This window comes from Psychrobacter sp. NPDC078409, assembly GCF_050268505.1.
Lineage (GTDB): Bacteria > Pseudomonadota > Gammaproteobacteria > Pseudomonadales > Moraxellaceae > Psychrobacter.
Genome location: NZ_JBNNGW010000003.1, coordinates 57,672 through 288,357, shown reverse-complemented (window position 1 = coordinate 288,357; position 230,686 = coordinate 57,672). Strand labels below are relative to the sequence as shown.

At 43.0% G+C, this 230,686-nt stretch carries 186 protein-coding genes, 4 tRNA genes and 1 other RNA gene (2 of these 191 only partly in view); 118 read left to right on the top strand and 73 right to left on the bottom strand.

Going from position 1 to position 230,686, the window contains the following annotated elements:
- The 11 genes from tdh to ACQKC9_RS07165 form a co-directional block, all read right to left on the bottom strand.
- A protein-coding gene (gene tdh, locus ACQKC9_RS07215) for an L-threonine 3-dehydrogenase (protein WP_191114598.1) crosses the window boundary here: on the bottom strand, window positions 1-145 show its 5' end (the start). It extends 881 nt beyond the left edge of the window; the window shows 145 of its 1,026 coding nt (coding positions 1-145); it begins with the start codon at window positions 143-145; the stop codon falls past the left edge of the window.
- Window positions 146-208: 63 nt separating this feature from the next.
- Window positions 209-1,399, bottom strand: a complete 1,191-nt coding sequence (gene kbl, locus ACQKC9_RS07210) for a glycine C-acetyltransferase (protein ID WP_427621160.1) — start codon at window positions 1,397-1,399, stop codon at window positions 209-211.
- 107 nt (window positions 1,400-1,506) lie between these two features.
- Complete coding sequence (locus ACQKC9_RS07205) at window positions 1,507-1,917, bottom strand: hypothetical protein (RefSeq protein ID WP_427621159.1); 411 nt, start codon at window positions 1,915-1,917, stop codon at window positions 1,507-1,509.
- Between the two features lie 6 nt (window positions 1,918-1,923).
- A complete protein-coding gene (locus ACQKC9_RS07200) occupies window positions 1,924-2,652 on the bottom strand; it encodes a pyridoxine 5'-phosphate synthase (protein WP_427621157.1) in 729 nt (242 codons plus the stop codon).
- 50 nt (window positions 2,653-2,702) lie between these two features.
- On the bottom strand, window positions 2,703-3,599 hold the full coding sequence (locus tag ACQKC9_RS07195; protein ID WP_427621156.1) for an N-acetylmuramoyl-L-alanine amidase: 897 nt from the start codon (window positions 3,597-3,599) through the stop codon (window positions 2,703-2,705).
- A 44-nt stretch (window positions 3,600-3,643) separates the two neighbouring features.
- Window positions 3,644-4,999 (bottom strand): APC family permease, encoded by a 1,356-nt coding sequence (locus ACQKC9_RS07190; RefSeq protein ID WP_427621155.1) that lies wholly within the window; start codon window positions 4,997-4,999, stop codon window positions 3,644-3,646.
- A 163-nt stretch (window positions 5,000-5,162) separates the two neighbouring features.
- Window positions 5,163-5,834 carry an MOSC domain-containing protein gene (locus ACQKC9_RS07185; RefSeq protein WP_427621420.1) on the bottom strand — a complete coding sequence of 224 codons (672 nt, stop codon included), beginning with the start codon at window positions 5,832-5,834 and terminating at the stop codon, window positions 5,163-5,165.
- A gap of 361 nt (window positions 5,835-6,195) precedes the next feature.
- Window positions 6,196-6,609, bottom strand: coding sequence for a ribosome silencing factor (rsfS, locus tag ACQKC9_RS07180; protein ID WP_057758112.1), 414 nt, complete (start codon window positions 6,607-6,609; stop codon window positions 6,196-6,198).
- A gap of 131 nt (window positions 6,610-6,740) precedes the next feature.
- Window positions 6,741-7,703, bottom strand: a complete 963-nt coding sequence (locus tag ACQKC9_RS07175; protein ID WP_427621153.1) for a nicotinate-nicotinamide nucleotide adenylyltransferase — start codon at window positions 7,701-7,703, stop codon at window positions 6,741-6,743.
- A gap of 219 nt (window positions 7,704-7,922) precedes the next feature.
- Entirely contained in the window at window positions 7,923-10,070 is a 2,148-nt protein-coding gene (pta, locus tag ACQKC9_RS07170; protein WP_101205111.1) for a phosphate acetyltransferase, read from the bottom strand.
- Between the two features lie 153 nt (window positions 10,071-10,223).
- A complete protein-coding gene (locus tag ACQKC9_RS07165) occupies window positions 10,224-11,456 on the bottom strand; it encodes an acetate/propionate family kinase (protein WP_427621152.1) in 1,233 nt (410 codons plus the stop codon).
- Window positions 11,457-12,261: 805 nt separating this feature from the next.
- Here ACQKC9_RS07165 and lptM point away from each other — a divergent pair.
- From lptM to ACQKC9_RS07145, 4 genes are all read left to right on the top strand, one after another.
- Complete coding sequence (gene lptM / locus ACQKC9_RS07160; protein ID WP_427621151.1) at window positions 12,262-12,576, top strand: LPS translocon maturation chaperone LptM; 315 nt, start codon at window positions 12,262-12,264, stop codon at window positions 12,574-12,576.
- Window positions 12,577-12,905: 329 nt separating this feature from the next.
- Window positions 12,906-14,135, top strand: coding sequence for a diaminopimelate decarboxylase (gene lysA, locus ACQKC9_RS07155; protein WP_427621419.1), 1,230 nt, complete (start codon window positions 12,906-12,908; stop codon window positions 14,133-14,135).
- A 329-nt stretch (window positions 14,136-14,464) separates the two neighbouring features.
- Window positions 14,465-15,352 (top strand): diaminopimelate epimerase, encoded by an 888-nt coding sequence (gene dapF / locus ACQKC9_RS07150; RefSeq protein ID WP_102094666.1) that lies wholly within the window; start codon window positions 14,465-14,467, stop codon window positions 15,350-15,352.
- A 46-nt stretch (window positions 15,353-15,398) separates the two neighbouring features.
- Window positions 15,399-16,421 (top strand): tyrosine recombinase XerC, encoded by a 1,023-nt coding sequence (locus ACQKC9_RS07145; protein ID WP_427621150.1) that lies wholly within the window; start codon window positions 15,399-15,401, stop codon window positions 16,419-16,421.
- A 33-nt stretch (window positions 16,422-16,454) separates the two neighbouring features.
- Here ACQKC9_RS07145 and ACQKC9_RS07140 read toward each other — a convergent pair whose 3' ends face one another.
- On the bottom strand, window positions 16,455-17,324 hold the full coding sequence (locus ACQKC9_RS07140) for a nitrilase-related carbon-nitrogen hydrolase (protein ID WP_427621149.1): 870 nt from the start codon (window positions 17,322-17,324) through the stop codon (window positions 16,455-16,457).
- Window positions 17,325-17,611: 287 nt separating this feature from the next.
- Here ACQKC9_RS07140 and rpoN point away from each other — a divergent pair, with 287 nt between their 5' ends.
- Window positions 17,612-19,270: an RNA polymerase factor sigma-54 gene (gene rpoN, locus ACQKC9_RS07135; RefSeq protein WP_427621148.1), complete on the top strand. Its 1,659-nt coding sequence runs from the start codon at window positions 17,612-17,614 to the stop codon at window positions 19,268-19,270.
- Between the two features lie 359 nt (window positions 19,271-19,629).
- A complete protein-coding gene (gene hpf / locus ACQKC9_RS07130) occupies window positions 19,630-20,010 on the top strand; it encodes a ribosome hibernation-promoting factor, HPF/YfiA family (protein WP_057758130.1) in 381 nt (126 codons plus the stop codon).
- Between the two features lie 208 nt (window positions 20,011-20,218).
- On the opposite strand, the gene thiS is transcribed toward hpf, so the two are convergent.
- The 4 genes from thiS to ACQKC9_RS07110 form a co-directional block, all read right to left on the bottom strand.
- The gene (gene thiS, locus ACQKC9_RS07125) at window positions 20,219-20,419 is read right to left on the bottom strand and encodes a sulfur carrier protein ThiS (RefSeq protein ID WP_057758131.1); all 201 of its coding nucleotides are present in this window, start codon (window positions 20,417-20,419) and stop codon (window positions 20,219-20,221) included.
- Between the two features lie 127 nt (window positions 20,420-20,546).
- Complete coding sequence (locus tag ACQKC9_RS07120) at window positions 20,547-20,921, bottom strand: DUF423 domain-containing protein (protein ID WP_427621147.1); 375 nt, start codon at window positions 20,919-20,921, stop codon at window positions 20,547-20,549.
- A gap of 24 nt (window positions 20,922-20,945) precedes the next feature.
- Window positions 20,946-21,809, bottom strand: a complete 864-nt coding sequence (rpoH, locus tag ACQKC9_RS07115; RefSeq protein ID WP_290165150.1) for an RNA polymerase sigma factor RpoH — start codon at window positions 21,807-21,809, stop codon at window positions 20,946-20,948.
- A gap of 240 nt (window positions 21,810-22,049) precedes the next feature.
- The gene (locus tag ACQKC9_RS07110; protein WP_427621146.1) at window positions 22,050-22,505 is read right to left on the bottom strand and encodes a sulfurtransferase TusA family protein; all 456 of its coding nucleotides are present in this window, start codon (window positions 22,503-22,505) and stop codon (window positions 22,050-22,052) included.
- 538 nt (window positions 22,506-23,043) lie between these two features.
- Between ACQKC9_RS07110 and ACQKC9_RS07105 the strand changes: the two genes are divergently transcribed.
- Window positions 23,044-24,615 (top strand): M48 family metalloprotease, encoded by a 1,572-nt coding sequence (locus ACQKC9_RS07105; protein ID WP_427621144.1) that lies wholly within the window; start codon window positions 23,044-23,046, stop codon window positions 24,613-24,615.
- Between the two features lie 42 nt (window positions 24,616-24,657).
- Here the strand turns inward: ACQKC9_RS07105 and ACQKC9_RS07100 are convergent, their stop codons facing one another.
- Entirely contained in the window at window positions 24,658-25,107 is a 450-nt protein-coding gene (locus ACQKC9_RS07100; RefSeq protein ID WP_057758141.1) for a GatB/YqeY domain-containing protein, read from the bottom strand.
- Between the two features lie 203 nt (window positions 25,108-25,310).
- On the bottom strand, window positions 25,311-25,526 hold the full coding sequence (rpsU, locus tag ACQKC9_RS07095) for a 30S ribosomal protein S21 (protein ID WP_010195908.1): 216 nt from the start codon (window positions 25,524-25,526) through the stop codon (window positions 25,311-25,313).
- Between the two features lie 371 nt (window positions 25,527-25,897).
- Between rpsU and ACQKC9_RS07090 the strand changes: the two genes are divergently transcribed.
- The 4 genes from ACQKC9_RS07090 (at window position 25,898) to crcB (ending at window position 28,652) form a co-directional block, all read left to right on the top strand.
- Window positions 25,898-26,269 (top strand): hypothetical protein, encoded by a 372-nt coding sequence (locus ACQKC9_RS07090; protein WP_427621143.1) that lies wholly within the window; start codon window positions 25,898-25,900, stop codon window positions 26,267-26,269.
- Between the two features lie 125 nt (window positions 26,270-26,394).
- Window positions 26,395-26,931 carry a c-type cytochrome gene (locus ACQKC9_RS07085; RefSeq protein ID WP_427621141.1) on the top strand — a complete coding sequence of 179 codons (537 nt, stop codon included), beginning with the start codon at window positions 26,395-26,397 and terminating at the stop codon, window positions 26,929-26,931.
- Window positions 26,932-27,177: 246 nt separating this feature from the next.
- Window positions 27,178-28,236 carry a tRNA (adenosine(37)-N6)-threonylcarbamoyltransferase complex transferase subunit TsaD gene (tsaD, locus tag ACQKC9_RS07080; protein WP_427621139.1) on the top strand — a complete coding sequence of 353 codons (1,059 nt, stop codon included), beginning with the start codon at window positions 27,178-27,180 and terminating at the stop codon, window positions 28,234-28,236.
- A gap of 44 nt (window positions 28,237-28,280) precedes the next feature.
- On the top strand, window positions 28,281-28,652 hold the full coding sequence (gene crcB, locus ACQKC9_RS07075) for a fluoride efflux transporter CrcB (protein ID WP_427621138.1): 372 nt from the start codon (window positions 28,281-28,283) through the stop codon (window positions 28,650-28,652).
- Between the two features lie 172 nt (window positions 28,653-28,824).
- Here the strand turns inward: crcB and ACQKC9_RS07070 are convergent, their stop codons facing one another.
- The gene (locus ACQKC9_RS07070; protein WP_427621136.1) at window positions 28,825-29,460 is read right to left on the bottom strand and encodes a hypothetical protein; all 636 of its coding nucleotides are present in this window, start codon (window positions 29,458-29,460) and stop codon (window positions 28,825-28,827) included.
- A gap of 92 nt (window positions 29,461-29,552) precedes the next feature.
- Window positions 29,553-29,975: a hypothetical protein gene (locus ACQKC9_RS07065; protein ID WP_427621135.1), complete on the bottom strand. Its 423-nt coding sequence runs from the start codon at window positions 29,973-29,975 to the stop codon at window positions 29,553-29,555.
- A 292-nt stretch (window positions 29,976-30,267) separates the two neighbouring features.
- On the opposite strand from ACQKC9_RS07065, the gene ACQKC9_RS07060 reads away from it, so the two are divergent.
- Both ACQKC9_RS07060 and ACQKC9_RS07055 read left to right on the top strand, forming a co-directional pair.
- Entirely contained in the window at window positions 30,268-31,185 is a 918-nt protein-coding gene (locus ACQKC9_RS07060; protein ID WP_424510114.1) for a hypothetical protein, read from the top strand.
- Window positions 31,186-31,235: 50 nt separating this feature from the next.
- Window positions 31,236-31,757, top strand: coding sequence for an endonuclease V (locus ACQKC9_RS07055; protein ID WP_238052965.1), 522 nt, complete (start codon window positions 31,236-31,238; stop codon window positions 31,755-31,757).
- Between the two features lie 95 nt (window positions 31,758-31,852).
- On the opposite strand, the gene ACQKC9_RS07050 is transcribed toward ACQKC9_RS07055, so the two are convergent.
- The 4 genes from ACQKC9_RS07050 to potA all read right to left on the bottom strand — a co-directional run bounded on the left by ACQKC9_RS07050 (window position 31,853) and on the right by potA (window position 35,784).
- Window positions 31,853-32,743, bottom strand: coding sequence for a LysR family transcriptional regulator (locus ACQKC9_RS07050; RefSeq protein ID WP_427621134.1), 891 nt, complete (start codon window positions 32,741-32,743; stop codon window positions 31,853-31,855).
- Window positions 32,744-32,858: 115 nt separating this feature from the next.
- Window positions 32,859-33,665 carry a spermidine/putrescine ABC transporter permease PotC gene (gene potC, locus ACQKC9_RS07045; RefSeq protein ID WP_414559519.1) on the bottom strand — a complete coding sequence of 269 codons (807 nt, stop codon included), beginning with the start codon at window positions 33,663-33,665 and terminating at the stop codon, window positions 32,859-32,861.
- Entirely contained in the window at window positions 33,665-34,543 is an 879-nt protein-coding gene (gene potB, locus ACQKC9_RS07040; RefSeq protein WP_427621133.1) for a spermidine/putrescine ABC transporter permease PotB, read from the bottom strand. The genes potC and potB overlap by 1 nt, the downstream gene beginning before the upstream one ends.
- On the bottom strand, window positions 34,543-35,784 hold the full coding sequence (gene potA / locus ACQKC9_RS07035; protein ID WP_427621132.1) for a spermidine/putrescine ABC transporter ATP-binding protein PotA: 1,242 nt from the start codon (window positions 35,782-35,784) through the stop codon (window positions 34,543-34,545). Before potA ends, potB begins: the two co-directional genes overlap by 1 nt.
- A 401-nt stretch (window positions 35,785-36,185) precedes the next feature.
- Between potA and ACQKC9_RS07030 the strand changes: the two genes are divergently transcribed.
- The 3 genes from ACQKC9_RS07030 to ACQKC9_RS07020 all read left to right on the top strand — a co-directional run bounded on the left by ACQKC9_RS07030 (window position 36,186) and on the right by ACQKC9_RS07020 (window position 38,611).
- A complete protein-coding gene (locus ACQKC9_RS07030; RefSeq protein WP_057758161.1) occupies window positions 36,186-36,824 on the top strand; it encodes a carbonic anhydrase in 639 nt (212 codons plus the stop codon).
- A 186-nt stretch (window positions 36,825-37,010) separates the two neighbouring features.
- Complete coding sequence (gene gloA, locus ACQKC9_RS07025; protein WP_427621131.1) at window positions 37,011-37,574, top strand: lactoylglutathione lyase; 564 nt, start codon at window positions 37,011-37,013, stop codon at window positions 37,572-37,574.
- Between the two features lie 77 nt (window positions 37,575-37,651).
- Window positions 37,652-38,611, top strand: coding sequence for a mechanosensitive ion channel family protein (locus ACQKC9_RS07020; RefSeq protein WP_427621130.1), 960 nt, complete (start codon window positions 37,652-37,654; stop codon window positions 38,609-38,611).
- A 130-nt stretch (window positions 38,612-38,741) separates the two neighbouring features.
- Here ACQKC9_RS07020 and ACQKC9_RS07015 read toward each other — a convergent pair whose 3' ends face one another.
- From ACQKC9_RS07015 to ribA, 3 genes are all read right to left on the bottom strand, one after another.
- Window positions 38,742-39,218: a c-type cytochrome gene (locus tag ACQKC9_RS07015; RefSeq protein ID WP_427621129.1), complete on the bottom strand. Its 477-nt coding sequence runs from the start codon at window positions 39,216-39,218 to the stop codon at window positions 38,742-38,744.
- 387 nt (window positions 39,219-39,605) lie between these two features.
- Window positions 39,606-40,616, bottom strand: a complete 1,011-nt coding sequence (hemF, locus tag ACQKC9_RS07010; protein WP_427621128.1) for an oxygen-dependent coproporphyrinogen oxidase — start codon at window positions 40,614-40,616, stop codon at window positions 39,606-39,608.
- A 7-nt stretch (window positions 40,617-40,623) separates the two neighbouring features.
- The gene (gene ribA, locus ACQKC9_RS07005) at window positions 40,624-41,352 is read right to left on the bottom strand and encodes a GTP cyclohydrolase II (RefSeq protein WP_427621127.1); all 729 of its coding nucleotides are present in this window, start codon (window positions 41,350-41,352) and stop codon (window positions 40,624-40,626) included.
- Window positions 41,353-42,003: 651 nt separating this feature from the next.
- Between ribA and dxs the strand changes: the two genes are divergently transcribed.
- On the top strand, window positions 42,004-44,076 hold the full coding sequence (gene dxs / locus ACQKC9_RS07000; RefSeq protein ID WP_427621125.1) for a 1-deoxy-D-xylulose-5-phosphate synthase: 2,073 nt from the start codon (window positions 42,004-42,006) through the stop codon (window positions 44,074-44,076).
- 343 nt (window positions 44,077-44,419) lie between these two features.
- Window positions 44,420-45,247, top strand: a complete 828-nt coding sequence (locus ACQKC9_RS06995) for an inositol monophosphatase family protein (RefSeq protein ID WP_057758174.1) — start codon at window positions 44,420-44,422, stop codon at window positions 45,245-45,247.
- Between the two features lie 92 nt (window positions 45,248-45,339).
- Here ACQKC9_RS06995 and ACQKC9_RS06990 read toward each other — a convergent pair whose 3' ends face one another.
- Window positions 45,340-46,779: a WS/DGAT/MGAT family O-acyltransferase gene (locus ACQKC9_RS06990; RefSeq protein WP_427621123.1), complete on the bottom strand. Its 1,440-nt coding sequence runs from the start codon at window positions 46,777-46,779 to the stop codon at window positions 45,340-45,342.
- Window positions 46,780-46,953: 174 nt separating this feature from the next.
- Window positions 46,954-47,775 (bottom strand): thiazole synthase, encoded by an 822-nt coding sequence (locus ACQKC9_RS06985; RefSeq protein WP_427621121.1) that lies wholly within the window; start codon window positions 47,773-47,775, stop codon window positions 46,954-46,956.
- A gap of 318 nt (window positions 47,776-48,093) precedes the next feature.
- Between ACQKC9_RS06985 and gspE the strand changes: the two genes are divergently transcribed.
- Window positions 48,094-49,647: a type II secretion system ATPase GspE gene (gspE, locus tag ACQKC9_RS06980; RefSeq protein WP_427621119.1), complete on the top strand. Its 1,554-nt coding sequence runs from the start codon at window positions 48,094-48,096 to the stop codon at window positions 49,645-49,647.
- Between the two features lie 119 nt (window positions 49,648-49,766).
- On the opposite strand, the gene ACQKC9_RS06975 is transcribed toward gspE, so the two are convergent.
- Together ACQKC9_RS06975 and ACQKC9_RS06970 are read right to left on the bottom strand one after the other, a co-directional pair.
- Window positions 49,767-50,240 carry a RidA family protein gene (locus tag ACQKC9_RS06975; RefSeq protein WP_427621118.1) on the bottom strand — a complete coding sequence of 158 codons (474 nt, stop codon included), beginning with the start codon at window positions 50,238-50,240 and terminating at the stop codon, window positions 49,767-49,769.
- A gap of 38 nt (window positions 50,241-50,278) precedes the next feature.
- Complete coding sequence (locus ACQKC9_RS06970) at window positions 50,279-51,004, bottom strand: DUF4442 domain-containing protein (RefSeq protein ID WP_427621117.1); 726 nt, start codon at window positions 51,002-51,004, stop codon at window positions 50,279-50,281.
- 377 nt (window positions 51,005-51,381) lie between these two features.
- Between ACQKC9_RS06970 and ACQKC9_RS06965 the strand changes: the two genes are divergently transcribed.
- The 23 genes from ACQKC9_RS06965 to ACQKC9_RS06855 all read left to right on the top strand — a co-directional run bounded on the left by ACQKC9_RS06965 (window position 51,382) and on the right by ACQKC9_RS06855 (window position 77,055).
- Window positions 51,382-52,899, top strand: coding sequence for an McrB family protein (locus tag ACQKC9_RS06965; protein WP_427621115.1), 1,518 nt, complete (start codon window positions 51,382-51,384; stop codon window positions 52,897-52,899).
- Between the two features lie 15 nt (window positions 52,900-52,914).
- Window positions 52,915-54,444, top strand: coding sequence for an McrC family protein (locus ACQKC9_RS06960; RefSeq protein ID WP_427621113.1), 1,530 nt, complete (start codon window positions 52,915-52,917; stop codon window positions 54,442-54,444).
- Window positions 54,445-54,682: 238 nt separating this feature from the next.
- A tRNA-Pro gene (locus tag ACQKC9_RS06955) sits at window positions 54,683-54,759 on the top strand.
- A gap of 105 nt (window positions 54,760-54,864) precedes the next feature.
- Window positions 54,865-54,941 (top strand) — tRNA-Arg (locus ACQKC9_RS06950).
- Between the two features lie 41 nt (window positions 54,942-54,982).
- A tRNA-His gene (locus tag ACQKC9_RS06945) sits at window positions 54,983-55,058 on the top strand.
- A gap of 436 nt (window positions 55,059-55,494) precedes the next feature.
- Window positions 55,495-56,430: an AraC family transcriptional regulator gene (locus ACQKC9_RS06940; protein WP_427621112.1), complete on the top strand. Its 936-nt coding sequence runs from the start codon at window positions 55,495-55,497 to the stop codon at window positions 56,428-56,430.
- A gap of 320 nt (window positions 56,431-56,750) precedes the next feature.
- Window positions 56,751-57,812, top strand: a complete 1,062-nt coding sequence (locus ACQKC9_RS06935) for a hypothetical protein (protein WP_427621111.1) — start codon at window positions 56,751-56,753, stop codon at window positions 57,810-57,812.
- 83 nt (window positions 57,813-57,895) lie between these two features.
- Entirely contained in the window at window positions 57,896-59,098 is a 1,203-nt protein-coding gene (gene gspF / locus ACQKC9_RS06930; RefSeq protein WP_057758190.1) for a type II secretion system inner membrane protein GspF, read from the top strand.
- 521 nt (window positions 59,099-59,619) lie between these two features.
- Window positions 59,620-60,057 (top strand): type II secretion system major pseudopilin GspG, encoded by a 438-nt coding sequence (gene gspG / locus ACQKC9_RS06925; RefSeq protein ID WP_427621417.1) that lies wholly within the window; start codon window positions 59,620-59,622, stop codon window positions 60,055-60,057.
- Window positions 60,058-60,302: 245 nt separating this feature from the next.
- A complete protein-coding gene (locus ACQKC9_RS06920; protein ID WP_427621110.1) occupies window positions 60,303-60,851 on the top strand; it encodes a protein-disulfide reductase DsbD domain-containing protein in 549 nt (182 codons plus the stop codon).
- Between the two features lie 47 nt (window positions 60,852-60,898).
- The gene (dsbD, locus tag ACQKC9_RS06915) at window positions 60,899-63,028 is read left to right on the top strand and encodes a protein-disulfide reductase DsbD (protein ID WP_427621109.1); all 2,130 of its coding nucleotides are present in this window, start codon (window positions 60,899-60,901) and stop codon (window positions 63,026-63,028) included.
- A gap of 385 nt (window positions 63,029-63,413) precedes the next feature.
- Window positions 63,414-64,862, top strand: coding sequence for a phospholipase A (locus ACQKC9_RS06910; protein ID WP_427621108.1), 1,449 nt, complete (start codon window positions 63,414-63,416; stop codon window positions 64,860-64,862).
- Between the two features lie 75 nt (window positions 64,863-64,937).
- Window positions 64,938-65,774: a ComF family protein gene (locus tag ACQKC9_RS06905; RefSeq protein WP_427621107.1), complete on the top strand. Its 837-nt coding sequence runs from the start codon at window positions 64,938-64,940 to the stop codon at window positions 65,772-65,774.
- Window positions 65,775-66,170: 396 nt separating this feature from the next.
- Complete coding sequence (locus ACQKC9_RS06900) at window positions 66,171-66,605, top strand: pilus assembly FimT family protein (RefSeq protein WP_427621416.1); 435 nt, start codon at window positions 66,171-66,173, stop codon at window positions 66,603-66,605.
- On the top strand, window positions 66,605-67,171 hold the full coding sequence (gene pilV, locus ACQKC9_RS06895) for a type IV pilus modification protein PilV (RefSeq protein ID WP_427621106.1): 567 nt from the start codon (window positions 66,605-66,607) through the stop codon (window positions 67,169-67,171). Before ACQKC9_RS06900 ends, pilV begins: the two co-directional genes overlap by 1 nt.
- Entirely contained in the window at window positions 67,171-68,151 is a 981-nt protein-coding gene (locus tag ACQKC9_RS06890) for a PilW family protein (RefSeq protein ID WP_427621105.1), read from the top strand. The genes pilV and ACQKC9_RS06890 overlap by 1 nt, the downstream gene beginning before the upstream one ends.
- 21 nt (window positions 68,152-68,172) lie before the next feature.
- On the top strand, window positions 68,173-69,033 hold the full coding sequence (locus ACQKC9_RS06885; protein WP_427621104.1) for a pilus assembly protein PilX: 861 nt from the start codon (window positions 68,173-68,175) through the stop codon (window positions 69,031-69,033).
- A 50-nt stretch (window positions 69,034-69,083) separates the two neighbouring features.
- Window positions 69,084-73,193, top strand: coding sequence for a pilus assembly protein PilY (locus ACQKC9_RS06880; protein WP_427621102.1), 4,110 nt, complete (start codon window positions 69,084-69,086; stop codon window positions 73,191-73,193).
- 12 nt (window positions 73,194-73,205) lie between these two features.
- A complete protein-coding gene (locus ACQKC9_RS06875; RefSeq protein ID WP_427621101.1) occupies window positions 73,206-73,754 on the top strand; it encodes a type IV pilin protein in 549 nt (182 codons plus the stop codon).
- 68 nt (window positions 73,755-73,822) lie between these two features.
- Window positions 73,823-74,272, top strand: coding sequence for a type IV pilin protein (locus ACQKC9_RS06870; protein ID WP_427621099.1), 450 nt, complete (start codon window positions 73,823-73,825; stop codon window positions 74,270-74,272).
- A 367-nt stretch (window positions 74,273-74,639) separates the two neighbouring features.
- Entirely contained in the window at window positions 74,640-75,182 is a 543-nt protein-coding gene (locus ACQKC9_RS06865) for a pilin (protein WP_427621097.1), read from the top strand.
- A gap of 176 nt (window positions 75,183-75,358) precedes the next feature.
- Window positions 75,359-76,099, top strand: coding sequence for a TfpX/TfpZ family type IV pilin accessory protein (gene tfpZ, locus ACQKC9_RS06860; protein WP_427621096.1), 741 nt, complete (start codon window positions 75,359-75,361; stop codon window positions 76,097-76,099).
- Between the two features lie 449 nt (window positions 76,100-76,548).
- Window positions 76,549-77,055 carry a pilin gene (locus ACQKC9_RS06855; protein WP_427621094.1) on the top strand — a complete coding sequence of 169 codons (507 nt, stop codon included), beginning with the start codon at window positions 76,549-76,551 and terminating at the stop codon, window positions 77,053-77,055.
- A 139-nt stretch (window positions 77,056-77,194) separates the two neighbouring features.
- Here the strand turns inward: ACQKC9_RS06855 and fdxA are convergent, their stop codons facing one another.
- Both fdxA and mutS read right to left on the bottom strand, forming a co-directional pair.
- The gene (fdxA, locus tag ACQKC9_RS06850) at window positions 77,195-77,518 is read right to left on the bottom strand and encodes a ferredoxin FdxA (RefSeq protein WP_057758216.1); all 324 of its coding nucleotides are present in this window, start codon (window positions 77,516-77,518) and stop codon (window positions 77,195-77,197) included.
- 206 nt (window positions 77,519-77,724) lie between these two features.
- Window positions 77,725-80,826 (bottom strand): DNA mismatch repair protein MutS, encoded by a 3,102-nt coding sequence (mutS, locus tag ACQKC9_RS06845; RefSeq protein ID WP_427621093.1) that lies wholly within the window; start codon window positions 80,824-80,826, stop codon window positions 77,725-77,727.
- Window positions 80,827-81,281: 455 nt separating this feature from the next.
- Here mutS and secA point away from each other — a divergent pair, with 455 nt between their 5' ends.
- Both secA and ACQKC9_RS06835 read left to right on the top strand, forming a co-directional pair.
- The gene (secA, locus tag ACQKC9_RS06840; RefSeq protein WP_427621091.1) at window positions 81,282-84,083 is read left to right on the top strand and encodes a preprotein translocase subunit SecA; all 2,802 of its coding nucleotides are present in this window, start codon (window positions 81,282-81,284) and stop codon (window positions 84,081-84,083) included.
- Between the two features lie 241 nt (window positions 84,084-84,324).
- Complete coding sequence (locus ACQKC9_RS06835) at window positions 84,325-84,858, top strand: hypothetical protein (RefSeq protein WP_165598351.1); 534 nt, start codon at window positions 84,325-84,327, stop codon at window positions 84,856-84,858.
- A 124-nt stretch (window positions 84,859-84,982) separates the two neighbouring features.
- Here ACQKC9_RS06835 and ACQKC9_RS06830 read toward each other — a convergent pair whose 3' ends face one another.
- From ACQKC9_RS06830 to ACQKC9_RS06810, 5 genes are all read right to left on the bottom strand, one after another.
- The gene (locus ACQKC9_RS06830; RefSeq protein WP_427621088.1) at window positions 84,983-85,549 is read right to left on the bottom strand and encodes a YsnF/AvaK domain-containing protein; all 567 of its coding nucleotides are present in this window, start codon (window positions 85,547-85,549) and stop codon (window positions 84,983-84,985) included.
- 247 nt (window positions 85,550-85,796) lie between these two features.
- Window positions 85,797-86,645 carry a DUF2382 domain-containing protein gene (locus ACQKC9_RS06825; protein ID WP_427621086.1) on the bottom strand — a complete coding sequence of 283 codons (849 nt, stop codon included), beginning with the start codon at window positions 86,643-86,645 and terminating at the stop codon, window positions 85,797-85,799.
- A 398-nt stretch (window positions 86,646-87,043) separates the two neighbouring features.
- The gene (locus ACQKC9_RS06820) at window positions 87,044-88,225 is read right to left on the bottom strand and encodes a thiolase family protein (protein ID WP_427621084.1); all 1,182 of its coding nucleotides are present in this window, start codon (window positions 88,223-88,225) and stop codon (window positions 87,044-87,046) included.
- 109 nt (window positions 88,226-88,334) lie between these two features.
- Window positions 88,335-89,675: a homoserine dehydrogenase gene (locus ACQKC9_RS06815; RefSeq protein WP_101205523.1), complete on the bottom strand. Its 1,341-nt coding sequence runs from the start codon at window positions 89,673-89,675 to the stop codon at window positions 88,335-88,337.
- Window positions 89,676-90,075: 400 nt separating this feature from the next.
- Window positions 90,076-90,930: a DsbC family protein gene (locus ACQKC9_RS06810; RefSeq protein ID WP_427621082.1), complete on the bottom strand. Its 855-nt coding sequence runs from the start codon at window positions 90,928-90,930 to the stop codon at window positions 90,076-90,078.
- A 405-nt stretch (window positions 90,931-91,335) separates the two neighbouring features.
- Here ACQKC9_RS06810 and ACQKC9_RS06805 point away from each other — a divergent pair, with 405 nt between their 5' ends.
- The gene (locus ACQKC9_RS06805; RefSeq protein ID WP_238051101.1) at window positions 91,336-92,268 is read left to right on the top strand and encodes a DUF808 domain-containing protein; all 933 of its coding nucleotides are present in this window, start codon (window positions 91,336-91,338) and stop codon (window positions 92,266-92,268) included.
- Between the two features lie 155 nt (window positions 92,269-92,423).
- Here the strand turns inward: ACQKC9_RS06805 and ACQKC9_RS06800 are convergent, their stop codons facing one another.
- Window positions 92,424-96,590 carry an Rne/Rng family ribonuclease gene (locus tag ACQKC9_RS06800; protein WP_427621080.1) on the bottom strand — a complete coding sequence of 1,389 codons (4,167 nt, stop codon included), beginning with the start codon at window positions 96,588-96,590 and terminating at the stop codon, window positions 92,424-92,426.
- Between the two features lie 1,190 nt (window positions 96,591-97,780).
- Here ACQKC9_RS06800 and ACQKC9_RS06795 point away from each other — a divergent pair.
- Window positions 97,781-98,791, top strand: coding sequence for an RluA family pseudouridine synthase (locus tag ACQKC9_RS06795; RefSeq protein ID WP_191114660.1), 1,011 nt, complete (start codon window positions 97,781-97,783; stop codon window positions 98,789-98,791).
- Between the two features lie 133 nt (window positions 98,792-98,924).
- Window positions 98,925-99,632: an HAD family hydrolase gene (locus tag ACQKC9_RS06790; protein WP_427621078.1), complete on the top strand. Its 708-nt coding sequence runs from the start codon at window positions 98,925-98,927 to the stop codon at window positions 99,630-99,632.
- Between the two features lie 124 nt (window positions 99,633-99,756).
- On the opposite strand, the gene yihA is transcribed toward ACQKC9_RS06790, so the two are convergent.
- The gene (gene yihA / locus ACQKC9_RS06785) at window positions 99,757-100,527 is read right to left on the bottom strand and encodes a ribosome biogenesis GTP-binding protein YihA/YsxC (protein WP_427621077.1); all 771 of its coding nucleotides are present in this window, start codon (window positions 100,525-100,527) and stop codon (window positions 99,757-99,759) included.
- A gap of 404 nt (window positions 100,528-100,931) precedes the next feature.
- Here yihA and ACQKC9_RS06780 point away from each other — a divergent pair, with 404 nt between their 5' ends.
- The 4 genes from ACQKC9_RS06780 (at window position 100,932) to ACQKC9_RS06765 (ending at window position 104,101) form a co-directional block, all read left to right on the top strand.
- Window positions 100,932-101,267 (top strand): c-type cytochrome, encoded by a 336-nt coding sequence (locus ACQKC9_RS06780; protein WP_160021099.1) that lies wholly within the window; start codon window positions 100,932-100,934, stop codon window positions 101,265-101,267.
- A 318-nt stretch (window positions 101,268-101,585) separates the two neighbouring features.
- Window positions 101,586-102,254, top strand: coding sequence for a c-type cytochrome (locus tag ACQKC9_RS06775; protein WP_101205531.1), 669 nt, complete (start codon window positions 101,586-101,588; stop codon window positions 102,252-102,254).
- Between the two features lie 354 nt (window positions 102,255-102,608).
- Window positions 102,609-103,742 carry a hypothetical protein gene (locus ACQKC9_RS06770; protein WP_427621076.1) on the top strand — a complete coding sequence of 378 codons (1,134 nt, stop codon included), beginning with the start codon at window positions 102,609-102,611 and terminating at the stop codon, window positions 103,740-103,742.
- Window positions 103,730-104,101, top strand: a complete 372-nt coding sequence (locus tag ACQKC9_RS06765; RefSeq protein WP_427621075.1) for an RnfH family protein — start codon at window positions 103,730-103,732, stop codon at window positions 104,099-104,101. Before ACQKC9_RS06770 ends, ACQKC9_RS06765 begins: the two co-directional genes overlap by 13 nt.
- A 33-nt stretch (window positions 104,102-104,134) precedes the next feature.
- On the opposite strand, the gene ACQKC9_RS06760 is transcribed toward ACQKC9_RS06765, so the two are convergent.
- The gene (locus ACQKC9_RS06760; RefSeq protein WP_057758247.1) at window positions 104,135-104,554 is read right to left on the bottom strand and encodes an outer membrane protein assembly factor BamE; all 420 of its coding nucleotides are present in this window, start codon (window positions 104,552-104,554) and stop codon (window positions 104,135-104,137) included.
- 317 nt (window positions 104,555-104,871) lie between these two features.
- On the opposite strand from ACQKC9_RS06760, the gene fur reads away from it, so the two are divergent.
- Complete coding sequence (gene fur, locus ACQKC9_RS06755; protein ID WP_057758249.1) at window positions 104,872-105,306, top strand: ferric iron uptake transcriptional regulator; 435 nt, start codon at window positions 104,872-104,874, stop codon at window positions 105,304-105,306.
- 127 nt (window positions 105,307-105,433) lie between these two features.
- Here fur and ACQKC9_RS06750 read toward each other — a convergent pair whose 3' ends face one another.
- Entirely contained in the window at window positions 105,434-106,555 is a 1,122-nt protein-coding gene (locus ACQKC9_RS06750) for a PilT/PilU family type 4a pilus ATPase (RefSeq protein WP_101205533.1), read from the bottom strand.
- A gap of 132 nt (window positions 106,556-106,687) precedes the next feature.
- Window positions 106,688-107,743: a type IV pilus twitching motility protein PilT gene (locus ACQKC9_RS06745; protein WP_057758253.1), complete on the bottom strand. Its 1,056-nt coding sequence runs from the start codon at window positions 107,741-107,743 to the stop codon at window positions 106,688-106,690.
- 364 nt (window positions 107,744-108,107) lie between these two features.
- Here ACQKC9_RS06745 and ACQKC9_RS06740 point away from each other — a divergent pair, with 364 nt between their 5' ends.
- Window positions 108,108-108,815: a YggS family pyridoxal phosphate-dependent enzyme gene (locus tag ACQKC9_RS06740; RefSeq protein WP_427621415.1), complete on the top strand. Its 708-nt coding sequence runs from the start codon at window positions 108,108-108,110 to the stop codon at window positions 108,813-108,815.
- Window positions 108,816-108,861: 46 nt separating this feature from the next.
- Here ACQKC9_RS06740 and ACQKC9_RS06735 read toward each other — a convergent pair whose 3' ends face one another.
- Entirely contained in the window at window positions 108,862-110,136 is a 1,275-nt protein-coding gene (locus ACQKC9_RS06735; protein ID WP_057758257.1) for a hemolysin family protein, read from the bottom strand.
- A gap of 214 nt (window positions 110,137-110,350) precedes the next feature.
- Window positions 110,351-112,042 carry an NAD+ synthase gene (locus ACQKC9_RS06730; protein WP_201548552.1) on the bottom strand — a complete coding sequence of 564 codons (1,692 nt, stop codon included), beginning with the start codon at window positions 112,040-112,042 and terminating at the stop codon, window positions 110,351-110,353.
- Between the two features lie 875 nt (window positions 112,043-112,917).
- Here ACQKC9_RS06730 and ACQKC9_RS06725 point away from each other — a divergent pair.
- The 3 genes from ACQKC9_RS06725 (at window position 112,918) to epmA (ending at window position 116,514) form a co-directional block, all read left to right on the top strand.
- Window positions 112,918-114,045 carry an AI-2E family transporter gene (locus ACQKC9_RS06725; RefSeq protein WP_057758261.1) on the top strand — a complete coding sequence of 376 codons (1,128 nt, stop codon included), beginning with the start codon at window positions 112,918-112,920 and terminating at the stop codon, window positions 114,043-114,045.
- Window positions 114,046-114,325: 280 nt separating this feature from the next.
- Window positions 114,326-115,435 (top strand): 4-phosphoerythronate dehydrogenase, encoded by a 1,110-nt coding sequence (locus tag ACQKC9_RS06720; protein WP_427621414.1) that lies wholly within the window; start codon window positions 114,326-114,328, stop codon window positions 115,433-115,435.
- A gap of 50 nt (window positions 115,436-115,485) precedes the next feature.
- Window positions 115,486-116,514, top strand: coding sequence for an EF-P lysine aminoacylase EpmA (gene epmA / locus ACQKC9_RS06715; protein WP_427621073.1), 1,029 nt, complete (start codon window positions 115,486-115,488; stop codon window positions 116,512-116,514).
- A 157-nt stretch (window positions 116,515-116,671) separates the two neighbouring features.
- Here the strand turns inward: epmA and ACQKC9_RS06710 are convergent, their stop codons facing one another.
- The 6 genes from ACQKC9_RS06710 to ACQKC9_RS06685 all read right to left on the bottom strand — a co-directional run bounded on the left by ACQKC9_RS06710 (window position 116,672) and on the right by ACQKC9_RS06685 (window position 121,887).
- Window positions 116,672-117,313: an NAD(P)H-binding protein gene (locus ACQKC9_RS06710; protein WP_427621072.1), complete on the bottom strand. Its 642-nt coding sequence runs from the start codon at window positions 117,311-117,313 to the stop codon at window positions 116,672-116,674.
- 235 nt (window positions 117,314-117,548) lie between these two features.
- Complete coding sequence (locus tag ACQKC9_RS06705) at window positions 117,549-117,998, bottom strand: YaiI/YqxD family protein (protein ID WP_102093310.1); 450 nt, start codon at window positions 117,996-117,998, stop codon at window positions 117,549-117,551.
- The gene (locus tag ACQKC9_RS06700; protein ID WP_427621071.1) at window positions 117,998-119,362 is read right to left on the bottom strand and encodes a 5-(carboxyamino)imidazole ribonucleotide synthase; all 1,365 of its coding nucleotides are present in this window, start codon (window positions 119,360-119,362) and stop codon (window positions 117,998-118,000) included. Before ACQKC9_RS06700 ends, ACQKC9_RS06705 begins: the two co-directional genes overlap by 1 nt.
- Before the next feature lie 197 nt (window positions 119,363-119,559).
- Entirely contained in the window at window positions 119,560-120,111 is a 552-nt protein-coding gene (gene purE / locus ACQKC9_RS06695; RefSeq protein ID WP_082624535.1) for a 5-(carboxyamino)imidazole ribonucleotide mutase, read from the bottom strand.
- A 107-nt stretch (window positions 120,112-120,218) separates the two neighbouring features.
- Window positions 120,219-121,175, bottom strand: a complete 957-nt coding sequence (locus tag ACQKC9_RS06690; protein ID WP_427621070.1) for a metallophosphoesterase — start codon at window positions 121,173-121,175, stop codon at window positions 120,219-120,221.
- A gap of 103 nt (window positions 121,176-121,278) precedes the next feature.
- A complete protein-coding gene (locus ACQKC9_RS06685) occupies window positions 121,279-121,887 on the bottom strand; it encodes a rhomboid family intramembrane serine protease (protein ID WP_165598370.1) in 609 nt (202 codons plus the stop codon).
- 413 nt (window positions 121,888-122,300) lie between these two features.
- Between ACQKC9_RS06685 and ACQKC9_RS06680 the strand changes: the two genes are divergently transcribed.
- On the top strand, window positions 122,301-123,947 hold the full coding sequence (locus ACQKC9_RS06680) for a hypothetical protein (RefSeq protein ID WP_427621069.1): 1,647 nt from the start codon (window positions 122,301-122,303) through the stop codon (window positions 123,945-123,947).
- 301 nt (window positions 123,948-124,248) lie between these two features.
- Window positions 124,249-125,847, top strand: coding sequence for an OmpA family protein (locus ACQKC9_RS06675; RefSeq protein ID WP_427621068.1), 1,599 nt, complete (start codon window positions 124,249-124,251; stop codon window positions 125,845-125,847).
- 112 nt (window positions 125,848-125,959) lie between these two features.
- Here ACQKC9_RS06675 and nagZ read toward each other — a convergent pair whose 3' ends face one another.
- A complete protein-coding gene (gene nagZ / locus ACQKC9_RS06670; RefSeq protein ID WP_427621067.1) occupies window positions 125,960-127,036 on the bottom strand; it encodes a beta-N-acetylhexosaminidase in 1,077 nt (358 codons plus the stop codon).
- A 430-nt stretch (window positions 127,037-127,466) separates the two neighbouring features.
- On the opposite strand from nagZ, the gene ACQKC9_RS06665 reads away from it, so the two are divergent.
- Complete coding sequence (locus tag ACQKC9_RS06665) at window positions 127,467-129,677, top strand: carboxy terminal-processing peptidase (RefSeq protein ID WP_427621066.1); 2,211 nt, start codon at window positions 127,467-127,469, stop codon at window positions 129,675-129,677.
- 543 nt (window positions 129,678-130,220) lie between these two features.
- On the opposite strand, the gene ACQKC9_RS06660 is transcribed toward ACQKC9_RS06665, so the two are convergent.
- Window positions 130,221-130,706 (bottom strand): FKBP-type peptidyl-prolyl cis-trans isomerase, encoded by a 486-nt coding sequence (locus ACQKC9_RS06660; RefSeq protein WP_057758283.1) that lies wholly within the window; start codon window positions 130,704-130,706, stop codon window positions 130,221-130,223.
- A 324-nt stretch (window positions 130,707-131,030) separates the two neighbouring features.
- On the opposite strand from ACQKC9_RS06660, the gene ACQKC9_RS06655 reads away from it, so the two are divergent.
- Entirely contained in the window at window positions 131,031-133,055 is a 2,025-nt protein-coding gene (locus ACQKC9_RS06655; protein ID WP_427621064.1) for a M61 family metallopeptidase, read from the top strand.
- Window positions 133,056-133,204: 149 nt separating this feature from the next.
- Here the strand turns inward: ACQKC9_RS06655 and copM are convergent, their stop codons facing one another.
- Window positions 133,205-134,059 carry a CopM family metallochaperone gene (copM, locus tag ACQKC9_RS06650; RefSeq protein ID WP_427621062.1) on the bottom strand — a complete coding sequence of 285 codons (855 nt, stop codon included), beginning with the start codon at window positions 134,057-134,059 and terminating at the stop codon, window positions 133,205-133,207.
- A 214-nt stretch (window positions 134,060-134,273) separates the two neighbouring features.
- Complete coding sequence (locus tag ACQKC9_RS06645; RefSeq protein ID WP_427621061.1) at window positions 134,274-134,888, bottom strand: pseudouridine synthase; 615 nt, start codon at window positions 134,886-134,888, stop codon at window positions 134,274-134,276.
- 438 nt (window positions 134,889-135,326) lie between these two features.
- Here ACQKC9_RS06645 and icd point away from each other — a divergent pair, with 438 nt between their 5' ends.
- The gene (icd, locus tag ACQKC9_RS06640) at window positions 135,327-136,586 is read left to right on the top strand and encodes an NADP-dependent isocitrate dehydrogenase (protein ID WP_179798194.1); all 1,260 of its coding nucleotides are present in this window, start codon (window positions 135,327-135,329) and stop codon (window positions 136,584-136,586) included.
- Window positions 136,587-136,821: 235 nt separating this feature from the next.
- Here the strand turns inward: icd and ACQKC9_RS06635 are convergent, their stop codons facing one another.
- Complete coding sequence (locus ACQKC9_RS06635; RefSeq protein WP_427621060.1) at window positions 136,822-139,041, bottom strand: NADP-dependent isocitrate dehydrogenase; 2,220 nt, start codon at window positions 139,039-139,041, stop codon at window positions 136,822-136,824.
- A 607-nt stretch (window positions 139,042-139,648) separates the two neighbouring features.
- On the opposite strand from ACQKC9_RS06635, the gene ACQKC9_RS06630 reads away from it, so the two are divergent.
- From ACQKC9_RS06630 to ACQKC9_RS06615, 4 genes are all read left to right on the top strand, one after another.
- Window positions 139,649-141,031 (top strand): GNAT family N-acetyltransferase, encoded by a 1,383-nt coding sequence (locus ACQKC9_RS06630; protein ID WP_427621059.1) that lies wholly within the window; start codon window positions 139,649-139,651, stop codon window positions 141,029-141,031.
- A gap of 99 nt (window positions 141,032-141,130) precedes the next feature.
- A complete protein-coding gene (locus ACQKC9_RS06625; protein ID WP_427621058.1) occupies window positions 141,131-141,631 on the top strand; it encodes a chorismate--pyruvate lyase family protein in 501 nt (166 codons plus the stop codon).
- 551 nt (window positions 141,632-142,182) lie between these two features.
- Window positions 142,183-143,439, top strand: coding sequence for a serine hydroxymethyltransferase (gene glyA / locus ACQKC9_RS06620; RefSeq protein WP_379543712.1), 1,257 nt, complete (start codon window positions 142,183-142,185; stop codon window positions 143,437-143,439).
- Window positions 143,440-143,848: 409 nt separating this feature from the next.
- Window positions 143,849-145,384 (top strand): alanine/glycine:cation symporter family protein, encoded by a 1,536-nt coding sequence (locus ACQKC9_RS06615; protein ID WP_427621057.1) that lies wholly within the window; start codon window positions 143,849-143,851, stop codon window positions 145,382-145,384.
- Between the two features lie 128 nt (window positions 145,385-145,512).
- Here the strand turns inward: ACQKC9_RS06615 and gltS are convergent, their stop codons facing one another.
- From gltS to ACQKC9_RS06595, 4 genes are all read right to left on the bottom strand, one after another.
- Window positions 145,513-146,787 carry a sodium/glutamate symporter gene (gltS, locus tag ACQKC9_RS06610; protein WP_427621056.1) on the bottom strand — a complete coding sequence of 425 codons (1,275 nt, stop codon included), beginning with the start codon at window positions 146,785-146,787 and terminating at the stop codon, window positions 145,513-145,515.
- A 138-nt stretch (window positions 146,788-146,925) separates the two neighbouring features.
- Window positions 146,926-147,375 carry a barstar family protein gene (locus tag ACQKC9_RS06605; RefSeq protein ID WP_427621055.1) on the bottom strand — a complete coding sequence of 150 codons (450 nt, stop codon included), beginning with the start codon at window positions 147,373-147,375 and terminating at the stop codon, window positions 146,926-146,928.
- A gap of 1 nt (window position 147,376) precedes the next feature.
- On the bottom strand, window positions 147,377-148,129 hold the full coding sequence (locus ACQKC9_RS06600; protein WP_427621054.1) for a ribonuclease domain-containing protein: 753 nt from the start codon (window positions 148,127-148,129) through the stop codon (window positions 147,377-147,379).
- 121 nt (window positions 148,130-148,250) lie between these two features.
- On the bottom strand, window positions 148,251-149,552 hold the full coding sequence (locus ACQKC9_RS06595) for a glutamate-5-semialdehyde dehydrogenase (protein ID WP_427621053.1): 1,302 nt from the start codon (window positions 149,550-149,552) through the stop codon (window positions 148,251-148,253).
- A gap of 431 nt (window positions 149,553-149,983) precedes the next feature.
- On the opposite strand from ACQKC9_RS06595, the gene ACQKC9_RS06590 reads away from it, so the two are divergent.
- The 10 genes from ACQKC9_RS06590 (at window position 149,984) to ACQKC9_RS06545 (ending at window position 161,798) form a co-directional block, all read left to right on the top strand.
- Window positions 149,984-150,289, top strand: a complete 306-nt coding sequence (locus ACQKC9_RS06590; protein WP_179799076.1) for a hypothetical protein — start codon at window positions 149,984-149,986, stop codon at window positions 150,287-150,289.
- A gap of 348 nt (window positions 150,290-150,637) precedes the next feature.
- On the top strand, window positions 150,638-151,435 hold the full coding sequence (locus ACQKC9_RS06585) for an ABC transporter ATP-binding protein (protein WP_057758311.1): 798 nt from the start codon (window positions 150,638-150,640) through the stop codon (window positions 151,433-151,435).
- Between the two features lie 337 nt (window positions 151,436-151,772).
- Window positions 151,773-152,573: a transporter substrate-binding domain-containing protein gene (locus tag ACQKC9_RS06580; protein ID WP_185156656.1), complete on the top strand. Its 801-nt coding sequence runs from the start codon at window positions 151,773-151,775 to the stop codon at window positions 152,571-152,573.
- Between the two features lie 152 nt (window positions 152,574-152,725).
- Window positions 152,726-153,622: a transporter substrate-binding domain-containing protein gene (locus ACQKC9_RS06575; RefSeq protein WP_427621052.1), complete on the top strand. Its 897-nt coding sequence runs from the start codon at window positions 152,726-152,728 to the stop codon at window positions 153,620-153,622.
- Between the two features lie 72 nt (window positions 153,623-153,694).
- The gene (locus tag ACQKC9_RS06570) at window positions 153,695-154,648 is read left to right on the top strand and encodes an ABC transporter substrate-binding protein (RefSeq protein ID WP_427621050.1); all 954 of its coding nucleotides are present in this window, start codon (window positions 153,695-153,697) and stop codon (window positions 154,646-154,648) included.
- 608 nt (window positions 154,649-155,256) lie between these two features.
- Entirely contained in the window at window positions 155,257-155,991 is a 735-nt protein-coding gene (locus ACQKC9_RS06565) for an ABC transporter permease (RefSeq protein ID WP_057758316.1), read from the top strand.
- A gap of 12 nt (window positions 155,992-156,003) precedes the next feature.
- Window positions 156,004-156,729 (top strand): ABC transporter permease, encoded by a 726-nt coding sequence (locus ACQKC9_RS06560; RefSeq protein ID WP_101205569.1) that lies wholly within the window; start codon window positions 156,004-156,006, stop codon window positions 156,727-156,729.
- Window positions 156,730-156,924: 195 nt separating this feature from the next.
- A complete protein-coding gene (locus ACQKC9_RS06555; protein ID WP_427621413.1) occupies window positions 156,925-157,554 on the top strand; it encodes a fumarylacetoacetate hydrolase family protein in 630 nt (209 codons plus the stop codon).
- 297 nt (window positions 157,555-157,851) lie between these two features.
- The gene (locus ACQKC9_RS06550) at window positions 157,852-160,068 is read left to right on the top strand and encodes a PhoX family protein (protein WP_427621049.1); all 2,217 of its coding nucleotides are present in this window, start codon (window positions 157,852-157,854) and stop codon (window positions 160,066-160,068) included.
- 236 nt (window positions 160,069-160,304) lie between these two features.
- Window positions 160,305-161,798 carry an alpha/beta fold hydrolase gene (locus tag ACQKC9_RS06545; RefSeq protein ID WP_427621047.1) on the top strand — a complete coding sequence of 498 codons (1,494 nt, stop codon included), beginning with the start codon at window positions 160,305-160,307 and terminating at the stop codon, window positions 161,796-161,798.
- A gap of 86 nt (window positions 161,799-161,884) precedes the next feature.
- On the opposite strand, the gene ACQKC9_RS06540 is transcribed toward ACQKC9_RS06545, so the two are convergent.
- Window positions 161,885-162,865 carry an Hsp33 family molecular chaperone HslO gene (locus tag ACQKC9_RS06540; protein WP_427621046.1) on the bottom strand — a complete coding sequence of 327 codons (981 nt, stop codon included), beginning with the start codon at window positions 162,863-162,865 and terminating at the stop codon, window positions 161,885-161,887.
- A 376-nt stretch (window positions 162,866-163,241) separates the two neighbouring features.
- On the opposite strand from ACQKC9_RS06540, the gene ACQKC9_RS06535 reads away from it, so the two are divergent.
- The 12 genes from ACQKC9_RS06535 to ACQKC9_RS06480 all read left to right on the top strand — a co-directional run bounded on the left by ACQKC9_RS06535 (window position 163,242) and on the right by ACQKC9_RS06480 (window position 178,453).
- On the top strand, window positions 163,242-164,216 hold the full coding sequence (locus ACQKC9_RS06535) for a glutamate/aspartate ABC transporter substrate-binding protein (protein ID WP_193834219.1): 975 nt from the start codon (window positions 163,242-163,244) through the stop codon (window positions 164,214-164,216).
- A 97-nt stretch (window positions 164,217-164,313) separates the two neighbouring features.
- Complete coding sequence (locus ACQKC9_RS06530; protein WP_191114693.1) at window positions 164,314-165,060, top strand: amino acid ABC transporter permease; 747 nt, start codon at window positions 164,314-164,316, stop codon at window positions 165,058-165,060.
- A complete protein-coding gene (locus ACQKC9_RS06525) occupies window positions 165,057-165,725 on the top strand; it encodes an ABC transporter permease subunit (RefSeq protein ID WP_101205580.1) in 669 nt (222 codons plus the stop codon). The genes ACQKC9_RS06530 and ACQKC9_RS06525 overlap by 4 nt, the downstream gene beginning before the upstream one ends.
- A 190-nt stretch (window positions 165,726-165,915) precedes the next feature.
- Window positions 165,916-166,647, top strand: coding sequence for an amino acid ABC transporter ATP-binding protein (locus ACQKC9_RS06520; protein WP_427621412.1), 732 nt, complete (start codon window positions 165,916-165,918; stop codon window positions 166,645-166,647).
- A 403-nt stretch (window positions 166,648-167,050) separates the two neighbouring features.
- A complete protein-coding gene (locus ACQKC9_RS06515; protein WP_427621045.1) occupies window positions 167,051-167,659 on the top strand; it encodes a DJ-1/PfpI family protein in 609 nt (202 codons plus the stop codon).
- A 99-nt stretch (window positions 167,660-167,758) separates the two neighbouring features.
- Window positions 167,759-169,015, top strand: a complete 1,257-nt coding sequence (locus ACQKC9_RS06510; protein ID WP_427621044.1) for an FAD-dependent oxidoreductase — start codon at window positions 167,759-167,761, stop codon at window positions 169,013-169,015.
- Between the two features lie 370 nt (window positions 169,016-169,385).
- Window positions 169,386-171,161 carry an AMP-binding protein gene (locus ACQKC9_RS06505; RefSeq protein WP_427621043.1) on the top strand — a complete coding sequence of 592 codons (1,776 nt, stop codon included), beginning with the start codon at window positions 169,386-169,388 and terminating at the stop codon, window positions 171,159-171,161.
- A gap of 240 nt (window positions 171,162-171,401) precedes the next feature.
- Entirely contained in the window at window positions 171,402-173,012 is a 1,611-nt protein-coding gene (locus ACQKC9_RS06500) for a carboxyl transferase domain-containing protein (RefSeq protein WP_057758338.1), read from the top strand.
- Window positions 173,013-173,102: 90 nt separating this feature from the next.
- On the top strand, window positions 173,103-173,909 hold the full coding sequence (locus ACQKC9_RS06495) for an enoyl-CoA hydratase/isomerase family protein (protein ID WP_427621041.1): 807 nt from the start codon (window positions 173,103-173,105) through the stop codon (window positions 173,907-173,909).
- Between the two features lie 77 nt (window positions 173,910-173,986).
- Window positions 173,987-176,086: an acetyl/propionyl/methylcrotonyl-CoA carboxylase subunit alpha gene (locus ACQKC9_RS06490; RefSeq protein ID WP_427621040.1), complete on the top strand. Its 2,100-nt coding sequence runs from the start codon at window positions 173,987-173,989 to the stop codon at window positions 176,084-176,086.
- Window positions 176,087-176,144: 58 nt separating this feature from the next.
- Window positions 176,145-177,065, top strand: coding sequence for a hydroxymethylglutaryl-CoA lyase (locus tag ACQKC9_RS06485; RefSeq protein WP_427621038.1), 921 nt, complete (start codon window positions 176,145-176,147; stop codon window positions 177,063-177,065).
- 200 nt (window positions 177,066-177,265) lie between these two features.
- Window positions 177,266-178,453: an isovaleryl-CoA dehydrogenase gene (locus tag ACQKC9_RS06480; RefSeq protein ID WP_427621037.1), complete on the top strand. Its 1,188-nt coding sequence runs from the start codon at window positions 177,266-177,268 to the stop codon at window positions 178,451-178,453.
- Window positions 178,454-178,588: 135 nt separating this feature from the next.
- On the opposite strand, the gene ACQKC9_RS06475 is transcribed toward ACQKC9_RS06480, so the two are convergent.
- Window positions 178,589-179,317: a pantothenate kinase gene (locus tag ACQKC9_RS06475; RefSeq protein ID WP_101205592.1), complete on the bottom strand. Its 729-nt coding sequence runs from the start codon at window positions 179,315-179,317 to the stop codon at window positions 178,589-178,591.
- Window positions 179,318-179,376: 59 nt separating this feature from the next.
- The gene (locus ACQKC9_RS06470; RefSeq protein WP_427621036.1) at window positions 179,377-180,366 is read right to left on the bottom strand and encodes a biotin--[acetyl-CoA-carboxylase] ligase; all 990 of its coding nucleotides are present in this window, start codon (window positions 180,364-180,366) and stop codon (window positions 179,377-179,379) included.
- A 175-nt stretch (window positions 180,367-180,541) separates the two neighbouring features.
- On the opposite strand from ACQKC9_RS06470, the gene ACQKC9_RS06465 reads away from it, so the two are divergent.
- The 6 genes from ACQKC9_RS06465 to ACQKC9_RS06440 all read left to right on the top strand — a co-directional run bounded on the left by ACQKC9_RS06465 (window position 180,542) and on the right by ACQKC9_RS06440 (window position 191,039).
- Window positions 180,542-181,345 carry a sulfite exporter TauE/SafE family protein gene (locus ACQKC9_RS06465; protein ID WP_427621411.1) on the top strand — a complete coding sequence of 268 codons (804 nt, stop codon included), beginning with the start codon at window positions 180,542-180,544 and terminating at the stop codon, window positions 181,343-181,345.
- A 51-nt stretch (window positions 181,346-181,396) separates the two neighbouring features.
- Entirely contained in the window at window positions 181,397-182,338 is a 942-nt protein-coding gene (locus ACQKC9_RS06460; protein WP_427621035.1) for a hypothetical protein, read from the top strand.
- A gap of 66 nt (window positions 182,339-182,404) precedes the next feature.
- Window positions 182,405-186,352 carry an AAA family ATPase gene (locus tag ACQKC9_RS06455; protein ID WP_427621034.1) on the top strand — a complete coding sequence of 1,316 codons (3,948 nt, stop codon included), beginning with the start codon at window positions 182,405-182,407 and terminating at the stop codon, window positions 186,350-186,352.
- 215 nt (window positions 186,353-186,567) lie between these two features.
- Complete coding sequence (locus tag ACQKC9_RS06450) at window positions 186,568-187,584, top strand: cell division protein ZipA C-terminal FtsZ-binding domain-containing protein (protein WP_191114706.1); 1,017 nt, start codon at window positions 186,568-186,570, stop codon at window positions 187,582-187,584.
- Between the two features lie 238 nt (window positions 187,585-187,822).
- Window positions 187,823-189,943 carry an NAD-dependent DNA ligase LigA gene (gene ligA / locus ACQKC9_RS06445; RefSeq protein WP_427621033.1) on the top strand — a complete coding sequence of 707 codons (2,121 nt, stop codon included), beginning with the start codon at window positions 187,823-187,825 and terminating at the stop codon, window positions 189,941-189,943.
- A 322-nt stretch (window positions 189,944-190,265) separates the two neighbouring features.
- Window positions 190,266-191,039 carry a hypothetical protein gene (locus tag ACQKC9_RS06440; protein ID WP_427621031.1) on the top strand — a complete coding sequence of 258 codons (774 nt, stop codon included), beginning with the start codon at window positions 190,266-190,268 and terminating at the stop codon, window positions 191,037-191,039.
- Window positions 191,040-191,114: 75 nt separating this feature from the next.
- On the opposite strand, the gene ACQKC9_RS06435 is transcribed toward ACQKC9_RS06440, so the two are convergent.
- The 3 genes from ACQKC9_RS06435 to ACQKC9_RS06425 form a co-directional block, all read right to left on the bottom strand.
- Window positions 191,115-191,678 (bottom strand): hypothetical protein, encoded by a 564-nt coding sequence (locus ACQKC9_RS06435; protein WP_427621030.1) that lies wholly within the window; start codon window positions 191,676-191,678, stop codon window positions 191,115-191,117.
- A gap of 436 nt (window positions 191,679-192,114) precedes the next feature.
- Complete coding sequence (locus ACQKC9_RS06430) at window positions 192,115-192,525, bottom strand: hypothetical protein (protein WP_427621028.1); 411 nt, start codon at window positions 192,523-192,525, stop codon at window positions 192,115-192,117.
- Window positions 192,526-192,838: 313 nt separating this feature from the next.
- Entirely contained in the window at window positions 192,839-195,283 is a 2,445-nt protein-coding gene (locus tag ACQKC9_RS06425; RefSeq protein WP_427621027.1) for a YgiQ family radical SAM protein, read from the bottom strand.
- A 615-nt stretch (window positions 195,284-195,898) separates the two neighbouring features.
- Here ACQKC9_RS06425 and ACQKC9_RS06420 point away from each other — a divergent pair.
- Both ACQKC9_RS06420 and ACQKC9_RS06415 read left to right on the top strand, forming a co-directional pair.
- Complete coding sequence (locus ACQKC9_RS06420) at window positions 195,899-197,182, top strand: ammonium transporter (protein WP_427612028.1); 1,284 nt, start codon at window positions 195,899-195,901, stop codon at window positions 197,180-197,182.
- 10 nt (window positions 197,183-197,192) lie between these two features.
- Window positions 197,193-197,834 carry a hypothetical protein gene (locus ACQKC9_RS06415; RefSeq protein WP_427621025.1) on the top strand — a complete coding sequence of 214 codons (642 nt, stop codon included), beginning with the start codon at window positions 197,193-197,195 and terminating at the stop codon, window positions 197,832-197,834.
- Window positions 197,835-197,988: 154 nt separating this feature from the next.
- Here the strand turns inward: ACQKC9_RS06415 and ACQKC9_RS06410 are convergent, their stop codons facing one another.
- Together ACQKC9_RS06410 and ACQKC9_RS06405 are read right to left on the bottom strand one after the other, a co-directional pair.
- On the bottom strand, window positions 197,989-198,747 hold the full coding sequence (locus tag ACQKC9_RS06410; RefSeq protein ID WP_427621023.1) for a hypothetical protein: 759 nt from the start codon (window positions 198,745-198,747) through the stop codon (window positions 197,989-197,991).
- A 164-nt stretch (window positions 198,748-198,911) separates the two neighbouring features.
- Window positions 198,912-199,379, bottom strand: coding sequence for an Lrp/AsnC family transcriptional regulator (locus tag ACQKC9_RS06405; RefSeq protein WP_101204277.1), 468 nt, complete (start codon window positions 199,377-199,379; stop codon window positions 198,912-198,914).
- Window positions 199,380-199,621: 242 nt separating this feature from the next.
- Between ACQKC9_RS06405 and rarD the strand changes: the two genes are divergently transcribed.
- The gene (gene rarD / locus ACQKC9_RS06400) at window positions 199,622-200,644 is read left to right on the top strand and encodes an EamA family transporter RarD (RefSeq protein WP_427621021.1); all 1,023 of its coding nucleotides are present in this window, start codon (window positions 199,622-199,624) and stop codon (window positions 200,642-200,644) included.
- 151 nt (window positions 200,645-200,795) lie between these two features.
- Here rarD and smpB read toward each other — a convergent pair whose 3' ends face one another.
- Window positions 200,796-201,272, bottom strand: a complete 477-nt coding sequence (smpB, locus tag ACQKC9_RS06395; protein WP_057758370.1) for an SsrA-binding protein SmpB — start codon at window positions 201,270-201,272, stop codon at window positions 200,796-200,798.
- A gap of 251 nt (window positions 201,273-201,523) precedes the next feature.
- Here smpB and coaD point away from each other — a divergent pair, with 251 nt between their 5' ends.
- The 19 genes from coaD to ACQKC9_RS06300 all read left to right on the top strand — a co-directional run bounded on the left by coaD (window position 201,524) and on the right by ACQKC9_RS06300 (window position 221,326).
- On the top strand, window positions 201,524-202,042 hold the full coding sequence (gene coaD, locus ACQKC9_RS06390) for a pantetheine-phosphate adenylyltransferase (protein WP_102078894.1): 519 nt from the start codon (window positions 201,524-201,526) through the stop codon (window positions 202,040-202,042).
- Between the two features lie 95 nt (window positions 202,043-202,137).
- Window positions 202,138-202,386, top strand: coding sequence for a YfhL family 4Fe-4S dicluster ferredoxin (locus ACQKC9_RS06385; protein ID WP_021814308.1), 249 nt, complete (start codon window positions 202,138-202,140; stop codon window positions 202,384-202,386).
- A 55-nt stretch (window positions 202,387-202,441) separates the two neighbouring features.
- Complete coding sequence (gene bioA, locus ACQKC9_RS06380) at window positions 202,442-203,767, top strand: adenosylmethionine--8-amino-7-oxononanoate transaminase (RefSeq protein ID WP_427621020.1); 1,326 nt, start codon at window positions 202,442-202,444, stop codon at window positions 203,765-203,767.
- Complete coding sequence (bioD, locus tag ACQKC9_RS06375; protein WP_427621018.1) at window positions 203,764-204,480, top strand: dethiobiotin synthase; 717 nt, start codon at window positions 203,764-203,766, stop codon at window positions 204,478-204,480. The genes bioA and bioD overlap by 4 nt, the downstream gene beginning before the upstream one ends.
- A 74-nt stretch (window positions 204,481-204,554) precedes the next feature.
- Window positions 204,555-204,945: RNase P RNA component class A (gene rnpB, locus ACQKC9_RS06370), an RNA gene on the top strand.
- Between the two features lie 121 nt (window positions 204,946-205,066).
- Window positions 205,067-205,143 (top strand) — tRNA-Met (locus ACQKC9_RS06365).
- Between the two features lie 226 nt (window positions 205,144-205,369).
- Window positions 205,370-206,182 (top strand): ABC transporter permease, encoded by an 813-nt coding sequence (locus ACQKC9_RS06360; protein ID WP_057758376.1) that lies wholly within the window; start codon window positions 205,370-205,372, stop codon window positions 206,180-206,182.
- Window positions 206,183-206,196: 14 nt separating this feature from the next.
- Entirely contained in the window at window positions 206,197-206,868 is a 672-nt protein-coding gene (locus ACQKC9_RS06355; protein ID WP_134292612.1) for an ABC transporter ATP-binding protein, read from the top strand.
- Entirely contained in the window at window positions 206,837-207,952 is a 1,116-nt protein-coding gene (locus ACQKC9_RS06350) for a capsule biosynthesis protein (protein WP_134292613.1), read from the top strand. The genes ACQKC9_RS06355 and ACQKC9_RS06350 overlap by 32 nt, the downstream gene beginning before the upstream one ends.
- Window positions 207,953-208,007: 55 nt before the next feature.
- Window positions 208,008-209,780 carry a polysaccharide biosynthesis/export family protein gene (locus ACQKC9_RS06345; protein WP_427621016.1) on the top strand — a complete coding sequence of 591 codons (1,773 nt, stop codon included), beginning with the start codon at window positions 208,008-208,010 and terminating at the stop codon, window positions 209,778-209,780.
- Between the two features lie 114 nt (window positions 209,781-209,894).
- Window positions 209,895-212,339, top strand: coding sequence for a capsular polysaccharide biosynthesis protein (locus ACQKC9_RS06340; RefSeq protein WP_427621014.1), 2,445 nt, complete (start codon window positions 209,895-209,897; stop codon window positions 212,337-212,339).
- Window positions 212,340-212,484: 145 nt separating this feature from the next.
- Window positions 212,485-213,726, top strand: a complete 1,242-nt coding sequence (locus ACQKC9_RS06335) for a capsule biosynthesis protein (RefSeq protein WP_427621012.1) — start codon at window positions 212,485-212,487, stop codon at window positions 213,724-213,726.
- A gap of 363 nt (window positions 213,727-214,089) precedes the next feature.
- On the top strand, window positions 214,090-215,889 hold the full coding sequence (lepA, locus tag ACQKC9_RS06330; protein WP_101204270.1) for a translation elongation factor 4: 1,800 nt from the start codon (window positions 214,090-214,092) through the stop codon (window positions 215,887-215,889).
- A 102-nt stretch (window positions 215,890-215,991) separates the two neighbouring features.
- Window positions 215,992-216,894: a signal peptidase I gene (gene lepB, locus ACQKC9_RS06325; protein WP_427621010.1), complete on the top strand. Its 903-nt coding sequence runs from the start codon at window positions 215,992-215,994 to the stop codon at window positions 216,892-216,894.
- Window positions 216,895-217,025: 131 nt separating this feature from the next.
- The gene (locus ACQKC9_RS06320) at window positions 217,026-217,418 is read left to right on the top strand and encodes a DUF4845 domain-containing protein (protein ID WP_238069189.1); all 393 of its coding nucleotides are present in this window, start codon (window positions 217,026-217,028) and stop codon (window positions 217,416-217,418) included.
- Window positions 217,419-217,520: 102 nt separating this feature from the next.
- Window positions 217,521-218,318, top strand: a complete 798-nt coding sequence (gene rnc / locus ACQKC9_RS06315; protein ID WP_057758394.1) for a ribonuclease III — start codon at window positions 217,521-217,523, stop codon at window positions 218,316-218,318.
- Between the two features lie 346 nt (window positions 218,319-218,664).
- Window positions 218,665-219,630 (top strand): GTPase Era, encoded by a 966-nt coding sequence (era, locus tag ACQKC9_RS06310; protein WP_057762330.1) that lies wholly within the window; start codon window positions 218,665-218,667, stop codon window positions 219,628-219,630.
- A 63-nt stretch (window positions 219,631-219,693) separates the two neighbouring features.
- Entirely contained in the window at window positions 219,694-220,485 is a 792-nt protein-coding gene (gene recO, locus ACQKC9_RS06305; RefSeq protein ID WP_427621009.1) for a DNA repair protein RecO, read from the top strand.
- 67 nt (window positions 220,486-220,552) lie between these two features.
- The gene (locus tag ACQKC9_RS06300) at window positions 220,553-221,326 is read left to right on the top strand and encodes a pyridoxine 5'-phosphate synthase (protein WP_427621008.1); all 774 of its coding nucleotides are present in this window, start codon (window positions 220,553-220,555) and stop codon (window positions 221,324-221,326) included.
- A 20-nt stretch (window positions 221,327-221,346) separates the two neighbouring features.
- Here ACQKC9_RS06300 and ACQKC9_RS06295 read toward each other — a convergent pair whose 3' ends face one another.
- Window positions 221,347-222,075 (bottom strand): pilus assembly FimT family protein, encoded by a 729-nt coding sequence (locus tag ACQKC9_RS06295; RefSeq protein ID WP_427621006.1) that lies wholly within the window; start codon window positions 222,073-222,075, stop codon window positions 221,347-221,349.
- A 584-nt stretch (window positions 222,076-222,659) separates the two neighbouring features.
- Between ACQKC9_RS06295 and ACQKC9_RS06290 the strand changes: the two genes are divergently transcribed.
- The 3 genes from ACQKC9_RS06290 (at window position 222,660) to mscL (ending at window position 226,891) form a co-directional block, all read left to right on the top strand.
- On the top strand, window positions 222,660-223,955 hold the full coding sequence (locus tag ACQKC9_RS06290) for an OmpA family protein (protein WP_296209691.1): 1,296 nt from the start codon (window positions 222,660-222,662) through the stop codon (window positions 223,953-223,955).
- Between the two features lie 349 nt (window positions 223,956-224,304).
- Window positions 224,305-226,155 (top strand): translational GTPase TypA, encoded by a 1,851-nt coding sequence (gene typA, locus ACQKC9_RS06285; RefSeq protein WP_057758402.1) that lies wholly within the window; start codon window positions 224,305-224,307, stop codon window positions 226,153-226,155.
- 280 nt (window positions 226,156-226,435) lie between these two features.
- Entirely contained in the window at window positions 226,436-226,891 is a 456-nt protein-coding gene (mscL, locus tag ACQKC9_RS06280) for a large conductance mechanosensitive channel protein MscL (protein ID WP_427621005.1), read from the top strand.
- Between the two features lie 111 nt (window positions 226,892-227,002).
- Here the strand turns inward: mscL and ACQKC9_RS06275 are convergent, their stop codons facing one another.
- The 3 genes from ACQKC9_RS06275 to ACQKC9_RS06265 all read right to left on the bottom strand — a co-directional run.
- The gene (locus tag ACQKC9_RS06275) at window positions 227,003-227,443 is read right to left on the bottom strand and encodes a hypothetical protein (protein WP_427621003.1); all 441 of its coding nucleotides are present in this window, start codon (window positions 227,441-227,443) and stop codon (window positions 227,003-227,005) included.
- 290 nt (window positions 227,444-227,733) lie between these two features.
- Window positions 227,734-228,675 carry a bifunctional DNA-formamidopyrimidine glycosylase/DNA-(apurinic or apyrimidinic site) lyase gene (gene mutM, locus ACQKC9_RS06270; RefSeq protein WP_427621002.1) on the bottom strand — a complete coding sequence of 314 codons (942 nt, stop codon included), beginning with the start codon at window positions 228,673-228,675 and terminating at the stop codon, window positions 227,734-227,736.
- A gap of 55 nt (window positions 228,676-228,730) precedes the next feature.
- A protein-coding gene (locus ACQKC9_RS06265) for a RelA/SpoT family protein (RefSeq protein WP_427621000.1) crosses the window boundary here: on the bottom strand, window positions 228,731-230,686 show its 3' portion. It continues 582 nt past the right edge of the window; 1,956 of the gene's 2,538 nt are visible here — the last part of the coding sequence; its start codon lies off the right edge, out of view; the stop codon is at window positions 228,731-228,733.

Below are 230,686 nucleotides of genomic sequence, written 5' to 3'. Positions count from 1 at the left end.
CATCCCACTTATAAATGTGCAAATCTGTGCCACAGATGGCGGTTTTTTTAATTTTAATTTTAACGTCATTGATGCCGACCGTTGGTTCTGGCATGTCTTGCATCCAGATGCCTTTTTCGGCATGGGCTTTAACCAGTGCTTTCATACTTTTCTCTTATTTAGCTGTGTTGTACTTGATTATTGAATTTAGATAAGTTCTGAATGACGCTTAATCAATCACCTTCATTTGCTTGGCGACTTTGATAAAGGCGGCGATACACTGGTCGAGCTGCTCACGAGTATGAGCGGCAGAGAGCTGCACACGAATGCGAGCCTCATTCTTGGGTACGACAGGGTAGAAGAAGCCAATCACATAAATGCCTTCTTCAAGCAGTGCGTCTGCCATCTGTTGCGAGACATTGGCGTCATAGAGCATCACTGCACAGATTGCCGATTCGGTAGGCTTGATATCGAAGCCCGCGTCTTGCATTTGCTTCACAAAATAGGCGGTATTTTCATGCAATTGGTCTTGTAGGGTATTGTCTTGCGATAGCATTTCAAACGCTTTTACCCCAGCGGCAGCCACCATAGGAGGAATAGAATTTGAAAATAGATACGGGCGTGAGCGTTGACGCAGCATCTCAATCATTTCTTTTTTGCCCGTGGTAAAGCCGCCAATAGCACCGCCAAACGCCTTGCCTAAAGTACCAGTAATCAGCTCAATATCGCCACGTAGATCAAACAATTCAGTCACGCCGCCACCAGTGCGACCGACCACGCCTGCTGAATGTGACTCGTCAATCATGACCATAGCATCATATTTTTGTGCCAACGCATAGATCTCATCCATTGGCGCCACATTACCATCCATTGAAAACACACCATCGGTGACAATCAAACGAAAACGCTGTGCTTGCGCCGCTTGCAATTGCGTCTCTAAATCTTGCATATCCGCATTGGCGTAGCGATAACGCGCGGCTTTACACAGGCGTACACCATCGATGATCGAGGCATGATTTAACGAATCAGAAATAATGGCATCTTCGCTAGACAGCAGTGGCTCAAAGGCACCACCATTGGCATCAAAACAGGCCGCATAAAGAATGGTATCTTCGGTATTAAAAAACTTAGAGATCGCTGCTTCTAATTGCTTATGCAAATCTTGCGTACCACAAATAAAACGCACCGATGACATGCCATAACCTGAGTTTTCGATGGCTTGGATCGCCGCCTTTTTAATCTCAGGATGATCAGACAGTCCAAGATAATTATTGGCACAGAAGTTAAGCATCTCACGACCATCGGCAATTTTGATGAGCGCATCTTGCGGAGAGGTGATAACGCGCTCGTTTTTATACAGCCCTGCCTCGCGTATATCGCTGATTTCTTGTTGTAGGTGTTTTTTAAAGGCTTGATACATAAATATTCCTTTTTACTATTATTGGATTTTGTTTGATAACTTGATTATATATCTCATTGGGTCTCGTTCCTTGACACTAACCTATAGTTATTTTTCAATTTATATTTTTAATGAAACCAGTCACCGTTCCATAGCCTATCTACATCTTTGTTGCTTACTTTACGCACCATGTTAGATATTGCTCCATAAGCTTGTCCATGATCTAGTTTTGTGAGAAAGACATTTACTTTAGATTCATCAGCATGAAGAATTATATCTAAGTAATGTCGTTGTTCATCCTTGTCCAATACAGTTTCTTTAAGTTGAAAAGGTTGATGAAGTGCAGCCTTGAGTAGTACCGCACGATATTTATCACTTTCAATCACTTCAAAGTCTTGAGCATTTATATCTATAAGCACGCTATATTCTGCAAATCCACTTTCAACAGAAAGATCTAAAATATAAACTCCATTTTCTATTTTAGCTAGCATACGAAGATCATAAAAAATTATCTTCCTGTCCATATCAATTTCTTCCAAAGCTTTTTAACCACAAATCTCTAAATACTGACGCACGACATTATCCATGCCTTGCTCCAACGATTCAATCGTAAATGCATGACCAATCGACACTTCAGCGATATCACTAAGCGCGAGCAAATCAGCCAAATTATCCAAATTCAAATCATGACCCGCATTGACTCGGATACCATTTTGATTGGCTAGGGTGATGCAGTCGCTAAAGCGTTGCTTGACCTCATCGAACTGGTTGACTTTATAAGCGCGCGCCCATTCTTCGGTATACATCTCGATCGTCTGTACCTCACTCTCGATGACCGCTTTGATTTGTTCGATATCAGGGTCGATAAATACCGCACAGCGCGTACCGAACGCTTGCAGCTCTTTGCTTAACGTTGATAAAAAATCATGATGTGTGATGATGTCAAAGCCATGATCCGAGGTCAGCTGATCGTCACTGTCTGGCACGAGCGTACATTGATGCGGTTTTACTTCACGGATAATCTTTAAGAACTGCTCATTTGGATTGCCTTCGATATTGAACTCAATCTCTGGGTAGTCCTTTAAGAATGCACTGATATCATAGACATCTTGGTATCTGATATGACGCTCATCGGGTCTCGGGTGTACGGTAAAGCCTTTGACTCCTAGGTCAATCAGCTTCTTCACAAAGGTCAACAGGTTAGGGTAGTCAGTACCGCGAGAGTTACGGATTAAAGCCAATTTATTCAAATTTACGCTAAACAATGTGCTCATAGTACTTCCTTTCTCATTGTTGTTATGGATAGATTTTTGGTTATTAATGGCTAATAAAAATCGTTGGTATCAGCATACTTCTTATTCAATGCCTTTAAAATAGCATAAGTCTCTAAATCTATTTCGCCCGTTGGATTGAGGGGTCGAAAGTGCAGCTGAAACGCATAGACGACATCGCGACTGGCTTTGTCCCATTCATCGCTATTATTGATCTGATAGCCATAATCACGAAACTGCTGCTTCAGCTCAGGTATCGTGGCCGCTGCAAATGCGTCTGTATCCATAAAAGTAACCTTATCAGCATCATCATACCAAGCGCCGATGCCATATTGCTGATACAGCTGTTGCCAAGGGAACTTGGCACCGGGGTCTATTTTGCGCGAGGGTGCCATATCAGAATGACCAATGATATTCTTTGGTGAGATGCCATATCTCGCCGTGATATCTTGCACCAGCTCTGCGACCTTTTTAATCTGTAACTCATTAAAAGCGACATAATGGTCATAAGGATGATACGCCAGCTTGCCGTCTTTTAGGGCATTTTGATACTCAGGCGCAATCCCTGCATTGACGATTTCTATGCCGATAGAAGTATCGTTCAAAATGGTTCTACCTGCAAAACCGCCATCACCCGCATGCCAAGCTCGTTCATTTTCTGGTACTAAATTATAAATTTTATCATCGTTATTATCTAACACTAGATAGTGTGCGCTGACCTTGCCTGTGGTTAGTGTGTTGATAGATCGGTCATTGTCTGAAACCGTATAGTGCAGCACAATGGTTTTGATACGCTCGCTTTTGCCAGTGGCTTGATAGGCTTTACTATCCACGATGTAGCTCTTGGTGGTCGCGACTGGAGAGGTCGTAGTCACACAGCCAATTAGGGACAGTGTTAAGCACGATGTTAATACTGACGCCAATGCTAAAGAGGTAATACTTTTTGCCATAAATTGCTCTATATAGCTGGGAAGTTATGCGCTGATATTATGCGCTACGGTGCTACTTTTTGCACAGGCATTATTTTTCGATACCCTATCATGCCCAAGACGATAAAGAATCCTAGCAAGACATAAGCATTGAACGACAACGCCGCTGGCGAAAATGGTAGCAGCAATAGCGATATAAAGACCACACTGATTAATACAGAGAGATAATTTAGCAGACCTGCCTGTTTCTTTTTCCGCTCATTGATGAGGTCAGCGGTCGTGACATAAGCGAAGCCAACGGTGATGCCTAAGGACGCCATTGTCACGATATCGAGTAGATAGTTTCTACCCAGCCAAGGAGAGAGTAGGCACACCAAGCATATCAATATAACGGTTTTTTGCTTACTGAATTGGTTGTGTTTATCCGTAAATACGCTAGGCAATAATGACGTGTCGCCCATAGATTCTAAGAGCTTAACCGATGACAATATAAAGCCGTTGATACCGCTCATTATCGAGCCAATCATAGCGATCGACAGTAGCCAAATGCCAATGCTACCAATCCGATTGTCTATGCCTTCACCTGTTGCCCAGTGGCTGTCTTTGATCGCTTGATAGTCAAAGCTCATGTTTAGCGCGGTAAAGTAGTTGATTAAAAAGTAAAACAACACACCGGCGATGAGTGAAATTAGGATAATACTTTTGGTCTTGGTTTTTGAATCACTAATCGCTTTTGAAATCTGCGGTGTGGTCTCAAAACCGACGTACGCCCACGGCATAACGGCCAAGATAGGTAACCATGCCAGACTAGTGATAGAGCCGCTAGACATATCAGTTGGCAAAAATGCTTGGCTCGTTGGTGTCATCCAAAGCGAAGCAAAAAACAGCGCGGTGACTGATAGAATCATAAAGAGGGCGATATAGAGTTGGATTTTTGCGCCGACTCGTACGCCTTTTAGATTGATATAACTGAACAGAATAATAGCCGCGCTGCATAGGAAAACTTCACTGGCGTAGACTTCCCAACCAGCAATTGTATACAGATAACCTAATTGTAAGCCGCTAGGTAACAGATAGCGCAGTAGCAAAGCGACGGCTGATATATTGAGCGCGATAATAGAAATATAGCCTATCGTGACGCCCCAACCATAAATATAGGCATGCTTGCGATTGATGTATTTTTCAATCCAATAGATACCGCCTGACTCGTTCTCTGGCGTTTGAGTCAGCAAATTAATATAGGCACGCGCAACCATATAGATGGCTAAAGTACCGATAATAATAGCAACAGAAGAGCCTAATAGCTGTGACTGCGGTAAAAATAAATCGCCTGGCATGACATATGCACCCCAGCCGATAATCGCACCGACGCTAATCGCTATCGCTTGTAGGTAGCTGATACTTTCTGTCTTTTCACTCATGGAGTGCTCCTTCACGATCAAAGATGGAGAAAGAGAAGGAGAGGGTGTTTATTATGGAGCTGACATAGAACATGAAAAACCTTGTGACGCCATTACGCAGGGTACTGGCTATCTTTTATAAATAGAAAAGTCATATTAAAGGTTTTTGTTGAGTGTTACCTTTTCAATCCTGTTGGATTTTTTTAGCCAGAACCTTTTTCCAACTGTCCTCTAAACAATCAATCGCGAGCCACGGTTCAATCACATTGGCATCAAACTTTTCTTTTGAGTTTGCCAGTTGCCATAGCGTCTCTAATGTCGCAAACGGATAAGGGCGCTCAACCAAATACACGAGTAAATCAGCGTCTATAACGCCATCGCGTACAACTTGGAAATACCAACCAGAGATACCTTGCTTGCTGACCCATGCTGCGATATTTGGTACCTTGGTAAATTGGCCAATTTGGTCATTGATTTTGTAGCAAGGACGGCGTGGTTGGACGATACGTAGCTGAACGCTAGCACCATCATTACTAGTATCTTGACCGTTTTCAAAATGCCCACCGTATTGAAAAATATCACCAATGCAAACCGTAGATTCGGTCATTTCAGGCAAACCATCGACAGCTTCAGTCGTAAGGTTTTCTCCTAGCGTACCGACACGCACTTTCAGACCAAACTCGCCATTGATTTTTTCATACGTTGCAGGCGCTAGCTGATGCACGGCTTTTAATGGGCCACCATGATGTTTGCGATCGGCTTGCTCATCAGTGGCGAGGCCCATGAAGTTGACGGCGACAGGAGATTTGATAGGTGCTTTATCAATGGCGCTCATTTCTTCACGGGCGAATGGCATAGACTTACCAGCGCGAACACAAGTGAGGGTAGCGATATGTAGGGGCAAGTCTTGGTTAAAGTCTGTTAGGGTTTGCTCAGGCGATTTTGTTAAGGCTTGCTCAGGTGATGACGTGTTCGATTCTGCGCTCATAAGGTTTCCTAATAGGTAGAATGAATAGGCTAAGGAGGCTTAATTTTGGCGGTTTAACTTTAGTGGCTAATAAATACTAAATACGAAATGAGCTTATCTGTACTCAATGATGTATCTGATTATACTGGTTCATCACCATAAAACTTACATAAAAAAAGACCAGAATAAATATTCTGGTCTTTTTGGTAGAGCGTTTCTTAATTTTGAACGAATATCATCACTGATAAGCTTATTTGTTTTTGTTACGACGACCTGCAGTTTTCTTTTCGCGCGGCGTAGCAACTAGCTCAGCCAATTGCTCAGGTGATGACCATAGGCCTTCTAGGTCATAAAACTCACGTGCTTGCGGCGTCATCATGTGGACGACAACTGCGCCCAAATCAATCAACGTCCAGTCAGAGTCGATGCCGCCTTCACGGCCAAGTGGCATAAAACCAGCTTGCTTAGCTTCAGCGCCGACGCTATCAGCCATCGCACGTACATGACGCTTTGAGGTACCATCAGCGATGATGATGCGCTCTGTTACGTCAGTCAACTCTTCTACATTCATTACAGTGATGTTCTTTGCTTTCATATCATCTAGAGCGCTTTGTACTAGGGTCAAGCATTCTGTTAGGCGTTCTGCAGTCATGGTGTTGGTCATAAATTTTAATCTCTTGAATCGTAAATATGTAAAATAAAGGGGTAAAACGTCAATTTGTCTTATCCGACTGATCATATGTTGTCAGTCACGCATAGAGACAGGATAGGCAAAATGACATAGATAAGGCGATTTTAACGGAATTGAGCAGCAGAATATAGCTGATGGGCGATAATATATTGATAAACAGCAGGATTTAGCCATTTAGCTAATGGATTAGATTCAGTATTGCTAATGATATCATTTATTGATGCTATAGATGCGATTTGCCGTTGAGCGACTGGTATTTTATTTGTTTGATCATCCAATTTCTGTAGTTGTTCACGTATTTGCGTACTCGATACAGCAGTAATAGGTCGCGAATCTATATAAATGCGTCCTTGATTGGCGTTTTTCAAGTCAGGGCTTTTCAAGTCAGTGCTAGTCGGATCAGTGCTGTTTGAGTTTAAGCGATCTGTTGAGTACTGAGTAGGTGGAACTAATAGCTCGATAGGTGAATCTGTTATATGAGGCTGCAACGACAACGGCAATTGCGATTGTAAAGTAGCAATATCTTGGGTAGTCGCTGTATTATTTTCAGAAGATATAATACTGTCAGAAAATTTTTCGCTAATACCATCACTCACATCGGTACTGCTCTGACGATTAAACACCCATAGATTGACATGGTCAGTGAGACGTAAGCCATCTTTCCATTTATCTAAACTATGGGCGCTGTCCATACCCATAATAAATATCAAACTGTCATCAGGATATTGCTGTCTTAATGTGTGTATGCTGTCGATCGTATAGACAGGCGGCGCTTGCCATAGCTCCAGCTCATTGATCTGTATCGGTGTATTCTCTGTCGCTAGTTTTAGCATGTTTAAGCGATGGCTAGGGTCTGTACTTTGCGTCTTAAATGGCGAGCGTGCATTGGGTAATAAGGACACATGCAGTGTGCGCTGTAGCCGCGTTGCGATTGGTAGTAGGTGCTGATAGACAGACATTGCTACTTCTAAATGACCATTATGTACTGGATCGAACGAGCCGCCAAGATAGGCACGAATGGCAGGTGCAGGTGTTTTTTCTTGAGGGCTGTTGCTCGTATTTGGCATAAATAAATGTATAAGAGTAGATAGGGCGCACGTGGTCGTTGATTCACCTTACTCTTTCACTGGCTGACCTTTTTAGGGTAAATGACTTGATGATAGCGCTATTGTAGAGGGCAGACGAGCATCTGTCACCACTGTCTGTCACAGAGCACCAATAAAAAACCGACCATCATAATGATAGTCGGCGTTATATAGGAATTTAACGGGTAAGTCTTACAGCGATTAAATCAAATCGCTATACGCTTGGATAGCGGTTAACGCGATGGTATAGACGATATCGTCGACCAAGGCACCACGTGATAAATCATTCACGGGTTTATTCAAGCCCTGTAGCATAGGGCCGACACTGACGACGTTGGCACTACGCTGTACTGCTTTATATGTGGTGTTACCAGTGTTGAGGTCAGGGAAGATAAAGACGTTGGCTTGTCCAGCAACAGGTGAGTCAGGCGCTTTTTGCTTACCGACGCTCATGACCGATGCCGCATCATACTGTAGCGGGCCGTCGACTTTGAGGTCTGGTGCGCGCTCGCGAACGATTTGTGTGGCACGGGCGACTTTTTCGACATCCGCGCCTGCGCCTGATGAGCCAGTAGAGTAGCTGATCATCGCAACTTTTGGATCGATACCAAAGGCAGCAGCAGACTGTGCTGATTGAATGGCAATCTCTGCCAGCTCTTCAGCGTTAGGATCTGGGTTGATCGCACAGTCACCATAGACGACCACTTGCTCAGGCAACAGCATAAAGAACACTGATGACACGAGTGAGTATTGCGGTGCGGTCTTAATCAACTGGAATGCCGGACGTACTGTGTTGGCAGTGGTATGAATCGCACCTGAGACCAGACCATCGACTTCATCTAGTTGGAGCATGATAGTACCTAGATAGACCGTGTCTTTTAGATATTCAGCAGCAACTTCTGCAGTGGTTTTACCTTTACGGCGCTCTACGACAGCGGCGATATATTTGCTCATATCGAGGTTGTCAGGATCGATGATTTCTAACCCTTCAGGCAGCGTCAAATCACGGTTTTTAGCCACTTGCTCAACGTCACTACGCTTAGCAAGTAACACGCAGTTGGCGATACCACGACTTTGACAGATACAGGCTGCTTCGACCGTACGTGGTTCCGCGCCTTCTGGCAGCACAATACGTTTTTTGGCGTGTTGTGATTTTTTGACCAATTGATGGCGAAACGCTGATGGTGACAGACGGGGTTCATGATTGCGGCTGAAGTATTCTTTAATCCAGCTCAGATCCAAATGCGCCGCCACATAACGAGCGACTTCATCAGCACGTTCTGTATCATCACTTGGAATCTCAGAACTCATATGCATCAAGCTCTGTACTGTCTCGTAGCTGTCGCTTTCAACACTCATGACTGGTATGCCAGTTTTGAGGGCTGATTGCCAAAGCTCAGCAACTGTATCGCTTGGGGTGATACCACCTGTCAATACTAGACCAGCCAATGGAATTCCATTGATACAGGCCAACCCAGCAGCCAATAGCAAGTCATCACGGTCGCCAGGCACGACCATTAACGTACCACGTTTAAAGACTTCATTGACGCGTGCCACTGAGCGAGCGGTTAGGCTGATACGATTGATACGACGTGTCTTTGCTTCACCAACATTTAACCAAGTCGCATCAAGCTCCGTTGCGATATCCCACGTGCGGGGCACAGACAACGAGTCACTAAAAGGTACCACTCCGATAAGGCGGAACACTTCGGTATTGAACGAAGGCGATAGACGCTGAACCTCTTGTAGGAAGTTTGGATCTAAGCTGACAACGGCCTCACCCGGCGCGACAGGTTGATTGTCAAAGGTGTTCGGCACGTCTTGTACCCGCATCAATATCACACCCAATGTACGTGAATCGATGACACCGCCAAACTCACGGGCATGGACATCCAGTTTATCCGCTAAATAAGCAGGCTTACTGATGTCAGCGGTACTGACAAATATAATCTTGGCATCGAGCGCGTGGGCAAGTGCACGGTTGATTTGTGAAGCATAAGAGGTCTCAGTGGTTGGCACCAGACCTTCACAGATAATCACGTCATGACCATCATCGATCGTATGAAAATTGGCAATCACTTCTTCCATCAAGTCATCAAGATTGTCATCGCCTAGCATACGTTCAACGTGTTGACGGCTGATAGAGTCAGGCGGATTTAGGCCAAATGCGTGCATGGTCAATGCGCTTGAGCTGTCTAAGCTGTGCTGTTTGTCTAGCGTATCATCTTGCAAAAACGGCTTCATAAAGCCCGCTTTGATACCGTTATAATCAAAGGCACGGATTAGCCCTAGCGCGGCTGATGTTACACCGATACCGCGACTAATGGGAACAAGTAAAATGGTTTGCATAATGTGTCCTACAATTTATTTTATTTTAGACGTCGAGTCATTTTGAGCAGCATAAGAGATGCAGTATAAAAACACCAAGCGCTTTATCTTATTCGTTCTCGGCTTTTTATAAGCGTCTAGAACGATAAGCGCTAGGCATTATAATCAATCGTCTTATACTAAGTTCAATGCTTGACGAGTCTCTTGAGCGATGCGGTATTCTTCATCTGTAGGAATAACCCACAGCTCGACACTGCTACCTTCTGCTTGGAAGCTGCCTTCTTGGCCACCGTACAATCCAGCGTTCTTTTCAGCATCCATTTTGATACCGAAATGACGCATGACGGCTAAAATACTTGCGCGCGTGGTGACAGAGTTTTCGCCGATACCACCAGTGAATACAATACCGGTAAATTCAGGCAGTGCACAGCTTAAGCTGGCGAGGTATTTACCAGCGCGGTAGCAAAACATCTCGATGGCGAGCTGCGCATCTTTATGGCCTTCGCTCGCGGCTTGCTCAATAGTACGCAAATCATTCGATAGACCAGAAATACCAAGCAGACCGCTTTCACTATTTAGCATCTTATCCGTTTCTTCTAGACTAATACCGAGCTGACGTTTCAGATGCATATGTAAGCTTGGGTCGACATCGCCGCTACGTGTGCCCATCATCAGTCCCTCAAGCGGGGTCAAACCCATGCTGGTATCGAGACTTTTGCCATCATATACGGCAGTTGCTGAGCAACCATTGCCTAGATGTGCGGTTATCCAGCCATGAGGACCTTTTGCTTCAGTGATTTGGCTAGCACGTTCTGAGACGTATGCATGAGATGTACCATGGAAGCCATAACGACGGATTTTATGCTCTTCGTATAGATATTTTGGCAACGCATAGCGAAAGGCGACGGGTGGCATGGTTTGGTGAAAGGCGGTATCAAATACCACAACTTGTGGAATGTCAGGATAAATAGCTTGAACCGCTTCAATACCCAAAGCATTTGCAGGGTTATGTAGTGGAGCCAATATCTTTAGACGTTTCACTTCCTCTAACGCATGCTGATCAACGCGAACGGCTTGAGAGTATTCACGGCCGCCATGTACCACGCGGTGCCCGACTGCGATGAAATGATATTGCTCTAGTAGCTCTAGGATTTTTTGTAAGGCGAGTTTGTGACTACCACCAGGAATAGAGATCTCTAACTTATCGCCATTTAGCGTGGTGTGTTTGATACGGGCTGTATCGAGACCTAAGTTTTCGGCAAGACCGGTGATACGAGTAGAGTTGTCATCGCTGATCAACGCGTATTTGATAGAAGACGAACCGCAGTTGAGGACTAAAGTGGGGCTAGTTAGGGTTGATGATTCACTGTTCTTATCATCAAAAGTGGTGCTTAGGTTGGCGCTCATACTCTATCCTTAGATTGGTTTTTATAAAGGGCAAATCAATTATATCGTTCGTTCGATACAAAAAAGACGTCTATTGCCACGTCCTGTTTTATTATCATCAAATGCTACATCGCTAATATCTCAAGTGCTGTAGTAAAGGTCACTGAGACATGATGTCATCATTATATGGAATTGATGAAGTTGATAACCGTCAAGTAAATAAAAATCAGCCATATCTATGCTGATCATATCAAGCAAGCATATTGGCGATTTTATTTATACTTGGGCTACTATTTCTGACAGTGCTATGCATCCATGCTTATGAGGTAATGCGTCTGCATCTCAGGCTAGCATCCTATTGCCACCGCAAACTGGGAATATAATGTAACACATTTTTGTTTCTACACCACGACAGGGGCAAGGTTTAAAATGTGCGATTAATAAATGGCTAAATACAGAATAAATCAATTATATTCAGTGAGTTATAGAACTATAAATGGATAACTTGTATGGACGGTAGGGCAGTGCTATTGCTCATAAAATTGTAAGAAATATTGTCGAGATACCCATATGTCATACATTCATATTTAAGCTCGCAGACGATATTACTATAAAAATTCGACTAATGTTCTAGAAAATATCCAACATCACGCAAATTTATTCACCAATCATATTCAGTATCCGTACAGCTTTATGTAATAATGCTATGATGAAAATGGTCATAACGACAGTGCTTTAACTGCTAGTTTGACTGTCCATTTATTTTTTATTTATCACGATTTACTATCGCCATTATGCCGTCGTAAGCTCACAGGTTATCTATTATATGTCTACTATACACAGCCCCTCAGCAGCCAAGCATGCTAGCTCGTTCGCTCGTACCAGTCGTCAGGCTGTTGCCACTTTATTTATTGGCAGTGTGGTTATGCTAGGATTGTCAGGCTGCGGACAAAAAGGCGATCTATATTTGGCAGACTCTAGTAGTCAAACGATAGAGGGCAGTGCGTCTGTACTGGATAGTACTAGCCATCCACAAGATGCAGCCTTTGCGGGTATCGACGATGATAACTATCAAAGAAACCGCTACCTAGAAGAGCAAATGGTGCTACCTGAGCCTAGTACTGACCCCAACGACTATTAATTGCTAAGCTATTAATCACTAGGCTAATAGTTGTTAAGCTGAGCCAATGGATAGCGGTTAGGTGCTTTTTAATTAACAGTTTAACTAACTGTCGATTTTCTTGCTACTGGATTGGCTACATAGCTTTGCTACCTAAATTTAATTTTCACCCTTGATAATCTGATTATATTAGAGATGTTTATATGAGTCATTCTGAACTACCTGCTGACTTAACCGATTCTACTACTGGCGAATCCGTTACTATCCAAACTGAGCAAGGGCTATATGTTGACCCGAAAGCGTTGAGTGCTCACTTGCCAGCGCTAAGTTATCGCGGCGATGCACTGTATATGGAGCAGGTCAGTATCGATGAGTTGGCAAAACAATATGGCACCCCTTGCTACGTGTATTCAAAGCAAGCAATATTGGACGTTTATCAAGCTTATACTGATAGCTTCGCCAGTCTGAATCATCAAGTATGCTATGCCGTAAAAGCAAACTCTAACCTTGCCGTGCTTGGTGTCTTGGCACAGGCAGGCGCTGGGTTTGATATTGTCTCTCGCGGTGAGTTGATGCGTGTGTTAGCGGCAGGTGGCGCAGCATCACGTGTCGTATTCTCAGGTGTGGGCAAAACGTACAGTGATATCGAATATGCGCTGACTCAAGGTATCGGCTGTTTTAACGTTGAATCTATCAGCGAGCTGACTTTAATCAATGATGTGGCAAAGTCACTTGATAAGCCTGCGCCAATCTCGTTGCGCGTCAACCCTAACGTCGATGCCAAAACCCATCCATATATCTCAACAGGTCTCAAAGACAACAAGTTCGGTATCACTCACGAAGACGCATTAGCGGTCTATCAGCAAGCGGCCGATTTATCACATATCGACATCGTTGGTATTGACTGTCATATTGGCTCGCAATTGACTGAAGTAGAGCCGTTTGTTGCAGCATTAGATAAAGTTATTGAGCTGATACATAGCCTGCGTGACGCAGGTATTGCGTTACAGCATATCGATTTGGGCGGCGGTTTGGGTGTGCGCTATATTGATGAGACGCCTGTATCTATCGATGAGTTTGCTCAAGCCTTATTGCCAAAACTTAGCGGGCTTGGTTTGACTGTGTTCTTTGAGCCAGGTCGAAGTATCGTTGCTAATGCTGGCGTGCTATTGACTCAAGTTGACGTACTCAAGCCGACTGAGCACAAGAACTTTGCCATCGTCGATGCGGCTATGAATGACTTGATTCGCCCTGCGTTATATCAAGCTGAAATGGCTGTTATTCCAAGCACATTACCTAGCGACGGTATCAGTACGGATGGTACGCAGCCGTGGGATATCGTTGGCGCAATTTGTGAGACGGGTGATTTCTTGGCAAAAGACCGCCTACTATCATTGGCTACAGGCGATGTACTTACCATTACAGGTGCAGGTGCTTACGGCTTTACCATGAGCAGTAACTATAACTCACGCCCGCGTGCTAGCGAAGTGATGGTGGCAGGTGAGCATCATCAGCTTATTCGCAAGCGCGAAACGATTGAAGCATTATATGCAGATGAAACATTGTGGCAGGCGCAGTAAGGCGATTAAAGACGAGCCAAAACTATCGCCGTATTTGATGGTTGAAGAGAACCCATTGTGATAATGACAATGGGTTTTTTTATGACTGGATTTTGAGGAAAGCGTTTTTTAATTAAAGCTGATTCTTAATTGAAGGCATGCCTTTAGTTGAAGGCAACATCATTCACAAAAATTAGAGTAGCAAGGAAAACGAGTGCAAGTACTACTCACTGTAGACTAAACAAGTTTGACACCGCTAATCGTATTTTTTGGGATTGGTATTATTATGATTGTATCTGACAGCGTGCTAAGATAAGCCATACATAAAAATAGGATAGGACATCAAAGATATGCTAATAGAGTTTACTAAAATGCATGGGTTGGGTAATGATTTCATGGTCATTGATTTAGTGACCCAGCGCTTAGATTTGACCAAGGATTTGGTGCAGTTATTGGGCGATCGCCATCTAGGTATTGGTTTTGATCAGCTGCTCGTAGTCGAGCCACCCATGCGCCCTGACGTCGATTTCAGTTATCGTATCTTTAATACTGATGGCACCGAAGTCGAACAGTGCGGCAATGGCGCGCGTTGTTTCGCGCGTTTTGTGCAAGCACGTAAACTGTCATTTAAGCAGCGTCTACGCGTTGAGACGGCGAGTGGCATTATTTCCCTGACTACTGATCGTTACGGTTGGGTAGATGTTGATATGGGCAAGCCTAAATTTGAGCCAGATGAGATTCCATTTAGCCCAAGAGCGACGACCAAAATTCAAAACACCTATCATCTTGATGTAAATGGTACGCCGGTACAGCTGTACGTTGCCAATATGGGTAACCCGCACGCTGTGATAAAAGTCGATGACGTACTTGATGCTGAGGTTGAGACTTTAGGCAAAGCAATTGAGTCGCATCCTGCCTTCCCAGAGCGCGTCAATGTGGGCTTTATGCAAGTGATGAATCAGCGCCATATTCGTCTACGTGTGTACGAGCGCGGAGTGGGTGAGACGCAAGCTTGTGGTACAGGCGCGTGTGCAGCAGTAGCCGTTGGTATACGTGAGGGTTGGCTCGATGAGGGTGAGGAAGTTCGCGCACAGCTATATGGTGGCAGCATGATTATCAAGTGGCAGCCAGGTTATTCAGTTACGATGACGGGTCCGACCGCTTTCGTCTATGAAGGCGTATTTAGTCCAGATGGCCTGATGGCACAAGCGGGTCTTAAACCCAATGCTGAAGGCTGATAACTGTTGTTAGGCCAATCGTATAAATACCAAGGATGGTTCTAATATGGTTATGTCTACCAATAAAGACACTCAGGCGGCTAGCTTAGCACCTTGGCTATCTACTGAACTTGCTGCCAGTATAGAGTCAGACGCTGCATTACGAGAGCTACTCGCACCTGTGCATCGTTGGCTCAATACGTTGTCTGTGCGCAACCATTCGCCGCATACTCTGACCGCTTATTTTGCTGGTTTGAATCAACTGGCGTTATTTTTACGTGGTAAGCGTCTAACGTGGACACGCTGTGATAAACGGCAACTGGCCCAGCATATTAGTCAACGTCTCGATGAAGATAAGTTGGCACTTGCCAGTATCCAGCAAGAGCTGTCTGCGATTCGGCATTTCTATGGCTGGATGATTGAAGAAGAGCTAGCACGTATCAACCCAACCACTGGCTATCAGCTGAAGCGTAGTCCTAGACCGCTGCCTTCTATCGCTGATGTCGATTTACTAACTCAGCTACTCGATCAAGAGATGCCTGATACGCCAGAGCAAGCGCGCTTATGGTTACGTGACAAGGCCATGTTTGAACTGCTCTATAGTAGTGGCTTGCGTGTTGGCGAATTGGTTGCACTCGATATGACAGATGTAGACCTGTCTGAGTTACGGGTACGAGTCACGGGTAAGGGTAATAAAACACGCCTAGTGCCATTAGGGATAAAGGCTGCAGAAGCGATTAGTCGTTACCTGCCGCATCGTAACCTATGGGTAGAGCAGATGGATAACGCACTATTCATCAGTGAAAAGCTCGGCACCAGATTATCAACACGGGCAGTGCAACAGCGCTTAAAAGTTGCTGCTACTCGCGCGGGTATTGCCCAAAACATGTATCCACATCTACTGCGTCATTGTTTTGCATCACATATGCTGTCAGGCAGTGGTGACTTGCGCGCCGTACAAGAGATGCTCGGGCATAGTGATATTAGCACCACGCAAATTTATACTCACGTTGATTTTGCAAAATTAACGCAAGTTTATGACCGCGCCCATCCACGAGCAACTCATGCTCAAAATGAAGACTCGCCCTAGCAATTAAGCACGAAATCCACTGAATTTCACAATTTACGCCAAACGATGGCAGTCAAAAATAGGCAGTTTTTGGCGGCCTTGCTCTTGCGCTTGTTTATCTAATGACGCCATGACGATGGCATATTGTTTATCCAACTCGCTATCGTCATAGCTTGCGATAACACTACTATCAAACGCTGTAATGGCTGTATGTCCCCATGTCTGACGGGTACTACCATCTTTATAAAGATGATCACCACCTTGTGCTGCGCCAATGACCATACATTGACTATCTAGAGCACGAGCACGTAACAACAACGACCAGTGCGATTGTCCAGTCAAGTAAGTAAAGGCAGAAGGTGCACTCAATAGTTCAGCACCTGTTTGTCGCAGACGCTGAGCCAATGCTGGGAAGCGCAAATCAAAACATACCATCATACCGAGTTGATAGACTGTATTGCCTACTGCTAGTGGCGCAATTACGGTCTGCGTACCCGGCTCAAAGGTCGCCGCTTCGTTATAGCTGCCATGCTTATCGGCCACAGTTGCGGTAAACAGATGAATCTTGTCGTAGCGTGCGACGCGGGTGCCATCTGGTGCAAACAGTTGGCTCACTTGGCGCAATCTACCATCAGGAACGACAGTACCATCAGGGCGATAATGGCAGGGTAAAGAGCCTGCTAGTACATGGATACCAGCGGTGCGGGCGTAATCTGCTATCGTCGCTGATAAGTCATCAAAACGCTCAGCAGTAGCAGGTTGCTGTCCCATACTACAGCAGTTCTCAGGCAATACAACGAGCTCAGCACCTTGAGCTTGTGCGTCTGTGATAGCGGCTTTGATATCTGCTAGATTATCCTCAACATTCTGCTGACTGTTCATTTGAATAGCAGCGACGTTAAGTTGATGGTTACTTGAATTCATGACAATATTCCTATTGGGTGTGAGCTGTATTGGTCATTTGCCGCAATTTATTTATTATAATATTCTCGCGGTAATGAGCAGACTACTCGTATTTATGGATTGCTCATCCTTGCCGAGACGATAGTCTACTATCGATAGCAAACCAAACGTATCCGGACAAAACATAAATTATCATAGCAAAATTGTGGCAAAAAATGCTATCGTCATGTCCTGATAAGATTTATGTCGTTACCTTTACTGACAGAACAAACACAATATCACTAAGATCGGAGTGCAATAAGCCGCCCATGAGTATGTCGTTCGGATTGGCGACCACGCTGAGCAACTCACAAAAGCTAACCCCGCAAATGCAGCAAGCCATAAAATTGCTGCAGCTCTCTAGTCTTGAGCTCGCACAAGAGGTTCAGGCAAAACTAGATAGTAATCCATTACTTGAACGTATCGAAAACGATGACGAATACGACAGTGGTGACGATGAAATAGAGGAGTGGAGCGAGCCGTTGACGCTTGATAGCTGGAATCAAAGTAGCAGTGACTCATTCGACTCAGTACCTACTAGCGGTACAGAGTACAGTGGCGATAGTAGTGATAGCTTCAGTGATAGTTTGGATAAGCTTCAACAGCCTAATATCGATGATAGTGCAATAGATGTGGATAGCTATAGCAGTTCTGATGCCGATAGCTTTGATATAGGTAGCTTTGACACGGGTAACTATACTTCTACCGCAACAGGCTCTGGCAATAGTAGGGGTGATGAAGATTTCGATAGTTATCAAGGCGGTACATCGTCTACCATTCAAGATCATGTGCGCTGGCAGCTGAACTTTAAGCGTCTATCAGAGGCTGATACGCTGATTGCAGAGTATTTAATAGACTCCATGGATGACATGGGCTTTATTCGAATTGATGTAGATGAGCTACTGCAGAGCTTTGATACGATGGCAAGTTTCTATCAATGGGATGAGCGCGTTGAGAAAGAAGAAGTCTTGACGGTATTACGTATTATCCAGTCCTGTGATCCCATTGGCGTAGGGGCGCGTCATTTAAGCGAGTGCTTATCGATTCAGCTATCAAAACTAGATGCCCACACCGAATATCTACAAGAAGCCCAAGCGTTGCTATCAGCGAGCGAGCATTTAGTCAGTAATAACATTAAAGCACTGACTGAACGCACAGGGCTTGCACCAGAATATATTACACCCGCGCTTACGCTACTACGTACCTTAAACGCTTCGCCAGGGCTGCTGTTTCAGTCTAGCCAGCCTGACTATGCCCAGCCGCCTGAGAGCTACGATATTCCAGATGTGTTGGTCACACCTGTTAGGAATAATAAGACGACAGGTAATTCTGAAGTAGAAGAGGATGGCTGGTATGTGCGTCTCAATCCAGATACCTTACCAAAACTACGCGTAAACCAAGAATATGCCAACTTAGTCAAGCGTGGCGATGATAGTCCTGACAATCAATATCTGCGCGAAAATCTTACCGATGCTCGACTGTTTATTCGTAGTATTGAAGAGCGTAATCAAAATCTACTAAAAGTAGCGACCAGCATTGTACGCTATCAACAAGAGTTCCTGCAGCATGGTGCAACCGCCATGCAACCTTTAATATTAAAGGCAATTGCTGAAGAAGTTGACTTGCATGAGTCTACAGTCTCACGCCTTACCACCAGTAAAACCATCTTGACGCCGCAAGGGTTGTTTTCTTTGAAACACTTCTTCTCATCTCACGTGAGTAGCGCTGATGGAGATATCTCATCGACCGCTATCAGTGCCATGATTAAAAAGCTCATCGCTGACGAAAATCCCAAAAAACCATTATCAGACAGTCGTATCAAAGATGAGCTGTTAGCAGATGGTATCGATATAGCCAGAAGAACCGTCGCCAAATATCGTGAAGCAATGAATATTGGCTCGTCTACTCAGCGCAAACAGAAATACTAATTATCTAAGCTTATCTTTATATAAGGTTAATGGCTACCTGTCTGTACAGTATAAACCAGATATAAAAAATAAAATTTTTTGATTATATAGAAACCAAATAGAAATAATAGGTATTGTTACACTTAATTACAATTTAACGGCTTGCTACTGAGCGATTTTCATGACAAATTAGAGTCATACCAACAACGAAAACCAAGTGCCGATTTATAGTATTTATTTACAACTAATAAAGGAGACGATAAAAGGATACGTCGACACATTACTAGAGGCTTTGGTGTAGTTAGTGGTAAGGCAGGATGATAAGAGCAAGAATGCTACCTCATCTGTTGATTGTAAGTTACAAATAAAAGGACAACAATATGAATGTTTCTATCAGTGGTCATCATATCAGCGTTACAGAAGCTATGGACACAGCAGTACGCGAGAAGCTTGAAAAAGTAGAGCGTCACTTCGATCAGATACAAAGTATTCAAGTGATTTTATCGTTAGACAATAGCGGTGCTAGCGACGGCGGTAAAAAGAGCCATAAAGCTGAAGCAATTATGCGTGTCTCGGGTCAAGAAATGTTTGTCCAAGCGTATGAAGATGATATGTATAAAGCCATTAACGAGATGGCAGACAAGCTAGATAGACAAGTACGTAAGTACAAAACCCGTCAAGAGCGCAAGAAGACTCAGGGTGCAGGACGCGATAGTCGCTATCAGGATCTAACTCCTGCAGAAGCAGTACCAGCAGCATAGTTCGAGTTTAAAAATTTGAACACTATCGTTACAAGCTAGTGAAAGCAGACTAAGAGAATAAAAAATTTATAAGTAGCTGCTGCATTATTTTGTAATTGACATAAAAAAAGACCTCTAACGTGTAATACGTTGAGGTCTTTTTTAGCATTAGTAAACTTAGAACGAAAATGAACTAGCTGTCAGCTCAAGCTTATCTGTCTAAACATTATTAACCACCACCGACGGCTTGTACTACTTCGATATTCATACCTTCTACGATACGTAGTTGAGCAAGCTCGCTTTTTGGCATCAGCTCGCCGTCTACTTCTACAGCGTAACGACCCTGACTAAGACCAAGCTCATTGATAACCAGTTGTACAGTCTGATGAGTGGTTTGCAAACTTTTACCATTGACACTAATGGTGCTCATATTAAATACTCCCTAATGTTTTAAAATTCCTGTTTATCAACTATTCGCTACGTATCTTTTGTTTTATTACTGATAGTTTGTCGCAGCTGATGCAAAGAGCTAAAAATTACAATAATTATTACACAGTTCAGCTAACTGAGTCCTTCAATCGAAAGGCGGAAACGGCAAGCCATAGCCAACCTGCAATCATAAGAACGCCGCCAATAGGCGTAATCGCACCGAACCAGCGCGGTGCACCAAGCGTCATAGCATACAAACTACCAGCAAAAATGATAATGCCAATTTGTAGTAACCAAGCGGTTGTCTGAGTAATATATTTCAAACGAATCAGTAAGCCAACAAGCAATAATCCTAGCGCATGTACGAACAAATACAGCGTTGCCGTATGCCACCATTCAAGTTGTTGGATGCTGACGCGGCCTTCTAAACCATGAGCCCCAAACGCGCCCAGAGCAACAGCAATAGCCATATTAACTGCGGCAATACCGATCCAATTTAACATTGAACAACTCGTATCATCTTAAGGCTACTGAATATCATCTGGCAAAATCACACTATCAATGGTCATCGCATCACGGATTTTGTCCATGGCATTCTTTTCAATCTGACGGACTCGTTCGGCTGAGATAGAGTAAACCGCAGCTAACTCATGCAAAGTAGATTTTTGCTCAGACAACCAACGCTGCTCAACAATATCACGTGAACGATCATCTAAAGTACCCATAGCAGCGATAAGTGCTGATGAGTTATTTTCTTCCCAATCTGCTTCCTCTAACTGCTCAGCTGGATCAATACCATCTTCCAAAAATAGCTGAGGGGCGTAGCGACCATCATCATCGTCGCTTGACTGCGCTTCAAACGAAGCGTCATAAGAGGTTAGACGTGACTCCATCTCTAACACTTGCTTGCGCGTAACATTTAAGTCATTAGCGATAGCGTCCGCTTCTTCTAGTGTCAGCTGATTATTGGTCTTCTTAAGGCTACGCAAGTTAAAGAACAGTTTACGATGAGCCTTGGTGGTCGCAACCTTGACGATACGCCAGTTGCGAATCACGAACTCATGAATTTCAGCTTTGATCCAATGTACGGCAAACGATACCAAACGTACGCCTTTATTCGGGTCAAAACGTTTAACTGCTTTCATTAATCCTAAGTTACCTTCTTGGATTAAATCCGCTTGTGGCAATCCATAGCCCGAGTAACTACGTGCGATATGAATCACAAAACGTAGATGCGACATCACTAGTAGTCGAGCGGCTTCGACATCACCTTCATCATAATAGCGATGCGCCAGCTCTTGCTCTTGTATCGGCGTTAAGATTGGGATTTGATGGACAGTATTGATATACGCACCCAAGTTGACCCCTGGCGCTGACAGGTGAGTTGGCATAGCTGGTACTAAGTCACGCGTACTGGTATTGCCTAATGTACTCGCGTCATAAGGTGGTCGCTGAGCAGCGGCTTTTAATGCAGCATCGCGTGCATCGTTTTTTATAGGAGCTGAGCCATCTTTTTTATTTGTATTTACAGCATCAGTAGAAGTATTAGCCATATTCTTGACCTTGGTTAAATAGTTAAGCAAATAGTCAGATAAAAATCTTTATGATTTAATTGTAAAGGATAGCAGCGCTTAGTTGCTATCAGTTTTGGTAATGATGAAGTGATATATTGTAGCGAAACGCTGTGATGATGTGCCATCAACTGACGAGTGGTCAGTAACTTCATTGACCACTAGCTTTAAATAATCTGCCGACTGTGATTGCTGACTTTGTCTACAAAACGCTGTGATATCAGCTTGTGAGTTAGGGTCGGTTGCAACCACATATAACGAATCACCAACTGTTACGTCACGTAATGCGACCTTAGTTTTTAACAATGGCATCGGGCATGCAAGACCGCGTCCATCAACAAAACCTTTTATATCTAGTTCAGATTGCGCTATAGCTACATTATCTGAGCTATGACTTTCAATCGGTAGCAGCTCTAGCAAACTCGCAATGTCGTTCTGCTGTGCATCAGTCAAATTCGCTGATAACTGTATAGAATGCGACACACGTTTGATGACTAATTCACTAGCAGCGGGCATAAATTAAACCTTGTAGATATCTATATTTTAATTTGTTTTATTAATAATAGGCTTTGATATTGAGTACGAACATAGTCCATCAATTATAAATTATGAGGTCGTCATCACAGTCATCTAAACCTACTATCATTGTTGCTTATTATACCAAATAGACAATGTATAGTTGCAGTTGAATATAATCAACGCTGTATTCGGTTCACTAGAATCATATAACCAAGAGTTGCACGATTAGCAGTTGCTCGATTAATAGTTATACGATTGAGACTTACTGCATAAATAATATCCCAATGAATAATTACACAGCCATGTTGCGCAATCGTGACGGGTGGCTAAGTTATTGGTAGTTAAGTTCATTGTAGAATTGACCTTGGATAAACAAGCTCGTATAGTCGAAAAGACGTCGTTGATTATCTTATAGGATATGCACTTGTACCAGGCTAATAGAACGAAGCGACCTGACAGCAACAGCTCTTTAGTAGCCAAAAGCTCCGTAGGTTTGCCACTTATGTTATCTAGGCGAAAAGGTAAAGGTCATTTTATGAGTTTAACTTTGCTAAATAACGTCAAGGTAGGGCTGTCAATGATGCTACTAGCCATGGCTAGCGGTGCATATAGTCAAGAGAGTCAAACGCTGCCATTGGCTGATAGCTCGTGGCAAGTCACAGATCCGCAAACGCTAGAGCTACCAAATTTGCGCGGACAAGGCTTGAGCTTTGCTGAGCAATATCAGAATAAAATGCTTGGCGAGTGGTCATTACAGAATATCAATGGCCGTGTCAGAATGGAACATGATCCTTGGGTACAAGAAACGATAAAAGACATGACATGGCGTCTCAATGCCCAAGCTCGGCAGCAAGCACCACTTGGCGTTGTTATCATTGATAACCCTAGTATCAATGCTTTTGCAGCGCCTGGTGGTGTAATCGGTATCAATACTGGGACGATACTGTCAGCTAGTAGCATGGATGAGCTGGCGAGCGTCGTCGCGCATGAAGTCGCACATATCAGTCAACGACACTACGAAAGCGGCGCTGACGAACGTAAAAAAGCCTTGCTGATGCAGCTAGGCGGTATGCTAGCTGCGATTGCTGCCTCAGCTGTCGATGGTGATGCCGCTGCAGCTGTGATGATGGGCAGTCAGACAGCCTCTATGAATAGCAGCATGGCCTTTAGCCGCAGTAATGAACGTGAGGCTGACCGAGTAGGGATGCAGATTATGACCCAAGCGGGTTATGATCCTCGGGCGATGCCACGGTTCTTTGCCACGATGAATCAACAGAGTCAGTTGAACCAAGTTGAGAATCAATTCTTACCGAGCTTTGTACGCTCACATCCTCTGAGTAACGAGCGGTTGAGCGAGTCACAAAGTCGCGCTCAGCAATATCCAGCGCTCTCATTGAGCCAACAGCAGCGCCATCAAGCATTGTTTGATTTGTTGTATTGGCGCGTGCAAGTGACTGGTAAACATGCATCCGAAGTCACACTGACAACGGCCGCTAAAAACAGTCTCGGGGCCAAACTTGCGCTAATGCATTGGTATGGAGAGCAGCAGCGCTTTACAGATGCTAATAAAGTGTTGGCTGAGATAAATGCGTTATCAAATACGCAGCGTCAGAATTTAGAGCCTCTATTGTCGATTACCCACAGTCAGTTATTGAGTGAACAAGGTAAGTGGCAACAAACCGTAGATGTCTTAGAGAGCCAGCAGCGTCTATATCCTGAGCGCCGTGACTTACGTCTTTATCTGGCCGAAGCGCTGACTAATAGTAATCAACCTATAAAAGCCCAAGCGCTGTTGAAGCCACTAACAGAACAGCAGCCAAGCGATCGTTATGCATGGCAAAGCTTGCAACTCGCCAATGAAAAACTTGCTAAGACCACCACCTCACCACAACTAGCCAATATCGCAACAATTAATGCATTGCGCTATCGCAGTTATGATCAGCTATGGAATGGGCGTTATGAGAGTGCGCTGACCTCTTTGACACAGGCCAAACAGTTGACGGAAAATCTACAAACCACAGATCAGGCCAATAGTGCGCGTCCGTTATTGGCCAATATTAATGCAGAACTCAAAGCAATAAAAACCGCCAAAGACTTTAAGCCCTAGGCGGTTATTTATAAAGATTAGCCTGCCAATCAATAGCAAGTGCTAGCCTTGTAGCGCGTCTTTAACCATTTTAGAAATCAAAGCAGGATCAGCACGGCCAGCTGTTTTATTCTTCAAAACACCCATGACGCTGCCCATATCACGCATAGACGTAGCACCTTGCTCAGCGATTTCAGCATTTACCAATGCCATAATCTCGTCTTGATTCATTTGCTGCGGCATAAACTCGTTGATGATATCAATCTCAAACTGCTCTTTGGTAGCCAAATCATCACGGCCATTTTCTGTAAAGATAGTTAGTGATTCTTGACGCTGCTTTAGCTGCTTTTGCAAAACTTCTAATACTTGCGCATCATCAAGCTCTGTCTGACGGTCAATCTCGATTTGTTTCACTACTGACTGTACATTGCGCAGTACTTTAACGCGCTCAAGCTCACGAGCTTTCATTGAAACTTTGATATTGTCTGATAACGTCTGTTTAAGTTGGCTCACTGCTATTATCCTTATCGATCTGTTAAATGCTATTCGTTAGAGGTTGTTTGTTAAATTTTTAGAACGAAACCTGCTGATAGTGGTTTTAATAAAAAATTATGTCAGCAGTAATAACAAAAATTGTAGCATAAAAAACGCCACTGATATCGATTGATAACAGTGGCGTTAGTGTAGCGCTTGTACTTAGCTAATCAGATTACTGATTAGTACATACGAGTGGTACGAATAGTTTCGCGTTGTAACTTCTTCTTATAACGCTTTACGGCAGCAGCTTTTTTACGCTTACGTACTTGCGTTGGTTTTTCATAAAACTCACGCTTACGTACGTCTGATAATACACCAGCTTTTTCACAAGCACGTTTGAAACGACGGATAGCGATATCAACTGGTTCGTTTTCTTTAACCTTAACTGCAGGCATGAAGACTCCTCGATTAGGATGAGATATAAGGGCATTAGTTTGGCTGTGTATTAGTATTTAGCCGTAATATCTCAAGATTACAGGCATCAGCTCAAACTAGGACAATTCTCACGCATTAGCGTAAGGGCAGGTATTTTAATAAAAAATACCAACAAAGTCAATGATTTTAAGCATTTATTGCCGATAAGGTATTCAATTAAATAGCTATTTGAATTTGGCTCTCAAACTATGAATTCGACATATATACAACGCTTTATCAATAAAAAATCCCTACCGTCTATAACGGTTTGATTGGAGTTTATGCTATGATAATTCCCATATTATAGTAAGCCTATGAACCGTTTTGTGTGTATTTTATTGAGGATGTTGGAATGAAAAAAACAGTATTTAACACGGCATTAAGCACCGCACTTATCGTAGCTTTAGGTGTGAGCGTGAGCGCTTGTAGTGGCGGCGAAGAGCATGAAGAAGTAATGGCAATCGATCGCGTTGACGAAGCTGCTGAGCTTGCCATCAAAAATGCGCCACCAGCTGAAGAAATGGAATTCCCAGAGACAGCACCGATGCCAGCGACCGATGCAGCTGGTACAGAAGCTGACGGTACAGCTACTGCTGAAGCAGAAACGGCTGACGCTGATACTGCAGAAGCAGCAGCTACCGATAGTACGGATACAGCCGCTGCTCCTACTGACAGCGCTGATATGGCGGCTACTGACGATACAGCTGCAGCCACTGCTGAGTAATGTAGTGGTCCATTGATCATTAGCTCAATGGACTATTAAACAGTCGTTGGTCGTATATGTAAGTAATTTAAGCTTATATAGCGCGTCACTAATTGATTGCAGACTGATTAAGTAAGGGTAAAACCATGATTGATATACAACCGTATATGAACAAGCTGAAATTGTCTGTAATCAGCATGAGTGTGGTATTTGCAGTGAGTGCTTGTAGCGGTGATAATACAGCTAAGGAAGAGTCCGCAGCAGCCAATGAACCAGCTACCGCTGTAGAAGAAACAGCTGTAGCAGAAACCGAAGGCACGACGCCTGAGTCTATGGTTGATCTAGAAACAGATACCCAACCAAAAGCAGCAACAGAATCTGCCGACATAGTAGATGAAGCAGCGGCAACACCTGAAACTGATTCTGTTCCTGAAGTGTTGGCCGCAGATGCAGGTGCCAAGCTATATGAATCAAACTGTCAGGTCTGTCATGCTGCAGGTTTGCTCGATGCGCCAAAGTATGGTGATACAGCGGCTTGGACAGCTCGTTTGACCAAAGACAAAGAGACGCTATATATGCACTCGGCTAAAGGCTTTAATAAAATGCCAGCACAAGCGGTAAATGGTGTGACCGAAGCACAAGTTAAAGCGGCTGTTGATTATATGCTAGCGTCGGTAAGCTAGTACGGTATATATAGAGTATGTCAGCTATTGAAATTTGCTAAACTGGCCGTCATTGTGACTGACAATGACGGTTTTTTTATGCACATTTTTTGTCATACCAATCTTAAAATATGACAGCTGTACCAAGCGAATTCGTGTTACTAGAGATAATTTGTGGTTTGTTATATTCGTTATCCAATTTCTCAAAATGATGTAAGATAAACGTGCGATAAAAATAGCACGAAAACGAAGTATAAAGGCAAAAGTATGAAGGTATTGGGTTTAGAGACCTCTTGTGATGAAACAGGGCTAGCGATTTTTGATAGTGAGCAAATAAATAGCGACAACCAAGGTTTGGTCGGGCAAGTACTGTACTCTCAGATTGAGCTGCACGCACTTTATGGCGGCGTTGTGCCTGAGCTTGCCAGTCGCGATCATATTCGTAAGCTAGTGCCGTTACTCAACGAGCTGCTAGAACAATGCAATATGAAAAAAAGTGAGATCGATGCAATTGCTTATACTAAAGGGCCTGGACTTATTGGTGCATTGATGACGGGCGCACTGTTTGGTCGTAGCTTGGCATATGGTTTGGATATTCCAGCGATTGGTATTCATCATATGGAAGGGCATCTTTTGGCACCGCTTATGGGTGCAAACCCTCCGGCGTTTCCTTTTGTCTCGCTACTAGTATCTGGTGGGCACACGTTACTCATTGCTGCTCACGGTGTTGGACAATATGAGATATTGGGTGAGTCGATAGATGACGCGGCGGGTGAGTGCTTTGATAAAGCGGCTAAGATGTTAGGTTTACCTTATCCTGGCGGCCCTAATATTGCCAAACTGGCAGAAACTGGTAATCCTGACACTTACACACTCCCAAGACCAATGCTACATCGGGGTCTAGACTTTTCGTTTAGTGGTATGAAAACAGCCGTGCATAATCTTATTAAAGATACGCCACATTCAGGAGGGTCGGGTAATGGCGCTGATAGCGATCCACAGATTCGTGCTGATATTGCCGCTAGCTTTCAGCATGCAGTGGTCGACACGCTAGTGAAGAAGTGCGTCAAAGCACTCAAGCAAGCACATATGAGCCGCTTAGTGATTGCGGGCGGGGTCAGTGCCAATACTCATTTGCGCGAGACGTTAGAAGCGGAACTGGCTAAGATCAATGCAACGGTTCATTATGCACCGCCTGCGCTATGTACGGACAATGGCGCGATGATTGCTTATGCAGGTTTTGAGCGCTTGCAAGCAGGACAGTCTGATGATTTGGCCGTTAGCTGTATTCCGCGTTGGCCGATGACAGAATTACCAGCCGTATAAATGAGCATTTGGTCCAACACGTTTATATGAATTAAGGATAGTCTATGCAGTGGCTTGCGATTGGTTTAGGAGCAGCATTTGGTGCTTGCCTGCGAGCTTGGCTATCGCGTTTTAATGTCTTGCACGGTTGGGTGCCACTCGGTACCCTGAGCGCCAATATCTTAGGAGGACTGCTGATAGGGCTGGCGCTAGTGTGGTTTGAGCGTATGGGTAGCAACTTATCTGATCATGTGCGCGTGTTCGTGATTACAGGATTTTTGGGCGGATTGACTACATTTAGCACGTTTAGTGCAGAGGTATTTGGCTTTATCCATGACGGGCGGCTGCTAGCAGGTTTAGCGCTCATCGGCTTACACGTTGGGCTGACTTTACTGGCAACCGCGCTTGGCTTTTATTTCTTTAAGTGCGTACTTTGAGCTTGTATCGATATCACCTGCTTAATGAGTGGTCTGATTTAAGTGGTTACCGAAATACAGTCTGTTTTAAATGGTCTGTTAATGAGTCTAGAGGGCATAATGACTGGTTCCGCTGGGGTATAGCCAAAAAGACACATCGTGTTCATTGATTATTAAAGAGCTAAATCAATATTCACAGGTTTTCATTTAACCCAAAATCAGCCAATGTTTTTGAATTATTGTTAAGAACAACTTTTACAAATTCAGGATCAATCTTTAAAAACAAATCAAGAGCATCTTTTATTTTCCAATAATTATCTTCAGGTTTCTTAATAATAATTTCCAGATGCTCCTTCAATAGAGGTATATATTCATAAAATCCTTCACGAAGGATTAGATAAAATACTCTACTAATCTCAAATGATTGTAAGTTAGAATCTTTAATAATCTTGGATATGGGTTCGAATATCTCTTGTCTTGCTTTAGCCCCTTGTCCTAAGTCTGATAAGCTAGCCCAGTAACTGATAATGCTATCCAGTACATGTTTATATGTATCATCATAACCGTGCAAGCGATGTTGGATCATTCCTTGTAAACGATTATTCATTAAAAGACTTCTAAGAGTATTGAATCCTTCTCTAACACCCCAAGATGTTAATAATCTGGAGACATCAAATAAAAGAGATTCATCATCGACCTTTAGTAGTGCTATCAATTTCTTAAGACGCTCTATGGGTACATCTTCTAAATCTATTTCGTCTGGTATTTCAGTATAATCCACGTTGTCTGGAATACTGTACAGTAGAGTATCTATCTCGCTTTTATTCATTTTATGACCTTGCAATTAGCTTGTGTATTTTGATGATTTTTTACCATAACGTCCTTTTTTAGAGTATGTTCGACTCCTGTATAGCGCACCAATCACGAATTGATAATAGCCAAAGCTTTTTCACTTTCAGGCTCTAATGCTAGCAGCTTAGCAGCATAATACTTCTTTTGATCTTCAGTCAGCACAATTTCAGGTGGTTCACCAAAATCTAAAATAGAATTTAATATGGAAGTATCGTTCGAATCTAGCTCATGAGCTTTGATAAAATAAAATAAAGCAGATAGTTGAGCACCGTGTATAAAAAATAAATGAGATGAACATAGTACTCCCAAGTGTTTATACCAAAGAGGAGTGTTTTTTCCCCTTGCAACTTCAGCTAAAAGAGTTACCAAATAAACCCCATAATCATCAGCATTGTGTATCACGAAGGTCGTTAAATCATCTTCATCTAACGCCGAAATATAATCTAGTATTTTGTTTCGTGGCAGAAAACGTGATAATTGATAGTTTTCCATTTTAATTTCCAGTAATTCCATTACAAGTAATATCGCTTATACTGAATAAAAATAATACTCTAAAATGATCTAAAAGCTCACTACATGTACATCATGAAGTACACTGTGACTATTTCAATCAGTTAAAACGTTGATCCCACTAGCTCACAGCCTTATGTTCAAGTCCTCACTAGGGGACCGAACCAGTGAAGGAACCTGATTGGTTCGGTGTAGGTATATTTTAAAATGAATCCTTCTAGCATTACCGTTTCTACTAGCACGATTAATGACTCCTCTTTCAGAGAAGATTAACATGAGTAATATGCAACGATTGAAATCAGCACTGTTAAATAAAAGTAACGGTAAATGGTATCAGCGCGATAAGCTATACACAGGCATTATCTTCTTTGATAAACCTGACCATCAACTTGAAGCTTATGAGGTCAAAAATGGAGAGATTATCAGGCCTTATGTATCACCCTGTCAGAGAGGACTATCTTCGCCTATCCAAATAGATTCTACAGAGTTCTGTAATGAGATTGATGATATATATGGTTCTCGTGGAATACCACAACTCTATAAGAATAAGCTGTATCAAGGTATGTCTTATACCTTTGTAGAAGGTAGGTGCAACCTAGAGTTATATACTCACGAAGACGGCATATCCGAAAATCGAATTGACTGGAATACTCTTTCGTATGAACCAAAAGAATTTTTATTAAATTATTGCGATAATGGAGTGATGCACTCTTACGATGTACATTCAACTGAAATAAATTTCAATTATTATAGTTCTGTTTGCGGAGAAAACAATGATGAAAAGGTTGGCATAAGATACACTGAACCGTTGAACAGAATTAGCTATTTTGAAGTCGCAGGCAATACCTTAATCACAAAATCTTATATGGAAAGTCCTATATCTGTGCCTGACGTGTATAGAATATTGAGTAATTATAAGAGATTTATATTTGGCAAGTCTATACGATTAGATATAGATAAAAGCTTCATACAAGACTTATTCAATATATGGGTCAAAAATAACAGCTTTGAACATATTGAAAGCATGTCTCTTAATGGACTAGATGGCTTAGAGGATTTCGATTACTTTTTTAATAAACAAGTATTTGGAAAATTAAAAGAGGTTCGTTTAGATAAGATAACTTCAGCGAAGCAAATAAATCGACTCAAATACCACATGCCCGATACCAATATCGTAATACTGAATTATTAATTGTTTGAAGCACTAAAATTAAGTCATCTGTATTTTAAGGTAGTAATAAATTGATTTACCTAATTCTAGACGTACATTATAAAGAAGGCCAAGAAACCGACGCTGTTACAGCAACTGTTGCAGGTATCCGCTTCGAAGGCATTAAGCAATCACGTATTCTAAATGAATATACTGTAGAAGTTAATGACGTTGCGCCTTATGAGTCAGGTCAGTTCTATAAACGAGAAATGCCTTGCTTACTGGCTTTGATTAACCAGATTGACGAACCTTTTGATGTAATTATCATAGACGGCTATGTATTTCTGGATAGTGTTGGCAAAGCAGGATTAGGCAAATATCTGTATGATCACCTAGCTAATACAAAGCCCATCATCGGTATCGCTAAAAATCATTTTTATGACATTACAGAAGACTATGCCGTTTGGCGAGGGATAAGTAAGCGCCCTCTATATGTCACCAGTATTGGTATAAATATTACAACGGCGAAAAAGATGGTCAGTGAAATGGAAGGTGAACATCGAATACCTAAAATGGTCGCTGATGTAGATAAACTAGGCCGTGTCATAAATTAGAACAGCTATACCTATTGAAAGAATTTGGACTACAGCCAAACATTAACTAGGGAACCGCCCTTCTTCCCATAACGAGTGTTATGACAAATAAAGCTCTAAACCGGCTTCACTATCCCTTCCAATAAACTGGCAAACCCTTGCATATAAGCAATATCTTGACTAGAAGTACGTGTCGCTGCGTATAGCTGACAATGCACACCCTCTCCTAGTGGTCGTGATACGACCCAGCCTTTTTTCTCGTACTCAGCAACCACCCAATCAGGCAATGCTGCTACGCCGCGTTCACTAGCAACCAACTGAATTAGCATCGCGGTCAGCTCTGTCGTACGAACACTCTCAAAGCTTACTTGTGCTGGCGTCATAAAATTAGCAATGATGTCGAGACGCTTGGCCTCTACTGGATAGGCAATTAATGTCTCATTAATCAAATCATCAGGGTCAATAAATTTTTGAGCAGCTAAATCATGCGTTGGTGAAAGCACCAAACGACTCTCGTACTCAAACAATGGCTGATAGCTGATACCGTCGAGCGGTAAATCACTGGTAGTGATAAGCAGATCAATATCACCTTCCATGAGTAGATGATGCGGCTCAGGCTCAAACCCTGTGGCAAAGTCTAGCTCAACATCTGACCACTCACGGCGATAGTGGTTCAGTATTGGCATGAGCCAATCAAAGCAGCTATGGCACTCTGATGCTAGGCGTAATCTACCTGCTTGACCATGTGCTAAGCGTTTAAGGTTAGATTTGGTACGAGTTACTTGCGGTAGGATATTGTCTGCCAATGCCAATACTGCTTTACCTGCTGGCGTAAAACTAAGTGGGCGCGTCCGACGATTGACCAAACTGATGTCGTAATAGTTCTCAAGCTCTTTTAATTGATGCGAAACGGCCGAGGCAGTAACGTGCAGCTCATCCGCCGCTGCTGCAAGTGAACCATGCGCTCGTAGCGCGGTTAATGTATTAAGATGACGTAGCTCAAGCATAATATAACCTAACCGCTAAGGTGAGAAAAATTCATTATAGTCAATATAGCGCTGACTTTCACTCATAGTCCATTATTAATAAGCAGTTAATAAGCAATTAGTCAGCAATTAACATCTAGCGCTTGCGTAACAACAACTGTGAGATAACGACCAATACTAGTGAAGCAACCAACAATAACGTACCAATTGCGTTGACTTCGGGCTTGAGTCCTACGCGAACCATAGAATAAATGCGCAGCGGTAAAATCTCATAGCTAGGCCCTGTAACAAAGGTCGATACCACTACATCATCTAGCGATAAAGTGAAAGCTAGCAACCAACCTGCCATGACGGCTGGTAAAATAACTGGAATCAATACGGTGCGCACCATAGTTGATTCGTTAGCCCCCAAGTCGCGTGCCGCTTCCATTAAGCGCTCATCCAAGCTACTCAATCGTGCAAAGACGGTAATCACAACAAACGGCAGGCAAAAAGTAATGTGCGCCAATAGCAGTGAGACAAAGCCCAATTGCAAACCAATCAGTAAGAACAATGCTAATAACGAGATAGCTAATACAATCTCAGGCGACATCATAAGTACAAACAGTAGCCCATTTAGTAAGCCTTTACCACGAAAATTATAACGGTGTAACGCCAGCGCTGTAAGCGTGCCTATCAAAGTTGAGACGGTGGCTGCCACCAACCCTAAGACAATCGAGTGCCAAAATGCATCGAGCATCGCTTGGTTGTTAAATAGCGATTCGTACCACTTTAAGCTAAAGCCGCCCCAGTTATAACCGATTTTTGACTTATTAAAGGACATTACCACTAAGACAATGATGGGCAGGTACAACAAGGCATAAATCAGTCCGAGATAGCCTTTAGCAGCGATACTACCAATCTTGAGCAGACGAGTTTTGTTGTTCGGTGAGCTATAAGACATTAGGCCACCTCGTTAAAGTCAGTCTTGCCAATGCGGCGGCTACTGGCACGGTAAGCAAGTAATAATACTGCCATCGCTAGTGTCAATAAAACGCTAGCTGCCGCGCCAAAGGGCCAGTCACGCGCATCCAGAAATTGGTTTTTAATAATATTACCGACCAATAAGTTACGAGAACCACCCAAGATATCTGCCACATAAAACATGCCCATTGCAGGCAATAGCACGAGTAGCACACCAGAAATAATACCAGGTGTCGTTAATGGCAATACCACATGCCAAAAGGTCTGTGTTTTAGTTGCACCCAAATCCTGAGAAGCCAGTAGCATGTCATTACGCAAGTCGGTAAATACTGCATATAGTGGCAGTACCATAAAAGGGAACAGCAAGTAGGTTAGTCCTGCGATCACTGCGCCTTGGGTATATAAAATATCGATAGGCGTATCAATCACACCGATGGCTAATAGCGATTTGTTAATCAAACCATTGTTAGCAAAGAGCAGCTTTAATGCATACGTTCGTACCAAAGAATTGGTCCAAAATGGCAGTATCAGTAGTAGCATCAGTAATGGCTGCCAACGTACTTTTGCTTTGGATATTAGCCATGCAAAAGGGTAGCCCAGCAGCAAGCAGATAACCGTTGTGATACCTGCCATCCATAATGAGTGGACAAATACCTCAAAATACAACGGATCAATCATCCGCACATAGCTGTCGATGCTAACAGGCAAACTAATAAAGGCGCTGCTATCACGGGTCAAAAAACTGACAGCGATGACTAGGATATTTGGTAATAGTGCAAATATCAGTAGCCAACCCCAGATTAGCCAAAGTGTGGTGGTACGAAATGGACTTTTACTGCCTAAGTGGTTGCGAGCCATCAGCTACCATCCTTTTGTGCAGTTATGTCGGGCACAGCTTCAGAGTCTTCTGGCAACACCCATTCCCAGCCATCCACCCATGAGACTTTGACGCCCTCGTTTAGTTTGTAATCAAAGCTCGGGTCGTCCTCATCAAAAAACTCAGAGGCCTTAATGATATGACCATTTGCCAGTTCGATAATCGAGTCTAAGGTGCTGCCTTTATAGTTACTCTCGATGACACGGCCCAACAGTCCGCTATGCTCGTTATCCTTTGGATCATATATTCGTAAGTCTTCCGGGCGTAGTAGTAAATTGACGATATCGCCCACTTGTACATCATTGGCAAAATTGGGACGACGTAAGTTGCGTAAGGTGGTCGGCCCTGCTTGCGCCTGTGCTTCACAGACTTCGACCTCGATACGTCCGTTGGTCACTTTACCATCGCGATCTGGCTGGTCTGGATGAACACCTTTGACCTCAGCTCTGAACAAATTGGTCTCGCCGATGAATTTTGCAGTAAACAAATTGGCAGGGGTTTCATAGATCTCGATAGGCGTACCGATTTGCTGGAACGTGCCGTCTTTCATCACGGCAATACGGTCTGACATCGAGAGCGCTTCTTCTTGGTCATGAGTCACGAAGACAAAGGTGATGCCTAGCTCACGCTGCAGACGCTTAAGCTCGGACTGCATTTGCAGGCGCAGTTTGTGATCGAGTGCGGATAATGGTTCATCAAGCAATAGCAGTTTAGGACGATTAATCACTGCACGTGCAATCGCAACTCGTTGCTGCTGACCTCCAGACAAATCTTGCGGCTTACGGTTGGCTAAATGTTCTAGCTGTACCATCGCTAGCATCTCGCTAACACGTCTTTGGATTTCATCTTTTGGGACTTTCTTTAGCTTTAGACCATAAGCCACGTTTTGGGCGACGCTCATGTGAGGGAACAGCGCATACTGCTGAAATACGGTATTGACCGGACGTTTATCAGCGGACAATCCCGCCATCTGTACGCCATCCAAATATATCGCCCCAGCATTAGGCTGTTCAAAGCCTGCAATCAAGCGTAGTAATGTCGTCTTACCACAGCCTGATGGGCCAAGTAACGTCAGAAACTCACCATGCTTGATATCAAGGTTAATGTCTTTTAGGACTTCGGTTTGATCATAAGTCTTCTTCAGACCAGTCAGTTGCAGCAGCACCTGATCATCATGAGGTGACGCAGAGGTGTTATGCGTATTTTGAGATAAATCGGTCATAATATCTGTTCCTAAGCGTCTAACATCTATATGCAGCTGGCTGTCATTATAGGGATTGGCATGAGCGTAAGCACGATTTGATTACGGTCTAAATGCTGCCTGAGTGCTGCGTATTATAACAAACCCTTGATATAAGTCAGTGCAAGTTCGTTATAAGTTACGCGAGTCATACTGTCGTAGCAGCGATATATACAGCTGTATTTTTAGATGTGACTACATTCACCTAGCGATATTTAGACAAATTTTTTTACCGTTTTTTGGTTTTTATTCCTATACAATCACGTTATGGCTGACAAACATGATTAGCCTGATAGTTTGGCGATAAATAGCCAATCTATGCTTGAATACATGTATGCAAAACAGCTTATAACTCTAATATTATTGATGATAAAGGATCTCTCATGCCTACCGATATACGTCCAACCACAGGTCAAGAAGCGCTTGAGCTTTTAAAAGCAGGTAATGCACGCTACGTTGATAGCCTCACCAGTACCGATGAGTATATGCAGCGCCGTCCAGAGTTGGTCAAGGATCAAAATCCATTGGCTATTATTTTGGGTTGTTCAGATGCACGAGTACCCGTTGAGATTGTTTTTGATCAAGGGTTGGGAGATTTGTTTGTTATACGAGTCGCGGGTAACGTGGTTGCACCATCACAGATTGGTTCAATCGAGTTTGCAGCCGAAGCCTTTGGTACGCAATTGGTAGTGGTACTTGGACATTCAAAATGCGGCGCTGTCACGGCTTGCGTTGAGACATTGATTAACCCTGAGCAGAACTATTCACCTAACTTGCAATCTATCGTTGATCGTATTCGCCCAAGCGTTTATAACTTGCACGAACTGGCAACTGCTAATGGTCAAGACGTCGATGCAGACGAGCTGGTCGATCGCTCTATCCGCGCGAACGTACGTATGTCAGTCAGTCAGCTAAAGCATGGCTCACGTGCATTAGAGGACTTAACCAATAGTGGTCAGCTATTGGTAGTCGGCGCTGAGTATGACTTAGAGACAGGAAAAGTGCGTTTTTTAGATAGCTAGTCAGTCTTAGAGAGCTTTAGATAACTAGCTAGTTAGGGTATAAAGACGAACATACTTTGTTCATATTCTTACAAAACCCTATCAGTTATTTTGCCATTTTTTATTATGATAAGAGAACGACGCAAATTACGACAATCGTGATTTGCGTGTTTTTGCCTTTATTTTCTGAATTATATTAGGATAATTATGTCTACTTCATCTAACAATAATAACGACGCAATAGACCAGCCTGCTAGCAGCGTTAATACTGATGGTGTTCAGCCAATTTCATCAAAGACGACCGGTTTTACTTTTAACCACACCATGCTGCGTGTCAAAGACCCAGTGAAATCGCTTGAGTTTTATACTGGCGTTTTGGGTATGACCTTGCTTGCCGTTAAGAAGTTCCCTGACATGGGATTCGATTTATATTTCTTGGCTAAGTTGACCGAGAGCGAGCGCGAAAACCTGCCAACTGGCGATGATCTAGAAATCTTTGCTTTCCGTCAGCGTGGTATTTTGGAGTTGACGCATAACTACGGCACCGAAACCAAGGCTGATTTTAGCTATCATGACGGCAATCAAGATCCGCAAGGTTTTGGTCATATTTGTTTTAGCGTTCCAAGCTTGGATGAAGCGGTTGCTTGGTTTGATAAAAATGACGTCGAATTTAAAAAGCGTCCAGAAGATGGCAGCATGAAAAATATTGCTTTTATCAAGGACGTTGATGGCTATTGGATCGAAATCGTACAAGCTGATTTGATGTCATAACTGGCAAAGAAGCAGTGAGATTTTCATTTGTTTATCCCCTTAAACACGCGCTAAGACAGCAATAGGAGCAACCCTTTATGCCCACCCCCGACGTGAGTCGCATATCGAATACTCTAACCGATGGTGTGACCATCTATCAACAAGTGGTCTATACCACGCAAGACTTGGCAAGTGGCTTTATTGAGCGCATTCCATATTTTGTGGCGGCGCTCATTGTGTTGGGGATTTTTTGGCTATTGTCGATTATTTTCAAAAAAGTAGTGCATAAAACCTTAGGCGCGCGCGTGCGTCATCAAAATTTGGTGAAGGTGTTTCAGCGGATAGGTGGGGCACTTATTCTGTTTATTGGCTTTATGATCGCCATGGTTGTTGCTATTCCAGGATTTACACCAGCTAAGCTAATCGGCGCACTAGGTATTGGTTCTGTGGCTATCGGTTTTGCTTTTAAAGATATCTTTCAAAACTTGCTCTCTGGTATTTTGCTCCTGATTTCAGAGCCGTTTCGTATCGGTGATCAGATTGTCTCAGGCGACTATGAAGGAACGGTCGAAGATATTAAAATCCGCGCAACCACTATCAGGACTTATGATGGCAGGCAAGTAGTGATTCCAAATTCAGATCTCTATACTTCAGCATTGACCGTCAATACCGCTTATAAGCAGCGCCGTCTACAAGTCGCAGTTGGTATTGGTTATGAAGATGACATCGAAGCGGCCAAAGCTGAGATTATAAAAGCATTGGATAAGATAGAGAGTGTCTCAAAGAAAGCAACACCAAGCGTGATTGCTACTGGTTTTGGCGGTTCGTCCATTGATCTAATGGTACGTTGGTTTATCGAAGATGGTACGCAAGCTAATAAGGTTGCCTCGATTCATCAAGTAATTGTAGGTATCAAAAACTCATTGGATGCAGCGGGCGTAAATATTCCCTTCCCAATACGTACGATCGATTTGAGTGATCCTTCAGTGAATGCGATAGTCAATAAAATGAACGAGCAGCAAGACGTTGTGGATGTGAATAAAACAGTAGCAGAGTAGCGCGCTCGGTGAAATGTTCATGTAGTGTTAAAACTTTGATTTCCACAACATTTAGAAAACTAAAAAAACCGCCACATCAACTGATATGGCGGTTTTTTTATACGTGTCTACTTGCTATAAATACAAAGATTTATTCGTCTTTTGCTCTAAAGTCGGTATGGCATGATTTACAGCTTGCACCAACTTGTCCAAAGGCAGGTTTAACATCGTCCATACTAGTGGCATTTTGGGCGGCGGCGTTTAGCTCAGCAGTAACTTTTTGAAAGTTTTCCGCTTCAACACTGAAGCCATCAGCATTAGACCAGACCGCTTCGGTAGCATTGCCTACCGCTTCTGGGTCTTCAAAATGACTCCAAGGCTTGGCGGCATCTTCTGCCAAGAACGCCGCTTGCTCTTTAAATACATCGGCATCAAATGTGTCAGGTGCTTTTGCCATATCACCCATGACGCCCATTGCATCGCCCCAGTTTTTCATGGTGTCTTGACGCGCTTGCACGTCAGGGTTAGACCCTGTTGAGGTACTACAGGCCGTTAAACCCAGTGCAGCCGCCATCAAAGTAATGCTAAACAGAGATTTGAAAGATTTGTTGGTATGAACCTGTGCCATATGACTTACTCCTTTAAACTTGGCTAATAGTAAGCGCAATTAAAAACGCTCGCTTTGACTTAAAATATAGTTATACAAAATACTGCCTAAAATTCTTTTGAGCACAGTTGCTAATAAAGAACGTCTTCTATTGTAACGGTTATCTGCGCGATGGGAATTATATAGTTGTTATATCCTCGTAATATTTTAAATAAGCATACCTCAACTTGGTTGTTACTGCTTATAGTTGACTGCGATGATTGTATAGTAGCTGTACAACGTGTTTCTGTACGATAACAACGTAAGAGTGGCCCGTTTAGATGGTGCTGACAATAAAAAAGGCCAGCGAATAGTAGCTGACCTTATTAATACTTTTGAAAAATATGAATGCCGTGATATTTACAAAATCTATAGCGCCAACCAATCACGCGGTTTTAGATAATAATCGGTCAACTCAAATTCAAGCGTTCCTTCAGCAGGCTCAAAGCGATAATGCCAGCTGGCAAGCGGTGGCATACTGACTAGGATGGATTCGATACGTCCATTACTCTGTAGCCCAAATAGCGTTCCACGATCGTAGACCAGATTGTATTCGACGTAGCGGCCACGGCGATAGAGCTGAAACTCGCGCTGCGCTTCAGTATAAGGCGTATTTTTACGTTGTTCAAAAATCGGCATAATGCCGTCAAGATAACCGTTGCCAACTGCTTTCATAAAGTTAAAGCAGGTCTCGAAGTCCCAGCCGCGACTCTCAGTACTGACGTCATCATAAAACAGACCACCAATACCGCGCTGCTCATCACGATGGCGTAGATGGAAATACTCATCACACCACTGTTTGAAATCAGCGTAGATATTGTCCCCAAAAGGCGCACACAAGTCATGACAAACTTGATGCCAGTGTACACAATCAGCGAGTACTGGATAGAATGGCGTTAAGTCAAAACCACCGCCAAACCACCAGATAGGCGCTTCGCCTTCCGCTTCTGCTACGAATAAACGCACATTAGCATGGCTCGTAGGCACGTTTGGATTTTTGGGATGGACAACCAGTGACACGCCCATTGCTTGGGCTTTACGCCCAGCGATATTAGGGTGACGCGCAGTCGCCGAGGCGGGGAGGTTATGTACATGAATATGGCTAAACATGACGCCCGCTTTTTCGATGACTTCACCGTCAGCCAATACGCATGACCGACCGCCGCCGCCTTCAGGACGTTCCCAGTCATCAGGAACAAAGGTCGCATGCTCGTTGTTATTAGTGCTGCCGTCACGCTCTTGTGCTTCTAGCGATTCACAGATACGTGCCTGTAAATCAACCAAAAATTCACGTACTCGCATGATGTCGTTATTGGTTGGCATCGTCACGGACGCCACCGTTGATAAGTCTGTTTCGTTATTTGTATTTGTAATACTCATAAGATATCTATTTATTCAGGTGTATGGCGGTATTAAGGTCTGTATCGAGAGAAGCGTCTATATCAAGATTGATATTTTTATCAAACAAGTGGCCCATGCGATCACGTTTGGTTGCTAGGTATTCCGCATTCATATCATTGACACCGACCAACAATGGCACACGTTCGACAACATCAATATCATGCTCAGTCAGATAAGCGACTTTGTTTGGATTGTTGGTAATAAGCCTGACAGCGTCGACACCGATATGGGCAAGCATCGGACCACACATATCATAGATACGTGCATCAGCAGGCAAGCCTAACATGAGATTGGCATCCAACGTATCATGCCCTTGATCTTGGAGGGCATACGCACGAATCTTATTGGTCAAACCAATACCGCGACCTTCTTGACGCAAATACAAAATCGCACCGCAACCTGACTCTTGGATGGCTTGCATGGCAGTATTGAGCTGCGGACCGCAGTCACATTTCAATGAGCTAAACGCGTCGCCTGTCAGACATTCAGAATGAATGCGAATGAGCGGTACTTGCTTCGCTATCGATTCGTTCTTTTGGTTCAATATCATGTCATCTAAAGGTTGGTTAGCGATATCATCTGTCTGTTGCTCGACCACAGCTAGACCAACGGTCAGCATGACATGCTCTTGACCTTCGCTATTTTCAAAGATATGAATATCAAACTCGCCGTGACGAGTGGGTAATTTGGCACTAGTGATAAATTGATATGACATTGCTGTCCTACATAAGCCTAAAGTCGTGGCGGTGAGAAGTATGTTATTGCTGTTCGAGATGAGCGCTGTTAGAGCCGGTTACTGTTCGAGATAACTACTGTTTTCGAAATAACTACTGTTTTCGAAATAACTATTAGTTGAGATGAGCATGTCACCTAAACTTTACTGCTAAGATTAAGATGATACCAGTATAACCTGTTCATAAAGACAGCGTGCTCATTGTATTTTTTATAAAAACACACAAAGTTCACAGACGACGCACGATGATTAAAGCGACAATTAAAAAAAAATGCTATTATGCCATACTATTTTGACGGATACAGTGACAAGTCTTTACCCTTACATTACTATGTCGTCACTAACATCCGCTATTGATGCAAAATAATAGGGCATAATGTCACCCCTCAGTTGTCAATAGTATAAAAGCATCAATAGTTTGATATCAAAACGTTGGTATTGACGCGCAGTCTATTGTGCTAGCGTGTCTACTGTCGTAAGTAGCGCAGCTATGCAAATACGAAAGTTGCATGAATAATTATATGGTCGATTACATCAATAATGATGTAGGTATTATTGACGTCTTTTGATTATAGTCATCGCTATATTTTAAAGACACGTCTTGTCAGCAGATTGGTAGGTATCGTACGGTTTATGCAGCAGTCACCTCATTCTCCAAAGTCTCAGTCCCTATCTACATCAGTGCTGGATTCTGCTGCTCAGCTATCGAGCTTACAGCAGACCTATACTGTGATTCCACGTGTGCGTCCTCATACGCCATTGCTTGATGCAATTGATACACCCACTGACCTCAGCATGCTTTCGGCTGCCAAGCTTATTACGCTGGCTGATGAATTACGCCTTTTTCTATTGTATTCAGCTGGTCAGAGCGGTGGGCATTTTGGTGCCAATTTGGGCGTGGTTGAGCTGACCATAGTATTGCATTATTTGTTGGATACGCCGCAAGACCAAATCGTCTGGGACGTGGGTCATCAAGCCTATGCTCATAAAGTACTGACAGGTCGCCGTGAGCAGCTAGGTACTATCAGATCTAAAGACGGTCTGACGGCGTTCCCTGAGCGCGCAGAGTCTGTCTACGATACATTTGGCGTAGGGCATTCATCGACCTCTATCTCAGCTGGTCTGGGTATGAGTCTCGCACTGCGTTATCAAGGCCGCGAGCAAACGGTTGCTTGTATCATTGGTGATGGTGCGATGACAGGTGGTATGGCGTTTGAAGCGATGAATGACGCAGTACAGCAAGATGCTGATTTGCTAGTCATCCTAAACGACAATGATATGTCGATATCTTGCTCTATTGGTGGATTTTCACGACATTTAGCGATGCTTTGGGAGTCAGGTTATCAAGTTGATATCTCTGAGTCAGGTGAGCCTGTACTCTGCCACCGTCCTGATATGCAAGCGTTCGATCGCCGCAAACGTCACAAAGAGATGCGTGATGTTCCGCAGCTAGAAGACAACTTATTCAAAGCGATTGGTTTTACCTATTTTGGTCCATTTGATGGGCATAATATTCCTGAGTTATTGCGTGTATTGTCATTGGCAAAGCAAGTATCAGGTCCCGTATTGGTGCATATTTATACCACTAAGGGTAAAGGGTTTGCACCAGCAGAATTAGACCCAGTGGGCTATCACGCAATCAGTAAATTGCCAGTCGAAAATCATAAAGACCATGAAGCGTCTAAAGCTGATTCTATAGAGAAGCTAAAAAAGCAACCAAGTACAAAGCCAGCGTTAAAATATTCGCAAGTGTTTGGCCAATTCTTATGTGATAAAGCGGCCGAAGACGATAAGCTACTAGCTGTCACCCCTGCCATGGAAGAAGGCTCAGGGATGACGGACTTTGCTCGTCACTTTCCAGAGCGTTTCTTTGATGTGGCCATTGCTGAGCAACATGCTGTCACGCTAGCGGCTGGAATGGCAACTCAAGGCGTCAAACCTATTGTCGCGATTTATTCAACGTTCTTGCAGCGTGGATATGATCAGCTGATTCATGACGTGGCCTTACAGAATCTCGATGTTATGTTTGCTATTGATCGAGCGGGCCTAGTCGGTGAAGACGGTGCCACGCATGCTGGCGTGTTTGATTTCGGATTCTTACGTTGTGTGCCTAATATGGTGATTGCAGCGCCAAAAGATGAGAACGAATGCTACCACTTGCTCAATACTTGCTACGAGCATCCAGGCTGCACGGCGGTACGTTATCCGCGTGGTACAGGCACAGGTGCTGATATTGAACAGCCCGCCCAAACTTATAAAGTTGGTGAAGCGGTTGTTGAGTCAGTATTAGGTAAAGCTGATGCACCTTATCAATTGGCACTATTGGCTTTTGGTACGATGGTAGCAACTGCTCAGAAAGCAGCAGAAAGCTTAATAAATAATGATGTAGCATTAGATTGCCAGATACAGGTGGTCAATATGCGCTGGGTAAAACCGCTCGATACCGCCATGCTTGAGACGTTATTAGCACAAGGGGTCACTCATATAGCAACCCTAGAAGAGCACATGATTATGGGCGGCGCAGGTAGTGCAGTGAATGAATATTTACTAAACGAGTCGGCAGCCTTTAAGAGAAATCGTCCAGCTATTGCTAATATCGGTATTCCTGATCGTTTTATTGCTCATGGCTCCCAAGCAGAGCAGCTAGCTGACTGTGGTCTAGATGTCGAGGGCGTGACTAAACAGCTTAAAATACTTTTATCGTAAGCGTTACAATATTATTTTAAAAAATTAATGCGCTAAAAAGGCATGAATTAAAACCGATATAAGCTCCTTAAACAGAGCAAACGCCTGCTAGCCGTAGGTGCTAACTTTTTTACAACTTGCGCAGTTTAGATGATCGCCAAAATACTGGCTTGGTCAGCGTGACGGTTTTTTCGTTTTTATTGAACAATTTTAGTATAATGCGGGTGTCTTTTATAAGTTTTCGTTTATGAAAGACACGTTTTTAATCGCATAGATGTGGTGTGATGCGGCGGCTGTTTGGCATGTTGTGGGCACAAAGTTAGTCTTATTTTTTATATTCATTCATCAAGCAAATAGGTTATTTATGGAACCCATGGTCGTCATCGCAGCGCGTACTGCTGAAAAAGTTGGTAAAGAGATTTTATATGCGCATCAAAACCGCCACAAAATCGAGTTAGATATTGAGTCTAAAGGACTTGATGGTTTGGTTACCCGTATTGATCGCTTTAGCGAAGAGCTCACTATCGAGACGCTAAAAGCCAGCTATCCTAATCATTCATTTTTGGGTGAAGAGTTCGGTATGCAAGAAGGCCGCGGCGAAGATGCTGACTGGTGCTGGATTATCGATCCACTAGATGGCACTAAGAACTTTGTCCACGGTGTACCGCAGTTCTGTGTATCTATCGCCGTACAGCACAAAGGCGTCACCCAACATGGTGTGGTCTATGATCCTGTTCGTGATGAGATGTTCTCAGCGAGCCGCGGTAAAGGCGCGCGCTTGAACAATCGCCGTATGCAAGTGAGCGAGCGCAAAACTATTGATGGCGGTTTCTTTACGACTGGTCATCCGCTTGAGCGTAAGCGCAATGGCGAAGTTATCTCTTATGCCAAACAGCACTTTGAGAGCTTACAGAAGATATCTGAGGCAGGTGGTCAGGTACGTCGTATGGGTTCAGCTGCGCTTGACTTGTGCTATGTTGCCGCAGGTCGTTTTGACGGTTATTTTGAGATGTCTATCAAGCCTTGGGACATCGCTGCGGGCGAGCTTATCGTAACTGAAGCACGCGGTGTGGTGGTTGATCATACTGGCGCGCACAACTCTATGACATCAGGATCTATCTTTGCTTGTAATGTAAAATTGCTCAAGCCATTGATGCAAACAGTTGTACCAATCTGGGGTGACGCAATCTAAACGTTAACCTTAATGGTATTAACGTTCAGAGCTTGCAAGATTTAAATTCAAGTAATATCTAGATTGAGTATGAATGAAAAAAGCTGGTTCCATTATGGAGCCAGCTTTTTTGTTTTATTATTACCCTTATTGTCATTTTTATCTTCGACGGTAATACCTTTGAATGCTAATTCTTTACTGGTAGTTTCTAGCAGCTGCAACTCTTCTTCTATCAGCATTAGCATATCTTGTACGCGAGGCAGCGCCTTGCTACAAGCGGTGATACCAAACTCAATCTTATCTAAATAACTGGCTAAGGTGATATTCATCGCTTGACCATTAAAGACAATAGAAGCGGGGTACAACGATTGCAGACGTGCGCCATTCCAGTACAGCGGTTTTTCAGAACCAGGCACATTAGAGATAATCAGGTTAAATGCCTGCTTTCTAGGAAACAGTCCTGTCGCCAAATTAATGCCTTGCCACGCGTATGAGACGATACTGTAGTTAATGACCTGCGCTTGGTTCATGCGGCGAAAGCGACGTTTGCCGTTATTCATACTACGATGGATAAGTTCTATCCTGCGCAGTGGATTGTCCAAATGCGTACCCAAGTTTGCCAATACAAATGACAGCTGGTTGCCCGAGATACTATTATCTGTACGCAGTGACATCGGTACAAAGGCAATCAACGGTTTGCTCGGTAGCGCATCCATTGAGATTAGATAACGACGAATAGCACCTGCACAGACCGCCAGTACCACATCGTTTCTACTAATTTTGAGCCTTTCGGCGATATCGTTAAACCGTTTTATATCATAAGACTGTGCGGCTATACGTCGTGAAGCTGATATACGTTTATTCAAGATGCTCATTGGGGCGTCAAAAGTACCGACGTACCCTTCATCACCGTAGTTTTTCACGTTATCTAGCAATTCTGTGAATACAGGTTTGATGGTAGATATCTGCTCTTTTATGATGCCTCTGATGGATCGTTCAGCAGGCAATATAGCATTTACTTGGTTACGATGGCGCGCCATCAATGACCAGACAGGAAGGGTAACTGGTTCGGTTGGCGATTGTGATAAGGACTTTTGAACCAAACGCATCGCCGCGATACCATCAACCAAAGAGTGATGAATCTTAAAATACCATGCAAAACGCTCAGGTTCACCTTCGACTTCTGGCTGTATACCTTCGATAACATGACATTCCCACAAAGGCATGGCACGATCTAATAAACGTCCATGTTCTCTTGAGACGTACATCAATAGTTCACGTACGCGTCCAGGACTTGGTAGCGCGACATGATGCAAATGATGCTCAACATCAAAGTCTTTGTCTTTTTTCCAAAAGGCTAAATGCTCAAGTACCTGATTAAAAGGAAAGCTAGGCGGCACATCAGACTCTTGCATTTGCTTTACCAATTGATAGACAAAATCGCTATCCGCATTGTCTGGTAATTCAAATACAAACAGTCCACCAACGTGCATGGGCTGTTTACGCGACTCAAGAAGTAGAAACAACTGGTCGACTGCTGTGAGAAGTCGCATAATAAATCCTTTTATGACGATAAGTGTTATGTGAAAATTATAATGAGTAGATATTCAATCAAATAACATTTTTTATTATTTTATAGAGCGTGTTAAGCAATCAACCATAGCACTGACAGCACTATACGTAAATACTCAACACGCTCTATTATGACATGCTGTTTATACTTCAATTTATTGAAAGAAATACCCAGTCTGTGGTGAGCTGGCAGTAGCCATCTTACGCATAGGCATACGACCTGCCAAAAACGCAGCGCGTCCTGCCCACATAGCATGTTTCATTGCGTGTGCCATCATTACTGGATTTTGCGCATTGGCAATTGCTGAGTTCATCAGTACGCCATCACAGCCAAGCTCCATCGCAAGTGCAGCATCAGAGGCAGTGCCGACGCCAGCGTCAACCAGTACGGGTACTTTAGCGTTTTCGATTATCAAGCTAAGTGTATGACGATTGAGTAGACCAAGTCCTGAACCAATCAGGCTGCCAAGTGGCATAATAGCGACACAGCCCATACTTTCTAATTCTTGTGCGACGATAGGGTCATCTGACGTATAAACCATCACTTCAAAACCATCATCGATCAATACTTTGGCGGCTTTTAAAGTTTCCATAACGTTTGGATATAAGGTTTTTTCATCCCCCAATACCTCAAGCTTAACCAAATTATGCCCATCCAATAACTCGCGAGCAAGCTTACAAGTGCGAATGGCTGTTTCGGCGTCAAAGCAGCCAGCAGTATTCGGTAGTATCGTATATTTATCAGGCGAAATCACATCTAATAAGTTAGGCTCATCACTATTTTGTCCAATATTGACACGGCGAATAGCAACGGTCACGATTTCGGCTGCTGAAGCGGCAATGGCTTCTCCAGTCTCTGTCATGTCTTTATACTTACCGGTACCGACTAGCAGACGCGAAGAAAAGGTACGGCTACCGACAGTAAAGGTATCTTGTAAAAGTGGTGTGGGATGAGTAGTGCTAACGTTCTCTGACATAACGGAAAATCCTAATATCGAGCGGGAGAAGGGGACAGACAAAATATGATGGGTAATCTAAAAGGTGTAATAGACAATGGCAAGCGGTCTGCAAAAAAAGGCATGATATGCTCACTTTGATAGTAATAATATGTGCTGGGCGATAGGTATAAAGCGCCAGTCATATAAAATAATACCCGTCTAAAACAAAATGCTATTATAACAAACTCATGCAACCTTACTGGCAGTCTTTTTTGATTCGAACTGTTAAGGACAAGGCATCCATCCTGTCTTGGCGTGCGTACTTCTTATCCTCTCCTCACTTATTGGGCCGTCTTTATGATGCAGTTGCCATACAGCTTTGCGAAACGCCATCAGATTTTGGCCATACTTGCGATAGACCCTGAATTACCACCGACATTGGTACTCACCAAAGCGACTCCATTGTCAGCGATCAACGAAGCGGTACGGTTTTTACAGCAGCAAGGCAGTCGCGGTGTACCCACTTACGAAAGTGTCAGCGCGGATGATTTTGAAAAACGTATGAACGCAGCTTATGCTGGCAATACAGGAGAGTCGCAGCATATTGCTGCTGGACTTGAGGACCATCCTGATCTCGATAGCTTGGCAGATAGCGTTCCTGAAACTGAAGACTTGATGGATCAACAAGACGACGCGCCTATCATTCGTTTGATCAATGCATTATTGTCCGAAGCCATTCGCTTAAGTGCTTCAGATATTCATATTGAGACCTTTGAAAAGCGCTTGGTCGTCCGTTTCCGAGTTGATGGTGAGCTAAAAGAAATCATCACGCCAAAACGCCAACTGGCTCCATTGTTGGTTTCGCGTATTAAGGTAATGGCTAAGTTAGATATCGCCGAAAAGCGAGTGCCGCAAGATGGTCGTATCAGTTTAAGATTGGCAGGGCGAGAGGTCGATGTGCGTGTATCGACCTTACCATCGAGCTTTGGTGAGCGTGTAGTGATGCGTCTATTAGACAAGCAAGCTGGCCGTTTGAATATGACGTATTTGGGGTTGTCTGATAATGACTATACTGAGCTAAAGCGTTTAATCCATCGTCCGCACGGCATTATTTTGGTGACAGGGCCGACTGGCTCGGGTAAAACCACCACGCTATACTCTGCATTGACCGATTTAAATGATCAAACTCGCAATATTTTGACTGCTGAAGATCCGATTGAGTTTCAGCTCGATGGTATCGGACAGACACAGGTCAATAATAAAGTAGACATGACATTTGCTAAAAGTTTGCGTGCAATGCTGCGTCAAGATCCTGATGTAGTGATGGTTGGTGAAATTCGTGATTTAGAGACAGCTGAGATTGCCGTACAGGCCTCTTTAACAGGGCATTTGGTATTATCGACGCTGCATACTAATACTGCTATTGGCGCGGTCACTCGCTTACAGGACATGGGTGTTGAGCCATTTCTGTTGTCGTCATCGCTTATTGGCGTAGTAGCGCAGCGTTTGGTACGTACTTTATGTTCACATTGTCAAAGCTGGCAGGCCGCTGATACCGAGCAAGCCAAGCTGTTTACCGAAATTGGCATTGGGTCAACGTTGAAAAGTGATACCAAAGATATAGCAAGTGAGTCGATTCGTTTGCCCAAGCCAGTTGGCTGCGATAAATGTAATCAGTCAGGGTTTAAAGGACGTACTGCTATATATGAAGTCGTGCCAATCGACGATACATTGCGCCGTATGATTCATAGCAATACGGCTGAGTATGAGCTAGAAGAATATGCGCGCCAGCAAACACCGTCGATACGTGCAGATGGTTTACGTAAGGTCATAGAAGGGCGCACAACATTGGAGGAAGTGCTGCGAGTGACGAAAGAAAGCGCCTTAACGGACGAGACGATACAGGTATAAATTTGCGAACTGGATCTTGCAGACTGGATATTGGGATAGCAAATAAAAAACAACTGGCGTAAATAGCCAGTTGTTTTAATATTTTTCTAATTTTGGAGCTTTAGAGTTTTTAGCCGCTATTATTTTGCAGCCATACATTCAATCTCAACGCTTGCTCCAGCAGCCAGTTCTGATACGCCAAAAGCCGAGCGTACAGGATAAGGCTTTATCATCTCAGACTTGTAGACCTTATTAAAATCATCAAAGTCATCCATATCAGTCAGCATGACCATACATTTAACGATATCAGACTTTCGGTAGCCATATTTTAATAGCGTGCTATGGATATTATCTAGCACTTGCTTGGTTTCAGCTTTGATACCGCCTTTGACCAGTTTGCCATCTTTAAAGCCAATTTGTCCTGACATATACAACGTATTGCCCACGCGTACAGCCTCTGAAAAAGGATAAGTACCGCCATCACCCAAGAAAGTAGGGTTAGATTTAGCAATGCTGACAGCCGTCGTTGTGTTGGCATTAGCGCTATGAACAAAACCCAATGAGCACATAGTGGCGAGCGCTAGCGTAGACAAGCAAGTACTAAGTTTGGACATACTGTTTCCTCATTGGGTTTATTATCAATTTTTACTAGCTACTTATCAGCACTATTATTTTGAGTAGATGAGGCATCGCTTTCTTCGATTGAAGCCTTAGTTTCAGTGTCATCTTCTGCGACTTTTTCAGACGCTTTACCTTGGCGGCGTGCCTCTAGTTCCGCTTTTGGTATCCATGCCCAGGTCATCTCAACCACAATTGGATCGCGGTCACTGTCAGACTCACGATCTTTGATGACACAAGGAATAATCATCTCACCTTTTGGCGTGTTTAGGATATCCAAACGCTGTTCGTCAGACAAGCTTGCCACAGCAGCAATTTGACCTTTTTTGATTGGACGATGGAAATTTACCGAGTAAGATTTAATCAGCAGGATACGATCAGAAGGCAAGTTTAAACCCAAAATAAACCCCGTTGCTGTCTCTGCCAGTAACGTGATGGCGACTGCATGGATAGAGCCGATATGGTTTTGGACGGCTTTATTGTTGTTTAAACTAACGACGACTTGGTTTGGTTCTACCGTCTCATAATAAATGCCGGTCGTGCCGACATATGGGACGACCTTGCCAAAGGCTTTAGATAAAATACTTGAGCGTGCTCCAGCAGGCAGATATTTGGTGACGGATAACAGTTTAGTAAATTGATTGCTAATTGGTTTTAGCGTACTGCTAGGTTTCTCAACTGAAGATTTTGTGCTGTCAGATACTTTGGCTGGCAGTTTATTGGTCAACTTGGCGGGTAGTTTTTTTAATAATCCTGACATACAAAATTCCTTAACGTAAATGAGTTGAATGACATTCTTAGCATGGCTTTTTATGATGGCGAAAAAAATATAGGTTATAAAAGTCGCTATAAATACTATGGTACATCAACCATTGCCTTCCTACTATTATTAGCATGAACTGCTGCGCTTACAAAACAATAGTAGCGTGGCTATGTTGCTAGGTTATGTCATCAGTTTAGATTGCCACTTAAAGTAGCCTAGTCATCTTATCTATCAGCATCATTTGGACAAAGGAAGCTTAGTGAAAGTACTACAAATAGCAGACTAAGCGAGACTGACACCGTATCTAATTTATAGAAGGTTGACTATAGTTATCATGCCAATAGACAGTCACGTTATAATGACAAAATGTTAGCATGTCTGTTTTAAACCTGTTTTCAATGCCGCTGGATAACGTTATGCCTGATATGTCTACTCATGAACCGACCAATATTATTTATACGGGCGTTGCTGGTACAGGTAAAACCTATAGATTGCTGCAAATCGCGAAGCAATATACCGACTATCTACCCAAGACTGAAAATGAAGATTTATTAGAGCAGCTACTGCAAGGTCTAAGCTGGCGCGAAGTATTATGTTTGGTATTTTTAGATTTACGTGCTGAACAACAGGATTTGTTAAAGGTACGAGAAATTATTGATCATCCTTTTTTTATGACCAAAGCTGCTCAGAACTCACGTGAGAAAAATCTGGATAGTACAGCTTGGTTAGAGTTACGCAGACATAGCCCTACGAACTCTCAAACAGTCAGTTTTGATAACCGTGCTAGCCAAGCTTATTTTGATAAAGACAACAGTGGAGCATGGTATTTATTACCTGAAAGTATAGTGCTACTAGAAGATTTATCGCAGCAATTAGCAGAGTTTCAGCAGGCCCAGCGTGACAACCAACCCCATCAAAATCAAAACATCGGTCAGCAACGTTTTAGTATGGTGAGCTTCCATCAAGCCTACGGTTATGAAGAGTTTGTAGAAGGTATACGGCCTGTCATGAGTGGCACCGCTCAAGCAAATAGCAGCCCTTCTAATCAAAATCAAATGAGTTACGCGGTGCAAGATGGGGCGTTTTTAAAGCTATGCCAACGCGCCGCCCGTGACCCTCAGCAGCGTTATGCCATGCTGATTGATGAGATTAACCGTGCTAACGTGTCACGGGTGTTTGGTGAGCTTCTCAGTTTGATAGAGCTTGATAAACGAGCGGGCAAGCCGAATGCGATGACAGTGAGTTTGGCGTATTCTGGGCGTGCTTTTAGTGTGCCTGCCAATGTCGATATTTATGCCACTATGAATACCCAAGACCATTCTTTAGCGCCACTTGATATGGCATTACGCCGACGTTTTCGCTTTGTGGATTGTCCACCGCAGCCTAATTTACTATCGATAATTTATGACAGCAATGACATGGATACTGGACTGTCTGACGGTTCAGAAGCAGCTATGATAGATTTGAGTAAATTACTAACAGGTTTGAATAGACGTATTGTGCAGACACTGGGAGTAGAAGCGCAGTTGGGTCATGCGTTTTTATTCGCAGTCACTCAGTTAGAACAATTACAAACGGCGCTCGTTGAACAAATTATTCCTCAATTGGCTCAAGCAGCTGGTGGCCAAATTACGGTGCTACAGTATATCTTTAGAGATGAGCAGCAACCGACGAGTAAGCAGTTCGTACAGGACAGTCAAGCATTGATGAATGACGACTTGTATAATCCGATGAACAGTCAAAACAATGCTTCCGCTGAACACCAAATGTTTGCAGGGCAGGGTTCTTTTCTTGGTCAGTCTATGAGTATGAATAGCTATACTATCAATGCCGATTTGATCGCTAGGGATGGTGAGTTTAATCATGCTGCTATCTATCAGCGTTTGTACTAGCAGAGTAACTGTTCAGTGATAACAAATAATCCATATTACGCCAAAGAGCACATTATTAAGGCAAACAGTCGCCAGACTCGTGTCCCTAACAGTAGTGTCGCTACCATGAACGTTATCACCGTGTTTGAGCATCAACGTCTGACCGTGCATGATTTTTTGCAAGCATCTGATTTCGATTGGCTAATAGCGCAAGAGTTTGCAGCATTTACTATCAAGCGTAAGCGAGGGCAATGGCAGCTTAAGATTGGGCACTATATTGGGGTTATTCTCCTACCTAGTGGCATAACGCTTGAGATATTGCCAAAGCTCAATCAGTCTACTCAGACTAGCGATATCGTCCAGACTCGTCATTGGGTACAGGGTATGCTATCGGATTTGATACATCTTGATGCGCATAACAATCGTAAGCTACCCAATACGAAAAACTTCGGTCAGTTTAGTTCCCAGTCCACTCCTTTACCGTTAAAAGTATTGCCTATATCAGATTGGCTTATTGAGCAGTTTTTGCAGCGTTTAATGGATTATCAACCAACCAAGCATTATCAGGCCCAGATTGAAAATCAAGCATCCCTGCAAGGTCGACTGCTCATCAAAGAGCAACTGCGTCACAATAGTATGCAACCGCATAAGTTCATCTGCGAAAGTAGCGTATTAAGTCACGACATGTTGGCCAATCGATTGATTAAGAGTGGATTGGTTTACTTGATGCCTTTATTGCCCCAGTTTATTTCTTCAAAATTGTTGCAGCCATGGCAGCAAGTGTCTACGCTAAACAACCGCGAAATGCAGCAGATAGCGTTAATATATGCTCAAGCAAAGCATCAGCTAGACGTTCAGCCACTCCAAAGACAAAAATTGCACGCCGCGCAGCAGTTAGTAGACTTGGCATACTGGTTATTGAAACAGACGACAGCTGCGACAGGTAACGGTATTGATCCAAATAGACAAAATAGCTCTCAGCTAAGATTGTGTTTGTTGATTGATATGAATCAAGCTTTTGAACAATGGACAAGTCAGCGTATCGCATCGATGTTTCAACAGGTTAGTAGCAATTATCGTCCCTTCTATCAAACCCAAAGTGTCTGGCTTAACGATGCTGAGGGACTAGCATGCTTATCTATACGGCCTGATTTGCTGATATTTAAAACCGTCTCTGATGATTATCAAAATCAGAACGATACAGCAGCTAGTCAAACTAAAGCCAAAGACAAGACCAAAGGTCACTATAGTCATGTCATCGATATTAAGTGGAAGTACTTACCGCATGCTGCTGCAATTAGTGCAAGCGACGCTTATCAATTGACCAGCTATGCACAAGCTTACTTGGCGGGGCAGGTCTGGTTGGTTTACCCAGTGCTAGGTCGTGATAGGCAGCCAGTAGTGCTCAAGCAACAAATTCACTATGGTAGTGATAATAATAAGAGAGACAGTAGCGATAATATTAAAAACAATGAGTCAGCCGATGCCCATTTATGGTTAATGCCGTTTAATGTTTTGACAGGCACACTTAACGGTGAAGTACTGCCACATTTGGACAAAGCTTAATATCGTTATCAATGGCAACGCGAATGACTGATGGATAAAGCGTCTGGCTGTCACTATTTTGGCGAAATTGACGTAATTTTAAAAAAAATAGCGATTATTTGAAATTAATCGAAAATAGGTGTTGACACAATCGCCTTTACCCCTTAATATGTGCACCTCGATAGCGAGGAACATTAACAAGTTAGCGGCATTGCCAACAACGAGTTAATTAACAAACTATCGTGATAATAGAGAATTTCGGAGTGTGGCGCAGTTTGGTAGCGCATCTGGTTTGGGACCAGAGGGTCGTAGGTTCGAATCCTATCACTCCGACCATCTATTTTAAGAGCCTTACAGGCTTTTTTTTATGTATAACGGTTTAGTTTCTGATATAGTAAAATATATCGCAAAGTAAGCTTAGTATATAAAAGTCCTCTAAGAGCGCCTGTAGCTCAGCTGGATAGAGCATCTCCCTTCTAAGGAGGTGGCCGCAGGTTCGAATCCTGCCAGGCGCACCATTTAGCCTGCAAATCTTGCCTATTCTTTGGCAATAGTTATGGCGGTTGTAGCTCAGTTGGTAGAGCCCCGGGTTGTGATCTCGGTTGTCGTGGGTTCGAGTCCCATCAGTCGCCCCATATTTTGTATCTAGATACAAATCATATCTTAATCTAAAAATATATCAGTAATAGCACTCGCCCTTGATGGCGATTTTTTTATGCCTATTCGATTTTATCTCTGCATTATCTTTATAAGATTAATTAGATTGAGTTTGATAACACCTTCAATACTAGATAATCCCCCAAATTCTTATCAACACTTCCTATAGGTTTTCCTTAAGGCCTAGCGTGACTGTGTCTACTCTATTATTGTTTAGTAATTCTAATAAGTAAATAGACATGACGTTTTAAATGATGCATTATGCTTAAGTGCTATCACATCCATACTATTTAATAAAAATTATTTATTGGAGCAAGCATTGGCATAGAGGAAACTGACAGAAATTGTTATTAAGAATACTATTATTTTTTTAAGATGAATCGTTATTAATCTGCATTATTGAGGAATTGATTGATGGACGCACTGAGTGTATTGCTGCAAAACGTGCATTTATTTGAGACTAAGTATTATCGTCTAAATGGCACTGGCAATTGGTCTTATTCTATTACTAGAAAAGACACCATTTTATTTTACTTAGTAATGTCTGGCGGTTTTTGTATTGATGTTGGTAATGGTCTACGAGAAGCTCGCGCTGGCGACATGATCATGATTCCGAATGCGCACAAGCATGTGAGTTACGCACTTAATTACCATGGTGATGTCGCTGAGTCGCTTGATGAACTATTGAGCAATTGCCCTGAGCGTACACTTGATATCGATGGTGATGGCGACCCCAATTCTTCTTTGATACTGATCGAATGTAAGTACGACAAAGAGATGATTAATCCTCTGTTGTCGGTACTGCCACCGATCTTGCCTGAACTCAATGATGCTGCTGACGGTCGTTTTGAAGTGATCGATGTAGAGATAAAGCTGCTAACACTAGAAGCTGAGCGCGAGCGTATGGGTAAAACGGCCGTAATCAATCACTGGGCAAGCATCATGATGATTGAGTGTTTGCGCGTCTATATCGAAAGCTTGCCTGAAGCCACAGAAAACTGGCTCAAAGCCATGAAGGATCCGTTTTTGACCAAGGCACTAGCCGCGATGCATGGGGCACCGAGTGAAAGCTGGACCATTCATCAGCTTGCTGAAGTAGCAGGGATGTCGCGTTCTAGCTTTGCACAGCGTTTCAAAGACACCGTTGGTATGCCACCACTGACTTATCTGATCGATTACCGCTTACGATTGGCGGCTCGCTATTTACGCTTACAGCAAAACAGTATTAGCCGTATCAGCGAGATGGTGGGTTATGCCTCAGATTCAACTTTTAGTCAGGCATTTAAACGTGTGTATGGTGTCTCGCCAAAAGCATACCGTCAGCAGTATCGACAGAATAATCTTGCATAGTTCTAGTAGCTGTTTATTTAAGTTATTTAAGTAGAATCTCGATTAGAAGCGCTAAGGTCATTTATATGTCCTTGGCGCTTTTTTTAATTTGTGAATACATATTGTTTATAAACGTTGAGTCACTCATATCTATAAGACCTTTGGTAACTTGCTATGGCTATTTTAGTTAAGGGCAGCTGACATTGAGTCTGTGTTCAGGTACTATGGGTTGATGAGTCGTCGAGACAAAAGCGTTGGTGCTATAACGCGTTATATGTCCTTATACGATAGGCATATAAAAGAATCGAGACGATGTTTATTTTCGCTGCTGATGGTATGTTATGACTGAACCGACCGCAAAGCTAAATGCAGGAAGTAATGGCCAACAAGAGACCATTACAACTGCTAAAACAGAAAGTAATGTTGATAAAAACACTGCTATAGAGAACCCGCATGTCAGCAAAAATGCGCCGAAAAATGAGTCGGTAGAGACACCTGATAAGGCGGCATTATTGACGATGTTTACCTTATCAGATGCCGATGAGGTAACAACTGAAGCAGTAATATCTGAGTCATCCGATAGCCTTACAGTAGCTGCAAAACCTGTGGCGCAAGAAACTAATGTCGCTACGCAGCGTGTTGCGCTTTATCGTGCTCAGCATGAGCGTACTCGACTGTTATATATGGCATCTGCCAATACGCGTCCTACTTATTTAGTACAAACCCTGAAGCCGCAATTTGTAGAATACCAGCAATATTTACTTGCGCAGCAGCTTGATAAGCGTGGGTTGATGGATACGGATACGCTCGAAAGACTCTGGCAGCAGCTGCATGTGGTCGATGACATTATTGCAGATATCGTGCGTCATATGCCTGCACAGCAGCCCGCCGGTTGGCAGCTGACGACTCAAGATGGTCGCAATCCATTGTGCTTTGCTACAGTTGGTAAGTTAAAGCACGGCAAGCCAATTCGCGACCAAGGTAGCCTCAACAGTTATGTACTTGGGCACTTTGGCGTGAGTAGCTTTACCTACGATCGAGGCTATTATATCGGTCATGTGGTTGGTTATTTATTCAGCTGTTATTATTGTGCTCACTTGTCGATTACTTATGGCGTCACAGCCCTTGGCCAGCAAGTCGTGGCTGACTATGTTTACGCCAGTCTTGAAACCCCGCATATGGTTAGATTATTACAAGGTCTTGACGGTTATTGCAAAAAACGCATTTATCAGTTAGCCGTTATTTGTGCGCGCTTGAGCGTTTTCGCGAGTGATAAACGTATTGAAAGAATGCTAATCGCTGAGGTTAATGATTTTGATAAAAAGCTACAGCAGCAGCATCTGGATGTCTTATTATTACAAGGTTTGATGCCTGATAGTAATGACTCAACGCCACTGTTCTAAGCGTCGAGTGTCGAATTAATAAATTTCTATTAAGTCATAAATTATAACTGTCTACCTGTAAGCCTCTTAGGATATCTGCTGCTATGCCTGCCTATCATTTCAAAGCGCTTGACGACCATGGCGTTGTCCAAAAAGGCTTGCTAGAGGGGGATTCTGCGCGGCAAATTCGCCAGCAGCTGCGTGATAAGCAATGGACACCCGTTGAAGTCAACCCTGTCAATGACAGACAAAGTCAGAGCAAAAACCGCTACAAAAAACCGTCTGCATACGAGTTGGCATTGCTGACACGTCAGCTATCTGTATTATTGGCAGCCGGTATTCCACTCGAAGAAACCTTGGCAGCGGTTGCTAAGCAATCCCCAAAGACTCATATAAAATCCCTGATGCTTGCAGTACGCTCACATGTCTTGGAAGGACTCAGCTTAGCACGTGCCCTGCAACAAGCCGCTAGCTTCCCACCGTTATACATCGCTACGATTGCCGCAGGCGAAAAATCTGGTCACCTCGACCTTATCCTCAATCAGCTAGCAGACTACACCGAAAACCGTTTTGCCCTCCAAAAGAAAATCCAAGGGGCCATGGTCTATCCGATTGTCCTAATGGTAATGGCAATTGCGGTAATTATGGGACTGATGAGCTTCGTCGTGCCCAAAATTGTTAAAGTCTTTGAACAGTCTGAGCAAGCGCTGCCTTTAATTACTCAAATCGTTCTCACACTATCAAATATCATTACTCAGTGGTGGTGGTTAATATTATTGGTATTGGCAAGTACTGCATTTTTATTCTACCGTTTTGCCCAAACGCAAGCAGGTAAATTAACCATTGATAGTGTGGTGCTTAGATTGCCGATACTAGCCAGATTGTCCAAAGGCCTGAATGCCGCGCGATTTGCCAGTACCCTTGCGATACTAGTACGCTCAGGAGTGCCTTTAATTGAGGCATTACACATCGGTGCTGCGGTCACGACCAATTTGCATATCCAAAAAACCATTATCACTGCTGCTGATAGGGTCACAGAAGGCTCTAGCTTGTCTAGTCAACTAGAGAAATCTACTTACTTTCCACCGATGATGGTACAGATGATAAAAAGTGGAGAAAACTCAGGCGAGCTTGAAAATATGCTGAGCCGTGCCGCTAATATGCAGGAGGCAGAAGCAACCAATTTTATCAGCACCTTATTATCATTACTTGAACCTCTAATGCTGGTACTAATGGGTGTAGTAGTCATGATTATTGTAATGGCGGTTATGCTACCTATCGTTAATATGAACGATTTAGCAGGTTAGGCTCATTCGCTAGTCGATGATTCATTATGCTATTCACATACAGACAGCTTCCTATCTCCAAAATCTCTATTTAGTTCTCTTTTACTCTATTCATATCACCTCACTCGCTTGCTAGACCTTGGACTAGCTTTCTTAAGGTTTGCTTACTGTTGTATATTGTTGAACGAACGCTATTTTTGCTATGGCAAACACCAGCGCCGCGCTATAGTAAGCACGAATCAATAGTCATACAGTTGGTGCTATTCAATATTTAGCTTCGGCTGAAATAGCAAACTCAAACTAGGCACAGCGCTGGATAAAAATAAAACCATGGTTTATAGTGGCAATAGTTTCAGAGCTCATTGATATATCATTGATGAGAGCCACAATAGAACGCCACTTTTACTATTTACATAACTGTGATGACCAAAGCGATGACTATGACTGACAAACTCCAAGTAAATATGACGCCAAAAAGTGCTATTCAGAATACGCAATCACATTCAAATATTGTAACTGACCATAAGACCGCTTCTTCAGCTATGCAGCGCAGTGTGGCAAAAAAGTATGGTCAAGCAGGATTCACTCTTATCGAAATTATGGTCGTTATTGTGATCTTAGCCATTCTTGCTGGATTAGTGGTACCAAAAGTCGTCGGTCAAAGTGATAAGGCCCGTGTTAAAACCACTGAAACGGCGCTTGCCACTGTCTCAAATGCGCTAGATATGTATAAGGTTGATAATTCACGCTATCCGACGACAGCTCAAGGGCTAGAGGCGCTTACGACACCGCCAGCTGATGCAAAAAACTATCCTGAAGGTGGGTATATTAAAGGTGGCTATCCAACCGATGGCTGGGAAAATGAGATGCAATATGTTGCACCAGGTAGTGAAGGACGACCTTATGACTTGTTTTCATTAGGTGCTGATGGTCAACAAGGTGGTGAAGGTCAAGATGCGGATCTTTATGCTCAGCTATAAAGCTTAATAACAGACGTATAGTGAATAAGTTCTGATACTGATATAGCTTTGTAGAATGAAACATTCGTTCATCGATGCACTTTTAACAATTTATAAATATCAACCAATATCCCCTTATTGGTTGATATTTTTTATCAGTAGATAAATTGCCTACTGTTCAATATAAGTTTGATAGTCAGTGCTATAAATATATCTAAGCGCTCGCCAAAACAGTCATCGCAAACTGCAATTAAAGGTACTCATCTATGTCGATCCAACAGTCTAATAAATATTTTTCTAAAAACCTTTATAAATTGGTTCTAACCGTTGCAAGCACTTCATTAGTAACGGTTCTGTCAATGACATCGATCAGTGTACAGGCAGCAGGGTTAAATGACTTATTTAAAAATAGCTCCTCGGAAAAATCAAAGTTCTTACCAGTGGATGAAGCCTTTCAGGTGGTCAGTAATACCAAGGCGACTTCCAAAGGCACGCGGTTGTCGATCAGTTTTGAGATTACGCCAGGGCATTATGTCTATAAGGATAAGCTTACGTTGAGCTTCCCTAAAGGAATAAGTGCCACGCCGTTCACTTTTAATCAAGCACCAGTATCAATCAATGATCCGACCTTTGGTCAGGTTCCTGTATTTACGCAAAGAAGCGTCATTGCAACCACGACGCTGACGACCAGTAATGGTAAGGGCGCCAAAAATGCGCCTATTATTATTGGTTGGCAAGGGTGTGCAACCGCTGGCCTATGCTATCCACCAGAAAAAGTCAAAACCAAGATAGACATTGCTGCGACACGCAGATAAATAGCGAGCAGATTGATTAAAATATCGGTAATAATAGGTAGCCATTCATGTCCATCAAGACATCACCAAAGTCCTCATCATTTAGCGTATCTACCCATTCGAAAAAATCCCATATCTTAGCGCTTGCCATCGCTAGTGGCTCATTGTTGACAGGTTTATCAGCGACATCGACGGTACAAGCGGCAGGGTTAGGCGACCTTTTCGGTAGTAGTGAAAGCTCATCGAAGTCAAAGTTCTTGCCAGTAGATCAAGCGTTTCAGGTAAGTACAGACAGCACCCCCGTCAAAGCAGGTACGCGGTTATCTATTAATTTCGATATCACTTCTGAACATTACGTCTATAAAAAGCAAATCAAGCTTACGCTACCCGCTGGCGTGACGGCTGCACCTTTTACCTTTAGCCAGACACCATATTCGATAGATGATCCAACATTTGGCAAGGTACTGGTATTTGACCAAGCGAATATGGTCGCTACCACCACACTGACGAACAATAGTGGCAAGAGTATAGAAGACGGGGCTATCGTCGTCGGCTGGCAAGGTTGTGCAAAAGCAGGACTGTGCTATCCACCTGAAAAGATTAATACGACTGTCGATATTGCAGCTGCATCGACGCAGGTATCAGCAGATAGTGAGAGTAGTGCGAGCTCGACCGATTCAGAGAATAGTGCTACGGCGACGTCAGAAGATATTGATTCAGTAGAACTTGATAATACTTTGCCTGATGAGGCGCAAGCACTGACAGACGATGGGGCTATTGATTATGATCTCATTGATGACAGCGCTGTAGAGTATGATTCTTTAGATAGTAGTGCAGCGACGAATACGATTTCTGCAGCAAATAGCAGCGTAACAGGCGAGACGGCCAATAGCGAAAACGCATCAAACAATAGTTTTGTTGATAGCGATCCTTTTGGTTTGGCTTCTCACCCTTGGCTGGCATTAGTACTATTATTTTTAGCAGGCTTAGGCTTGGCCTTGACGCCATGTGTGTTACCGATGTTACCTATCGTGGCCAACATTGTAGCCCGCGAACAAAACCCAACGGTCAAACGCGGTGTCATCTTGACCACCAGTTACGCGATTGGGGTAGCGACTGCTTATGGTATTTTGGGCGCTGTCATTGCAGTATTCGGTGAGTCTTTAGGTATTATTGGTTGGCTGCAGAATCCAATTATTCTCATTAGCTTTGCTATTGTTTTTATACTTCTCGCACTATATATGTTGGGTCTTTTCAGTGTGCGATTACCACAAGTGATCAGTCGAAAGATGCAAGGCTTAAGCCAAGCAGGTGACAGTAAGCTTGGTAGTACAGGCGGCAGTTTAATCGCTGGGTTTTTATCAGCGCTAGTCGTGTCACCTTGTGTTTCTGCGCCATTATTTGGGGCATTATTGGCGGTTTCTACCATTGGTAGTCCGTTGCTCGGCTTTGCCGCTTTATTCATGCTAGGTTTTGGGTTATCAGCGCCGCTTATCCTAATCGGTGCTACTCAAGGCAAGATTATGCCAAAGGCAGGCGAGTGGATGAATTGGGTCAAGCAAGGCTTTGCTTTACTACTGTTTGCCGTGGCACTGCTATTGATTGAGCGCGTGTTTATATCGCCAGTTATGCTGATGGTATGGGCATTGTGGTTTATGGTCGTGGCAACATGGGCATGGAGTTGGCTAGGTAAAGGTCGTATTCTGACCCAAGCACTAAGCCTTATCGCTGGTATTTGGGCAGCATGTTTAATAGTCGGCGCTGCACTGGGTAATGACGATAGCTTACATCCATTAGCGTCATTGGGTGCAGCACCGATGATGGTACAGTCAACATCTGGTCAACCAGTGAATAGTGACAGCACCACTGATAAGACGATCACGACGCTTGCAGAGCTAGATGCTATTGTCGCAGCCAATCCGAATGTCATTGTCGATCTGACAGCAGAGTGGTGTATTGAGTGCCGGATTATGGACAAGAACCTGTTTCATAATCGTCCAGCTCAAATGCAAGGTTGGCAACTAGTGAAGCTCGATATCACTGAGACGACAGCAGCCTCAAAAGCCGTGTTGTCTCGTTACCAACTCTTTGGTCCACCAGCGTTACTGTATTATATTGATGGTCAGCTAGTAAATCAGCAAGTGGGTGAGATCGGTCGCTCAGAATTTGAGCAAACATTATCGGCGTTGAATAATTAACATTTAACAATGAATACTTAAGAAATCAGTGTAATATTTCGAAAATTCTTAAGAATATTAAGAAGGCCAGTATACTAAGAAAAGTATGCTGGCTTTTTTAATGCCATTAAATTCATACTATAGAATATTTATTAAGTATTTGTTATATAAGTGATTATATTTATAGGTGCTTATTTTAACTATCGATAAAGCTAGTATCGTGCTTATATTTTCATTACAATAAAGAAACAATGCAGCAGGGGCACTAATTGTCATTTTTTCCGCTCCTAAGATCTGCGATTAGCTGATAGTCTCAGTCAATTCTATTTTAGCGATAACGCTAATGGCTATATTAATTACCTCATATACTCTGCTAGCGCTAATGCTAGTTAGATAAAGGACACTTATGTTTGCCCATACCATTACTCAGCGTAACCAACAGCCGTCTTACCAGAATGCACATATGCCTCTTCGTATTGCAGTTGCGCTTGCGTTGAGTTGTACCGCGATACAAGTACAAGCTGCTGATGACTCTCAAACCTATAATGAACTGCCAGCACCCGAAGCTGCGTTTGAATATGAGGATCTTGACTTATCACAGAGTCTCGATAACAGTGCGATATCTTCTGATATGAGTACACAAAATGGCAAAATAATTAGCAAAGAATTTATTGCTCAGCAAGCCAAGCTGTTTTCTGAATGTACTCAAGTCCAGTCTAGTGCTGCTCGTCTCGCTTGTTTTGATAAGGTAGCTGAACAAGGTAAGACACCAAGCTATACCTCAACCAAACAACCAATTGATTTGGCAAAGACCTTTCAAAGTACGGTCTCAGGTAATCCAAAAGTGATATTGGCTGAGTCTCAAACGGCGATGAGTGGTACGACAGTTGAAGATGCAGATACCATTTTGATGACCAGTCAGCAAACAGCAGCCAGTAAATTGAAGGCAAATGGGAACGTAGAAGTAGATGCTGAAACGAATAGTGAGGCACAGATTTTAGAAAATGTCGGTGTCACTCAAACAGACATCGAAAAATTCTCGCCACTCAGTTTATCTTATGACCTAGACAAAAATAGTGAGCGTGGTACTTGGACGGTCAGACCATATCGACCGACATATCTGTTGCCATTATTCTATACCTTCGATCCCAATTTAAATCCAAGCACACCATCACAAGAAACAGATCCTTTTGATTCTAATGATATACGCGAAACTGAGCTAAAATTCCAATTATCTCTAAAAACAAAAGTCGCAGAAGATTTGTTTGATACCAGTGCTGATCTATGGTTTGGCTATACTCAAGAATCACATTGGCAAGTTTATAACGAAGACAACTCGCGTCCATTCCGTGCTACCGATTATCAACCTGAAATATTCTTAACCCAACCTGTGACAGCAGATTTGCCTTTTGGTGGACGTCTGCGTATGTTGGGCGCAGGTGCTGTGCATCACTCGAATGGACAAGATGATCCATTATCACGTTCATGGAATCGTGCTTACCTCATGGCGGGCGCAGAGTGGGGCAGACTTTCAGTCATACCGCGCCTATGGGCTCGAGTAAATAACGAAAGTAGTAGCGATGATGATAATCCAGATATCGAAGACTATATGGGCTATGGTGATATCAAATTCTTGTACGACTTGCCAGCTGATCAGAGCATTAGCGGTACCTTGCGCTACAATCCAGGTACCAATAAAGGTGCTGCGCAAATCGACTATATCTATCCTATCTCAGAGAACGTTAATGGTATGGTTCAGCTATTCCAAGGATATGGTGAGTCGATCATTGATTATAATCATGAAAATACCTCGATCGGCTTTGGTATTGTACTGAATGATTGGAAAGGGCTTTAATTTAGAAAGGAAATCAATTTGAGAAAGGCTCTAACATAGGTGGAATTTATTATAAGTTATGACAAATAATAGTTTATGCGCCGCTTAGCGCCTTATCAAACTGGACTGTGGTTGGCAGAGTATATGGATATGCGCTGCCAACTATGCCGTATTTATCGTAGTACACCACAATCTCAACTACTACACCATCAAACACAATCTAGCCTAGATAATATAACGAATGCGCCGCCTACACGGACAGCCTTAAAGAAGCACTCTTTTCTTACTAATATTCGCCATCAAGCAAACAGCTATTTGAGCAGTGGTTTACTTTGTGCTCACTGTCACAACGATATCACTTGGTTGCCAAGACCTTTTGAAGTGGATATCGCTCCTAGTATATCTCTATCTATCCAAGCCTCTACTTACTACGAGTATCCGATACGTCAATCTATCCGAGCATTTAAGCATCAAGAGGATATGACAAAATTGCCGTTATTATTACATGCGATACGTCAATTACCGCGACCACACGGTTGTCATCGCAATAACAGCGTGATTGTTGCTATGCCAACGACAAGTCAACGATTGGTCAAACGTGGGTTCGATCCTGTCAGTATTCTATCTGCCCAATTGTCTAAACATTGGCAGATTCCTTTATGGCAAGGCGTTAAGCGTATTGACGATACAGTTAGTCAGCAAGGACTGACTCGTGCTGAACGTCTTAGCAACTTAGATAACGCTTTTGCTCTAATCGAAAGCCCTCCTACAAAACGCTTACTACTATTTGATGACGTATCTACCACAGGTGCAAGCTTACAAGCACTAGCGCGAGCGTTCATTCCACCTGCGGAAGTAAAACCAGCAACGGATAGCAGCCATAATAGTTATCAAATTTCTGCTTACGTATTAGCACATGGCAGCAAATCCTAAACCTAGTATATTTTTGTCAACAATATCTAATTATTGCTAATATATTCCCTTAACGCTATATTGTTATAGATATGTATATTAATTTTTTGCTATGAGCTAAATGTCTAAGCAGTCATTTAGTGAATTAATACATTAGTCAAGGATACTGGAAAGCGCCTATAGTCATTTCTAGATAATGTTTATTAGCATCATGGAATGAAAATTGCATGTTATTAAATAAATATATGTAGAAAATCATGGTAGTAAGGTAACAATATAAGATACTCATAATCAATATGACGTAAGTAAAAGACAGATAATTGCAGTTTTAAATAGGAACACGATGTGAATGCATCTTTGAACACTCCACTACCTAAGCTAAAGAACGTAAGCTCAGGTTTTACCTTAATTGAATTAATGGTAACGATTGCTGTTCTTGCCATTATTGCAGGTATTGCGGCACCTAATATTAGCACTCAACTTGCAAACCAGCGCGTGAAGTCGACAGCTGCAACGGTTGCTAACGCACTGAAAGAAGCTAAAGTGGAGAGTATTATCCGTCGTCAGAATATTACTGTTTTATACGATACATCTACTATTCCTAGTAAAATTGTTCTACAGGCTAATGGTACTAATATATCTAGTTATAACCTGAATAAGCAAAGTGTGGTAACTCAACAAATTAGTCCTTCTACTGTGACTAGCATTGTTTTTCGGCCTAATAAGTCAATAGATGGCAGTGCAACAGCAATTTATACCATATGTGATAGCGGCTCTACTAGTGAATCTCCTAAGCAAATTAGTCTTACGAGTATTGCTAATATTCATACTACAAACGCTGGGAGTTGTTAATGAAAAATATTAGTCAGCAACAAGGCGTAGGCTTGGTAGAGGTGTTAGTAGCATTACTATTGTTAGCAGTGGCTGTACTGGGCTTCACAGCTATGCAAATGTCAGCAGTAAAAGCAACAGATGAGAGTCTCATGCGTACCCGAGCACTCACTATAATGCGAGGTGGTGCTGAGATAATGCGCACCAATCCTGATGGTATCAGCGCTTTTAAAACAGCTATAAACGGTACAGCTGACTCAGTTACTATCGATGGTACTAGTATTACAAAAGATAGCTGTATAAAAAACACCAGTACCGTACCAGTAGCTGCTGATAGTTGTACGCTTGCGCAGCTTGCGACTCGCGATGGTCTATTGATTAGATCGTATGCACGTACGAATGATATTACAATTGGTCTAGTGCCAAATGGCTGTCCTGGTACATCAGGTAACCAAGAGCGTCAATGTTTTGTTGCTAGTTGGGGTGACACAACGACAGCATTAGACAATAGCTCATCGACTGCCTGTGCCAATGCAGACGGCACTTATAAGAATGGTGCAGAGTGCTTTATTATGGAGGCTTACTGATGATATCGAAATATGTACATAGGTATAATCATCAACAAGGCTTTACGTTAATAGAGCTTATGATTTCATTGATATTAGGTTTACTAGTGTCAGCTGCTGTGATGCAAATCTATTTAATCAATGTTAAGACTAGCAGTATTCAATCTAGTGGTAGTGAATTACAAGATGCAAGTATATTTGGGCTGCAACAACTAGAAAAGAAATTACGTATAGCAAATTTAGGTAATCCAACAACGCAAATTACGAGTACGACGGTAAACGGTGGTATTGTCTTAACTGCTGCCAATCTTGGCATAACAACAGCTTATGCTAATACTGCCTACCTGACAAGACGTGAAGGTGACAGCGCCAGTGGTACGAACGGATGGACGGGAGTTTCTAATACAAACGTTAATAGTGATCAATTAACCATACAATATACCAATACAACAGGTAGTGTCATGAGTGATTGTGAAGGTGCTGATGCTGCTGTTAATGATATTGTGGTAGAACGATATTTTTTGCGTAGAGCAACGGGTGATACTAGCAGCGGTAATATAAAAAACCTAGTGCTAGCCTGTGATGCAGGCAGGGTTAGTCCAACTGGTGGTGGGATACTCACCGTTGGTACAGCATCAGATTCTCGTAATTTTGGTACAGCTGGTCAAGAGTTCATTATCAATGTTGATCAGTTCAAAGTTTTATTAGGTACAAAGTCATCCGCCGCCGCCAGTGCAGGCCAAATGATGTATCTACCAAGCAGTTCATATTTATTGATGGCGACCAAGCCGTCAATAACAGCTGTGAAGATAGGTCTTATAGTCCATGGTACGACACCTATCATAGGTAGTAATGACCAATCTTCATTTACCTTACTGGGCCAAAGTAATAGCTTGAAGACAGACACTACTCGCCAACAGCAAGTACGTAAAAGTTATGAATCTACAACACTATTACGTAATGCACGAGTGATTGATGTTGATACTAGCTTAACTCCTTAAGACCTATTAGGATAATTTGAAATGAGCAACCACTATCGTTTGTCACATTCTTTAGACCAAGGAAAAAAAAGTGGTCAAATATATTCTAATGGAGAGCGCGGGGCAACACTGATCGTGGTGCTATTGTTTTTAGTTCTCATTATGCTAGCGGGTGCGATAGCAGTCAGACAAAGTAATACGGATTTAAAAATTGCAACGAGCGATCAAATCAATACAGTTTTATTACAGTCATCCGATAGTGCTAACCAAAAGCTAGAAATGATGGTCAATGGTAGTCCGAGCTCTGAGGAGTACCGCGACGTAACGAGTGCAGCAGGGGTTTTCGGTCATTTTTTATTGAATCCTGATAATGCGACTAACGAGTTTATCTATTGTTTCAACCCTCGCACCAAAAAATATCTCGCTGCAAATGCTTCTGTGAAAAAATCAACTGGCGGGTACTGGAGTAGTTTAAGTGGTGGATTCTGTGATTATGCCAATGCCAATGATTACACCAGCGCTAGACAGACAGTCATGACGCAAATGAGTGTTACCGTTACACCTACCAATCCCAATGCACCTGTGTTTGAGCATATGGTTATTGGTAAAGAGGTACAAGATAGAACCAGTAAACGTTACCAGTTTGACGTTCGAGCCTCTTCTGCTCTACCGGCTTATAAGGAACCGAAAGTAGGTAGCGACAAGTGTTTTGAACAAACCAGTATCAATGCCAATGTAGCTACTGGCAAAAAGTCTCTAAGCGATTGTATGTTGGCTGCGTCTACGCCAAGCAAAATGTTATATGAGCAAGTAGATGTAGAAAATACGTCTTCATCTACCCTATGTATACCATATGGTAAAGGCACACTGTCATCCAAATGCATACTTTCAGCAACCCCATAGTCTGCTGATTAATTACGCTAATTACGCTAATTTCATAAAGGATAGATGTCATGAAACGACTTGACAACGTATCAAAAATCATGAGAACAAGTACGTTACCACTGAAGTATTTAGTCGTTGTAATGGCATCTATGGTTGCAATGCCAATATCGCAGGCTGATGTGGCAAACAAAAAAATTGGTGACTTAGAGATTTATAAAGCAGCTGAAGGTGGCAAGATTACGGTCACCATGATGCTAGATACATCGGGCAGTATGTCTTCACTTGCTGTGGGAGACAGTGCTTGTGATATGCCTTCAGGAGTTACTAGTAAGTCAATCACCTCAGTGCAGACTACGTCTACTCCAACATATGCTAGAGTCAGCTGCAATGTTGATAATAGGTACTTTTATCGTATTTCGCCAGCGCCTGAAAATCAATGGTATCGCTGTGGTAACGAAGATGGGAGTGGTAACAACGATTATAACTTTGCTATCTGTAACACAAAAATTGCTGATCCCCTTATAGGTACAGAGTATAAAAGTGTTGTATCAGGTAGTGGTAATCGATATTACTATAAAGATATCTTTTATGATCGTCTAACTCGGCTTAAAGATGCGATTTTTACGTTAATGAATAGCTCAGATTTAGATGCTACAAAGGTCTCTATTGGTATAGGTCAGTTTTCTTCGCAAAGTAACAGTAGCAACACTTATAACGGAGCGGATGGTAGTAGTGGCAAGATTGTAGTACCAGCCGCATTGGTAACTACCGCTCAGCGTAATGCTATTAAGACAGCAGTCGCTAACCTACAAGGCGAAAACGGTACACCAACGGCCAATGCCTATGCAGAGGCAGGGGCATACATGCTTGGCAATACCACGACTACTACGATAACGACACCAAGGGAAGAGTATGTTTATACTAGTGGTAATAACTACTACCCTTGTACTACATGGCGTGGTACAGGATGTATAGGTGTTGGTTCTGTACAAAGAATATCGTTACCAGCAGGTTATACGTCAAGCGCTTGTCAGTATTATAACTTTACCTGTCTGTCCCGCAACAAAACTCAAAGCGCTAAAGACTGGGGATTTAGTGGTTTTGACAAATCTGTAAATAGCTCTAAATCTGGTTCTAATTATGTGAGTCCATTGTCATCGAATAATGCCACTTGTGATGGTCGCGGTATTTATTTCTTAACAGATGGTGAACCAAACAGTTCTCCAGCACCATTGCCTATGATGCAGTCTGCACTAGGGGCAAAAGGAGCTTTATTTGGTTTACCTACATCAGGCACGCTTCCGAAAGGTAGCGATACTGTTGGAAGCGGTATGCCAGAAGTAGGGGCGTTTGCAAAAGCTTTGCGCAGTCCAACATTAAATCCATTAGGCGCACAAATGGATATCTTGACTGCCGTGGTTGGGTTTGGATCAGTATTCAATGTAGATAGAGTCGCTGATGAAGCCAAAACTAATCCTGAAGATCGAATAATCCGCAAGCTGACTTATACAAACTCCAAAGGGGAAGAGAAAGAAGGTGAGTTTTATAATTGTTCGAAGATTACAGCCCTAGATGCAAGAAATGCCTGTAATTGGGGTGCAAAATCGCATTCAGAATTACCAAACGTCGGTACGTTTGGTGAGGGCGGATTTTATGCTGCTCAAACAACAGAAGATGTGGTAAACAGTGTCTTATCTTTTGTAAAAGATTTGGATCAAAGCTTACCCTCAACGCCATCTGGTACCATCATTATACCTAATGACCCGTATCGCGCGGATAGCCAGCTTGCAGTTGCTTATTACCCTACTTTGCAACCAACAGTAGCTAGTAATGATGTCATTTGGAAAGGCAATATGAAAAAATATAGCCTGAATGAAGGAACATTATATGGCAAAGACAATAAGAAGTTGTTTAAGAATGTAAAAGGGGAGTTAAACGAAACGGCACAAGACTTGTGGTCAGATAAAGATTACAACAACGTTAATGACAAAGTTGAGTCGGGCGGTTTTTACGCACGATTGAATACACCAGCTACAGGTATAGCTTCTGTTCGAACCTTATATGTAGAAGACTGGAAAAGTGCAACAGACCAAGCAACCAAGTTAAGAAAAGTCAGTGTGAATGGTGCGGGTAAGTTCACACTAGATGGTAACCCTTTGTCTAATACTAATAAATTCAACGATACAAGCACTTATTCTGAGACTACTTTAAGAAAGCTATTAAACTTCTTAGGTTTTGATAACCTTCCAAGTACAGCGACAGCAGTTAAAGATATGACGTTGACATCAACTAATGTCACGGCAGCAGTCAAGGTTGTAGGTGCAACATTGCATTCTACGCCAGCCTCTGTGTCGTATTCTGCTACGCTAGATGATAGTGGTAAAGTGACAGATACACGTGACGATTATGTGCTGTTTGGTTCGACAGAAGGCGGGCTACACCTAGTCAATGCAGATAACTATAGTAATGCTGGTGATGGCGGAAAAGAGCGATTTGTATTCATTCCTCGTGAAATACTAAAAGATCCGAATAAGTCCGACGCACTTATTAAAGATCAAACCAAAACTGCTATAGGGTCACCAAACTTTGGTATTGATGCCCCATGGTTAGTGAGTGCTGACTATAAATATGATTTTTCAAATAAACGAGTATCTATCGATACAAGCGATAACAAAGGTATTTATGCATACGGTGGTTTGCGTATGGGTGGTGAAGCTTTTTATGGGCTAAACCTTGAAGATAAAGACGCTCCAAGCATGTTATTCTCTATTACGCCAGCTACGTCAGGCTTTAGTCGTATGGGGCAAATATGGGCGAAGCCTACTAAAGCAAAAATCAAGACCAGTAGCTCAGATACAGGAACAGACGTTCTGATCTTTGGTGGTGGTTATGATATGTGCTATGAAAATGAGGGTTTTCAAGTAGGGTTGGTTGATTCTATATTAGGCGGCTGTGCACTGACAACGTCGGCAAAAGGTAACGCCGTCTATATTATTAATGCTAGAACCGGTGCATTGATATGGTCGGCATCGAGCAACAGTGGTGCCACCAAAGTCGTTAGTGATATGAAAAACAGTATCGTTGGTGGTATTACGACTTTAGATCGTGATAATGATGGTTTTATGGATCATATCTACTTTGCAGATTTAGGTGGACAGTTATTCCGTGCAGACTTCACCAATGCTGGCTTTGTGAAGCCAGTAACATCAGGAACAGCTACTCCTGAATCAGGCTTTAGCAATACTCGAGTGACACGTATACTCAAAAGCGCTCATACCACTCTACTTAGCCAAAAATATGCTTATCGCTTTTATGAACGTCCAGTCGTTAGTTTCTACCGTAACTCAACCACAAACACGTTATTTGCATTAGTGAATGTCATTTCAGGGGATCGTAGCTCACCGTTATCTAAAATACGTAATACGACAGCTTATGCTGATCGCCTTTACGGCATCATAGATAGTGATGTGACCAAAGCAAATGATATTTTTTACGCCAGCAATTTTACGACAGCTAGTAATATCAATGGTCAAAAAGTCTTCGATCTAGCGGACAGTAACTTGGTTCAGTTACCTACAGCAATGGGTACTGGGTCAGCGGCTGGGTATAGTTTAACCCAAAAGAACAATGTCATCAGTACGATGCAATCAGGTGCCCAGCGAGGTTGGTACTATCCGCTAACGCGTTTCGATGGCTTCGATAATGTTAGATACACTAAAGGTATTGGCAAGTCTGAAGTTATTGACAATTTCTTATACACCACAGTGTATAACCCAGATATGAGTTATGGCTCTGCAGATGCTTGTAGCGCTACGATTGTAGGTGGTTCAGAGCGTCAACTATACTGTTTGCCTTATGGTATTTGTCTAGATGATACTTCTAAAAATGGTACAGCTGGATTTGTTAGAGCAGGACAAGGAATACAAGAGTTGACTTTAGGGCCGCGTAGCTCAACGCTATCCAATCAACGTTTGCTTATTGGCACGCAGACATTAGCAGAGCGCCAGACTGGCAGATTAAGCTTTGGGTCTGATGGTAGTAAAAGTGGTAATAGCTTGATAGACGATGTACAAGGTCTAACAAGTGCTGATCAAATATTGGGTAACGGTACTGCACCTGAAATGATATTTTATGAGCGTTTTATTCTACAACCAAAAACTTGGTATGAAGTAGATTAATGAGGCAGGTTTATGAACAGGCAAATGCTCAAAAAACAGACAGGATTTACACTCATTGAGCTGATGGTTGTTGTCTTTATCATTGCTATTTTGGCTGCGATAGCGATACCTTCGTATAGGCAATATGCAGTACGCAATGCCGAATCACAGGCCCAAGCAACCATGCAGCAACTAGCAATAGAACTTAACCGTTGGCGAGCCAGTGCTTTAACTTATAAAGGCTTTACACCCAAAAAACTGGCAAGCAATGGTGATATAAGCTATGGGTATGATGCAAGTGATAACAAAACTATCTATGTGCCTAGAGGTAGTAATAGCACAAATTATAGTTACGTGATTACTCTGATAGATAGTAATACAGGTAATACACTAGCGCCCGCAGGGAGTAGCTATTCTACAGCGGGTAGCTCATGGCGTATGTTTGCTATGCCCAATAGTACTGGTATTACTAAAGATGCTAGTGTCATGATGACTAGCAGTACTGGCATACAGTGCAAAAGCAAAGATAGAACTGTTAGCGCAGCTTCTACTAATTGTGGCACAGGTGAAGAATCTTGGTAGAGTCTGTAGAAGCGAAGACTGATATAGTCATATATTATGATTCAACAGTTAATAAAGAAGTAAATAAAATGACAAATATTGTACCTGATGAAAAATTGAGCAAGTCTCAAAAAAGTATGCGCGGATTTACTCTTGTTGAAGTGATGATTGTGGTTGCAATTATTGGCATACTTGCAGCTATTGCTTATCCCAACTACCAGCGTTATGTTATCAAGACCAAGCGTACTGATATGATGAGCGAGATGTATAACATAGCTTCTGAGATAGAGAGTCGAAAATTGGCACAGGGTGCTTATAGTAATGCGCTTATCACAGGGTTGGGTGGTGACTACCCTAAACAAGGTACAGCGCTTTATACTGTGTCGATTGAACCAAATCCTCTGACTGCTAGATGGTTGGTTAGGGCAGTTACTAAAAACAACACTCAAATGAGTGCGGACGGAAATTTGACTCTTAACTATCAAGGTATTAAATGTAGAGGTAGCGTCTGTGGTACTGGAGACGATTGGAATAAGTAGTGAAGTGGCTAATATAATTAAGTAATGACGAAAATTGTCAGCTACAACTCTACTAAACGAAAATTAAGTTACACAAACTGACAATTTTTAGCAAATAGGTAGCAATATCTATATGGTTTTTTATCTGTTACGAGGGTAGAGATGCTTATTTCGTGCAAATAACAGCAAGAATATATGGTTCAAGACTATAGTTAAATCAAAGATTGTAAGTTGGCACGTTACCTGCAACGATAATAGTAAGAAGGTTAGATGAGGAAGTTAAGTAACTACTCAAACTAACAAACCCTATATCTATGATAGATGGCAGATAGTGATACTAAATAGTGTATCAATCGATTTGTTATCACCTTACTCTAAAGGACGTACTATGAACGCTACTACTCAAAAAGGTTTTACCTTAATCGAACTAATGATCGTTATCGCTATTATCGGTATCTTAGCTGCGATCGCATTACCTGCTTATCAAGATTATACTGTCCGTTCACGTGTGTCTGAAGGTTTTAACCTCGCAGAGCCAGCTAAGACTGCATTATCTACAGAAGTGTCTACTGTTGCTGACTTAAATAGAACCCAAACAAGTTGGAACGCGCAAGCAGCAAATACTGGTGCTAACTCTAAATATGTCAATAGCGTACTTATAACAGAAGATACAGGCCTTATCACTATCACTTATAACCCAACTGCAGTAGGTGTGGGTGCTGCCGCTAATACAATAACGCTCACTCCATGGGTTCGTAGCGGTGCAGCAGGTGGTGGTCAAGCATTTGCAGCAGCTCTAACAGCTGGCGCATCTGGTTCTTTAGACTGGGGTTGTGCATCATCAACTAATGCTCAAGCTACCGCTGATGGAATTACTGTATTAGCAGCAGGTACTATGGAACCTAACTTTGCTCCAGCACAGTGCCGTTAATATCTAATCAGTATTAATAGCCCTACAAAAAAGCAGCCAATTGGCTGCTTTTTTTGGCCTACTAATTATGTACTAACAGTCTTAGAGACCGTTTATTAGATATTGAGATTGAGACTAAGAACAGGCTACAATAGTTCAGATGAGTAATGTCCACCTACTTCTAGAGTGTTTATTTAATGTTTATATATAAACTCAAAGCGTTTAGCTGGCATTTATTAGCCAGCATAACAATCGCCATCATTAGCTTAGCAATAGTCTTACTTGTTTGGTATCCGCAACCTTTATATCAAGCGACTGGCGTAGGTAAGATATTTTTAGTCATGCTTGGTATTGATGTCGTATTAGGGCCTTTACTGACATTTATCGTTTATAAGCCTAAGAAAAAAACACTTAAGTTCGATTTGGCAGTTATTATATTGCTACAACTGACAGCCTTTGCTTATGGTTTTTATCATATCTATGATGGTCGTCCGGCGTGGATTGTCTATAACGTAGATCGATTTGATTTGGTCAAGAATAATGAAATAGATAGCCGGAAGCTGAAAAATGCTTTGTCAGAATATCAAAAGGTGAGTAACTCAGGACCAAAGTATATTGCTGCTGTAATTCCTACAGACGATAGAGAAATTAGCCAACAGATACTATTTGATGAAGTTGGTTATGGGATAGCACCATCACAACGTCCAGAGCTTTATCAGCCACTTGATAAAGTAAATACTTTACTAGCTAAAAAATCAAAGCCTATTGATGAGCTATATAATTATAATGATAAAGTAGAAGTAGAAAAAATATTATCTCAATATCCGACAGTGAGTAGTTATCTACCGCTAAAGGCTAGCGCTTTAAATATGGTAGTACTCATTGATAAGAAAGAAAGTGAAAAGGTTGTAGAGATTGTAGATTTACGTCCTTGGTAGGTCAGACGTATTTTTTAGGGGTTTTTGTATAAAGAGGTTTAGGAATTGCTATGAAACATATTATTGCTGCTGTACTTATTAGTTCACTTATGCTCTTCATAGTGATTTTGCTTATAAATGCAATTGGGTTTGTGCCCTCTGAAAATGTATCGCAGTTTGGTTGGATCATATGGGGTGTATTGACTATATTATGCTACCCTTTGGCTAAAAAAATAATGATTTAACGTATAGGGTTGCTTCATTCTCTACTAGAGTATGTTTCTATTTAAAAAATAATAATCAAATGAAGAAGGTAGTACCATTAATATTTACGTCTTTATCAATTATTTAGTTGCTCTCGTTTATACTAAGCACACGTCCTATAACAAAACAATATTTATAAAAGTCAATATTATACATGGCACATCGTATGCAATCAGATAGTATTAAATATTGATTTGGTCCATTATATGATGTCATTTGATTCTTATCATTGTTCTACGCAACAATCAGGTTTTACTTTAATAGAGTTGATGATATCAGCCTGTATCATTGGAATCCTTGGTGCAATCGCATTGCCCATGTATCAAGGTTACACTACTAAAGCCAAGCTTTCAGAAGTGATCTTAGCCGCGACTGCGTGTCGATTATCTGTAACAGATGTTTTACAGTCTCCATCATCAAATTTATCCATAGTTTTACCAAAGGTCTGCGAAACAGTTCCCACTAAATATGTTAAAAATATTACAGTTAGTGCGAACGGTATTATCACTGTTCATGCTAATGAAGCTCAACTGTTTTCATTAACTAATAGTACTAATATTTTAACGCTTGCACCGATTCAGAGAGGTAGTGACCAACTAGTCGGTATAACAGGTACTAACGTAACTATTGCGAGTTGGCGTTGTGGCTCATCGATAGATGGGACTACTATACCAAGTAGATATTTACCTCAATCATGTAAAGGAAATAACTAGATATTTTATGATTAAAATACAGAAAAATTAAGCGAAGTGAATTATAGTTTGCTTGCAAGTTTATTAATTAGAGTAAGAAAAAAGGCTGAAGCAACTGCTCCAGCCTTTTTGCGTATAAAATACTTTTTCAAACTATAAATTACTTCTCTAAATACTGAATCTTACCTTCCACGCCATCCCACTTCTCAGCTTCTGGCATTTGTCCTTTCATCTCTGTAATGTTAGGCCATTTTTGTGCCAGCTCTTCATTGAGCTGCGTGAACATCTCTTGTCCTTTGGGTACTTCATCTTCTGAGAAGATCGCATTGGCCGGACATTCAGGCTCGCATAGTGCGCAATCGATACACTCATCAGGATCGATGACGAGGAAGTTTGGGCCTTCATAAAAGCAGTCCACAGGACAGACTTCTACACAGTCGGTGTATTTGCAAAGAATGCAGTTATCTGTAACGACAAAGGTCATAGTGAGGTCTACCTGTTATTGGATTGGCTGATATAGTCAATCTCTTTCAAGAGAATTATTGTGTTAGCCTTGCCTGGAGTATTATTTATACCTCTGCGCTCAGCTAAATTGTAATTCTTTTAAATTAAATCAACTATAAGGGCTACATAGAATAGTTGGAAAATAAAGCGTATTTTAGCGCCTTTACTACGCTTTGACAATTCCCTTTAATGACTAATGATTTTCTTTAAGTGATAAAGCAAATCATGCGCTTGCTTAGGTGTTAAGCTATCAGGATCAATTGTATTTAGCTCGTCTTGCAATCTAAATAGCTGATTTTGTTTTGAATTGTCCGTTATATCTGTCGCTTGAGCAGTATGAGTTATTTCTTGATCTAGAGTAGCATCATTATAACTTTCTTGCCGTTTATCGTTTACTGACTTAGCTAATTCATTTTTATCATCAACAGCTTTTGCTTTATCTACGGTTAAATGTTTTGACTGTAAGTTGTCTGCTAAATAGCGCTTAGCATCATCCAGCACTTGCGTGGGAATCCCTGCCATTTTTGCGACATGCAGTCCGAAGCTAGAGCTTGCTGCACCGTCTTTAATTTGGTGCAATAGTAATAACTGACCGTCCACTTCACTGGCTGCTACATGAACGTTACGGATATTAGCATGATGCTTACCAATATTATTCGTTAATTGGGTCAGCTCAAAATAATGAGTGGCAAATAATGTCAGGCAGCCAATCTCGACTAGGCGATTGACACAGGCATGAGCAATGGCAAGACCATCAGTAGTGGCAGTGCCGCGGCCGACTTCGTCCATTAATACCAGTGATTTATTCGTTGCTTGATTTAAGATATTGGCCGTCTCGATCATCTCTACCATAAAGGTCGATTTGCCACCAGCCAAGTCATCAGCTGAACCAATACGCGTAAAGATGCGGTCGATATCACCAATATGAGCACTAGCTGCTGGCACAAAGCTGCCGCAATGAGCGAGTAGGACTATCAAAGCCGTTTGGCGCATATAGGTAGATTTGCCACCCATATTAGGGCCGGTAATCAGAAGCAGTCGTTCAGGATATCCATCACTACCTAGTGCACAGTCATTGGCGACAAAGTGGTTTGTACTTAGTGAATTACCGTTCCTGCTATTGGCGTTTGTTTGATTCAATGCTGCTTCAACCACAACATGACGACCTTGACGAATATCAATGTTGGTTTGATTTTTGGCCACCGATTCGTTTTGGTCTTTTATATGTAGCCCCATGATTGGACGTTGCCAGTTATACATCATGGCAAGGTGAGCCCAATTGCTTAGCACATCTAGTTGGGCGATAGCCGCGCTAAGCTGTTGTAGTTCAGCCAAATGTTGGTTTAATTGAGTGAGCAGCTCTTGATACAGCTGCTTTTCACGAGCCAATGCTAAGGACTGGGCACTTAGATATTCTGTCTCGACTTCCTTTAGCTCATCAGTGATAAACCGTTCACTACTTTTGAGCGTTTGCCGACGGATAAAGTGAGCAGGGGCATTCTTCGCCTGTATTTTGGGCAATTCAAAATAGAAGCCACTGACTTTATTAAAGCCCACTTTTAGACTGGGTAATTGGTTGTCTTGACGTGCGCGCTCTACCATCTCGTCTAGCGTCGATTGGATATTGTCATGCAAATGGGTAAGGCGATCAAACTCTTCATCGTAGCCCGCCGCTAGCATTCCGCCATCACGGATATGAGCAGGCGGTTCAATGACAATAGCGCGCTCGATTAATTCGGCAACGGATTGAACAGCAGGTAGTTGATCTGGCAATTGCTGCATCAACATTGGTAACAGGCCAGCGTCTTCATGGCTAATACCGGATTCTGTCAATAGGGTAGTCAGCTGGGCGCTACTAGCGATACCATCGGCGAGCTTGCGTAAGTCACGGGGTTTGGCACTCATTAACCCGATTCGACTGCTGATTCGTTCAATATCGCCAATAGTCTTCAGCGTTTCTCGTAAACGTGTAACCAGTAAGCTATCTTTTACATCTTGGTTTGACTCAATTGAGTCACTCTCTGGGCTTAGTAAACAAGTTATCGCATCTAGACGCATATTGATACGGGAATGCTGACGCAGTGGACGCTTCATTTGCTGCACGAGTAAACGCTTGCCCATCGGAGTCTGACAGTGATTCAGCACAGATATCAAAGAAGTGCCGTTGCTACTAACAGGGGTAAATAGCTCGAGATTTTGCTGGCTATTGGCATCGATAATTAGGTAGTCATCGCTGTACTCAACAATGAGTTGGTTCACTTGAGGCACATGACGTTGCTGAGTTTGACGCGCGTAGTGGATAAGCGCAGCGCAGCTGGTTTGCGCAAGTGGAGCCTCAGCAATGCCCAACCCATCGAGACGCTGGACTTCGAACTGCTGACAAAGCGTGTCACTGGCATGCTCACGATGAAAATCATTGGCAGCGACTTCTATAATAGGGCAGTCAAGATTTTGCCGTAACCACATTAGCCACTCTGAATCATTGCTTCCAATGCTGCCGCCAACGCCATCAATAAGCGCTTCACTAATGATGCATTCACTAGGCGCAAAACGCGCTAATACAGTAAGCATTTGAGTTCGTAAATTATCGATATCGTTTTTATCTGCTATCAGTGTCTGGGTAGTCAGTGTACCTGCGGCCAAATCCATCTGGCTAACGGCTGCTTGTAACGTCTGGCTATTGTCTTGCGTTTTCATAGTAGCAATATCGATGGCGACCACAGTTGGCGTATGATTAGGTGCAATCAATGCATCATCAGTAATAGTACCTGCGGTAAGCGTTTTAACCACCTCGCGGCGCATGATGCTACCAGCAGCAGATTTACTTTTGTCTTTCTTTTGCTTGTCGCCCATTGCAGGGACATTAGAATTATTATCAGCGTTGCCAGTTATCGATTCGTCAATTTGTTCGCATACGACTACTGTCTGACCAGCAGCGATCAAGCGTGCCATATAGCTATCGGCTGCATGAAACGGCACACCTGCCATGGCTATCGTGTTGCCTGCCTTATCCGTACCACGGCGCGTCAGTGTGATATCTAGTATTTGCGCCGCTCGCTTAGCATCGTCAAAGAACAGCTCATAGAAGTCACCCATCCGGTACAAGAGCAATGCTTGTGGATAGTTGGCTTTCATGGTTAGATATTGCACCATCATCGGCGTATGATCTGCTAGGTTATAGACGGCATCGCCTATACTTAAGCAGTTAGAGTTCTCTTGTTTTGATAAGGGTTTTTCTAATGAATTAGGATTTGACGACTGATTTTGTCCAGATGGCTTTACGGTCATGCAGAGTCTCTTATAGTGCTTTAATGAGTGGTAATGAGTGTTTTGTGATAGAGATACTAAAGGGTTATTTTTCTTATATATGAGTTTGATATATAGCTTTGGCTTTAGCAATAAGCCAGTTACTTATAGATAAATGGCTCAACGACAAATTTTGAACCAAGATGCAGTGGTAGCAAACGTATAAAAATCGAACTATGACAAACAAATAAAGTCGCTGGAAAAGCTAAGAAATTTAACAAGGTATTCGCTATTTTAACACGTCCTACTCGGTTTTTACTGTGGCAAATATCTACTCGCTGCCCTTGTATCCATCAGCGTCATAACCATATATAATGACGGCACACTTAATTGGGCGATACTAAATTAGGTAGTACTTAGTCGGGTGATGACAAGGCAGAGAGCTAAGCTTTGGCTAATGCGCACTAATTATCGAATATTCCATAGGTCAAAAAATTATGTTATCAAAGATTATAGGCAGTGTGGTTGGCACCAAAAATGACCGTGAATTAAAACGCATGCGTAAAGTGGTCAGCAAGATCAACGCACGAGAGGCTGAAATACAAGCCCTGTCTGATGAGCAACTACAACAAAAAACTGAAGAATTTAAAGCCAGACATCAAAAAGGCGAAAGCTTAGATGCATTATTGCCAGAAGCCTTTGCTGTCTGCCGCGAAGCATCATTACGTGTCAATGGCATGCGTCACTATGACGTGCAGCTGATCGGTGGTATCACCTTGCACGAAGGTAAAATCGCTGAGATGAAAACTGGTGAAGGTAAAACCCTAATGGGAACCTTGGCCATGTACTTAAATGCGATCAGTGGTAAAGGGGTTCATCTAGTCACGGTCAACGATTATTTGGCTGCGCGTGATGCTGAGCTAAACCGTCCGTTGTTTGGGTTTTTGGGTATGACTGTTGGCGTGATTTACTCACAGCAGCCACCACAAGAAAAAATCGAAGCTTATCAAGCCGACATTACCTATGGTACCAATAACGAATACGGCTTCGATTATCTACGCGATAACATGGTGTTTAGTCTTGCGGAGAAAAAACAGCGCCCGCTAAACTTTTGTATTATCGATGAAATTGACTCAATCTTGATTGATGAGGCTCGTACGCCGCTTATTATTTCGGGTCAAGCTGAAGATTCATCACGCATGTACGCGTTGATTAATACGATTATTCCTGTGCTGATCCGTTCAAAAGACGAAGAAGCAAACAAGAATAACGAAGAAGAAGACTTTTGGATTGATGAAAAGAACCGCCAGATTGAGATCAGCGAAAAAGGCTACGAGAAAATCGAGCGCTTCTTAATCGAAGTCGGTGAGCTGGGTGAAAACGAAAGCTTATATAGCCCAAGTCGTCTGCCACTTCTGGCTCACGTTCAAGCGGCCATTCGTGCGCATCATGTGTTTGTCAAAAACGTTCACTATATCGTCGATGAAGGCGAAGTGGTCATCGTTGATGAAAATACAGGCCGTACCATGCCTGGTCGTCGCTGGTCAGAAGGTTTGCATCAAGCAGTAGAAGCGAAAGAAAACGTTGAGATCCAAGCAGAGAACCAAACGCTTGCCACCACGACCTTCCAGAACTATTTCCGTCTATATGACAAATTATCTGGTATGACAGGTACCGCTGATACCGAAGCTGCCGAGTTCAAATCTACTTACGATCTAGATGTCATTGTCATTCCAACGCATGAGCCGATTGCTCGTATCGATATGGATGACCAGATTTTCTTAACCAAGTTAGGCAAATACAAAGGCATCATTCGCGAAATTAAAGAGATTCAAGCCAAGGGCGCGCCAGTACTGGTTGGTACAGCGACGATTGAGGCCAGTGAAGAGTTGTCTTACTTGCTCGACCAAGAAGGCGTTAAGCATAACGTTCTAAACGCCAAGCAGCATGAGCGTGAAGCAGAAATAATTGCACAGGCAGGTAGTCCAAAGTCAGTCACGATCGCCACCAACATGGCGGGCCGTGGTACGGATATTATCCTTGGTGGTAACTGGCAGTCGTTTATCGAAGATATCGATGCGGTGAGCCCAGAAGAGATGCAGCGTCTAAAATCTCAATGGCAAGTCAAACATGACCAAGTCGTAGCAGCTGGTGGTTTACATATCATCGGCTCTGAACGCCATGAGTCACGCCGTATCGATAACCAGTTACGTGGTCGTGCTGGTCGTCAAGGTGACCCTGGTATGTCACGCTTTTTCTTATCGCTCGAAGATGATCTGATGCGTATCTTCGCAGGCGATCGCGTGGTCAATATGATGCGTGCGATGGGCCTCAAAGAAGATGAAGCCATTGAACATAAAATGGTCTCTAAATCGATCGAAAACGCGCAAGGTAAAGTTGAGAGTCGCGATTTTGATGCGCGTAAAAACCTACTGAAATATGATGATGTTGCCAATGAGCAGCGTAAAGTTATTTACGGTCAGCGTGATGATTTATTAGCAGAAATGGACTTATTAGAAGCCATCGAAGTGATGCATCATGAAGTGTACAACGCAATGATCAATCAGTTTGTTCCGCCTGGCTCTATTGATGACCAGTGGAATATTGACGGCTTAGAAGATGAGTTAGAAGACGAATTCAAAATCTCGATGCCGATTAACGATTGGTTGGATGAAGATCGCCGTCTGGATGAAGAAGGGCTACGTGAGAAAATCGTTCAAACGGCGATAGATCGTTATCACAGTCGCCGTGAGCAGATGGGTGAAAAAGACGCCGCTCAGCTTGAGCGTCATTTCATGCTACAGAGTCTAGATAAGCATTGGAAAGAACACTTAACGCAGATGGATCAGCTACGTAAAGGGATTCATTTACGTGGTTATGCACAGAAAAACCCTGAGCAAGAATACAAGCGTGAGTCGTTTGAATTGTTCCAGATGATGCTTGGTGCGATTAAGTCTGAGACCGTACAAGACTTGTCACGTGTACATATCCCAACCAAGGAAGAACTGGAAGCATTAGAAATTCAGCAACGTGAGAACGCTGCCCATATGCAAATGCAGTTTGAGCATGACGATGTAGATAACTTGGATAGCAATGCGAGTGGTTCAGCTGCTCAGCCGCAACCACAAAGCCGCAATATAAACAGCGGTGCTGCGGCAGCTGGCGTTGGTGCTGCTATAGCAGGTAACGGTAGTAATGCTAATGAACCAAATCCATATGCAGGTATGAATATCAGTCGTAATGCAGCGTGTCCTTGTGGCTCAGGTCTTAAGTACAAGCAGTGTCATGGTAAAATCTAGTCTTTAATCATAGCAAGTCATTAGCTATTTACTGAACTGCTATTAAAGCAAGCTCTTACCTAAAAAAGCCCTTATCTTAAGTAGATAGGGGCTTTTTCATATCTGTTAGATAACTTATGCAAACTTAAAACTTGCTAGATTGAGACCAACAAACACTTTGTATTGATTACTTACAAATTCAGCATAGGCGTGAATTTATGGACACGCTATAGTGTTTAACATATTTATTTGGGAGAGTGTCATGAGTGTAGAATTCTTAAAAAAAGTACGCAGCTCAGTAGTTTTAACAAGTTTGTTGGCTGGCGCCTTGACGGTCAGTGCTTGTCAGCAACAGGCAGAGCCAGAGTCGGGAATGGAAGAAGGTGCTAATACAGAAGAGTCTGTTCCAATGTCAGCGGAGCCTGCTGAACCCAGTGATGTCGTCGTCGATACCGAAGACGCTTCACTTAACGAAGTAGAAGGTGATACCACCGCTTCAGTAAACAGCGGTGTGATGCAGATGTCGTATCTATGTACACCTGAACTAAAAGTTGAGGCGACTTATAAAGAAGATGCCAATCAAGTTGTTGTCGCAACTGACATGGGTACAGTAACGTTGAACCAAACCAATGAAGGTAGTAATCCTGAAGTGTTTGAAGTGGCGACCGCAATTGATGGTGGTCAAGGCTTCACACAATGGCGCGTAGGGCACGAAGCTCGTAAAACTGGCGTTATGCGTACCGCGGGCGCCGATGAGTCAAATGTTAATACATTCGAGTGTAATGAAGCCTCATAGTTGGTCTGCAATACTTAGTAAGTGATAAGCATTAAAAAAGCAACGCTAAGATAGCGTTGCTTTTTTATATTGTGAAATAATCTTTATCAATCATACGATTTCGTAATGGCTAAGCTATCAGCGCTTATTTCAACGGAGTTGGATCAGAACCATGAGCCAATAGACCTTCTTCAGTCACATCTAACTCCTCATGTTTGAGCTCTACTTGAATGCTGTCAGTATGTACATGAGTGCTCTTATTGATTTCGATGTCTTGGATAGCGTAGGTGTCTTTGGTAATAGTAGCTACTTGACGAGATAGCACAATATCAATCGGTTCATCACCAATCTCTATTTGTTTACCATTAATGGTCACTACAGCTTTGCTATCCAAAGAAGGCTCGACGTGGCGCAATATGTCTTTGTCATCGTAATTACCAGAGAGTAAGTCTTGGCTCTCTGCATCATAGTACTCAGTACGAATAGTGATATATTCTTCTACCAATTCAATTGGCACTTCGACAGTTTTAGTACGTGAATGCTTGGTAACGGTCACTTTACCTACATCCAAGCGTTCTTTATTAATCACAGGACGTTCTTCTAATAGCTCTAAGTATCCAACATTGACGGTATTATTCGTCTGCTTCGTTGAGATATTTTGTTCTTTATCCAAGTTATCTTGGTAAAGGCTGTTTCCATTTTCAGTAGTCATTGTTATTCCTTTATAATTATAAAATGATGAATTTCTAATAATTTCAAACGTAATATGTCAACTAACCACATATATTAACTAGCTACATTCAATACTATAAACCATTCGCTCATGTTATGAATACAAAAAAGACCAGAGACATGCTCTGATCTTAATGGCTAAACATATAAGCTTAGCTACTCATTACTATCATATTCAACTGACGATACAGCAAACTTACGTCGTTAAACTGTAATGTATTAGCATATTACATGCCACGAGCACGGCGCACGTCTTCTGCTGTAATACCATCGCGGTCTACCAAGTTACCTTCACGGTCAACCACATTGCCATCACCATCAACATCTAGCTCTTCGCGTTGAATGGTTTCAATCAAAGTTTCAGTATGATGATCGGTCGTCTTGCCAACGTTTACTTCTTCAGAAACATAGGTTTCTTTGCTGACGCGAGCACGTTCAGCTTGTAGTTCAACTTCAACTGTTTCAGTAGCATCAAGGTCCCCAATGCGACGGTCGGTTGGACGGTCTACGCTAGTACGTTGGATATTGGCATGTTCTTCTTCTAAGTCTACGTCGACATTGCGCTCTTCAGTAACGACATGCTTACCTACTTTTACTAGACCAGCGACGATACGGTCTTTGTTGACTGTCAGACGCTCTTCTAATAACTCTAACGTATTTGGTGCGTCATACGAGTGATCTGCAATATCAACGCGATCTTCTACAGGAAGTGTATCGGCGGTAAACGCTTGACGATCTCTTTCATACTGCTCTTTGTAGCTGTACTGGTAATCGTGATCGTATACTTCCATGGCTTCTACTTGTGCTTTAGTCAAGCTATCAAAGAAGACATCATCACCAACGATACGTGCTAAACCTGCTGGTACTAGTACTTCTTTTGAACTAAACCAGCCACCTGCGTCTACGATTAAGTAACGAATACGACCAGTGGTGTCTTCTACTAAGGCACCTTCGATTTTACCAATTTTTTCTTCATTGATACCGTAAGCAGTTTTGTGCGTTGGATCATAATAGTCATCACCAATTAAATCTTGATGAGTAGCTTGAATATCTTTTAAACGGATTAGTTGACTCATTGTTATATTCCTTTTTTGCGAGTTTATTTTTTATAATGTAATGGTTGATGTTGTTATTAATTTTTAGTAAAACCATATTTATTACAGTTAACGGTAAGCCAAATGAATAGCTTCCCTATCAACTTGTAGCTATCCTAACACCGCGATTTTTGACGAGATATATGAGCAAGGTAGCAAAGTGTGCGCTTGCAGTAATTGCGTGTAATAGGCTGTAAGTGGCATAACATAGGAGGGGGTAGAAGTTAACGAGACTTTACACAGAGTAATATTCAACATTCATCGAAAGAAAAGAGACACAAAAAAACCGCATTACCATTAGCAATGCGGTTTCTCAATAAACAATAACTATCTAAGTATTATTTGGCTAACTCACTCTAAGTCAGTTAGACCTGCTTTATTTAAGCAAGTTCAATAGCAACAGCTACCGCTTCACCACCACCGATACATAGCGTTGCGACGCCTTTTTTGCCGCCAGTACGTTTTAGAGAGTTGATAAGCGTAATTAGAATACGAGCACCTGAACAGCCTACTGGATGACCAAGGGCACATGCACCGCCTTCGATATTTACTTTAGCATGGTCAAGTTTCAGCTCGTCCATCGCAGCCATAGTAACCATCGCAAAGGCTTCATTGATTTCCCATAGATCTACGTCATCTACTGACCAGCCAGCACCTGCTAATACTTTTTCGATGGCACCAATTGGCGCAATGGTGAATTCGCTTGGGTGACGTGAGTTTGAGGCAGTAGCAACGATACGTGCTTGATAATCAAGGCCTTCAGCTTTCGCTTGTGACTCTTTCATCACGACAACAGCTGCAGCACCGTCTGAGATTGAGCTAGCGTTTGCAGCAGTGATCGTACCATCTTTAGCAAATGCTGGGCGCAAAGTAGGGATACGATCAGCATTAGCAAGGGCAGGTTGCTCATCGGTATCAACAGTTTGCTCGCCTTTGCGCGTTGCAAACGTAACAGGCTCGATCTCATCTTTAAAATGGTTGTCTTTGATAGCAGTCAGCGCACGGTTCAATGATTCAATAGCAAACTCATCCATTTGCTCACGTGTATAGCCTTTTTCATCAGCCATTTCTTGAGCAAACATACCCATTAGCTTACCAGTATCAGCATCTTCTAGGCCATCTAAGAACATATGGTCTTTGACTTCTTTGTGACCCATACGATAGCCGCCACGTGAACCTGGCATGATATACGGTGCATTGGTCATTGATTCCATGCCACCTGCAACAGCAACGTTGAAGCTGCCCGCTTTGATACCATCATGTGCTTGCATCACTGCTTTTAGGCCTGAACCACAAAGCTTATTGATTGTGACAGCACCAATCGCATCCGGTAGACCTGCTTTGCGCATGGCTTGACGAGCAGGACCTTGACCCAGACCTGCCGTCAAGATACAACCCATAATGACTTCATCAACACTGTCAGCGCTAACACCTGAGCGTTCGACGGCAGCTTTGATAGCGGCGGCACCCAGCTCGGTAGCACTCATGTCTTTTAGTGCGCCTTGAAAGCCACCCATTGGTGTACGTGCGCCGTTTAGGATTACAATTGCATCATTTGACATCGTTATTATTCCTTGTTGTGTGTTTTGATTAAGTATCTACCAAGAAATCAGATGCCGATTGGCTAGCTTTTGCTTATATTATAAGCATCTGTCTTCTTCAGTATGTGGTTTATGCTAGCTCATCTAATCGTATGCGTACTACTTTATCAGTAATGGTCTCTAACTTTTCAATTTTTTCGATAGCAAGATTCATCTGACTCTCGACCACAGGTAGCGTCAGAATAATCACCGGCACTTGACCTACTTTATGCGCAGGTTTTTGCAAAATTGCATCGATGTTGATACCTGCATCACTTAGGATGCGCGTGATATCTGCCAATACACCTGGGCTATCATAGGCATGCACACGCAAATAGTATCCAGTTACCATCTGATCGGCACGCAATATAGGCGTGTCTGATAGCTGGTCAGGGATAAATGCTAAATGCGGGACATGATGTCCAGTGTTGCTCTGATCGTCGCGGTCTTTGCTACCCAGTACACGAACCAAATCCATGACGTCGGCCATCACTGCAGAAGCGGTTGCACCAGCACCAGCACCATCGCCGCAATAGAGCGTCTGACCAAGTGGATGTGAGTTGACCAGTACTGCGTTTTTCACACCATTGACGTTAGCCAATAGCGCATCTTGTGGAATAAGTGTTGGATGTACGCGTAGCTCAACCCCTGCGTCACCATCGTTTTCGCTATCGCGGCGTACGGCAAACCCTAAATGCTTGATACGGTAGCCAAGCTCTTCGGCATAGTTCACGTCTTGCAGGGTAATACCAGTAATACCTTCACAGTAAACTTTATCAAACTGTAGCGGGATACCAAATGCGATAGAGGCGAGTAGCGCCAATTTATGAGCAGCATCAATACCTTCAACATCAAAAGTAGGATCTGCTTCTGCGTAACCCAATTCTTGTGCTTCGCTCAATACGTCGGCAAAAGGACGGCCCTTATCACGCATTTCGGTCATGATAAAGTTACCAGTACCGTTAATGATACCCGCGAGCCAGTCGATTTTGTTGGCAGCCAATGCTTCACGCATTACCTTGATAATTGGAATACCGCCTGCTACTGCTGCTTCATAAGCAACATGCACATTGTTTTCTTCAGCGAAAGCAAAAATCTCATTACCGTGTTCAGCGAGTAGAGCCTTATTTGCCGTGACCACATGCTTGCCGTTTTTAATAGCCTGCATAATGACGTCTTTGGCTAAGGTGGTACCACCAATCACTTCGATAACAATATCGACGTTGTCGCTTGCGGCAATTGCCATCAGATCGCTGTTTTGCATGATATTGGTATCAATATCATCACGCTGACGACGCGTACCAACTTCGGTAATAATAATGTCGCGTCCGCTACGGCGTTTTAGCTCATTTAAATTGTCATTGATCAGATTGATCACGCCCGTTCCGACGGTGCCCAGACCAAGTATCGCTAGTTTGATGGAATTACTCACAGTATCCTCAAGAGGTTAAATACAATGAAGTCAGTATAAGCGATGACAGTGTCAAATGAGTCTGCGACATCAAACAGAATGTCTGTGCCCATTGCCTGTACTGCCTGCCTATCTACTTCATCATAGTTGAATAAAAAAAGCTCAAATAAAAAGGGTGTTGTTCATTTTGCATCGCGCTTTATCGTATCATACCGACAAGGCATTGTGACGTCTATACAATCTCATAAAGAGCAATGTCATAAAGGCCAGTGTTACAAAGACAACGTCATCAAGGTTATATCAGCTTACGATTATAAAAAAGCAGTAGCTTCAATCTTGTTTGGCATATGTATATGTCATTTATGCTTGATTGCCAATATTAGTTACTAATATAAGTCATTAATACTGGTAACTCATATTCTTAGTTAGCGCCTACTGCTTGTGCCAATTCTGCTGCAGGTAAGTAGCCACCTACTTGTTGTCCTGTCTCGGTAAACACCGCAGGCGTACCGCGCACACCAAGTCTCGATCCTAGAGCCATATGTTCTTGTACAGGGTTGGTACAGCTAGGGGCTTGTACATTGGCACCGATTTTTGCTTGATCCATCGCAGCTTTACGATCCTGACTACACCAGATCGCTTCCATCTTTGGTACAGACTCTTGACTGCGTGGCCATGCCAAATAACGAACCTCGATACCGCGCGCATTGATATCATCCATTTCTGAATGTAGTTTGCGACAGTAGCCACAGTCTGCGTCGGTAAAGGCATAAATAACGGCTTTGGTTTCACCTTTCGCTGGATAAATCACCATGTCTTTTGTATCGACGGCTTTTAGCGCTTCTTGTGCTGTCGTAGCAACCAATGCAGCACTGATATCAACCGGAGCGGCATCACCCACAGCAATGATCTGACCTTGAATAATATGCTTGCCAGCTTTATCAGTAAAGAAAGAAGGTAGACCTTCAGCGGTCACCCAATAAATATCATCCATATCTGTCGGTACAGCTGAAACGATAGTTTCCTCGATACCAGAACTCTTTAGATTTGCCTGTAACGCTTGCACCACGGTTGCATCATTACCAGCTGAAGGCTTAGCAGCAGTGGCTTTTGTCTGTGCAGCGTTTACAACACTGGTATTGCTAGTTGCATCAGCGGCATTGTTTGAGCAGCCAGCAGCGATACCAACCAGCAGCGCACTCATCATAAAACGAGATAGAACGGTACGAGAAAGAGGATTACGCAAAGTAGTATTTTTGATAGTGGGGAACGGCATACGGGTTTCCTATAGGCGTCGCGCCTAATCATGAGTTCGTTATAAAAAACGCTATAAACTTTTTTATATAGTAATGTGTCTTGGTAGTGTTTTAAAGGTCTAACATTGAAGAAGTTTTTATAACTTATTGATAATAAAAGATAGGTAGTAATAGCCTTCATATTACCATATTTACGCCAAATAATAGCAAAGGGAAGGCTGCCAAGAAGTATCAGTAAAGCCAACTTTAGAGAATAGCTATCAACATAAATTCAAAAAATAAGATACATTTGTGCTATTTAACATAGTTGCTTGAACTTGTAATCTAGGGCTAATCGCATTGTTTCTATAAAAATCTATATAAAATGCGTTGTATAAACTATTTGAGAACGACTTACTTTAACAAATTTGCTTTAAGGAGCACACATGGCAGGTGCCAGTTTATTAACCTTACTCGATGACATCAGCGTTTTAATGGATGATGTGAGCGTCATGACCAAAGTCGCTGCCAAAAAAACCGCGGGCTTAGTTGGTGATGATTTAGCACTCAACGCCGAGCAGGTCACAGGGGTTAAGCCAAATCGTGAGCTCCCCGTCATTTGGGCAGTTGCCAAAGGCTCTGCCGTGAACAAGGTGATTTTAGTACCAGCGGCGCTATTGATCAGTTATTTTATACCGTGGTTGATTACTCCGCTATTGATGATTGGAGGGTTATACCTGAGTTATGAAGGGGCTGAGAAGGTCATTCACAAGTTTTGGCCCAAGTTATTGCCTCATGATGAAGAGCAAAATGCCCGTTTAAAAGCCAATGCAGATGAGTCGGTAGATTTGGTCGCGTTTGAAAAGGACAAAATCAAAGGTGCCATACGTACCGATTTTATATTGTCAGCTGAGATTATTGTTATCTCTTTAGGCGCAATTACAGCAGCTGGTGGAGATATTGTCCAAAAAGGCATCGTACTTTCGATAGTGGCTGCTGTCGTGACCGTCGGTATTTACGGCTTAGTTGCAGGCATCGTAAAGATTGATGATGCGGGTCTGCATTTGATTGAGAACTCACAAGCAGGTGATAGTAAACGCAAATTTGGCGAGTTTATGCTTGCAGCTGCGCCAAAGCTTATGAAGTTTTTATCCATAGCGGGCACGATTGCGATGTTCTTGGTGGGCGGCGGTATTATCGTTCACGGTATCGGCTTTTTGCATCACAGCGTAGAAGACATTGCCCATCTTACTGGGGTATTTGAAGGGTTAACCGCGTCATTGTTAAATGGATTGGTCGGACTGATTGTTGGCGCTATTGTGGTAGCTATTGTTACTACTATTGGTAAAATGCGTGGCGGTGATTCTACCGCGCACTAAGTAGGTCATTGCATTCCTAGCTGCTTACCAAGCTAAAAAAACTAGCTAAAAAAACTAGCTAAAAAAATCAAATTGAGAAAATACAGAAAGCCCCGATACTCATAAGTATCGGGGCTTTTACTTTTGTAACTATACAATTTTTATATTACAACGTCCTAGCTGTCATCACTGGTATTGTCAGCTTCCGTTTTTTCTATTTGCGTCGGCTTCTTATGCTCCGTCTTAGGCTTACGACTGCGCGCCTTTGGTACTTTTGGCGTAGTCAGATTAAACATACCGGTCTGTGGTAGTAATTGCTCAGCCACATTTTCGATCATGTTTTTATAGCTGGCTATGGTCGTCTTAGACTTAGCTGCCTGACTGTCGTCTTTGCTAGCCTCTTTAGTAGCTTCCTCTACTACCGATTCAGTCGTCTGCTCAGTCTCTGCTACTACGTTTTCTGCAGCATCTTCTACTTCATTGACAGTTTGTTCTACAGGAGTTTCGACTTCTGCATCCTTAGCTTCTGACTGAGCACGCTCGACTTCTAGTAAGTGCTCACTATCAGCACTGACGTTTTCTGTCTGTGTCTGATTGGCGAGGGCAGTCGCTTCAACGTCATGCGCATCGACTTCGCTATCTGTTTCGGTTTGCTCGACGATAGCTTGTTCAGCAGGCACGCTCAATACAGCGGGTTCCTGATAATCAGGGTGCTGACCGCGTGGATCGTTGCTAGCACGCTTAGTGATAGCACGTGGCTCAACGTCTGTCTTGCCTTGCGCGGCTGCGAATTGACTCACAGCTTGGGTCATCGCTTCGAAGCGTGCAAGGTAGTCGGCAGCTAATGGTTGATAGCCATAGTTGCTAAAGACAAAGTTCTGGCTAGCAGTATTAGGACTGTTATCAGTACTCTGAGATTGCTCATTATGCAACGTAATAGTCGCGATAAAGCAGTTGATAATGCCTTCTTCTGCTAAGCGAGTTTGCGCCTCTGGTAGCGTGGCACGAATAAACTCACCAACCGTGCCACGTATTGCTGGCACATTAGTGGCAGCTGGCTTGTCCGCTTGCGCAGCTTGCTGAGCGAGTACTACACGTGGATCGTTACTCGCTTGTCCAAATTTCTCAGCAGTCACGTAACGTGCGCCAAATAATGCTTCATGGGTTAGCTCAAGTGCTGAGTTACTCACACTACTTGTGCTTGCACTATTACTATCAGCCTGAGTATTTTGAGCTTCATCACTCTTACTCACATTTTCAGCAGTCTTGGTTTCCTGCTGTTTTGGAGTCTCTGTAGCTTTTTCAGCATCAGCAGTTACTAACGTTGAAGCTTCCGCTTTACTTTCGGTGTCACTCGTAGAGGTCGATTGAGCTTCTACAACTACAGGTGCTTTTTTCTCTTCAGCAGCCTGCTCATGCTTAGGAACATCGTTTTGCACCTTAGCTTGTTCAGTATTTGCACGCTTATCGTCATTTACCTGATTAGCGTTTGCTTCCACCGTACTTTTTTCGTTGTCACTTTTCTTATCAGCGTTCGGAGCACTGGTGTTTTGCTTATCAGTGTTCTGCTCATTGCTACTATGCTTATCAGTAGGTTTTTGAGCAGCTGTTTCGTTTGAACGCTCATCTTTTGCTACGTTATTTGTTGCGCTTCGCTGCTCGCTAGGCTGATTTTTAGCCTGTGTAGCTTTGCTATCATCTAAAGATAGATGAACCACTTCAGGCGCTTTTAGCTCAGTTGGCGCTTCATTGACCTGTAGCACGACCTCGTTAGGGTCTTGATTGCGACGTGCACTATGTTGATTTTTGCTACTGGCAGCATCGTTGTTTCTAGCGTTCTGCTGTTTGCCCTGCTTAACGCTGTCAGCCGTTAGTGTCTCACCGCGCTCTAGCTTACCGCGTGAGCCGCGTTGGCTATGCGATTTACGCTTAGTCCGAGTTTGCTCATCTGCTTTAGAGCTGTTTTCGTTATCAGCATCACTGCGCTCGCTTGCGTTACGATTGCTGTTCTGTTGATTACTATCTTGGCGGTTATTACGATTGCGATCGTTCGTGCGTCTGTTATCGTTCTGACGCTTGTCTTGCTGTCTTTGGTCTTGAGTATCAGACGATTTGTCATCAGCATTGTTTGAGCTAGTATTTTCTGAGCTACTGTTTACGTTGCCAGCAGTCTCGTCAGCTGTCTCTTTTCTTTGACGCGGCTTAGAAGATCTAGACTTACGCGGCTTACGTCTTCTTCTGTCTTCATTGCTGTTGTCGTCAGTATCGCTGTCATTACGACGCGCTTGTTGACGATTAGCGTTGTTATCTGACTGTTGGCCGTCGTTTTTCTGACTGTTGTTTTGTTGAGTTGGCTGCTCACCAGTTGCAGCGGCATTATTCAATGCATTGCTATCCACTTGTCCAAACGAGCCTAAGCTTTGCGCGCCAGTGTTTACTAGCGCTTCGATTGCTTCAGCGGCATCTCGGCTACTGACACTAGGCGTCGTAGTAGCTTGCGGTGCTTGAGCAAATAGGTTTGATAACCACGCGACGGCTTTTGGTTGAGCAGTAGCTTCGACACCCTGTGTCTGCGGTGCTACTGGAGCGGCAACACTAGCAGTTTTATTAGCTTGCGGTGCATGTGCAGGCGACACGTCGTTGGTATTTTTATGATTACGACGATCATTGCTATGATTTACCGTATCGTTCTGCGCTTGCGTGGCTGCATTCGGCTGCGTGTTTGAGCGGTTCTGCTTATCATCTGCAGTTTTACGAGGCTGGCGAGTAGGCTGCTGTTCAGGACGCTCTTTTTCAGCAGTCTGCCAGTCAACGTTGTAGCCAAGGTCACTGTGCTCTTGTTGCTGAGTATCAGTGATACGCTCATAGCTCGATGGTGCAAAGCCATCACGGTTGAAATGAAGCTTGAAGTTTGGTGATTCCAAATGCGCGTGTGGCAAAATAGTGATACGCGTGCCACTGTCTTGCTCAAGATAAACCAAGCTGTCGCGCTTTTCATTTAATAAGAATGCAGCGATGTCTGTCGGGACTTCAGCTTGTACTTCACCTTGACGTTCTTTGAGCGCAATTTGCTCAATTTGACGCATGATAGAAAGTGACAATGAGCGCAAGTCACGAATCATACCGTTGCCATGACAACGTGGGCAGATATAGCCTGTTGACTCTTCTAATGAAGGACGTAGACGCTGACGGCTCATTTCCATTAGACCAAACTTAGAGATATCACCAAACTGAACGCGCGCACGATCGTATTTGGTCGCGTCGATTAGACGTTTTTCTACTTCTTTTTGGTGCTTATTATCATTCATGTCAATGAAATCAATAACGATCAAACCACCCATATCACGCAAACGAAGCTGACGAGCAATCTCATCGGCTGCTTCTAAATTGGTATGGTAAGCGGTCTCAGCAACGTCTGAACCTTTGGTTGACTTAGCTGAGTTAATATCGATAGAGACCAGTGCTTCTGTTTGGTCAATAACGATTGAACCACCTGATGGCAGACGAACTTCACGCTGATAAGCGGTTTCGATTTGCTTTTCGATATTGAAGCGCGAAAACATTGGCTCATAATCGGTATATTTGCGTAGCTTTTCGGCTTGTTTTGGCATTACCGCATCGATAAACCCAGCCGCTTCAATGTAAGCGTTTTCGTTATCAATCCAAATCTCAGCGATATCATCACGCAGATAATCGCGAACAGCACGTGTGACAACGCCCGCTTCTTGGTGAACCAAGCGCGGCGAAGGATATTTTTGGTTTTGTTCTTGAATGGCTTGCCAAATATTGAGCAAGTGGTTTAAATCGTGCTGCAAGTCTTCTTGCGTTTTACCAATACCAGCAGTACGGATGATGACACTCATGCCTTTTGGTAAATCAAGATTGCTCAGCATACGCTTCATGTCTTCGCGTAGTTTGCCCGAGATTTGACGTGAGATGCCACCGCCGCGAGGGTTGTTTGGCATCAATACCAAATAGCGACCGGCTAATGACACATACGTCGACAGGGCAGCGCCTTTATTACCGCGCTCTTCTTTTTCGACTTGGACGATTAGCTCGTCGCCTTCTTTGATCAGCTTTTTGATGTTTTCGTCACGTGGGTTGCCGCTTAGGTATTCAGCAGAGATTTCACGAATTGGCAAAAATCCTTGGCGCTGAGAACCGTATTCGACGAACACTGCTTCGAGCGATGGCTCAACACGAGTTACATGGCCCTTATAGATGTTAGATTTTTTTTGCTCGCGAGTACGGTTTTCTAGGTCGAAATCGTACAGGTGGTTGCCTTTACATAAGGCGACACGAATCTCTTCGTTTTGAGTGGCGTTGATCAAAATGCGTTTCATATTTGTATCCTATGAGTACGCATGACAACGATAAGACAGTCTTTATAACATAGTGGCAAGTGTGGCTAATATTGTGATTAGCGTGTGTAGATGTTCATTAACGGTAGAACGTAAATCGTGGGTTTCATAAAGCACATGGGCTTTTTCAATGGCTTCTTTTTTTACCTGAAGTAATGAGCGGTGCTCACGTTAATATCAGTAATATAGGGTGTAAGGCTATGGTACTTATATTTTATCATTAGTAAACTTGGTACATATATGATTGGGTCAGCGAGTCAAAGCGCTCTTATTCTCAGTACGTTCTATTGGTAGTGATTTCAGCGCACGTTGTAAGCGTGGGCGAGGGTCAGTTACAGTTCTAAAAAATACTGATATTAAAAAGGCGTGGTGCTGTTGCCATTCATCCATCAAAGTCTAACAATAATATCGCGGTCATGATTGCTACTATATAGTGGCGTCATTCAGCGGTTGTTTGTTCAGGCGAAGCAATTGGTTACTCTTTGTTTATCGTTCTTTGTATAACGTCAATAATATCTTGGGTGTTTCAAAGTTAGGTGTCGCAGCTTTTGTTATCAGCGGGGCGTACTTGGCAAACAGAGTAATGGACCAGCTTGTCAGCGTGGTATCGTATTTACATTGTTATCGTCATCTGTTTGACCACCAATACTTAGGCAGCTATCGATATACTTTTCGATCCTAACGCTAAACTACCCATACTTGCTCAACTATGCTGGCATAAAGAACCATCAGATAAATAGTCATTAGATAATGATTGGTTATCGAGTACGGTCGTTGTCATGCAATTAGTGAGTCAGTGTTGTGTTGTAACCGGTTAATAAGCTGATTTATTATCAGCGTTATTAATGCGATGGTATTTAGTGTCACTATTTATTTTATGGTACCGAATAACATTCAGTACAGTATTTTTAATTTGTAGGGCTATATTTGGTAAGTAATACCTCTAAATAAATAACGCGCCCTAAAATTAGATGAAACGTGTCAGGTCAGCAGGATAAATAGTGTCAACCGCTTTACTGGCAAGTAGTAGAAAACTGACAAGCAATAAAATGGTGGTCAACTATTTGTAACAACAATGATTATTGCTGTCGCCTCTGCTTAATTGTCGCTCAACATGCTAAACTATAGCAAATCTTTGTGTAAATACCTAACTAAAAATGACAAACTCAAAAATGACTGACGACGCTACTACCCATGAAGCCCCTGCTATTTTTAATAGCAAAACACGCCCACAAAGCGCTGACGATGAGATTAGCAACTTCGGTAAGGTGAACTACCTCGAAGTAACGCGCCATCAACACGATCAGCGCTTGGATAATTTTTTGTTAAACCGTTTAAAAGGTTTGCCAAAATCGCATATCTACAAAATGATTCGCTCAGATGAGGTACGCGTCAATAATAAGCGCTGCAAAGCACACGATAGAGTGCAGCGCGAAGATGTCGTGCGTATTGCCCCTGTAGAGCTAGCAACGCGCGAAAAACCAATTATTAGTACCGAGTTTGCCAAAAGCTTGCTGGCGCGCGTGGTCTATGAAGATGACGGTTTGCTAGTGCTAAATAAGCCCTCTGGTATCGCTGTGCATGGCGGCAGTGGCTTGGACTTTGGGGTCATCGAAGCCATGCGTGAAGTGACGGGTAAGAAGTACCTAGAGCTGATCCATCGCATTGATAAAGACACATCAGGGCTACTGATGATTTCCAAAAAACGCTCAACGCTTAAAGTATTGCAGCAACATTTGGTAGACAAGACCATTCAAAAGCACTATCTATGTCTTGCTAAAGGGCAGCCTGCGCTTAATGAGCAGCGTATCAATGCGCCATTGCTACGTTACACGCTTGCCAGTGGTGAGCGCCGAGTAAAAGTAGATAGCCAAGATCCACAAGCGAAAGAAAGCCAGACTGATATTATTATTCATAATCGCTTTACGATTAATAGTCAGCCAGTAAGCTTGATTGAAGCCAAGCCATTAACGGGTCGCACTCATCAAATCCGTGTGCATTTAGCGCATATCGGTCATGCCATTTTGGGTGATGACAAATATAACGTTCATGATAAATCAGGCGTCCATCGTCTGTGTCTCCATGCATGGCGCTTAGACATTCCAGGCTACAAGACCATTACTGCGCCATTGCCAGACGATATGGCAGATTGGTTACCAGAAACAACGAAATTGCCTGAATAGTTTTTCAAAATAAACTCTTAAGCCAAACTATTTTTGTATTTTCCTAAACGTCACGATATCTTATTTTTACGAATAAGCCACCGTGACGTTTTAGTATCTGCTATTTATTATTGTTATTCATTAAGGTAAACCCATGACCAAACCAGCTACAACTTCAGAGTGTGTTATAAATGCTCAACCATCAGCAGAACACAATCTGTCTGATAAGACATTAATTATTTTTGATTGGGACGGCACGCTAATGGATTCAATCGGCCTGATTGTTGAGTCTATGCATGTGGCTGGCGAAGCACACGGGTTTGAGACGACTGATAAAGCCGTAAAAGATATCATTGGTCTGAGTTTAATGAATGGTATTAAGATTTTATATCCGCAGGCAAACGATACGCAGTTGCTTGAGATTCAGCAAACCTATGCAGAGTACTATATTGCTAACAGTCATAGTACGCCGCTCTTTGAACCGATAGAGCATATGTTGCAAACTTTGCAACAGCAAAGCAAAACGCTCGCCGTAGCAACGGGTAAAAAAAGAAAAGGGCTAGATCGTGTATTAGATGCCTCAGATAGCCATGATTACTTTGCGATTACGCGTTGTGCTGATGAGTCAGGCTCAAAACCTGATCCGCAGATGTTGACCGATATTTTGGAATACACGCAGCAGCAGGTTTCTGATGCAGTATTTATCGGTGACAGTATCTATGACATTCAAATGGCAACAGCATTAGGCATGACCAGTATAGCGGTGAACTATGGTACAGCAACGAGTGCAGAGCTTGCGGAGCAAAATCCAACCTATCAGGTTGATACTCCACAAGCGCTAGTAGACTTGTTATGCGGGTAGAGCTGTTTTTATAATCCTCGTTATTTTTATAGCATACCGATGATAATAATGAGTGAATAAACAGGCAATAAAAAAGGGTTTATCGTAATAGCGATAAACCCTTTTTTGCTAAAGACAACGATATCTATTTGTTTTCTTTATCAACGCTCTCTTTTTCACCGCTTTCTTTTTCAATAGCGTCTTCTAACTCAGCGCCTTCTAGCAATGCAAAAGAAGACTCAATGATTTTGTCTGCATCAAGCTGATACTCATACCAGTTGCCCATTATTCCAGCCAACTCATCGAGACCTTCTTTTCGAAGGGCTGAAAATAACTGAATGGTACAGTCTAAGCCCAGTTTTTTCAGGCGTTTACGAGTCTCAAGGAGGGCGTTCTTAGAAGCACCGTACTTCAGTTTATCTGCTTTGGTCAGCAGAATATGTACTGGTAGTTCACCATCGTTTGCCCAGTGCAGCATTTGCTCATCAAAAAACTTAAGCGGATGGCGAATATCTGTCATCAGTACCAGACCTGCAAGGCTTGAGCGTGATACCAAGTATTCTTCTAGCTCAACTTGCCATTCTTTTTTCATCTCTAGCGGAACAGCTGCATAGCCGTAACCAGGCAAATCAACCAAACGTCTGTCAGTATCACCGATACTAAAAAAGTTAATCATCTGCGTGCGTCCAGGCGTTTTAGACGAGCGAGCCAATTGACGCTGATTGGTTAGGGCGTTGATGGCTGATGATTTGCCAGCGTTTGAGCGACCTGCAAAAGCGACTTCCAATCCCATGTCAGGCGGACAGAGACGAAAAGTAGGTGCTGACATCATAAACTCAGTTTGCTGAATTTTCTGACGAGATTTGGTATTGAACAAGGCATGTTCAGCGGCGACATCGTTAAACGGGGTACTCATAAATGGCTCATTAATCTTAAAAAATTGGATGCGATTATAAAATTTTAGTCAGCCGATGATTCAAGTCATCGGTGCGGTCAAGTAATTGGTAAAGCAATAGGTAAATCAAGGTAAAAGGCTATTTTTTATTAATACAGTTATATGCAAATCATAAAAGTAGCTATTTAATATTACTAGCTATTCTATACTATTCCGTGTCTTACTTATTGAAATAACTGCGATTAGCATCATATAAATAGTAGGATAACATTAAAGTTGGTTAGTCATTAAGACAAGTTCTTAGCTTTAACAAAGCCATATCCATATTCTCTATGTTTATATGACATATATTGTTACAATGTTTAACGAGAGACGTTTAATAGAACGATTGATGAGACACGTGAAATATCACGAGGAGGTGCTCTATGTTTTCAATCAGTAAACTTCTTAGCACGAGTTATCGCGCTATAACGGCTGGCAGTGCTGCACTATTATTAAGTGGCATTGTGATTAGCAGCGCAAGTGCGGCGGATATCGCCACTACCTATAATAACTCATGTGCAGCCTGTCACGATAGTGGGGCGTTAAATGCCATCAAAAAAGGTGATAGTGCCAAATGGCAACAGCTGATTAAACAAAAAAGTATGCCGACACTCATTAAGTCTGTTAAAGGTGGTATGCCGCAGATGCCAGCAGGTGGTCTTTGCGACAAATGTAGTGATGACGACTATCGTAAACTTATCGAATATATGAGCAAATAATCGACTTATAAATATAATTTGAACATATAAAATAAAGCGCTGGGTTAACAACCTATCTGCGCTTTTTGTTTTTGCGTCATATTGTATATTGTGTTGCCAGAAAACTGATGGATACTATGATTAAGTAGGCAAATGATACAAAGTCTTGCTATAATAATCGAAAATAAACCCTGATGTTAGTAAGTACTTTCAGACTGCTTGTGTCCAAGACCTCAAAATATACGCCATTCTCATGATTAAAGAGACGGCTATATCAGGTATCTTACCAGTGCAATCACTCTAAATAATGCTTACGCCGAGCTAGTAGGATTTGTATCAATGAAAAAGTTAATCGCTGCTGCCAGCTTATGCGTTGCAAGTTTCAGCGTACAAGCTGCTATTATTGTTCCTGAATATGACGTCAATGCAGGTCAAAAAGTTGCAGAAACCGTTTGTGCCGCTTGTCATGGTCTTAATGGGGTCAGCATTGTTCCTGCACAGCCAAACCTTGGCGGCCAAAACGTAAAGTACCTATATAAACAGCTAGTCAACTTTAAAGCAGGCTATCGCAAAAACGGTATCATGCAGTCACAAGTTGCTAATCTGTCTCAGCAAGACCTAGCAAACGTAGCAGGTTATTACGCCAGTCAAGCGCCTTGGGGCGTTGGCTACGGCAATCCTGCAACCAATCAAGAAGCGACTAAGCTATTCTTGGGCGGTGATAAGTCGCGCGGTGTTATTGGTTGTGCCGGCTGTCATGGTCCAGATGCTGCAGGTAATACTTGGGCTGCATTTCCAAAGCTAGGCGGACAGCACGCTCAGTATATTGCTACTCAGCTAAAACTATTCCGTGCCGCTGGACGTGTTGATGATATCGATAGTGATGATCAAAAACGAGTCAATGATGCAGCCAAAGAAGGCGAGATGGGTATGATGCAAACGGTTGCATCGAAACTATCAGATCGTGACATTCGTATCCTGTCAGACTATGTAAGTGCTATTCACTAATTGAGTCGCACTGATTCAATATCTGATACATGCTTTGCGTTGCATAGAAGGCCATTGAGTAAGGCCACTGACTACTGAATCGCATATTGATTATATCTGAATGACTAAACCCCGATTTCGGGGTTTTTTTATAACTGTTTGTCCCTTATATTAAGACAGTATTTAGCTGAATTCACTTACAGAAGCCAGTCGTTGCTCTGTATAATTATAAATTATCGTTATTCACTTTATACCAGTTTTCAAAATACGATTAGCCGTGTCAAACATGTTCGGTCTACCATGCGTGGTAATGGCGCGTTTTTTGTTTGCTACTCTAGTTTTTGTGAATGGTATTAGATCGTTTGGATTGAAATTATGATGATCCGTTATGCTTCTTATTTTATCGCGGCGTTACTACCGTTATTGCTATTTCGTTGGTTTGCACCTGCGTCAATTGGTGAGATCGACTTTTGGTTACTATGGCTATTAGCCATGGTATTGGTTGCGCTGCCAGTCATTTATGCTGAGATAGCATTGGCCTATCGCAGTGTCGAAGGACCTCTAGCAGGTATGCAAAAGCTTACTCGTGAAGCAGATGTCAGTCCGATCTGGCGCAGCTTTGGTTGGTTAGCGGCGCTGGTCTCTATTCTGATTGCAGCGTTGGTTATATCTGGCGCAAGTACAGGTATATTGTCTGCATTAACTGAGCTAAATAGCGTACCCGATGTACCTAGCTTCGCAGTTGCTGCAGGCCTGATGGTCATCGCGGTACTTTTAAGCTTGCTGGGTATTGCGCCATTACCTATTGGTTTAGGATTGATGGTAATAGGGTTGCTGCTAGGGTTCGCAAACGGTGTGCCAAATGCTGGTTTTGCCATGACTGATGTCAGTTTGACGGAATGGGCACGCGCAGTCGCGTTAGCATTAGTGAGTGTCGGTGCGGGTACAGGATTATACTGGTTCGGTCAAAACCTAGTGAGTAAGCAGACAGTCACAGCGGTAGAAGCCAACAATCAGCAAGCAAAAAACAGAGTTGCTACTCGTGAGTACCGTGCAACCAAGTTAGTGTTACCGATTTGGGTATTGCAACTTTTGATAGGAGTAGTGGCTTTATTTACTAGCGGTATGTCGCTACCGCCAATTGGACAACTGTTATATTGGGGCGGGGTGTTATTTGTAGCCAGTTACTTGCTACATTACAGCACGCAGCAGTTAACGCATAAGTTTGGATTATTGGTTAGTTTGATAATCACTTTTGCTGTAGCGTTACTATTAGTGGTTGCGATTCCGACAGCATGGTTAGTTGGCATCTTAGTCATTATTAGTAGCATTGCTGTACTATTGCTATCAGTATTTGCTGGTTGGCAGATGAAGATTAGCCATCTACGTAAGTCGTTAAATTTCAGCAATGAAGCAGTTTATAACTTGTGGCGAGTGGCGATACGTTTAGTCGTACCATTAGCATTGCTGCTAGCACTGGTAGGTTGGGTAATGCAGTGGTTGAGCTAACAGTTGAAGGTCGTGACAGCAGCGTGCCACAGTCTACGCAAGCTGATCTAGTGACCGTATATCTGGCGTATGCTGAAGATGAGCAGCGCCAGCATTATCTAGCTTTGAAGGTTAGACAAGGTACTAGTTTGCATGAAGCATTGGCGCAAGCAGGATGGCTTGAGAAATTTGTAGAACTGGCAGCGTGGTGTGAGCAAGTAATAGATATCACCACGCCAACTGCGAAACGTTGGCATGTGGGAATTTATGCACAGAAACAGCCATTAAGCTATTTGCTACAGCCTTTCGACCGTATCGAGGTATATCGTAGTTTAAGCGCTGATCCTATGTCTCAGCGCAAAAATAAATCTCGTAGCTAACCGTTAACTATCTAAGCTAATAGGTTTCGCTAACTATGATGCTGGCAGACTCTCAATACCTTCGATGCGCGTGACCAAACCATTATCATCAAAGTAAACAACTAAATGCTGGCTGGCGTTTTTGACATCTGCGATGCCTTTACGGCTACCTTCAGTACCTGCTTTGTAGTCATAGATATAATCCCAGCGTTTAGGCTCAAGAGTATCTCGAATCGCAGGGCTACCAAGAGTATAAAGAACTTGGTTTTGATTCATACCCACTTTTAGCTTTTGAGCTTGGGTTTGCGTAATCGCTGTGCCTTGAGGCAAATCAATCTTATAAACACTCAATAATGAGCAGCCAGACATAGCAACAGTAGCGCTAAGCATACTGGTGATAACGATCTTACGTAATGCGCTGGTGTGGCTTAACGGACGGAAATTTAATGTCTTTATCATGGTAAGATGACTCATAAGAAATGAATTAGGTGTGGCCAGCGTTAGGTCGTACCAGTCTGACCAACAATCTTGGACAAATGATACGTCATTTACTTGCAATTGCCTACCACTTACGACATTATTTACCAAACACAATATGAATAGTTAGATTAATTATATTTTAAATTCATAGGCTTGCATCTCAATATTTAGAAAATAATAAGAGAGATGTCTGCATAAGTTTCATCAGTTTATTATTAATCATTTACTTTATATTAAATAAAAATAATCTTTGTTGATTATTTATCTCATATTTTCTATTTGTTAAGGCTGTTACAGTCAAAAGGGATATTATGGCTTCTTTTACCAATCAAGATTTACGTAGAGCAGGACTCAAGGTCACGTTACCTCGTATCAAAATTTTAGAGCTATTAGAAAGCGCAGAGCTGCATCATATGAGTGCAGAAGAAGTGTATAAGGCACTTATCGAGCAAGGTGAAGACGTAGGTCTTGCCACTGTCTATCGTGTACTAACACAGTTTGAGCAGGCAGGTATTGTTGAGCGTCATAACTTCGAAAACAATCTATCTGTATTTGAGATTACCCAAGAAGAGCATCACGATCACCTAGTTTGTGATGTGTGTGGCAAGATTATAGAGTTTCATAATGAGGTCATTGAAGAAGAACAACTAAAAGTAGCAGAAAAACATGGCTTTAAACTTTCTGGGCATTCTCTTGTGCTATATGGCATTTGTGCGGATCAAGCCTGTAGAGATAGCGCGAAGTAACTTTCTGCTATATCATTAGCAATGATTGTTTCTGCCAGTACTACGATATCGAACAATAAAAAACCCCTCGTTATTTATAACGAGGGCTTTTTTTTATATATCTATTATGCCTAGAAAGCGCAATAATTTAGCTCACATCTAACGATAAACTATCAGCACCTTCATCTAAATTTGCCTTACCGTTTTTGCTACTGAGCTTAATTTTTAGGCGTAGATCGTTAGGGGAGTCGGCATGTAGAATCGCTTCTTTATACGTTATCTCTCCTTGTTCATACAAATCAAAAAGTGCCTGATCAAAGGTTTGCATGCCACTGTCTCGTGAGCGTGTCATCACATCTTTGATTTCATGGACTTCCCCTTTACGAATATAGTCACTAATCAGCTGCGAATTTAGCAAAATCTCAATAGCAGCGCGTCGTCCTTTACCATCGGGTGTGGGAATAAGTTGCTGCGCGATAATAGCTTGCAAGTTCAACGACAAATCCATAAATAACTGGTTATGGCGATTGGTTTCAAAGAAGTGAATGATACGATCAATTGCTTGGTTAGCATTGTTTGCGTGCAACGTTGCAAACACTAGATGACCTGTCTCAGCGTACTGGATAGCGTAGTTCATGACTTCACGGTTACGAATCTCGCCGATTAAGATAACATCGGGTGCTTGGCGTAGCGTGTTTTTTAAGCCTGCTTCAAATGAATGGGTGTCGATACCAACTTCACGTTGGGTAATAATACAGCCGCGATGCTTATGAACAAACTCAATAGGGTCTTCTATCGTGATGATATGACCATGAGAGTTTTGATTGCGATGTCCTATCATTGCAGCAAGGGTAGTAGATTTACCTGTACCTGTTGCGCCAACTAATAAAACAATACCGCGTTTTTTCATGGCCAATTCTTTTAGCGCTGGCGGTAAACGTAATTCTTCAACTGTTGGGATGTTGTTTTCAATTTTCCGTAAAATCATTCCTGCCATATCGCGTTGTACAAATGCACTGACTCGAAAGCGTGCTTGCTGCGCTTCATCAGAGATCGCGAATTGACACTCATTGGTTTCTTCAAACTCTTTTTGCTGGCTTGGCGTCATTACACCTTTGACCAATCTCATGGTTTGCTCAGCACTCAAAGGTGTCCTACCGACAGGTAAAATTTTTCCATTCACTTTCATGGAAGGTGCTACGTCAGCAGTAATAAAAAGGTCAGAGCCATTTTTGCTGATCATCAACTGTAATAGTTTATCAATGTCCATATCGCACCTATACCAGATGTAAGTCAATTAAAATCATATTTTAAATACGTCAATAAAAAGTAAGAAAGTAATTACAGAGACGATAATTTGTTTATTATTTTTAGTAATATCTGTCAATACTGTCTGTCATTACTATAAAAATGCTTCAGGCTGCTTGGCATAAGGACGCGCAACATCTTTGCTAATGGTTCCTTTGCTTACCAAGTTCTTTAACGTCTGATCGAGGGTAATCATGCCATCGCCTGCACCCGTTTGGATAGCAGAATACATCTGAGCGATTTTGTTCTCACGTATCAAGTTACGGATAGCAGGGGTGCCTATCATGATTTCATGGGCAGCTATACGCCCGCCTGCTTGACGACGCAGCAATGTCTGTGAAATAACAGCTTGCAATGATTCTGACAGCATCGCGCGAATCATATCTTTTTCAGCAGCTGGGAATACATCAATAACACGGTCAATCGTTTTAGCCGCTGAGCTGGTATGCAAGGTGCCGAACACTAAGTGACCAGTCTCTGCAGCCGTCAATGCCAAACGGATAGTCTCAAGGTCACGTAGCTCACCTACCAAGATAACATCGGGATCTTCACGTAGGGCAGAGCGCAGTGCTGGCTCAAAACCCAAAGTATCACGGTGTACTTCACGCTGATTGATCAAGCTTTTTTTAGATTGATGTACAAATTCAATCGGGTCTTCGATAGTTAAAATATGCTCTTTACGGCTTTCGTTAATATAATCAATCATCGCCGCAAGTGTTGTCGATTTACCTGAACCTGTTGGGCCCGTTACCAATACCACACCACGCTTAAAGTCTGAAACGCGTCTAAAGACATCGCCCATACCTAAGTCTTCCATCGTTAATACTTTGGAAGGAATGGTACGAAATACAGCACCTGCACCGCGGTTTTGATTAAAAGCGTTGACACGAAAACGTGCTAGATTAGGAATTTCAAAAGAAAAATCCGTTTCAAAAAACTCTTCAAAGTCAGCACGTTGCTTATCATTCATGATGTCATAAATAAGCTGATGCACGACCTGATGGGTCATCTCTGGCATATTGATACGGGTCATTTCACCATCAACACGTATCATTGCCGGCATACCCGCTGAAATATGTAAATCTGACGCCTTATGCTTAACGGTAAAGCGCAGCAAGTCTTCGATATTAAGATTATTTTTTTCAGCCATAATTTGATATTCCTATCACTTAGTCTAGGTAAGACAAAACACTATAAAAGTACGTGGTAAACTATTGATCGATAGCCTTAGTATAATAAGAAATGATAAGAAGCTCACCAGTACAGGTCTTTACCATCACTAGCATATTCAGCAGCATATGTTAAAGCATGTAACAATATCATAACAAGACTATGAGTATTTAACCATCTACTAAATTAAGAAAAACCAGAACTGGATCGTTTTAAAATAATGCTTATAGAAGTTATTTCTAATTTACTTTTAAAAATCGGATAGTTATGTTTTTTTTATAATAAAAGTTGCAGAAAAAAAATTCAAAAAATTAATCAAGCAATAAGGGCAGAATATGAAGGAAATGAATGGCGATATTGATGAAGTGACACTTATCGATAACTGGCAGCTAGTTAGTAAGCAGATGAAGCAAGCATGTGATCATGCTGACATACAGGCTGAAAATATTATGCTGCTGGCTGTTTCAAAAACGAAACCTGCCGATATGATTGCAACTTTAGCAAAGCAGGGACAGCATGATTTTGGTGAAAACTATCTACAAGAAGCCATCGAAAAAATTACTACTCTTAAAGCTCAACCTGTAGGCGAGAGTATCATTTGGCATTATATCGGTAGTATTCAACGTAATAAGACACGTGACATTGCAGAGCACTTTGATTGGGTGCAAACGGTTGAGCGCGATATCATCGCCAAACGGTTAAATGACCAGCGACCAACTGACCTGCCATCGTTGAATGTGTTGATCCAACTAAATATCGATAATGAAGATAGCAAGTCAGGATGTCTGCCAGCCCAATTGCCAGAGCTGATAACAGCGATAAAAGGGTACGAGCGCTTACAACTGCGAGGTTTGATGATTATTCCTGCTAAGGCAAATACGGATGCCTTTGCTCGAACTAAGCAGTTGTTTGAAAAGGTCAAAGCCGACTATCCAGAGTTAAGTAGCTGGGATACGCTTAGCATGGGTATGAGTGGTGATATGGCAGAAGCGATAACAAACGGCACAACGATGGTACGTGTCGGTACTGCTATCTTTGGTCAACGTGCTTAAAACGATATAAATAGGCTAGTTAGGCATCCTTTAACTAGCCAGTAAATTAAATGACATCTTCTAATTTGGTGACTAGCATCTGCGTGATTTTAAGATTATCAGTCGCAATAATCTCAAATCGATAATTGGCATACTCAATCGTATCGGTCTTTTTAGGGATTTTTCGAAGCATATACATCATAAATCCACTGATAGTCTCGTAATTTTGACTGCGGGGTAAGTCGACGATATCTAATGCACGAATTACATCTTCGATAGGGGTCATGCCATCGATTAGCCACGAGTTGTCAGTGCGCTGGACAATAGGTTGTTCTTCTAGCGTTACCAACTCACCCATCACAATGCTCATCACGTCCTTTAAGGTGATAACACCAACGACTAGGGCATATTCATTCACGATGACTGCAAAATCAGCGCCAGTAGATTTAAACATTTCTAATACTTCAAACAAAGACAACGTATCAGGCACGAAAAGTGCTGGTTTCAATAGAGTCTTGTTCGTTAAGCTAACTTCTTGTTGGTTCAAAACCAAAGCTAAAAAGCTACGAGATTCCACATAGCCAACGATATGTTCTAAATCATCATCATGGCAGACCAAAAATTTATTGTGTGGCTGCTCAATCATGATATTCACGACTTCTTCTGTACTTGTTTTGGTATCAAAGTAAACAATATTTTCTCGAGGATTCATCACTGAAGTGACGGTACGCTCTTGCATATCAAAGATATTTTCTATCAAGTGATGCTCTTGCTTCTTTAGTACACCCGCTTCAGCACCTGCATCCATAACGGCATAAATATCTTCTGGTGTCATATCATCTTGACGGATGGTTGAGATGCCAAAAAGCTTAAACAAGATATTTGCAGCCCCATCGAACACCCATATAATGGGCTTTAGTATAAATATCAACAACATCATCGGGCGTACGAGCCGTACCGCTATCGTTTCAGCATTTGACATGGCCAAACGCCTAGGCATTAGGTCGGCAAGTAGCGAAAATAAACTCGTGATAAGTACAAACGATATGACCGATGCTATCGTTTCACTATTCAATAACTGCTCGAGATAAGGGCTGATGGCCGATTCACCCACGGCACCAGCTGAAATAGCGACCGCATTTAGTACTATTTGTACGACGGTGATAAAGCTACCAGGATGCTCCTGCATATTGAGGACATCAAGTGCGCGAACATCGCCTTCTTTTGCCATAATTTGAAGCTTGATTTTGCGGCCTGCAGCGATGGCAATCTCAGCAGCAGAGACAAAGGTGCTTAAGGCAAGCAGTAAAAGAAGAAAGACACTAGCGGTTAGCAAACTCATGACGTACTCGAAAAAGAAATAAAGATAATTGAGGCAAAATAGTTGGTGAAACTGTGTGAAAAAGAATAGGGTTAGGTGTAAAAGTTTTTTTGTGGATAAAAACCAAAAAAGCTGGGCAAGCACCCAGCTAATAGTAAAAATTCGATATCTTGTAAAACTGGCTAACTAGTACCTCTCAACTTATAGATAGTAGAAGTTGAGAGGTACATAGTAACTAACCTTTGATTGACCACTTATTGACCAATGGATAACGGCGTTCACGTCCAAAAGCTTTGTGGCTAATCTTAGTACCGATAGGAGATTGCAAGCGTTTGTATTCGCTGTTGTCTACCATCTTGATGACTTTAGCGACCATCTCAGCATCGAAGCCTTTATCAATAATTTCTTGATAGCCCATATCTTCATCGATATATGATGTCAAGATACCATCTAACACATCGTAGTCAGGCAAGCTGTCTTGATCTTTTTGATCTGGACGTAATTCAGCCGATGGCGGACGAGTAATAACGCGCTCAGGAATAACAGGCGTATCTTCTAAACGGTTACGATAGCTCGCCAATTTATAAACTTGAGACTTATATACGTCTTTTAGTACGTCAAAGCCGCCAGCCATGTCGCCATATAGCGTTGAGTAACCAACAGCCAATTCTGACTTGTTACCAGTTGTGATAACTAAATGACCGAATTTATTGGACAATGCCATCAAAATTACACCGCGAGCGCGCGCTTGGATGTTTTCTTCTGTCGTATCCGCTGGTGACTTATTGAACAACGGCGCTAGCGTATGACGGATGCCTTCGACAGCGTCAAAAATAGGGCAGACGGTGTAAGAAACATTTAAGCGACGTGCTTGGGCTTGAGCATCTTCTAGACTGATTTGAGAGGTGTATTCGTATGGCATCATGACCGCATATACCTTATCAGCGCCTAACGCATCAACAGCGATACAAAGTGTCAATGCTGAGTCAATACCACCTGATAACCCGACAATAATGCCAGAGAACCCTGAATGATTGACATAGTCGCGTAGACCGACGACTAACGCCTGATACATTTCAGATTCACGGCTCAAGGTTAGAGGCGCTTTGGTCTGCTCGTTAAACTTAGCAGTTTTCACATCTAACGTAGCCAGTAGCAACTGGTTCATAAAGCGTGGTGCTTCATGAGCAATGCTACCGTCAGCTTGTACAGCCATAGAGCCGCCATCAAACACTAGATCGTCTTGCCCGCCGACAGCATTGACATAGACGATAGGTAGTTTGTTTTCACGGCTACGCTTGGCTAGCATGGTTTTGCGATTGTCTTGTTTTTCAATCTCAAAAGGTGAGGCATTTAAGCTTACGATTAAATCAGCACCTTGTTTTTTAAGCTCAGAGATAGGACCTTTTTCCCACAAATCTTCACAGATAAGCAGACCAATAGTAATGCCTTTATAGTCAAATAAAACTTGATTGCGACCTTTATCGAAGTAGCGACGCTCATCAAACACGCCATAATTTGGCAAAATTTGCTTATGATAAAAGCCTTTTTGATGACCATTATGTAGGATAGCAGCAGAGTTAAACGTACCATGATGATCGACATGTGGATAGCCGACAATCATGACGATATCATCAATATCGCTCAAAGTAGATAAAGCGCTTTTGACGCGGCCTGATAAGCTTGGGCGTAGCAATAAATCTTGTGGAGGGTAGCCCAAAAGAGCTAACTCTGGGAATACGATTACGTCAGCACCTTGTTCGCGTGCTTGTAATGCTAGGGTACGCATTTTTTCGACATTGGTTGCGATATCACCGACCAAAAAATGTGATTGAGCTAAAGCAAAAGTGACAGTATCTTGTGGTTTATTGGTCTTACTGGCTTCGTTTGAGGTGTTAGAGTTGGGGTTATCAGTGTCTTTTGACATTGTTATTGTTCCTATCGATATATTATTAAAATTTGGTGTGTCTGTATTGATTTCAAATAAAATCAAAGTAAATCCGAAATTAACTCAAAACTGCGCTCTGGCATATCAAGCTCGAATATTGAGCTGATATGCTGAGTCTAAATCTCATATAAGCCTTTATAAAGGACTTATGATTTTGCTCAAGTAACTCACTCTAAGTGATAGCGACACTCTAAAATTAGAACTTATGATAGTCTAAAAGAAGACGATATAAGCGAGTGTTGAAATCTGGCTCAGAGGATTCGATGTCTGGACAACGATGTAAATAAATATGTGCAAATAAACTTAACTACACTGAAAAGCTTAAAATAATTGCTTTAGTATAACATCAATTGTCGCGACAAATAGAACGCACCAGTGGATTCCCTTATAAGATAACAGTTTAAAAGCTGAACATAAAAGCAGTTTTCGATACATCATTTTTACACACTAAATTCATGCATTATGCGCTAGTCATTATCGTCGTCATCTAGTAAGCTTGCATAGACAAAGTTGTAAGTAAAGATTACAACAACGCGTTATATAATTCACACGCTTTATTGCATAATAAAGCGTGCTAACTGCATTTTTATTGTGTTGTCTATGATAATGAATGGCTGTGAATTTGTAGTATGGAACTGGGCACAGTCATACTATTTAACTGTCATACTATTTAACAGTCATATTACTTAATCGTCATATGACTTCATAAGTTCCACGCAATGCTTTTTTGTATGATTCGCAACTCTCGCTAATGGATACAGCTTATAGACAGTGTCTAAGAGCTGATATTCATCACACATTTATAAACTCGCCAGCAAAATTATCGTTTGCTGTCCGCTTTTGGTTTATACGCTATGATTGAAAACTGGACAAAAGAATTTATTATTCAGCGCTTATTAGCGATTACGTTGCTAGTAGTGCTGTTCGTATTGTGTTTTCAAGTGGTGCAGTTTTTTATTGTACCAGCGCTGTGGGCAGCGATTTTGGCCTATGTGACTTTTCCTATTTATAATTTCTTCCATGAAAAGGTGAAGCTGAGCCCAGATTTTAGTGCCGCTATTATGACGGTGAGCATCTCACTGATAATAGGCGTGCCACTGGTCATCGGTGTGTTTATCTTGCAGCAAGAAGCTTTGAGTTTAATCAGTAATTTGATTTACCGTATCAAGGTAGGTTACTTAGATGTGCCTGACTCCCTCAAAGATTTGCCTATCATCGGTCAGCAAGTCAAAGATGTACTTTGGCGTATCAATAAAAACCCAGAAGGGACGCTAGAAGCTTTTCGCATTTGGGTTCAGTCGCATTTATATTATGGCAAAATAGCATTCGATGTGGTGTTCAGTAGTTTGGCCAAACTCGGTATGGCACTAATGACGCTCTTCTTTTTTTACCGAGATGGCACCAGTCTGGTTCGGCAAATTCGTCAAGCGTTGCGTAACATCATCGGTAATCGCATCGACGGCTACATCGATTCTGTGGGTACAACTACGCGTGCCGTGGTATACGGTATCGGGCTGACGGCATTGGCTCAGGCTTTATTGGCTGGTATCGGCTATTACTTCGCTGGTGCACCAAGCCCTATTTTATTGACCATTGTCACGTTTATTATTGCCTTGATTCCCTTTGGCACACCATTCGTTTGGGGCGGTGTGTCGATTTGGCTATTGAGTCAAGGGCATACTGCTGAAGGTATTGGCTTGGCACTATGGGGTGTATTAGTAATTAGCTGGGTGGATAATTTGATTCGTCCTATCGTCATTAGCGGCGCGACCAAAATTCCTTTTATCATTATTTTTATTGGTGTACTGGGTGGTCTAACAGCGTTTGGCTTTGTCGGTTTGTTTATCGGGCCTGTCGTGTTGGCTATTGGGCTTGCGGTATGGCGCGAGTGGATATCGCAGCATAAGAATGAGATATTTGCTCAGCAAGAGGTAATGCTTTCTGACCCTCGTGCGATAGATCCTGTGCACGAACCAGAATAATGAGTCATTAGGGCGTATCTTCAATTCACCCGATGGCCATCTAAATGGGCTAAAAATGGCTAAATTTTGCCAAACATCGTCAAATAGCTATTTAATATCCTGATATTATCTACGCTATTTTTCTTGTTTGACGGCAATTTATCTCATTTTTATCTCCATTTTTGAAATGAAGACACGCCCTAGAAAATACGATGTAAAAAATTATCGATAGAGACGATGAGTAATGACAAATAAGAATATGGCAGAATCGACGAATAATAAAATCGATAAGTTAAGCGCGATTAAAAATATCACTATTTTAGCGGACAGCAACATCGCCAGTCTGAATGATTTTTTTAATGACGCTATGCTTAGTCAGCTGACTGAGCATAGGGTTAAAATTATCACTGTCGCTGGTCGAGATATTGATGCAGCGCTACTTGCCGAAGCACAGCCAGATGTATTGCTGATACGCTCGGTGACGAAAGTAAACGAAGCGCTATTGGTTAATAATAACAGTGTACAGTTTGTTGGGTCTGCGACTATTGGTACCGACCATGTAGATCAAGATTATCTAGCGTCTCGCAATATCACTTTTGCCAATGCGGCTGGTTGTAGTAAGCATTCTGTGGCTCAATATGTATTGACGGCTATTTTTACTTTGCGTCCGCAGTATTGGCAGCAGTCGGCACCTTTAACATTAGGTGTTATTGGTCTTGGCAATATCGGTAGTACGCTTGCTCAATATGCCTATGATTTGGGTTGGCAGGTGCTAGGTTATGATCCCTTGTTGCCAACCTCTAAAACTAATAATGCTAGCTTGGAGCAGGTGCTTAGCCAAAGTGACGTGATCAGTCTGCATGTGCCTTTAACCAATGAAAAGAATGCGTCGAACCCTAAAGGTAGTGATTACCCAACACGTCATCTTATTAACGCAGCTGCATTAGCAATGATGCCTGCCGATACGATGTTAATTAATAGTGCGCGCGGGCCTGTAATTGAGGAAAGTGCGCTTGAAGCAGATATTGAGCGTACTGGCCGTCAAGTGGTGCTAGATGTGTTTGAGCATGAGCCAAAAGTCGCAGCAAGCTTACTATCCAAACTTGCTATTGCCACACCGCATATCGCTGGCTATACGCTAGAAGGTAAGCTGCGTGGCACACAAATCATTTATGATGTCTTGTGTGAAAAATTATCGATACCTCCAACTCAATCTATGTCCAATCTGCTACCGCTAAATATGTTCTTATGGTCTGAACTAAAATCACATCCGGATAGACTGCCAAAGTTTTATGACATCATGCAAGATGATACCTCATTGCGAAATAAAGCAGTTGATGAGCAAGTAAATGGTGCTGACTTCGACGGTTTGAGACGTGACTACCACTTGCGCCGTGAGTGGCAGTTTTAATTAAACAAGATACTTAGCAACCAATTATTCATCAGTCGCAGTAGAGCCCAATGACTCAAGCAAACAACATTTCTTCGCAGCTTATTAATTCTAAGCCTAGCTATGCACCAACCATGACACTTGCGATGGCACAACAACGCGCGCAATTTATCAGTAGTATTCGGCAGTTTTTTACCAGTCGACAAGTGCTGGAAGTGCAGACACCGCTATTATCCCAAGCAGGCAATACAGACACTTTTTTGCAGTCTGTAGCAGCTCATGTGACCTATCAAGACCGTCCACGCACCTATTATTTGCATACCTCGCCTGAGTTTGCGATGAAGCGTTTATTAGCCAGCTGGCAAGTACCTATTTATCAGATTTGTCCTGTCTTTCGTGATAACGAAATAGGTACGCGTCATAATATTGAATTTACGATGCTTGAATGGTATCAACCTCATTATAGTCTGGACGAGATGGCAACTGAGCTTAATGAGTTGTTAGAGGCACTTTATGGTCATTCAATTGTGATGAGTCATTATCGCTATGTCGATGCCTTTATGGACTTCGTGGGCATCCATCCGTTGACAGCGAGTTTAACTGCATTGCAAGCCGTGGCAGAAGATATGGGTTTGACAGGGTTTGATTTTAATAGTGCTGATGATAGCGAAGAAAATCGTCGCCAGAGCTGGTTAGATTTGTTATTCAGTCATGCCGTGGAGCCAAACCTAGGTCATGATTTGCCGACATTAATTATAGAGTATCCACCTGCGACTGCTGCACTAGCGAAGACAGCTATGGACAAAGACGGTAATAAAATAGCAAAACGTTTTGAGTTGTATATCAATGGAATTGAGATTGCCAATGCTTATGATGAACTAGCAGATGGTCAAGCATTGCGTGACCGTTTTGAACAAGACAATCAATTACGTGCGCGTCATAACCTACCTCAAATGCCAATTGATGAATATCTATTAGCTGCATCCAATGATTTGATGCCATGTAGCGGTATCGCAGTCGGTATGGATAGATTGCTAATGGTATTAACAGGTGCAAGCAGCTTGGAAGAAGTTATTTCTTTCCCCAGTGGGCAAGCATGATTGAAAGAGCTTTTTTCGATTAGTTGTAATCTAAATACATAATAAAAAGGCCGTTGCCGATTTACCAATTAGATATTGGCGAATCGACAACGACCTTTTGTATTGGCTGCTTCTAAAATTTAGCAGATACAACCAATTTTAGTACTACTAAACTTATTTATACGGTAGCAACTGCTTCATTGATATCGATATCACCATTGTGTAGATTGAAGACTTTGCCTATGGTGTTATCTGCGGTTAGCACCGCGGCTAGCGTTGTGGCTACATCTTCGATTGCATTCTCACCAGAGCTGGTATCATTAATAGTGATTTTGCCTGTACCAGCGCGTTCTTTTAGTGCGCCTGGCTGTACGATAGTGTAATCAAGTGAGCTGTTGTTCACTAACCAGTGATCAGCGTAGTGTTTAGAGATGTAGTATTCTTTTAAGTCTGCAATACCTAGGTTTTCATCCCATTTGTCAGTTTCTAATGAAAAGACTGAACTCAGCATAATATAACGTTTAATACCTTTATCTTGTGCAGCCTGCATTGTTTTTACAGCACCGTGCAAGTCAACTTCTAGGACGTTTTTGCCACCAGATCCTGCAACAAAGTAAACAGCTTCAATGTCCTGATCCAGTTGTTTTTCAATAGAGTCTTTGCTGGCTGTAATGTCTAAATCTAGCTGAGTGTAATTATCATTATCAAATAGCTTTTCTTTCTGACGAGTCGTGCCAATAACTTGATGATCATCAGCCAATAACTGCTTAACCAAATCACCGCCCACTCGACCACTTGCACCAACGACTAAAATTTTCATAATTATTCCTATTTTTATTTAAATGCTATTGTTTGAATTATTCAGTAAGTTTATTTATCTTAAAAACCGAATATAGAGTAACAAAGATAGGTAGCACGCTTCGTTATAAAGCGTGCTGATTGAATAGTGTTTGGTTATAGAGTGTATACAGTTTGCAAGGAAGTAAACGTTGATCAGATGACATCATGTAATAGATGAAAGGGCGGCTGACCGTCAGATAGAGCGATAAAAAGTATTAACGAACTAAGCGATTAAGACCGTCGGCAAAGGCTTTTTTATCTCGATCGCCGTAAGGTTTCTGACCGCTCATTTCTTGCAACTCTAGGACACCAGTACCACGCATAGTGTCCATAAAGTCGCGCATATTGAGCTTTTGCTTGATGTTGTTCTTATCATAGACCACGCCGCGCGTCGTCAGTACCATACCACCTTTATCCAAAATGTCATTGGCTAAAGGGATATCGCTAGTGATAGCCAAGTCACCAGCCTGTATCTGTTCGACGATATAATCATCAGCTTTGTCGAACCCTGACGGTACGACAGTCATAACAAGTAGGGGCGACTTGCGTAGCTTGATCGGCTGATTGGCCACAAATATGGCCATGGTCTTGGTACGTTCAGCCGTTTTAATAATCAAATCTTTGGCAATCAATGGTACCGAGTCTGCGTCCACCCAAATCTGCATTATTTATTGGCCTTCTCAGTTTTTGATGAAGGAGCAGTCAGGTTGTCTGCTTGGATGCCTTTAGTGTCTAGGTCATCAGCTGTAGCATCGTTTTGAACACTGTTCTTAGCATTACTCTTAGTATCGATGTCTGCTTTACTAGGCTGAGTATCTACACTTGCATACTCCTTGTCTAGACCAACCTTGTTTGGCAAGATAGCAACCAGTTTTGCCATAGCAGGCTCTAAATCAGTCACGTCGTTAGGCATCAAAGTGATATGAGCAATCTTGCGATCGTCACGCTCAGCCTTATGATAGCTATGATAATGAGCGCCATCGATATTTAACACTGCACTGATATCAGGATATTGACCCAGTACATTCACCATAATCGCAGGATGCACGTTGTCTGTATCGCCTAATGGCAAGTTGACCACGGCACGGATATGGTTCTCAAACTGGCTGGTAATAGCGCCTTCGATACTCCAGTGTCCAGAGTTGTGAACCCGTGGTGCGATTTCATTTGCTAGTATCGCGTTATGACCACGAGCATCTTTGGTGACGAACAATTCAAGCGCCATAACGCCGACATAGTCCAAATGGTTCATGACTTTGGTAATGGCGTCTGTTGCTTGTTGAAACAGGTGACTCGTGCCAACAGCAGGTGCTTGAGTCTTGGCTAATATACCGTTGTGATGATGGTTTTCGACCAAATCGTAACAGCGTACCTGACCGTTTTGCGCTCTTGCTGCAATGATAGACACTTCACGACTAAAGTTAATAAAACCTTCAGCAATTAACGGCGCAGGTGTTGGCGTAAGTGACCCTTTACCACTGACGGCGTCTTTTAAATCTAGCCAAGCAGCCTTAATGTCACTGTCTTGCTTGATAACGAACTGTCCTTTGCCATCGTAACCACCTCGGCTGGTTTTTAGAACGATAGGCAGGCCCAATTCTTTGCAAGCGTGGTTGAGCTCAGCTTCAGAATTGACTTCCATAAATGGCACGGTTGCAATATCAAGTGTGTTGAACATCTGCTTTTCTTTTAGACGATCTTGAGCGATATCAAGCGCAATCAGTGGTGGGAACATGCCTTGTTTGCTGCCAGATTTTGACAAGCTAACCAGTTGCTCGACTGTAGACGTTGGCGTGTTTTCAAACTCTAACGTAAAGACATCCGCTGCTGCGATAAAGTCTTCTAATTGATCGCTATGAAAGACACGACCGTATAGGCTGGCAGGGCATTCTGGATTGTCTTCTAAGAATACGCATTGGTAACCCAGTGGCATGGCGGCTTCGGCAAGCATCATACCAAGCTGACCACCGCCTAAAATACCGATGGTACGAATGGTTTGGGTAACAGGATAAGCGTTTGCTGTAGTCATGGCAGGCTCTTTGAATAAAGGTGAATAAGGTGTTTGGGCTATTAAAATCTAAAACTCAATGGGTGAAAATAGGAAAAGGTGCACTGTATGCACCTTATCTCTAATCGGAATTTCTTAAAAGTATATATTGATAGCTTAAATCGTTAAGCCATCAATATAAAAGACGCTGCTATAAAAGCTAATCGATTTATATTTACTTAAGGATTAATAATACCTGGTGTTGGGCTGGCGAGAATGGTCTCAGTCTGAGACTGGCGCATTTGATCGAGCTTAGTAGCAATCGTATCATCATGCAATGCCAGTACTTGAATTGCAAGTAGGGCAGCGTTATAAGCACCAGCAGCACCAATCGCCAAAGTACCAACAGCGACGCCTTTTGGCATTTGTACGATAGACAGTAAACTATCCCAACCACTCAGCATAGATGACTTTACAGGGACACCAAAGACAGGTAGTGGCGTTTGACTGGCACACATGCCCGGCAGATGAGCGGCACCGCCTGCACCAGCAATGATCACTTGTAGACCATTATCTTTTGCGCTTTTGGCATAATCAAATAATCTGTCAGGCGTACGGTGTGCAGAGACAACTTCACAATCAAAAGCAATGTCAAAGTCTGCAAGCAATTGCGCAGCAGCACTCATAGTTGCCCAGTCAGACTGCGAACCCATGATAATGCCGACTTTTGGCTGACCAGCAGGGGAGGTGATTGGACCGTTCTGGTTAGCAGCAGTATTCGTGGTGCTCATGATTGGATATCCTCAAAAAGACCATCATACAAAAATTTTGCTACACTCGTAAAGCCAAGTTTGACTTTTAATACTGGTATGGCGCTAATTGCAGTGATATCACGATTTTATACATGTTTTTCATCGTGATAATGCTGAACAAAGTGATTGACCGTCAATGGTAATGGATGTTCGGTATCCAGTTGATAGCATGTTAGATAGCCGCTATCCACTGCAGCAGAGTAGTCAGTACAGGCAACTTGCGGGCTGAGTGGCTCAGGTGTGCCAGTGAGCCAATAGTGCCCGACAAACACAGGTTTATGAGTTTTTAGCGCAAATTCAATATTTTCAGCTAACGCATCAGGCGGTATTTGTGCCAATGCGGACGATGGAGCACGAGACACTTCACGCAGGGTACGCGTATTTAACTCATCTAGCCACCAGCGTACTCGTACGCGTGTACGCTCGGTACCTTCTTTATCTACCATCACAATACCTTCAGGTAAGCCTGTTTCAACCCCTTTTAACACTCGCTCTAAAGCGTCAAAGGCAACGGTATCTTCTTTAGCCGTTTCGATTAGACCTGCCGGAGTCAGACAGTTATCGTCAGTCAGAAGGGGCTTTAGTATCGCCATGCTAACTGTATCCCAGCAAGCATGTACAAAACACGCATAGTCGGTCTCGATCCATAATGGGATTTCATATAAACGCTGCAACCAATATTCATGTTGCTCTGAGCCAAATGGTATCTCTGCCAAAAATGCCTCGTGTTGGCGTCTATGGATATCATTGTGCGAACGTAAATACTGGCTAGTATTATCAGGATCGCGCGTAGCATATGCCAACGCATTATATTCATGATTGCCCATCACTGCATCGGCCACATCGGCATCTAGCATTGCAAAGACAATCTCTAACGTAGCTAGTTGCTGCGAACCACGATCGATCAAATCGCCGATGAACAAGGCCCTGTGACCTGTTGGTGGCACGAAGTGCTGACCGTTATGCTCATATCTTAACTGATGCAGCAGACCGACCAGTTTGTCTGCATAACCATGTATATCACCGATAATATCTATAATCATAATGTATTACTAAATCTCAAATGTAGAAGTGTACCCTGCGCAAAATGGAGTTTATAAAGTATAGCTGTCTTTTAAGTGATAGCTTTACTATACGTAAAAATGTCTAAAATCCTGGTGATAGCAACGCATTGATAAAATGCGGTAGTACTTTTGGTTCCAAAACAATCGTAGCGATAACGCCAAATGCGCCGCCCCACATATGAGCCATGTGATTGATATTTGAGCCACCACGTCGATCAGCATAGATACTATAAAATATATAAGCTACGGCAAAGAGTATTGCAGGAATAGGGATCACGGCAAAGAGGTAAATTCTTTCCCACGGTGCTAAAAGGATAAAAGCAAATAGCACAGCCGATACGCCGCCTGATGCGCCTAAACTTAAATAACTGGCGTTGTTCTTATTTTTCACGTAACTTGGAATCATGGCAACGATAATTGCCAACACATAAAAAACTACAAAACCGTAGCCAAATAAAAACGGCTGATACAGTCCTTCAATAGCACGCCCAAAGAAATACAAAGTAAACATGTTGAATAGCAGATGCATACTATCAGCATGAATAAAACCATGGGTCACAAAGCGATCCCATTGCCCATTGTTGACGGCTGGCGGATAGAAAATCAGTCGATTAAATAGTGTCTTGTTTTGCCAAGCTAATAAGCTGACAATAACGGTAATAATGATAATAAGCGTCGTATGATTTAACAAATGAAAATCCTTAGGCTGTGCCTGATATGTGACAATGTTACAAATGACAAGCTACAAGTGACAATATTCAAAGCCTAAGCGTTAGGGCTGAGTAAAAATAAATTTGACGTCTGATCCGTATTAAGTACTAACCATAAGCAATAGACTAATACTAACAGCAGTTGCGATAACGCAAATACCTATTGTGTGACAAAACGATGCTTTTTTATGCGGTTATAGTGAATAATGTAGCAGTGTACCATGCAACATAAGTGAAACTTTTGGAGCAAGGTTAAAGACGAGAGTAGTGTTCATTCATCCGCGCTGCAATCAATCTTTTAGACAAAGAAGCAAAATACACAAGTGGCATGGATAAAAATAAAATAAGTGCTTAATTTTGCACATTCAAATAAGGCTGATAGAGGCAGTGGAATATGAACATTATTGACCAGCTAGAACAAACGGTAACCCCAGCTGTAATGGGTAATGATGACAGCAATAATGTCGCCTATGTCAGTCTACTTGAGCAGTTTTATGCTGTTTTGGCTGCGCGCCTAGCTGTGCCACAGGTTTACTCACAGTTGCTGCGTACTGATCAAGTAATTACTAGCAGCAATAATGAAAGCCCTCTATTTGAACAAATATGGCAAGATAAAAGCCTGCAAAAGACTATCATCCAAGAATTGTCAGCTACCCATCATATTGATGAACAGACAACTGAACAATTACTAATTAGTGCCGCGCCGTTGGCATATCGTGAGCTAAAAGTATTGGCCAATGGGCAGTTCTTGCCAGCATTTTTACAAGATAAACAGGCTGCTTTACGTCCATATTTACCTATCTGGTCAGCAGCTGTGATCACGGCTACTCAAGGTGTAAATCAGCAAATACAAACAAGCTTCAAATCAGATGATGGCCATGTACCAGTACATGTGCCAGTAAGTGACGACATATCGAATAGGCAAGATGATTCTTCTTTAGATACTGGCATAGCTAGCATAGACACACTAATAACGAACAATGATGCAGAAAATATAGAGCAAATATCAACTGCTGAGCGCGTAAGCACTGAAGCGTTAGATAACGATACGATTGCCAGTAGCGATGCTATTCATGCCAATCCAGCAGCCTACCATTTGGCAGAAAACAGTAACTTAAAGCATGCACAGGTGCGTACTCGTAATCAACGAAACGATCTACTAATACGTGTGTTTTTATCAATAGTAGCTTTGGCTGCGCTTGCACTCGCAGCATGGGCATTGTTAGTGAAACCCAATAATGAAATACCAGTAGAACCTGTGGCCACAGTACCTGTTGAACCACCGCCAGCACCCGTGCCTCCTGTACCAACAACGACTCCTGTTGAGCTTATTGTCGGTGTAGACAACGGCGGTAATTTGTACACTTGTAGTGCGACCGTTGGCGATGCTGCGCTACAAAGCACGTTGCAACAAGCGCTTAATACAAGCTTTGGCGAGCAGGCAAGTATTTGTGAATTAAACATACAGGATGGGGTAGCAACCTCAATCGCTAATATGCCTGTGGAGACACTGCCCAATGTATTGACGATGCTTAGATCAACACCATTTGCACGTTTACATGTGCAAAATGACCGTCTCATACTAGAGGCGCCAGACAATATGCTGCTACAAAAACTGGTCACAGAAATACGAAGCTTAGTACCAGCGATGGTAGTCGAGAGTACAGCGCCACTGCCGTTGCCTGATAATAGCAACATTGGTGATGCTACGAACAACATGGCAAACGCAAATAATCAGTTTGTAGATGATGGGGCGGGGATTAATAATCAATACAATAATAATGGGGTAAATAGTAACTCTGGCGAATACCAAGCATCAGATGATGATACTGGAGATCGTGTGATACCAACTCCTTTGCCTAACAATAATAATAGTTTTAATAATGCGCCCAACAATCTGCCTACCAATGGCGCAAGTAATATTCCCAACAACTTTCCTTCGAATAATCAAACGACTAGACCGCCCGGCCCTTTTTCACCTTCAGAAGTGGATGAGATGGCAAACACAGTCATCGTTGCTGAACCAGCTCAAGTTAGATAGTTTTTATAAGGCACGCTGTTTCATAGGGCGTGTCTTTTTATATGGCCTATCTTTTCATGTAATTTAGCTACAGTTACGTGTGCCAACCGAAACATTACTTACTGTATCATTTGCACAACAACGCACAGACTGTGAATAGCAGCTTAAGAATTTTATAATAATCAAAGCCAAATAAAGTAGTTTGATGGATTTATCGCTACCATGACTATCTAATACTATAATGATTGAATACAAAAGAATGATATAGCTGCTCTTTGAGCGAACAAATGATATAAATAAAAATTAAGGGGAGAGCCATATTATGGATATTATTAGCCATTTGACACGCACCGTCAGCCCAGCCGTATTGGAAGATGACCGTAGCCCAGCTAAGAAAAATCTATTAGAGCAGTTTTATGCCATTTTTGCTGCTCGTCTTGCAGACAATGATACTTTTAGCCGCTTTGCCAATGAAAACATTGCCCGTGATGACAATGCTTTTTATGACCGTGTATGGACAGAAGGAGCACACCGCGACCAAATTTCTCGCGAATTGGCAGGCAAACACAATGTCGATGCAACCGCTTCACGCGGTCTAATTGCGATGGCAGCGCCATTAGCTTTTCATGAAATCAAAAGTTTAGCTGGTACTACGCCTGTTCCGCAATTTTTGAATGACCATCTGAACAGTTACCAGCATCATATCCCTGCATGGGCGGGTACTGTTTTGCCTGCTAGTGCAGTCGCTGCCACTTCTACTACGGCTAGTACACCAATTTCTGATACTACCAGTACAGCGCCACTACAAAAAGAAGAAGAGCCAAAAGAGAGCTTTATGAAAGCACTGCTACCTATTATTGGTTTGATTATCTTGGGTGCATTGGCTTGGGCACTACTCAGAGGCTGTCAAGAAAACCCTGAGCCTGTAGCAACGCCAGCGGCTACAGTGCAGCAAGGGGCACAAGGTAATGAGGCACTAGCGGTTGCAGGCGCAATTGAGCCTGCAACACTGAGTATCGCAACTGGTGAAAATAGCGAGCTGTATGCTTGTCGTATGAGCGTAGGTGATGAGACATTACAAACCAATGTTATGAATGCTTTGACTGGTGCATTTGGTGATGAAGCCAATAAATGCCGTGCTGACGTTGATGATAATTTTGCAGTAGATATGCCAGCATCTGCTCAGTTGGCAACGATATTACCAATTATCAAAAATGTACCGAATGCGAGCATGATTATCAAAGGCGATAATATTACTGTCAACGCTCCTGATAAAGCTGCATTGGACAAGTTGGTTGCTGATTTACAAGCAGCTGCTCCTGCTATGACGGTTCAAGCTGAAGGTCCATTAGATTTACAAGGCGAGATTGATGACAGTCTGGCTGCTGCAGATGTGGCGATGACCAATCTGGATGAAAACCCAGATCCACGTGATGTTGCTCGCGCTTTGAGTATTCAGGTGATTAACTTCCAAGTAGATGAAGCGGTTATACCTGAAGTCAATAAAGCGTTGCTAGACCGTGCTGCAGAAATCATCAATAACGTACCTGATATGAAGCTGATGATCGTCGGTCATACAGACAGTCAAGCTTCTGATACCTATAATATGGAGCTGTCTCAGGAGCGTGCTGAGTCAGTGAAAGCGTATCTAGTATCTAAAGGGGTTGATGCCAGTAAACTAACGACCAAAGGCTTAGGCGAATCAGAACCAATCGCAGATAATTCAACCGAACAAGGTCGCTTCCGCAATCGCCGTATTGAGTTTATGGTCAATGACGAAATGGTCAGCGCAAATGATGGCATGATGATAAACAGTGATTCGCTAGATCCAGATATGAACCCATTAGATAGTAATAATGATGATTTGTTACCAGATGGCGATGATGCTACCCAAGGTACTGCGGTAGACCCAAGCAATTAATCTATTTGTTCTTATTTTGATTATAGCTACGCAGTAGTAGTTAAATGACAAAAACCGCATCTTATAAAGGTGCGGTTTTTTGTATGCTGCTCGATGATAGTGAAGTAAGCTATTATTTATACAGAGTAGGATCTGTTGATTCCTTAGCAGTCTGACCATCAGCTTGCGCACTAAAAAAAGTCTGAGTAACATTTTGCTTGGCTTGCTGCCAATATTCAAACTGCTGGCAGGTAGATTCAAGATTGCCTTGCCATGTTGGGATATTGCCGCGCATGGTTTTGATACGCTGCTGGTTAGGGTAAGGCAAATCTTGCGCAGCTTTAGCAGCTTCATGAGCAGCCACACGGTCGTTGCATACGAGAGCAATATCACAACCAGCATCAATTGCCGCTTTTACGCGAGCACTGACATCACCAGCCGCCTTTGCACCTGCCATCGATAAATCATCAGAAAAAAGTACCCCGTCAAATTTAAGCTCATCTCGAATGATATCCTGTAGCCAAATTTTGGAGAACCCTGCTGGCTTGTCGTCTACCTGCGAAAATATCACATGTGCTGGCATAAGAGCGTCTAGACTATGTAGCGTTTGAGCAAAAGGTTGCATATCACTATTGATGATTTCATCTAAGCTACGCGTATCGATGGCTTCTGATACGTGCGAGTCAGGAGCAATGGCTCCATGACCGGGGAAGTGTTTACCAGTGGTTGCCATACCAGCCGCTTTCATTCCGCGCATAAACTGTGTTGCAAGCGCAGTGATGGCTTGCGGCTCATGATGAAAGCTGCGATCACCGATGACTTGGCTAATACCATCTCTATCCAGTACGGGCGCAAAGCTTAAATCAATTCCTACAGCCAGCACTTCAGCTGCCATTAGATAACCGCAATCGTAGGCGCAGCTAAGTGCTTGACTTGGGTCTTGATTGAATAGCTTACCCAGTCGACCCATAGCAGGTAGGGGCGTGAAGCCTTCACGCAGCCTCGCGACTCGTCCACCTTCTTGGTCCACACCGATAAGTATGTCTTGATTGTGATAACGTATATCGTCGCATAGTGCTCTGACTTGGGCTGCATCTGTGACGTTACGACCAAACAATATTACTCCGCCGACCTGTGCTTGTTTAATCAAGCTGAAATCTTCAGCGGTCAAAGCGGTACTATCGATATCTATCATTAAAACGCCGTACATCGCGTATTCCTTATTATTTTATATATAGTTATATTATGAGGGTGAATGATTATCTATGGCTATCTTATTATGACAGTTATTATTAACTGAGCATAATGTGGCAGATTATTGGGGTCAAATCAATTTGCTAATAACCAGTAGATTCAGTCATTAAATCGATGTTAATAGCCCTCAATTATTATGTATGATAAAAGTGATAGAAAGTTTGGTATGTACAGGTGTAGCGTGTAAGATTGCTTATACAGTTTGAGACAGTTCAGTATTTATGCGCGTGATAATATTGATTGATTTTTGACTATATATCAGTATTTAATGATGCATAAAGTATAAGAATAAAAAACACAGCATTTATAGGTCATAACAGATTCGAGCATTTCTAATTCTGATGAATTACCCAATACTATTAACTTCAAATAACTAGGTACATATGATGAAAAAACAACCAGCACAGTGGTTACTCAGTGCAGCGTCAGTGGGCATCGCCGGTATTATCTTAACCCAAAGCTACGGTACTGCAGTCGCCGAGACCAATACGGGAAGTTTTGTTCAGACCCCTGAGCAAAAGGTCACCACACGTCAAGTAGCCGCCTTGCTGGATCGCAGTCATTATCTTAATCAGCCTTTAGATAGCAAGACTGGTAGCGAAATCCTATCAATGTATATCGATAGCCTTGACCCAAACCATACGTTGTTTTTGCAATCCGATGTTGATGAGCTGAAGAAAAAACACGCTGAAGACTTTGGTGCTCGCCTAAAACAAGGTGATCTATCTGCAGGGGTAGAGGTGTATGATCGTTACCGCAAACGCTCAAACGAGTACTTTGCGATGGCAACCAAGATGCTCAAAACAGACATTGATCTGACAGGTAACGACACAATCATTCTTGATCGCGAAAAACTAGGCCATTTTAAAACCAAAAAAGAGCAGCGTGATTACTGGGAACGTCAGCTAAAGTTTCAGTTGATGAGCATTACGCTGGGTCAAGAAGACGAAAAAGCCAAAGAGAAAGTATTTTTAAGCAACCCAGATATCACTCGCGGACAAGACTTGGTACGTAACGATGAGCGTACGCCAAATGAGATTTTGCAAAATCGTTTATCACGTCAACAAGAGCAGTTTAAGCGTCTCAAAGATGATGAAATCATGGAAACCATCTTAAATACGGCGATGCTCACTTATGACCCGCACAGTAATTACTATGCACCGATTCAAGCGACTGAATTGCAAATCCAGTCGAGCCTTCAGCTAGAAGGTATTGGTGTCTCTATTCGTCCAGATCGCAAAAATCCGGACTATACCCGTATTGTGACTTTGGTCGATGGTGGTCCAGCCGCTAAGTCGGGTCAAATCAAGCCCAATGATTTGATCGTTGGTATCGCAAAAGATGGCGAAACCATGACGGACGTGGTTGGTTGGTCAACACGTGAAATTGTCAGCTTGATTCGCGGTAAACGCGGTACATCGGTTACGTTGAAATTACGTCAACCTAACACGCCGGATGCTAGCGCCCGTACAGTCACAGTAGTACGTGATATTATTCAGCAAGAAGAGTCAGGTGTCACTCAGCGAGTGGTAGAAGTGCAGCGTCCTAATATTGATAAGACACCAAAACGTATTGGCGTACTTGAGATACCGAGCTTTTATCTAAACTATCGTGCACGTCGTAATGGTGAAGACTACCGTAGCGTCAGTATCGATACTGAAAAAGCGTTAAAAGAGTTGAATAAACAAAATATCGATGGTCTAGTGGTTGATTTGCGCAATAACCCTGGTGGCTCATTAGATGAAGTTGCCAAGATGTTAGGTTTCTTTATTAAGAGTGGACCACTGGTACAGATTCGTGATAATCGTGGCAATATTCAAGTGTATCGCGACAACGATGGCGGCGAGCAGCTGTATGATGGCAAAATGGCGGTCATTACCAATTTAGCATCGGCCTCAGCTAGTGAAATCTTTGCCGCTGCCATTCAAGACTATGGTCGCGGATTAGTGGTTGGTAGTACGACAACTGGTAAAGGCTCGGCGCAGATTCAGCTCGATAGCTTAGCCTTGGGTTCTGCCACCTTAACTCAGCGTAAATTTTATCGTGTCACTGGCGGTAGTACGCAAAATAAAGGTGTCGTGCCGGACGTTGAGCTAGTCAATATCTATGATGATGCAACCTTTGGCGAGCGCGCTCAGAAAAAAGCATTACCTTGGGACACTATCAGAACGGCGCCGTATAAGCCTGAAGGGAAGTTTACCAGTGATACATTGGCGACGCTCAATCAGCAGTCTAAGATTCGCCAACAAAAAAACCCACAATTTACTTATCTGTCGACACTAAATGATATTCGTAACATGGATGATGAAAAGAAACCTGTTCGATTAGATATCAATAGCCGCCGAGCCAAAATGCAGCTAATTGAGAAACGCTCATTAGAAGCAGAAAACAAGCGCCTTATCGCAACTGGCGAGCGTCCATACTCTAACTGGAATACTTATCAAGCAGCGATGGACGCAAAGTTTGAAGAACGTAGCCGTATGAAAGTCGCTGAACGTCCAGAGCTACCAGAGGATGAAGCGTTCATTAATGAGGCAGCTTACCTTATGCTCAGCGCGGAACCTAAGACAATGCTTAGCCCTGAAGAGAAGCTATAATGTGAAGTTATTATAGCGTTACGTAATCTATGTAAGCATATGCTTACATAGATTGACGTTTAGACCTCTTACCAACGAAGGGTCAATCTGCGACTATAACTGTACGGCACGATTGAACGAAACGGTTCATTGATACTAGGGATTGGTATCTTAAAGGTCGCACTAGGGATAAGTAGTTTGCTGATTAAGGATGATAAGGCTGGATGCCTGTCAGTTATGAGATGCCCCGGGATTAGGTATCACGTAACGCTAACATGGATGGTTGGTAATAAAAGCCGCATGACGCTTGTCGTTATGCGGCTTTGTTACGTTTGGATATTAATAATTTTTCTGGCGGATTTTTAAGTAGGTATATTCAAGTTGAGCAGCAATGTATATGGAATTAGCATTCAGTTTATAGATGAGCACATCTACATTAATTCGAAACTTACTATGAAATAAGTATAAAAAAGGCCAGTAACCTTATCAGCTACTGGCCTTTTATATTAGAGAATAAATTTAATAATTTATCATCTAACTATTTTCACTATACTCTAGAAGAGATTAGTGCTCAACGCCACCTGCACCATGTACATGGCCATGGTTTAGTTCGTCTTCAGTTGCTGCACGTACTTCTTGGATTTCAACATCAAATGTCAAACGCTTGCCAGCCAATGGATGGTTTGCATCAACAGTAACTTCTTGATCGTTTACAGCAGTTACGGTAACTAACATTACTTGGCCACCAGCTTCTGACTGGAACTGCATACCAGGCTGAATGTCATCAACGCCTTGGAAGTTGTCACGTGGTACGTGCTGTACTGCTTGCTCTTGGTATTCGCCGTAGCCATCAGCAGGTTCAACGACTGCATTAACTTTTTCGCCAGCAGACTTACCTTCTAATTGTGCTTCTAGGCCTGGGATAATGTTGCTGTGACCATGTAGATAAGCAAGTGGCTGACCTTCTGGTGACTGGTCAAGGATATTGCCTTCGTCGTCTTTTAGTGTGTAATTGAATTTGACGGCAGTGTCTTTTGCGATAGTAGTCATAAAATATCCTAAATATATCTATGTAAAAAATTAAATACGGTTGCAATAAACCTAAAAAAGCCAATCTGCAAGCCAAAAGGCCACGTCATTAGTCAATTATCATCAGTTTATTAAAGTAACTTTAGCAGTTAGCATCTTTAATTGAGATGGCCCACATAACTTTCAAGGCAAAAAACATAAAAAATGCCAATTAATGCCACAATTTACAATAATAACTGCTATTTTCTATAGTTAATGCATAGCTATTGGCTATTCATGGTTTAGGAGTTGCTTTTTTAGAGTAGGACTTCTAGCATAATTATAAAAATAAGGATGAGAGACACGATGACTGCATTTGCCAATACCACTACTAAACAACTAGCAAACAATGTTTCAACCAATCATGATGATACTAAGGCTAAAACGATAGTTGATATAAGCTATCAATTTGCTTTTGCCCGTTTCTACGAGCATTTGGTCGATGTGTCATTGAGTTTTACAGCAGTATCCGATGCGCCGCAGCTTTGGTTACCAGCGTGGATACCAGGTAGTTATCTGATGCGCGAGTTTGCTCGAAACATCACTGCGGTACATTATCAAGTAGTAGAGGCTCAAATAGCGGATAGTGACAAGCAACCAGCGACTTATCGCGCGCAAAAAATAGACAAAAATACATGGCAGCTGCCAGCGGCGCAAGCAGGGCAGAGGGTCATCGTCGAGTACGAAGTCTATTGCTATGACTTGTCCGTGCGTACAGCCTATGTCGATCAGCAACGCCTTTATGGCAATTTCACCTCACTTGCGCTCGCCGTCGAAGGGCAAGAGCAAACACCTGTTCACGTTAGCTTGATTGTGCCTGAGACATTTTTTGCAGACAAAGAAAGTAGCAAATTACTGTTGGCTTGTGGGTTGGACGCTACGCACCTGCATGTTGATCAGCAGCAAAAAGGCAGTCAGCAAGCGAATAGTCAGCACCTTTACAAGTTACAGGCAGCGAATTATCACGAGCTGATTGATTATCCATTCGAAATCGCAGAACAAGAAAAGTTTGATTTTATTATTCATGATAATGAGCACCAGACGCTACATCATAGCTTTTACCTGTCAGGTAAGCAGAATGCCAATCTAGGTCGATTGCAGCAGGATATTACTCAAATTTGTCAGACCTACGTAAATTGGTTAGGCGATGCGCCATTTGACGATTATACCTTTATGACCTTTGCAAGTGGTCAAGACTATGGTGGGCTTGAGCATATCAACTCTACTAGCCTTATCACCCCGCGTAATGACTTACCCAGCACTAATGAGCCAAAGCTACCAAGTACAGATTATCAGCGGTTTTTAGGCTTGTGCAGTCACGAGTATTTTCATTCATGGTGGGTGAAGACGGTACGTCCTGATGTCATGATCGATGTCGATTTGCGTCGTGAAGCATTTACGCCATTACTTTGGGTGTTCGAAGGGTTTACGTCTTATATCGATGACTTTATGTTGCAAGCGTCAGGCGTGATTGATAAAGCCAATTATCTGCGACTGCTAGCCGAGCAAATCAATCGCTATTATCAGACCCCAGGGCGCGGTAATCAAAGCGTGGCAGAGTCGAGCTTTGATGCTTGGATTAAGCTGTATCGTACTGATGAAAATACAGGCAATGCAGGTATCAGCTACTATAATAAAGGGGCGTTGGTGGCTCTATGTCTGGATCTAATCTTACTCAAGCATAGTGATGGTCGTTATCGTCTGTTTGATGTGGTCAAAGCTTTTTATACTCAAGCCAAGCAGAACGACAGTAAGCGAATTGGTATCAGTAGTGCTGACATGGGCTCAGTCATTGGGCAGTTTATGCCGCTAGCAGAGTGGGAAGATTTTGAACGCCGTTATGTCAATGGGGTAGAAGAGCTGCCAATTGAAGCGTTGCTAATTGCAAACGGCGTCAAAATACAGGCGAATACTAAAGAAACGGCTGACAAGCATGTGCCTTGGGGTATGCGATGTAACGAAACGCCGGCTGGACTCAAGGTAAATCGCGTGATGCGAGATAGTATTGCCGCTAGAGCTGGTATTTCAGCACATGACGTTATTATCGCGATTGACGGCATCAAAGCGGATACGAAACAACTTACCGTCTTGGTTAATATAGCGCATCCTGTTGAATGCTATTTATTCCGCCGTGATGAGCTAATGTGTGTTCAGGTTCAACCCGAAACGACAACTAAAGTTAAGCCGCGAGATGAGACAACTGGCATGACTGGAGCAGTACCTCCTCATAAAGTAAGCCTACGCTTAGCAAAAGGAGATAAGACTTTAGAGAATGATAATGAGCAATTAAAAGGTGAGGCAGGTTGGGAGACATGGCTCAATGTTATATAAAATACCTTTCCATACGAAAAACCCTTCCATATAAAAAACCCTCTTCCGAGCATTCATGCTTAGAAGAGGGTTTTTTATAATCTATAATATTGTTGATATGCCTAAGCAACCTAAGTGATTAAACAATCAGTGATTGGTGACGTATAAGATTACTGCTCTTTAGCTTTATTATCTGGGCTATCTAGGTTCTTATTATCGGTAGTTTTAGGCTCAATATTTTCATCTACAGAGCTATCGTCATCGTTGCTACTTGCAGCCTCAAGCGCAGCAATCCAGTTTTTCATCATATCAATTTCAGTTTGCTGGTTATCAATGACGTCTTGCGCCAACTGACGCATCTCTTCATCTGTCCCATATTCGAGCTGAACTTTTACCATATCAACAGCGGCAATATGATGCGGTAGCATGCCGCGTGCAAATGCCATATCAGGTACGGGATCAGCCACACCCAAAGTCATTTCGCCATGCATGTTTTCCATACTCTTAGCATATGCTTGCTGCATCGCCATAGTATTTGGCTTAGGTTTGGCAGCATCAGGATGGCTAGCTAGCCACTTGTTTAAGACATCGATTTCAGCTTGCTGTGCTGTGATGACATCTTGAGCAAGTTGGCGCATCGCTTCGTCAGTACCATATTTGAGCTCTATTTTTGCCATCTCTACCGCGCCGCGATGATGTCCCAACATGCCTTTAGCAAAAGCGGTATCAGGATCGTTATAACCCATCCCAATCATCATCTCGTCATGCATTCTAGTCATCGATCTCGTATAGTCTCTGAGCATATCGTTCATTTGAGACTCATCAATGACATTATTATCGCTGTCATTTGTTAGAGTATCGTCTGCCATATCGTCATGCTCAGCATGTGGCATATCAGTCACTGGCGGTGAGGTTTCTTCTGCAGGATTTGATTGGTTGTCCTCTGTCGTTGGCTGACAGGCGCTCAATACAAGCGCTGCAGAAATGCTAGTGACCAACGAAAGAAAACGACGAGAAGCAATCATGACATATCCCTATTATAAAAAAAACCAAACGATAAATGGATAATACTTATTATACATAATCAATTACGTGCTGAATGTTAGCAGATAAACCTTACCCATTCGAGACACTACGTTTAACAGGTCGTAATATATTAATATTGAAGCTTTATATTCGTGGCTAAATAGCCAAACAGTGTGAATTAATCAACAATATCTAAGCTTAAAACTATCTAAACTAGCTAGAAATACCTAGCTGACGACAGTGTTCGCTAGTTAGATGAACGCGTACAAAATCCCCAACAGCTAACTCACCTAGCTCAAATCCTGCCACTGACCAACGTATTAAACGCAGACAAGGTAGACCGACGTGCGCTGTCATACGTCTGACTTGGCGATTTTTACCTTCATATATTGTCAGCATTAGCCATGAGTCCGGTACGCTTTTACGCTCACGTATTGGTGGACTACGTTGCCAGAGTACCATCGGTAGCTCATCTTCACTGACGTGTTTGACCTCAGCAGGTAGCGTTTTACCATCTTTTAAAACCACGCCACGTTTGAGCTTATTGAGTTGCTCAGCAGTAGGCGTTCCTTCTACTTGTACTAAATAAGTTTTACCTTGTTTGCGCCCTGCATTGGCTTTTGGCGGATGAGTAATTGCTTTATTAACGCGACCATCATCGGTCAAAATCAGCAAGCCCTCCGAAGTGGCATCTAGCCTACCAGCAACTCGCAAAGCCTTATCGGTAAAGTATTGCGATAGGGTGGCGTGGTCGTTATTACTGTCATCTCTAAACTGACTTTGCACGCCGTAAGGCTTATTGAATAAGATGAGACTAGAAGTAGACATAAAAAGGTGTTTCCTAGTTTTTGATGGACAATGAATCATTGTAGCGTATGTTTTGTGATGCAGAGCTAGTATTAAGCGACAAGACTAAAGGCGACATATTTAATGTGCTGTATGCTACATGACCTGCTACAAAAGTAGGACAGCGCTTGTATAAATTTGCTGTTATCCTAAATCCGCATTCCGATAGTGGTATTTATATTTTTAATAGAGAAATATCCACTATCTGCAAGCGACAATCATTATTTGGATCTTTATTTTAATTTTTTTAGCTTAAAGCTACTTTTAACATTGTTCAAATCAATGCCGCAAGTGTCGTACTCATCAAAGCTTTGCTTAACCGATAAGCGCCCAGAGCGTTACAACTATAATAAAACGGTTAGCATAACAAAGTGTCTAGTTCGCTTGCGACGTCCAACATACAACCAAGGAGTATCATCTATGTCATATGATAAGGTTATCGTGCCAAGAGACGGCGAAAAAGTGACCGTAAACGCAGATTTAACATTAAATGTTCCCAATCATCCGATTATTCCGTTTGTGGAAGGTGATGGGATCGGCGTAGATATCACGCCTGTTATGATAAAAGTAGTCAATGCTGCGGTTGATAAAGCGTATCACGGCAAGAAGTCTATCATTTGGATGGAGACTTATCTTGGTGAAAAAGCAGCGAAAGTATATGACGGCGACTATTTGCCAAGCGAGACACTAGAGATTCTAAAAGACTACGTCATTAGTATCAAGGGTCCATTGACCACACCAGTGGGTGGCGGCTTTAGTTCGTTAAACGTTGCGGTACGCCAAAACCTTGACCTGTATGTCTGCCAACGCCCCGTACGTTGGTTTGAAGGCGTGCCAAGTCCAGTGCAGCATCCAGAACTGACTAATATGGTTATCTTTCGTGAAAACACAGAAGACATCTACACGGGTATCGAGTGGAAAGCGGGCAGTGATGATGCCAAAAAAGTTATCAATTTTTTAAGAGATGAGATGGGTGTGACCAGTATTCGCTTCCCTGAAGACTGCGGCATCGGTATCAAGCCTGTTTCAAAAGAAGGTTCACAGCGCTTAGTACGAAAAGCGATTCAGCATGCCATTGATAATGATTTGCCAAATGTGACCCTAGTGCACAAAGGCAATATCATGAAGTTTACTGAAGGCGCGTTTAAGGATTGGGGCTATGAGCTAGCAGCAGAGCGTTTTGGTGCAGAGTTATTAGATGGCGGTCCATGGATGACCATGAAAAATCCAAAAACAGGTAACGATATTATTATTAAAGACGTCATCGCTGATGCGTTTTTGCAGCAGATTTTGATGCGTCCTGCAGATTATTCTGTAGTAGCAACGCTTAATCTGAACGGTGACTATATCTCTGATGCATTGGCCGCTGAAGTAGGCGGTATTGGTATCGCGCCTGGTGCAAATAAAGGCGGCGCGATCGCTGTTTATGAAGCGACGCACGGTACTGCGCCCAAGTACGCTGGTCAGAATAAAGTAAATCCAGGCTCACTGATATTGTCTGCTGAGATGATGCTTCGTGATATGGGCTGGACGGAAGCAGCTGATCTTGTCATTAGCGGTATCCAAGGGGCGATTGCCAATAAGACAGTCACCTATGATTTTGAGCGTCTGATGCCAGATGCTACCTTACTGAGTACTTCTGAGTTTGGTAAGGCGATTATTAAGCATATGGAAGCCTAAGACTACTTAAGCTCTCAGCATTCTATTTTATGACTATGTATTAAAAGCCGCCTGATTATATAGGTGGCTTTTTTATTTCACTCTTTATAGAGCATTTAGACAGCACATAAAAAAACACCTCAACGTTCTAAGATAGTTGAGATGTTTTCTTACTAAGACTTAAACTCATCCAATCGCTTCTGAGTATAAAACCCAAAAGCGATTAGGCTCAGTGTCTAAGAGCAGTCGCTTAAAATTATAGCGATGCCAATGTCTCGTTAAACAAAGCGCTTGGACGCATTGCTTTCTTAGCCAATTCTTCATCAGCATAGTAGTAGCCTTTGATATCTACTGGCTTGCCTTGAGCTTGGTTAAGTTCTTTAACGATGGCTTCTTCGTTCTCTTTTAGCTTTTGCGCGAATGGTGTAAATTGCGCTTTTAGCTCGCTATCTTTATCTTGCGATGCAAGCTCTTCAGCCCAGTACATTGCTAGATAGAAGTGGCTACCACGGTTGTCGAGCTCGCCAGTTTTACGTGATGGCGACTTATCGTTTAGTAGCAGTTTTTCTGTTGCTGTATCTAGCGTATCAGCTAAAATTTGAGCTTTAGCATTGTTGTCGTTGTTTGCTAGATGCTCCAAAGATACCGTCAATGCCAAGAACTCACCAAGTGAATCCCAACGTAGATGGTTCTCTTCTGTCAGCTGCTCAACGTGCTTCGGTGCAGAACCACCAGCGCCAGTTTCAAACAAACCACCGCCTTTCATTAATGGTACAACTGATAGCATTTTGGCACTGGTTCCTAGCTCTAGGATAGGGAACAAGTCAGTTAGGTAATCGCGTAGGATGTTACCGGTCGCAGAGATAGTATCTAGACCACGAGCAACACGCTCTAGGGTATAACGCATCGCACGAACCTGAGACATAATCTCGATATGTAAGCCAGTAGTATCATGATCTTTTAGATACGTTCTAACTTTTTTGATTAGCTCGTTTTCATGTGGGCGGTATGGGTCTAACCAGAAGATAACAGGCGTATCTGATTCACGAGCACGGCGTACGGCAAGTTTTACCCAGTCTTGGATAGGCTCATCTTTAACCTGACACATGCGCCAGATATCACCTTTCTCAACACGTTTTTCGAGTAATACTTCATCAGTATCAATATCGACGATACGTGCAATACCAGCATCGCTAGACTCAAAAGTCTTGTCATGCGAGCCATACTCTTCAGCTTTTTGAGCCATTAGGCCAACGTTAGGAACGGTGCCCATTGTTTTTGGATCAAAGTTACCATGCCATTTGCAGAAGTTGATCATTTCTTGGTAAATACGCGCAAAGGTAGACTCTGGCATGACGGCTTTACAGTCATACATTTTGCCATCAGCGCCCCACATTTTACCGCCTGAACGAATCATCGCTGGCATAGAAGCATCAACGATTACATCACTTGGTGAATGGAAGTTAGTGATACCTTTTGAAGAATCAACCATGGCCAGACGTGGGCGATGCTCTTGACACGCATGTAAATCACGCTCAATTTCTTCACGTTTTGAAGCTGGTAGCGTTGAGATCTTGTCGTATAAATCTGCCATACCGTTGTTGACGTTGATACCTAGCTCATCAAAGAAAGCGCCATGTTTCTCAAAGGCTTCTTTATAGTAGATTCTAACTGCATGACCAAAGACGATAGGATGCGAGACCTTCATCATGGTTGCTTTTACGTGTAGTGAGAACAAGATACCAGCTTCGCGGCAATCTTCCATTTCACGCTCATAAAACTCTAATAGTGCTTTTTTGCTCATGACCATCAGATCGATGACTTCTTTATCAAGCAAAGCAATTTTAGGCTTTAATACTTTTTGAGTACCGTCATCAAGTAACAACTCCATACGTACCGTACGGGCTTTATCTAATGTCATAGATTGCTCGCCATCGTAGAAGTCGCCGCCATGCATGTGTGATACGTGCGTGCTTGACCACTGCTTCCACTCACCCATAGAGTGTGGGTGCTTGCGTGCATAGTTTTTAACGGCTTTAGGAGCGCGGCGATCTGAGTTACCTTCACGCAGTACTGGGTTCACTGAACTGCCTAAGCTTTTGCCATAACGCTTGCGTAGCTCTTTTTCTTCGTCAGTTTGTGGATCTTCTGGGAAGTTAGGAATAGCATAGCCTTTGCTCTGTAGCTCTTTGATAGCGGCTTTCAACTGCTGTACAGAAGCACTGATGTTTGGCAGTTTGATGATGTTGGTATTTGGATCTTGAGTCAGACGACCTAGCTCAGCTAAGTTGTCAGGAACACGTTGCTCTTCGGTCAAGTATTCAGGGAATTCAGCCAATATACGCGCTGCAACAGAGATGTCGCTGGTTTCAACTTCAACGCCTGCTGTTTTAGTGAATGCTTCGACAATCGGTAAGAACGACAGAGTCGCCAGCGCTGGGGCTTCGTCAGTTTTTGTATAAATAATTTTTGACATTTTAGTTAGATCTTCCTTTAGGCTGTAGTTAATAATAAAGCTCAAATATAGTGTTGAATATGCGTCAATGATACTATGCAATAATCCATGATATGGTTAGAACAAGTACTTCATATGTAGCTTCTTAGAAATTTTTAAGACAGGTCAGACATTTTCTTTTAATAATATTCATGAAAAAAGCATTTAAAGGCAACACGTTAACGGTCGGTGCAAAATCGCCTAAAAGTGAATCACTGACGCTACATTATAATCAATCCACTATAAATCCGATAGGATGTCAATCGTATACCATGAACTAAGTATACTGTTTTAGCTCGTATCCTATGGTTTCGAATTATACTAAGCTAATAACAACCTTATTCTACCAGTCATCGGCTTCGATATCATCTTTTCCATACAACTACTGTTTTTTCATGACGTTTTATATTGATCTCACCGCCCATGAGCGCAGTCGTACAAACCACCCGCGTTATCGTTGGTGGTTTTTTATTGGGTACGGATAAGTTTTTGCAAATTGTGACAGCAATGACGTAAAAATTTGCTAGTCTAGGTCATCAATAGATTGGTTATCGATAAATATATCGCGATTATAATAGTGACGGTGAATATGAGTTTAGAGTATGCGCTGATTAATGATACCAGCTGGCAGAGCCAAACAGAGTGGCAGACGCCAGATACCCCTTTTATGTCATTTGCTTTCTGGCAAGCGCTGACTGACACACGAGCAATTGGTGAGCAGGCAGGGTGGCTACCAATATTTATTTTGGTACATCGTGTCACAGGCGCTACTAATAGTGCGGATAGTGAAGATAACACCGATACCTTAGTAGATAGCGCGGCAGAAAATACATTGCAACCTGTGGCTGTCATGCCAGTATTTATAAAAGGTCATCATCGTGGTGAGTTTGTATTTGATCATGCATGGGCAGAAGCTTATGCGCGCTATGGCGTTGATTATTATCCGCGATTGGTCACTAGCGCACCATATACACCGATTACTGGCCAAAGGATTTGGTTGGCAAAAGGTGAAACTTTGAATGAGGATATCCTCAAAGTAGCCATCGCAGGTATCGATGATGTCGCTCAACAAGTGGGTGCTTCCAGCTGGCATGGACTGTTTGTGACACCAGAGCTTGCCTCTATCGCCACCGCATCTATACCAACTGAAATTGATGTAGAGCTTGCCATAGCGGCTCAAGAAAGCGGCGTAGAGTCAGCTACTATTGAGCTACCGATATTTGAGCGTCAAGGTTGCCAGTTCTTATGGCAAAACAAAGACTTACTTAATGACAGTAAGCCATTTGCAGATTTTGATGCGTTTTTGATGACCTTAAAAGCCAAAAAGCGTAAAACCATTCGGGCTGAGCGCCGTAAAGTTGCCGAGCAAGGCATTAGTTGCCAGCGCAAGTGCGGTGATGCTATTAGCGATGCTGATTGGAAGGCTTTTTATCATTGTTATGTGATGACCTATGCAGTACGCGGACAACAGCCTTATTTGACGATAGATTTTTTTATGGCGTTGGCAGCGAGCATGCCTGAGCATATAATGCTTGCGCAGGCACTTGATGTCAGTGGTGAGATTATCGCGAGTAGTTTGTTCTTATATGACAGACCTGATAGCGACAATGTTGATGGTGACAAGGCTGATGGCGATAATAATGCTACCTTATATGGTCGTTACTGGGGCGCGCTCGGTGAATATGACAGCTTGCATTTTGAGCTGTGCTATTACCAAGGTATTGAGTTTGCTATTGAGCAAGGGCTGATGTCTTTTGATCCGGGTACGCAAGGCGAGCATAAGCTGGTACGTGGTTTTATCCCAACGACGACACATTCTATCCATCGTATCTATGATCCGCGTTTTGTACCGGCGATTGGCGATTTTTGTGTCAGAGATCGAATGCACATGGCGCAGTATCGTCAGCAGGCCTTTGAAGCTCTGCCTTTTAATGCAGACAATATGCCTGCATTTGACGGCATTGACTCATAGCAGTAATTTATAACGGTAATCAGCTTTGATTAACTTTGCTTCTATTTGCAAACACTTTCTAACTGTTAAACACTCTTTAAAAAATACTAGCCATAAACTATGACCAGCAATTCTTTTAGTTCTACCAGTGGCCTACCTCCTACTGAGCTCTTACCTTGGCTAAATGCTGAAGGTTCCCTCACTGCGATATTAGAAGAGAAGGCAGGGCAGCCGCTACGCGTAAAACGCAGCTTTGAAGGCTATCGTTCGCTGACTCTAGGTCAAAAAAAGCAGCTGGGTATACGAGGCATGATGCTAAATCGTCCAATGCTGGCATGGATACGGGAAGTGCAGTTATATGGCCATGATGAAATGCCATGGGTGCAAGCACAGAGTGTCTTTCCTCTAGATAGTTTAAAAGGTCAGTCGCGTCGTCTTCAACATCTGAAAAACACACCTATTGGTTACGTGTTATTTAAGCGTCGCCGTACCTTGCCAAATGAGCGTTTTATCAGTAATACCAGTGACGGTTGGCAACGACAAACGCGTTATGACTGGCATGGTCGTAAGATAATGATCAGTGAAACGTTCCTACCGGCGTTTTTAACTAGCGACCTATAAAAATATTATTAGGTTAACCTCGCTTGAGGTATTTAATATACATCTACACTCGGCTGCCTTGTACTACTTCTAAATTGAATAGATTATATCTAGCCACGTTTAAAAATATTTTATGCCTAAAACAGCATAAAAGTGCAGACAAGAGAAAAAATTCAGTGGGTAAATCCTTTATTTTATTGGCTATTTATCTGTGTTATATCGTCATTTAATTCCCTCATCTTAAGGTGAGGTTTTTTTGCGCTCACAGCACAAATTTTCATGTTACACTTAATCTTTCGCAATGATATCAATGCAAATGTACATCGATTTTATTGACGAATCAGTCAAGTTAATAACAGGTCAGTCGCCTGTATTTATTCTTATTTCAATCTTTGCTAATAGACTCCATTCACAATAATGGTCATACCATAAAACAGATTGCAGAAAAACAGCGTGCAGAGGTATTAATCGTACTTCAGCGACGTTGACGCAGTAGTTGTTTTATTGTGGGCAGGCTATAAGCTTCTTTTCAATGACGTTTTTTAATGACAGTCACTACTTAGGACATCACTATGTTTAAAGATATTTCTATCAAAGATTTTGATCCAGTACTTGCTGAAGCGATGGCCGCAGAAAGCGTTCGTCAAGAAAACCACATCGAGCTTATCGCCTCTGAAAACTACTGCTCACAAGCAGTGATGGAAGCACAAGGTACTGACCTTACCAACAAATACGCAGAAGGCTATCCTGGCAAGCGTTATTATGGTGGTTGTGAGCATGTGGATGTGGTTGAGCAATTGGCCATTGACCGTGCTAAAGAGTTGTTCGGTGCAGAGTATGTGAACGTTCAGCCGCATTCTGGTAGCCAAGCAAACTCAGCCGTATTTTTAGCATTGCTAGAAGCAAATGACACTGTACTAGGCATGAGCTTAGACGCTGGTGGTCACTTGACGCATGGCGCACACATCAACTTCTCAGGTTTGAACTACAATGCCGTACAGTACGGATTGGTAGATGGCACTGGCCTTATTGATTATGATCAAGTAGAGAGCTTGGCGCGTGAGCATAAGCCAAAAATGATCATCGCGGGTTTTTCAGCATACTCACAAGTAGTCGATTGGCAGCGTTTCCGTGACATCGCGGACGAAGTAGGCGCGTATCTATTGGTCGATATGGCTCACGTTGCAGGCCTAGTTGCTGGCGGAGTTTATCCAAACCCAGTACCTTTCGCTGATGTGGTCACAACGACGACGCACAAAACTCTACGTGGCCCACGCTCAGGTATGATTTTGTCGCGTGATGAAGTATTGGCTAAAAAGCTAAACTCAGCTGTATTCCCAGGCAACCAAGGTGGCCCGTTGATGCATGTCATCGCAGCAAAAGCGGTTTGCTTTAAAGAAGCGTTAGAAGATAACTTCAAAACGTATCAGCAGCAAGTAGTGAAAAACGCACAAGCTATGGCAAAAGTGGTTCAAGAGCGCGGCTATGAAGTCATCTCTGGTGGTACTGAAAATCATCTCATGCTGATTAGTCTCGTTAAGCAAGAAATGACGGGTAAAGAAGCGGATAAATGGCTTGGTGAAGCACACATCACTGTCAACAAGAACGCTGTACCAAACGATCCAAAATCACCATTCGTGACTTCTGGTATCCGTATTGGTACGCCAGCGATTACTACTCGCGGTTTCAACGAAGCACAAGCGGGTGAATTGGCAGGTTGGATCTGTGACGTACTAGACAGTCGCGGTGATGAAGCGGTTGCTACTGAAGTACGCGCTAAAGTAGAAGCTATTTGTGCAGAATTACCAGTCTATGCTAAAAATCAGTAAACTTTAGAATGGTAATAAAAAAAACCGCTAAGCTTTTGCTTAGCGGTTTTTTTGTTATTGCTCTTTGTAAATATTAGAGTATTTAACGCAAACCTACATTGATATTGCCATTTAGCTCTTTTAATTATATTTCAGTCTGTTATTCAACCTGAAAATTACTACCGACATTTTTTGATAAATGTTGTGATCCTGACTGAGTTCTGGTCTTAGTTTTAAGGAGCTAAGTTGATGTTTAATGAAGAAAAATGTGTAAATCCCTTTGTTTATACAAAAATATTAGTATATAGTCAGTATTGAACATTTAGTAATAATACTAATACAAATTATAATAAATAGTTACACTTTGTATTAGTATCGCTGTAATTGATTGAATAATTATATAAATATTATTTTCAATAGAGGGATTTACATGAAAAAACAATCTTTAGTCGCAACGATGCTATTACTCAGCACGACTCTTGCGCAAGCAGCAGAACAATCAGGTTTAGCAGCATTTGGAGCAGGTCTCGATGGCTTTATGTCCAATATATTTGGCTGGTTCGTCGACCTTATTTTCTTTTCAGTACCTCTTGGAGACGTCAGCTTCCCGCTTATTGTGGGTTGGTTATTAGTTGCCGCACTCGTATTCACTTTTTACTTTGGATTTATTCAGTTTCGCCAAATAGGCTTGTCTCTAGATATTGTCAGAGGCAAATATACCGATCCCAATCCCGCTAACAAAGAAGAAGGCGAGGTCAGCCATTTTCAAGCCTTAGCTACTGCTTTATCAGGTACCGTTGGTCTTGGTAATATCGCAGGCGTTGGTGCAGCACTTGCTATTGGTGGACCTGGCGCTACCTTTTGGATGATTATGGTCGGCCTATTTGGTATGGCGACTAAGTTTGTAGAATGTACGCTAGGTGTTAAATACCGTACGGTACTACCATCTGGCGTCGTATCAGGTGGCCCTATGTACTACCTAAGCCGCGGTATGGCTGAACGTGGTATGGGCGGATTAGGTAAGTTTCTGGCTGTTGGTTTTGCCCTTATGTGTATATTGGCGACCTTTGGTGCTGGTAACATGTTCCAAGGTAACCAAGCCTTTGCAGTGATGAGCTCTACTTTTAGCATTCCAACGGATTACAGTGTATTCTTTGGTATTGGCTTAGCATTTTTAGTCGGTATGGTTATCATTGGTGGTATGCCGCGCATCGCAACCGTTACCGAAAAAGTCGTACCCTTTATGGCTTTGTTATACATTACTATGGCGGTAATCGTACTGATTGCTAACTTTAATCATATCGGCGCTGCATTTGGCGAGATTTTCTCAGGTGCCTTCACTGGTGCTGGCGTAGCTGGTGGCTTTATTGGCGCGTTGATTCAAGGTTTAAAACGTGCAACTTTCTCTAACGAAGCGGGTGTTGGTTCAGCCGCTATTGCTCACTCAGCAGTAAAAACCAAAGAGCCTGCTACTGAAGGTCTAGTAGCGCTATTAGAGCCTTTCATTGATACAGTTGTTATCTGTACGATGACGGCGCTTGTTATTACTATCTCTGGGGTGAACACTGCCGCAAACTTACAAACCCAAGCACTTACTGGTGTGGATCTAACCCGAGCAGCCTTCATGGAAACGGCGCCTATATTCCAGTATTTCCTAGCTGTCGCGGTATTGTTGTTTGCTTTCTCAACGATGATTTCATGGTCATATTATGGTCTAAAAGCTTGGACTTACCTTTTCGGTGAAGGTAAAGGCGGCGAGATGATATACAAACTTATCTTCTTAATCTTCGTTGTTATCGGTACCATCGTACAGTTTAGCTTCGTTATCGACTTCTCAGATGCGGCTCTGTTCGCTATGGCTATCTTTAACATCATCGGTCTGTACTTCTTGATGCCAATTGTGAAAAGAGAGGTTAATTCTTTCATAGCTCGTGTGAAAAGTGGTGAAATTAAGAAGTATAAATAATAGGTTTGATTGAACACTCTATTATAACTTGATAATTAAAAAAGCCCGCCAAGATAAGTCTTGGCGGGCTTTTCGATGGCTAGCATTTGCTAGATAGCTATTAAGTTTTGATCTATGACAGCATCGGCCTACATAAATGGCAGCTTCGTAAATATCTGCAATATCGTGGCATTGACGATATCAACAAAGAACGCACCTACCATTGGCACAATCAAGAATGCTTTAGGTGAAGGCAGATAGCGATCAGTGACTGCCTGCATATTTGCAATTGCAGTCGGTGTCGCACCCATACCAAAACCACAATGCCCCGCTGATAATACAGCCGCGTCGTAGTCTTTACCCATAATTTTAAAGGTAATCAGGTACACGTAGATAATCATAATGATGGTCTGTACGACCAATATAATTAGTACAGGGCCTGCCAAATCGGTCAATTGCCATAGTTTTAAAGACAACAATGCCATCGCCAAAAATAGGCTTAAAGACGCATTACCAAGTACATCAATTGAGCGGTCAAACATATCAAAATTGAAGACCATCGTCAGCACATTGCGAATGATGACGCCGCCTGCCAGTGCCCATACGAAAGTAGGCAGCTCAAACCATGTACCTTCAGCAACGATGGCCATCACATCGGCAAAAGCCAAAGCACCTGCGAATAGTGCCAAGGTTTCGATAGTAGAAGAAGCGGTGATAAAGCGCATGCTATCAGGTCTTTCAAAGATATCTTTATTACTACCTGCAGACTCTTCATCGTGTTTGGTGCTATATAACGACTGTGCACCAGCAACTTTTTCGATATCGCTAGGATCAGGGTTGGCTGGCGTTGGTTTTAGGCCAAGTCGGTTAATCAAACGACGGGCAACAGGACCGCCAACGATACCACCCGCGACCAAACCATAAGTAGCAACCGCGATACCAAGCGTCGTCGCACCGACTACACCGTAGTCTTGTTCTAGCGTAATGCCCCAAGCGCCTGCTGTACCATGACCACCCGTTAGAGCGATAGACCCTGTCACTAGACCGAGCAAAGGATCAAGTCCCAATGCACTTGCCATGGCCACACCAACGACGTCCTGCAATACAATGAATACTGAAACAACGATAGTAAAAATCAATAATGGTGTGCCGCCTGCTTTTAGCCTACTAAAATCAGCACTCAGACCGATGGAGGCAAAGAACATCAACATGGTGGCGGTCTGTAGTCCTTGATGAAAGTTGAAACTATATCCCCAAACCATATTGAGAGCATAGACAACAATCGCCGCGACCAAACCACCAGCAACAGGTTCTGGGATATTAAAGTCTTCTAAAAACTTGATTCTCCGCACCAAAAACCGCCCAAGCAGCAGCACTAAGGTGGCCAATATCAGGGTGTAATAACCGTTTAAGGTAATCTCCATAGGTTAATCCTTTCTGTAAAATAAATTAACCTGAATTCGGGATAAATATGGCTTTATCTCGAATTCAGGTTTCTATGATGACGAATAATTATCGATGACTATCGGCGGTCAAGCTTGCAATATATAGGCTTTTAACGACTAAATGTCTAACGCATAAGCTTCATCCTCAGATGGCACGATGATCCACAATTGCGGTTTGCCAAATTCTCTAAAGGCATCCTCAATGATGCTTTTAAAGACATTGAAGTCCTCAGTGTTTATTCTTTTAACGTCTGTCAAATCAAGCCTTAAATGAATTGCCTCACTGTCTGTTAGACAATCCCATGCACTGTCCCAGTTGTGTGAAAAATAACTAGGGAAGTCACAGGCCTTGGCCAAACTCGTCAATAGCTCAGTTTTTTCGAGCGTGTCACCTACGGCTATAGTAACAGCCTGCGTAGGAATGCTAGTACCCAGTGCTGTACCGTTTTGGTTAATATGGTTTTGCTTCACATGGCTTTGATTAACATAGTGGATGGCTTGGTTCATACTTTCTCGCTTCATATCGGCTTTGTCCGTATTCGCTTGGTTCATATTTTCTTTTTTCATATTAAGGCACCTGTAGTCTTTGGAAGCTATCATAGTGATCGACAGTTAAGTAATAGACAGTAGGCGGGTTACCACCTGTGACGATACGCCGTGCGCCGCGATGAGAGACACCAGGGGTGGGTACGGTATATTCGCGGTAGTAGCCTTGTGACTGGGAGGGTAGTCTGCCTTCACGGTTATAAAACGTCGTGCCATCTTTATTTGGATACGGAAACGGGCCGCCTTGCTGAATAAGCGCAATCGTATTATCAACCTGTGCATCACCCGTTATACCAGCAGTAGTGGTTTGGCTCGTATTATTAGTGACGTCTTGCGATACCGTTGTCGGCTCGATACTATCAGCAAGCAATGTCGAATTTAAATCGCCGAAAAAATAGAAAGCGACGGCGATGATAGCGATGAGGCTAAATAGCGTAGAGCCTAAGCTTCTTTTATTTGGTCTGCTGTTTTGACTGCTACGATTTGAGTTACGAGTGCTATGATGGCTATTTCTATTAGCGTTAGTAGGTGTATAGCTTGGAACATCTGATGCAGTATCTTGGTCAAGGCTCAATGAAGACGAGGTCACTTCAGTGGCTCTCAATTGGTTTTTGTCGTTACGGGCACTGTTAAAGTAAACACTTTGACCAACCGTTATAGGCTTCGCCAGTCTTGCTTTGCTAATATGAAAGAATACATCTTCACTTTGATTATCTACATCGATAAAGCCGTAGCCTTTATCTTCGTTCCAGTGCTTAATCTTGCCACTTTGCATGCTCGTACCGCTCCCTATAATTTAAATGCCTTAATTAAAATACTTATGATTCAAACGAAGAAACGCCAGCATAATTGCTGACGTTTCTGATTACTCGTTTCGATAATCGGTACTGGTATGATTAAGCACGGGTTTCGCCATGACCATAAACAATCCATTTCTGTGAAGTCAGACCTTCAAGACCGACAGGGCCACGCGCATGGATTTTGTCCGTTGAGATACCAATCTCAGCACCGAGACCGTATTCGAAACCATCAGCAAAACGGCTAGAGGCGTTAATCATTACGCTGGCCGAGTCCACTTCACGGATGAAGCGTTGCGACTTGGTATAGTTATCAGTGATGATGACATCGGTATGATGGCTACCGTGCGTATTGATATGCTCAATCGCTTCATCAATACCTGCGACCACTTTTACCGCTAGGATAGGGGCTAGGTATTCAGTATCCCAATCTTCTGAGGTGGCAGCTGATAGATGACCTTCAAGTTTAGCATTATCATTTAGGATAGATTGTGATTTGTCATCAAGGCGTAGTTGCATTGCGTCATCAGCAGCGACGATGGCCTCTGCTATTTGAGGTAATAGTTCATTAGCGACTGTTTCATCGACCAGTAGCGTTTCCATCGTATTACAAGTGCCGTAGCGATGCGTTTTGGCATTGACACTGACTTTAATCGCAATCTCAGGATCCGCATCACTATCAATAAAGGTATGGCAGTTACCATCTAAATGCTTGATCACAGGTACTTTTGCATCGTTACTGATACGCGCAATCAAACCTTTACCGCCACGTGGCACAATGACATCAACATATTCAGTCATGGTGATCAGTTCACCAACGGCTGCACGATCGGTTGTCTGTAGCACTTGCACGCTATGTTCTGATAGATCAGTATGGCTAAGTCCTTTGATGATGCATTTGGCAATGGCTTGGTTAGATTCAAATGCTTCAGAACCACCGCGCAAAATAATGGCGTTGCCTGATTTGAGTGCCAGTGAGGCAGCCTCTAAGGTTACGTTAGGACGCGACTCATAAATCATACCGACTACGCCAAGTGGCACCCGCATTTTGCCCAAATGAATACCCGATGGCTGATAGGTCATATCAGTGACTTCACCGATTGGGTCAGGAAGGCCAGCGACGTCTTTAAGACCTTGTAGCATACCGTTAAATCGTGCTTCGTTTAGCTCCAAGCGGTCGAGGAGTGCGCTATCAAGATTGTTTTTTTGGCCATTATCCATATCGATTTTATTGGCAGACAAGATGTCTTGTTTGGCATTGACCAGCTCATCATGAATGGCTAATAGTGCCGAATTTTTATCGCCAGTGTTGGCAGCAGCCAGTGCACGAGAAGCAGCTCTTGCTTGCTTGCCGACAGACTGCATATAGGTCGTAATGTCCGTAGTATTCGATTGACTCATAAATTATTTTCCTTATGTGATACAGGTTTTTTATAACTAAAAGCGCCCAATTTTATATAGGTAAAAGTACCTAAAAAGGCGAAAAATGTCGCAAAAAAAGAAGTTTTGAATGCCTACTCAAATAGCGATAGGTCATTATGCTATTTAACATAGAGCAGATTGAGACGATAGTAAAGATGATTTTGTGAACAGAATCCGCTTTGTAGCGCTCTTGTAGGGGCTTATTTAAAGCAATATTGCTGATGCTAAGCAGTATTTATTTAAGATAATCGCGTTATCAGTACTACACTATATCTTTACGTGTTTTTAACAGAATTGCGCTGTAAATACTAAGGTAGCCGCGAGATATCCTCAGTATAGTAAGCATTAAAACAGCAAGGCTATCAATAAATAGTACTTAATCTTATTATGATGAGTGATGGAGAACGAACATGGCTACGAAAAATACGACTTATAAAAATTGGTTAACGGTTGGTCTGGTAGCAGGTGCTTTGGCATTAGGCGCTTGTAGCAAAAAAGACGACACACCGATGGAAACTGAAGCTGACACTACTGTAGACGCTCAAACCTCTGTAGAAGAAAGTGCAACAGCGAGTGACAATGACGATGTGGCCGTTGCTAGTGCCGATGATGAGGGTATGGACGTTACCAATAACGATGATGTGGCAGTGGCGACAGCAGAAGATGCGGATATGATGGATGGTACTGAAGACTCAGAGCATGTATCGACGTACTAATCGCATATTATAGAATGCACTAGCGACATATTAAATGTACTAACTACATACTATAAATAGGCAGTTATCAGATAACACAACGCCTCGTATTCTAAAGTGATAAAATAAAGCCCAGAGCGATAAATGCAGTCTGGGCTTTTTTGTATTCGCGGTTTGTTAGAAGCTGATTAACCCGTTGGTTAAATACAATATTTGCCTTTTTACTGCGTAATAAGAGACAATATGGCATTTTTCTCTTTGCCTCATCAGGCATATTACGATAATGCATCTAGATGCTTGTACTATATATAGATATAGCTCTTATTTTATTCGTGTTTTCACTCATATTTATTGGAAGTCTGCTGAACCATGCTTGATACTGCAAAAAACCCGACTCGGCCTATCGCCCTAGACTTACAAGACATCCATAAAAGCTACGGCTCATTAGAGGTATTGAAAGGGGTTTCCCTGACTGCCTACGATGGCGATGTTATCTCTATTTTGGGCTCATCTGGCTCAGGTAAGTCGACGTTGCTGCGTTGTATTAATCTTCTAGAAAACCCCAATCATGGTCGTATCTTGATCGGTAATGAAGAGCTGATGCTAAAACCTGCCAAATCAGGTGAGCTACAAGCAGCAGACGTGAAGCAGCTAGAAAGCTTGCGCGCACGCGTGGGGTTTGTCTTTCAGAACTTCAACCTATGGCCGCATAAGACAATTCTGCAAAACATCATCGAAGGGCCAACGCAGGTCTTAAAGATTAAAAAAGACCAAGCAATTAGTGATGCGGAAAAACTGCTTGATAAAGTCGGCCTGCTCGACAAGAAAGATGCTTATCCTGCCAACTTATCTGGTGGTCAGCGTCAGCGTGTCGCAATCGCCCGTGCGCTTGCTATGCAGCCACAAGTCCTATTGTTTGATGAACCAACCTCTGCGCTAGATCCTGAACTGGTCAACGAAGTGCTTGCGGTAATGCGCGAGCTAGCAGAGGAGGGACGTACGATGCTTATCGTTACTCACGAAATGCGCTTTGCCCGTGAAGTATCAAGCAAAGTCGTCTTTTTACATCAAGGTGTGGTTGAAGAAATTGGCACACCTGAGCAAGTCTTTGATAACCCTACCTCTGAGCGTGTTAAAGACTTTATGGCATCACACCGTCCTACTTAGTTATTAATTATTAGTTTTTCACTTAATATCATGTCCAATACAAATGGTGGCAACACTCTTGTCACCATTTATCCTGCCAAACGTAAAATCACTGTAACGTAAGCATTGTTGACTGTTTATTGCCCGATGATAACTATGAGTATGCAAAACGTTTGTTTTTGATATTTTACTCAGGTATTATCAAAAGGTTTATAGGCCGTCACGTCTCGTGGCTGTCTGTTATTCTGCTATCTATATTGCTTGTCTGGCAGGGACGTCAGAGAACAAAATATCAGAACCCTAAGTCAGAAAATCCTGTCAAAAACTTATGTAAAACCCATCAGAATTTAAGGAACGTATGATGTCGAATTCTCGCCTATTATGGTCATCGATGACCGTTACTGCTGCATTGATGTTGAGCGCTTGTAGCCAACCTGCCGATGAAACTACCGATACCAACGCTGACGCCCCTGCAGCTGAAACCACTGGTAAAACCATTCGTATCGCTACCGAAGGCGCTTACCCTCCATTCAACTATACCAACGCCGACGGCAGCTTGGCAGGTTTTGATATCGATGTTGCCAATGCCTTGTGTGATCAAATGCAAGCCAAGTGTGAAATCGTTGCACAGGACTGGGACGGTATTATTCCAGGTCTATTGGCACAGAAATATGATGCGGTGATTGCAGGTATGTCTATTACCGCTGAGCGTCAAGAAAAAGTTGATTTCAGCGAGCCATACTTTGCCAATACGATGGTATGGTTGACCAATACGGATGGTAGTTTTGATCCTATGGCGATTAAAGACGCAACGCTGGGGGGTCAACGTTCTACTACGCCAGGTGCTTATCTACAGGATAACTATGAAGGCAAAGAAGGCAACACAGTTCAGTTGTATGACAACTATGACAATGCCTATCTAGATCTAAAATCTGGTCGTAGCGATGCGGTATTGGCTGAAAAAGTTTCTGCCAAATCATGGTTAGCAGAAAACGCAGCGGGCTTCGGTATCGTTGGTGATGAAATTGATAACGATGACAATATTGCCATTGCTGTACGTAAAGGTGACTCACTCAAAGCTGACTTTGACAAAGCATTGAGCGAAATCCGTAGTAACGGTGAGCTTGCACGTCTTGAGCAGATGAACTTTGGTCAATAATGACTAACTGAAGATTGATGCTTAGAACAAGTAACGTTTGATACAAGTAATGCTTAAAACCAAGTATGTTTCAAATAAACGGTGTTTATAAGCATAAATCAGCAAGCAGTGATCGACGATACAGCTGGTAAATATATTAAGGAATAAAACTTATGACAATTTCAATGACATCATCAATGAGCAAAAAAGCATTGTGGCTAGCACCGCTTAGCGCAGCAATGCTAATGCTGGCAGGTTGTAACAATAGCTCAGCACCAGCAGAAAATGCTGAAGCTGATACCGCTACTGAAGCGCCTTTAAATATCAAAATCGCGACAGAATCAAGCTATAAGCCTTTTAGTTATACCGATGCAGATGGCAAACTGATTGGTTACGAGATTGAGCTGGTTGACGCACTATGTGCGCAAATGAAAGCTGAGTGCGAAGTCATCTCTCAAGATTGGGACGGTTTGATTCCAGGGCTTAACGCACAGAAGTTTGATGCAGCTATCGCAGGTATGTCTATCACGCCTGAGCGTAAAGAAGTGGTTGATTTCAGTGACCCTTACTTCCATAGCGGTATCATCTTGATCGGCAAAAAAGGTGATGACTTAAGCGTTGAGTCGCTAACAGGTCTACCAATTGCCTCACAGCGCTCAACTGTTGCCTCGCAATACCTACAAGACGAGCATGCAGATGCTGATATCAAATTGTATGATACGCAGGACAATGCTTATCTAGATCTAACCTCAGGCCGTGTGCGCGGTATGATGTCTGACAAAGTAACGGGTATCGACTGGTTAAAAACAGACGCAGGCAAAGGCTATGAAGTCAAAGGTGAAGAAATCAGCACCAATGATGATGCAATGGGTATTGCTTTCCGTAAAGGCGATCCGTTAATTGCTAAGTTCAATGCAGCATTGGCTGAGCTAAAAGATAATGGTACCTATGATCAAATCACGGGTAGCTATTTTGGTACTAGCTCAACGGCTGCAGCACAAAAAGCGGTAGCAATAACTGATAGTGTCGAAGAAGTAATGGTCGCTGAAGAAGAAGCACCAGCTAACTAATACGATATCTGGCAGTTTGACTGCTGTTGTTTGAAGACGTGTTGTTTACTCAAGAAAAAACCAAGGATGATCATGAGCAACCATTGTGCCCCAATCTGTGCCACGACTGGAAAATCTAACATTGCTGTAGCCAGTCGTCTGTCTATGTCATTGTTTGCACTAGCGACGGCCTTTACCGTTGCTGGCTGTAGCAATAGCCAAGAGAGTGCAGCTGATACCAATCCAGAGGCTACCGAAGCAACGGCAGCATCTACAGGTGATGTATTACGCATTGGTACAGAAGGGGCCTATGCACCTTTTAACTATACCAATGCTGATGGGACACTGGGTGGTTTTGATGTTGAGATAGCAAATGCACTCTGTGCGGATATGCAGGTGACCTGTGAGATTGTAGCGCAGGACTGGGACGGTATTATTCCTGGTCTAAAAGCAGGTAAGTACGATGCAATCGTGGCCGCGATGTCCGTTACTCCAGAGCGTTCGCAGCAGGTGAGCTTTACCGATCCGTACTTTAGCAATGCCTTGGTTTTTTTGGCCAAAAAAGACAGCAGCTTTGACCCTAGTAACAATAGTGATATCGACTCGCATTCTATTGCTGCACAGCGTTCAACTATTTCATCGCAGTGGCTAGAAGACACGTATCCAAAAGCCGATATGAAGTTTTATGATACGTTGAGCAATGCGTTTTTGGATCTCGGTTCAAACCGTGTCGATGCGATGATTTCTGATAAGTTGCCTGCTATAGAATGGCTGAGCTCAAATGCTGGTAGCAAATATGCACTAAAAGGTGATGAAATTGATATCAATGATAATTTTGCCATAGCAGTACGCCCAGGCGATCCGTTACAAGCAAAGATTAATCGGGCTCTTGCTAATATAAAAGCAAACGGTACTTACGATAAGATCAATCAAAAGTACTTTGCGGTGCCAGCATCTGCAACGAGCACAGTTGATGAAGACGCAGATGCAAATATAGATGCAGATACAGACATTAGCGAGCAACCAGCGACAGAAAACGCTAGTTAATAGCTAACAGTAGTTAGAGATAGCAGTCAAAAAATAGTGTTTTGATTAATAAAAGGATATCGCCATGATGGTGATGTCCTTTTTTATTTGTCGTTATAGCAACGAATATAGATAATAGCCGCCTATCAATTTTGCTCAAATTTAGTCGGCTGATTGTATATTTATAGAGGCAAGTGTCTGTTTAAGTAAGGTTTAGGCGCAGCTTTTACGCGTCAGTATTAACATCACGGCGAGTGAATATGATAAAATCAGCGCTCATTTCTACTGTGTCAATTATCGCAGCGTTAATCGTATTCTTCTGACGTCATTTTTTGACGCCGACCATCCCTATTGATTTGGTATAAAATACGGTGTTTCGCCGCGTTCAGCTATTGATGCTGATTCTTTTAACTCATATTTTGCTAGGGCGTGTCTTCATTTTAAAAATGGTAATAAAAATGAAATAAATTGCAGTCAAACAAGGAAAATAGCGCAAATAATATCGAGATATTAGTCAGCTATTTGACGCCGTTTGGCAAGATTTAGCCGTTTTTAAACCATTTAGATGTCTATCGATTGAATTGAAGACATGCCCTAATTGCTAATATAAAGAGACTGAGTGGATAATCGTGTTTGACTTACAAGGATTTGGCGCGCTTTTATTAAGCGGCGCTACCGTCACCATACAGCTAGCTGTGACCAGTTTGATCATTGGTCTGGCTTTAGGCTTGCTCGGCGCAACCGCAAAGATGTCCAATATCTGGTTGCTGCGTAAACTTGCGACTGTCTATACTGCGACGATGCGCGGTATTCCTGAGCTGCTATTGGTGCTCTTTATTTATTATGGCGGCTCTATCTTATTGATGAGCATCCTCAAAAAGTTCGGCTATAACGACTATGTCGAGATTAGCGCTTTTTGGGGTGGTGTCATGGCACTGTCTATTGCTTTTGGTGCATATGCGACTGAGATTTTTCGCATGTCTATTCAAGAGATTCCAGTAGGGCAGCGAGAGGCTGCGCAAGCAATTGGTATGCGTCCTTTTCAGACTTTTTATCGCATCACGTTGCCGCAAGTATGGCAGATTGCTTTGCCAGGTTTGGGAAATTTATTTCTGGTACTACTCAAAGATACCGCATTGGTATCGGTCGTGGGTCTCAAAGACATCATGTATCAGTCATCGCGTGCGGCACAGTCTACACAGCAGCCTTTTACCTTTTATATGGCAGCAGCGATTATTTATTTGGGTCTGACCATGTTGATTACTGGCTTTATGATGTGGCTTGAGTGGCGCGCCAATCCTGCGGCACGTTATGCCAAAAAGATAAGCCGTCAATCCACTCACAGTCAATCGACCATAGGGTAGAGGAGAGATACTATGGATTGGAATTGGCAGGTCATCTTTGACCATATCCCTGATTTACTAGGCGGCGCGGTATTGACCGTACAGCTGGTCTTGTTTTCAGGTGTGATTGGATTGCTGTTTGGTTTGGTTTTGGCGTTGTTACGACTGTCTAAGAATTGGGTGGTACAGATACTACCATTCCTGTATATCTTCTTTTTCCGTGGTACGCCGCTGCTGGTACAGATATTCCTAATTTATTACGGTCTGGGTCAGTTCGAGGCCGTACGCGAGTCGTTCTTATGGGAGCCAGTGCTTAGCCAAGCATATTGGTGTGCCATCATCGCCTTTACCCTGAATACCAGTGCTTATCTAGCCGAGATTATACGCGGTGCGATTCAGACGATTCCGATTGGAGAGCTTGAAGCTGCTGATGCGCTTGGCATGTCAAAATGGCAAAAGCTAACACGGGTTACGCTGCCGCGCGCATTTGGTATTGTGATTCCAGCGTACAGTAACGAAGTTATCTTTATGCTAAAGGGCAGTGCGCTAGCGTCGACTATTGCATTGATGGATATCACAGGTGTTGCTCGTACGATTAGTGCGCGTACCTATACCTTGATGGAGCTATTCTTTGCCGCTGGTATCGTCTATCTATTGCTGTCGTGGGTTATCTTGTTTAGCTTTAGAATGTTCGAAAAGCGTATGAACCGTCATGCCAGTTATGTACCGCCAGATGTCGTGACCAACACGATTCCATAGTTAGCAGTTAGCAGTTAGCAGTTAGCAACTAAAAGTCGTCAAAGTCACTGTAGACAATAGAGTATGGACTGCTGATAAAATAGCCATCATTTACAAGGAGAGTTTAGTATGAGCCAATCGCCACACGAGTCATTAGCGAACGCCATTGCAGCCGGTGTAAATGCCGAGCAGGGCGCTATCGATCATAATGAAAGATTGCGTACTTCTATTGGTAAAGTTGTCTGTGTTGGTCGCAACTATGCGGCACATGCTGCAGAGTTGGGCAATGAAGTGCCAACCACGCCGATACTGTTTATGAAGCCTGCGTCTTCAGTGGTTTCTATCCGTGGTGATGTGGTTCGCCCAAGTCCAGAGCTGTTTGGCGAGACTCACTACGAGGCCGAACTATGTATTCAGCTATCAGCTGATTTATCTATGGCGACGATTGAGCAAGCTCAGCAAGCCATTGGTGGTGTGACATTGGGACTGGATTTGACCTTACGTGACTTGCAAAGCAAGCTAAAAGAAAAAGGTCATCCGTGGGAGCGTGCTAAGTGTTTTGACGGAGCTTGCGTCCTTGCTGATTGGGTCGACCCGCAAGCGTTTGGCAATCTGCAGAATGTACATTATCAGCTGACTATCAACGATGAGCTGGCGCAAGATGGCGATAGTGCCTTAATGCTATTTCCTGTCTATGAATTGCTGGTCAATATCAGTCATGCCTTTAGCTTGCAAGCAGGGGATGTAATTATGACTGGTACGCCAAGCGGCGTTGGTGTGTTGCAAGCAGGCGATCAGCTTAAACTAAAACTGGGTGCTCATGAGTGGGTGTCGCAAGTACAGTAAGCTTGATTGCGATAACAAACGCATATTAAAAGCCCCGAGCAATTGCTTGGGGTTTTTGCTTTTAAGCCTTTATATTTACTTTTTGACTTTGCTAACTGCCAAACAACTCTAACTATCTAATCTTTCTATTTTTCAATAATCATCAGTACAGTCGATTGTCATCAGTTTGTCACCTATTGTTCAGCGTGCTGTCATAAAGGTTGAGTAGACTTAAGCGGAATTCGTATTTTTGTGGTCGTAATTATAAAGCCGCGATCAACTCTCTGCCAATCTAGCCTAATAGCAAGGTGACTGATAATGACATTATTGAACAATGAGCGAACGCTTGCCCACGAAGTGGTTGAAGACTCAAATCCTACTAATAATACTGACTTTCAGACGATTATCAATCGTCGATTGAACCGCCGTAGTATCCTAAAAGGTGGCACAGGGTTGACGGCTGCTGCATTTTTTGGCGCATTACCTTTGGTCGGTTGTAGTGAAGACGACGATAGCAGTATTGTTGGTAATGACGATAATGCCGCTATCCCTGCACAAGGTGATCTAAAGCGTCCTGATACCTTAAAGTTTGAAACAGTTGCGCATTCAACAGCGGATACGATGACCGTAGCAGCAGGCTACAAGGCAGAGATGATATTACCACTGGGTACACCGCTGAACTCTGGTATCGAGGATTGGAAAGACAATCGCGAGCAATCAGCAGAGTCATTTGAATGGCGTATGGGTGACAACCATGATGGAATGTGGTTCTTTGGCAAAAATGGTAATGCTTACGATGCTAAAGCGTCAGAAAACAGCTTGCTAGTCATGAATCATGAATACGTTAATAGCAGTGAGCTTAGCCCATTTGGCTATTACGTCACTCAAGATAACGATGCTGCGCCTATTTTTCAAAACCGCCGTCTCGCAAGCGACGTCCGTCGTGAAGTCAACTGTCATGGCGTCTCGGTGGTTGAGTTAACTCGCCGCGCAGATGGTATGGGTTATGAGATGGTACCTGACTCTAAATACAATCGCCGTATCACCAGTAGTACTACAGCACAATTGGCTGGCCCTGTGGCAGGTTCTGCTCTGGTCAAGACCAAGTTTGATCCGACAGGCTATCAGACTCGCGGTATCAATAACAACTGCGGCGCAGGTCTGTCACCTTGGGGTACTTATCTGACTACCGAAGAGAACTTCTTGGGTGTGTTTGCCCGTGGACAAGATGCCAGCCAATTGAGCGCTGGTGATAACTATGCGCGCGAGCGCTACGGTGCGGTGGAGGACTTCCCAGGTTGGGAGTATTTATGGCATACCCCAGAGGCAAAGGATGCCAAAATAGCAGACGAGTTCTCACGCTGGGATATGACCGCAGTCGGTGCCAGTGCTGCTGAAGATTATCGCTACGGCTTTAACACTTTTGGTTATATTACTGAAATTGACCCGTTTGACCAAAACTCTATACCGCAGAAACGTACCGCACTGGGCCGATTCGCTCATGAAAACTGCGCGTATGCTCCTGTCGAGCAAGGCAAGCCAGTGGTATTCTATATGGGTGATGACGCCCGAGGTGAGTACATTTATAAGTTTGTCTCCAAAGCGATGTGGTCAAACTCGGACATCGGCGGCGGACTAAAAGCAGGTGACAAATATCTGAATGACGGCACGCTATATGTGGCGGTATTTAACGAAGATGGTAGCGGCGAGTGGAAAGCTCTCGTCCATGGTCAAAACGGATTGGATGCTTTTAATAGTGTATTGCCATTCAATGGACAAGATGAAGTATTGGTCTTTGCTCGTGCAGCTGCCGATGCCGCTGGTGCTACTAAGATGGATCGACCTGAATGGGTATCGGTCAGTCCTATGACAGGCGATGTCTATGTGACATTGACCAATAATAAATATCGCGGCGTACGTGACGACCAGCCTGTCTCAGCTTCCAATCCGCGTAGCTATCAATCAAGCGGAAAAGCGCTTGGTAATGACAATGGCCATATCATTCGCTGGGCAGAAGCAGGCGGCGACCATGCTGCAACGAGCTTCGAATGGGATATCTATCTGTTTGGTGCGCCAAGTGACTTATCAGCAGAAAACCTATCTCAGCTAAATGAAAATAATGACTTCTCTTCGCCTGATGGACTGTATTTTGACCCGCGCGGTGTCTTATGGATTCAGACAGATGACGGCGCTTACACCGATACCAGTAGCTGCATGTTGCTCGCGGCTCTACCGGGCAAAGTCAGTGATGGGTCGATGACGACCACATCGGCAGGGCAGTCAACCCGAGTCGGCACATCTGCTAGCAATGATAATATCAAACGATTCTTTGTCGGTCCTGAAGGATGCGAAGTAACAGGTATCACCATGGCACCAGATTTTAAGACGCTGTTTATCAACATCCAGCATCCTGGTAACACATGGGGCGCTGTCGCTGGCGGTAGTATTCCTCGCTCAGCGACTGTTATGATTACTCGCGAAGATGGTGATGTCATACTGGCAGAATCATTTGATACGGCTGATAGCACGACATAGATAGATAAGCTATAGGCGGATAATAGAAACAACTAGAATACTCATAACCATAAGAATCCCAAGCTAAGGCTTGGGATTTTTTATTATTATATTGATTTAATAGTTAAAGAGACCGTTTATCAGTAATCTGGCTCTGCTAATCGTCATCCCGACCTAAAGTCAAACCATTCGCTTCTATTTGCTGCAGTTACAGGATAATATAGACCATTACTTTTCTCGCTGAATGTGCAAATATTATGAGCAGTCCAAAGGTGTTTTATAACGACGGTGTTAGTGACAGCGACGCTCAAAATGATAGCAGCTATACTCGTACTCATCATGAGCTCGATGCGCATTTTGTCCCAGATGCAAGTGTACCGCTACACAGTCATCTATATGAACAGATCGACCAACTCGAAGCCATTGATATGGATGAGCTGGTCAAGCTACTAGCAGATTCGGATGACAGTGATGAAATCAACAAAACACCTGTATCTTTGGCTGATTTTTTTGAAGGATTGGCGCAGCTTGCCACCATGGGTGTGGTTGAGATTACAGAAATCGTAGAAGCCATTCACCGTGAAGTTATTCTGCGTCCGCTAGGCCGCTTCAATGACAAACATTTAAATAAATGGTCGCGCGGATTTACTGGACGTATCTATGGCACGATACGTCATGTCATGCAAATGGTCGGTAATAATCTGGCGTCTGTACTACGCATATACAAAAACCTGATTCTCCAAAAGTCAGTGCAGCCACTACCAGATTCACTAAAAAAACTGGTCAATGTACTCAATGGTGTCATGGGTGACCATCTTGTCAATAATCAAAATGCGCTCGCCATTCCGATGATGCTATACACTCAAGACGGCAAGCCACAAAATGAAGTGCTATCAGGCCGCATCGCTATTTTGTGCCATGGCCTATGTATGAGTCATTTAAGCTGGCAAGCCCAAACAGATAATGATCTGGGCGAGGCCATTCATATGAGCCAGCCTGATACCACGGTGCTGTATCTGGATTACAATACGGGCCGCCGTATCTCGCGTAGCGGCCGTAAGTTCTCCCAATTGCTACAAGCGCTGGTCGATGATAACCCAGATATCAGTCAGATAGATTTGGTTGGACATAGTATGGGCGGCCTGGTCTCTCGCAGTGCACTGTTTTATGGTGAGCAAGATCGCTTAGACTGGATCAAGCGCGTGGGCAACCTTATCACGCTAGGTTCGCCGCATCATGGGGCAGTGCTTGAGCGTATCGGTAATTATGTACAAGACATCATTGCCAAGCTGCCGTTTGCAGGTTCGCTGGCTAAGCTCGGTGATATGCGCAGTGCCGGTATCATTGATCTGCGTCATGGCAGTATTCGGGATGCAGATTGGAAAGCATTAGAAGGACGTAGCGTCCTACCACAGGATTTTCGTCATCCTGCTCGGCTGCCAAGTGGTATCAAGACTTACTTTGTCGCTAGTGCGTTGCTTGAGACGCATTATGATTCTAAGGTGACTGATTTGCTAGGTGACAGTTTGGTATCGGTGGCTTCAGCCTTAGGCGAGGATGACGCTGAGCATGCCTTGTTTGTGCCAGATGGTCATAAAGCAGTGTTTTATGGTGTTAATCATATGAACTTGATTCATAGTAGACGGGTGCGCGAACAAGTGGTTGAATGGCTGCTAGATAATGGTCGCAGTGACTATGCTGGACGTCCGCGCATACACTCTTATCCTAGAAGTTTAGATGTAGCGGTGTAGTGATTTAATGATAAAAACAAAAAACCCTCAAGCATGACGCTTGAGGGTTTTTTTTATAAACATTGACTTATAGTAAGTAAGAAAACTTACTCAGCAAATATTGCTGCTACATCATCTTTATTAAACTTATAGACTTCACCGCAGAATCCGCAATCCATCTCAAATGTACCACCTTGCTCTTCGACGATATCTAACGCTTCTGCTTCACCGATTTGCTCGATTGCCATTTCACACTTCTCGCGTGAGCAAGTGCAACCAAATGATAGAGGCGCAGGCTCAGGGGCAACGATGTTTTCTTCGTGATACAAGCGATAAAGGATTTCGTTAGCATCCAGTGTCGTTAGTTCTTCTGGTTTGACCGTACGCGTCAATACAGACAAGCGCGTCCATAAATCATCGTCGATACCCGCGTCTTGGTTTTGCTCAACTTCAGACGTTTCTTCAGCAGTACGCGGTAGCATTTGTACCAAGATACCACCAGCTTGCAGGCCGTCAGATGCCAAGTTAATCAACGTTGGAATCTGGGCCGACTGCTTTTGATAATGTGCTAAGCAGTCCGCTAGATTGTCATGGCTACGCTCAACGATACCTTGGTATGGCTCACCGCCATCAGGCTGAATATTGATAAACAATACGCCTTGTCCCATCGCACCAAGTTCAGCAAATGCTTCTTTGGCATGGGTCATATTGTCCCACGCTTGTACTTGCTCATCCGTTTCGCCTTTCCAACTAGCAAGTGCACGGATTACGCCGTCTTGATCGCATTCTGCCATCGCCCAGTTTAGTAAGCTGTCACTGTCCGATGATTGCAACTGAATAGATAGGCGGCCGTTGATTTTGACCGTACTGATTAGCAAACTCGCTGCGGTCAGCATCTCACCCAATAAGCGTTTGATGGCTTCAGGGTAGGGCTTTTGTGCAATCGTGCTTGCGTAGCTGCGTGATAGACGTACCACATCACCGCGCACGGGAGAGTCTTCAACAAAGAAACGTTGGCGAATGTCGTTGCTGCCATGGTTGCCAGTAGTTTGGCTGTCCGTATTTGGGACTTGGATATCTTGAGTCATAAGTCATTTGTAGTATAGAGAAGTTGTTTGCTTTATGGGGATTACTAGCGATTTATCAATCTCACTTAGCAGACTGTTTTGATGATTATGAGTAGTAATTGTCAATAATGGGTTTAAAAAACCAAGCAGCTTTTTGTACAAAACTCTGAGTAGATAGCTGCCATAAGCCAATATTTTATAGCCAAAATATAAATATATTCATAAATATGTACTCTCTCAAAAAAAATTCACCCTCTACTGCAAATTTGTTGTACAGTAACATTAAGTTGCATTGTGATAAACAACAGCAACAACCGTACGGATGCGGGGCAGTCTGGTCAATCAGACCTATGTCGTCCAAGCACTCACTCAATCTTGCGATAAAAGGATGTATTTCATGACATACTCATTTTCCAAACCGTTGACTTTAGCTGCTGTTATGGCATTAGGCTTAGCGGGATGTAATAACAGCAGCCAGACCAGCACTGATGCGCCAGCAGATGATGCAACGACGACAGAAACCACCACCAACGGTACGCTACAGAAAATCAAAGACTCTGGCACTATTGTCGTCGGTCACCGTGATTCCTCTATTCCTTTCTCTTATATCGCTGATGATCCTAACCAACCGATTGGCTATGCTCACGACTTGGAAATGAAAGTGGTTGAAGCCGTTAAGCAAAAGCTAAACATGCCAGACCTTAATGTTCGCTATAACCTAATCACTTCGCAAACTCGTATCCCATTGGTACAAAACGGCACGGTAGATTTTGAGTGTGGCTCAACCACCAATAACGAAGAACGTCAAAAGCAAGTCGCATTCTCAAACGGTTTCTTTGAAATCGGTACGCGTCTGTTGACCAAAAAAGACTCTGGTATTCAAGATTTTGAAGACCTAAAAGGCAAAACTCTGGTAACGACAGCAGGCACGACTTCAGAGCGTTATATCCGTCAGTACAACGATGATAATAAAATGGATACCAATATCATCTCAGCTAAAGATCATGGCGAAGGCTTCCTAATGCTAGAAAATGGTCGCGCTGATGCCTTTATGATGGATGATGTGCTGCTTGCTGGCGAAAAAGCCAAGGCAAAAAATCCTGATGAATGGGTCATCGTCGGTACGCCGCAATCGTTTGAAATCTATGGCTGTATGATGCGTAAAGATGACCCTGAATTCAAAGCTGTGGTCGATGAAGCACTTGCTAATGTGTTTAGCTCAGGCGAAATCAATAGCATTTATGACAAGTGGTTCTTGAACCCAATCCCACCAAAGAACGTCAATCTAAACTTTGAGATGTCAGATAACTTAAAGGCCTTGATTGCCAATCCGCATGACAGCGCTCAGCCTAAAGAAGCAGCAGCGCAGTAACGCTCATTGTCCCTCAACATAGCTTGCCTATACGTTCAGATAGCCAGTAATTTTATTTGACGTATAGGCTTATCAATCGTTGCTCGGAGAGACAACCATGAATTATAGCTGGAACTGGGGTGTGCTCTTTGAGCAGACTGGTATTGGCAACGAGCTCTATATCCATTGGATGATCACAGGTCTTGGCTGGCTGCTATTGATTGGCAGTATTGCATGGGCTATCGCGATGGTCGTCGGTACCATCTTCGGTATCATGCGTACCTTGCCCAACAAAACCGCTCGTACAATCGGTACGGCTTATGTGACATTTTTTCGTAATATTCCACTGCTTGTTCAGCTGTTCTTTTGGTTTTATATCGCCCCTGGCTGGCTCACGCCGACGATACAAGAATGGTGGTATAAGGATTTATCTCCGAATACCTCAGCCATGTTATCAGCCAGTATCGGTCTTGGCTTATTTACTGCTGCTCGTATCGTGGAACAGGTACGGACGGGTATAGAGTCATTACCAGATGGACAGATTAACGCGGCCTACGCATTAGGGTTTAGCATTCCACAAGTCTATAAAGAAGTACTGCTACCGCAGGCATTTCGTATTATCTTGCCACCGCTCAGCTCTGAGCTAACGAACTGCTTTAAAAACGCCTCTGTGGCCTCGCTAGTGGGGGTAATGGAGCTGATTAGCCAAACCAAAACCATCAGCGAATATACTCAAAATAGTATCGAGATATATACTTACGCGACGATTATTTATTTGGTTTTCAATTTATCCTTGATCGCTATTATGGGATTGATTGAACGTAAACTGCGTGTGCCTGGGCTTATTGCGGGAGGTCAGAAATGAACATGACCGAATTGGCAACAGCCTATCCTGGTTTGATGGGTGGCATGCTTACCACCTTAAAAGTGCTATTTTTGGCTATTTTGGGCGGTATCAGTTTAGGAACTGTACTGGCATTGATGCGCTTGTCAGGTATCAAAGCACTTGAGATCCCAGCAAAGCTATACGTCAATTACTTCCGCTCCGTACCGCTGCTACTGGTACTGCTATGGTTTTATTTTGCTGTACCGATGATTTATCTCTGGGTAGCGGGTAAGTACCTGCAACTTGATGCTGCGTTTGCCTCTTGTGTGGTCGCATTTATGATGTTTGAGGCCGCTTATTTCTCAGAAGTAGTGCGTGCTGGTATTCAATCGATTGGTAGCGGGCAGGTCAATGCAGCCAAAGCGCTCGGCATGACTTATGGGCAGACCATGCGTCTGGTCATCTTGCCACAAGCCTTTCGTAAGATGCTGCCATTGATTTTGCAGCAATGTATTATTTTATTCCAAGATACGACACTGGTATTTGCCATTGGTTTAACAGACTTTTTCCGTGCAGCCTATGTGCGCGGTGAGCTAATGGGCTTACTCACGCCGTATATCTTAGGTGCTGGTGCTGTTTATTTTGTGATTAGCTTAAGTGCTTCTATTGGTGTGCAACAATTACAAAAGCGTTTGCGGTTTTAGTATAGTTATTTTAATACGGCTATCGCTTGCGCTTTTGAGTGTTGAGAGCTTGATTTGAATGTTTGATTTACCTTTTTTAAATAATGATTATCGAAAATAATGTGGTTAGGAGCCAGTGATGAGCAATGCTGATACGTACTTAAATGCCTTTGGCGGGCTGGTTACCAATAGTGGTCATGCTAGTGATGAGATGGTCATCGAGATATCTAATGTCAGTAAGTGGTATGGAGATTTTCAAGTACTGACTGACTGTACGGCGCATGTACATAAAGGTGATGTCGTTGTTGTTTGTGGTCCATCGGGCAGTGGTAAATCAACTTTGATTAAGACAGTGAATGGACTTGAGCCTTTTCAAAAAGGTGACATCGTGGTCAATGGTATCTCTGTCGGTGATCCAAAGACTAATCTACCTAAGTTACGTAGCCGTGTCGGCATGGTGTTTCAGCATTTTGAGTTGTTTCCACATTTGACTATTATTGATAATTTGACCGTGGCACAAATCAAAGTGTTGGGTCGTAAAGAGTCTGAGGCCAAACAAAAAGCGATGGCCTATTTAGACCGTGTTGGTCTGACAGTACAAGCGGCGAAATACCCAGCCGAACTCTCTGGTGGTCAGCAGCAACGCGTCGCGATTGCACGAGCGTTGGCCATGGATCCAGTCGCAATGCTATTCGATGAACCAACCTCCGCGCTTGATCCTGAGATGATTCAAGAGGTTCTAGACGTAATGGTCGAGCTGACTCGTGATGGTATGACTATGATGTGCGTGACACATGAGATGGGCTTTGCCAGTCAGGTAGCCAATCGTATTATCTTTATGGATGAAGGACATATCGTAGAAAACTGTAGTAAAGATGAGTTTTTTGAAGGGGCAAAAAGTGACCGTGCGCAGATGTTCTTATCGAAGATTTTAAACCATTAAATACACTTTGATTTACGATTGTTTATAGTAGTATTTCTAAGATAAAGACATGTTCTAAAGCTTACTTTTCTTTCTATTGCTAATGACTATACAAAGCGCTCTATTAAAGACAGTTAAACGCTATCTTTAATAGGGCGCTTTGTATTTAGCCTTTTTTGTATAGCTATTTGAAAAACGATTTAGAGCCTATGATATTCACACAAAAGGAATTTGAATAAGATAGCTTTGAGACTATAAAGCCGCTGAAAATAGAGCGAGAATAGTCGTAGGATTAGCGAGGTTGCAAACGGCAAAGGCAAATGGAATGTCTCATCTGATTAATCAAATAAATTTGAAAAGATAGTAGTCATAATATAGATGAGTTTAATTTTATTTAATGCGATCAACTGAATTAGGATTGAATATGACGCTAAAACGAACCGTCGGCATACTACTGTTCAATGAAGTAGAAGTATTAGATTTTGCAGGACCTTTTGAGGTGTTTTCGTTGGCTGAAAATGCTACTCCTGCTAGTGATGATAAGTACTTTGACGTTATTACTATAGCTGAGAACCAAGCAACGATATCCGCTAGGAATGGTCTGCAAGTCATTCCTGACTATAGTTTTGCCAATCATCCAGACATTGATGTCTTAATCATCCCTGGTGGTTACGGTGCCGAAAAAACAGAAATATATAATAAGGTGGTAATTGACTGGATTATCACTCAAGCAAGTTTGGCAGAGCTGACGCTTTCAGTGTGTACAGGAGCGTTGCTGTTGGCTAAGGCAGGTTTGCTAGCTGGTAAGTCAGCAACCACGCACTGGATGGACTTGGATAATTTAGCATCCTATCCTGATATCGATGTGATCTCGCATACGCGTTTTGTAGATGCCAGTGATGATACTGGTAATATTGTCACATCAGCGGGGATAAGTGCAGGCATCCATGCAAGTCTATACTGTATAGAAAAATTAATAGATAGTGAAACCATGCGTGCAACAGCACATCGCATGGAATTCGATATTGACTAAGTGAATTGTTAGATAGGTGAGTGAATGGCTGTTTACTGATACAATAGCGGTCAATATTTTTGATAATTAAAATAATTCATAAACCATCTTGGAGTTTATATGAGCGTAGAAAACCTATCTGTAGCATCGAGCACAGCAGCAAAAAAAGGTGTGGTTATTATTGGTGCAGGATTGGCAGGCTGGCATGTCATTGATGCCATTCGTGCCAAAGACACAGAGGTTCCAATCACATTAATCACGGCTGATAGTGGCGACCGTTATCACAAGCCGATGTTGACGATGGCAATCAGCCAAAACAAACGAGCATCAGACTTAGTACGGGCATTTGGTAGCGAAGCGGCGAACACAGCAGAAGTGACGTTGCTAGCCAATACGCAAGTGACAGATATCGATCCAGTGAGCCAAACTGTACAGGTGCGCTCTACTGCACAGTCAGATGATGCGCTGACGACTATTGGCTATGAGAAAATGGTACTGGCGATGGGCGCGCATCCTATCTTCCCTAAAAGTCTGCCGCAAGATTTGGTCTGGCATGTCAATCATATTGAGCGCTTTAGTCAGCTACAAGAAAAACTGGCAACAGGTAGCCAGCATGTTGCGATCGTCGGTGCTGGTATGGTGGGTACAGAAATCGCAGAAGACCTGCTCAAGGCTGGTCATAAAGTAACGCTCATTGATTTAAACGATGCACCGCTTTCGCAGATGCTACCAGCAAAAGCAACCGCACGTATCGCCAAAGCGATCGAGTCGCAGGGCATTCAATTCTTAGGTGGTTATCAAGTATCAGCTGTCACTCGTGTTAATGACGATGACGATAACAACGACAGTGAAGGTGCCGAGAAACTACAAGTAGACTATGCACCGTTATCATCGGATGCAGATAATACTAATACTCAGCCGCTCGAACCACTGATTGTAGATCATGTGATTGCCAGTACAGGTCTGACAGTCGATGAGCAATTACCTGCTGCGGCTGGTGTAGAGTTCGATCGCCGTACGGGTATCGTGGTGGATGCAGCGACGTTGCGTACCAATGCAGCGAATATCTATGCCATCGGCGACTGTATGTCTATCAATGGGGTGGCTTGTCGTTACGTTGCGCCATTACGCGCGCAGGCTGCGACTATCGCTGATGATATTTTAGGTCACGAGCATAGTGGCTATGATCACAAGCCGCCAATGATTCGCCTAAAAAATAAAGCTATCTCTGTGATGGTGACGGGTGTACCGCAAGCAGTGGGCAATTGGCAAGTGAAGACTGAGAATGATGATGAGCTAATCATGGATTTGCTTGATGATAATGAAGTTGTTAGCGCAACGGTAACGATTAAAGCGCCTGCAGTTCCTAAAGCATAACGATTGCAATACCGTCTTTTGAAAAACTAATAAAAGCACATCATTTATAAGTGGTATCCTTTATTAGATGTTTTCCAGACAATTCTGTGAAAAGACAGTATCGATGATTGAGCCAGCCCATTATTTATGATGTGGCTGGCTTTTTTGTGTCAAATATTTGCCATGATTCTATGCTACCTTTTACTAAGTAGAAAGGCAGACTACCTAATTAAATGATACATACTGTATTGATATTGTTGACAGGCTTTCATTGATGGCGTTATAGTAGCTGAATGCTATGTAAGACCTGCCCAAGGAAGAAGGTTTGCACGCAGGCTATCAATAAGTGCTATTTATAAATAATATAAAAAGTAAAACGAAAGGACTCGTTATGACTCAAACTTCTGATTTCGATTCGACTCGCGTTGACTTCGATACTATTTTAAGCAACATTCCTAGTATCAATATGGGCGCACGCTCAGCCAATGCACCACTTACTCAAAGCTATGACAAGGGTCCTGATGTACCGCTGATTGAAGCGACAATCGGTGACTTTTTTGATGCTATTGTCTCCAAATATCCTGAGCGCGAAGCACTGGTCGTCCGTCATCAAAATATCCGCTGGACGTATCGTGAGTTACAGCAGCAAGTGAACCAGCTAGCCAGTAGTATGATTGAGATGGGACTAGAGATTGGCGATCGTATCGGTATATGGTCGCACAACAATGCCGAGTGGTTGCTCATGCAATTGGCCACGGCAAAAGTCGGCGTTATCCTCGTTAATATCAATCCTGCCTACCGCACCTTTGAGTTGCAATATGCCCTAAATAAACTGGGCTGCTCAGCGCTCGTACTGATGCGTCATTTCAAAACCAGTGACTATGCCAGTTTAATCCGTGAGCTATGTCCTGAGATTTACCATAAAGACTACACTCAGCTTGATTTGGTCGAAATCCCGACGATTGAACGCATCATTTGGATTGATGAGCCAGAGTCGGACGAGACCTTTGGTTTTATGCAAAAATTCTCTGCATGGATGAGCGAGGGCGATGCCAACGATCCGCGTGTTGCCGAGCGTCAAGCTCAGCTTAAAAACACCGATGCTATCAATGTACAGTTTACCAGTGGCACGACAGGTACGCCAAAAGGCGCTACCTTAAGCCATCGCAATATCTTAAATAATGGCTACTTCATCGGTGAGGCCATGAACCTCACTGAAGAGGATAGATTGTGTATTCCAGTACCCTTGTATCATTGTTTTGGCATGGTACTTGGCAATCTAGCGATTCTCACGCATGGCGGTTGTATCGTATATCCAAACGATGGCTTTGAGCCATTGACCGTATTGCAAGCAGTCGAAGAAGAAAAGTGTACAGGTCTGCACGGCGTGCCCACGATGTTTATCGCAGAGCTTGACCATCCTGAATTTGAAAACTTTGATCTGTCTACCTTACGTACTGGCATCATGGCTGGCTCTAGTTGTCCGATTGAGGTTATGCGCCGCGTCATCGATAAGATGCATATGAGCGAAGTCACCATTGCCTATGGTATGACAGAGACCAGTCCAGTATCTTGCCAGACCAATGAGCACACGCCACTTGATAAACAAGTATCAACCGTGGGACTGGTACAGCCTGCGCTTGAGGTGAAAGTCGTCGATACAGAAACAGGTGAAATTGTCCCGCTGGGTGAGACAGGTGAGTTGCTTACGCGTGGCTATTCAGTGATGAAAGGCTACTGGGGCAGCCGCTTTAAAACGCGTGAGGCTATCCAAGATGGTTGGATGCATACGGGTGACTTGGCCACCATGGATGAAGATGGCTACGTCAAAATCGTCGGCCGTAGTAAAGACATGGTGATTCGCGGCGGCGAAAATATCTATCCAGTAGAAATTGAAAATTATCTCTATCGTCATCCAAAGATTCGTGATGTACAAATCGTGGGTATACCAGATGAGCGTTATGGTGAAGTACTCGCGGCATGGATTATTCCGAAAGAGCCTGGCTGCTTGACTGAACAGGAAGTGCGTGAATTCTGTAGTGAGCATATCGCTCACTATAAAGTGCCGACTTACTATCGATTTGTGACTGAATATCCAATGACCATCACTGGCAAAATTCAAAAATATAAAATCATTGAGCAAATGAAAGAAGAGTTGGGTTTGTAGTAAGCTTACTTATCTGTTCTAAAAAACAAAAGACTAACCATATTCATTTCACTGTAAAAGTATTACAGCGTTAACCTCGCTTGAAGTATCACACATACATCTGCACTCGGTTGCCTTGTACTACTTTTAAATTGAATCGACTATATGTGAGTAACGCTTAAAAATAGCAGTTAGTATGATTTATATAAAAAGCTACTCACATCTACGTATCTATCTATGTATAAGAAAAAAAGGGATATCATGAGCGCTATCATAACCAGTAAACTGAGTCCAAACTCAAGCGATTTTCAGCAAAACAGTGCCGCGATGCAAGAGATAGTTGATGACCTGTATGTACACTTGCGTAAAGTTGCCCAAGGTGGCTCAGAGCGCGCACGAGCCAAGCATCTAGCGCGTGGTAAGCTGTTACCACGTGAGCGTGTTGAGCGTTTGCTTGATGTAGGTACGCCGTTCCTAGAAGTGGCACCGATGGCTGCACATGATATGTATGGCGAAGAGATTCCAGCGGCTGGTGTGATTGCGGGTATCGGCCGTATCAATGGCATCGAGTGTATGATTGTCTGTAATGATGCCACGGTAAAAGGTGGCACGTACTACCCAATGACGGTCAAAAAGCATCTACGAGCACAAGAAATTGCGCAAGAAAACCATCTGCCATGTGTGTATCTGGTTGATTCAGGTGGTGCTAACTTACCGAACCAAGATGATGTGTTCCCGGATAAAGAACATTTCGGGCGTATCTTCTTTAATCAAGCCAATCTGAGTGCGGCAGGTATTCCGCAAATTGCTGTGGTCATGGGTAGCTGTACGGCTGGTGGTGCGTATGTGCCTGCCATGAGTGATGAGTCTATTATTGTCAAAGAGCAAGGCACTATCTTTTTAGGTGGTCCACCACTGGTAAAAGCAGCAACGGGCGAAGAGGTCACCGCAGAGGATTTGGGCGGCGGTGATGTGCATACCCGACTGTCAGGCGTGGTCGATCATTTAGCGCAAAACGACACTCATGCGTTATCAATCGCTCGTAATATCGTCAGTCATCTCAATCGTCCTACAAAAAACATTCCTAATCAAATTACACCACGTCCGCCACGTTATGATGCTAAAGAATTGTACGGTGTGATTCCAACGGACAAGCGCAAGCCATTTGATATCAGAGAAATCATCGCGCGTATTGTTGATGACAGTGCCTTTGATGAGTTTAAAGCGCGCTTTGGTACGACGCTAGTGTGCGGGTTTGCCCATATCGAAGGGATGCCTGTTGGTATTATTGCTAACAACGGTATCTTGTTCAGTGAATCAGCGCAAAAAGGCACGCACTTCATCGAGCTATGCTGTAAGCGTAAAATCCCATTAGTATTCCTCCAGAATATTACTGGCTTTATGGTTGGCCGCAAATACGAGAACGAAGGTATCGCTCGTCATGGCGCCAAAATGGTAATGGCTGTGGCTAATGCCAAAGTGCCAAAATTCACGGTCATTGTAGGTGGCTCGTTCGGCGCTGGTAACTATGGTATGTGTGGCCGCGCTTATAGCCCGCGTTTCTTATGGATGTGGCCAAATGCGCGTATCTCTGTCATGGGCGGCGAGCAAGCAGCGTCAGTACTGGCAACGGTCAAGCGTGATAATTTTGATCGCAAAGGTGAGGCGTGGAGTGATGAAGACGAAGCCGCATTTAAGGCGCCGATTCGTGAGATGTATGAAGAGCAAGGTCATCCGTACTATGCTACCGCGCGCATGTGGGACGATGGCGTGATTGACCCTGCTGATACGCGCAATGTATTGGCGTTAGGATTAAGTGCGGCTTATAACGCGCCAATTGAAGAGACGACATTTGGGGTCTTTAGAATGTAAGATCAAGGGTCAGTGCTAACTATTTAATGACATTCAATAACGGTATTCGTTAGTAAAGATAGCGGATCGTGATCAAAAGAAGAGAGAACCATGCAAAACGATATTAATAATTATCAAAGTCTATTAGTCGATATAAAACAACACGTCGCTACCGTGACGTTAAACCGTCCTGAGATACGCAATGCCTTTAACGATGAGATGATTGCCGAGCTTACCGATGCTTTCACCACCCTTGGTACTGATGACGAGGTGCGTGTTATTGTATTAGCGGCTGCGGGCAAAGCATTTTGTGCAGGCGCCGACCTTAATTGGATGCGTGCCATGGCGGATTACAGCTATGAAGAAAATTTAGCGGATGCTGATAAGTTGGCGCAAATGCTTAAGACTATTTATGAATGTCCTAAGCCAACAGTTGCGGCTATTCAAGGCGATGTTTATGCAGGTGGCATGGGTTTAGTTGCTGTTTGCGATGTGGCTATCGCCGTTAAGATTGCTAATTTCTGCCTGAGTGAAGTGCGGTTAGGGTTGGCCCCTGCCACTATCAGCCCTTATGTTATCCGCGCATTAGGGGCTAGAGCCTCGCAGCGTTATTTCTTAAGTGCTGAAGTGTTTGATGCCAAAAAAGCACGTCAGCTTGGATTTATCCATGAGCGTGTTAGCGAAGAATGGCTGGCCGATGAAGTGGCTGCATTCTGTAATAAGGTCGTCAAAAACAGCCCTGACGCGGTAAAAACCTGTAAGCAACTATTACACAATATCGCTGGTGCACCTATTACTGATGAGCTGATCGCTGACACGGTCAAAGGTATCGCTGATATCCGCTCATCAACACAAGGTAAAGAGGGTGTACAAGCGTTTTTGCAAAAGCGTAAACCTGATTGGCTAATGGCAGACTAACTAGTAGTAGAACAATGATAGGCAAATGGGCAAATAGACAAGACGTCAAATAATAACGACAAGACACAGGGATAGTTATGTTTTCTAAAATTCTAATCGCCAACCGTGGTGAAATTGCTTGCCGAGTGGCCGCGACTGCTAAGCGTCTTGGCGTCAGTACCGTTGCTGTTTACTCTGATGCGGACCGCAGTGCTAAGCATGTGGCTGTCTGTGATGAAGCAATCTATTTAGGTGGTTCGGCACCAAAAGACAGTTATCTAAAAGGCGATGCTATTATTGCTATCGCTAAGCAAACGGGCGCCCAAGCGATTCATCCAGGATATGGGTTTTTGAGTGAAAATGCTGATTTTGCACAGGCTTGCCAAGATGCTGGCTTGGTATTTATTGGCCCATCGGCAGATGCTATTCGCGCTATGGGCGGCAAATCTGAGTCTAAGCGCTTGATGGAATCGGCTGGTGTGCCGCTGATACCGGGCTATCATGGTGATAACCAAGATGCACAGTTTTTGCAGCAGCAGGCCGATAGTATTGGCTATCCTGTCTTGATTAAAGCGAGTGCAGGTGGCGGCGGTAAAGGCATGCGTATCGTGGAGCAAAGCAGCGATTTTATTGATTTGTTAGACTCATGTCGCCGTGAAGCGATTACCAGTTTTGGCAATGATCAAGTATTGGTCGAAAAATACGCGCTAAAACCACGTCATATTGAAATTCAAGTATTCGGTGATACGCATGGTAATTATGTGCACCTGTTTGAGCGTGATTGCTCAGTACAGCGTCGCCATCAAAAAGTACTAGAAGAAGCGCCAGCACCGGGTGTCGATACTGCTATGCGTGAAGCGATGGGCACAGCGGCAATCGAAGCAGCACGTGCGGTCGATTACGTGGGTGCAGGTACGGTTGAGTTTATTGTTGAGCAGCGTGAAGACTCTATGAGTTTTTATTTCATGGAAATGAACACGCGCTTGCAAGTTGAGCATCCAGTTAGTGAAGCCATTACTGGTGTCGATTTGGTCGAGTGGCAGCTGTTGGTTGCTGCGGGTCAGCCATTGCCAAAAACACAAGACGATCTGGCTATCAATGGTCATGCAATTGAGGCGCGTATCTGTGCTGAAAACCCTGACAACAATTTCTTGCCAGCGACAGGGACTTTATTCACTTATCAAAAGCCTGAGCATAGTACCTTTAACATTACCGATGTGCGTATCGATGATGGCGTACGTGAGGGTGATGTGATCAGTCCTTTTTACGATTCTATGATTGCCAAGCTTATCGTCCATGCTCCTACGCGCGAGCAAGCGTTGGCGAGACTAGATCGTGCATTGGCACAGACGCGTATCGTTGGTCTGCCAAATAACGTGGCATTTTTGCGTTATATTTTAAATACCGATTCATTTAGCAAAGCCAATCTTGATACAGCCTTGATAGAGCGTGAGCAGGATAAGCTTTTTGATCAGCACCCTCTTGAATTATCGACGCTTGTGGTGACAGCTATTGCGCAGCAGCTTGCGAGTGAGGCGACTACTCAGGGCTCAGATCCATTCAACAAGCCAACGGGTTTCCGTGCTTATAGCGATTATACTCGTTCGTTTAGCTTGGTTTATGATGAGCAAGCCTACAGCGCTCGCATCAGTAATTGGCACAATGCGAGTTGTGCTGATAGCAAAAAAGGCGGCGATAATCTCAGTAGCTTTACGCTTGTCATTGGTAAAGAAATCGCGAATACGCAGGATGATAGCAATATCAATGTAGCGGCTCAGACCGAAACGGTTTATGAAGGTCAGATCAGCTATGATAGCAATGACGCGCACAATCATACCTTATGGTTAGATGGTGCACGTATCAGTGCCCAAAGCTGGGTAAATAACGAGACGGTCTACGTATTCACAGATAGCGGACGTGATGAAATTACGCTTATTGATATCATGGCACATGTGGGCGAAGACACAGCGGCGGTTGGCAGTTTAAAGTCACCAATGCCAGGACAAGTGGTTGCATTCAAAGTAGCTGTTGGCGATACTGTGAAAAAAGGCGAGCCACTTGCCGTCATCGAAGCTATGAAAATTGAACATACGATTACCGCACCGACAGATGGTGTGGTAGCAGAGCTATTATTTGCAGCAGGTGACTTGGTTGCTGATGGTGATGAGCTACTGCGCATCGATAGCGAAAGCGCATAGTTGACAAGGCCTAATAAGAAAGCCTCATAAAGCGCAAATAACAAAAAGGATGACAAGTATGAGCCATTCGTATCCAAGCCATGTCACCATCGTTGATGTCAGTCCGCGTGATGGACTACAAAACGAATCCATGACGGTGCCGACCGCTATCAAGCAAACGCTTATCAATGATTTGATTGCGGCCGGTGTCAAAAAGCTGGAAGCGACCAGTTTTGTTTCGCCAAAGTGGGTGCCACAAATGGGCGATAACAGCGCATTGCTTGACGCGCTAGCGCCTATGCGGCAGAAGAACGTTTGCTACTCCGTACTGGTACCCAATATGCGCGGCTTTGACAATGCGATTGCCTACCGCCCTGATGAAATCGTCATCTTTGGCTCAGCCAGCGAAACCTTTAGCCAAAAAAATATCAACTGTAGTATCGATGAAAGTATTGAACGTTTTGCACCAGTGGCTGCGGCAGCAAAAGCACAAGGCATAAAGGTACGTGGCGTGATTTCTTGTACGGTTGGCTGTCCTTATGAAGGTGAGATTGACCACAGTCAAGTAGCGTATGTCACCAAGCGATTGGTCGAGATTGGCTCAGAGCAGATTGGTATTGCTGATACGATCGGTGTGGGTACGCCGCTCAAAGTACAACGAGCGTTGCAAGCTGCGCTTGAGTATGCTGATATTTCTATGCTATCAGGGCACTTTCATGATACTTATGGTCAAGCACTAAGCAATACGCTAGCCGCACTACAAATGGGTGTCAGTGAATTTGATACCTCTGTCGCCGGCTTAGGCGGTTGTCCTTATGCTAAAGGCGCAACGGGCAATGTCGCGACCGAAGATGTAGTATATATGCTGCATGGTATGGGTATCAGCACGGGTATCGATTTGGATAAATTAGTCGTGGCGGGCGAACGTATCAGCGAGTTCTTAAAGCGTCCAAATGGATCAAATGTAGCACGTGCTCTAATCAATAAACGTCAGTCTTAAATAGTATATATAGTCAATCCATTGTGAAGGTATGACAGCGTTAACCTCGTTTGAAGTATTTGATATACATCTACACTCGGTTACCTTGTCATACTTTCACATTGAATGGACTATGACATCAAAGATGACATCGAAAATAATATGGCTTTAAAAAACAGATCAACATTCGAAAACTAAATATTAAAATACAAGGAATAGTTATGAGTTTACCTGGATTAAATTTTCAACTTGGCGAAGATATTGACGCCCTACGTGATGTCGTGCTGCAGTTTGCAGCAAACGAGATCGCCCCACGTGCTGCTGAGATTGATAGCAGCGATGAGTTCCCAATGGATCTGTGGCAGAAGATGGGTGACCTCGGTTTGCATGGCATTACCGTTCCTGAAGAGTACGGCGGTTCTAACATGGGTTATGTCGCCCATATGGTTGCGATGGAAGAGATTAGCCGAGCTTCGGCATCAGTCGCGCTGAGCTATGGTGCACACTCTAATCTATGTATCAACCAAATCAAACGTAATGGCTCTGAAGAACAAAAGCAGAAATATCTGCCAAAACTAATCAGTGGCGAGTTCATCGGTGCATTGGCAATGAGTGAAACAGGCGCTGGCTCAGATGTGGTCAGTATGAAGCTCAAAGCCGAAGAAAAAGACGGTAGCTATGTGTTGAACGGTAGCAAAATGTGGATTACCAATGGTCCTGATGCTGACGTGATGGTGGTCTATGCCAAGACCAATCCTGAATTGGGTGCAAAAGGCATGACGGCCTTTATCGTTGAAAAAGGTATGGAAGGCTTTGGTACAGCGCAAAAGCTAGACAAGCTTGGCATGCGTGGTAGCCATACTGGCGAGATGACTTTTAATAATGTAAAAGTACCAAGCGAAAATATCTTGGGTGGTCTCAATGAAGGCGTTAAGGTCTTGATGAGCGGCCTAGATTACGAGCGTGCCGTATTAGCCGCAGGTCCTATCGGTATCATGCAAGCAGTGATGGACAATGTCGTGCCTTATATCCATGATCGTAAACAGTTTGGTCAAGCCATTGGTGAGTTCCAGCTGATCCAAGGTAAAGTCGCAGACATGTATACGATACTGCAAGCCGGTCGTAGTTTCTTATACACCGTTGGTAAAAACCTCGATATGTTGGACGCGCGCGGTGCCGGTCATAGTCGAGAAGTGCGCAAAGATTGCGCCAGTGTGATCTTATGGTGTGCCGAAAAGGCCACCTGGATGGCAGGCGAAGGTATTCAAATATTTGGCGGAAACGGCTATACCAATGAGTATCCACTTGGTCGCTACTGGCGCGATGCTAAGCTGTATGAGATTGGCGCAGGTACCAGTGAAATTCGTCGTATGCTAGTCGGTCGTGAGTTATTTAACGAGACTAAGTAAGAAGTAGCTAATGACGCCTTAGCTATTTTCTGACAGTAAAGTAAAAGAGCAGTACGTTCAAAACGTGCTGCTTTTTTTGTGTCAATATAACAATGTGCCAACGTGACAACGTGCTACTAAGTTACCTATTATCGACTACGATTTATTGCGATAATCAAAGTATCTAGCCAAACCATTTAATAATAAATCATCACGTAAGCGCACTGGGCGATTAACATGCTGGGAGATAATGGCTGCATCACCACCTGTCATAATCAATTCAAAATTAGGGTGACGATGGCTAATCTCATTGATCGCGCCGACGATAGAGAGCAAAATACCGCGATGTACCGCGTCTTGAGTGGTCAAGCCTTGACTGACGCTATCAAAAGTACCGTTCGAGATAGTGATTTGCTTAGTACCAGAGAACAGTGATTCACGTTGGAGGTAGATACTGGGGAAAATATAACCGCCCAAATGCTCAGCATGATCAATCAAATCAATGGTCACCGCTGTGCCACAACCAATCACACACTGGCGTTTTTTCTTATCGACCGCACCGAGCATCTGTAGCCAACGATCACAGCCGAGCTGCTGATCATTGTAAGCACTTTTCATCAGCGCATGCGCGGCATCGACATGGACAAACTCAAACGGAATATTCAAACGACTGAGCGTCTCTGATACTTTGGCATTGAGATTGTCACCCAATACCGATGAGATACCAATAAAGTCAGGCGCGTAACGTTCAAAACGATCCGTCAGACCCATAAGTAATTCGGCAGGCGCTTGCAGGTGCTGCTTAGCATCATGCGCGACTATTTGTCCGATATCATCGGTTAGCCAGTATTTTAGGCGGGTATTTCCAAGATCAAGCCAGAGCATAAAAGTCCCTTTATATAGTGCTCGTTAATGATGGTGTTCATCAATATAGTTGTCTAAGCCTAATAAATAACGTCGATGCGTCCAGTAAAAAGCGTAGAAATCTTACCGCTATCTTGGCGTAATTGCAAACAGCCATGTGTGTCGACACCACAAGCGATTCCCGTCACGACTTTTTCTTCATTATTATAGTCTTGCGTAACGCGTAAGTGCAGACCTGATAGCGCATCCATCGTCGCAAACTGCTCCAAAAAACTATCCAAATAGTAAGTATGACCCGTTGGCTGTTCTATGCCCAAATGCTCAAAGCGTGTCATCGCCGCCATCAATGCTTTGCACATCTGCTGATAGAGCATTGGTAGGTCTGGTAGGCTCGCAGGTTGTGTCTCTAAAGGCAGCATCTCATTAATATCTTGTAAGCTAATCGCTTGGTAGCTCATACCCTCTGACGTTTGCGTGGTGAGCTTTGGTGCTGCTTGTACGTTTAAGCCAATACCTAGCACCACACCGACCAATCTACCAGCTTTAGTCACTGGCTCTATCAAAATCCCAGCCAGTTTATTAAAGGGTAGGGTACGCTGATTTGCTACATCACTATCCAATACGGAATCCAATACCGAGCTGTTCGTTATAGGTTGCTCTTTGGATTGCTCTTCAGATTGGCTCTGAGCTTGCTGATAAAAACCCAAGTCATTTGCCCATTTCACACCGATTGGCGTCAGTCCCTGCGCTTGCAGTTGCTCGTTCAGTGTTTGAATGACAGGCATCTTCGCCAGTTCAAGGCCAATGATGAGCGATAATAAGCCACTGATTGGCATATGCACAGGATGGTATAGCGATAGATAGACATTGCCGCGCGGTGATTGCCACGAGCGCCCGTGCTGACCACGACCTGCGCTTTGGGTTTCCGCAGTCAAAACGTGTACGGTGGCGACATCTAACGACCCGTTTTGCAAGGCTTCTATCAGCTCGCTATTGGTCGAGGCGCTACTAGCCACATGACGGTGATTGAGCTCGGATAAATAGGTAAAAAAACTAGTGAGTGGCGGCATAAGTTTAGTCGATGTGGTTAAAGGAAACTTTGATATACTGAGCGATTGTTGCGGTCAGACAGTACCGAGTAAACAGCATAAAGGTCACGCTGAGATTTGGCAAATACAATTAAGCACGCCTAAGCGCTAGTGAGTACTATAGCGCCAGTCAGTATTATAAAAGGTTCGTTCTATGATGTTATATGTGTGGTTTGTGATTGCAGGCGCGTTTGCGGGTGTCAGCGCGGGCTTGTTTGGCGTCGGCGGTGGCATGATTATCGTGCCCGCATTGGTTTGGATTTTTACCGCTTATGACTTTTCGCCAGAAGTAATCACCCATCTGGCCATTGGTACGTCATTGGCGACCATCGTTGTAACTTCAATCAGCTCACTGACTGCACATAACAAGCGCGGCGGCGTGCGCTGGGAAGTATGGCGCAAGATGGCGCTTGGATTGGTCATCGGTAGTTTGGTCGGTGCGGGTATCGCGGATATGATTGATGGACAAGCACTACAGGCTATTATTGGTTTCGGTGCGCTATTGGTCGCTCTAAAAATGCTGTTCTTTTCGAATAAAGAGCAGATGGGTAAACCGTTACCATCGGCCGGTGTCCAGTTTGGTGCTGGTACGGGTATTGGTATGGCGTCCTCTATCTTTGGCATTGGCGGCGGCAGCTTGACCGTACCGTTTTTGAACTGGGCAGGACTTCCGATGAAACAATCGGTCGGCACGTCAGCAGCATGCGGTCTACCAATTGCCTTGGCTGGAGCAGCGGGCTTTGCTTGGTTCGGTCAAGACGTGGTCAATCTACCTGAGGGTACGATAGGGTTTGTCCATGTCACAGGATTCTTGTTTATTTCAGTCGCCAGTTTTGCCATGGCAAAAGTCGGTGCCAAGCTCGCCCATATCTTACCTGCACTGATGCTTAAGCGCGCGTTTGGCATATTATTGATATTTGCTGGAGGGCAGTTGTTATTGAGTGGGTTGGGTGTCTTATAGCAATAATGAGTTTTTATAAAATTAGTATGCAAACCGTGAGACATTATTAGTATGAAAGCTGCAGAAAAATACCGCCGTGTTTTCGGCTCAATGAATCATCTAAAAGACCAGTTATCATGGACGACGGGTCTCTCTAATATGGTAGAGTTTTTGGCATGGGAGCCGCAGCGTATTTTAGGCATCACTAAAAAGCAATATGTACGCCAAATCATTGAGTGGGCGGCCCACCCAGATTTGAAAGATAAAAATATAGAAGAGATTGAGCAATCAGTCATCAAAAAGCTCAATACAAAAATGAATGAAACTGAGCAGCTAGAGACATATTCAACGCAAACGATGGGTATCTGTAATGCGAGAGAAGCCGTGCGCCGCGTAACGTTCTTTTCTGAAGACTATCTAAATAAAGAATTCGATATCTTTTTGAGTTTGTGCAGTGATGTTTATCTGAACTTATTTTATCGTAAATTTATCAACTTTGAGCCAAGTGGGTCATGGTCGACACATGGTAATAGCGGCATGTTTGAAAACAGTACAGAGCTAAAAGCAATGTATATGGACAACCTAGCCTATAACCATCAGGCGAATGTGCTGATAGCGAATGAGTTAAAGCTCGCTGGTCGGAAAAACCCAGACCCAATCCTAAAGTATTGTTTGATGTACGAGCATTTATTAGAAAAAGGCTTTATCGATAAAGGGGCAAAGTTTTTGCTGTTATTTATCGGTGGTGACGCGCTAAAGCAAAACAAGCAAACGCTCGTAGATCGGGAGCTGGCTCTGTGTCATAAACGGCCAAGGAAATATCAGCATTTGCTAAGACCAGAGCTGTTAGAGATAGTCGATCATTTAGAAGTGGCAAGCATCTCTTGGTCAGCCTTTATCGAGTTTAATAATCGCTACTTAGCAGAAAATAGTGTCTGCCAAGTGGAGCAAAAATTGTTACGAGGGTTCCATCAAAGCCTTGAATCAAAATCGTTTATGCAGTTAGCCGTTTAACCCTAAAAACCCACTACAATTTCAGGTAGAATAGCCGCCTGTTTTTGCTAAGTTTATTGACTCTTCATGCGTTTAAAATCTCTAAAGCTGGCAGGCTTCAAATCCTTTGCCAATCCAACTACTTTTACTTTTCGTCATGGTATCACTGCCATCGTCGGGCCGAACGGCTGTGGCAAATCCAACGTGATTGATGCCATCCGCTGGGTGCTGGGCGAAACCTCAGCCAAGCAGTTACGCGGCGGGGCGATGAGTGATGTTATCTTTGCTGGTACGCAAGATAAGACAGCCAAAAGTGTCGCCAGTGTCGAGCTAACCTTTGAGCATACCCAAGATGAGCAGACTGGTATTCGCCACGAGTTTAACTTGTACCAAGAGCTGTCGGTTCGCCGTCAGGTAAATAAAGATGGCCGCTCAGATTATTTTATCAATGGCACGCGTTGCCGTCGCCGTGATGTGGTCGATGTGTTTTTAGGTACAGGGCTGGGTGCACGTAGTTATGCGGTGATTGAGCAAGGCATGATTGGGCGCATTGTTGAGTCTAGTCCCGTGCAGCTGCGTGAGTTTATCGAAGAGGCGGCAGGTGTCTCGCGCTATCAGGCTCGCCGTGAAGAAACGCAAAAGAAGTTAGAGAAAACAAAAGACAATCTAGCGCGTCTACACGATATGCAAAGCGAATTACTACGCCAACAGAAAACACTGTCTAAACAGGCGGCTAGTGCGCAGCGTTACGAAGAGCTCGCCTTAACACTGGCTGATATCGAGCAGCAGCTCGCTATTCAGCAGCTGTATCAAGCCAAGCAAACGCATCAACAGCAGAAAGTAGCGCATGAACGTAGTGCTACGGAGGTGTCGTCACTTCAAGCTGATTACGACACGCTCAAAGCTCAGCAAGATAAGCTCACTGCGCGTATTAACCAAGAGCAATGGCTCAAAGACGATACCCAGAGCGCTCACTATCAGCAGCAGCTCGGCTATCAACAAGCGGAACATAAGCTAAGTGATGCTAAGGCACAGCTGACCGCTATTGAGCAGCAACTGTCTGGCTTGGCTCAGCAGCGTGATCAATCACTCGCTGATATCGAACGCCTCAACGCTGAACAATCTGAGCAGAATCAAGCGCTAGAAACGCTACGTCCGCAGCTGACTGAGCTGACAGATAAGCGCGACAACTATAAGCGTAATGAGCAGCCACTACAGCGCGCGTGGCATGAAGCGCAAAACAATCTGTCACGCTTACAAGATAAAACCCGTTCGCTTGAACAGCAGCAAGCTATCAACACTCAAGCACAAAAGCGCCATCAGCAAAGCTATGATAAATGGCAGCGCCGCGAGCAAAACTGGCAAAACCTGTGGCAGCAATTACAGCAGTCTATAGCGCTATCTAACAGTGCTGATGTGAGTAAGACGGATAATGAGCAAGATCTCAGTCGGGTGCTAGAACAGCAAGTCACTGAGCTAAGCACGCAGTTGCAGCAGGTTGAGCGTCAACGCGAAGCCGTCGATGAACGCTTGTCCGAGATACAACCGCAAGCGCATAGTTTGCAGCAGAGACTAAACGCACAGCAGAGCGAGTTGAGCGATTATGAAAAGCGTCATGCGCTACTGGCAGGCGAATACGATACCCTGCATCAGATACTGCATCCGAAACCTACACAACAGCCGCAGCCGCAATCAGAAAAGATTAAAGCTACCGCGACAGATAATGTAGATAGCGATGGCATACTTAATCAGCCGTTAGCCATCGCGACGCTACGTGCGCAGATTGAGCTAAGTGCGAAGGGGCAGGAGTATGCGCCGCTACTCGATAGTATCCTAGCATTATGGCTAGACAGCCATGTGCTGGTTGCTAACCAACAAGCTAATCAAATTAAGCAATCAGACGTTAATAACGCTAATGATATTTCTCAACAGGCGAATAGCTTATGGCAAGCGCTTGAGCATGACGTTGCAGATTTACTGACTTATCAAACGGCACAAAATACGTCTGCCACTGCAAAGGATAAAGCTCTAGTGGAGACGGGTCATAGCTTATGGTTGCCTGCTGCGCAAAGTAATATTAGCGACCAAGAGTTTGTCAGCGACTTGCCAGATAGTTTGATTGATAAAGTGTTGTCATTATCGCAGTTGATTAGACAGCCTACATTAGCGCTTTGGCAGCAATGTTATATATATACGGCGCAGTTTGAGACCAGTCAGCAGCATGAGGTTGATACACTTACTGATGTACTAAAGTCATTACTATCGTCCGCTATTTTACTTACCGAAGACGGTTGGCTGATCAGTCGTCATGGAACGATTAATTTAAGCAAATTCGCTGGTGCACAGGATGAGCAAAACGATAGCAATAGCCAATTCCTCACGCAGCGTCTACAACAGCGTACGCGTCTACAAGCGTTAGAAGGCTTGCTTGATGAGTTTGAAAGCAAAATACAAGATCAGCAAAAATCTATTGCAAAAGACCAGCGCGATTATGATGCGTTGTTAGTTAGCTTAGAAGAAACGCGCGCGCAAGCTGAGCAGTTAACCCGTGATAAGCATCAATACCAGCAGCAGCTGACGACCGAGCGAGCCAACGCTGAGCGCTTGCAAGCGGATAGCCAACGCCTGAACGCTGATAAAGCAACGCTTGAGCAAGAAAAGCAAGAACTGGCGCAAGAGCAACAAACCCTTGAGCAAGAACAACAGCATATTGAAAGCGAGATTGCTACGCTCACTCCGCAAATAGTAGAGGCACGAGCGACAAACCAGCAACTGCAAGCTGAGCGCAGCGAGCTAAACCGTGCGCGTCAAGCTAATGATGACGCGTGGCAAGCATTACAGCTGCGTATTCAGCAATACGAGATGCGTTTAGAACATAGTGTTAGCAGTCTGGCTCGTACGACTGAGCAACACGATAAGTCGTTAGAGAATGAGCAAAGTCTACAGACGCGTCACGAGCAGCAACAGGCTAAATTGCCAGAGCTACAAGCCGCACTACAGTCTGCACAGGTAACGCGCGATGAGCAGCAAGTGCTATTGAACGAGCGTGATACTGCGCTAACAGCACTAAAACAAACGTACGCTGAGCAGCAGACAGCATTTGATACATTGCAAAATACGTTACAAACGCAGCAAAGCGAGCTTGCCCGTCATGCTACTGAGTTGGCATTAAGCGCGGCACGGTTAGAGGATGCTAGCGCGCACACGCAGAGCGCTTTAGATGCCTACTATCGTGTGAGTCATAAATATAAAGCGCAAGCAGAGCAACCTCAACAAAGCATGAGCGTCTCAAACTTGCTAGCAGATTTTATCGCTCATGATCGCCGCGTCCGTCCAGACAAAATCGCTGAGCTAGAGTCCGAGCGAGCCAAGTTGACCCAGCAGTTGAGTAAGATTGGGCCAGTGAATTTGGCAGCGGTCGCAGAGTTGGCCGAGGTAAACGAACGCCTAGAGCCACTCGCACAGCAGACGGCAGATATCGCGGCTAGTATGCAGACATTGACTGAAGCGATTGCCTCTATTGATGAGACGACTAAAACGCTGTTTATGCAGACGCTTGATGCGGTCAATAATGAGCTGGCCAATTTATTTGCCAAAGTCTTTGGCGGCGGACAAGCTAGCCTGACGTTGAACACTGACGAGATACCAGCCAATACGCCAAAGTCCGAACAATGGCGGGCAGGGCTTACCTTGATGGCGCAGCCGAAGGGTAAACGTAACAGTCACTTAGCGGTACTATCGGGCGGTGAAAAAACCCTTACTGCATTGAGTTTGATTTTTGCGATATTTAAGCAGCATCCTGCACCGTTCTGTGTCCTTGATGAGGTCGATGCACCGCTTGATGATGCCAACGTCGCGCGTTTTACCAGTCTCATCCATGAGCTAGCAGATGATTTACAGTTTATTTTTATTAGCCATAATAAATTAACGATGCAAATTGCTGATGAGCTAAAGGGTATTACCATGCCAAGTGCAGGTATTTCTACACTAGTCAGTGTGTCGCTCGATGAAGCCGCACGCTACGTAGAGAGCTAAGCGTAAAATAGCCGACACTAAAAGTGCTATGAGAATCAGCGCGATGCAAATATAATCAATCAATTGGCATAAATGCAAATAAGCTTGACCTCAGTCCAGCATACTGGTTATAAAGTACACAATGTGGTGACGATATAGGTCAGCCATGCTAGAATATTGCCATTTATGCTCGTTTGTGTATTCCCTTTTGTTATATATACTAGGATGTATTTATCATGACCGTTATTCAGTTTATATTGATTGCCATTGCCGCGTTTATCGTGCTCGCAGGGCTGTTTATGGTCATTCGTAGCTTTAAGCGCCGCGGTGCTACCGAAGCTGCTGCGGTCAATTATGATAAAAATGGTATTCCCATCATACCGCGTCACGAGCGTAACATCGTCGATCAGCCAGATCTTGATGATACGGTCGCAGGCGAGACGAGCATCGGTCCAGATCGTAGCTACTTGGATGCTGTAGTTGAAGAAGAGCCATTGACGCAATCGCATACTAACGTTGATGCCCAACTAACGGCTGAGCGTGACCATGTAGCAGCTGACGACCATGACGTCATCGATGAAGCCGACTACGCGCGCTGGCAAGAAGAGCAGCGCCGTGCCGATAGTGCTGAGTTTGTAGAAGTCGCCGATCAGATGCATATTGAGCAAGAGCCTGATGCGTTCTCTAGTCTAATGTCAGCGACCGATAGCCTGATGCCAACCATCGATACGGCAGAAGAGCCAAGTTTCGATGACAACAGCCCGATACTGGATCAGCATCTATCAGAGTCAGGTGATGACGCGCAAAACGGTCCATTGATTAATGCCAAAGACAATATCAATATCACCATCTTGCCGCACCAATATCGTGACCGTCCAGCGGCGATTATCCGTGGCCGTGACCTATTAGCGTTGATTGATAAATATGGCCTACGTTATGGCGCGATGAATATGTTCCATCGCTATGAGCAAAAAGACGGCACTGGTATGCTGTGGTTTAGCATGATGGGCATCACTGATAGCGGTATCGCGCCGTTTGATCCGCATAGTGTCGCGACCAACACTTATAACGGTGTGGTCGTGTTCTTATCATTGCCCCATCCACAAGCCGTGCGCAGCTTTGATAGCATGATGAGCATTGCTTATATGATGGCAAGCGACCTTGATGCCATTATGCTTGATGAAGAGAACGAACCAATTACGCCTGAATACAAGCAGCAGCTACGTAATCAAGTTCGTGATTATGAGGGTTAGCAGTTTAAAGGCTAAGCTAAGAAAGTTAAAAGCTGATTAATAGCAGAAATCATAGAAAGGGCAAATAGCGATTAACGTTATTTGCCTTTTTTATTGGGCTATAGTTTCTGCGAAATGCTAACCATAGTAGACTGAGCAAGCCTGACATAGTATTTGATTTATATAGGATTGACTATACCGAGCTTCCTACAAACTTGTTATCATATCGACATCTTGAATTGCAAAAAAGACGCCGACTATGACTGACTCTACCTCATCAAATAATTCTAAAAATCCATCTGCTCATGTAGAAAACCAAGCACCTGTGACATCTAATATACCCAGTCCTACCGATAGTAGTGTAGAGATTGTCTCAAAAATGCGTGCGCTTATTGAAGCGATTAAAACGCATAACTATGCTTATTATGTGCTCGATAATCCGATATTAGAAGACAGCGAGTACGATCAATTACGTCGCTCGTTGCTTGAGATCGAAGAAGAATATCCAGATTTGGTGCAGCCAGATAGCCCAATCAATCAAGTCGGCGATATGCCGCTATCTGCCTTTACCCAAGTCACGCATGACATTCCGATGCTATCGCTAGGCAACGTCTTTGAATATGATGATTTGCGCGATTTTATGCGCCGTGTTAATGATCGTCTCAGCGACTCGCAGCAAAACCCTGAATACGAGATGGAGCTAAAGCTTGATGGGCTGGCTGTCTCACTGAAGTATGAGCACGGAAAATTTGTCCAAGCGGTTACGCGCGGTGATGGGCAGACAGGGGAAGATATTACCCAAAATGCCAAAACCATTCGTAACTTGCCACTATGGATAGCCGGTGCTGCTCACATTGAGTTGCTAGAAGTGCGCGGTGAAGTATTGATGCCCAAGGCAGGGTTTGAGCGTCTCAATCGATTGGCAGAAGAGAACGAAGGTAAAACCTTTGCCAATCCACGCAATGCCGCTGCTGGTAGCTTACGTCAGTTAGATCCAGCCATTGCTGCTAGTCGTCCACTGGCGTTCTATGGCTATTCGGTCAATCAGGGTTTGCCAGATACTATCGACACCCAATCAGGAGCGTTGGCATGGCTTACCGAGCTTGGATTTACAGTCAGCGCCGTAGAAGTAGTCGCAAATCCACGCGCCGCGCAGACGTATTATGAGTCAGTGATAGAAGGGCGTAGCGATCTGCCATTTGAAATCGATGGCATGGTAATTAAGGTAAACAGCCTTGCGTTACAGCAGCAACTTGGCTACCTATCACGCGAGCCACGCTGGGCGACTGCCTATAAATTCCCTGCCGAAACGGTAATGACACGTCTAAACGATATCGAGTGGCAAGTCGGCCGTACGGGTCAAATCACACCAGTCGGTAAGCTTGAGCCTGTCAAAGTCGGCGGCGTCACTGTCAGCAATGTTACCTTGCATAACTTTGGCGAGATTCAGCGTTTAGATGTGCGCGCAGGCGATACGGTCAGCGTCCATCGGGCAGGCGATGTCATCCCCAAAGTCACTCGTGTCTGGCACGATCAGCGCCCAGCCGATAGCGAGCCAGTCACACTACCTTCTACTTGCCCTGTCTGCGACTCTCCCGTAGTGCTGCCTGAAGACGAAGCATTGGCTCGCTGTACGGGCGGATTGTTTTGCCCAGCTCAGCAGCAAGAAGCACTTATTCATTTTGTCTCACGTCGTGCCATGGATATCGATGGGCTTGGTGCGAGTTGGCTCATTAGCTTCTTTGAGCATGGTCTGGTCAAAACGGTCGCTGATATCTATCAGTTGCACAATCATGCAGATGAGATGGTCACCTTTGAGAAATTGGGTGAAAAATCAGTTCAGAATATCATCAACGCTATCGAAGCTAGCAAGCATACTACATTGGCTCGCTTTATCTATGCACTCGGTATTCGCGGTGTCGGTGAAGGCACAGCACAGAACTTTGCTCAGCAGTTTGGTGACTTAGATAGTCTGATGGCAGCCAGTATTGAGACCTTGATAAAAACACCAGATGTCGGAGAAATCACCGCCGAGCTGACCTATAAGTTCTTCCGTGCACCGCACAATATCGAAGTGATTAATTCATTGCTTGAAGCTGGCGTGCACTGGGATAAGGTCGAGCAAATCGCCTCAGAAGGGCTACCACTCGATGGGCAAACGTGGGTCATCACAGGCGCGCTCGATAGCATGGCACGTAATGAAGCCAAAGCCAAACTACAAGCGCTGGGTGCAAAAGTATCAGGCAGTATTTCGGCAAAAACCACTGCGCTACTGGCAGGGGATAAGGCTGGCTCTAAACTGATCAAAGCTGAAAAATTGGGCGTTAAAGTGGTAGGTGAGGAAGAGTTTTTGACGATGATTGGGGATGAGAGCCGTTAAAAAATTGCACTGCAATTTTAGGTTCGCAAGTGAAAATCCCTTAGAGGGGATTTTCTGGTTAGGTCATACTTTAATAATACGCTCGTCCCTAGCGCAAGAGCAAAAGATAAAGTTTTAAAAGCATGGCCTCAGCATTAAGTTCTTTTAAAGTGAACAAATATGCAGATCATGTGCAGTCTTTCTTTAATAATTTATGCAGCACTCGTCCCTTGGACTGAATCAAAAACTTTGCGCATATTTGAGTATAGTGCGCTAGGCGCATCTTATATACAACCGCTAATCAATCAGATTTTTAACCAATTTGACGTGAAAGATATAGATTATGGAAAATCCAATTGAAATGTTAAGCAAAACAATAGAGCAATCCTTTACAACTAAAAATTTGGCTTGGACAGATGAAGTTTATAGTTCTCAGCAGTATCAGCAAGAGATTCGGTTCCTTCAAACAGTCTCTATGAATTTTGTTCATACTGTTAGAGCCATATCATTTTATTCAACAAGAAGTGAAAATATTTATAGTGAGTTTCTATCTATAAGAACGATAGACGATTTAATCCAATCATCTATTGGCATCAAGTTAATGGTTGAGAACGGAATATATAACATAGCCAAAAGAGAGCTACGATATCTAATTGAAATGATCACTAAATATGTAATCGTTGATTGTCTAAAAATGGGTGAAAGCTTTGAATCTAAAACTGAGTATTTGAGAGACAAGGTACCAAGATCTTCAATAGAAATAATAAATGAGTATTCAACACCATTTTCTGATGATTTGAAAGATGAATTTCAGGATGAGGTTAAGGATTTTTTCTATAAATCTTGTGTTTATGTCCACCCATCAAAAAAACAAATAGATGAACAAATAAAAAACTACGAGCAAGGATGTGTAATTGGTTTTGAGTCGGCCAAAATGTTCACCGATATGAACAGAGTTCTATTTAGAGCCTATGACATGATTTTAGTCATGATATTTCATAGCTTTGGTCATTCAATGAGTAAAGACTTATTCGAGCAATTATTTGATGAAAACCCTAAATGGAAGTTTCACAAAGGGAAGTATGTAAAAGAATTCAGAAAAACACTTTTCAATTAACTATGGACTAGCTAGCGTAGAGGTAAACACTAAAAGCTGTAATTTCTTAGTATCATACGCAAACTAATAGGCTCTCTACTCCACCATCTCACCATGCGCTTTCACATCACCTTTCTTACCATCTGGCTGAATCACGATAGGTAGCACCAACCCTTTGGCAAAGTCATCAGACAGCACATAATCATAGCGACTGGCAGCGACATCAGGCGTGGTATGAATGATAAGCGTCATCTCATTGCCATCGGTTAGCTCGTGTGAGACATAGGTTTCGCTCAGCTGATCCAAGGCTTTCGATAGTGCTTCATTACTTGCCATGCTCACCGTCAGATTATGCTGAGCGGTCGCAGCATCCACTTTGAAGTAATCTGCATAGTCGCGGACGTTTTGACTATCGATGGCAAATGGATACTTATAGTTGGTAGGGTCAGCAGGCTTTTCACCACTATCTACCAGTGACCAGTCGATGGTGTCGGCTGCTGGTGCGGATGGACCTGTTGCTGTCTCCGCAGTTTTCTCAGTGGCATCGACAGAATCGGTAGCGTTATCGCAGCCTGTCAGCGTCCACATGCTTGCCGTTGCAATTACCATCATACTTATCAGACGCTTTGCCATCGAGTTACCCTTTTGATTGTTGATCATGATTGATTTGCTTTGCCTGCTATTTTGACAGCTTTCTTTGTGCTTCTCTAGCGAAATACATTAGATGGTAAGTTTTGATATAGTCTAATCCTCTATAAAGGAATGACAGCGTTAACCTCGCTTGCAGTATCACAATTACTACTGCGCTCGGCTGCCTTATACTACTCTTAAATTGAATCAACTATATAGTCAAGTCTATATAAATCCGCTACATCGTCATCCTCGCTAAGCATACTAATGTATAATTTGCACTCGGTTTCCTTGTATCGAAATTATATTGAACTGACTATACAACTATCTATCTGATACTGGTTTTTATAGCCACCTTTATACACGTATCAAACGAACACGCATAAAAAAGCAGTCACCATATAATGACTGCTTTTTTTCTGTTGCGACTATTTGTCTATTACGATATGAGCGTATCTCTAACTGATTAGATCTGGCAGTTTACTTGGTATTCTTTACCGTCAGCCCATTTCATCGCAAAGATACCTTTGTCACCTTTCATGTGCCATGCATAGGCGACTTCTGGGTTTGAGTCATTTACATAGCTTGCAACTTCGCCTTTCACTTTACCGTTTAGGATGATTGGCTGCTCGGCCCATTTTACTTTTGGCAAGGTGACGTTGAGCATCACTTGTTCTTTATTGATAGATTGCTTTGCCATGATTTTGCTGTCATCGGTACAGGTGTATGGTGCTGGTGCCATACGATCATAGGCAGCGGTTACTTTTTCTGGAACTGGCGTATCAGTTGCATCTGGGGTAGTTGGTGCGGTAGTCGCACAAGCGCTCAATAGGGCAAAAACTGGTAGGGTAGTCGCAATTTTAGTTATCATTTTCATAGTGCTCTCCAAAGCTTTTCGCTGATGTCATTTACTTGTTCTTAATGATGCGTTTAGCATATGAGGGTTATAGTAGCGAAAACGAACCATTTCAATGTTAGAAATTGTTCGTTACCTGTTAGCTTCGTTACCCAACCACTGTCTAATGTAACTTGCAATTTGTGACATGGTGAAAAGTAAACAGTGTTAATTACGAAATGCGCGATTATAAAATTAGCGCATAAAAAAGCACCTATCAACGAGTGGCCGATAGGCGCTTTTTTGTTTTACTTAACACGCTCTAGATTGAGCATGCATTTTTATACTATGAATACTACTTGGTTTTACGTGGTGGCAGACCAGTATGCTGAGTCTGGAAATTGCCTTTGCTAACTTTCTTCTTACTGTTTTTACCCGCTGCACCTTTAGCTGACGCACTGTTGTTTGACGAGCCATTACTGCGCTTCACTGAATCATTGCCAACACGGCTATTCTTTTTGCGCGCTGACTGATAAGTATCTTGCGCGGCATCACGCCCTTCTAAACTGGCGTTAAATGGTGGAATCAAGCAACCACGATTTTTACCAATCAAGTCGCTACGACCCATGTCTTGCAGGGCTTTACGTAGTAGTACCCAGTTTTTTGGATCATGATAGCGCAAGAACGCTTTATGCAATTTGCGCTGCTTGCCAGACTTGACGATATCCATGTCACCTTCATCACGGCTGACCTTATGTAGTGGGTCCTTGTGCGTGTGATACATGGTAGTCGCGGTCGCCATTGGGCTTGGATAAAACGCCTGCACTTGGTCAGCACGATAGCCATTACTTTTGAGCCAAAGCGCAAGGTTCATCATATCTTCATCTTTGGTTCCCGGATGGGCAGCAATAAAGTAAGGAATCAGATATTGCTCTTTGCCAGCTTCTTGGCTGAATTGCTCAAACATGGCTTTGAATTGATCATAACTGCCCATGCCCGGCTTCATCATCTTCGATAGCACGCCTTCTTCAGAGTGCTCAGGCGCAATCTTTAGGTAACCACCGACGTGATGACTGACCAACTCTTTCACATATTCAGGATCTTTCACTGCCAAGTCATAACGTAAGCCTGAAGCAATCAGGATTTTTTTCACGCCTTTGATATCACGGGCTTTGCGATATAGTTTGGTTAAGTTACTGTGATCGGTAATCAGGTTTTCGCAGACATCAGGATAGACACAAGACGGCTTACGGCAGTTCTTTTCAATTGTCTCATCCTTACAGCTAAGGCGATACATATTGGCAGTCGGGCCACCAAGGTCAGATATCACACCAGTAAAGTTCGGTGCAGTATCACGAATCGCTTCAACTTCGCGCAAGATTGAATCTTCTGAACGGCTCTGGATAATACGGCCTTCGTGCTCAGTGATCGAGCAGAAGGTACAACCACCAAAACAGCCACGCATGATATTGACCGAAAATTTGATCATGTCATAAGCAGGGATACGCGCATCGCCATAACTTGGATGCGGCAGACGCGCATACGGCAGGTCAAACACATAATCCATCTCTTCAGTTGAGAGTGGCACTGGTGGTGGATTGAGCCAAACGTCGATAGAGGTATGCGAGTTACCAGCACCGCTACTATGACGCTGTACAAGCGCACGAGCATTACCTGGATTGGTCTCTAAATGCAGGATACGGCTTGCATGAGCATAAAGTACAGGGTCAGATTTGACGTGCTCATAGTCAGGTAGACGAATGACGGTTTTTTCACGTGGTGGCATTTTTAGCTTATGCTTACGTGCGGTCATTGGCTTATCAAAGCCGCGCATTTGCACCACTTGCGTCTCTTCGTCGACTTGTTCAGCGTTGATAACTTTATTAGCGACAGGTTCTGCGACGAAGCCCTGATATTGTGACGACATCGATGACATAGCTTGGCCAACAGGCGAGTCCGATGGTTTGCTCTGCTCAATTGAACAGCTATCAACGTCTTCGGTCATTACATAAGGGTTGATGATTGGATCGACACGGCCAACGGTATCGACATCGTTACTCGCAACCTCAGTCATATCTTCTTGCCAGTGACGACGAGTCGGGGTCAATAAGTAAGCCGTACCGCGCAATTTGCTCATCTGCTCAAAGCTATAGCCCTTAGACAGACCATGTACCACATCGACGATCGCACGCTCAGCATTACCATATAGTAAGACATCAGCACGCGCATCTAGCAAGATACTACGGCGCACTTTGTCTGACCAATAATCATAATGAGCGATACGGCGTAAGCTACCTTCAATACCGCCCAAAATAATTGGCACATCAGGATAGGCTTCACGGCAGCGCTGGCTATAGACGATAGCCGCGCGGTCAGGGCGTTTGTTTGCCACGTTGCCCGGAGAGTAAGCATCATCGCTACGGATTTTGCGATCGGCGGTATAGCGGTTGATCATGCTGTCCATGTTGCCCGCGGTTACGCCGTACGCATAGACAGGTTTGCCAAGTTCCATAAAGGCGTCTTTGCTCTTCCAATCTGGCTGAGCGATGATACCAACACGGAAGCCTTGTGACTCTAATAGACGACCGATGATGGCCATACCAAAGCTTGGATGATCGACATAGGCGTCACCTGAGATGATGATGACGTCACAAGCATCCCAGCCCAGATCGTCCATCTCTTTGCGGCTCATCGGTAGATAAGGCGCTGGCTCGTAGCAGCTCGCCCAGTGTTTGTCATAATCATAAAGTGGCTTGGTGCCTTGTTTAAAGGCAGTGCGGGCGATGGTATCGGCAGACATGGGCGGACCTGTTAATTAGAAAAATGGCACTAAAAATACAGCCCTTATTACCCAATGATAATAAAGGCGAATTTAAAAGCGCTCATTTTAACATGAATCGTCTTCACTATGCGACCTATTCTATGAGGGACGATTGCCGATAAGTTATTGATAGCGTGAGATAAACTGCTCATGCAAAGTAAGCTGACCGCACAGCATTATAATGGCAAAAACAGTCTAGACAGAACAGTCACATTATTAGTTCAATCAAACTTACTTCCAACAATCATTCTCTATCCTAGTTCGATTTATAGCTATATTCTCGCAAACGTAATAGTCAACATACTGACCTGACTGTTACTGGTCATTTGTTTTCTCATATTTATAAGTTTCTTTAATTTCTAATAATAGGTTTTGGCACAGGTTTTGCTCCACCCTTATTAGGGCTTATTTGTGTGCATTAATGAGTAAAAATAGTGCACCGATAATATTTGAACGGATAGATAAGTGTTTGGAGATAAAATGAGAACATCCTCTGTTGGACTGGACACGGTAAAGACATTATTAAAACTATTACAACCATTAAAACTATCGCTAAGTAATAGGCTGGTGCTAAGTACAGTATTGTTTACAGCAATGGGTAGCGCGCAAGCTGCTGAGACTGACACATTGACCGTGGCACAGCTGCTCGAATATCAAAATATCGCTTGGATTATCTGGGGCGGGGTATTGGTGTTCTTTATGCAGGCAGGTTTTGCGCTACTTGAGAGCGGATCAGTACGAGCAAAAAATGCGGTAAACGTGATGATGAAAAATTACACTGACATGTGTATCGGCGGTCTGGCGTTCTACTTGGTTGGTTTTGGGCTGATGATGGGTACTAATAATTCAGGCTTTGTCGGCACGGATCACTTTATGCCAGTCGCCTTGTCTAATATGGACTGGGCATTGATGTTCTTTCAGATGATGTTTGCAGCGACAGCAGTGACCATTGCTAGTGGTGCAATGGCAGAGCGCGTTTCGTTCATCGGCTATGCGGTGGCCGCCTGTTTGATTTGTTTGTTCATTTATCCCGTGTTTGCCAGTTGGGTATGGGGCGGTTACTTTGGCGGGACGGGTTGGCTTGCTGAGCTTGGCTTTATTGATTTTGCTGGGTCTACTGTCGTGCATTCTATCGGTGGCTGGTTGGCATTGGCAGGTATCTTGGTCATTGGCCCAAGGCTAGGCCGCTTCGCACCTGATGGCACACCAAGACTAATCGCAGGGCATAACATGACGTTGCTGGCGTTAGGCGGATTTATCCTATGGTTTGGTTGGTTCGGCTTCAATGCTGGATCGACGTTATCTATCACAGGCAATATTGGCTTAATCGCAGTCAATACTTTTGTTGCAGCAGTGAGTGCTGTGGTGAGCTACATGCTGATCTCCCGATCGCTTAACAAAGCCATTTTGCTGAGCGATAGTGTCAATGCCAGCTTGATTGGTTTGGTATCTATTACCGCAGGCTGTGCGACTACGACGCCTGTCTTCGCTATCATTATCGGTGCGGTTGCTTCCGTGGTTTATATCTTATCATCGCAAGCATTATTAAAATTCAAAGTAGACGACGTGGTCTCGGCAGTGGCAGTACATGGTTTTGGCGGCGCATGGGGTACGCTCGCTGCAGGATTGTTTTATACAGGAGATTTGTTTAACTTATCGAGGCTTGGTGTACAAGCGCTGGGTGTCGGCGTGGCGTTAGGCTGGGGACTGGGATTGGGTCTAGTGATGTATAAGCTGATCGATCTAAGCTTTGGGTTAAAAGCCAGCCGCTTACATGAGCAGCGCGGTCTTGATTATACTGAGCATGCAGAGCTTGGTTACCCTGAATTTCAAAAGCAAATGTTTGATTCCAAGAGTTTAACTGAGCGACATTTATAGGAGCGAGCTGATGAATATTGATACTCAATCCGTAGACCAAGCTGTGACTGCGATGGCAGAAGTGCTTGCCGATTATCTACATCCTGAAGAGGTGCGATTGCTCAAATCACAGTGGCAGCGATATTCGACGGTCTCTGTGAAAATGATGCAACAGTGCGTCTTGGATGCGACAAGGCGCTATCCTGAGCTGCAAGCTTATAAGTCCGATATTAGGAAAGGCTTTTGGGCTACGTTGCAAGCGGACAGTCAGCAGACTGTCGAGGCTGATAGTCACAATAGCCATAATGGTCATAATAAAGCAATTAAAGCGCCAATCCCTGTATCTGAGTTGGTTTTGGCATTTTATACCGTCATAGAAGCGCTGCGCAGTCAGCTATCAGAAACAGAAAGTCGTAACCTATTTCTAACCATGCACCAAACTGTTTCGCAAGAGCGCACCTTCAAAGGGCATAGTCTTAACATCAGTCAGTTTTTAGAAGGCAATCGCCCGCCTGTACCTGATAATGAGCACCTGTTGAATAATTTGATGCAGCTGGCTTATGTATGCTTATGCGATGTTGCAGGCCCTGTCGAAGCAGATGAGATGATGTTTCGAGCGGCAGAGAAGGCAAAACAAAACTACCCGAAAACACTGGTCGAAAAGTTATTCTAAAATATTAAGCAGGCACGTTACGATTTAGTATGGAATACCTTTCGATAACGTACCTTATATAAAGGGGCTTTTATAACGTAGCTTTCAAGATGTAGATTTTATGATGTAGCCTTAAACTTGTTACTAGACGATGAGCGGTCTAATAGTTAACTACCTAGTCCAATAGCTGAAGCGGGAAAGTAACCACGTCAAAGGCGAGGGCAAAGGGTAGCAGTACTAGCTTTTGTGCGCCATTTGGACCGCTACGAGTGACGACATCTTGCTGAGTTTGTGTATAAAAACTCACCGTATATGGTTTAGTCAGTGCGCGATAGTTTGATTGAATCAAACCTAAGTTACTAACTTGCGGATAGATAGCGCCTTTGACAGGAACGCTAAAACAAAAGCGCTGAGCATTGATACGTTGATCGCTCGCTGAAGTGCACTCTTTACCGTTATTTTGCAAAAAGAACTGATAGTCTGAGCGCCTAAATTCATCTTTCAATTTAGCATAAGACAGTTTCATCTCACCTTGAAAGTACCCATCGTTATTGGGTACATGAAAGCTCATGTCATTATCCACTTGAATATTTTTTTGCGTGAGGTTACTCAGTAAGTTCACCATTTCTGTTCCACCTTGGGTGAGAACGTAGCTGTTCTTCTCTCCTACGATAACCATTGAGGCGTTTGGCATTTTTGGTAACGCCTGCGCAGGACGACCAAAGGCAACAATTTGATCTTCAGACAGTATCTGCTTTGTTGTGTTCGTGGTGACATGCCCGCTATTGTCTAACAATGAGCTGGTCGCACAGCCTGAGCTGGCTAGTACCGTAGCAAACAGAGCACCTGCTATTACCTTTTTTGAATTTAATGGGTTTAACGGTTTTAATGACGCTTTCATGTTCTTATTAGCAGCATTTGTGTGGTCAGTCATGATTAGGCTTCCTTGTCTAATAGATGGGCTTACGAAATTAACTACCGAGTTTTTATTTCTTCTCGGATGTCTGGTGAATATCGTACAGTGTTTATATGTAATTTAGCTACTTATCATCCATTGTCATATGATAGGTAAGTTTAGCTGTGACTTATTAGTTGTAATTAATCTAGGGTGATTTTAGTTCCACTCTTAGTAAAGTTCATCACAAACTGGCTTTTGAAGTTGCGCACGTTATTTTCGTAAGTCAGTAAGCTGCGGGTGAACTGATGATAATCGCTCATATTCTTTGCATTGACCATGAGCATAAAATCAAAATCACCTGATACTTCATAGCAGCTCATGATTCGCGATTGCGCATCCATCAAGCGCTCAAACCGATGTTGCATTGAGGTATTAGAGCGCTCCATTTCTATCATCACTACGGCTGTCAGGCCATAGCCCACTTTGTCAGGATTGACGATGGCTACTTGTTTGGTAATCACGTCACTATCTATCAGCGCTTGTATACGCCGCTGCGCCGTCGCAATGGATACATGCACTCGCTCTGCGACAGTTTTAAGCGGTAGGGTCGCATCATCTTGCAGCAAATTTAAAATAGCTTTATCAATATTATCTAAAGTATGGCTCATATCAGGATATCCTTAATAGCAAAGTTTTCTATCGGTTTTTATAAATATTATCACTAAAAATACTAATATAAGAAAATAATGATTTATATGGTATTTATTTGATATTTTTATTCATTAAAAAATCTATATAGAGATAATATATCAAAGCACCTTAGTAAAATAGACCGTACCAATCAGAGCTGCTTTAAACAAAGAACTACCTATTGGTTTTTTATCATCTATTAATAGCTACGGTGCTTATCATGTCTATCTCAATGCTCTCCAATGTATTCGCTAATACGCTAGCAACGACTGCTGCACGTTTGCCACTACCTGCGATTTGGACGACAGGTAGCGCACAACAACGCACTCTGATATTAGGGGTGTCTTTTGCCATATTGTCCAATGTGCTATTTGGCGTACTCTATGCCTATAGCAGTTTTTTAGCGCCATTATCAGGGACACAAGTTTTTATCTGGCGCATGCTCGCGATGTGGGCAGCGTTGGTCGGATACTTAATGGTAAGTGGGCGTCTGGGATTGCACATCGATAAATTGAAAGTGTTAAAAGGCGCTAAGCAATGGGCTTGGTTGCTATTACCTACACCGATATTCCTTAGCCAGTTTTGGTTATTTATGTGGGCGCCAGTGAATGGCCAAGGTGTGCAAACCGCGATGGGATACTTCTTATTTCCGTTAATGATGGTAGTGTTTGGTTGTGTCCTCTTTGGCGAAAAATTAAGCCGTTTGCAATGGTTGGCAGTAGCCTTTGCTGCATTGGGCGTGGGTAGCGAAGTTATTCGTACCCAAAGTGTCTCTTGGGCGACGCTATGGGTATGCGGTACGTACCCTATTTACTACATTTTACGCCGACTGCAGGGAATCGGAGCCGTGACTGGATTATTGGTTGATTTAACGATATTTGCGCCCTTTGCTCTTGCTTACTTGTTCTTCTTTGCCCCAAGCAGTTTGGCGTTGGTTAGCGGCTCTGGGTTCTTTATCATGATGCTAATAGGTTTAGGTGTGCTCAGTGTCTTGGCGATGAAGAGCAATATTGATGCCAGTCAAATGCTACCAGTTAACGTCTATGGCATGATGAGCTATCTAGAGCCAGCGTTGCTATTTATTTTGGCAGTGACCATACTAGGCAACCCATTTGAGTCAGCGATGATCTATAGCTATGGTCTGATTTGGTTAGGTATTGGGTGTTTGATTGCCCATGGTATTAGGCAATTACGTCAGCCTAGTAGAAAGACAGCATTGTCTCTAGAAGAGCAAATTGCATAATAGAATGGATTGCCAAGTTCTTATATGAAATGCTTATATGAAATGTTATTGGTAAGCAAAGCTGTATGGTGATATCTATAAATATCGTAGACGAAAAAAAGGACGACTCATAACTATTGAGTCGTCCTTTTTTATATAGATTAAAAAATGCTTAATCTAAATGCTGTTTGAAACCGCGCTGCTTATCACGTTCCCAGTCGCGATCTTTTAGCGTTTTACGTTTGTCATGCTGCTTTTTACCCAATGCTAGGCCAATTTGGCATTTCACCAATGAGTTTTTCCAGTAGCAAGACAGCGGTACGCAAGCGTAGCCTTTCTGGTTGATTGCCCCAGATAGTTTTTCGATCTCACGACGGTTCAGCAGCAGTTTACGGGTACGAATACTGTCTGGACTAACGTGCGTTGAGCTCGATAGTAATGGCTGAATGTGCGCACCAAACAAGAAGGCTTCGTTATTGCGGAATATGACGTACGCTTCGGTAATCGTCATTTTTCCTGCGCGAATGGCTTTGACTTCCCAACCTTGTAATGCCAGTCCCGCCTCAAAGGTTTCTTCGATAAAGTACTCATGACGCGCCTTTTTATTGGCGCAAATCTGATTATCTGGCTTTTTTGATTTTTTTGACATAACTTCTCCATAAGGATGACCTAAAACACAGGCTCCTTATTTAATCAGTCCCACTAATTCCTCATCCTAATCCAATAACTGGTCTTGTTTTTTATTTCGATTATGAGATGGATGAGTCGAACTGCCTATTGTATCAAAGCCTCTGATGAAAAGGTAAATCAGCTGTTAGGACAAATGTAGCAGATAAGTATTAAGTTTGAGCAAAATTTGCTAGCATATGGCCTAATATCACCGATTATATCAGTCATGCTATGAGCCACTCTATTTCTCCCAATTCCTCAAAGCTACATACCAAAATTCTATACCCTGGTACCTTTGATCCTATTACCAACGGTCATGTAGATTTGGTCACACGCGCCGTCAAGCTATTTGATGAGGTCGTTATCGCGGTTGCCTCAGGCCATCATAAAAAACCCTTGTTCAATTTTGAAGAGCGCGTTGCTTTGGTCGAAACCGTATTTGCAGATTTACCGCAAGTATCTGTAATTGGTTTTGAAGGATTGCTTGTTGACTTTATGCGTGAGAAAAACGCCACGGCAGTTTTGCGTGGCTTGCGTGCAATGTCAGATTTTGAGTACGAGTTTCAGCTGGCTAATATGAATCGTGAGCTTGATGAAAACTTTGAGGCGGTATTTTTAACTCCATCTCAGAATTACTCATTTATCTCATCTACCATGATTCGCGAAATTGCCAAGCTTGGCGGTGACGTCAATAAATTCGTTCCACCCTGTGTTTTGCAAGCATTCGATAAAAAGTTAAATATTAAATAAAAGACGCTGTATCAAAGATATGCTGCTAGCACTTGCTAAAATAGCAAGGAGCAGCCATATATGACTGATATAAGCAAAAATATAAGGAACAGTTCATGGCACTATTAATCACTGATGAGTGCATCAACTGTGATGTGTGCGAGCCTGCTTGCCCCAATGAAGCCATCTCAGAAGGGGATGATATTTATGTCATCGACCCTGATCTATGCACAGAATGTGTCGGACATTTTGACGAGCCACAATGCGTTGTGATTTGTCCAGTCGACTGTATTCCTCACGATCCCAATCATGTTGAGACTGAAAGCGACCTGCTATCTAAATACAAACGTATTACGGGTCAATAAAGTATCTATAAGCGATTGACGACGTTTGGATTTACAACGTTTTAGGGACAACACGATGACCACGCAAACAACAACCACGCAATCTATCCAAGTCGTAAATGACTTCGATCAGCAACACCTTTGGCACCCTTATGCCAGCCTGCCACCCACTTATTCTAATATCGTAATCGATCGTGCTGAAGGTATTTATATCATCACCGAAGATGGCACGCGCCTGATCGATGGTATGTCGTCATGGTGGGCGAGCGTTCATGGTTATAACCATCCAAAACTGAATGACGCACTGACTAAGCAGTTGGGTAAAATGGCGCATGTCATGTTTGGTGGGTTAACCCATCAGCCGGCGATAGATTTAGGTAAAAAACTGCTCGACATTGTACCTGTTGGACTTGATGCAATTTTTTATGCGGACAGTGGCAGTATCGCGGTAGAAGTGGCACTAAAAATGGCGCTGCAGTATCAAGTAGCTGTCAAGCGTCCAACCAAGCAACAATTTGCCTCAACCCATTCAGGGTATTACGGAGACACGTGGCATGCCATGAGTGTCTGTGATCCTGTTAATGGTATGCATAGCCTATATGGCAAGCAATTACCGATGCAGCATTTCGTCCCTGCGCCGCCACTTGGCTTTGATCGCGCCTTGACAGTAGATGAGCGTGAATCATTAGCTCAGTTTTTTTTCAAGTATGGTGAGCAGCTGGCAGGTTTTATCATTGAGCCAATTATTCAGGGCGCAGGCGGAATGCGTTTTTATAGTCCTGAATATCTGCAATTGCTGCGTCAACTGTGCGATGAGCATAATGTACTATTGATTGCGGATGAAATCGCCACTGGGTTTGGCCGTAGTGGTAAATTATTTGCGTGTGAACATGCGGCTATTAGCCCTGATATCATGACCATTGGTAAGGCGTTGACAGGTGGTTATATGACTTTTGCTGCAACGCTATGCACCCGAAAAGTTGCCGATACCATTCATAATAGTGACTATCCAGCCCTTATGCATGGCCCAACTTTTATGGGCAATCCACTGGCTTGTGCAGTTGCTTGTGCATCGATTGATTTGATTATGTCTTATGATATTGAAGCGCGTACCGCAAATATGCAGAATATTATGGAACAGCAGCTAGAACCAGCCGCGTTATCAGAAGGCGTTGCTGAAGTACGCTGCTTGGGTGCAGTCGCCGTCATTGAGTTGCATGAAGCGGTCGATATGCCTACATTTCAGTCTTTATTGATTAATCATGGTATCTGGGTCAGACCATTTGGTAAACTAGTGTATATCATGCCACCCTACGTGATTACTGATAATGAACTGACTACCTTATGCCAATCACTGCTAAAAGTAGTACGTACGTATTTAGAAAACCGAGGTCAACCATGAGTGTTTTATTTGTCTCTGGTATCGATACCGATATCGGTAAAACCTATGCCACTGGACTACTTGCCAAAGCACTTATGCAACAAGGTGTGAGCGTCATCACTCAAAAGCTAGTACAGACGGGCGTATCGATCAATCCAAATACTGGTGAGATGAATATCGCTGATGACATTATTACTCATCGTCAATTAATGGACATACCTCTACAGCCATATGATCTCGATTTTACGACTTGTGCTCATCGTTATAAGAAGCCTGCGTCTCCTCATCTGGCTACTAAACTATCAGGGGAAACACTTGATCCTGATATGATTACTAACGCCACCAAGCGATTGCAGGCACAGTATGATGCGATACTACTAGAAGGTGCAGGTGGCTTACTTGTGCCGATTACAGAGAATCTACTCACATTAGACTATATTGCTGAGCAAGGTTATCCTATCGTCTTGGTCACCTCTGGTCGATTGGGCAGCATCAATCACACGTTGCTGAGTTTAGAAGCCATAAAGTCGCGTGGATTGATGGTACATAGTGTAATTTATAATCATATTCATGATGCTGCTGAGCAAACGGATACTGAGATCGCAAATAGCACTATTGAGTTTCTACGAAAATATTTAGACAATTATTATCCTAAAGCACATTGGCTACAGATACCGTATTTAAAAGATAACTTGGTCGGTAATATTGAAACGCTGCCAGAAAATTTTGTTTAGCTTATTTATGTTGTCTTTAAAAATAAATTCAAAAGACATTCGCAGACTGTCATAAGTTTGCTATACTAGCGCGCTTGGTAGACTAGGCGATCGCCGCTGCACACTGGCAACAGATGAGCAGGGGAGGAAAGTCCGGGCTACATAGGGCAGCGTGCCAGCTAACGGCTGGGCAGGGTAACTTGACGACCAGTGCAGCAGAGAGTAGACCGCCTTTAGTATCTTAGTATCTTAGTATCTTAGTATCTTAGGGTATTATCGGTAAGGGTGAAAGGGTGCGGTAAGAGCGCACCGCGTGGCTGGCAACAGTTCACGGCATGGTAAACTCCACGCGTAGCAAGACCAAATAGGCATCGGCATGGCGCGGCCCGCGTTCGATGCGGGTAGGTTGCTTGAGCGTATTAGCGATGATACGCCTAGAGGAATGATCGTCCACGACAGAACCCGGCTTATCGGTTTACCAAACCTTTTTTATTGTTTGATGTAGTAATAGTTGCAATTAATCTGAATTAAATTCGTTTTTTTGCAAAAAATGCTTATTAGGGGTTGACGGCAGTCAATAGCTTGGGCATAATGTGCAGCCTAAAACGGCGATGTAGCTCAGCTGGTTAGAGCGCATGACTCATAATCGTGAGGTCAAGAGTTCAAGTCTCTTCATCGCCACCATATATAGCAGTACTAAAGAAACCAATCTATTGAGATTGGTTTTTTTTTGCCTAAAATAAATGGTTTTATAAACTAGAAGCGACTGATAGATAGCATTTCAGGTGTGATTTACTTACAGATTTCTTACTAAATCATAGGTTTATCTGTCTATATACAGATTAATTCTTGTAACTTATGTCGCGCTTACTTATCATAGGGGCTGTTTTCGGTAAAGTCCTGTAACGCCATGTCTGTACAACTACCTCCTTATCGTCCTATCAAGCATCGCAGTGGCCTTAAAGTCATGGGTGCAGCATTTCATGCACTGATCATGCGCGAGCTACAGACTCGCTTTGGTGGATATCGTTTAGGCTACCTTTGGGCGCCTTTAGAAATCATGTTTCAAGTTGCCATTTATCTAATAATATTTGGCGCTATCATGACTCGTGTGTTACCTGGAATGGATTACATGCTATTTTTGGTTGCAGGTTTAGTACCATTTCGTATGATGAGTACAATAGCAACACGATCACTAGGGGCAGTAGAAGCCAATCAAGGTCTTCTAATGTACCGTTCGGTACGTCATATTGATGTCATTATTGCACGTTCATTTCTAGAGTTAGTGATTTACTTTTTTACATTTGTACTATTACTAACCATACTGGCTTTTATCGGTATTCCTATTAGTTTTGCTAATCTTCACGTGGTGTTATTTTGCTGGCTAACCCTGTTTATATTTGGTTTTGGGCTAGCAATGATAATGATGGTGGTTGGTTATTATGGTGGTGAAATTAGCAAAGTTATTGGCTTAATTTTTACTATTTTATACTTTGTATCTGGAATTATGTATTCCATTCATATTATTCCTGAGCCATATCTGACTTATTTGTTATATATTCCATTTGTCCATAATATTGAGCTAATGAGAAATGCACTATCTCCTACTTATCCTGCATATCATATTGATATGGGATATTTTTTAAAGTGGATGGTAGGTGTTAATTTTCTAGGTTTATTGATGTACAAAGCAGTCGAAAAAGACCTTATTCGTTCAAAGTAATAGCAGGTAAATGAATGATTGAAATTAGGAACGTCTCTAAATCATTTATGACCAAACAAGGTCGGCATTATCTATTCAAAGATTTGAATCTGACTATTGGTGATAAAAAAAGTGTGGGCTTGCTTGGTCGTAATGGTGCTGGGAAATCAACACTGTTACGCATTATATGTGGACTAGATAAGCCAGATCATGGAGAGATTATTACCAACTCGACTATTTCTTGGCCAGTTGGGGTGGCAGGTGGTTTTCAGGGTAGCTTAACAGGTCGTCAAAATGTCCGATTTGTTTGCCGCTTATATTCAAGCGGCCCTTATATTGATGAAAAAATTCGTTTTGTCGAAGAGTTTGCTGACATTGGTAATTACTTTGATATGCCAGTTAAAAGCTATTCATCGGGAATGAGAGCACGCTTAACGTTCGGTTTAAGCTTGGCCTTTGATTTTGATTACTATATGCTCGATGAAGCGGGTGCTGTTGGTGATGCAGCATTCCGTAAGCGTAGTGAAGAGATTTTAGCGGCCCGCCGCGCACAAGCAGGATTTTTAATAGTGTCGCACAATATTGGTGATATCAAACGAAACTGCGATATTGGTATTGTACTAATGGATCAAACAGCACACGTGTTTGACGATACAACAGAAGCGATTGAGGTTTATGAAAAGCATATCCACAAAGCAAAAAAGTAAGATAATTAACTTCTCGCTGTTTATTGGCTTGGTCATCCTTCCTTGGTTGCTCGTTATATACTATGTAATGACACTGGCGCACCCGCGTTTCGTTTCGACTGCTGACGTGGTAGTGAAGCAAGTTAGTGATTCGAGCGTACCATCTGGTGGTGGTATATCAGCTCTATTGGGCGTTAATAGTACCAGTAAAGAAGACGCAACCTATTTGACAGAGTATATTTTGTCGAATGATATGGTGAAGCGACTCGATAATAAGTTTAAGTTCCGAGACGCTTACTATGTTGATGGTTCAGACCCTATTTATGAAATCGATCCTGATGCAACCCAAGAAGATTTGCTTGAGTACTTCAAAAAACGGGTTCACATTGATCTTGACGAGCAGAGCTATGTACTTTCGGTATCAACAGAAGGCTTTGACTCAAAGTATGCTTTTGAGCTGAACAAAGCTATCTTAGGAGAGTCTGAGCGTTTTGTGAACCGTATTTCACAAGAAGTGGCTCGTGATCAATTGGCGTTTGCAGAAACTCAGTTAGATGAATCAGAAGAGCGTTTAAACGATGCCAAAGAGCAGCTATTAAATTATCAGAATGAAAACGAAATCTATGACCCACAAGCCAATGCACAAATTGTCAATCAGTTAATTGGCAGCTTGCAAGCGCAATTAAGCTCGTTGCGTACCGAAGAGCGTCAGTTACTCAGTTATCTAAATCCAGATGCGCCGCAAGTGGTTTCACTAAGAAGCCAGATAAAGGCTGTTGAAGAGCAAATCACTCAAGAACAAACTAAATTGACATCACCAAATACAACCAAATTAAACCGTCAAGCGGTACAGTTTGAGACCATCAAGGCAGATGTGGATTTTGCTACCGAGTTGTATAAACTGTCGTTGTCATCGCTTGAGAAATCAAGACTAGAAGCATTTAAGAAAATGAAAAACTTGATTGTGATCTCAACACCCTATGAAGCTGAAGATGCAACATATCCGCGCCAAGCGTATCTTATTTGGACATCGCTTGCATTGCTCTTAATGCTCTACGGATTTGTACGTTTGGTAATGGCAGTTGTCCGTGATCACCGTAGCTAATCTTGAAAAACCAGATATCAGTAATGATCGATAGATCAGGAAAGGAATATAACTCATGAATATGAAACCACGTTCTATCGTGATAGCGACAAGCTTGGCAATGGCGGCGACTAGTATGTCTGCAACAGCTGCAAGCAGTTATGCAGATCAAATATCAGGTTCGGGCTTTGGTACAAGCAACAATAACATGAGTCAATCTCAGAACCAGAGCAATATTAACGTGTCTACCCAAGCATTTTCTGGGGCAGTTCCAGGGCAAGCAACGACCCAAGAAGCGGTCAATGCAGCGAGCTTACCAAGCCAATCAGTTATCAATACTACGCGTCCTTATCAAGATATTAAAACTCAAGATATGATGTTCGGTGAGCAATTGTTCCGTGGAGCATTTTCGACGACTTCAGGTTCGACCTTTAATGACAGTTATGTGATTAACCCTGGTGATAACGTCCAAGTAAGAATGTGGGGCGCTTACCAATATGCTGCTACCATGACAGTCGATCCACAGGGTAATATTTTCTTACCGAACGTTGGACCAGTTCGCGTCTCTGGTGTGCAAAATGGTAGCTTACAGAATGTGGTAAAAAGTGCCGTCAGTCGTATTTACCGCTCGAACGTAGGGGTGTATGCTTCATTAGAGCAGGCGCAACCCGTTAAAGTATTCGTCACAGGTTTTGTTAAACAACCAGGCTATTACGGTGGGCTAGCAGCAGACTCTGTATTGTCTTACTTAGATAGAGCAGGCGGCGTTGACCCAACGCGCGGTAGTTATATCGACATTCAAATTAAGCGTAACGGTCAAATGCTACAGCAAGTCAATTTATATGACTTTTTGCTAGCAGGTAAATTACAGGCATTTTCATTCCGTGATGGTGATGTCATCACCGTGGCACCGCAGAAAAAGACGTTTGTGGTAAGCGGTCAAGTTCAAAACGAATATACCTTTGAGTTTGATGTGAATGATTTGACTATTGGTGATGTGTTGCAAGTGTCTAATCCGGCAGCCAATGCTACTAATGTTAGTATCACTCGCAGTGCAGGACGTGCACAGACGGCAGAGTACTACTCATTAAGTGAAGCCCAAAACGTTCCTGTCTATAACGGCGACCAAATGGTAGTAACGTCAGATCGTTACGCAGGTACCATCGCTGTGCAGGTAAAAGGTGCACATACTGGTAATGGCGCAATGGTTGTACCATATGGCGCGCGTCTAAAAGATATCGTGCCACAATTACAGCCAAGTCCACTGGCAAAATTGACACATCTAACCATCTATCGTGAATCTGTTGCTGAGCAACAAAAACGCATGATTAACGAGTCGCTCGATCGTCTAGAAGAGCTAACGCTTGCCACTCAGTCGACGACTCGTGAAGAAGCTGCGTTGCGTCAAGATGATGCAGCATTAGTCAAACAGTTCGTCGCCAAAGCTCGTAATGTTCAGACGGATGGTCAAATCGTCGTTGTGCCAAATTCGTGGCAGGATATTATTCTGCAACAAGGCGATATCATTGAGATACCAGCACAAACGTCAGTCATTACAGTCAATGGTCAAGTACGAGCACAAGGGGCACTTACCTTTAATCCTGACTATACCGTTGGCGATTATGTGGCTAACTCTGGTGGTTTCTCTGATAACGCTGATACAAAAGATATCTTAATTATTCATCAAAATGGGGCGAGTCAAGTGGTCAATACTGCGTATCGTATCCAACAAGGTGACGAGATTATGGTATTACCGAAAGTTAAAACTAAGCGTGTGGAGATTGCTCGCGGTCTATCACAGATTGTTTATCAGTTAGCAATTGCTGCCAAGGTTGTTCTAGATCTATAACAGTTAGACAGTCATGACTTAACGATGACTGTTGAATAGATTTAACCAAAATTAACAAGTAAAGGTATTAAAGATATGGCAAAAAAAGTAGCGAATGAAGTCAAGGTATCTACTATGTCTACCTCTGATCATGCGCTACTTTCACCATCGTCACAGTACCAATCACCAAAGCAACTGGCAGTAGTTGGTAAAGGTATGTGCCGCAATAACTTGCTACTCTCGCAAGTGTTGCAAGCTGATATCCAGCGCTGGTATCCATGGTCAGGTTTGCAGCAAAGCCTAGTAAATCACAAGAAAAAACTACAACCTGAGGCATTTATTGGATGGGGGCATAAGAAAAGCTTTCAACGAGCTGATAAAGCTGCCACTCGTCAGGACGTGAATGCCTTAAGTATTGAAGATGGATTTTTGCGTTCATTGGATTCAGGTATTAGTAGTCGCCATGGTTTGAGCGTGATTGTCGATGACATTGGCATCTACTTTGATATGACGCATCACTCGCGCCTTGAGCAGCTGATTGTTGAGCGTACCAAGAGTACTAGCAATGATCGCGCAGTAGGCGAGGCACGTGCTCGTCATCTGATGGCACGTATATGCGAAGAAAAACTGAGTAAATATAATTCAATGGTTGATTGTCCGTCGTTGGATAAATTGATTAATGAAGGAAATATCAACGAAAAGGAAAATGCTGCACAATCACATATCCTGTTGATTGACCAAGTAGCGGGTGATGCCTCTGTTAAAGGCGCTGGTGCGAATAAACGTCAATTTAAGAAGATGCTAAAATCTGCATGTCGTAATCATCCTAACGCCCATATTTGGATAAAAGCTCATCCTGCGTCAAAATTAGGCTATTTATCCAACTTAAAACTGCCTAAAAACGTTAGGCTGTTGACTGAATCTCTCAATCCTATTGAACTGCTTAAACAAGTAAGTGATGTCTATACAGTCAGCTCACATATGGGCTTTGAAGCATTAATGCTAGGTAAAAGAGTACATTGCTTTGGAGTCAGCTGGTATAGTGGCTGGGGGCTGACCGATGATACTAACGCACCTAAAAACCTACTTAGATCAGTTCAGAAACGTCGTTTAGAATCAGCTGAGATACTCATCAACAATAAAATTTTTTCGAACTCAGCATTGTTTCTTGCAACATCACATAAGACGCTTGAAACGTCATTAGAAACATTATTTTATAGTGCTTATATTGATTACAGTCTTTATGTAGATCCAGCAACGAAACAAGCTTGTGATATCGATACAGCCATTGAGTGGTTGGTGACCAATCGGCGGTGGCAAGCACGTCTTGAAGGCGATTTGACAATATATGAATTTAGTCGTTGGAAGCTGCCATTTGTCAAAGCCTTTACAGACCTACCGCGTACGACATTATTCGTTAAACCAAAACCGCGTCTAAAAAATCTTCTACATCCAGACCATTTCCGTGTCAATTTCAGCCAGCCTTTACTGGTATGGGGTTTGGCCAAACGTCAGCAAGTACAGAAGAAGCTACAGAGTAAACTTGCTGAACAAAACTCGGATATGCCAGCTATTTATTGTATGGAAGATGGGTTTATCCGATCAAATGGTTTAGGTGCTACTTTACTGGCGCCACTGTCTGTTGTCATAGATAAACAAGGTATTTATTACGATGCGACCCAGCCTTCAGACTTAGAAACATTGCTGCAAAATTTTCAGCCATTAAGTTCTGAACAGCGTCTTCGCGTAGAAAGACTGCAAGAAAAACTGCTGAATCAGCGAGTAAGTAAATACAATGTTGGGGCTGGTATAGATGTTGCTAGTATCCAAAATAATTCGTGGATGCAGGATGCCAAAATATCTGGGAGACGACGTGTTCTTATTATCGGTCAGGTAGAGGACGATTTGTCAGTACAGTACTGCGGCTCTACAATAAAGACAAACAGTGGTCTGATTGAACGTATACGACAAGATAACCCAGACGCTTATTTGATTTATAAGCCGCATCCTGATGTTGAAGCAGGACTGCGAGCAGGCAAAGTATCAGAAGCTCATCTACGACAAGTTCAAGCGGTTGCCTACGATACTGCAATGCCTGATTGCTTAGAATGGGTGGATGAGGTTCATACGATCAGCTCATTGACTGGTTTTGAAGCGTTGCTGCGTGGATTGGACGTCACCTGCTATGGATTACCGTTTTATGCAGGTTGGGGGTTAACTACAGATATTGACGAGCAGTCGTTACCAAAAGCGACTTACCTAAAAAGACGTCAACGAGACATGTCTTTGTCTCTTGAGCAGCTAATATATGGCGCACTTATATGCTACCCACTGTATCGTCTACCTGATGGCTATGGATTAGCACAAGTAGAGCAGGTAATTGATTATTTGTATCCTCTTAAAGACGCGCATCTGCTTGAGAATAGTGAAAAATCGCAATCTGAAATGACTAGTACTTTGAATAGTTCAGCTAAGACTGTGGCCTCGTCTTTATCTACAAAGTTCAAACGTCACACGACTATGCGTTTTATGCAGCAACGTCATCGATGGCAACAGAAATTGCGTAAAATGTCTCGTTAATTTATCAGACGAGCACCGTATAATTGCATTGCGACAAATAGATGCTTTTTCGGTATAATCACTTTTACGCTATGTGTTTTCACACGGTTGCACGACCTTTCTTATTTTTATCCTTTATTTTCTCATTTAATGGTAGCCCTGTATTATGGCAGCTTCGATGTCTCACTTGCTTACTCATCGACATGTCTTGCTACTACAAGGAAAAATGGGTGGGTTTTTTAATCGATTTTCTTCATTCTTGCAAACTCAAGACATTAAAGTAAGCAAAATCAATTTTAATGCAGGCGATGCCTTTTTTTATTATCACGACAATACTTACGAATATACCAATACATTAGCGCAATTTTCCTCTTGGTTGCAGGCGTTCATTAAAGAAAATGCCATTGATGCGATTGTATGCTTTGGCGATTGTCGACCGCATCATACTCAAGCAGCGTGTGTTAGTGAGAAGCTGGGTATTTCATTCTTTGTCTTTGAAGAGGGGTACTTGCGTCCTGATTACATTACCTTGCAAGAGCATGGGATTAATGGCTATTCACGTCTAAACACTGCTGAGATTAAAGCACTTAAGAAAGCCAATGATCAGCCTTTATATACACATAATCGATTTTATCGCTTAAGTATCGCAGCTATCGTCTATTATATTATTGCTTGGCTTTATAAAAGCCGTTACCCACATTATTCACATTATCGTGGTATGACCGCCTGGCAAGAAGCAATTGCTTGGTTGAAAGCACCGTGGCGGAAGCTACGAGGATATTTGCCAGATAAACACCTGCAAAATAAACTGACCAAGCAAGAAAGTAATAATTATTTTTTGATCAGCTTGCAAGTACATAATGACTCACAGATTACCCATCATAGTGATTATCGTGATGTGGTACAGTTCATTGACGAGTCTATCGCAAGCTTTGCAAATTTTGCTAAGCAAAAACAGTTACTCGTGTTTAAGCATCATCCATTAGATCGTGGTCATAGAGACTATCGGGAGCTGGTAGCTAGTCTAGCTGAGCGCTATCAAGTGTCGCATCGTGTTTTCTATGGTTGTGATATGCACCTGCCAACTTTGATGAAATACAGTATTGGCATGGTGACTATTAACAGTACGACAGGCTTGCAGTCGGTTTATCATAAAAAACCTACTAAGGTTATGGGTCGTGCAATTTATGATATTCCTAAGCTAACAGATCAAAAGCCGCTTGATGATTTTTGGCAGCAGCCTAAGGGCCCAGATAATGAATTTTATTTGAGATTTCGTGAGTACCTGATAGAGCAAACTCAAATAAATGGTGCTTTTTATGGCAGATCGCCATGGATGTATAAGTATTTGTGCCAAACTGGCAGCGAAACGACAGACGTAGATATGTCTAAAACCAATTTACCCTAGTCATTTATTTGTTTTTCTTTCTAATAAGTCATAGTAACTATAATGGTATCTATATAAAGAAACGAAGTTCAACAAGTGTAACGATTGTTGCATTATCCTTTTTTAGCTGGTTATTTCATCTGCAAGTCACATCTCTTCTAACAAAATCGCCTTACTTTGCAGTGGAAAACTGCTAGAATACTCTTTTATGTCTACGCATAAGAGTTAATGTGCTTGGCTATGGATTTTAGACGGTAGTATTAGCCCAATCGGCTTGTTATAACGGTTAACCTTCAAAGAAGTACACGCACCTTATCAATTGCATCTGACAGTATCTATTTTTTAGTTTTATTATTCTATCACCCTTAATTTAGTAGGCGCTTTGTGACTGCATTAGCCAATATTCGTAACTTTTCAATCATTGCCCACATTGATCATGGTAAGTCGACCCTTGCCGATCGTTTTATTCAAATGTGCGGTGCCTTGCAAGATCGCGAGATGCAGGCGCAGGTGCTCGACTCAATGGATATTGAGCGTGAGCGCGGTATCACTATCAAAGCACAGTCAGTAACACTGTTTTATGATCATCCAAATGGTGAGCGCTATCAGCTTAACTTTATTGATACCCCTGGTCACGTCGATTTTTCATATGAAGTGTCGCGTTCATTAGCAGCTTGTGAAGGTGCGCTATTGGTTGTTGATGCCGCTCAAGGCGTAGAAGCGCAGTCAGTGGCCAATTGCTATACAGCCGTTGATCAAGGCTTAGAAGTCATGGCGGTGTTAAATAAGATTGATTTGCCGCAAGTTGAGCCTGAGCGCGTCATTCAAGAAATTGAAGATATTATCGGTATCGATGCCGTTGATGCACCGCGAGTATCAGCCAAATCTGGTCTGGGTGTTGATAAGCTGCTAGAAGCGCTAGTAGAGTTTATTCCGGCACCAACTGGTGATCGTGAAGCACCACTGCAAGCACTAATTATTGACTCTTGGTTCGATAATTATTTGGGTGTGGTCTCATTGGTACGGGTGCGTGAAGGTACTATACGTAAAGGTGACAAGTTATATATCAAATCGACTCAAGAGGCACATCTGGTTGGCTCGATTGGTGTCTTTACGCCTAAGCCTGTAGATACGGGTGTTTTAGAAGCAGGGGAAGTCGGCTTTGTTATTGCGGGTATTAAGGATATTGCCGGAGCGCCAGTAGGCGATACTATCACTCATGCTAAAACCCCTGATGTGGATCGTATCCCAGGTTTTAAACAAGTCACGCCACAAGTCTATTCTGGTATGTTCCCAGTGGATTCGAGTGATTTCGAAAAATTCCGTGAAGCTTTGCAAAAATTGCAAATCAACGATGCGTCACTGTTTTTTGAGCCAGATACTTCAGATGCGCTTGGCTTTGGTTTTCGCTGTGGCTTCTTGGGTATGCTGCACATGGAGATTATCCAAGAGCGTCTAGAGCGTGAATATGATCTGGATTTGATTACTACAGCGCCCTCAGTTATTTACGAAATTGAGAAAAAGAACGGTGATGTAATATATGTAGATAATCCATCACATCTACCTGAGCCAAACAATATTGAAGAGTTCCGTGAGCCAATTGCCCGCTGTCAGATTTTAGTACCGCAAGAATTCTTAGGCAATGTAATGACGCTATGTATTGAGCGTCGTGGCGTTCAGGTTGATATGCGTTTTATGGGTCGACAAGTACAGCTGATATTTGATATCCCAATGGGCGAAGTGGTCATGGATTTCTTTGATCGCCTAAAGTCAGTCTCACGTGGTTTTGCATCGCTAGACTATAACTTTGAACGTTATCAAGCCGATAAGTTGGTGAGAGTTGATGTACTAATCAATGGCGATAAAGTTGATGCCTTAGCGATGATCGTGCACGAAACCCAATCACGTTATCGTGGTAATGCACTGGTTACGAAGATGAAAGAGTTGATTCCACGTCAAATGTTTGATGTTGCCATTCAAGCCGCTATCGGTAGCCAAATCATTGGTCGTAGTACGGTAAAAGCCATGCGTAAAGACGTATTAGCAAAATGCTATGGTGGCGATGTGTCACGTAAGAAAAAGCTACTGTCTAAACAGAAAGCAGGTAAAAAACGTATGAAGCAAGTAGGTAATGTAGAAATTCCGCAAGAAGCCTTCTTAGCTGTGTTGCAAGTCGATAGCTAACCGCTAAACGTAACCTAAGATAGTCATTGTAGATAACAGTCAAATGTAGTGAGTCTTATCGTAAAGGTGTTAGATAAGCCGCTCGTTAATAGGCAATTTGGTATGGATTTTGATTTTAATTTAATTTTAGTGCCGTTAACTATAGTCCTAGGAATTGTTTGGCTGTTAGATAAGCTAGCGCTCAAACAGCGCAAAACTCGTGGTCGAGGTCAGGAAGGCTTACTAGTTCGCTGGGCTTATGACTTTTTCCCTGTGTTAGCAGTGGTATTGATAGTACGCTCATTTTTAATTGAGCCATTTAATATCCCATCGTCGTCTATGGTGCCGACGCTATATACGGGTGACTTTATTGCTGTCAATAAGTATGCATATGGCGTGCGCCTGCCGTTAACCTACAATAAGATGTTAGATACTGGTGAACCTGAGCATGGTGATGTGGCAGTGTTTCGCTATCCTGAAAACCCGAGCATTTATTATATTAAGCGCGTTATCGGTTTGCCTGGTGACACCGTAAGCTACAGTCAAGGCACGTTATCTATCAATGATGTACCTGTTGAGACTAAGTCTGTAGATTTCGCGGCAAATGCTGAGTTGACTTCACAGCTATACTTACCAGGCCAGGTTGGTCCAGGTCAAGTGCTGACCGAAGAGAGTGCTTCTGCAATGGGTCAGCAAGAAGAAGATGCTGCACAATACTTTGAAGAAGTACAAGGTGACAATAAGCACCTCGTACGCTATTTAGATGGCATGAACAGTTCACAGTATGCGCCATTTTTGCAACAACAATCACCAGAAGTGGTGGAATCAGAAGGTACTGAGTGGCGCATTGACGTACCAGAAGGTCAGTATTTTGTGATGGGTGATAACCGAGATCGCAGTGCAGATGGTAGATTTTGGGGCTTCGTTCCGGATGAAAACCTAGCAGGTAAGGCGGTCTATATTTGGATGCATAAACCACCTGGTCTTAACCTACCGACCTTTGAGCGTAATGGTACTATCAATTAAGATTATGAGATTGTCTAGAGGTTGATTGGTTAATAATAGTTTTATGCTAATATCATTGCTATCTAATAAATAGCTATTTATTATTTATACACTTATTCGAAATAGTCGTTTATCTTTAGAAGGATATCATAATGCAGCAATTATCTGGTTTGGCTATGCAGCGCGGCGCCAGTGTGACAAACATTGTTCTCATTATTATGCTTTTGGGTATTGCGACTAAGTTGACAGTGGCTATCGTACCGGCTCAGATTGGTGACTATCAATTGACCAAGGTATTAAGTGCACAGCTAAAAGAAGCCAATAATAATAAAGAGACAGCCAAACAGTTTGTTGAACGTGTCAACAAACAGTTATCTATCAATGCTGACTATGATACCAAGGCAGAAGATGTGTTTACCTTTACCGATAAAAAAACAGGTCAATTGGCTATCTATAAAGAATATGCAGTAACTAATAACTTTTTTAGCAATGTCGACATTGTGAACCGTTTCGAAGGTAACATCGAGATGGCAACAGCAGAGTAAGCCATCATAGTACAACATAGCATTTTCATTATTTTATAAAATATATCAAATAATATTATTAAACTAAATCTGTCAAGCAGAAGGGATAACCACAAACCACGCATGAAACCAACTTCGCACCACTCCCAAGCGGTTCCTACTTCCCAAAAAAATAGTACGTCTGTTGACACGCTTGTTGTTAGCTCAGAATTTATTCAGCGGTTAGCAGTATTAACGCGTAAGTTAGGCTACGAGTTCAATGACTTGAGCCTTCCTAAACTTGCGCTAACACATCGCTCATTTGATAGCAAAAAAAACTATGAGCGCCTAGAGTTTCTAGGGGATGCACTTTTAGGGATGATTGTGGGTGAAGCTTTATATCATCGTTATCCTAGTCAAAACGAAGGGCGCTTAACACGTATGCGTGCGACATTGGTGCGTCAAGAATCGTTGGTAATTATCGCTCAAAATCTAGAGCTGTCTAACCATCTCATATTAGGAGTAGGTGAGCGCAAAGGTGGCGGTCGCAATCGTGCGTCTATACTGGCCGATGCCGTAGAGTCTCTAATTGGTGCTATCTATTTAGACAGCCAAGATATGGATATTACTCGCAAATGTGTTCTCTCTTGGTATGGTGATCTGATTGATAATGTCAATGACCAAAAAGCGCTGAAGGATGCTAAGAGTCGGTTACAAGAGTGGCTACAATCTAAGCAGTTTGACTTGCCCAACTACGAACTCATGGAAACGCGTGGTAATGCACCGCATCAAATTTTCGTTGTACGTTGCCATGTTAATATCAATAATTGCCCTGATATTACTGAATCTGGCGAGAGCCGCCGTATCGCTGAACAGAAAGCAGCAGAGCTTATGATTAACCAATTACATAAATTGCCAGGATCTGCCAAAAAACGTGTATAGCCGATATCCATAAACGCATTTTTAGATGCATAGTATCGGTTTAGATTGGTTTATAACTTGGCAAACATGCATTAAAACTACCTCACATATTATTTATTTTGAAACTTTAAATGTCTCTAGCCCTTTTTTAATGGTGACTAAATAAATTTACCATCAAAGACTGTTCGGCTAGTCACAAACCCTATAGGATTAACTTATGAGCAATCATACTGATTTGCCATCAAACAATGAAGACAGCACCCAAAATTTGGGTGAAAATACAGATATTGATTTAAGCCAAAACAATACCGAAGTTACTGAAGAGATTCATGCTACTGATGCAGAAGATGTCGCATTAGACAATGATATGGCTATTGAAGAATTTTTTGCACCAAGTGGCAATGCCCGTATGGCTGATGATTTTAGAGCAGGTTATGTCGCTATTGTTGGACGTCCAAATGTGGGCAAATCAACTTTGATGAATCACTTATTGGGTCAAAAGCTGTCTATCACCTCACGTAAACCGCAAACTACCCGTCATCGTATTCATGGCATTTTGTCAAACCATGAAATGCAAGCGGTGTTTGTTGATACACCAGGTATTCACCGTAACGAAGTACGTGCTATTAACGAACGTATGAATAAAGCGGCGGTATCGGCGTTAGTAGATGTAGATTTAGTACTGTTTGTTGTTGATTCAGATCAATGGCGTGACGATGATTTATTGACCTTGCAAAAGCTCGGTGAGACCAATCTAACAGTCGTATTGGTTATCAATAAGTCAGATACTTTAAAAGATAAAGGCAGCGTGCTACCACTTATCGAAACTTTCAACGATAGTTTCGATTTTGCTGATATCGTTCCTGTATCTGCACTAAAAAATCAAAACTTAGATCGTTTGCAAGAAGTGATTGCTTCGCATTTACCAGTCGCTGCGCCTATTTACGATACAGAACAAATCACAGATCGCTCTGAGCGATTTTTGGCCAGTGAAATTATTCGCGAAAAAATCATGCGTAGTGCAGGCGATGAAGTACCCTATGATTTAACGGTACAGATTGATGAGTTTAAAGACGAACCTGCACATACTGATCCAAAAACAGGGCGTCCACGCAAAGCTTGTACTTTCATCGATGCGACTATCTATGTTGAACGTGGTGGTCAAAAAGCCATCGTTATCGGTGACAAAGGTCAGCGTATCAAACAAGTTGGTATGGATGCTCGTAAAGATATGGAGCAGTTATTCGGTAAAAAAATCATGTTAACGCTGTGGGTCAAAGTGAAACGTGGTTGGTCTGATGACGAACGTGCGTTGACCAGTTTGGGCTATTGATAGCGGTTAAAAACGAACGCTTCAAAAATACTGCCTGCCTTTTAGCTATTTAGGTAATAAAAAATGCGTAATGAAGCGCTCGTCGGGTATTTGTTGCATCAGCGTCCTTATCAGGAAAAACGCGCTTTGTATTATCTTTTTTCTCAACAACATGGTGTGATACATGGTGTTGGGAAAAAAGGCGCGCCGCTATTTATGCCTTTACAGCTTTTTGCTACTGGCAAACGCGACCTAAAAACCTTTAGTCAAATTAATATTGCTTCGCAAGAGACAACTCAAGCTGATAGCGTTCAAAAAGACGGTGTTCAAAAAGATAGTACATCTGCTGTCTTAGAGGCCGTACCTTACGCCAATATCAGCGGTCAACATCAGTATGCCGCACTATATATAAACGAGATTCTATGGCGGCTGTTACCTACTGAAGACCCAATGCCAGTATTGTGGCAGCATTATCAAATCAGTCTACAACAACTCAAACAACCTCTAAGTAATAGCGAGCTTCGTCTCTGTCTACGTCAGTTTGAGCAGTATCTATTTACCGAGTTAGGATTCACTTTAACGTTAACGCATGACAACGTTGAAGACCCCATCGAGTCTGATTGTACTTACCGCTTTTTGCCTGATGTAGGTTTGCTTCCTGTATTGGTACATAATGAAGATTCTGAGCATTTAGCCAGTAAGTCTGGACAGACTGTTTTTAAGGGTGCGGATATCATAGAAATGGCACGTTTAGGTATTACTGAGCAAACATTGAACCATTGGTCAAAACTACATCGACATCTTATTGATCATTTGCTTGACTATCAGCCGCTACAAAGCCGTCTGTTATGGCAGCAACAGCAGCGTTATCAATAACTGCATTCTCAAATATCATCGTAGTATCAACTATATAAGTTAGGCTTAATTGTCCAAAGGATTTTTTATGAGTAACTGTGTATCTACCTCATCTGAAAACAATTCAAAAAAACCTTTGTTAGGCGTGAATATTGATCACGTGGCAACATTGCGTCAAGCGCGTGGTGTGAGTTATCCAAGTCCTTTGGCTGCTGCATTATTGTGCGAAAAGGCAGGGGCAGATGGTATCACTATACATTTACGTGAAGATCGTCGTCATATACAAGATGCAGATGTTTATGAAATGGCAGGGCAGTTGTCGACGAGAATGAATCTAGAGATGGCCGCAACTGATGAGATGCTTGCAATTGCCTGCGAAGTTAAACCTTTTTGGGTATGTCTAGTACCTGAAAAGCGGGCAGAGTTAACGACAGAAGGTGGTCTTGATGTTGCAGGGCAAATTATGTCTTTAAGAGAGTATGTTCATAAGCTACAAGATTCTAATATTAAGGTTTCCTTATTCATTGATCCTGATGACAAGCAGATTGCAGCCGCGATAGAGTGTGGTGCAGACGCGATAGAATTGCACACTGGTGCTTATGCCGAAGCTGGCTTAGCGAATGATACTGACGCACAGTTGGCTGAACTTAAAAGAATCGAACATGCAGTAGCTACAGCACAGAGCCTAGACGATAAATTGCTTATTAACGCAGGTCATGGCTTAACGTGTGACAATGTGAATGCCATTGCAAAAATTAATGGTATATATGAATTAAATATCGGTCATGCACTTATTGCAGATGCGGTGTTTGTAGGGTTAGAAAGCGCTGTGACAATGATGAAAGAGGCCATGTATAAATAAGTTTACATATATGGCATCTATTACCCATTACATTTCGTAGGGTGGTCTACATTAAGTTTGTGTTTGACGATACCGGATTGGTTAAAAGAGATTTGGTACATTGACTTGTTATAAGAAGAGGTAGGACAGTATTTTATATGGCCGAAGTGTCCTCGCGGTCTGCCGCTATCACCCCAAAATTTAGTATAGTGACGCCTACCGCCAACTCTTAATTTCACTGTACTATATCTTAGGTTTAAGGATTGCTGAGTTAATAAGGTATCTACCTGAGGATCGAAATGCTTATTGTTATTTTTATCTACGAATAGCAGAAGCGTTTTATCACTGTTCCGATGGCACTGCTGTGCATCATTCGATAAACAAACCAAGACATCCTGCCGACTTATATAACTTTCGGCCTTCGCTAAGGATAAGATATTCTCTAGTTGATGCTTGACACGTTGGGCTTCCATTTGTGTTAAGTGCGTTAAGATGCTTGGCGCCGCAATGGCTGCAATAATTCCCAATACCATTGTCGTCACAGTTAGCTCAACGAGAGTAAAGCCGTTTGATTGCTTAGCACTGAGAATATTATTGTTCTGAAAGGATGATTTCCTATAACTGACTAACTTCAATAGTTTATTGAATAACCTAGATGCAATAGTTAAGAAATTATCAATTCCATACCTGCCTTTTCTGCAAATAGGTAAACAAAAGGTAAAAATGACTATTCTCTTATAATAGTCCAGTATCTTATAAAATAAGTTCATAAGGCGCTACATCCTATAGCTGTTAGTTATCCAAGTAGAGAACAACGTTTAACACATCCTTGTGTTGACTATCCTTCGAGTACACCAATTGTCCAAATTCTTTAAATTTTTTCTAACTTAACTGTATATAAGACAGATACAATTGCTAATTAATTGATTTTCAGAAGAATATTGGTTTTTTACAATATATATGTAATATATAGCAACTGTCAAAAAATGTTTCAATTAGTGAAAGAACGATATTAGCAATAGAGAAAAAATTCTAATTGTAATAAAATGCTTCAAGAAAATAGCTATTAATAGACTATTCATCTATCGCAAACTAATGTGTAAAAGATAAGAAGCGTAAGGTGTGTTAGTTCTGGGTAACTTAGACTGTTTATTGTGTTTTAGTTACAACATTATCGTGTAATAATGTGTAGCTCGTTAACGAAAAAAGTTGTAAACTGAATTAATAATCGCTAAGCTACTCCTTAATTGGTTTTGCTTTGTAACTTAAAATGCGTAAGAGATGTCTATCTTAGTACGTCTTGAGAATCGGTTTTGCTTAATGCATCACTAAAATTATCCTTTGGAGGAAGTCCATGAAATTGAACAAAATAGCTCTAGCCCTTGTTGCTGTAGCGGCTGCACCGATGGCAGCTAATGCTGGTGTTACTATTAGCCCATTGTTACTTGGTTATCACATGACTGAAGAATTCAGTGATACCTCTGACAAACAGCGTGAAGTTCTTACTACTGGTAAAAACTTGTATGAAAACGCTAACGGCGATGTTATCGGTGATGGTAGCCGTGGTAACAGCAATGGTGGCGTAGCCAAAGAAAGCAGCCTATACACTGGTGCAGCTTTAGGTATCGAACTTACTCCTTCTACTCAGTTCCAAGTAGAATATGGCGTATCTGATGCAAACGGTGAAGCTTCTGAAGATTCAGCTGATGCAGGCGTTAACCGCTTTGATATCGAACAAGAAATGATTTCTGGTAACTTCTTGATCGGTACTGAAGAATTCACTGGTTACACTGATAGCGCACTTAAGCCATACGTACTAGTAGGTGCTGGTCAGTCTAAAATCAAAGTAGAAAACCAAGAACAGTATACTAACTCTAACGGTGAAGTAGTTGCTGCTGGTACTGAAGTATCAAACTCTAAAGACACTATCGGTAACCTAGGTCTAGGTGCTATGTATCGCATCAATGACGCGCTAAGTCTACGTGGTGAAGCTCGTGCGATCCATAACTTTGACAACAACTGGTGGGAAGGCATGGCTTTGGCCGGTCTAGAAGTAGTACTAGGTGGCCATTTAGCACCTACAGTAGCAGTACCACCTATGCAAGAGCCAGTAGTTGACAACACTCCAGTAGTTGTTGTTGAAGCTGATCTTGATTCTGACGGTGATGGCGTACCTGATAGCATCGATGCATGCCCAGGCACTCCAATGAACGTTGTAGTTGATGAGCGCGGTTGCCCAGTACCAGTAGACATTACTGACGAACTGAAAATGGAACTACGTGTATTCTTTGATAACGACAAGTCAGCTATCAAAAACCAGTACAAGCCAGAAATCGCTAAAGTAGCAGAGAAGATGCGTGAGTATCCTAACTCTACCGCTCGTGTAGAAGGTCATGCTTCTAAGACTGGTCCTTCAGCACGTTATAACCAACGTCTATCTGAAGCTCGTGCCGTTGCTGTTAAATCTATGCTAACTAACGAATTCGGTATCGCTCCAAACCGTCTATCAACTGTAGGCTATGGTTACAACAACCCAATCGCTTCAAACGACACTGAAGAAGGTCGTGCTATGAACCGTCGTGTTTATGCCATCATCACTGGTGACAAAACAATGACTGTTGAACAAACTAAAGATATGGTTGTTCAGTAAGTATTAGCAAAATAACCGTATAGTAAAATATACAGTTACAAAAAAAGCCACCCAATGGGTGGCTTTTTTTTATTTATGTATTGAGAAAAGTGAGTTATTACATAAATTTATGAATCAATAATGTTATACTAGCCACCCAAACATTCTGTAAATTAACAGCATGTACATTAGCATAGCAATCTGTATGATGAATTCGTCAGTATAGATATTTGATTGTATTGAACTTTTTTATTTGATAGCATTCTTTTTTGCATCATCTTAGATTCAATATCTATCTGATTGATGATGAAAGTTTATTCAGCAGCGCTTACTGCTACTGCATTTTTTTAAGACGAAACGAGCATTTTATATGGCGAACGATATCAAACACCTGCGTAACATTGCAATTATTGCCCACGTTGACCACGGTAAGACAACTTTGGTTGATAAGTTATTACATCAGTCTGGTACTTTTGGCGACCGTGCAAACATTGCTGAGCGTGCAATGGACTCAGGTGATATTGAGCAAGAACGTGGTATTACCATTTTGGCTAAAAACACAGCTATCCGCTGGACAGATAAAACTTCAGAAACTGAATACCGTATCAACATTGTAGATACCCCAGGTCACGCCGATTTCGGTGGTGAAGTTGAGCGTGTAATGTCTATGGTTGACTGCGTACTTTTGGTTGTTGACGCTGTTGATGGCCCAATGCCTCAGACTCGTTTTGTGACGCAAAAAGCATTCGAACAAGGTCTAAAGCCGATCGTTGTTATTAACAAAATCGATCGTCCTGGCTCACGTCCTGATTGGGTAATGGATCAAATCTTTGATTTGTTTGACAACCTAGGTGCAAATGATGAGCAGCTTGATTTCCCAGTTGTTTATGCTTCAGCATTGAACGGTATTGCAGGTCTAGAAGCAGATGATTTAGCTGATGATATGACGCCATTGTTCAAAACTATCGTTGACGTTGTTCAGCCTCCACAGGTTGATGCTGACGCTCCGTTCCGTATGCAAATCTCAAGCCTTGACTACAACAGCTTTGTTGGTGTAATCGGTATTGGTCGTATTCAACGTGGTAAAGTTAAACTTAACACGCCAGTGACTGTTATTGATAAGCATGGCAAGACACGTAACGGCCGTATCCTAAAAATCATGGGTTACCATGGTCTTGATCGTATTGACGTTGAAGATGCACAAGCCGGTGATATCGTTTGTATCACAGGTATCGATGCGCTAAACATCTCTGATACTATTTGTGATCCTAACAACGTTGAAGCACTACCAGCACTAACGGTAGATCAACCTACAGTATCTATGAACTTCCAAGTAAATAATTCACCATTTGCTGGTCGTGAAGGTAAGTTTGTGACTTCACGTAACATTCGTGAGCGTCTTGAGCGTGAATTGATTCATAACGTAGCATTGCGTGTAGAAGACACTGAGTCTCCTGATAAATTCAAAGTATCAGGCCGTGGTGAGCTTCATTTATCAGTACTTATCGAAAACATGCGTCGTGAAGGTTTTGAGCTAGGTGTTTCTGGTCCAGAAGTTATCGTTAAAGAAGTTGATGGTAAGCTACAAGAGCCGTATGAAAACGTTGTCTTCGATATCGAAGAAGAGCATCAAGGTTCTATCATGGAGCAAGTTGGTCTACGCAAAGGCGAGATGACTAACATGGAGCTAGATGGTAAAGGCCGTATGCGTATCGAGGCGACCATACCAGCGCGTGGCTTGATCGGTTTCCGTTCTGAGTTCCTAACCCTGACTTCAGGTAGTGGTATCATGACCTCGAGCTTCTCACATTACGGTCCACAGAAGATCGGTGATGTTGGTGGTCGTTCTAACGGCGTATTGGTTTCTATGGCAAATGGTACTTGCCTAGGTTTTGCTCTATTTAACCTACAGAAACGTGGTAAGTTGTTTGCTGAGCCACAGCTTGAAGTTTATGAAGGTATGATTGTTGGTCTTAACTCTCGTAACGATGATATGACTGTTAACCCAACGACTGCTAAACAGTTAACCAACGTACGTGCTAGTGGTACTGACGAAGCATTGACGTTGACGCCAGCAGTGAAATTCACTCTTGAGCAAGCGCTTGAATTTATTCAAGACGATGAGCTAGTCGAAGTAACGCCAAAAGCGGTACGTATTCGTAAACGCTACTTGACTGAAAGTGAGCGTAAGCGTCACGGCCGTGGTAAGAAAGGTGCTTAATGTCAATAAGTGAGTTACTTAGTAATTCATAGTATTGATGTTTGACGCAAACACTTAGTGTCAGTAGTTTCTACGGGCACTGAGTGATTCAGAAATGAGCAGTATAAGGTGAACTATTAGTGGTTCACTTTATACTGCTTTTTTTTGTGTTGTAATCTTGGAAAAATACAGACAGAATGAATAGTGACGTTAATGTATTCAATTATTAACATGAAAGCTAGATGTGACACTAATTATATAAATATCTATTTGCTTATAGATAAATTTTGAGGAAAAAACAATGAGTATGGTTTCAGAGTTCAAAGAGTTTGCTGTCAAAGGTAATGTGATGGATTTGGCAGTCGGTGTCATCATCGGCGGGGCTTTTGCTACCATCACAAAATCTTTGGTAGATGATATTATTATGCCTATTGTCGCTTTTATCTTTGGCGGCGAGATTAATTTTGAGAACATGTTCTTAGTTTTAGGCGATGCACCTGATGGTATTGCTATGACTTATGATGCGCTCAAAGAGGCAGGTGTACCTGTATTGGCTTACGGTAGTTTTATTACCGTACTTATTAACTTTCTAATCTTAGCTTTCATCATCTTTATGATGGTTAGAGGTGTCAATAAAATGCGCCGTGCTGAAGAGGTAGAGGAGGTTATAGAAGAAGCAGTAGAAGAGCCATCAGAGGAAGTGAAGTTGCTGCGTGAAATCAGTGCCAAATTAAGTAATACTAGTATGACGAAATAAATTATCAATTCGTTGACAATAAAAAAGGCTAACTTCTTGTTAGCCTTTTTGCTATGAAATAGTCAAAGTTATTCTTGTGAACTATTTGACGTGCCTACTAAAAGCAAATTGTTACGGAGTGACCACTACATAGTCATTGGTATTAATCAAAATTTCTGACGGTTGATCGACAACGATACGTACCACGTTATTATCAATAACTTGAGATTTGTAATAGTTGTCTTCTGCGACTGTACAGCCTAAACAACGTCCCATCGCATCCCAAGGTTCAACAAATAGCTTCTGCTGTGCTTGATCTGCGTTACGACCGATAAGTGAGAAAGGTAGGCTTACGATATAAGCTGCTGTTCCAGCCACAGCATTCACGAGTTGCAGTGGTTTACCAACAATAGTATCAACTACCATCGTCTCGTATGAAGGCCCAAAATCAGTTTCATCAATTTCTATAGCTGCAAAAGTAGGCTGGATAGTGGCAGCTACCAATCCTAGAGTTGCCAATACAGTAAAAAATCTCTGCTTAACTGTGCGTTGAGTTTTTGCTTTAACAGTCATAACGATATCCTGAAACTCATAGTAGTATGATTAATGGCTGCTGCTATCTTCACACAGGAATCTTGCGGCAACAATGGTTAGGCTAAATATTACAGAAAAATAAATGATACGCACTATTTATGTAAGCGCTAGCACTATTAAAGCAAGATGTGCGCTAATAAGCAACAAAAATGAGAATAATCTAGTTATAGCTTTGGCAGTATTTGATACTTTTAAAAATAGATAATCTGTCTAGATATTAGCTTCATTTAATCTAAATATACTATAAGCAAATAGATATCAGTTATTAGCTATTTTAACGGCTGACAATTTGGACAATAAACACTGGCTCTACCAGTAAGCTTGATGTTTTCTAGTGTCATACTGCAATGTAGACAGCTTTCGCCTTGTCTACCATACACATTTAAGGTTTGTTGAAAATAACCAGTCTGACCGCTTGCTACTGTGAAATCTCGTAGTGTCGAACCGCCCAATTTTATCGCTTTCTTTAAAATTTCTTTAATATGATTCACTAAAATGACAATCTGATCGTATGAAATTTGATTGGCTGGTGTAGCAGGGTGGATGCCAGACAAGTACAGGCTTTCAGTTGCATAAATATTGCCAACCCCAACTACGACTTCTTGTTCCATGATGACAGATTTAATAGCCCGAGTAATGGGTTTTAGTCGCTTATTCGTTTTAGTATCATCTAACGATGACCCATTGCTATCTTGACTAGATAAATCTATACGCTGGATTAAACTGTATAAATAGTCTGCGGTAAAATCTTTTGAAAGCGGTTCAGGACCTAGATGATCTAGTAGTTTATTGCCGTAATCCTCATGCCATAGTACTGAACCAAAGCGTCTCGGATCGTAATAGTGTAGCTGAGATTTTTTATTAGCAGTATCATTAAAAACGACGACCAGATGATCATGTTTACGCTTATCAGTACCATAGCTGTGCTGTTGTAAGCTACCTGACATTCCTAAGTGAATAAGAAGCTGACGTGGTTCAACTTTACTGGCTGACATTGAGGCGTTATTCTGTGCAACTGCTGGCAGAAAATTAAGAATCAGATACTTTGCTCGGCGCTCGACACTCTCCAATGTGTAATTAACCAGCTCGTCTAAGTTATCTGGCATCATCCATCGCAGCTTTGGTTGAAATACTTTAACATCAACTACCTGTTGCCCCAACAATGGAGCAAGACTGGCTTTAGTGGTTTCTACTTCAGGTAATTCAGGCATAGTATTTTTTGACAACTCTATTGTGGAATAAACAACGACTGGCTTAAGGTTTCATTTAAACGACTGCACGGCGCGCGTGCAAAATACCATGTTGCTGTTCTAATTTTGCGAGCAACTTAGATAGATGCGCTAAGCCTGAGACTTCAATATGGAACTTTAAAAAAGCAATATTGTCGTCATTGCTTAACGTTTGAACTTGGCGAATATTGACGTTTTCTTTATCAATTATCTGTGTCAAATCACGTAGCAAACCGCGCCTGTCATATGCTTCGACATGAATATCAACGGGCTGATAACGCCCCGTCTGTACTTGCCAAGCGGCTTCTATCTTGCGCTCAGGGTCACGCTCGACTAGACGTAAGTACTCTGGGCAGCCTCGATTATGCACGCTAACGCCACGCGATAAAGTGATGTAACCAGCTATCGGTTCGCCATGCACAGGGTGGCAACAACCTGCCAAATTGATTTCGATATTATCCAAACCATCGATATGGATTTTATACGCGTCGAGCTTACCTGTATCTCGGTTATCTACATGCGGTACAAAGCTCTCTGGTGGTATCTCAGGCTCTAGATGTAGCTGACGAGAGATATGACTGGTCAACTGATTAAGGCCAATATCACCTGTCACCAGCCCTACAATAATATCGTCGGTCGTATTGACATGAAAATGCTGAATATAGTCGTTTAGATCAATACTATTAGGATGAACAGATAGGCGCTCAAGCTCTTTACTGAGCATTTGACGACCTATTTCAATATTCTTATCACGGTCTTGCTTATTAAACCATTGGCGCAGTTTTGAGCGGGCCCGATTGGTATGAATATAACCTAGCGATGCTACCAACCAATCACGATTGGGCTCACGCGAAGCCTTAGTGATAATCTCAACTTGCTCACCTGTTTTCAACTGATACGTCAGTGGCACATAGCGCTGATTGACGCGGGCTGCCTGCGCGCGGTTGCCAACTTGAGTATGCACATAGTAGGCAAAATCAAGAACGGTCGCGCCTTTTGGTAGTTCGGTAATATCACCGTCACGGCTAAAGATATAAATACGTTCTAGCTCATCAAAATCAACGAGTTGCTCTTCTTCATCAAATTCAATATCGTCTATCTCTTCGCCCGCCACAACAGCTGAGCGTGGCTGATTACGTGTCTCATTATTGATAGATAATAATTGGCGCAATGAGCTGATTCTTTGATTCAGATAGTTGTCTTTCTTATTCTTTAGCCCCTCTTTGTAATTAACGTGCGCACACATGCCAAGTTCGGCCTCAAAGTGCATCTCATGAGTACGAATCTGGACTTCTAGTGACTTGTTTTCTGCAATTACAGCCGTATGTAGCGAGCGATAACCATTGGACTTAGGGTTGGTAATATAGTCATCAAACTGCTCAGGAATGTAACGCCATAAACCATGTACTAGGCCTAAAACGTGATAACAGTCAGAAGGGCTATTGACCAAGACGCGCAAGGCACGAATGTCATAAAGCTGATCAAAGGATAGACCTTTAAGCTTCATTTTTCGATAAATAGAGTAGATATGTTTGACACGCCCAGATACTTCGCCTTCGATACTGGCGTCTGCTAATGATTCATTTAATTTGTCTTGTACGCGCTGAATATAGGACTCACGTTCGCTACGTTTTTCTGACAGTAGCTTAGCAATTTCTTTATAGCGGTCAGGCGCTAGATAACGGAAAGCTAAATCTTCGAGCTCCCATTTCAGCTGTGCAATACCTAAACGATGAGCTAATGGCGCATAAATAGTCATGACTTCACGTGCGACACGCGTTTGACGCTCTGGCCTAGAAAACGTCAATTCACGCATGGCGAAAGTACGTTCAGCCAGTTTTATAAGTACCACGCGCACATCGTTAGTAACAGAGATGAGCATACTATAAATATTTGATAGCTGATCTCGCTGATTGTTGACGAAATGGTCTTCTAAACGCTTGTTGCTCTCGATAATCTCCGACAGCTTACCCATTGCAAGGGTATCTTTCAC

Coding starts and splice junctions, on each gene's coding strand:
- kbl (WP_427621160.1), bottom strand. CDS start 1,399: ATGTATCAAGCCTTTAAAAAACACCTACAACAAGAAATCAGCGATATA.
- ACQKC9_RS07200 (WP_427621157.1), bottom strand. CDS start 2,652: ATGAGCACATTGTTTAGCGTAAATTTGAATAAATTGGCTTTAATCCGT.
- ACQKC9_RS07195 (WP_427621156.1), bottom strand. CDS start 3,599: ATGGCAAAAAGTATTACCTCTTTAGCATTGGCGTCAGTATTAACATCG.
- ACQKC9_RS07190 (WP_427621155.1), bottom strand. CDS start 4,999: ATGAGTGAAAAGACAGAAAGTATCAGCTACCTACAAGCGATAGCGATT.
- ACQKC9_RS07185 (WP_427621420.1), bottom strand. CDS start 5,834: ATGCCATTCGCCCGTGAAGAAATGAGCGCCATTGATAAAGCACCTATC.
- rsfS (WP_057758112.1), bottom strand. CDS start 6,609: ATGACCAACACCATGACTGCAGAACGCCTAACAGAATGCTTGACCCTA.
- ACQKC9_RS07175 (WP_427621153.1), bottom strand. CDS start 7,703: ATGCCAAATACGAGCAACAGCCCTCAAGAAAAAACACCTGCACCTGCC.
- pta (WP_101205111.1), bottom strand. CDS start 10,070: ATGCAAACCATTTTACTTGTTCCCATTAGTCGCGGTATCGGTGTAACA.
- ACQKC9_RS07165 (WP_427621152.1), bottom strand. CDS start 11,456: ATGAGCGCCAACCTAAGCACCACTTTTGATGATAAGAACAGTGAATCA.
- lptM (WP_427621151.1), top strand. CDS start 12,262: ATGTCTACTATACACAGCCCCTCAGCAGCCAAGCATGCTAGCTCGTTC.
- lysA (WP_427621419.1), top strand. CDS start 12,906: ATGGAGCAGGTCAGTATCGATGAGTTGGCAAAACAATATGGCACCCCT.
- dapF (WP_102094666.1), top strand. CDS start 14,465: ATGCTAATAGAGTTTACTAAAATGCATGGGTTGGGTAATGATTTCATG.
- ACQKC9_RS07145 (WP_427621150.1), top strand. CDS start 15,399: ATGGTTATGTCTACCAATAAAGACACTCAGGCGGCTAGCTTAGCACCT.
- ACQKC9_RS07140 (WP_427621149.1), bottom strand. CDS start 17,324: ATGAATTCAAGTAACCATCAACTTAACGTCGCTGCTATTCAAATGAAC.
- rpoN (WP_427621148.1), top strand. CDS start 17,612: ATGAGTATGTCGTTCGGATTGGCGACCACGCTGAGCAACTCACAAAAG.
- hpf (WP_057758130.1), top strand. CDS start 19,630: ATGAATGTTTCTATCAGTGGTCATCATATCAGCGTTACAGAAGCTATG.
- thiS (WP_057758131.1), bottom strand. CDS start 20,419: ATGAGCACCATTAGTGTCAATGGTAAAAGTTTGCAAACCACTCATCAG.
- ACQKC9_RS07120 (WP_427621147.1), bottom strand. CDS start 20,921: ATGTTAAATTGGATCGGTATTGCCGCAGTTAATATGGCTATTGCTGTT.
- rpoH (WP_290165150.1), bottom strand. CDS start 21,809: ATGCCAACTCACCTGTCAGCGCCAGGGGTCAACTTGGGTGCGTATATC.
- ACQKC9_RS07110 (WP_427621146.1), bottom strand. CDS start 22,505: ATGCCCGCTGCTAGTGAATTAGTCATCAAACGTGTGTCGCATTCTATA.
- ACQKC9_RS07105 (WP_427621144.1), top strand. CDS start 23,044: ATGAGTTTAACTTTGCTAAATAACGTCAAGGTAGGGCTGTCAATGATG.
- rpsU (WP_010195908.1), bottom strand. CDS start 25,526: ATGCCTGCAGTTAAGGTTAAAGAAAACGAACCAGTTGATATCGCTATC.
- ACQKC9_RS07090 (WP_427621143.1), top strand. CDS start 25,898: ATGAAAAAAACAGTATTTAACACGGCATTAAGCACCGCACTTATCGTA.
- ACQKC9_RS07085 (WP_427621141.1), top strand. CDS start 26,395: ATGATTGATATACAACCGTATATGAACAAGCTGAAATTGTCTGTAATC.
- tsaD (WP_427621139.1), top strand. CDS start 27,178: ATGAAGGTATTGGGTTTAGAGACCTCTTGTGATGAAACAGGGCTAGCG.
- crcB (WP_427621138.1), top strand. CDS start 28,281: ATGCAGTGGCTTGCGATTGGTTTAGGAGCAGCATTTGGTGCTTGCCTG.
- ACQKC9_RS07070 (WP_427621136.1), bottom strand. CDS start 29,460: ATGAATAAAAGCGAGATAGATACTCTACTGTACAGTATTCCAGACAAC.
- ACQKC9_RS07065 (WP_427621135.1), bottom strand. CDS start 29,975: ATGGAAAACTATCAATTATCACGTTTTCTGCCACGAAACAAAATACTA.
- ACQKC9_RS07060 (WP_424510114.1), top strand. CDS start 30,268: ATGAGTAATATGCAACGATTGAAATCAGCACTGTTAAATAAAAGTAAC.
- ACQKC9_RS07050 (WP_427621134.1), bottom strand. CDS start 32,743: ATGCTTGAGCTACGTCATCTTAATACATTAACCGCGCTACGAGCGCAT.
- potC (WP_414559519.1), bottom strand. CDS start 33,665: ATGTCTTATAGCTCACCGAACAACAAAACTCGTCTGCTCAAGATTGGT.
- potB (WP_427621133.1), bottom strand. CDS start 34,543: ATGGCTCGCAACCACTTAGGCAGTAAAAGTCCATTTCGTACCACCACA.
- potA (WP_427621132.1), bottom strand. CDS start 35,784: ATGACCGATTTATCTCAAAATACGCATAACACCTCTGCGTCACCTCAT.
- ACQKC9_RS07030 (WP_057758161.1), top strand. CDS start 36,186: ATGCCTACCGATATACGTCCAACCACAGGTCAAGAAGCGCTTGAGCTT.
- gloA (WP_427621131.1), top strand. CDS start 37,011: ATGTCTACTTCATCTAACAATAATAACGACGCAATAGACCAGCCTGCT.
- ACQKC9_RS07020 (WP_427621130.1), top strand. CDS start 37,652: ATGCCCACCCCCGACGTGAGTCGCATATCGAATACTCTAACCGATGGT.
- ACQKC9_RS07015 (WP_427621129.1), bottom strand. CDS start 39,218: ATGGCACAGGTTCATACCAACAAATCTTTCAAATCTCTGTTTAGCATT.
- hemF (WP_427621128.1), bottom strand. CDS start 40,616: ATGAGTATTACAAATACAAATAACGAAACAGACTTATCAACGGTGGCG.
- ribA (WP_427621127.1), bottom strand. CDS start 41,352: ATGTCATATCAATTTATCACTAGTGCCAAATTACCCACTCGTCACGGC.
- dxs (WP_427621125.1), top strand. CDS start 42,004: ATGCAGCAGTCACCTCATTCTCCAAAGTCTCAGTCCCTATCTACATCA.
- ACQKC9_RS06995 (WP_057758174.1), top strand. CDS start 44,420: ATGGAACCCATGGTCGTCATCGCAGCGCGTACTGCTGAAAAAGTTGGT.
- ACQKC9_RS06990 (WP_427621123.1), bottom strand. CDS start 46,779: ATGCGACTTCTCACAGCAGTCGACCAGTTGTTTCTACTTCTTGAGTCG.
- ACQKC9_RS06985 (WP_427621121.1), bottom strand. CDS start 47,775: ATGTCAGAGAACGTTAGCACTACTCATCCCACACCACTTTTACAAGAT.
- gspE (WP_427621119.1), top strand. CDS start 48,094: ATGATGCAGTTGCCATACAGCTTTGCGAAACGCCATCAGATTTTGGCC.
- ACQKC9_RS06975 (WP_427621118.1), bottom strand. CDS start 50,240: ATGTCCAAACTTAGTACTTGCTTGTCTACGCTAGCGCTCGCCACTATG.
- ACQKC9_RS06970 (WP_427621117.1), bottom strand. CDS start 51,004: ATGTCAGGATTATTAAAAAAACTACCCGCCAAGTTGACCAATAAACTG.
- ACQKC9_RS06965 (WP_427621115.1), top strand. CDS start 51,382: ATGTCTGTTTTAAACCTGTTTTCAATGCCGCTGGATAACGTTATGCCT.
- ACQKC9_RS06940 (WP_427621112.1), top strand. CDS start 55,495: ATGGACGCACTGAGTGTATTGCTGCAAAACGTGCATTTATTTGAGACT.
- ACQKC9_RS06935 (WP_427621111.1), top strand. CDS start 56,751: ATGACTGAACCGACCGCAAAGCTAAATGCAGGAAGTAATGGCCAACAA.
- gspF (WP_057758190.1), top strand. CDS start 57,896: ATGCCTGCCTATCATTTCAAAGCGCTTGACGACCATGGCGTTGTCCAA.
- gspG (WP_427621417.1), top strand. CDS start 59,620: ATGCAGCGCAGTGTGGCAAAAAAGTATGGTCAAGCAGGATTCACTCTT.
- ACQKC9_RS06920 (WP_427621110.1), top strand. CDS start 60,303: ATGTCGATCCAACAGTCTAATAAATATTTTTCTAAAAACCTTTATAAA.
- dsbD (WP_427621109.1), top strand. CDS start 60,899: ATGTCCATCAAGACATCACCAAAGTCCTCATCATTTAGCGTATCTACC.
- ACQKC9_RS06910 (WP_427621108.1), top strand. CDS start 63,414: ATGTTTGCCCATACCATTACTCAGCGTAACCAACAGCCGTCTTACCAG.
- ACQKC9_RS06905 (WP_427621107.1), top strand. CDS start 64,938: ATGCGCCGCTTAGCGCCTTATCAAACTGGACTGTGGTTGGCAGAGTAT.
- ACQKC9_RS06900 (WP_427621416.1), top strand. CDS start 66,171: ATGGTAACGATTGCTGTTCTTGCCATTATTGCAGGTATTGCGGCACCT.
- pilV (WP_427621106.1), top strand. CDS start 66,605: ATGAAAAATATTAGTCAGCAACAAGGCGTAGGCTTGGTAGAGGTGTTA.
- ACQKC9_RS06890 (WP_427621105.1), top strand. CDS start 67,171: ATGATATCGAAATATGTACATAGGTATAATCATCAACAAGGCTTTACG.
- ACQKC9_RS06885 (WP_427621104.1), top strand. CDS start 68,173: ATGAGCAACCACTATCGTTTGTCACATTCTTTAGACCAAGGAAAAAAA.
- ACQKC9_RS06880 (WP_427621102.1), top strand. CDS start 69,084: ATGAAACGACTTGACAACGTATCAAAAATCATGAGAACAAGTACGTTA.
- ACQKC9_RS06875 (WP_427621101.1), top strand. CDS start 73,206: ATGAACAGGCAAATGCTCAAAAAACAGACAGGATTTACACTCATTGAG.
- ACQKC9_RS06870 (WP_427621099.1), top strand. CDS start 73,823: ATGACAAATATTGTACCTGATGAAAAATTGAGCAAGTCTCAAAAAAGT.
- ACQKC9_RS06865 (WP_427621097.1), top strand. CDS start 74,640: ATGAACGCTACTACTCAAAAAGGTTTTACCTTAATCGAACTAATGATC.
- tfpZ (WP_427621096.1), top strand. CDS start 75,359: ATGTTTATATATAAACTCAAAGCGTTTAGCTGGCATTTATTAGCCAGC.
- ACQKC9_RS06855 (WP_427621094.1), top strand. CDS start 76,549: ATGATGTCATTTGATTCTTATCATTGTTCTACGCAACAATCAGGTTTT.
- fdxA (WP_057758216.1), bottom strand. CDS start 77,518: ATGACCTTTGTCGTTACAGATAACTGCATTCTTTGCAAATACACCGAC.
- mutS (WP_427621093.1), bottom strand. CDS start 80,826: ATGACCGTAAAGCCATCTGGACAAAATCAGTCGTCAAATCCTAATTCA.
- secA (WP_427621091.1), top strand. CDS start 81,282: ATGTTATCAAAGATTATAGGCAGTGTGGTTGGCACCAAAAATGACCGT.
- ACQKC9_RS06835 (WP_165598351.1), top strand. CDS start 84,325: ATGAGTGTAGAATTCTTAAAAAAAGTACGCAGCTCAGTAGTTTTAACA.
- ACQKC9_RS06830 (WP_427621088.1), bottom strand. CDS start 85,549: ATGACTACTGAAAATGGAAACAGCCTTTACCAAGATAACTTGGATAAA.
- ACQKC9_RS06825 (WP_427621086.1), bottom strand. CDS start 86,645: ATGAGTCAACTAATCCGTTTAAAAGATATTCAAGCTACTCATCAAGAT.
- ACQKC9_RS06820 (WP_427621084.1), bottom strand. CDS start 88,225: ATGTCAAATGATGCAATTGTAATCCTAAACGGCGCACGTACACCAATG.
- ACQKC9_RS06810 (WP_427621082.1), bottom strand. CDS start 90,930: ATGCCGTTCCCCACTATCAAAAATACTACTTTGCGTAATCCTCTTTCT.
- ACQKC9_RS06805 (WP_238051101.1), top strand. CDS start 91,336: ATGGCAGGTGCCAGTTTATTAACCTTACTCGATGACATCAGCGTTTTA.
- ACQKC9_RS06800 (WP_427621080.1), bottom strand. CDS start 96,590: ATGAAACGCATTTTGATCAACGCCACTCAAAACGAAGAGATTCGTGTC.
- ACQKC9_RS06795 (WP_191114660.1), top strand. CDS start 97,781: ATGACTGACGACGCTACTACCCATGAAGCCCCTGCTATTTTTAATAGC.
- ACQKC9_RS06790 (WP_427621078.1), top strand. CDS start 98,925: ATGACCAAACCAGCTACAACTTCAGAGTGTGTTATAAATGCTCAACCA.
- yihA (WP_427621077.1), bottom strand. CDS start 100,527: ATGAGTACCCCGTTTAACGATGTCGCCGCTGAACATGCCTTGTTCAAT.
- ACQKC9_RS06780 (WP_160021099.1), top strand. CDS start 100,932: ATGTTTTCAATCAGTAAACTTCTTAGCACGAGTTATCGCGCTATAACG.
- ACQKC9_RS06775 (WP_101205531.1), top strand. CDS start 101,586: ATGAAAAAGTTAATCGCTGCTGCCAGCTTATGCGTTGCAAGTTTCAGC.
- ACQKC9_RS06770 (WP_427621076.1), top strand. CDS start 102,609: ATGATGATCCGTTATGCTTCTTATTTTATCGCGGCGTTACTACCGTTA.
- ACQKC9_RS06760 (WP_057758247.1), bottom strand. CDS start 104,554: ATGAGTCATCTTACCATGATAAAGACATTAAATTTCCGTCCGTTAAGC.
- fur (WP_057758249.1), top strand. CDS start 104,872: ATGGCTTCTTTTACCAATCAAGATTTACGTAGAGCAGGACTCAAGGTC.
- ACQKC9_RS06750 (WP_101205533.1), bottom strand. CDS start 106,555: ATGGACATTGATAAACTATTACAGTTGATGATCAGCAAAAATGGCTCT.
- ACQKC9_RS06745 (WP_057758253.1), bottom strand. CDS start 107,743: ATGGCTGAAAAAAATAATCTTAATATCGAAGACTTGCTGCGCTTTACC.
- ACQKC9_RS06740 (WP_427621415.1), top strand. CDS start 108,108: ATGAATGGCGATATTGATGAAGTGACACTTATCGATAACTGGCAGCTA.
- ACQKC9_RS06735 (WP_057758257.1), bottom strand. CDS start 110,136: ATGAGTTTGCTAACCGCTAGTGTCTTTCTTCTTTTACTGCTTGCCTTA.
- ACQKC9_RS06730 (WP_201548552.1), bottom strand. CDS start 112,042: ATGTCAAAAGACACTGATAACCCCAACTCTAACACCTCAAACGAAGCC.
- ACQKC9_RS06725 (WP_057758261.1), top strand. CDS start 112,918: ATGATTGAAAACTGGACAAAAGAATTTATTATTCAGCGCTTATTAGCG.
- epmA (WP_427621073.1), top strand. CDS start 115,486: ATGACTCAAGCAAACAACATTTCTTCGCAGCTTATTAATTCTAAGCCT.
- ACQKC9_RS06710 (WP_427621072.1), bottom strand. CDS start 117,313: ATGAAAATTTTAGTCGTTGGTGCAAGTGGTCGAGTGGGCGGTGATTTG.
- ACQKC9_RS06705 (WP_102093310.1), bottom strand. CDS start 117,998: ATGCAGATTTGGGTGGACGCAGACTCGGTACCATTGATTGCCAAAGAT.
- ACQKC9_RS06700 (WP_427621071.1), bottom strand. CDS start 119,362: ATGACTACAGCAAACGCTTATCCTGTTACCCAAACCATTCGTACCATC.
- purE (WP_082624535.1), bottom strand. CDS start 120,111: ATGAGCACCACGAATACTGCTGCTAACCAGAACGGTCCAATCACCTCC.
- ACQKC9_RS06690 (WP_427621070.1), bottom strand. CDS start 121,175: ATGATTATAGATATTATCGGTGATATACATGGTTATGCAGACAAACTG.
- ACQKC9_RS06680 (WP_427621069.1), top strand. CDS start 122,301: ATGAACATTATTGACCAGCTAGAACAAACGGTAACCCCAGCTGTAATG.
- ACQKC9_RS06675 (WP_427621068.1), top strand. CDS start 124,249: ATGGATATTATTAGCCATTTGACACGCACCGTCAGCCCAGCCGTATTG.
- nagZ (WP_427621067.1), bottom strand. CDS start 127,036: ATGTACGGCGTTTTAATGATAGATATCGATAGTACCGCTTTGACCGCT.
- ACQKC9_RS06665 (WP_427621066.1), top strand. CDS start 127,467: ATGAAAAAACAACCAGCACAGTGGTTACTCAGTGCAGCGTCAGTGGGC.
- ACQKC9_RS06660 (WP_057758283.1), bottom strand. CDS start 130,706: ATGACTACTATCGCAAAAGACACTGCCGTCAAATTCAATTACACACTA.
- ACQKC9_RS06655 (WP_427621064.1), top strand. CDS start 131,031: ATGACTGCATTTGCCAATACCACTACTAAACAACTAGCAAACAATGTT.
- copM (WP_427621062.1), bottom strand. CDS start 134,059: ATGATTGCTTCTCGTCGTTTTCTTTCGTTGGTCACTAGCATTTCTGCA.
- ACQKC9_RS06645 (WP_427621061.1), bottom strand. CDS start 134,888: ATGTCTACTTCTAGTCTCATCTTATTCAATAAGCCTTACGGCGTGCAA.
- icd (WP_179798194.1), top strand. CDS start 135,327: ATGTCATATGATAAGGTTATCGTGCCAAGAGACGGCGAAAAAGTGACC.
- ACQKC9_RS06635 (WP_427621060.1), bottom strand. CDS start 139,041: ATGTCAAAAATTATTTATACAAAAACTGACGAAGCCCCAGCGCTGGCG.
- ACQKC9_RS06630 (WP_427621059.1), top strand. CDS start 139,649: ATGAGTTTAGAGTATGCGCTGATTAATGATACCAGCTGGCAGAGCCAA.
- ACQKC9_RS06625 (WP_427621058.1), top strand. CDS start 141,131: ATGACCAGCAATTCTTTTAGTTCTACCAGTGGCCTACCTCCTACTGAG.
- glyA (WP_379543712.1), top strand. CDS start 142,183: ATGTTTAAAGATATTTCTATCAAAGATTTTGATCCAGTACTTGCTGAA.
- ACQKC9_RS06615 (WP_427621057.1), top strand. CDS start 143,849: ATGAAAAAACAATCTTTAGTCGCAACGATGCTATTACTCAGCACGACT.
- gltS (WP_427621056.1), bottom strand. CDS start 146,787: ATGGAGATTACCTTAAACGGTTATTACACCCTGATATTGGCCACCTTA.
- ACQKC9_RS06605 (WP_427621055.1), bottom strand. CDS start 147,375: ATGAAAAAAGAAAATATGAACCAAGCGAATACGGACAAAGCCGATATG.
- ACQKC9_RS06600 (WP_427621054.1), bottom strand. CDS start 148,129: ATGCAAAGTGGCAAGATTAAGCACTGGAACGAAGATAAAGGCTACGGC.
- ACQKC9_RS06595 (WP_427621053.1), bottom strand. CDS start 149,552: ATGAGTCAATCGAATACTACGGACATTACGACCTATATGCAGTCTGTC.
- ACQKC9_RS06590 (WP_179799076.1), top strand. CDS start 149,984: ATGGCTACGAAAAATACGACTTATAAAAATTGGTTAACGGTTGGTCTG.
- ACQKC9_RS06585 (WP_057758311.1), top strand. CDS start 150,638: ATGCTTGATACTGCAAAAAACCCGACTCGGCCTATCGCCCTAGACTTA.
- ACQKC9_RS06580 (WP_185156656.1), top strand. CDS start 151,773: ATGATGTCGAATTCTCGCCTATTATGGTCATCGATGACCGTTACTGCT.
- ACQKC9_RS06575 (WP_427621052.1), top strand. CDS start 152,726: ATGACAATTTCAATGACATCATCAATGAGCAAAAAAGCATTGTGGCTA.
- ACQKC9_RS06570 (WP_427621050.1), top strand. CDS start 153,695: ATGAGCAACCATTGTGCCCCAATCTGTGCCACGACTGGAAAATCTAAC.
- ACQKC9_RS06560 (WP_101205569.1), top strand. CDS start 156,004: ATGGATTGGAATTGGCAGGTCATCTTTGACCATATCCCTGATTTACTA.
- ACQKC9_RS06550 (WP_427621049.1), top strand. CDS start 157,852: ATGACATTATTGAACAATGAGCGAACGCTTGCCCACGAAGTGGTTGAA.
- ACQKC9_RS06545 (WP_427621047.1), top strand. CDS start 160,305: ATGAGCAGTCCAAAGGTGTTTTATAACGACGGTGTTAGTGACAGCGAC.
- ACQKC9_RS06540 (WP_427621046.1), bottom strand. CDS start 162,865: ATGACTCAAGATATCCAAGTCCCAAATACGGACAGCCAAACTACTGGC.
- ACQKC9_RS06535 (WP_193834219.1), top strand. CDS start 163,242: ATGACATACTCATTTTCCAAACCGTTGACTTTAGCTGCTGTTATGGCA.
- ACQKC9_RS06530 (WP_191114693.1), top strand. CDS start 164,314: ATGAATTATAGCTGGAACTGGGGTGTGCTCTTTGAGCAGACTGGTATT.
- ACQKC9_RS06525 (WP_101205580.1), top strand. CDS start 165,057: ATGAACATGACCGAATTGGCAACAGCCTATCCTGGTTTGATGGGTGGC.
- ACQKC9_RS06520 (WP_427621412.1), top strand. CDS start 165,916: ATGGTCATCGAGATATCTAATGTCAGTAAGTGGTATGGAGATTTTCAA.
- ACQKC9_RS06515 (WP_427621045.1), top strand. CDS start 167,051: ATGACGCTAAAACGAACCGTCGGCATACTACTGTTCAATGAAGTAGAA.
- ACQKC9_RS06510 (WP_427621044.1), top strand. CDS start 167,759: ATGAGCGTAGAAAACCTATCTGTAGCATCGAGCACAGCAGCAAAAAAA.
- ACQKC9_RS06505 (WP_427621043.1), top strand. CDS start 169,386: ATGACTCAAACTTCTGATTTCGATTCGACTCGCGTTGACTTCGATACT.
- ACQKC9_RS06500 (WP_057758338.1), top strand. CDS start 171,402: ATGAGCGCTATCATAACCAGTAAACTGAGTCCAAACTCAAGCGATTTT.
- ACQKC9_RS06495 (WP_427621041.1), top strand. CDS start 173,103: ATGCAAAACGATATTAATAATTATCAAAGTCTATTAGTCGATATAAAA.
- ACQKC9_RS06490 (WP_427621040.1), top strand. CDS start 173,987: ATGTTTTCTAAAATTCTAATCGCCAACCGTGGTGAAATTGCTTGCCGA.
- ACQKC9_RS06485 (WP_427621038.1), top strand. CDS start 176,145: ATGAGCCATTCGTATCCAAGCCATGTCACCATCGTTGATGTCAGTCCG.
- ACQKC9_RS06480 (WP_427621037.1), top strand. CDS start 177,266: ATGAGTTTACCTGGATTAAATTTTCAACTTGGCGAAGATATTGACGCC.
- ACQKC9_RS06475 (WP_101205592.1), bottom strand. CDS start 179,317: ATGCTCTGGCTTGATCTTGGAAATACCCGCCTAAAATACTGGCTAACC.
- ACQKC9_RS06470 (WP_427621036.1), bottom strand. CDS start 180,366: ATGCCGCCACTCACTAGTTTTTTTACCTATTTATCCGAGCTCAATCAC.
- ACQKC9_RS06465 (WP_427621411.1), top strand. CDS start 180,542: ATGTTATATGTGTGGTTTGTGATTGCAGGCGCGTTTGCGGGTGTCAGC.
- ACQKC9_RS06460 (WP_427621035.1), top strand. CDS start 181,397: ATGAAAGCTGCAGAAAAATACCGCCGTGTTTTCGGCTCAATGAATCAT.
- ACQKC9_RS06455 (WP_427621034.1), top strand. CDS start 182,405: ATGCGTTTAAAATCTCTAAAGCTGGCAGGCTTCAAATCCTTTGCCAAT.
- ACQKC9_RS06450 (WP_191114706.1), top strand. CDS start 186,568: ATGACCGTTATTCAGTTTATATTGATTGCCATTGCCGCGTTTATCGTG.
- ligA (WP_427621033.1), top strand. CDS start 187,823: ATGACTGACTCTACCTCATCAAATAATTCTAAAAATCCATCTGCTCAT.
- ACQKC9_RS06440 (WP_427621031.1), top strand. CDS start 190,266: ATGGAAAATCCAATTGAAATGTTAAGCAAAACAATAGAGCAATCCTTT.
- ACQKC9_RS06435 (WP_427621030.1), bottom strand. CDS start 191,678: ATGATCAACAATCAAAAGGGTAACTCGATGGCAAAGCGTCTGATAAGT.
- ACQKC9_RS06430 (WP_427621028.1), bottom strand. CDS start 192,525: ATGAAAATGATAACTAAAATTGCGACTACCCTACCAGTTTTTGCCCTA.
- ACQKC9_RS06425 (WP_427621027.1), bottom strand. CDS start 195,283: ATGTCTGCCGATACCATCGCCCGCACTGCCTTTAAACAAGGCACCAAG.
- ACQKC9_RS06420 (WP_427612028.1), top strand. CDS start 195,899: ATGGGTAGCGCGCAAGCTGCTGAGACTGACACATTGACCGTGGCACAG.
- ACQKC9_RS06415 (WP_427621025.1), top strand. CDS start 197,193: ATGAATATTGATACTCAATCCGTAGACCAAGCTGTGACTGCGATGGCA.
- ACQKC9_RS06410 (WP_427621023.1), bottom strand. CDS start 198,747: ATGACTGACCACACAAATGCTGCTAATAAGAACATGAAAGCGTCATTA.
- ACQKC9_RS06405 (WP_101204277.1), bottom strand. CDS start 199,379: ATGAGCCATACTTTAGATAATATTGATAAAGCTATTTTAAATTTGCTG.
- rarD (WP_427621021.1), top strand. CDS start 199,622: ATGTCTATCTCAATGCTCTCCAATGTATTCGCTAATACGCTAGCAACG.
- smpB (WP_057758370.1), bottom strand. CDS start 201,272: ATGTCAAAAAAATCAAAAAAGCCAGATAATCAGATTTGCGCCAATAAA.
- coaD (WP_102078894.1), top strand. CDS start 201,524: ATGAGCCACTCTATTTCTCCCAATTCCTCAAAGCTACATACCAAAATT.
- ACQKC9_RS06385 (WP_021814308.1), top strand. CDS start 202,138: ATGGCACTATTAATCACTGATGAGTGCATCAACTGTGATGTGTGCGAG.
- bioA (WP_427621020.1), top strand. CDS start 202,442: ATGACCACGCAAACAACAACCACGCAATCTATCCAAGTCGTAAATGAC.
- bioD (WP_427621018.1), top strand. CDS start 203,764: ATGAGTGTTTTATTTGTCTCTGGTATCGATACCGATATCGGTAAAACC.
- ACQKC9_RS06360 (WP_057758376.1), top strand. CDS start 205,370: ATGTCTGTACAACTACCTCCTTATCGTCCTATCAAGCATCGCAGTGGC.
- ACQKC9_RS06355 (WP_134292612.1), top strand. CDS start 206,197: ATGATTGAAATTAGGAACGTCTCTAAATCATTTATGACCAAACAAGGT.
- ACQKC9_RS06350 (WP_134292613.1), top strand. CDS start 206,837: ATGAAAAGCATATCCACAAAGCAAAAAAGTAAGATAATTAACTTCTCG.
- ACQKC9_RS06345 (WP_427621016.1), top strand. CDS start 208,008: ATGAATATGAAACCACGTTCTATCGTGATAGCGACAAGCTTGGCAATG.
- ACQKC9_RS06340 (WP_427621014.1), top strand. CDS start 209,895: ATGTCTACCTCTGATCATGCGCTACTTTCACCATCGTCACAGTACCAA.
- ACQKC9_RS06335 (WP_427621012.1), top strand. CDS start 212,485: ATGGCAGCTTCGATGTCTCACTTGCTTACTCATCGACATGTCTTGCTA.
- lepB (WP_427621010.1), top strand. CDS start 215,992: ATGGATTTTGATTTTAATTTAATTTTAGTGCCGTTAACTATAGTCCTA.
- ACQKC9_RS06320 (WP_238069189.1), top strand. CDS start 217,026: ATGCAGCAATTATCTGGTTTGGCTATGCAGCGCGGCGCCAGTGTGACA.
- rnc (WP_057758394.1), top strand. CDS start 217,521: ATGAAACCAACTTCGCACCACTCCCAAGCGGTTCCTACTTCCCAAAAA.
- era (WP_057762330.1), top strand. CDS start 218,665: ATGGCTATTGAAGAATTTTTTGCACCAAGTGGCAATGCCCGTATGGCT.
- recO (WP_427621009.1), top strand. CDS start 219,694: ATGCGTAATGAAGCGCTCGTCGGGTATTTGTTGCATCAGCGTCCTTAT.
- ACQKC9_RS06300 (WP_427621008.1), top strand. CDS start 220,553: ATGAGTAACTGTGTATCTACCTCATCTGAAAACAATTCAAAAAAACCT.
- ACQKC9_RS06295 (WP_427621006.1), bottom strand. CDS start 222,075: ATGAACTTATTTTATAAGATACTGGACTATTATAAGAGAATAGTCATT.
- ACQKC9_RS06290 (WP_296209691.1), top strand. CDS start 222,660: ATGAAATTGAACAAAATAGCTCTAGCCCTTGTTGCTGTAGCGGCTGCA.
- typA (WP_057758402.1), top strand. CDS start 224,305: ATGGCGAACGATATCAAACACCTGCGTAACATTGCAATTATTGCCCAC.
- mscL (WP_427621005.1), top strand. CDS start 226,436: ATGAGTATGGTTTCAGAGTTCAAAGAGTTTGCTGTCAAAGGTAATGTG.
- ACQKC9_RS06275 (WP_427621003.1), bottom strand. CDS start 227,443: ATGACTGTTAAAGCAAAAACTCAACGCACAGTTAAGCAGAGATTTTTT.
- mutM (WP_427621002.1), bottom strand. CDS start 228,675: ATGCCTGAATTACCTGAAGTAGAAACCACTAAAGCCAGTCTTGCTCCA.